This window comes from Aeromonas sp. A600620 (assembly GCF_029479985.1).
GTDB lineage: Bacteria > Pseudomonadota > Gammaproteobacteria > Enterobacterales > Aeromonadaceae > Aeromonas > Aeromonas veronii_A.
Genome location: NZ_JAAKXB010000009.1, coordinates 1 through 169,169, shown reverse-complemented (window position 1 = coordinate 169,169; position 169,169 = coordinate 1). Strand labels below are relative to the sequence as shown.

At 58.6% G+C, this 169,169-nt stretch carries 162 protein-coding genes, 1 tRNA gene and 1 pseudogene; 66 read left to right on the top strand and 98 right to left on the bottom strand.

Annotated features, from left to right (window positions below; translation table 11 throughout):
• Positions 1 to 135: 135 nt before the first annotated feature.
• The 28 genes from rplQ to rpsJ all read right to left on the bottom strand — a co-directional run bounded on the left by rplQ (position 136) and on the right by rpsJ (position 13,759).
• Positions 136 to 519: a 50S ribosomal protein L17 gene (rplQ, locus tag G5533_RS13140; RefSeq protein WP_005307999.1), complete on the bottom strand. Its 384-nt coding sequence runs from the start codon at positions 517 to 519 to the stop codon at positions 136 to 138.
• A 43-nt stretch (positions 520 to 562) separates the two neighbouring features.
• The gene (locus G5533_RS13135; protein WP_005307997.1) at positions 563 to 1,552 is read right to left on the bottom strand and encodes a DNA-directed RNA polymerase subunit alpha; all 990 of its coding nucleotides are present in this window, start codon (positions 1,550 to 1,552) and stop codon (positions 563 to 565) included.
• Positions 1,553 to 1,577: 25 nt separating this feature from the next.
• Positions 1,578 to 2,198 carry a 30S ribosomal protein S4 gene (gene rpsD, locus G5533_RS13130; RefSeq protein ID WP_005342696.1) on the bottom strand — a complete coding sequence of 207 codons (621 nt, stop codon included), beginning with the start codon at positions 2,196 to 2,198 and terminating at the stop codon, positions 1,578 to 1,580.
• 39 nt (positions 2,199 to 2,237) lie between these two features.
• On the bottom strand, positions 2,238 to 2,627 hold the full coding sequence (gene rpsK, locus G5533_RS13125; protein WP_005307993.1) for a 30S ribosomal protein S11: 390 nt from the start codon (positions 2,625 to 2,627) through the stop codon (positions 2,238 to 2,240).
• Positions 2,628 to 2,641: 14 nt separating this feature from the next.
• Positions 2,642 to 2,998: a 30S ribosomal protein S13 gene (gene rpsM / locus G5533_RS13120; RefSeq protein ID WP_005307991.1), complete on the bottom strand. Its 357-nt coding sequence runs from the start codon at positions 2,996 to 2,998 to the stop codon at positions 2,642 to 2,644.
• A 139-nt stretch (positions 2,999 to 3,137) separates the two neighbouring features.
• The gene (gene rpmJ, locus G5533_RS13115) at positions 3,138 to 3,251 is read right to left on the bottom strand and encodes a 50S ribosomal protein L36 (protein WP_005319705.1); all 114 of its coding nucleotides are present in this window, start codon (positions 3,249 to 3,251) and stop codon (positions 3,138 to 3,140) included.
• 27 nt (positions 3,252 to 3,278) lie between these two features.
• Positions 3,279 to 4,607 (bottom strand): preprotein translocase subunit SecY, encoded by a 1,329-nt coding sequence (gene secY, locus G5533_RS13110; RefSeq protein ID WP_005307989.1) that lies wholly within the window; start codon positions 4,605 to 4,607, stop codon positions 3,279 to 3,281.
• 8 nt (positions 4,608 to 4,615) lie between these two features.
• Positions 4,616 to 5,053, bottom strand: coding sequence for a 50S ribosomal protein L15 (gene rplO, locus G5533_RS13105; RefSeq protein WP_005342691.1), 438 nt, complete (start codon positions 5,051 to 5,053; stop codon positions 4,616 to 4,618).
• A gap of 2 nt (positions 5,054 to 5,055) precedes the next feature.
• Positions 5,056 to 5,235 (bottom strand): 50S ribosomal protein L30, encoded by a 180-nt coding sequence (gene rpmD / locus G5533_RS13100; RefSeq protein WP_005307985.1) that lies wholly within the window; start codon positions 5,233 to 5,235, stop codon positions 5,056 to 5,058.
• A gap of 6 nt (positions 5,236 to 5,241) precedes the next feature.
• Positions 5,242 to 5,742, bottom strand: coding sequence for a 30S ribosomal protein S5 (gene rpsE / locus G5533_RS13095; RefSeq protein ID WP_005342686.1), 501 nt, complete (start codon positions 5,740 to 5,742; stop codon positions 5,242 to 5,244).
• Between the two features lie 14 nt (positions 5,743 to 5,756).
• Positions 5,757 to 6,110: a 50S ribosomal protein L18 gene (gene rplR, locus G5533_RS13090; protein ID WP_005340606.1), complete on the bottom strand. Its 354-nt coding sequence runs from the start codon at positions 6,108 to 6,110 to the stop codon at positions 5,757 to 5,759.
• Positions 6,111 to 6,119: 9 nt separating this feature from the next.
• The gene (gene rplF / locus G5533_RS13085) at positions 6,120 to 6,653 is read right to left on the bottom strand and encodes a 50S ribosomal protein L6 (RefSeq protein WP_005340607.1); all 534 of its coding nucleotides are present in this window, start codon (positions 6,651 to 6,653) and stop codon (positions 6,120 to 6,122) included.
• 13 nt (positions 6,654 to 6,666) lie between these two features.
• Positions 6,667 to 7,059, bottom strand: a complete 393-nt coding sequence (gene rpsH / locus G5533_RS13080) for a 30S ribosomal protein S8 (protein ID WP_005307980.1) — start codon at positions 7,057 to 7,059, stop codon at positions 6,667 to 6,669.
• 21 nt (positions 7,060 to 7,080) lie between these two features.
• Positions 7,081 to 7,386, bottom strand: a complete 306-nt coding sequence (gene rpsN / locus G5533_RS13075; RefSeq protein WP_005340609.1) for a 30S ribosomal protein S14 — start codon at positions 7,384 to 7,386, stop codon at positions 7,081 to 7,083.
• Between the two features lie 10 nt (positions 7,387 to 7,396).
• Positions 7,397 to 7,936: a 50S ribosomal protein L5 gene (rplE, locus tag G5533_RS13070; protein WP_005331162.1), complete on the bottom strand. Its 540-nt coding sequence runs from the start codon at positions 7,934 to 7,936 to the stop codon at positions 7,397 to 7,399.
• Positions 7,937 to 7,949: 13 nt separating this feature from the next.
• Positions 7,950 to 8,267 carry a 50S ribosomal protein L24 gene (rplX, locus tag G5533_RS13065; RefSeq protein WP_005307977.1) on the bottom strand — a complete coding sequence of 106 codons (318 nt, stop codon included), beginning with the start codon at positions 8,265 to 8,267 and terminating at the stop codon, positions 7,950 to 7,952.
• 11 nt (positions 8,268 to 8,278) lie between these two features.
• The gene (gene rplN / locus G5533_RS13060; protein WP_005307975.1) at positions 8,279 to 8,647 is read right to left on the bottom strand and encodes a 50S ribosomal protein L14; all 369 of its coding nucleotides are present in this window, start codon (positions 8,645 to 8,647) and stop codon (positions 8,279 to 8,281) included.
• A gap of 147 nt (positions 8,648 to 8,794) precedes the next feature.
• Entirely contained in the window at positions 8,795 to 9,043 is a 249-nt protein-coding gene (gene rpsQ / locus G5533_RS13055) for a 30S ribosomal protein S17 (RefSeq protein ID WP_005307966.1), read from the bottom strand.
• Complete coding sequence (rpmC, locus tag G5533_RS13050; protein ID WP_005307965.1) at positions 9,043 to 9,234, bottom strand: 50S ribosomal protein L29; 192 nt, start codon at positions 9,232 to 9,234, stop codon at positions 9,043 to 9,045. Before rpmC ends, rpsQ begins: the two co-directional genes overlap by 1 nt.
• Positions 9,234 to 9,647 carry a 50S ribosomal protein L16 gene (gene rplP / locus G5533_RS13045; RefSeq protein ID WP_005340612.1) on the bottom strand — a complete coding sequence of 138 codons (414 nt, stop codon included), beginning with the start codon at positions 9,645 to 9,647 and terminating at the stop codon, positions 9,234 to 9,236. Before rplP ends, rpmC begins: the two co-directional genes overlap by 1 nt.
• A 13-nt stretch (positions 9,648 to 9,660) precedes the next feature.
• Positions 9,661 to 10,374, bottom strand: a complete 714-nt coding sequence (rpsC, locus tag G5533_RS13040; RefSeq protein ID WP_005307962.1) for a 30S ribosomal protein S3 — start codon at positions 10,372 to 10,374, stop codon at positions 9,661 to 9,663.
• Positions 10,375 to 10,377: 3 nt separating this feature from the next.
• Positions 10,378 to 10,722: a 50S ribosomal protein L22 gene (rplV, locus tag G5533_RS13035; RefSeq protein ID WP_005319741.1), complete on the bottom strand. Its 345-nt coding sequence runs from the start codon at positions 10,720 to 10,722 to the stop codon at positions 10,378 to 10,380.
• A gap of 10 nt (positions 10,723 to 10,732) precedes the next feature.
• Positions 10,733 to 11,011, bottom strand: a complete 279-nt coding sequence (gene rpsS, locus G5533_RS13030; protein ID WP_005307960.1) for a 30S ribosomal protein S19 — start codon at positions 11,009 to 11,011, stop codon at positions 10,733 to 10,735.
• 22 nt (positions 11,012 to 11,033) lie between these two features.
• Complete coding sequence (rplB, locus tag G5533_RS13025) at positions 11,034 to 11,855, bottom strand: 50S ribosomal protein L2 (protein WP_005340614.1); 822 nt, start codon at positions 11,853 to 11,855, stop codon at positions 11,034 to 11,036.
• Between the two features lie 15 nt (positions 11,856 to 11,870).
• The gene (gene rplW / locus G5533_RS13020) at positions 11,871 to 12,173 is read right to left on the bottom strand and encodes a 50S ribosomal protein L23 (RefSeq protein WP_005307955.1); all 303 of its coding nucleotides are present in this window, start codon (positions 12,171 to 12,173) and stop codon (positions 11,871 to 11,873) included.
• On the bottom strand, positions 12,170 to 12,775 hold the full coding sequence (gene rplD / locus G5533_RS13015) for a 50S ribosomal protein L4 (protein WP_005340616.1): 606 nt from the start codon (positions 12,773 to 12,775) through the stop codon (positions 12,170 to 12,172). The genes rplW and rplD overlap by 4 nt, the downstream gene beginning before the upstream one ends.
• A 17-nt stretch (positions 12,776 to 12,792) precedes the next feature.
• Positions 12,793 to 13,425: a 50S ribosomal protein L3 gene (gene rplC / locus G5533_RS13010; RefSeq protein ID WP_005340620.1), complete on the bottom strand. Its 633-nt coding sequence runs from the start codon at positions 13,423 to 13,425 to the stop codon at positions 12,793 to 12,795.
• 22 nt (positions 13,426 to 13,447) lie between these two features.
• On the bottom strand, positions 13,448 to 13,759 hold the full coding sequence (gene rpsJ, locus G5533_RS13005; protein WP_005307944.1) for a 30S ribosomal protein S10: 312 nt from the start codon (positions 13,757 to 13,759) through the stop codon (positions 13,448 to 13,450).
• Positions 13,760 to 14,115: 356 nt separating this feature from the next.
• On the opposite strand from rpsJ, the gene G5533_RS13000 reads away from it, so the two are divergent.
• Positions 14,116 to 15,030, top strand: a complete 915-nt coding sequence (locus G5533_RS13000; RefSeq protein ID WP_441254881.1) for a DMT family transporter — start codon at positions 14,116 to 14,118, stop codon at positions 15,028 to 15,030.
• Positions 15,031 to 15,067: 37 nt separating this feature from the next.
• On the opposite strand, the gene envZ is transcribed toward G5533_RS13000, so the two are convergent.
• Both envZ and ompR read right to left on the bottom strand, forming a co-directional pair.
• Positions 15,068 to 16,378 (bottom strand): two-component system sensor histidine kinase EnvZ, encoded by a 1,311-nt coding sequence (gene envZ / locus G5533_RS12995; protein WP_100644841.1) that lies wholly within the window; start codon positions 16,376 to 16,378, stop codon positions 15,068 to 15,070.
• Positions 16,375 to 17,097 (bottom strand): osmolarity response regulator transcription factor OmpR, encoded by a 723-nt coding sequence (gene ompR, locus G5533_RS12990; protein WP_005340625.1) that lies wholly within the window; start codon positions 17,095 to 17,097, stop codon positions 16,375 to 16,377. Before ompR ends, envZ begins: the two co-directional genes overlap by 4 nt.
• A gap of 247 nt (positions 17,098 to 17,344) precedes the next feature.
• Between ompR and greB the strand changes: the two genes are divergently transcribed.
• Positions 17,345 to 17,818 carry a transcription elongation factor GreB gene (greB, locus tag G5533_RS12985; protein ID WP_005355349.1) on the top strand — a complete coding sequence of 158 codons (474 nt, stop codon included), beginning with the start codon at positions 17,345 to 17,347 and terminating at the stop codon, positions 17,816 to 17,818.
• A 201-nt stretch (positions 17,819 to 18,019) separates the two neighbouring features.
• On the top strand, positions 18,020 to 20,329 hold the full coding sequence (locus tag G5533_RS12980; RefSeq protein ID WP_441254880.1) for a Tex family protein: 2,310 nt from the start codon (positions 18,020 to 18,022) through the stop codon (positions 20,327 to 20,329).
• A 70-nt stretch (positions 20,330 to 20,399) separates the two neighbouring features.
• Here the strand turns inward: G5533_RS12980 and G5533_RS12975 are convergent, their stop codons facing one another.
• From G5533_RS12975 to bioH, 4 genes are all read right to left on the bottom strand, one after another.
• Positions 20,400 to 20,678: a hypothetical protein gene (locus G5533_RS12975; protein ID WP_042059175.1), complete on the bottom strand. Its 279-nt coding sequence runs from the start codon at positions 20,676 to 20,678 to the stop codon at positions 20,400 to 20,402.
• A gap of 85 nt (positions 20,679 to 20,763) precedes the next feature.
• Complete coding sequence (locus tag G5533_RS12970; protein ID WP_100652344.1) at positions 20,764 to 21,531, bottom strand: putative metalloprotease CJM1_0395 family protein; 768 nt, start codon at positions 21,529 to 21,531, stop codon at positions 20,764 to 20,766.
• A gap of 1 nt (position 21,532) precedes the next feature.
• Positions 21,533 to 21,766, bottom strand: coding sequence for a flagellar basal body rod C-terminal domain-containing protein (locus tag G5533_RS12965; protein ID WP_005340632.1), 234 nt, complete (start codon positions 21,764 to 21,766; stop codon positions 21,533 to 21,535).
• A gap of 71 nt (positions 21,767 to 21,837) precedes the next feature.
• Complete coding sequence (bioH, locus tag G5533_RS12960) at positions 21,838 to 22,602, bottom strand: pimeloyl-ACP methyl ester esterase BioH (RefSeq protein WP_421255360.1); 765 nt, start codon at positions 22,600 to 22,602, stop codon at positions 21,838 to 21,840.
• 38 nt (positions 22,603 to 22,640) lie between these two features.
• Here bioH and G5533_RS12955 point away from each other — a divergent pair, with 38 nt between their 5' ends.
• Together G5533_RS12955 and nfuA are read left to right on the top strand one after the other, a co-directional pair.
• Positions 22,641 to 23,369 carry a ComF family protein gene (locus tag G5533_RS12955; protein ID WP_441254879.1) on the top strand — a complete coding sequence of 243 codons (729 nt, stop codon included), beginning with the start codon at positions 22,641 to 22,643 and terminating at the stop codon, positions 23,367 to 23,369.
• Between the two features lie 80 nt (positions 23,370 to 23,449).
• On the top strand, positions 23,450 to 24,028 hold the full coding sequence (gene nfuA, locus G5533_RS12950) for a Fe-S biogenesis protein NfuA (RefSeq protein ID WP_005340636.1): 579 nt from the start codon (positions 23,450 to 23,452) through the stop codon (positions 24,026 to 24,028).
• Positions 24,029 to 24,097: 69 nt separating this feature from the next.
• Here nfuA and gpsA read toward each other — a convergent pair whose 3' ends face one another.
• The 3 genes from gpsA to G5533_RS12935 are packed head-to-tail and all read right to left on the bottom strand — an operon-like array spanning position 24,098 to position 26,057.
• A complete protein-coding gene (gene gpsA, locus G5533_RS12945) occupies positions 24,098 to 25,102 on the bottom strand; it encodes an NAD(P)H-dependent glycerol-3-phosphate dehydrogenase (RefSeq protein ID WP_058058785.1) in 1,005 nt (334 codons plus the stop codon).
• A 2-nt stretch (positions 25,103 to 25,104) separates the two neighbouring features.
• Entirely contained in the window at positions 25,105 to 25,575 is a 471-nt protein-coding gene (gene secB / locus G5533_RS12940; RefSeq protein ID WP_005340639.1) for a protein-export chaperone SecB, read from the bottom strand.
• A gap of 50 nt (positions 25,576 to 25,625) precedes the next feature.
• On the bottom strand, positions 25,626 to 26,057 hold the full coding sequence (locus G5533_RS12935) for a rhodanese-like domain-containing protein (protein WP_005340640.1): 432 nt from the start codon (positions 26,055 to 26,057) through the stop codon (positions 25,626 to 25,628).
• Positions 26,058 to 26,303: 246 nt separating this feature from the next.
• Here G5533_RS12935 and gpmM point away from each other — a divergent pair, with 246 nt between their 5' ends.
• Together gpmM and envC are read left to right on the top strand one after the other, a co-directional pair.
• Positions 26,304 to 27,833 (top strand): 2,3-bisphosphoglycerate-independent phosphoglycerate mutase, encoded by a 1,530-nt coding sequence (gpmM, locus tag G5533_RS12930; protein WP_005356867.1) that lies wholly within the window; start codon positions 26,304 to 26,306, stop codon positions 27,831 to 27,833.
• A 9-nt stretch (positions 27,834 to 27,842) separates the two neighbouring features.
• Positions 27,843 to 29,195 carry a murein hydrolase activator EnvC gene (gene envC, locus G5533_RS12925; RefSeq protein WP_421255359.1) on the top strand — a complete coding sequence of 451 codons (1,353 nt, stop codon included), beginning with the start codon at positions 27,843 to 27,845 and terminating at the stop codon, positions 29,193 to 29,195.
• 133 nt (positions 29,196 to 29,328) lie between these two features.
• Here the strand turns inward: envC and G5533_RS12920 are convergent, their stop codons facing one another.
• Positions 29,329 to 29,979, bottom strand: coding sequence for a Qnr family pentapeptide repeat protein (locus tag G5533_RS12920; RefSeq protein WP_441254878.1), 651 nt, complete (start codon positions 29,977 to 29,979; stop codon positions 29,329 to 29,331).
• Positions 29,980 to 30,068: 89 nt separating this feature from the next.
• Between G5533_RS12920 and G5533_RS12915 the strand changes: the two genes are divergently transcribed.
• Positions 30,069 to 31,076, top strand: coding sequence for a substrate-binding domain-containing protein (locus tag G5533_RS12915; RefSeq protein WP_421309684.1), 1,008 nt, complete (start codon positions 30,069 to 30,071; stop codon positions 31,074 to 31,076).
• Positions 31,077 to 31,160: 84 nt separating this feature from the next.
• Here G5533_RS12915 and G5533_RS12910 read toward each other — a convergent pair whose 3' ends face one another.
• Genes G5533_RS12910 through G5533_RS12900 form a run of 3 tightly spaced genes read right to left on the bottom strand, consistent with a single transcriptional unit; the run spans position 31,161 to position 34,114 of the window.
• On the bottom strand, positions 31,161 to 31,802 hold the full coding sequence (locus tag G5533_RS12910) for a bifunctional 4-hydroxy-2-oxoglutarate aldolase/2-dehydro-3-deoxy-phosphogluconate aldolase (RefSeq protein WP_005342660.1): 642 nt from the start codon (positions 31,800 to 31,802) through the stop codon (positions 31,161 to 31,163).
• A 9-nt stretch (positions 31,803 to 31,811) separates the two neighbouring features.
• Positions 31,812 to 33,608, bottom strand: coding sequence for a phosphogluconate dehydratase (gene edd, locus G5533_RS12905; RefSeq protein WP_021230776.1), 1,797 nt, complete (start codon positions 33,606 to 33,608; stop codon positions 31,812 to 31,814).
• A complete protein-coding gene (locus G5533_RS12900) occupies positions 33,605 to 34,114 on the bottom strand; it encodes a gluconokinase (RefSeq protein WP_005340649.1) in 510 nt (169 codons plus the stop codon). The genes edd and G5533_RS12900 overlap by 4 nt, the downstream gene beginning before the upstream one ends.
• A gap of 245 nt (positions 34,115 to 34,359) precedes the next feature.
• On the opposite strand from G5533_RS12900, the gene gntU reads away from it, so the two are divergent.
• From gntU to G5533_RS12880, 4 genes are all read left to right on the top strand, one after another.
• Entirely contained in the window at positions 34,360 to 35,700 is a 1,341-nt protein-coding gene (gene gntU / locus G5533_RS12895; RefSeq protein WP_158110195.1) for a gluconate transporter, read from the top strand.
• Between the two features lie 150 nt (positions 35,701 to 35,850).
• Positions 35,851 to 37,200, top strand: a complete 1,350-nt coding sequence (gene pssA / locus G5533_RS12890; protein WP_441254877.1) for a CDP-diacylglycerol--serine O-phosphatidyltransferase — start codon at positions 35,851 to 35,853, stop codon at positions 37,198 to 37,200.
• Between the two features lie 190 nt (positions 37,201 to 37,390).
• A complete protein-coding gene (recG, locus tag G5533_RS12885; protein ID WP_164535824.1) occupies positions 37,391 to 39,460 on the top strand; it encodes an ATP-dependent DNA helicase RecG in 2,070 nt (689 codons plus the stop codon).
• Between the two features lie 31 nt (positions 39,461 to 39,491).
• Entirely contained in the window at positions 39,492 to 41,609 is a 2,118-nt protein-coding gene (locus tag G5533_RS12880; protein WP_421351686.1) for an AsmA-like C-terminal region-containing protein, read from the top strand.
• A 54-nt stretch (positions 41,610 to 41,663) separates the two neighbouring features.
• On the opposite strand, the gene G5533_RS12875 is transcribed toward G5533_RS12880, so the two are convergent.
• A complete protein-coding gene (locus G5533_RS12875) occupies positions 41,664 to 42,572 on the bottom strand; it encodes a bifunctional GNAT family N-acetyltransferase/hotdog fold thioesterase (RefSeq protein ID WP_069527624.1) in 909 nt (302 codons plus the stop codon).
• A gap of 51 nt (positions 42,573 to 42,623) precedes the next feature.
• Between G5533_RS12875 and G5533_RS12870 the strand changes: the two genes are divergently transcribed.
• Positions 42,624 to 43,304: a spermidine synthase gene (locus G5533_RS12870; protein WP_162628440.1), complete on the top strand. Its 681-nt coding sequence runs from the start codon at positions 42,624 to 42,626 to the stop codon at positions 43,302 to 43,304.
• On the opposite strand, the gene dtd is transcribed toward G5533_RS12870, so the two are convergent.
• The 5 genes from dtd to G5533_RS12845 form a co-directional block, all read right to left on the bottom strand.
• On the bottom strand, positions 43,293 to 43,730 hold the full coding sequence (dtd, locus tag G5533_RS12865; RefSeq protein ID WP_113740154.1) for a D-aminoacyl-tRNA deacylase: 438 nt from the start codon (positions 43,728 to 43,730) through the stop codon (positions 43,293 to 43,295). The genes G5533_RS12870 and dtd overlap by 12 nt on opposite strands.
• 92 nt (positions 43,731 to 43,822) lie before the next feature.
• A complete protein-coding gene (locus G5533_RS12860; protein WP_005340664.1) occupies positions 43,823 to 44,695 on the bottom strand; it encodes a virulence factor BrkB family protein in 873 nt (290 codons plus the stop codon).
• 177 nt (positions 44,696 to 44,872) lie between these two features.
• A complete protein-coding gene (locus tag G5533_RS12855) occupies positions 44,873 to 46,114 on the bottom strand; it encodes a malic enzyme-like NAD(P)-binding protein (protein WP_113740155.1) in 1,242 nt (413 codons plus the stop codon).
• Between the two features lie 254 nt (positions 46,115 to 46,368).
• The gene (locus G5533_RS12850) at positions 46,369 to 47,595 is read right to left on the bottom strand and encodes an aromatic amino acid transporter (protein ID WP_100652317.1); all 1,227 of its coding nucleotides are present in this window, start codon (positions 47,593 to 47,595) and stop codon (positions 46,369 to 46,371) included.
• Between the two features lie 169 nt (positions 47,596 to 47,764).
• Positions 47,765 to 49,198 carry a DUF2867 domain-containing protein gene (locus G5533_RS12845; RefSeq protein ID WP_227341591.1) on the bottom strand — a complete coding sequence of 478 codons (1,434 nt, stop codon included), beginning with the start codon at positions 49,196 to 49,198 and terminating at the stop codon, positions 47,765 to 47,767.
• Positions 49,199 to 49,357: 159 nt separating this feature from the next.
• Between G5533_RS12845 and G5533_RS12840 the strand changes: the two genes are divergently transcribed.
• Positions 49,358 to 50,449 carry a hypothetical protein gene (locus G5533_RS12840; protein WP_421209220.1) on the top strand — a complete coding sequence of 364 codons (1,092 nt, stop codon included), beginning with the start codon at positions 49,358 to 49,360 and terminating at the stop codon, positions 50,447 to 50,449.
• 64 nt (positions 50,450 to 50,513) lie between these two features.
• Here the strand turns inward: G5533_RS12840 and priA are convergent, their stop codons facing one another.
• Positions 50,514 to 52,721, bottom strand: a complete 2,208-nt coding sequence (priA, locus tag G5533_RS12835) for a primosomal protein N' (RefSeq protein ID WP_421255352.1) — start codon at positions 52,719 to 52,721, stop codon at positions 50,514 to 50,516.
• A 147-nt stretch (positions 52,722 to 52,868) separates the two neighbouring features.
• On the opposite strand from priA, the gene rpmE reads away from it, so the two are divergent.
• Positions 52,869 to 53,084 carry a 50S ribosomal protein L31 gene (rpmE, locus tag G5533_RS12830; protein WP_005340673.1) on the top strand — a complete coding sequence of 72 codons (216 nt, stop codon included), beginning with the start codon at positions 52,869 to 52,871 and terminating at the stop codon, positions 53,082 to 53,084.
• Positions 53,085 to 53,184: 100 nt separating this feature from the next.
• Here the strand turns inward: rpmE and G5533_RS12825 are convergent, their stop codons facing one another.
• Positions 53,185 to 53,835 (bottom strand): chromophore lyase CpcT/CpeT, encoded by a 651-nt coding sequence (locus G5533_RS12825; RefSeq protein ID WP_421255351.1) that lies wholly within the window; start codon positions 53,833 to 53,835, stop codon positions 53,185 to 53,187.
• A gap of 122 nt (positions 53,836 to 53,957) precedes the next feature.
• The gene (locus G5533_RS12820; protein ID WP_441254876.1) at positions 53,958 to 55,811 is read right to left on the bottom strand and encodes a methyl-accepting chemotaxis protein; all 1,854 of its coding nucleotides are present in this window, start codon (positions 55,809 to 55,811) and stop codon (positions 53,958 to 53,960) included.
• Positions 55,812 to 55,957: 146 nt separating this feature from the next.
• Between G5533_RS12820 and rraA the strand changes: the two genes are divergently transcribed.
• Entirely contained in the window at positions 55,958 to 56,443 is a 486-nt protein-coding gene (gene rraA / locus G5533_RS12815) for a ribonuclease E activity regulator RraA (RefSeq protein WP_005340678.1), read from the top strand.
• Between the two features lie 270 nt (positions 56,444 to 56,713).
• On the opposite strand, the gene G5533_RS12810 is transcribed toward rraA, so the two are convergent.
• The 3 genes from G5533_RS12810 to G5533_RS12800 all read right to left on the bottom strand — a co-directional run bounded on the left by G5533_RS12810 (position 56,714) and on the right by G5533_RS12800 (position 59,273).
• Positions 56,714 to 57,388: a 7-cyano-7-deazaguanine/7-aminomethyl-7-deazaguanine transporter gene (locus G5533_RS12810; RefSeq protein WP_005340680.1), complete on the bottom strand. Its 675-nt coding sequence runs from the start codon at positions 57,386 to 57,388 to the stop codon at positions 56,714 to 56,716.
• A 159-nt stretch (positions 57,389 to 57,547) separates the two neighbouring features.
• Positions 57,548 to 57,835 (bottom strand): DUF3630 family protein, encoded by a 288-nt coding sequence (locus G5533_RS12805; RefSeq protein WP_441254875.1) that lies wholly within the window; start codon positions 57,833 to 57,835, stop codon positions 57,548 to 57,550.
• A 10-nt stretch (positions 57,836 to 57,845) separates the two neighbouring features.
• Positions 57,846 to 59,273 carry a protein adenylyltransferase SelO gene (locus G5533_RS12800; RefSeq protein ID WP_421255350.1) on the bottom strand — a complete coding sequence of 476 codons (1,428 nt, stop codon included), beginning with the start codon at positions 59,271 to 59,273 and terminating at the stop codon, positions 57,846 to 57,848.
• 105 nt (positions 59,274 to 59,378) lie between these two features.
• Here G5533_RS12800 and G5533_RS12795 point away from each other — a divergent pair, with 105 nt between their 5' ends.
• Positions 59,379 to 59,681: a c-type cytochrome gene (locus G5533_RS12795; protein ID WP_236342032.1), complete on the top strand. Its 303-nt coding sequence runs from the start codon at positions 59,379 to 59,381 to the stop codon at positions 59,679 to 59,681.
• Between the two features lie 67 nt (positions 59,682 to 59,748).
• On the opposite strand, the gene recQ is transcribed toward G5533_RS12795, so the two are convergent.
• Positions 59,749 to 61,584: an ATP-dependent DNA helicase RecQ gene (recQ, locus tag G5533_RS12790; RefSeq protein ID WP_216949968.1), complete on the bottom strand. Its 1,836-nt coding sequence runs from the start codon at positions 61,582 to 61,584 to the stop codon at positions 59,749 to 59,751.
• A gap of 133 nt (positions 61,585 to 61,717) precedes the next feature.
• Between recQ and G5533_RS12785 the strand changes: the two genes are divergently transcribed.
• Both G5533_RS12785 and G5533_RS12780 read left to right on the top strand, forming a co-directional pair.
• Positions 61,718 to 62,182 (top strand): thioesterase family protein, encoded by a 465-nt coding sequence (locus G5533_RS12785; protein WP_005355465.1) that lies wholly within the window; start codon positions 61,718 to 61,720, stop codon positions 62,180 to 62,182.
• Positions 62,183 to 62,306: 124 nt separating this feature from the next.
• Complete coding sequence (locus G5533_RS12780) at positions 62,307 to 62,834, top strand: AbiTii domain-containing protein (protein ID WP_005342628.1); 528 nt, start codon at positions 62,307 to 62,309, stop codon at positions 62,832 to 62,834.
• 208 nt (positions 62,835 to 63,042) lie between these two features.
• On the opposite strand, the gene G5533_RS12775 is transcribed toward G5533_RS12780, so the two are convergent.
• The 10 genes from G5533_RS12775 to G5533_RS12730 all read right to left on the bottom strand — a co-directional run bounded on the left by G5533_RS12775 (position 63,043) and on the right by G5533_RS12730 (position 74,761).
• On the bottom strand, positions 63,043 to 65,196 hold the full coding sequence (locus G5533_RS12775; RefSeq protein ID WP_421206252.1) for a nuclease-related domain-containing protein: 2,154 nt from the start codon (positions 65,194 to 65,196) through the stop codon (positions 63,043 to 63,045).
• A gap of 262 nt (positions 65,197 to 65,458) precedes the next feature.
• Positions 65,459 to 65,535, bottom strand: a tRNA-Pro gene (locus tag G5533_RS12770).
• A gap of 155 nt (positions 65,536 to 65,690) precedes the next feature.
• Entirely contained in the window at positions 65,691 to 66,395 is a 705-nt protein-coding gene (locus tag G5533_RS12765; RefSeq protein WP_421252512.1) for an MOSC domain-containing protein, read from the bottom strand.
• A gap of 49 nt (positions 66,396 to 66,444) precedes the next feature.
• Positions 66,445 to 67,290, bottom strand: coding sequence for an ABC transporter permease subunit (locus G5533_RS12760; protein ID WP_374995764.1), 846 nt, complete (start codon positions 67,288 to 67,290; stop codon positions 66,445 to 66,447).
• Positions 67,287 to 68,192, bottom strand: a complete 906-nt coding sequence (locus tag G5533_RS12755; protein WP_216952653.1) for an ABC transporter permease subunit — start codon at positions 68,190 to 68,192, stop codon at positions 67,287 to 67,289. Before G5533_RS12755 ends, G5533_RS12760 begins: the two co-directional genes overlap by 4 nt.
• Positions 68,189 to 69,343 carry a polyamine ABC transporter ATP-binding protein gene (gene potA, locus G5533_RS12750; protein ID WP_216952652.1) on the bottom strand — a complete coding sequence of 385 codons (1,155 nt, stop codon included), beginning with the start codon at positions 69,341 to 69,343 and terminating at the stop codon, positions 68,189 to 68,191. The genes G5533_RS12755 and potA overlap by 4 nt, the downstream gene beginning before the upstream one ends.
• A gap of 78 nt (positions 69,344 to 69,421) precedes the next feature.
• The gene (locus G5533_RS12745) at positions 69,422 to 70,507 is read right to left on the bottom strand and encodes a polyamine ABC transporter substrate-binding protein (protein WP_201937656.1); all 1,086 of its coding nucleotides are present in this window, start codon (positions 70,505 to 70,507) and stop codon (positions 69,422 to 69,424) included.
• 114 nt (positions 70,508 to 70,621) lie between these two features.
• On the bottom strand, positions 70,622 to 71,719 hold the full coding sequence (locus G5533_RS12740; protein ID WP_201937706.1) for an extracellular solute-binding protein: 1,098 nt from the start codon (positions 71,717 to 71,719) through the stop codon (positions 70,622 to 70,624).
• Between the two features lie 54 nt (positions 71,720 to 71,773).
• A complete protein-coding gene (locus G5533_RS12735; RefSeq protein WP_216979719.1) occupies positions 71,774 to 73,135 on the bottom strand; it encodes an aspartate aminotransferase family protein in 1,362 nt (453 codons plus the stop codon).
• 294 nt (positions 73,136 to 73,429) lie between these two features.
• Positions 73,430 to 74,761, bottom strand: a complete 1,332-nt coding sequence (locus G5533_RS12730; RefSeq protein WP_005342613.1) for a glutamine synthetase family protein — start codon at positions 74,759 to 74,761, stop codon at positions 73,430 to 73,432.
• A gap of 467 nt (positions 74,762 to 75,228) precedes the next feature.
• Between G5533_RS12730 and G5533_RS12725 the strand changes: the two genes are divergently transcribed.
• From G5533_RS12725 to malZ, 9 genes are all read left to right on the top strand, one after another.
• Positions 75,229 to 75,615 carry a TraR/DksA family transcriptional regulator gene (locus tag G5533_RS12725; protein WP_216952650.1) on the top strand — a complete coding sequence of 129 codons (387 nt, stop codon included), beginning with the start codon at positions 75,229 to 75,231 and terminating at the stop codon, positions 75,613 to 75,615.
• A 145-nt stretch (positions 75,616 to 75,760) separates the two neighbouring features.
• A complete protein-coding gene (locus tag G5533_RS12720; RefSeq protein ID WP_042081792.1) occupies positions 75,761 to 76,618 on the top strand; it encodes a hypothetical protein in 858 nt (285 codons plus the stop codon).
• Between the two features lie 62 nt (positions 76,619 to 76,680).
• Positions 76,681 to 77,127 (top strand): Mpo1 family 2-hydroxy fatty acid dioxygenase, encoded by a 447-nt coding sequence (locus G5533_RS12715; RefSeq protein WP_266134960.1) that lies wholly within the window; start codon positions 76,681 to 76,683, stop codon positions 77,125 to 77,127.
• Positions 77,128 to 77,153: 26 nt separating this feature from the next.
• Positions 77,154 to 77,648 (top strand): CreA family protein, encoded by a 495-nt coding sequence (locus tag G5533_RS12710; protein ID WP_005355485.1) that lies wholly within the window; start codon positions 77,154 to 77,156, stop codon positions 77,646 to 77,648.
• Positions 77,649 to 77,722: 74 nt separating this feature from the next.
• Complete coding sequence (locus G5533_RS12705; protein ID WP_064341035.1) at positions 77,723 to 78,712, top strand: 2-hydroxyacid dehydrogenase; 990 nt, start codon at positions 77,723 to 77,725, stop codon at positions 78,710 to 78,712.
• Between the two features lie 92 nt (positions 78,713 to 78,804).
• Positions 78,805 to 80,166 carry a molecular chaperone gene (yegD, locus tag G5533_RS12700; protein WP_441254874.1) on the top strand — a complete coding sequence of 454 codons (1,362 nt, stop codon included), beginning with the start codon at positions 78,805 to 78,807 and terminating at the stop codon, positions 80,164 to 80,166.
• A gap of 165 nt (positions 80,167 to 80,331) precedes the next feature.
• Entirely contained in the window at positions 80,332 to 80,748 is a 417-nt protein-coding gene (locus G5533_RS12695) for an META domain-containing protein (protein WP_227341604.1), read from the top strand.
• Positions 80,749 to 80,836: 88 nt separating this feature from the next.
• Complete coding sequence (locus tag G5533_RS12690; RefSeq protein ID WP_227341605.1) at positions 80,837 to 81,667, top strand: HDOD domain-containing protein; 831 nt, start codon at positions 80,837 to 80,839, stop codon at positions 81,665 to 81,667.
• Positions 81,668 to 81,672: 5 nt separating this feature from the next.
• Entirely contained in the window at positions 81,673 to 83,502 is a 1,830-nt protein-coding gene (gene malZ / locus G5533_RS12685) for a maltodextrin glucosidase (RefSeq protein WP_439968715.1), read from the top strand.
• 101 nt (positions 83,503 to 83,603) lie between these two features.
• On the opposite strand, the gene G5533_RS12680 is transcribed toward malZ, so the two are convergent.
• Positions 83,604 to 84,137, bottom strand: coding sequence for an ATP--cob(I)alamin adenosyltransferase (locus tag G5533_RS12680; RefSeq protein WP_075116198.1), 534 nt, complete (start codon positions 84,135 to 84,137; stop codon positions 83,604 to 83,606).
• 90 nt (positions 84,138 to 84,227) lie between these two features.
• Positions 84,228 to 85,370: a DUF5610 domain-containing protein gene (locus G5533_RS12675; protein ID WP_441254873.1), complete on the bottom strand. Its 1,143-nt coding sequence runs from the start codon at positions 85,368 to 85,370 to the stop codon at positions 84,228 to 84,230.
• A gap of 170 nt (positions 85,371 to 85,540) precedes the next feature.
• On the opposite strand from G5533_RS12675, the gene trmA reads away from it, so the two are divergent.
• Positions 85,541 to 86,674: a tRNA (uridine(54)-C5)-methyltransferase TrmA gene (gene trmA, locus G5533_RS12670; protein WP_421206257.1), complete on the top strand. Its 1,134-nt coding sequence runs from the start codon at positions 85,541 to 85,543 to the stop codon at positions 86,672 to 86,674.
• Positions 86,675 to 86,741: 67 nt separating this feature from the next.
• Here the strand turns inward: trmA and G5533_RS12665 are convergent, their stop codons facing one another.
• From G5533_RS12665 to G5533_RS12640, 6 genes are all read right to left on the bottom strand, one after another.
• Positions 86,742 to 88,475 (bottom strand): methyl-accepting chemotaxis protein, encoded by a 1,734-nt coding sequence (locus tag G5533_RS12665; protein ID WP_201980752.1) that lies wholly within the window; start codon positions 88,473 to 88,475, stop codon positions 86,742 to 86,744.
• Between the two features lie 51 nt (positions 88,476 to 88,526).
• The gene (gene mglC, locus G5533_RS12660) at positions 88,527 to 89,537 is read right to left on the bottom strand and encodes a galactose/methyl galactoside ABC transporter permease MglC (protein WP_005342585.1); all 1,011 of its coding nucleotides are present in this window, start codon (positions 89,535 to 89,537) and stop codon (positions 88,527 to 88,529) included.
• Positions 89,538 to 89,553: 16 nt separating this feature from the next.
• Entirely contained in the window at positions 89,554 to 91,074 is a 1,521-nt protein-coding gene (mglA, locus tag G5533_RS12655) for a galactose/methyl galactoside ABC transporter ATP-binding protein MglA (protein WP_041234376.1), read from the bottom strand.
• Between the two features lie 53 nt (positions 91,075 to 91,127).
• A complete protein-coding gene (mglB, locus tag G5533_RS12650; protein WP_005340747.1) occupies positions 91,128 to 92,114 on the bottom strand; it encodes a galactose/glucose ABC transporter substrate-binding protein MglB in 987 nt (328 codons plus the stop codon).
• A 276-nt stretch (positions 92,115 to 92,390) separates the two neighbouring features.
• Entirely contained in the window at positions 92,391 to 95,450 is a 3,060-nt protein-coding gene (locus tag G5533_RS12645) for a beta-galactosidase (RefSeq protein ID WP_441254872.1), read from the bottom strand.
• Between the two features lie 189 nt (positions 95,451 to 95,639).
• A complete protein-coding gene (locus G5533_RS12640; RefSeq protein WP_005356970.1) occupies positions 95,640 to 96,647 on the bottom strand; it encodes a substrate-binding domain-containing protein in 1,008 nt (335 codons plus the stop codon).
• Positions 96,648 to 96,849: 202 nt separating this feature from the next.
• Here G5533_RS12640 and galE point away from each other — a divergent pair, with 202 nt between their 5' ends.
• From galE to G5533_RS12620, 4 genes are read left to right on the top strand one after another with little or no spacing between them, the layout of a single operon-like run.
• Positions 96,850 to 97,890, top strand: coding sequence for a UDP-glucose 4-epimerase GalE (gene galE / locus G5533_RS12635; protein ID WP_441254871.1), 1,041 nt, complete (start codon positions 96,850 to 96,852; stop codon positions 97,888 to 97,890).
• Between the two features lie 33 nt (positions 97,891 to 97,923).
• The gene (locus G5533_RS12630) at positions 97,924 to 98,982 is read left to right on the top strand and encodes a UDP-glucose--hexose-1-phosphate uridylyltransferase (protein WP_236562970.1); all 1,059 of its coding nucleotides are present in this window, start codon (positions 97,924 to 97,926) and stop codon (positions 98,980 to 98,982) included.
• On the top strand, positions 98,979 to 100,130 hold the full coding sequence (gene galK / locus G5533_RS12625; RefSeq protein ID WP_441254870.1) for a galactokinase: 1,152 nt from the start codon (positions 98,979 to 98,981) through the stop codon (positions 100,128 to 100,130). The genes G5533_RS12630 and galK overlap by 4 nt, the downstream gene beginning before the upstream one ends.
• Positions 100,127 to 101,098: a galactose-1-epimerase gene (locus G5533_RS12620; RefSeq protein WP_441254869.1), complete on the top strand. Its 972-nt coding sequence runs from the start codon at positions 100,127 to 100,129 to the stop codon at positions 101,096 to 101,098. The genes galK and G5533_RS12620 overlap by 4 nt, the downstream gene beginning before the upstream one ends.
• Positions 101,099 to 101,395: 297 nt before the next feature.
• Here G5533_RS12620 and G5533_RS12615 read toward each other — a convergent pair whose 3' ends face one another.
• A complete protein-coding gene (locus G5533_RS12615) occupies positions 101,396 to 102,436 on the bottom strand; it encodes a LacI family DNA-binding transcriptional regulator (protein ID WP_139408882.1) in 1,041 nt (346 codons plus the stop codon).
• A gap of 291 nt (positions 102,437 to 102,727) precedes the next feature.
• Here G5533_RS12615 and G5533_RS12610 point away from each other — a divergent pair, with 291 nt between their 5' ends.
• From G5533_RS12610 to bacA, 5 genes and pseudogenes are all read left to right on the top strand, one after another.
• Positions 102,728 to 103,822 carry a 1,4-beta-xylanase gene (locus G5533_RS12610; protein WP_441254868.1) on the top strand — a complete coding sequence of 365 codons (1,095 nt, stop codon included), beginning with the start codon at positions 102,728 to 102,730 and terminating at the stop codon, positions 103,820 to 103,822.
• Between the two features lie 65 nt (positions 103,823 to 103,887).
• A complete protein-coding gene (locus G5533_RS12605) occupies positions 103,888 to 105,234 on the top strand; it encodes an MFS transporter (RefSeq protein ID WP_216952636.1) in 1,347 nt (448 codons plus the stop codon).
• Positions 105,235 to 105,495: 261 nt separating this feature from the next.
• Entirely contained in the window at positions 105,496 to 105,819 is a 324-nt protein-coding gene (locus G5533_RS12600) for a SemiSWEET transporter (protein ID WP_421172454.1), read from the top strand.
• A 34-nt stretch (positions 105,820 to 105,853) separates the two neighbouring features.
• Positions 105,854 to 105,985, top strand: a pseudogene (locus G5533_RS12595) (aldose epimerase family protein); the annotation flags it as partial.
• Positions 105,986 to 106,100: 115 nt separating this feature from the next.
• Complete coding sequence (gene bacA / locus G5533_RS12590) at positions 106,101 to 106,916, top strand: undecaprenyl-diphosphate phosphatase (protein WP_069527669.1); 816 nt, start codon at positions 106,101 to 106,103, stop codon at positions 106,914 to 106,916.
• A gap of 66 nt (positions 106,917 to 106,982) precedes the next feature.
• Here the strand turns inward: bacA and G5533_RS12585 are convergent, their stop codons facing one another.
• From G5533_RS12585 to G5533_RS12575, 3 genes are all read right to left on the bottom strand, one after another.
• Positions 106,983 to 107,678: a ChrR family anti-sigma-E factor gene (locus G5533_RS12585; protein ID WP_421324032.1), complete on the bottom strand. Its 696-nt coding sequence runs from the start codon at positions 107,676 to 107,678 to the stop codon at positions 106,983 to 106,985.
• A complete protein-coding gene (locus G5533_RS12580; protein ID WP_421324042.1) occupies positions 107,671 to 108,240 on the bottom strand; it encodes a sigma-70 family RNA polymerase sigma factor in 570 nt (189 codons plus the stop codon). The genes G5533_RS12585 and G5533_RS12580 overlap by 8 nt, the downstream gene beginning before the upstream one ends.
• Before the next feature lie 141 nt (positions 108,241 to 108,381).
• Positions 108,382 to 108,948 (bottom strand): LON peptidase substrate-binding domain-containing protein, encoded by a 567-nt coding sequence (locus tag G5533_RS12575; RefSeq protein WP_279011232.1) that lies wholly within the window; start codon positions 108,946 to 108,948, stop codon positions 108,382 to 108,384.
• 299 nt (positions 108,949 to 109,247) lie between these two features.
• Here G5533_RS12575 and argS point away from each other — a divergent pair, with 299 nt between their 5' ends.
• The 15 genes from argS (at position 109,248) to mgtE (ending at position 127,106) form a co-directional block, all read left to right on the top strand.
• Positions 109,248 to 110,993 carry an arginine--tRNA ligase gene (argS, locus tag G5533_RS12570; protein WP_421209205.1) on the top strand — a complete coding sequence of 582 codons (1,746 nt, stop codon included), beginning with the start codon at positions 109,248 to 109,250 and terminating at the stop codon, positions 110,991 to 110,993.
• A 3-nt stretch (positions 110,994 to 110,996) separates the two neighbouring features.
• Positions 110,997 to 111,839 (top strand): SPOR domain-containing protein, encoded by an 843-nt coding sequence (locus tag G5533_RS12565; protein ID WP_421297486.1) that lies wholly within the window; start codon positions 110,997 to 110,999, stop codon positions 111,837 to 111,839.
• 35 nt (positions 111,840 to 111,874) lie between these two features.
• Entirely contained in the window at positions 111,875 to 112,069 is a 195-nt protein-coding gene (locus G5533_RS12560; protein ID WP_216952631.1) for a DUF1737 domain-containing protein, read from the top strand.
• Between the two features lie 186 nt (positions 112,070 to 112,255).
• Positions 112,256 to 112,789, top strand: a complete 534-nt coding sequence (hslV, locus tag G5533_RS12555) for an ATP-dependent protease subunit HslV (RefSeq protein ID WP_005342555.1) — start codon at positions 112,256 to 112,258, stop codon at positions 112,787 to 112,789.
• 66 nt (positions 112,790 to 112,855) lie between these two features.
• Positions 112,856 to 114,184, top strand: a complete 1,329-nt coding sequence (gene hslU / locus G5533_RS12550) for an HslU--HslV peptidase ATPase subunit (protein ID WP_005340773.1) — start codon at positions 112,856 to 112,858, stop codon at positions 114,182 to 114,184.
• Positions 114,185 to 114,432: 248 nt separating this feature from the next.
• Positions 114,433 to 115,074, top strand: coding sequence for a TetR/AcrR family transcriptional regulator (locus G5533_RS12545; RefSeq protein ID WP_421204075.1), 642 nt, complete (start codon positions 114,433 to 114,435; stop codon positions 115,072 to 115,074).
• An 85-nt stretch (positions 115,075 to 115,159) separates the two neighbouring features.
• Positions 115,160 to 116,128 (top strand): secretion protein HlyD, encoded by a 969-nt coding sequence (gene hlyD, locus G5533_RS12540; protein ID WP_441254867.1) that lies wholly within the window; start codon positions 115,160 to 115,162, stop codon positions 116,126 to 116,128.
• Positions 116,125 to 117,894, top strand: a complete 1,770-nt coding sequence (locus G5533_RS12535; RefSeq protein WP_441254866.1) for an ATP-binding cassette domain-containing protein — start codon at positions 116,125 to 116,127, stop codon at positions 117,892 to 117,894. The genes hlyD and G5533_RS12535 overlap by 4 nt, the downstream gene beginning before the upstream one ends.
• The gene (locus G5533_RS12530; protein ID WP_441254865.1) at positions 117,891 to 119,000 is read left to right on the top strand and encodes an ABC transporter permease; all 1,110 of its coding nucleotides are present in this window, start codon (positions 117,891 to 117,893) and stop codon (positions 118,998 to 119,000) included. Before G5533_RS12535 ends, G5533_RS12530 begins: the two co-directional genes overlap by 4 nt.
• Positions 119,001 to 119,003: 3 nt before the next feature.
• Entirely contained in the window at positions 119,004 to 120,092 is a 1,089-nt protein-coding gene (locus tag G5533_RS12525; RefSeq protein WP_216949949.1) for an ABC transporter permease, read from the top strand.
• Positions 120,093 to 120,388: 296 nt separating this feature from the next.
• Positions 120,389 to 122,935, top strand: a complete 2,547-nt coding sequence (gene nirB, locus G5533_RS12520; protein WP_274160892.1) for a nitrite reductase large subunit NirB — start codon at positions 120,389 to 120,391, stop codon at positions 122,933 to 122,935.
• Complete coding sequence (gene nirD, locus G5533_RS12515) at positions 122,935 to 123,252, top strand: nitrite reductase small subunit NirD (protein ID WP_123174093.1); 318 nt, start codon at positions 122,935 to 122,937, stop codon at positions 123,250 to 123,252. Before nirB ends, nirD begins: the two co-directional genes overlap by 1 nt.
• A gap of 57 nt (positions 123,253 to 123,309) precedes the next feature.
• Complete coding sequence (nirC, locus tag G5533_RS12510; protein ID WP_123172128.1) at positions 123,310 to 124,122, top strand: nitrite transporter NirC; 813 nt, start codon at positions 123,310 to 123,312, stop codon at positions 124,120 to 124,122.
• Between the two features lie 12 nt (positions 124,123 to 124,134).
• The gene (gene cysG, locus G5533_RS12505; protein WP_441254864.1) at positions 124,135 to 125,535 is read left to right on the top strand and encodes a siroheme synthase CysG; all 1,401 of its coding nucleotides are present in this window, start codon (positions 124,135 to 124,137) and stop codon (positions 125,533 to 125,535) included.
• Positions 125,536 to 125,681: 146 nt separating this feature from the next.
• Positions 125,682 to 127,106 (top strand): magnesium transporter, encoded by a 1,425-nt coding sequence (mgtE, locus tag G5533_RS12500; RefSeq protein WP_219296754.1) that lies wholly within the window; start codon positions 125,682 to 125,684, stop codon positions 127,104 to 127,106.
• Positions 127,107 to 127,187: 81 nt separating this feature from the next.
• Here mgtE and G5533_RS12495 read toward each other — a convergent pair whose 3' ends face one another.
• Positions 127,188 to 128,129, bottom strand: coding sequence for a hypothetical protein (locus G5533_RS12495; RefSeq protein ID WP_441254863.1), 942 nt, complete (start codon positions 128,127 to 128,129; stop codon positions 127,188 to 127,190).
• Positions 128,130 to 128,493: 364 nt separating this feature from the next.
• Here G5533_RS12495 and G5533_RS12490 point away from each other — a divergent pair, with 364 nt between their 5' ends.
• A complete protein-coding gene (locus tag G5533_RS12490) occupies positions 128,494 to 130,485 on the top strand; it encodes a bifunctional 2',3'-cyclic-nucleotide 2'-phosphodiesterase/3'-nucleotidase (RefSeq protein ID WP_227341625.1) in 1,992 nt (663 codons plus the stop codon).
• Between the two features lie 265 nt (positions 130,486 to 130,750).
• Here G5533_RS12490 and G5533_RS12485 read toward each other — a convergent pair whose 3' ends face one another.
• The 4 genes from G5533_RS12485 to G5533_RS12470 form a co-directional block, all read right to left on the bottom strand.
• Complete coding sequence (locus tag G5533_RS12485) at positions 130,751 to 131,716, bottom strand: ABC transporter permease (RefSeq protein WP_021230728.1); 966 nt, start codon at positions 131,714 to 131,716, stop codon at positions 130,751 to 130,753.
• Positions 131,717 to 131,718: 2 nt separating this feature from the next.
• Positions 131,719 to 132,837: an ABC transporter permease gene (locus tag G5533_RS12480; RefSeq protein ID WP_005357011.1), complete on the bottom strand. Its 1,119-nt coding sequence runs from the start codon at positions 132,835 to 132,837 to the stop codon at positions 131,719 to 131,721.
• The gene (locus G5533_RS12475; protein ID WP_441254862.1) at positions 132,837 to 134,402 is read right to left on the bottom strand and encodes an ABC transporter ATP-binding protein; all 1,566 of its coding nucleotides are present in this window, start codon (positions 134,400 to 134,402) and stop codon (positions 132,837 to 132,839) included. The genes G5533_RS12480 and G5533_RS12475 overlap by 1 nt, the downstream gene beginning before the upstream one ends.
• Positions 134,403 to 134,487: 85 nt before the next feature.
• Positions 134,488 to 135,486 carry a BMP family lipoprotein gene (locus G5533_RS12470; protein ID WP_005340803.1) on the bottom strand — a complete coding sequence of 333 codons (999 nt, stop codon included), beginning with the start codon at positions 135,484 to 135,486 and terminating at the stop codon, positions 134,488 to 134,490.
• A 507-nt stretch (positions 135,487 to 135,993) separates the two neighbouring features.
• Between G5533_RS12470 and uvrD the strand changes: the two genes are divergently transcribed.
• Positions 135,994 to 138,165 (top strand): DNA helicase II, encoded by a 2,172-nt coding sequence (gene uvrD, locus G5533_RS12465; RefSeq protein WP_115521530.1) that lies wholly within the window; start codon positions 135,994 to 135,996, stop codon positions 138,163 to 138,165.
• Between the two features lie 116 nt (positions 138,166 to 138,281).
• On the opposite strand, the gene G5533_RS12460 is transcribed toward uvrD, so the two are convergent.
• The 3 genes from G5533_RS12460 to G5533_RS12450 form a co-directional block, all read right to left on the bottom strand.
• Positions 138,282 to 139,445 (bottom strand): hypothetical protein, encoded by a 1,164-nt coding sequence (locus G5533_RS12460; RefSeq protein ID WP_421309679.1) that lies wholly within the window; start codon positions 139,443 to 139,445, stop codon positions 138,282 to 138,284.
• 20 nt (positions 139,446 to 139,465) lie between these two features.
• Positions 139,466 to 140,674 carry a hypothetical protein gene (locus G5533_RS12455; protein WP_441254861.1) on the bottom strand — a complete coding sequence of 403 codons (1,209 nt, stop codon included), beginning with the start codon at positions 140,672 to 140,674 and terminating at the stop codon, positions 139,466 to 139,468.
• A gap of 131 nt (positions 140,675 to 140,805) precedes the next feature.
• A complete protein-coding gene (locus tag G5533_RS12450; protein ID WP_421309677.1) occupies positions 140,806 to 141,243 on the bottom strand; it encodes a DUF2846 domain-containing protein in 438 nt (145 codons plus the stop codon).
• 360 nt (positions 141,244 to 141,603) lie between these two features.
• Here G5533_RS12450 and G5533_RS12445 point away from each other — a divergent pair, with 360 nt between their 5' ends.
• Positions 141,604 to 142,947 (top strand): MATE family Na+-driven efflux transporter, encoded by a 1,344-nt coding sequence (locus G5533_RS12445; RefSeq protein WP_441254860.1) that lies wholly within the window; start codon positions 141,604 to 141,606, stop codon positions 142,945 to 142,947.
• Between the two features lie 167 nt (positions 142,948 to 143,114).
• Here the strand turns inward: G5533_RS12445 and ydfZ are convergent, their stop codons facing one another.
• Entirely contained in the window at positions 143,115 to 143,312 is a 198-nt protein-coding gene (ydfZ, locus tag G5533_RS12440; RefSeq protein ID WP_005342516.1) for a putative selenium delivery protein YdfZ, read from the bottom strand.
• Between the two features lie 311 nt (positions 143,313 to 143,623).
• Between ydfZ and G5533_RS12435 the strand changes: the two genes are divergently transcribed.
• Positions 143,624 to 144,124 (top strand): DUF1993 domain-containing protein, encoded by a 501-nt coding sequence (locus G5533_RS12435; protein WP_005340817.1) that lies wholly within the window; start codon positions 143,624 to 143,626, stop codon positions 144,122 to 144,124.
• Between the two features lie 101 nt (positions 144,125 to 144,225).
• Here G5533_RS12435 and G5533_RS12430 read toward each other — a convergent pair whose 3' ends face one another.
• The 7 genes from G5533_RS12430 to G5533_RS12400 all read right to left on the bottom strand — a co-directional run bounded on the left by G5533_RS12430 (position 144,226) and on the right by G5533_RS12400 (position 150,469).
• A complete protein-coding gene (locus G5533_RS12430) occupies positions 144,226 to 144,738 on the bottom strand; it encodes a cupin domain-containing protein (RefSeq protein WP_005357028.1) in 513 nt (170 codons plus the stop codon).
• Positions 144,739 to 144,863: 125 nt separating this feature from the next.
• Entirely contained in the window at positions 144,864 to 145,226 is a 363-nt protein-coding gene (locus G5533_RS12425) for a cystatin domain-containing protein (RefSeq protein ID WP_159157869.1), read from the bottom strand.
• Positions 145,227 to 145,326: 100 nt separating this feature from the next.
• Positions 145,327 to 145,983, bottom strand: a complete 657-nt coding sequence (locus G5533_RS12420; RefSeq protein WP_421221999.1) for a DUF3313 domain-containing protein — start codon at positions 145,981 to 145,983, stop codon at positions 145,327 to 145,329.
• Between the two features lie 390 nt (positions 145,984 to 146,373).
• A complete protein-coding gene (locus G5533_RS12415; protein ID WP_227341630.1) occupies positions 146,374 to 147,504 on the bottom strand; it encodes an ABC transporter substrate-binding protein in 1,131 nt (376 codons plus the stop codon).
• Between the two features lie 57 nt (positions 147,505 to 147,561).
• Entirely contained in the window at positions 147,562 to 148,197 is a 636-nt protein-coding gene (locus G5533_RS12410) for a LysE family translocator (protein ID WP_421301614.1), read from the bottom strand.
• 40 nt (positions 148,198 to 148,237) lie between these two features.
• The gene (locus tag G5533_RS12405; protein WP_058056423.1) at positions 148,238 to 149,059 is read right to left on the bottom strand and encodes a helix-turn-helix transcriptional regulator; all 822 of its coding nucleotides are present in this window, start codon (positions 149,057 to 149,059) and stop codon (positions 148,238 to 148,240) included.
• A gap of 198 nt (positions 149,060 to 149,257) precedes the next feature.
• The gene (locus tag G5533_RS12400; RefSeq protein ID WP_441254882.1) at positions 149,258 to 150,469 is read right to left on the bottom strand and encodes a 3-deoxy-D-manno-octulosonic acid transferase; all 1,212 of its coding nucleotides are present in this window, start codon (positions 150,467 to 150,469) and stop codon (positions 149,258 to 149,260) included.
• Positions 150,470 to 150,705: 236 nt separating this feature from the next.
• On the opposite strand from G5533_RS12400, the gene G5533_RS12395 reads away from it, so the two are divergent.
• Entirely contained in the window at positions 150,706 to 151,767 is a 1,062-nt protein-coding gene (locus tag G5533_RS12395; protein ID WP_421255335.1) for a glycosyltransferase, read from the top strand.
• Positions 151,768 to 151,819: 52 nt separating this feature from the next.
• A complete protein-coding gene (locus G5533_RS12390; protein WP_216952610.1) occupies positions 151,820 to 152,797 on the top strand; it encodes a hypothetical protein in 978 nt (325 codons plus the stop codon).
• A gap of 38 nt (positions 152,798 to 152,835) precedes the next feature.
• Here G5533_RS12390 and G5533_RS12385 read toward each other — a convergent pair whose 3' ends face one another.
• The 4 genes from G5533_RS12385 to rfaD all read right to left on the bottom strand — a co-directional run bounded on the left by G5533_RS12385 (position 152,836) and on the right by rfaD (position 157,974).
• Positions 152,836 to 153,912: a glycosyltransferase family 9 protein gene (locus G5533_RS12385; protein WP_421222007.1), complete on the bottom strand. Its 1,077-nt coding sequence runs from the start codon at positions 153,910 to 153,912 to the stop codon at positions 152,836 to 152,838.
• Positions 153,909 to 155,135, bottom strand: a complete 1,227-nt coding sequence (locus tag G5533_RS12380) for an O-antigen ligase family protein (RefSeq protein ID WP_421222009.1) — start codon at positions 155,133 to 155,135, stop codon at positions 153,909 to 153,911. Before G5533_RS12380 ends, G5533_RS12385 begins: the two co-directional genes overlap by 4 nt.
• 3 nt (positions 155,136 to 155,138) lie before the next feature.
• Positions 155,139 to 156,899: a polysaccharide deacetylase family protein gene (locus tag G5533_RS12375; protein ID WP_421255333.1), complete on the bottom strand. Its 1,761-nt coding sequence runs from the start codon at positions 156,897 to 156,899 to the stop codon at positions 155,139 to 155,141.
• 118 nt (positions 156,900 to 157,017) lie between these two features.
• Complete coding sequence (gene rfaD, locus G5533_RS12370) at positions 157,018 to 157,974, bottom strand: ADP-glyceromanno-heptose 6-epimerase (RefSeq protein WP_040069912.1); 957 nt, start codon at positions 157,972 to 157,974, stop codon at positions 157,018 to 157,020.
• A 158-nt stretch (positions 157,975 to 158,132) separates the two neighbouring features.
• Between rfaD and G5533_RS12365 the strand changes: the two genes are divergently transcribed.
• From G5533_RS12365 to G5533_RS12345, 5 genes are all read left to right on the top strand, one after another.
• Positions 158,133 to 158,777, top strand: a complete 645-nt coding sequence (locus G5533_RS12365) for a TetR/AcrR family transcriptional regulator (protein WP_100644767.1) — start codon at positions 158,133 to 158,135, stop codon at positions 158,775 to 158,777.
• A gap of 115 nt (positions 158,778 to 158,892) precedes the next feature.
• Positions 158,893 to 160,083, top strand: coding sequence for a glycine C-acetyltransferase (locus G5533_RS12360; protein WP_421255332.1), 1,191 nt, complete (start codon positions 158,893 to 158,895; stop codon positions 160,081 to 160,083).
• A gap of 55 nt (positions 160,084 to 160,138) precedes the next feature.
• Positions 160,139 to 161,167 carry an L-threonine 3-dehydrogenase gene (gene tdh / locus G5533_RS12355; RefSeq protein ID WP_005340852.1) on the top strand — a complete coding sequence of 343 codons (1,029 nt, stop codon included), beginning with the start codon at positions 160,139 to 160,141 and terminating at the stop codon, positions 161,165 to 161,167.
• 197 nt (positions 161,168 to 161,364) lie between these two features.
• On the top strand, positions 161,365 to 161,820 hold the full coding sequence (locus tag G5533_RS12350; protein ID WP_421263298.1) for a c-type cytochrome: 456 nt from the start codon (positions 161,365 to 161,367) through the stop codon (positions 161,818 to 161,820).
• Positions 161,821 to 161,905: 85 nt separating this feature from the next.
• Positions 161,906 to 164,182 (top strand): putative bifunctional diguanylate cyclase/phosphodiesterase, encoded by a 2,277-nt coding sequence (locus G5533_RS12345; protein WP_441254859.1) that lies wholly within the window; start codon positions 161,906 to 161,908, stop codon positions 164,180 to 164,182.
• Between the two features lie 2 nt (positions 164,183 to 164,184).
• On the opposite strand, the gene rep is transcribed toward G5533_RS12345, so the two are convergent.
• On the bottom strand, positions 164,185 to 166,197 hold the full coding sequence (gene rep, locus G5533_RS12340) for a DNA helicase Rep (protein ID WP_005340859.1): 2,013 nt from the start codon (positions 166,195 to 166,197) through the stop codon (positions 164,185 to 164,187).
• A 181-nt stretch (positions 166,198 to 166,378) separates the two neighbouring features.
• Between rep and G5533_RS12335 the strand changes: the two genes are divergently transcribed.
• Together G5533_RS12335 and G5533_RS12330 are read left to right on the top strand one after the other, a co-directional pair.
• Positions 166,379 to 167,599: a SufS family cysteine desulfurase gene (locus G5533_RS12335; RefSeq protein WP_441254858.1), complete on the top strand. Its 1,221-nt coding sequence runs from the start codon at positions 166,379 to 166,381 to the stop codon at positions 167,597 to 167,599.
• Between the two features lie 13 nt (positions 167,600 to 167,612).
• Positions 167,613 to 168,047, top strand: a complete 435-nt coding sequence (locus G5533_RS12330) for a SufE family protein (RefSeq protein WP_416004254.1) — start codon at positions 167,613 to 167,615, stop codon at positions 168,045 to 168,047.
• A 21-nt stretch (positions 168,048 to 168,068) separates the two neighbouring features.
• Here the strand turns inward: G5533_RS12330 and tcdA are convergent, their stop codons facing one another.
• Positions 168,069 to 168,905, bottom strand: a complete 837-nt coding sequence (gene tcdA / locus G5533_RS12325; RefSeq protein WP_421255328.1) for a tRNA cyclic N6-threonylcarbamoyladenosine(37) synthase TcdA — start codon at positions 168,903 to 168,905, stop codon at positions 168,069 to 168,071.
• Between the last annotated feature and the right edge of the window lie 264 nt (positions 168,906 to 169,169).

The window sequence follows — 169,169 nt, the reverse complement described above, 5'->3', positions numbered from 1 at the left end:
GCAGTTGAGGCAGTTGAGGCAGTTGAGGCAGTTGAGGCAGTTGAGGCAGTTGAGGCAGTTGAGGCAGTTGAGGCAGTTGAGGCAGTGTCAGAATGGATTAAAAGAAAAGCCGGGACAAGCCCGGCTTTTTCTTTATCACTCAGCAGCTGCTTCAGCAGCGGCCGGGCGGTCTACCAGCTCAATATAAGCCATAGGGGCGTTGTCGCCAGCACGGAAACCGCATTTCAGAATGCGAGTATAACCGCCGGCGCGCTCCAGGTAGCGCGGGCCCAGTTCATTGAACAGCTTAGCCACGATCGCGTTGTCGCGAGTGCGGGCAAATGCCAGACGACGATTAGCAACGCTATCAGTCTTGGCAAGGGTGATCAGCGGTTCAACTACACGACGCAGCTCTTTTGCCTTAGGCAGAGTCGTCTTGATGATCTCATGACGAACCAGGGAGCTGGCCATGTTGCGGAACATAGCCTGACGATGGCTGCTGTTCCGGTTCAGTTGACGACCACTCAAACGATGGCGCATGACCTTATCCTTCTAACTAAATCTGTGAAACCCGTAATCTGGATTACTCGTCAGCGATGCTGGCGGGCGGCCAGTTCTCAAGGCGCATGCCAAGAGACAGACCACGGGAGGCCAACACGTCCTTGATCTCAGTCAGGGACTTCTTACCGAGGTTAGGAGTCTTAAGCAACTCAACTTCGGTACGCTGTACCAGATCACCAATATAGTGGATAGCTTCTGCCTTCAGACAGTTCGCAGAACGAACTGTCAGCTCCAAATCATCGACAGGACGCAGCAGAATCGGATCAAACTCGGGTTTCTCTTCTTTCTTCTCGGGCACGCTGACATCGCGCAGATCCACGAAGGCTTCCAGTTGCTCAGCCAGAATAGTGGCAGAACGACGGATAGCTTCCTCAGGATCCAGGGTACCATTGGTCTCCATGTCGATGACCAGCTTGTCCAAGTCGGTACGCTGTTCCACACGTGCTGCCTCAACATTGTAGGCAATACGAACGATGGGGCTGAACGCGGAGTCCAGCAGCAGGCGACCGATAGGACGCTCTTCGTCATCATTGTGAACACGAGCAGAAGCAGGCACATAACCACGACCGCGCTGAACTTTCAGGCGCATGCTGATTTCAGCATTGGCACCAGTCAGGTGGCAGATTACGTGCTCCGGGTTTACGATCTCGACTTCATCACCGTGAGTGATATCACCTGCGGTAACGGGGCCTGTTCCAGACTTGGTCAGGGACAGAGTTACCTCGTCCTTGCCTTCCAGCTTCACAGCGATACCTTTCAGGTTGAGCAGGATTTCAAGAATGTCTTCCTGTACACCTTCTTTGCTGCTGTACTCATGCAGTACCCCGTCAATTTCGACTTCAGTAACTGCACAACCGGGCATAGAAGACAGCAAAATACGACGCAGGGCGTTGCCCAGCGTGTGACCAAAGCCACGCTCGAGTGGCTCAAGAGTCACTTTCGCATGAGTCGGGCTAACTTGCTCGATGTCAACTAGCCGCGGTTTAAGAAAATCTGTTACAGAACCCAGCATTGTGTCCTCTCTTTAGAAGCTAGCTTTACTTGGAGTAAAGCTCGACGATCAGCTGTTCGTTAATGTCGGCAGACAGGTCGGAACGCTCTGGCAGGCGCTTGAAGGCACCTTCCATTTTAGCGGCATCAACCTCTACCCAAGTCGGCTTCTCGCGCTGACCAGCAACCTCAAGGGCAGCTTTGATACGCGCTTGCTTCTTAGCCTTCTCACGAACGCAGATCACGTCCTCAGGGGAAACCTGGAAAGAAGGAATGTTCACAACGCGGCCGTTTACCATGATGGCCTTGTGGCTCACCAGCTGACGAGATTCAGCGCGGGTAGCACCGAAGCCCATGCGGTATACGACGTTGTCCAGACGACCTTCCAGCAGCTGCAACAGGTTTTCACCGGTGTTACCCTTTTGACGGGCAGCGTCGCGGTAGTAGTTGCGGAACTGTTTTTCCAATACGCCGTAGATACGACGAACTTTTTGTTTCTCGCGCAGTTGCACACCGTAATCGGACAGACGGGGCTTGCGAGCGCCGTGCTGACCAGGAGCGGTGTCAATCTTGCACTTAGAATCAATCGCACGAACACCAGACTTCAGGAAGAGGTCTGTGCCCTCACGACGGCTAAGCTTAAGCTTAGGACCGATATATCTTGCCATCTTCTTTCTCCAACAATCCTAGACCAAGTAGCTACAGCGTTACACGCGGCGCTTCTTGGGAGGACGACAACCGTTGTGCGGGATCGGAGTCACATCAGTAATGTTAGTGATGCGGAAACCAGCCGCGTTCAGGGCGCGGATGGAAGACTCACGACCGGGACCCGGACCTTTGACCATGACTTCCAGGTTCTTGACGCCATATTCTTTGGCCATCTCACCAGCGCGCTCGGCAGCTACCTGAGCAGCGAACGGGGTGGACTTACGAGAACCACGGAAACCGGAACCACCAGAAGTAGCCCAAGACAGAGCATTGCCCTGACGGTCAGTAATGGTCACGATTGTGTTGTTGAAAGATGCATGAACGTGCGCAATACCGTCGCTCACTTGCTTTTTAACGCGCTTGCGAGCACGAGTCGGAGTTTTAGCCATTTTCTACCTTCCCGTTACTTCTTGATAGCCTTGCGCGGACCCTTACGGGTACGAGCGTTGGTCTTGGTACGTTGACCACGAACAGGCAGGCTACGACGGTGACGCAAACCACGGTAGCAACCCAGATCCATCAATCGCTTGATGTTCATGGAAATCTGACGACGCAGGTCACCTTCAACGGTGAATTTACCTACTTGTTCACGCAGACTCTCGATCTGAGCTTCGTCCAGGTCTTTAATTTTCACATTCTCAGCGATACCGGCTGCGGCACAAATGGCCTTGGAGCGGGTACGACCGACGCCATAAATCGCAGTCAAAGCAATGACTGCATGCTTATGGTCAGGAATGTTAATGCCAGCGATACGGGCCACTATTCACTCCTACATATAGTAGATTACGACCACCACAAAGCCCGTGAGCGGATACGTGGCGGTCAACCAATACACAACAAAAGTTGGCTGGCTATATTAGCCAGCACAACTATTTGTTGCAAGTACTAACCGTAAAAAATTAGCCTTGGCGCTGTTTATGCTTTGGCTCGCTGCAAATCACACGCACCACACCGTGACGCTTGATGATTTTGCAGTTACGGCAGATTGCCTTAACGGAAGCACGAACTTTCATTGCTTAACTCCGTAACTACGCCGACCTTTAGCGGCCGTAGCCCTTCAGGTTGGCCTTCCTCAGGACGTCACCATATTGATGAGACATCATATGGGTTTGTACCTGAGCCATGAAGTCCATGATAACCACCACAATAATCAGCAGCGAAGTGCCACCGAAGTAGAACTGTACGTTCCAGGCAGTCATCAGGAACTGGGGTACCAGACAGATAAAGGTTATATAGAGCGCACCTGCCAATGTCAGGCGAGTCATAACCTTATCGATATAACGTGCTGTCTGCTCGCCCGGGCGGATCCCCGGGATAAAGGCTCCACTCTTCTTCAGGTTATCTGCTGTCTCGCGGGGGTTGAACACCAGCGCGGTATAGAAGAAACAGAAAAAGATAATGGCTGCTGCATACAGCATCTCGTAAAGCGGCTGACCCGGCTGCAGGACCATAGAGACCTGTTGCAGGATATCAGCGACTTTACCCTCACCCTGACCAAACCAGGAGGTAATGGTACCCGGGAAGAGGATGATACTGGATGCGAAAATCGCAGGAATCACACCAGCCATATTCACTTTCAACGGCAGGTGCGTGCTTTGCGCGGCAAATACCTGGCGGCCTTGTTGACGCTTGGCATAGTTAACGACGATACGACGCTGACCACGCTCCACGAACACCACAAAGTAAGTCACTGCGAAAACAATCAAGCCCAGCAACAACAACAGCAGGATGTGCAATTCCCCTTGACGTGCCTGTTCGGCCGTAGCGCCAATGGCATGCGGCAGACCAGCAACGATACCTGTGAAAATAATCAACGAGATACCATTACCAATCCCACGCTCGGTAATCTGCTCACCCAACCACATCAAGAACATGGTACCGGTGACCAGACTCACAACCGCTGTGAAATAGAAGCCCAAACCCGGATGAGTCACGAGTCCTTGCATCATATTCGGCAGACCGGTTGCAATACCAATGGCCTGGAAAGTTCCCAAAACCAGCGTGCCCCAACGGGTATATTGGCTAATCTTGCGACGGCCGGATTCACCCTCTTTCTTGAGTTCAGCAAGAGCAGGATGAACCACTGTCAGCAGCTGGATAATGATCGACGCCGAAATGTACGGCATGATCCCCAACGCAAGAATAGAAGCACGCGATAGTGCACCACCACTGAACATGTTGAACATCTCAATGATGGTGCCCTTCTGTTGCTGGAACAACTCGGCCAGTACGGCGGCGTCAATACCAGGAATCGGCACATAAGAGCCTGCACGGAAAACGATAATCGCCCCGAGAACGAAGAGCAGACGGCTCTTCAGTTCACTCAGACCACCCTGTGCTTTAACATCCAATCCTGGTTTCTTAGCCATTGTACTGATTATTCCTCGATTTTACCGCCAGCGGCCTCGATGGCTGCACGTGCACCTTTGGTGACGGACAGACCACGAACGGTCACAGCACGGTCAATGTTGCCAGACAGAACAACTTTAGCGAACACGATGTTCTTGGTCAGAACGCCGGCTTGCTTCAGAGTGCTCACGTCGACTACATCACCTTCTACCAGGGCGATTTCGTTCAGGCGCACTTCGGCAGATACCAAAGATTTACGAGAGAAGAAACCGAACTTCGGCAGACGGATTTTCAAAGGCATCTGGCCGCCTTCGAAACCGTTGCGGACTTTACCGCCACCGGAACGAGAGGTTTGACCTTTAACACCACGACCACCGGTCTTGCCCAGACCAGAACCGATACCACGGCCCGGACGGTGCTTAACGCGCTTGGAACCAGCGGCCGGAGACAGAGTATTCAGACGCATGCTTAGCCCTCCACCTTAACCATGTAATAAACCTGGTTGATCATACCGCGTACGCAAGGAGTATCTTCCAGCTCAACGGTGTGACCAATGCGACGCAGACCCAGACCACGCAGAGTCGCCTTGTGCTTTGGCAGACGGCCGATAGAGCTGCGAGTTTGAGTTACTTTTACAGTGTTAGCCATGTCGCATTACCCCAGAATTTCTTCAACGCGCAGACCACGCTTGGCAGCGATCTGTTCCGGTGACTGACCGTGAACCAGAGCGTCTACAGTTGCGCGAACAACGTTGATTGGGTTGGTGGAACCGTAGGTCTTAGCCAGCACGTTGTGGATACCGGCAACTTCCAGAACGGCACGCATGGCGCCGCCTGCGATGATACCAGTACCTTGGGAGGCCGGCTTCATGAACACGGTGGAACCGGAGTGAACACCTTTCACCGGGTGGTGCAGGGTGCCGTTGTTCAGTTCAACCTTGTTCAGGTTACGCTTGGCCTGTTCCATTGCTTTTTGAATAGCAGCCGGAACTTCACGGGCTTTACCGTAACCGTAACCTACACGGCCGTTACCATCACCCACCACGGTCAACGCGGTGAAGGACATGATACGACCACCTTTAACAGTTTTCGAAACACGGTTTACTGCAATGAGCTTTTCTTGCAGTTCGCCGGCTTGAGATTCGACTTTAGCCATCTTCGACTCCTAGCTTAGAACTGAAGACCAGCGTCACGTGCGGCAGCTGCCAGGGCAGCGATGCGACCGTGATACTTGAAACCGGAACGATCGAAAGATACGTTCTGAACGCCTTTGGCAATAGCACGCTCAGCGATAGCTTTACCTACAGCGGTAGCCGCATCTGCGTTACCGGTGTATTTCAGAGCTTCACTGATGGCTTTCTCTACTGTGGAAGCAGAGGCCAGAACTTCGGAACCGTTGGCTGCAATAACCTGCGCATAGATATGACGCGGGGTACGGTGAACAACCAGACGGGTAGCTCCCAGTTCCTGCATCTTTTTCCGAGCACGAGTAGCACGACGGAGACGAGCTGCTTTCTTGTCCATAGTGTTACCTTACTTCTTCTTAGCTTCTTTAGTACGCACTTGCTCGTTGGCATAGCGTACACCCTTGCCCTTGTAGGGCTCCGGAGCGCGGTAAGCACGGATATCGGCGGCGACTTGGCCAACCAGCTGCTTGTCGACACCACGCAGAACGATTTCTGTGGCAGTCGGGCACTCAGCGGTCACACCAGCCGGCAGCGCATGCTCTACCGGGTGAGAGAAGCCCAGAGCCAGCGCAACAGCATTGCCCTTGATGGAGGCTTTATAACCTACACCAACCAGCTGCAGCTTGCGCTCGAAGCCTTGGGTAACACCGATTACCATGTTGTTGACCAATGCACGGGCAGTACCGGCCTGAGCGTCAGCACCAGCGATGCTGCCGCGCGGGGCGAACTTCAGTACATTGTCTTCTTTGGTCACTTCTACACCGGCGTGAATAGAGCGAACCAGAGAACCTTTACCACCTTTGATGGTCAGTTCCTGGCCGTTCAGAGTCACCTCTACGCCAGCAGGAATAGTGACGGGTGCCTTAGCAACACGAGACATTTCCTACCTCCTATTAAGCGACGTAGCAGATGATCTCACCGCCCATGCTTGCTTTGCGAGCAGCACGGTCAGTCATCACACCTTTAGACGTGGACACGATAGCAACACCGAGACCGCCCATAACTTTCGGCAGATCAGTAGTGCGCTTGTAAATACGCAGGCCTGGACGGCTTACGCGTTGGATCAGTTCTACAACTGGCTTGCCCTGGAAATATTTCAGTTCAATTTCCAGTTCCGGCTTCACGTCACCAGCTACGGAGTAGCCAGCGATGTAACCTTCTTCTTTCAGCACTTTGGCGATAGCCACTTTCAGCTTGGAAGAAGGCATGGAAACCGCAACTTTGCTCGCCGCCTGACCGTTACGGATGCGGGTCAGCATATCCGCGATCGGATCTTGCATGCTCATAAGTCTAACTCCCGAGATTCGTTACCAAGAAGCCTTCTTCAGGCCCGGAATTTCGCCCTTCATGGCATGCTCACGCACCTTGATGCGAGACAGGCCAAACTTGCGCAGGAAACCGTGCGGACGACCAGTAATATTGCAACGGTTACGCTGGCGGGACGGACTGGAATCACGGGGCAGCTGTTGCAGTTGCAGTACAGCATCCCAACGCGCTTCTTCAGAAGCGTTCATGTCAACGATGATAGCTTTCAGCTCGGCACGCTTGGTCGCGTACTTGGCTACCAGCTTGGCACGCTTTGCTTCGCGCGCTTTCATGGATGTTTTAGCCATAACCCTAACCTTACTTGCGGAATGGGAAGTTAAAGGCAGCCAGCAGAGCACGGCCTTCTTCATCGGTATTCGCGGAAGTGGTGATGGTGATATCCAGACCACGGACGCGATCGACTTTGTCATAGTCGATTTCCGGGAAGATGATCTGCTCACGCACGCCCATGGAGTAGTTACCACGACCGTCGAACGCTTTAGCGTTCAGGCCACGGAAGTCACGGATACGCGGTACGGAGATGCAGATCAGCCGTTCCAGGAACTCCCACATACGCTCGCCACGCAGGGTTACTTTACAACCTATCGGGTAGCCTTCACGAATCTTGAAGCCCGCAACAGATTTGCGAGCTTTGGTGATCAGCGGCTTCTGACCGGAAATGGCAGCCATATCGGCAGCAGCATTTTCCAGCAATTTCTTGTCAGAGATCGCTTCACCAACACCCATGTTCAGGGTGATTTTCTCGATCCGAGGGACTTGCATGATAGTCTTGTAACCGAACTGCTTGGACAGTTCATTTACTACATCGGATTTGTAGTAATCATGCAGTTTCGCCATCGTTAAACTCCAATTACTTCACAAGTTCGCCGGTGGATTTGAAGAAACGGACTTTTTTGCCGTCTTCAATCCGGAAACCAACGCGGTCAGCTTTGCCAGTGGCAGAGTTGAACAGCGCTACGTTTGATACATCGATGGGGGCTTCTTTGGTGACGATACCGCCAGCCTGACCCAGTGCGGGTACCGGCTTCTGGTGTTTCTTCACCTGGTTGATGCCTTCCACGATTACCTTACCTTTTGCAATCAGGACTTGAGTGACTTTGCCACGCTTGCCCTTGTCTTTGCCGGTAAGAACAATCACTTCGTCTTCGCGACGGATTTTAGCTGCCATCGTTCGACTCCTTACAGTACTTCGGGTGCCAGGGACACAATCTTCATGAACTTCTCATTACGCAGTTCACGGGTCACCGGGCCAAAAATACGAGTACCGATTGGCTGTTGGTTGTTGTTAAGCAACACAGCCGCATTGTTGTCGAAACGGATGACAGAGCCGTCCGGACGACGAACGCCTTTACGGGTGCGTACGACCACCGCGTTATACACATCACCTTTCTTCACTTTACCGCGAGGAATGGCTTCCTTGATGGAAACCTTGATGATGTCGCCGATGCCGGCGTAACGGCGGTGCGAGCCACCCAGAACCTTAATACACATTACACTGCGAGCGCCGGAGTTGTCGGCAACACCCAGCATACTTTGCATCTGGATCATCTTAGTGCTCCGCTTTGTTTACTTCTTATCCCTAATGGGATCTGGCTGCCTTCAAAAGGCGCGAAACTATAACACAGGATTTTCAGAAAAGGTAGCCTAAAAAACAAACGGCCCCTGAAAGGGGCCGCTTGGACTACAAAGTACCGATTAGGCCTTTTCTACAACGGCAACCAGGGTCCAGGACTTGGTCTTGGACAGCGGGCGGCATTCGCGGATTTCCACGAGGTCGCCAGCTTTGCACTCGTTGTTTTCGTCATGCACGTGCAGCTTGGTAGTGCGCTTGATGATCTTACCGTAGATCGGGTGCTTTACCTTGCGCTCGATAGCAACAGTGATGGACTTGTCCATCTTGTCGCTGATTACACGACCTTGCAGAGTACGGATCTTGTCAGTCATTACGCACCTGCCTTCTCAGTCAGTACAGTCTTGATACGTGCGACGTCACGACGCACTTGTTTCAGAGTGTGAGTCTGAGCCAGCTGGCCGGTGGACGCTTGCATGCGCATGTTGAATTGCTCACGCAGCAGGCCCAGCAGCTCCTGGTTCAGTTCTTCGACGCTCTTTTGACGCAGATCTTGGGCTTTCATCACATCACCGTCTTAATTACGAAAGTGGTCTGAACAGACAGCTTAGCTGCGGCCAGGGCAAACGCTTCACGCGCCAGAGCCTCAGGTACACCGTCCATCTCGTACAGAACCTTGCCAGGCTGGATCGGGCAAACCCAGTATTCCACGTTACCCTTACCTTTACCCATACGAACTTCGAGGGGCTTTTCGGTGATGGGCTTGTCCGGGAACACACGGATCCAGATCTTACCTTGACGCTTAACGTGACGGGTCATGGCACGACGGGCTGCTTCGATTTGACGAGCAGTCAGTTGACCACGGGATGTCGCCTTCAGGCCAAAGGTACCGAAGGATACTTCGTTACCAGAGGTGGCCAGACCGCGGTTACGACCCTTGTGGGTCTTGCGGAATTTAGTACGCTTAGGTTGCAACATTTACCGAATCTCCTTACTTAGCAGCGCGGCGCTTGTTGTCACGCTTGGGCTTTGCAGGAGCTTGCTCTTGAGCAGCGGCAGCGTTAACAGCAGCCAGACCGCCCAGAACTTCGCCCTTGAAGATCCAAACTTTAACGCCGATCACACCGTAAGTGGTGTGGGCTTCAGAAGTTGCGTAGTCGATGTCGGCACGCAGGGTGTGCAACGGCACACGACCTTCACGGTACCATTCGGTACGCGCGATTTCAGCGCCGCCCAGACGACCGGAAACTTCCACTTTGATGCCCTTGGCACCCAGGCGCATTGCGTTCTGTACGGCGCGCTTCATAGCACGACGGAACATTACACGACGCTCCAGCTGGGAAGTGATGCTGTCGGCAACGAGTTTGCCATCCAGCTCCGGCTTGCGGACTTCGGAAATGTTGATCTGAGCAGGCACGCCAGCAATAGTGGCTACAGCTTTGCGCAGCTTCTCAACGTCTTCGCCTTTCTTACCGATGACAACACCCGGACGAGCGGTGTGAATGGTCACACGGATGCTCTTGGCCGGACGCTCAATGGTGATCTTGGACAAGGACGCGTTTTTCAGTTCCTTGGTCAGGAACTGGCGTACTTGAAAATCGCTGTACAGGTTGTCAGCGAAGTCTTTGGTGTTCGCGAACCAGGTAGAATTCCAAGGCTTGGTAATACCCAGGCGAATGCCATTAGGATGTACTTTCTGACCCATTGCTTATCTCCCAGCCTTAGCGTCGGATACCACTACAGTGATGTGAGCGGTACGCTTGAGGATACGATCCGCACGACCTTTGGCACGCGGACGGATGCGCTTCATGGAGGGACCTTCGTCGACCATGATAGTAGCAACACGCAGCGCGTCGATATCGGCGCCTTCGTTGTGCTCAGCGTTTGCAATGGCAGATTCCAGCACTTTCTTAACCAGCACTGCAGCCTTTTTCGGGCTGAAGGTCAGGATATTCAGAGCCTTGTCTACGGACAGACCACGTACTTGATCGGCTACCAGACGAGCTTTCTGGGCAGAAGTACGGGCATAACGGTGTTTAGCGATAGCTTCCATCATTTATCCCTTAGCGCTTCTTAGCCTTCTTATCAGCAGCATGGCCGCGATAAGTACGAGTCGGTGCGAATTCACCCAGTTTGTGACCGATCATTTCTTCGGTAACGAAAACCGGAACGTGCTGACGACCATTATGGACAGCGATGGTCAAACCGATCATGTTCGGGATGATCATTGAACGACGGGACCAGGTTTTAACCGGCTTTTTATCCCCGCTTTCCACCGCTTTCTCTACCTTCTTCAGCAAGTGCAGGTCAATAAATGGACCCTTCTTGAGAGAACGTGGCATGGTGATTCCTCTATGTTAACAATTACTTGTTACGACGACGTACGATGTACTTGTCGGTACGCTTGTTCTTACGGGTCTTGAAGCCTTTAGCCTTCTGGCCCCATGGGGACACAGGCTGCATGCCCTTGTTACGACCCTCACCACCACCGTGCGGGTGGTCAACCGGGTTCATCGCCATACCGCGAACGGTCGGACGAATACCACGCCAGCGGTTTGCACCGGCTTTACCCAGTTGACGCAACATGTGCTCGGAGTTACCGACTTCACCGATGGTAGCGCGGCACTCGGCCAGAACTTTACGTACTTCGCCGGAACGCAGACGCAGAGTTACATAGTTACCTTCACGAGCCAGGATCTGGATGAAAGTACCAGCGGAACGAGCCAGCTGGGCACCTTTACCAGGCTTCATCTCGACAGCGTGAACGGTAGAACCAACCGGGATGTTGCGCATCGGCAGGGCGTTACCTACCTTGATGGCTGCATCAGCACCAGAAGCGATCGCGTCACCAGCTTTCAGGCCTTTCGGAGCCAGGATGTAACGACGCTCACCGTCTGCATACAACACCAGAGCGATGTTAGCGGTACGGTTCGGATCGTATTCCAGGCGCTCTACTTTAGCCGGGATACCGTCTTTGTCGCGCTTGAAGTCGACGATACGGTAGTGCTGCTTGTGACCACCACCGATATGACGGGTAGTGATACGGCCGTTGTTGTTACGACCACCGGACTTGCTTTTGCTGTCCAGCAGAGCGGCGAAGGGCTTGCCCTTGTACAGCTCTTGATTGACGATCTTGACGACGTGGCGGCGGCCCGGAGAAGTAGGCTTGCACTTAACGATTGCCATTTTTGAGAACTCCTCTTACTCGGCTGCGCCCATGAAGTCGATGTCCTGACCAGCTTTCAGGGTCACATAAGCCTTTTTCCAATCGGAACGACGGCCTACGCGTGCACCTGCGCGCTTGGTCTTACCCTTCATGTTCAGGGTACGGACGGTCTCAACTTCGACCTCGAACAGTTTCGCAACTGCAGCTTTGACTTCCGCCTTGGTAGCATCAACAGCAACTTTGAACACGATAGTGTTCTGCTTTTCTGCAACCATGGTGCTCTTTTCAGAGATGTGCGGAGCCTTCAGAACTTTCAGCAGACGCTCTTCACGGATCATGCCAGCATCTCCTCGATTTGCTTAACTGCGTCAGCAGTCATCAGAACCTTGTCGAAAGCGATCAGGCTGACCGGGTCGATACCGGCAACGTCACGCACGTCAACTTTGTACAGGTTGCGAGCAGCCAGGAACAGGTTCTCATCGACTTCAGCAGTCACGATCAGAACGTCAGTCAGTTCCATTTCTTTCAGCTTGGCGATCAGTTCTTTGGTCTTCGGAGCTTCGATGCCGAACTTCTCAACAACGATCAGGCGCTCTTGACGTACCAGCTCGGACAGAATGCTACGGATAGCGCCGCGGTACATCTTCTTGTTTACTTTCTGGCTGTGATCTTGCGGCTTAGCAGCAAAAGTCACACCACCGGAACGCCAGATGGGCGAACGGATGGAGCCAGCACGGGCACGACCAGTACCCTTCTGACGCCACGGCTTTTTGCCGCCACCAGACACTTCAGAGCGAGTCAGCTGCGCACGAGTACCCTGACGGGCACCAGCGGCATATGCAACGACGACCTGGTGAACCAGAGCTTCGTTGAATTCGCGCCCGAAGGTAGTCTCGGAAACTTCAAGAGCGCTCTTGGCGTCTTTCATTACCAATTCCATTACTATCTCCTCAGACGTTACGCTTTGACGGCAGGTTTGACGATCACGTTGCCGTTGGTTGCACCCGGTACTGCACCTTTGATGAGCAGCAGGTTGCGTTCAGCGTCAACACGAACCAGTTCCAGGTTCTGAGTCGTTACACGCTCAGCACCCATGTGACCAGCCATCTTTTTGCCCTTGAATACACGACCCGGAGTCTGGTTCTGACCGATAGAACCCGGAACGCGGTGAGACAAGGAGTTACCGTGGGTCATATCCTGGGTGCGGAAGTTGTGGCGCTTAACAGTACCAGCAAAGCCCTTACCTTTGGATGTGCCGGTAACGTCTACCAGCTTAACGTCAGCGAGAAGATCTACTTTCAGCTCGCTACCAACAGTGAAAGTTTCACCGTTGTTCAGGCGGAATTCCCACAGACCGCGACCGGCTTCTACACCAGCTTTGGCGAAGTGGCCAGCTTCCGGCTTGGTCACACGGCTGGCTTTTTTGGCGCCAGTGGTAACCTGAATAGCGTTGTAGCCGTCGGTTTCTACAGATTTGACCTGAGTTACACGGTTAGCTTCAACTTCGATAACAGTCACCGGGATAGAAACGCCATCTTCAGTGAAGATGCGAGTCATACCCACTTTGCGACCTACAAGACCGATTGTCATTGTTATCAACCTCTTTCCGTAATTAACCCAGGCTGATCTGGACGTCTACACCAGCTGCCAGATCCAGACGCATCAGGGCGTCTACGGTCTTGTCAGTCGGCTCAACGATGTCTACCAGACGCTTGTGAGTGCGGATCTCGTACTGATCACGCGCATCTTTGTTGACGTGCGGGGAGATCAGGACGGTGAAGCGCTCTTTGCGAGTCGGCAGCGGAATAGGACCGCGAACCTGCGCGCCAGTGCGCTTAGCAGTTTCAACGATTTCCGCAGTGGATTGATCAATCAGGCGATGATCAAAAGCCTTCAGGCGGATACGGATTCTTTGGTTCTGCATTGACAGAGCTCCAATAGATAAAAGAACATAAATCAACACCGCCCGACCGAGATTTCTCCCGCCAGAGGTGTGATTTTTCACGTTTCCCCCCATATCGGGAGGACTGTATGGCTGGCTCCTGTAAACAGGAAACTCAGCAACAGACATATCGTCTGGCTTACCTCATGGGTAAGCGGAGGGGATTATACGGATTTTTCAAATTTGCGCAAGGGAGAGCGAACAGATTATGCGCAGTTTTATGTAACAGATGGATCTCGCCTGCGGCAACGCACTCTGCTACCAACACCCAGGTAACGACAATGTTACAAGCAGACTGGTAGACTGTGCGCTTGCCTCCGTCAGTGGAACGACATCCCATGCTCAAAGATCAAAAGAAAGCCTATCAGTATGGCCTTTGCGCCGTTGCCCTCTGGTCGACGGTCGCCACAGCCTTCAAGATCTCCCTCGCCTATTTCGAACCCATGCAACTGTTGCTTGTGGCCGCCTTCACCTCAACTCTCACGCTGACAGCCGTCGTCGCCAAACAGGGCAAACTGCCGCTGCTGGGGAGCTACATCAAGGCCCGCCCTTTCTACTACTTGACTCTGGGTGTGCTGAACCCCTTTCTCTATTACTTGTTGCTGTTCAAGGCGTATGACCTGCTGCCTGCCCAGCAGGCACAGACCCTCAACTACACTTGGGCTATCACTCTCAGTCTGCTTGCCGTCCCCTTTCTCGGCCAGAAGCTGCGTCGGCGCGATGGCGTCGCCATCGTGTTGGGATATTTTGGCGCACTGGTGATCGCTACCAGAGGGGATGTATTCGGCCTGCAGTTCGACAACCCCCTCGGCGTGACGCTGGCACTGGTCTCGACCCTCATCTGGGCCAGCTACTGGATCCTCAACACCCGCAATCAGGGCGATCCTATTGTCAGCCTGTTGCTCGGCTTTATGATCAGCCTGCCTTTTATCGTCGTGGCGACCTGGTTGCTCTCCGATTTTGCCATGACCGCCTGGCAGGGATGGGCTGGAGCCATCTATGTGGGACTGTTCGAAATGGGTTTCGGTTTCGTGCTCTGGCTGATGGCGCTGCGCCATGCCACCAACACGGCCCCCATCAGCAACCTCATCTTTATCTCGCCGTTTGCCTCACTGGTGCTGCTCAATCTGCTGATCGGCGAAGCCATCCATCCGGCCACCCCCATCGGGTTGGCGCTCATCGTTGCCGCCCTGCTGATCCAGCAGCTCAAGTACGGCAAACGCTATCGAGCATCAGTCGAAACCAAGAGCTGACCATGCAAAAGGGCGTATCCACGGATACGCCCTTCTCTCAATCCATCCACTCCTGTGGCTGATGTTTCGGCAGCCGCATCTCGACCAGCAGGCCGCCGAGATCCGAGCTTCCCAACCGGATAGTGCCATGGTGCTGGGCGACTATCTTGGCCACGATGGCCAACCCCAGCCCACTACCGCCGACGGTCCGCGCCACATTCCCCTGAGTAAAAGGCTTGAGCACCCGGGAATAGTCCTGCTCCGGAATGCCGGGGCCATCATCGGAGAGGCGCAAGCGCACCCAGTGCCCATCGTCCTTGAGCTCGGCATGCAAGCGGCTCGCCCCATAACGCTGCGAGTTGCTTGATAGGTTGTTCAACACCCGCCGGATACTGACCGGATTGCAGGCCACCCGCACCGCCTCTTGCGGCAGCGCCAGATCGACCTCCAGCCCCTGCTCCGAGTAGATCAGCAAGGTATCATGCACCAGCTGGGTCAGGTCGATAGGCTCAAAATCCTGCCCCTCGTCCGGGCGGATGTAGTCGATGAACTGATCGATGATGGCATTGGACTCATCAATGTCGGCGTTGATGCTCTCCTTGAGGTACTCGTCACCGGAGGACATCATCTCGGTGGCCAGCCGGATACGGGTCAGCGGGGTTCGCAGATCGTGGGAGACCCCCGCCATCATCAGGTTACGCTCTTCGATCAGGCTCTTGATGGAGTGCGACATATGGTTGAAGGTGCGGGTCAGCCGCCGCACCTCCCTTGAGCCCAGCTCCCCCAGCGCCTCGGGGAAATGGCCCCTGGCAACAGCAACGGCACCAGCCTCGAGATCCTCGAGCGGGCGCACCAGCTGCCGGGCAAAGCGCCAGGCCGCAAACAGGGTGATCACCAGCAGCACGCTCAGATAAATGATGAGGGGTTCGATATCGTCATCTTCAATCTCGGTCAGCGGGATCCGCACCCAGATTTTGCTGGCCTGCGGCGGCTGGATCCAGATGATGTAGTGATCCTGGATCTCGACCCGCACCTTGGCCGGGCCACCCAGTTCGCGGCTGATATTCTCCTCCAGATAGGGGTACGGCTTGGCATCGTTGAAGCCATGCTGCACCGCCTCGCTCTGGGTATAGATGTCGGTACCGGTCGTCACATAGACCAGCGCCTCGGCATCTTCACTCAGCGCCAGTTGTTCGGTGTTGACCGGAAAGATCAGCTTGACCTGATTGGCCAGCAAGTGACTGATCTGCTTGACGGTCGGCGCCAGCAGATAGTTGTAGAAGGTGACGTAGGAGACCGCTTGATAGACCACCAGGACGGCGGCCAGAAACCAGAGCATGCGGGAAAACATGCTGCCGACTTTTTTCATGCACCGTCACCATCTGGCACGAACACATACCCCAGACCCCAAACGGTCTGCAGGTAGCGGGGCTGGGCCGGATCCTGTTCCAGCAGGCGGCGCAGGCGAGAGACCTGCACGTCGATGCTGCGCTCGGTGGCGGTGTATTCGCGGCCACGGGCCAGATTCATCAGCTTGTCGCGGGAGAGCGGCTCGCGCGGATGGCTGACCAGCACCTTGAGCACCGCAAATTCACCGCTGGTGAGCGCCATCGGCTCGCCATCCCGGCTCAACTCGCGGGTCGCGAGATTGAGTTGAAAAGCTCCGAAGTTGACCACCTTTTCTGCAGCAGAGGGAGCCCCCGGCAGCTCGACGGTATGGCGGCGCAGTACGGCACGGATCCGCGCCAGCAGTTCGCGGGGGTTAAACGGCTTGGGCAGATAGTCATCAGCCCCCATCTCGAGCCCGACGATGCGATCCACTTCATCCCCCTTGGCGGTGAGCATCAGCACCGGGATCTGGTTGCCCGCTTCCCGCAGACGGCGGCAGATGGAGAGCCCATCCTCCCCCGGCAACATCAGGTCGAGCACCATCAGGCTGAAGTTTTCACGAGTCAGCAAGCGATCGGCCTGCTCGCCATTGGCCACGCCGCGCACTACGAATCCCTGCTCGGTGAGATAGCGTTCCAACAGGGAACGTAATTTCAGGTCATCGTCCACGACCAGGACCTTGTATTGCTGCTGACTCATTGCTTTGCCTCTTCATTCTTTAGCTGCCCCCAATACTAGGGGGGGATATAGCGGGAGCAAAGCACAAATATGTTACCGGTTATTACCCATGATCAGAGCGTGACGGCCATCAAGCCATCCTCCAGACCAGCTCCGCTGAATGGCTCCCGCCAAGCTGGCGCAATTTCTCTCGACAGCAAGAGGACAAAAGCTAATATTCCCGAGCAGTTAGCGATGAATCCCCCTCTTTGACCAGGTCCGCATCACCATGAAGACAAAGCTGATCACCCGCGAAGGCTACAACAAGCTGAAAGAAGAGCTCGATTTCCTCTGGCGCCAGGAGCGCCCCGAGGTCACCAGGAAGGTGGCATGGGCCGCCAGTCTGGGGGATCGCAGCGAAAATGCCGACTACCAGTACAACAAGAAGCGGCTGCGGGAGATCGATCGGCGGGTGCGTTACCTGCGCAAATGTCTCGAAGAGCTGGGGATCGTCGACTATGCCCCCGCGCAGGAGGGCAAGGTCTTCTTCGGTGCCTGGGTCGAGGTGGAAAACGAAGAGGGCGAGACCAAGCGCTTTCGCATCGTCGGCTATGACGAGATCTTCGAGCGCAAGGATTACATCTCCATCGACTCCCCCATGGCCCGCGCCCTGCTCAAGAAAGAGGTCGGTGATGAGGCCATCGTCCGTACGCCAGTTGGTGACGTCTGCTGGTATATCAACGAGATCAGCTACCCCAAATAGCCGGACTACTGGTGAGCGGCTTGCCACAAACACATCCTGAGTCACAGGTGCAATGGCAAGATATGCGCTCTCCCCTGCGACTTATCAGTCTGACGGGTGCAGACCCCGGCGCAGGGTGGCATCCCGCAACACGACCCCATATAGTGCTCACACTTGGCGCCTGATGGCGCGGACTCGACCACAGAGGCCCTCAACAACATCATGATGCAAACCATAGAGAGACAGATTGCCGGTGAGCTCAATACTCGCCCGGAGCAGGTGCAGGCCGCAGTGCGCCTGCTGGATGAAGGCTCGACCGTGCCCTTTATCGCCCGTTACCGTAAAGAGGTGACCGGCGGTCTGGACGACAGCCAACTACGTACTATAGAGAGCCGCCTCGGCTATCTGCGTGAACTGGAAGACCGCCGTCAGGTGATCATTCGCTCCATCGAAGAGCAGGGCAAGCTGACCCCCGATCTGATGCGCGAATTGAACGGCGCCGACAGCAAGACCCGACTGGAAGATCTCTACCTCCCCTACAAGCCCAAGCGCCGCACCAAGGGGCAGATGGCGATCGAAGCCGGGTTGGAGCCGCTTGCCAACCTGCTGCTCAGCGACCCGATGCAGGATCCCGAGCAAGCGGCTGCCACCTTCCTCAATCCCGAACAGGGCATTGCCGACAGCAAGGCGGCCCTCGACGGCGCCCGCTATATCCTGATGGAGCGCTTCGCCGAGCAGGCCGACCTGCTGGAGAAGCTGCGCGACTACCTGTGGCAAAATGCCACCCTGCGCGCCCGCGTGGTGGCAGGCAAGGAGCAGGAAGGGGCCAAGTTCAAGGACTATTTCGAACACGACGAACCCCTGCACAAGGCCCCCTCCCACCGGGTGCTGGCCATGCTGCGCGGCCGCAATGAAGGGATCCTCAATCTGGCTCTGGTCACCGGTGACGATGAGAGTGCCAGCCCCTGCGAAGGGATCATTGCCCACCACCTCAATCTCAATCTGCAGAACCGCCCGGCCGACAAATGGCTGCAAGGGGTGGTGAGCTGGACCTGGAAGATCAAGTTGTCGCTTCAGATGGAGACCGAGCTGATCGGCCGTATCCGCGAGTCGGCAGAGGAGGAGGCAATCAAGGTGTTCGCCATGAACCTCAAGGATCTGCTGATGGCGGCCCCGGCCGGCATGCGCTGCACCATGGGGCTGGATCCGGGCATCCGCACCGGGGTCAAGGTTGCCGTGGTGGATGCCACCGGCAAGCTGGTCGATCACGCCACCATCTATCCGTTCGAACCAAAACGCCAGATTGATCAAAGCCTCAAGACCCTGAGCGAGCTGTGCCAGAAACACAAGGTCGAGCTCATCAGCATCGGCAACGGCACCGCCTCGCGGGAGACCGACCGCCTGGTGAGCGACCTGTTCGAGCGCTACCCCGCCGCCAAGGCGCAGAAGATAGTGGTGAGCGAAGCGGGGGCCTCGGTCTACTCCGCCTCCGAACTCGCCTCTCAGGAGTTCCCGGATCTCGACGTCTCGATCCGTGGCGCCGTCTCCATCGCCCGCCGCCTGCAAGACCCGTTGGCCGAACTGGTCAAAATCGATCCCAAGAGTATCGGGGTCGGCCAGTATCAGCACGACGTCGGCCAGAGCCAGCTGGCCCGCCGGCTGGATGCCGTGGTTGAGGATTGCGTGAACGCGGTCGGGGTCGATGTGAACACCGCCTCGGTCGCCCTGCTCAACCGGGTTTCCGGCCTCTCCCAGACGCTGGCCCAGAACATCGTCGCCTACCGCGATGAGCACGGCGCCTTCAAGAGCCGTCAGCAATTGCTGAAAGTGAGCCGACTCGGCCCCAAAGCCTTCGAACAGTGCGCCGGCTTCCTGCGCATTCGCGGCGGCAGCAATCCCCTCGACAGCTCGGCGGTACATCCGGAATCCTATCCGGTGGTGGAGCGGATCCTCGCCAAGCTGGAGCAGACAGTTGAGAGCCTGCTCGGCAACAGCAGCCTGCTGCGCAGCCTGAAACCGGCCGATTACACCGATGAGCAATTTGGCGTACCTACCATCACCGACATCATCGGCGAACTGGACAAGCCGGGCCGCGACCCGCGCCCCGAGTTCAAAACCGCGACCTTCAAGGAAGGGGTGGAGCAGATCAGCGACCTGATGCCAGAGATGGTACTGGAAGGGGTGGTCACCAACGTCACCAACTTCGGCGCCTTCGTCGATATCGGTGTTCATCAGGACGGTCTGGTGCACATCTCCTCCCTGACCGACCGTTTCGTCAAGGATCCCCGTGAGGTGGTCAAGGCCGGCGACATTGTGCGGGTCAAGGTGCTGGAAGTGGACGCCCCGCGCAAGCGGATTAGCCTCACCATGCGCCTCGACGAGAAAGCGGGGCAAGCTGCCCGCAAGCCGGCTGAAGCGCGCAACAGCAGTGCTGGCAACACCAAACCAAGAAATGAGCCTCGGCAAAGCCCCCCTATGGGTGGTGCCATGGGCAACGCCTTCGCGGCAGCGCTCTCCAAAGCGAAAAAGTAACGACACCTTCCAGAACACCTCTGAATGCAAAAAGCCCCGCAAGGGGCTTTTTTACACGCGAAGCTCAGGATTACTGCGCCAGGGCAGCAAGAATGCTCTCGGGCTCTCCATGCTGGGCCAGCACCTCCCGCAGTCGGTTGAATGCCTTGCAGGCCTCTTGCGGATACTTGCCGTAAGAGACGACGCCGGTGTGGCTCCAGCCAGCCGCCAGCATCACTTTCTTCTTGAAATGGGTTCCTTCAGTTCCCCCTCCTCCGAGCTGCATCAGAAACTGCTCCATCTGCAGGTGGGGGGGCGGTACACGGGAGAAGGTGGTGAAATCTTCCGCTTTGACTTCATCGAAATGCATGACAGCTCCTGTGAAATTGGAATGGGCCTGATCTTCAGGTTAGTTGCAAAACAGGCAAAGCAGCTGAAAGTTTGGCGAGGGTGATTCAGATATGCAGACTGAGGGACTGGGTAGAGGCCGGGCTGACAGCCTGTTGATAGTGGCTCGCGATGACGCTGTTGCGCTTGTCCATATAGGCGCTCAACACACCGCCCGATTTCGCGCTCTGCTCGGCCATCAGCTCTTTGCGTGCCTTGGCCTCACTCGCGGCGGCGCTGCGCGCGACGGCCAGATCCTGCGCGGAAGGCTCGGCAGGCGCCAGCGCTGCAGTGCGGATCTGCTGCATCTTGGCGATGGTAGCCGCAGGGTCACCGGGTACGACACTGGTATCGATCTGGACTTCGCCACCCGTTGCATAACGCTTGCCATCCGGCCCTTGCGTAAACTGATAGGTGGGCGAGCTGGCGTACTCACCACCCGCTGACTGGTGCGCCTGCTCGTGGGTTCGAACCTCCTTGTCACGCTCGACAAGATCCTGAACCTGCTGCTCTTGCCGCTGTTGCTGCTCCTGCTGTTTGGGATCTTGCTGCTTGCGCTGCCCATCCTCGCCGGTTGCCTCGACAAAGCGATTGTCTGGCAGTGTCGTCGGCGCTGGTTGCCCGGTTTCACGGCTGTTCTGGGAGGTCTGATTGCTGGAGGCCTGACCGGCTTTGGATTTCTCTTTCTGGGAGCCGACTTCAGATTCGGCCACGGAGGCTTGGCCCGCCCGGGCCTGCGGGATCAGTTCTGCCCGGCGATTATCCGTCCTCGCCGCTTCCACTTGGGGTTGCAGCTGTGTCGGGATAAGGGGAGGCAGACTGACATTGATGTTCATCTCACACCCGGATGTCGATCAGGGTTCCCATCATATCGCTGGCGGTCTGCACTACCTTGGCTGAAGCGCCAGCCTGCTGCTCGGCCACCTTGAGATTGACAAGCTCATCGGTCACTTGCACCTGATCCCCGCTGGGGGTGTTGAGGCGGGCGATCTGATTGGATGCCTTGTCGGCAATCTGCTCGGCTCGCTGAAATCCCTGTACCCCGCTGTTGAAAGCAGAATCAATACGCATGGTGTTACTCCTCTGGTCACAGCTTAATTATCCGCCAGACCAGAGGATTAATGAAGCTTGCAGGCTGTTTTTTAGCCAACAAAATCTCGAACGATTTCAATGAATTCGTCAGGATGGGAGATAAAAGGTGCGTGTGAGGCCTTATTAAGGGTCACGCTGCGGCTGGCAGGGTAGAGATCATCCAGCAGGGGAATGGCCGCCTTGGGTACCAATGAATCCAGTCGGCCATAGATCCGCAACCAGGGCAGATCCAGCTCCTGAAGCGGTTCGCGCAGATCAATCTCGGCCAACAGCGTCAGTCCAGCCTCGAGTGCGGCAAACGCGGGCGCCGGCCGCTCGGCCAGCCAGTGGCGCAACTGACGGATATCGTCCCGGGCGTGTTCACTGCCCATGGCCTGGATCGCCAGAAAACGCTCTATGGTCTGGCGAAAATCCCCTGCCAGCATCTGGTTGAAACTGGTCAGTACTTTGGGGGCGATCCCCGGCCACTCATCGCGGGCCATGAAACAGGGAGAGCTGGCTACCGTGATCAGGGAGTGCAGCCGATCGGGATGCGTCAGCGCCAACTGGCTTGCCACCAGACCGCCGAGCGACCAGCCAAGCAGATGACACTTCTGCGGCAAGATGGCAGCCACCTGCTCGGCAAGCCAGGGCAGGCTGTAATCCACCTCGTCTGCCAGCAGGCTGTTGCCAAAACCGGGCAAATCTACCAGATGAACCCGATAGTGGGGCGCCAACTGTTGGGCAATGCCATGCCAGACCGCACCGTTCATCCCCCAACCGTGCAACAGCACCAGATCGGGCCCCTGGCCAAACTGCTCTACCGATATGCTCATCTAGACTCAAGATCCCTGTTCATGCTCTTGGGGTCAGCATGTTAAAGCGACTGCTCGCTAAAGCAAGCCCGCTGCTCGGCAACCACGGCGACTGGCAAGGGAGTTGCCTCCTCTGTCATCAGCCTTGCGACAACGAGCCCCTGCTCTGCAGCTGGTGTCGGCAGGCGCTGCACCAGTCACAGCCGAGATGCCGCCTCTGCGCCGCACCGCTGACTAAATATATAGAAGAACGCATACCGGTCTGCGGCCGCTGCCAGCGCAGACCTCCCCCCTGGGAGCGGTTGCAGGTGATCGGCGACTACCAGGCTCCCTACCCCATGCTGATCCCCCGGCTCAAATATTCCGGCCAAATCCTGCTGGCGCCACTCCTGGCACGCCTCCTGGCCGATCATCTGGATGACAACGAGCCGCCGGAGGCGATCATTCCGGTTCCCCTGCACTGGTGGCGGCAGTGGCGGCGTGGGTTCAACCAGGCGGAGGAGATCGCGCAAGCCCTTGGCGAGTTCACCGACATTCCCTGCGACAACACTCTGTTGCAACGCATCAAGGCGACCCCGCAACAAACAACCTTGAGCGCCGGGCAGCGGCGGCGCAATCTGCGCGGGGCATTCCGGATCCGCTCCCACCAATACCGTCATGTCGCCCTGCTCGATGACGTCGTGACCACAGGCGCCACCGCTGGGCAGCTCAGCCGTTTGCTCCATGAGAGCGGCATCACAAAGGTAGAAGTGTGGGCAATCTGTCGAACCCTGCGGCACAGCAAGTAGCCATCGGCATGCTACCCAAGCATTAATAACCGCGTTATCATGAATACCCTAGTCGTACACTCAGGTTTATGAGGATAGTGATGATCAGCATTTCCGACGCCGCCCAGGCCCATTTCCGTAAACTGCTGGAAAAACAGCCTGATGGCACCAATATCCGGGTGTTTGTGGTCAATCCGGGAACCCAGAATGCCGAGTGTGGCGTATCGTATTGCCCGCCCGATGCCGTGGACCCGGAAGATCAACACCTGCCCTTCAGCGGCTTCGACTGCATGGTCGATCCCCTGAGCGCCCCCTTCCTGGTGGATGCCACCATCGACTTCGTGACCGATCAGATGGGCTCCCAGCTCACCCTGAAAGCACCGAACGCCAAGATGCGTAAAGTGGCCGATGACGCGCCGCTGATCGAGCGCATCGAGTACGTGTTGATGTCCGAAGTGAACCCCATGCTGGCCGGTCACGGTGGCAAGGTCACCCTGGTCGAGCTGACTGAAGACAAACTGGCCATCCTGCAGTTTGGCGGTGGTTGCAACGGTTGCTCCATGGTCGATTACACCCTGAAAGAGGGGATCGAGAAGCAGCTGCTGGAGAAGTTCCCGGGTGAGCTCAACGGTGTGAAAGACGCCACCGAGCACCAGCGCGGCGACCACTCTTACTACTGATTTGCAGCCCTTGCAGCAAAGAAAAGGCCCCGCCATCTGGCGGGGCCTTTTGCATGGGCAATCGGCAGATTACTCGTCCTTCTTGTCTCGCGACAGCAGGGCGATGGCCGCCTCTTTCGGGTTCTTACCCTCGTAGAGCACCTTGAAGATCTGCTCGCAGATGGGCATCTCGACGCCACAGCGGGCCGCCAGCAGATGCACCTCTTTGGTGTTGCGATACCCCTCCACCACCTGACCGATCTCGGTCATGGCGGTGTTCACATCCTTGCCAGCCCCGAGGGCCAGCCCGAAGCGACGGTTGCGCGACTGGTTGTCGGTACAGGTGAGCACCAGATCCCCGAGCCCCGCCATTCCCATAAAGGTTTTGGCATCGGCACCCAGCGCCGCACCCAGACGCTGCATCTCCACCAGACCCCGGGTGATGAGTGCGGTTCTGGCATTGGCGCCAAACCCGAGCCCGTCGGAGAGACCGGCACCGATGGCGATGACGTTCTTCACCGCCCCACCCAGCTGCAGACCGACGAAGTCCGGATTGGTGTAGACCCGGAACGAGCGGCCACAGTGCAGCAGATGGGAGAGATCGTCGGCGAACTCGTCGTGAGTCGAGGCGACCGAGATGGCGGTCGGCAGACCGGCAGCCAGCTCCTTGGCGAAGGTGGGACCGGAGATCACCGCCAGCGGTATCTCGTCACCCAGCACTTCACGGGCCACATCCTGCAGCAGACGGCCACTGTCCGGCTCCAGACCCTTGGTGGCCCAGGCGATACGGGTATCGGGGCGCAGGAAGGGTTTGATCCGGGTCAGTACATCACCAAATACATGGCTTGGCACGACCAGCAGCAGCACGGGGGCAGCCTGTACCGCACGTTGCAGATCCGCAGTTAGCTGCAAATCAACAGGAAAAGGGACATCAGGCAGAAAAGCCTTGTTGCAGCGGTCTTGTTCCAGCTCGGCGACATGAGCGGGGTCGTGACCCCACAGCAGGGTCGGATGACCGTTGCGCGCCAGAGAAATGGCAAGGGCGGAGCCATAAGACCCCGCCCCCAAGACCGAGATAGCGATCTGGTCAGCCATTATCAGGCTTCCGCAGTCGCCTGCTGGGCCTGTGCTTGCGCCATGTGCTGGGCAAACAGGGCATCGAAGTTGACCGGTGCCAGGTTCAGCTGCGGGAAGGAACCCTTGCTCACCATGTTGGCCACGGCTTCGCGGGCATACGGGAACAGGATGTTCGGGCAGAAGGCAGCCAGGCAGTGAGCCAGTTGCGGCTCCGGCAGGTTACCGATGGTGAAGATACCGGCTTGCTGTACTTCGCACAGGAAGGCGGTTTCTGTTTCCAGTTTGCAAGTTACGGTCAGGGTAAGGACAACCTCGTACACGTTCTCAGCCAGGATGTTGGTCTTGGTATCCATATCCAGCTTGACGTCCGGCTGCCACTCTTTCTGGAAGATGTGCGGGGTGTTCGGCGCTTCGAAAGAGACATCCTTGGTGTAAACACGCTGGATGTGGAATTCCGGTTGTACTTCCTGGTTGTTGATCTCGTCAGCCATTTCGTTTGATTCCTTGTTATATGGATAAGTGGGCTCAGGCCCTGCTTAAATCAGCGTTTCTTGGTTACCGGCAGATTTTCTGCACGCCATTGGGCCATGCCACCGCCGAGCACATAAACCTGCTTGAAGCCAGCTTTGCTCAGCTGACGGCCCGCGCCGCCCGCAGTCATTCCCGACTCGCACACCACTATGATGGGGGCATCTTTATGCTTTTCAACCGGGCCCAGATTATTGCTCTGGATCTGGGTCAGCGGCAGGTGCTGGGCACCGGCCAGATGGCCCTTGGCGTACTCTTCCTGACTGCGAATATCCACCACGGTGGCATTCTCGCGGTTGATCAGCAGGGTCGCGGTGTGGTTGTTGACGGTTTTTACCGGGGACAAACGGGCACGCACAGTGGTGTAAACCAGGGTGCCAGCCAGACCCAACCAGGCTGCGGTCAGCAGCGGGTTACGGGCCGCAAAATCCAAATACTCTTGCATCTTCTACTATCCAGGGACCAAGACAAGGGCCCGAGTATACATGGGGGTATTGATAAGATCAGCCATCTTGGCGGCAAAGCGCGAGCAGGCTCCCATCATCATTGGGCAGCGAGCATGGCAGGAAGGGCGTGGCTTGCGGGGCCACGGGAGCCCCCCTTGGCTATCAGGTGACTATTTCGGCAGATGTAGTAATATTACGCTAGTTTCATTTCCCGCATTTTTTCCAATCCGAGAGGACATAGTCTTATGTCAACAGCTAAGAAACCTTTGGTTCTGGTCATCATGGACGGTTGGGGCTACAGCACCAAGCAAGAGCACAACGCCGTCGCTGCCGCCAAGACTCCCAACCTCGATCGTCTGGCCCGTGACTACACCAGCACCCTGATCTCCGGCTCCGGTCTGGACGTCGGTCTGCCGGATGGCCAGATGGGCAACTCCGAAGTGGGCCACGTCAACATCGGTGCCGGTCGCATCGTCTATCAGGAGCTGACCCGCATCTCCAAAGACATCCAGGACGGCGAATTCTTCCAGAACGTCGAGCTGGCCAAGGCTGTTGACGCTGCCGTCACCAACGGCAAAGCCGTTCACATCATGGGCCTGATGTCTCCGGGTGGCGTACACAGCCACGAAGAGCACATCATGGGCATGATCGAAATGGCTGCCAAGCGTGGCGCCGAGAAGATCTACCTGCACGCCTTCCTGGATGGCCGCGACGTTCCGCCGCGCTCCGCCCAGTCCTCCATCGAGCTGTTCGATGCCCTGTTCGCCAAGCTCGGCAAGGGTCGTTTCGCCTCCATGATCGGCCGTTACTTCGCCATGGACCGTGACAACCGCTGGGATCGCGTGCAGCAAGCCTATGACCTGATGACCCAGGGCAAGGGCGAGTTCACCGCCGAGAGCGCCACCGAAGCACTGGCTGCCGCTTATGCTCGCGACGAGAACGACGAGTTCGTCAAAGCCACCCGCATCGGCGAAGCTGCCCCGATGGAAGATGGTGATGCGCTGATTTTCATGAACTTCCGTGCCGACCGTGCCCGTGAAATCACCCGCGCCTTCGTTGACACAGACTTCACCGGCTTCGCCCGTGCAGTCGAGCCGAAACTGAACTTCGTGATGCTGACCGAATACGCGGCCGACATCAAAACTGCCTGTGCCTACCCGCCGACCGCTCTGGTCAACACCCTGGGTGAGTGGCTGGCCAAGCAGGGCAAGACCCAGCTGCGCATCTCCGAAACCGAGAAGTATGCTCACGTCACCTTCTTCTTCAACGGTGGCGAAGAGTCCTGCTTCACCGGCGAAGATCGCGAGATCGTGGCCAGCCCGAAAGTGGCGACCTATGACCTGCAGCCGGAGATGAGCTCCGAAGAGCTGACCGACAAGCTGGTTGCGGCCATCAAGAGCGGCAAGTACGACGTCATCATCTGTAACTACCCGAATGGCGACATGGTTGGTCACACCGGTGTGTTCGATGCCGCCGTCAAAGCGTGTGAAGCCGTTGACCACTGCATCGGCCGCGTCACCGACGCCCTGGCCGAAGTGGGTGGCGAGTGCCTGATCACTGCCGACCACGGCAACGCCGAGAAGATGCTGGACGAAGAGACTGGTCAGGCCCACACAGCCCACACCAATCTGCCGGTTCCGCTCATCTATTTCGGTCGCAAAGCCGAGGTGGTTGAAGGTGGCAAACTGTCCGATCTGGCCCCCACCATGCTGACCCTGATGGGTCTGCCGGTGCCGCCGGAAATGACTGGCAAGCCCCTGATGATTCTGAAATAATCCTTCCCCATGCGGGGATGCGAAGTTATTTCACAGAAAACCAGTCGCGTCGGCCTGTTGGCCGGCGCGCTGTTTTTTTGCCTGTCGTTTGGCGCCAGCAAACCGGCTTTGGCCGCCAATCAGCAGCTGGGGACCATGCAGTCCCAGATCAAAGAGCAACAGAAGACCATCAAGCTCAGCAAGCAGGAGCTTGCCAAGCTCAATACCCAGCTCAAGGCTGACGAGCAGGCCATCTCGGCCGCCGCCGCCAAACTCAACCAGACCAGGCAGCAGTTGAAGCAGAACCAGCAGACGCTGGCGACCCTGCAAAAAGACAAGCTCGCGCTGGAAGTTCAAGCCAAACATCAAAAGCAGTTGCTGGCCAAACAGGCGGAGAGCGCCTTTCAGGCGGGCAACCACGACTACCTCAAACTGCTGCTCAATCAGCAGGATCCGGCCAAACTGAGCCGCTCACTCGACTACTACGACTACCTCAACAAGGCCCGCATCGAGGCCATCGACGCCCTGCGCGTCACCCGCGACAAGCTGGCGAAAAACCAGCAGGCAACCAAAGAGACCGAAACCAGACTGCAGACCCTGCTTGCCGAACAGCAGGAGCATCACCAGACCCTGCTGGCCAGCCAGCAGAGCCGGGCCAAGGTGCGCAACCAGTTGCAGCAGTCGGTACAGGATGACGAGCAGAAGCTCACCAAGCTGGTCAAAGCGGAGAAAGCGCTGAAAGCCCGGCTGGAAGAGCTGCGCCGCCAGCGGGAAGAGCAGGAGCGCCGCGAACGGGCCGAACGGGAACGGCTGGCCAAGCTGAAAGCGGAGCAGGAGCGTCAGCGCAAGCTGGCCGAGCAGCGCCGCGCCGAGCAACAACGACTTGCCGCCCAGCAGAACAAAACCGTCAAACCGGCAGAACCGGTCGAAGAGATGTCCAGTACCAAACCGGAGCGAGGCTCTGGGATTGGGACCGCAGGTTACTACAGCGGGCTCAAGACCAATGGCAGCCTGCGCTGGCCGGTACAGGGGCCGATCCTCATCGCCTACGGCTCGCCGCGCACCGCCCAGCTCAAGTGGAAAGGCACCCTGATCGGCGCCAGCGAAGGAACCCAGGTAAAGGCGGTCGCACCGGGACAAGTGGTTTACGCCGACTGGCTCGACGGCTTCGGTATGCTGCTGGTAATCGATCACGGTCGCGGCTACATGAGCCTCTACGGTCACAACCAGTCGCTGCTGCGCCAGGTGGGCCAGAACGTGGAACAGGGTGAACCAGTGGCACTGGTTGGTGACAGTGGTGGCCAGGACAGACCGGGCCTCTACTTCGAAATTCGCTATCAGGGCGAGGCCATCAACCCAACCAAATGGCTGGCCAAGGGTTGAGTCAACCCGGCCGACAAACGCATCACACGCTCACTAGCAAAAGCCTGCATCACGCAGGCTTTTGTCGTTTCAGGAGTACAGCAACCCGCTGTCGCTCCCATTTGATGAAAAATTACCTAATTTTTCGCTCGGCTCAGGAGAAGACAACCAGACCGATCTGCTCCAGCAAGGTCTGCTGCTGATCCTCGTTGATCTGCACCCCTTGCAGATCGACCCGGCGCAGATCCAGCCCCGGCAGATCGCACTGGCGCAGATCGCAGCCCTGCAGCTTGAAGCTGGTCCAGTCAATCTGGCCAAACTCAGAGCCGCTAAGATCGGAACCCGCCAGCGAGGCACCAAACAGGTTGGCCCCCTGCCAACGGTTGCCGGTCAGCTCGCACTTCTCCAGCAGGCAGCCCTCAAAGCTGGCATAGCTGAAGTTGTTGCCGGTCAGATGGGCCTCGCAGAAGTAGCTTTTGGCGGTGATCTGGTTGGCGAAGCTGGCGTGGCCGAAGTTGATACCGACCGCCTGACAGTCGCGCATCTCCAACCCCAGACACTGGCTGCGGCTGCAATCGGCCATGGTGAGATCGCAGAGCAGGAAGCTGGCCTCGCGCAGATCGCAACCCTGCAACAGGCAGCCCCGTTCACTCTCCCGATCGTAGAAGCTGCAGTCAATGAAGCGGCTATCGCTCAGATCCAGCCAGGAGAAGTTGCATCCGATAAAGCGGCACTCCGAGAACAGCTCCCCCTCCACATCCTGTTGCTCGAACCGGACATCCACGAACTGCTTGCCTCTGATCATCGGAAAACTCCTGCAAAAACGGCTTCATATGCTGACTTTATCCGCCAAAAACGGTAATGTTACATGTAACATCCACCCTGGACACCCCTATGAGCCCCACCCGCAAGCGCCGCCCCACCCTGCAAGATATCGCCGACCAGACCGGCGTGACCAAGATGACTGTCAGCCGCTATCTGCGTGACCCACAGACCGTAGCGGAGGGGACCCGCGAGCGGATCGCAGCTGTAGTGGAAGAGCTGGGTTATATCCCCAATCGGGCGCCGGATATTCTCTCCAACGCGACCAGCAAGGCGATCGGCATCCTGATCCCCTCCCTCTCCAACCAAGTATTCTCTGCGGTGATCCACGGCATCGAGTCGGTGACCCGACCGGCCGGCTACCAGACCCTGCTGGCCCACTACGGCTACAGTCCGGAGCGGGAGGAGGAGCAGGTCGCGTCCCTACTCTCCTACCATGTGGATGGCCTCATCCTCTCCGACAGCCAGCACACAGAGCGCACTCGCAAGATGATCGCCACCGCCGGCATTCCGGTGGTGGAGACCATGGATCTGCCGCAAACCCCCATCGATATGGTGGTCGGCATGGATCATAGAGCCGCGGCCCGGGCCATGGTAACAGAGATGCTGCGCCGGGGCCGACGCAAGCTGGTCTATCTGGGGGCGCGGCTCGACGTGCGCACCCAGCTGCGGATGGAGGGTTACTATCAGGCGATGACCGACTTCGGCCTCACCGGCCAGCATCTGCTGACCGAACAATCCTCCAGCTTCACTCTGGGGGGCGAGCTGCTGGATCAGGCGCTGGTACGCTATCCCGACCTCGACGGCCTGTTCTGCACCAACGATGACCTGGCGGTGGGCGCCCTGCTGCAGTGTCAGGCCAAGTGGATCCCGGTGCCCCAGCAGATCGCCATCGCCGGTTGCAACGCTCTCGACATCGGCCACGCCATGACCCCCAAGCTGGCCAGTATCGCCACCCCGCGGGAAGCGATCGGTCGGGAGGCGGCCACCATGCTGCTGGCTCGTCTCAGCGGCCAATCCCAACCCGACACCCGCAAGGATATCGGCTTCTCCCTCTATGTCGGGGAGAGTCTGGGGTAATCCCTTCCCTCACCCACTTAAGTCACGCTGATAGCAAACAGGCCACCCGAGGGTGGCCTGTTTGGTTTTCTGCACAACTGAGGCTTAGCGTTTTACCAACTCAACCGCTTCGCGGGAGAGGCGAGTCACCTCTTCCCAGTTGCCGCTCTTGACCGCATCGGCCGGCAGCATCCAGGAGCCGCCGACAGTGGCCACGCATTTGAGCGCCAGATAGTCGGCCACGTTTTTCGGGCCGATACCGCCGGTCGGGCAGAACTTCACCTGGGGCAGCGGCGCGGCAATGGCGGAGAGCGCCTTGGTGCCGCCGTTCGCTTCGGCCGGGAAGAACTTCAGGTGGTCATAGCCCGCTTCCAGCGCCTGCATCACTTCAGACGGAGTTGCCACACCCGGGATCAGCGGCGCGGTGCTCTTGGCCGCGTGAGCCAGCAGGGCCGGCGTCATCCCCGGGGAGATGACGAAGCGGGCACCGGCGGCAACGGCTGCGTCAAACTGCTCGCAGTTGAGCACGGTACCAGCACCGACCATGGCATCCGGCATCGCCTTGGCAATGAGGGCGATGGCATCAAGCGCCACCGGGGTGCGCAGGGTGATTTCGAAGACAGAGATGCCGCCGTCGAGCAGCGCCTTGGCCATCGGCAGGGCCTGATCCAGCTCGTTGATAACCATCACGGGTACCAGCGGGGAGGCGGCAAACACCTCGGCCGGGGTCACTTTCCAGTTCTGCATAGCTCTTCCTTAGTCAAAGATGGTGGCGCCACACTCGGCGCTCGATACCGCGCGACGCATCACGCTGAACAGTTCACGGCCCCACCCCTCTTGTTCCAGAGTGAGGTCAATCTCGGCCTGGGTACGGCCACTCAAATCGGTCAGGCAGTCGAGGCTGCCGTTTACCGCATCAACCCGCAGCAGATCGCCGTCGGCCAGCAGGCCAATGGCCCCGCCGTGCAGCGCTTCCGGGGTGACGTGGATGGCGGCCGGGATCTTGCCGGAGGCACCGGAGAGGCGGCCATCGGTGACCAGCGCCACCTTGTAACCAGCCTTCTGCAGGTTGCCGAGCACCGGCATCAGCTTGTGCAGCTCCGGCATGCCGTTGGCGGCCGGACCATTGTGGCGCACCACGATCACGGCATCCTGATTGAGATCGCCCGCCTTGTAGGCCGCTTCCACCGCATGCTGGGAGGAGAAGACCCGCGCTGGCGCTTCGATAACCCGATACTCGGGAGCCACGGCGGATACCTTGACCACGGCGCGGCCCAGATTGCCCGCCAGCAGCTTGGTGCCGCCGGTGGCCTGGAATACGCTGCCGGAAGGCGACAGCACGCTCGCATCGCCGCTCTCGCCCACCGGCTGCCATACCAGCTGGCCATCGACCAATGCCGGACGGCTGAGGTAATCCTGCATCTCGCCAAAGACCGGAGTGGCATCCATGTGGATCAGCCCCTCTTGCGCCAGACGGCGCATCAGGCCGGGCACGCCGCCCGCCTGTTCGAAGGCGTTGACGTCAGCCGGGCCGTTCGGGTACATGCGAACCAAGAGCGGCACCACGTCGGAGAGATCGCTGATGTCATCCCAGGTCAGTACCAGACCGGCGGCGCGGGCCAGCGCCACCATGTGGATGCTGTGGTTGGTACTGCCGCCAGAGGCGAGCAGGGCCACCAGACCGTTGACCAACGAGCGCTCGTCCAGCACCTCGCTCAACGGGCGATAGGCCGGGGAGCCCGGGATCATGGCGCTGATGCGGCGGGCCGCTTCGGCGGTCAGGGCGCGGCGCAGCTCGCTATGGGGATGCACAAAAGCAGAGCCCGGCAGCATCAGGCCCATGGCCTCGAATACCAGCTGGTTGGTGTTGGCGGTGCCGTAGAAGGTACAGGTGCCTGCCGCGTGGTAGGCGCCGCACTCCATCTCCAGCAGGGCATCGCGACCCACTTCACCGGCAGCGTACTTCTGACGCACCTTCACCTTCTCGTCATTGCTGATGCCGCTCGCCATCGGGCCAGCAGGAACAAATGCAGTCGGCAGGTGAGCGTGGGAGAGGGCCCCCATGATCTGACCCGGAGCGATCTTGTCGCAGATACCGAGAAGCAGGGTGGCATCAAAGGTGTTGTGAGAGAGCGACAGTGCGGTTGCCTGGGCGATCAGGTCGCGGGAGAAGAGGGACATGTCCATCCCCGGCTGACCCTGGGTCACGCCGTCGCACATGGCGGGCACGCCGCCGGCGACCTGGGCGCTGTGGCCCAGCTCGGCCAGCACCGCCTTGATCTGATCCGGATAGCCCTGATAGGGCTGATGGGCGCTCAGCATATCGTTGTAGGCGGTGACGATGCCGACGTTGGCACGGGTCATATCGAGAATGCGACCCTTCTCGTCACTGCTGCAGGCGGCCACGGCGTGGGCCAGGTTGCCGCAGGCCAGCGCGGCGCGGGTCTTGCCCTGCTCTGCCTGACGCTGGATGCGGGCCAAAAATGCCTGACGACGGGCGACACTGCGCTCGCGGATGCGGGCGGTGACGTCGGAAATTACCTGATGAATCATTGGGCTTGCTCCAATGCTGTGACGGCGCGGTCAACCACCTGTTCGAAGGTGCCGTCTATATCAATGTGGAATACACCGGCTTCGCCATCCGGGCGCTCCAGAGTATCGAACTGACTTTGTACCATGCTTTCGCGCATGAAGTGGCCCTTGCGGGCACGCATCCGCTCGAGGATCAGCGGCTGGCTGCCATCGAGGAAGATGAAGCTGACCGACTCGTTGCCTTCGCGGATCTGGTCGCGGTACTTCTTTTTGAGGGCGGAACAGACAATGATGCCGGTCTCGTTCTTCTGCTCGAGACTGTAGGCGGCGTCGCGGATCCGCTCCAGCCAGGGGGCACGATCCTCATCGTTGAGGGGGTTGCCGCCAGCCATCTTCTGGATGTTGGCCTTGGGGTGCAGGTCATCACCATCGATGAACTTGGCGCCCAGCGCTTCGGCCACTTTCAGACCCACGCTGGATTTGCCGCTACCACACACACCCATCACGATAATGCACTTACCCGCCATAATTTGACCTCTGTCCCACTTTTCAAAAAACCAGCTGTTGATGGGTTCTAATCTAACACGTTACCGGTAACATGTTACCGGTAACGATTGAAAATGTGAAGTCTGCCACAGACTGAGCAAACCCATAGTCACCTGGGCATATGATGTTGAGCCCTTGCCATAAATCTAAATAAATCATAAAGATATGGTTTGCCGACGGATCGGCAAGGTGTCACGACTGAACTTGGAAAAAGGAACGCATAACAATGTCTGACCTCTCCCTGATCATGACAGCCGCCGGCTCGATTGTGCTGCTGCTCTTCCTGGTGATGAAGGCCCGGCTCCACGCCGTGGTAGCCCTGATCCTGGTCTCCATGGTGGCGGGTCTCGCCGCTGGCATGAACCCGGCCGACATCGCCAACACCATCCAGAAAGGGATGGGTGGCACCCTCGGTTTCGTCGCGGTAGTGGTGGCGCTGGGCGCCATGTTCGGCAAGGTGATGGAAGTGACCGGTGCCCTCGACCGGGTGGCTCACACTCTGCTCGGCAAGTTCGGCGTCAAGCGCGCCAACTGGGCCATGGCCCTGACCGGCTTTGTCTGCGCCCTGCCGCTGTTCTTTGACGTGGCCGTGGTGCTGCTGATCGGTGTCGCCTTCGCCATCGTCCGTCGCGGCGGCGGCAGTGTGGTGAAGATCGGTATCGCCCTGCTGGCCGGTATCGCCACTTGCCAAGCCTTCCTTATCCCGGCGCCGGGCCCGATCCTGGTGGCATCCCAGCTGGGTGCCGACTTCGGCTACATGATCCTGTTCGGCCTGATCGCCGCCGTGCCGGCGCTGATCCTGGCTGGCCCGCTGTTCGGTGACTTCATCAGCAAGATCGTCGATGTGCCGCTGCCTAGCGATGCCCAGAACAGTGTCCACGATGACAGCAAATCCCTGCCCTCTTTCGGGCTGGCCATGGGCCTCATCGGTCTGCCGCTGCTGCTGATCGGCCTCAAGACCATCGTCGGTCGTTTCGTCGAGGCGGGCTCCACCCTGCACAACTGGCTGGAGTTCATCGGCCACCCCTTCACCGCCATCATGGTCGCCTGTCTGGCCGCCTTCTATCTGCTGGGTATTCGCCGTGGCATGTCCCGTGACGAGGTGATGAGCGTCTGCAACAGCGCCATCCAGCCTGCGGGCGTCATCATTCTGGTGACCGGCGCCGGTGGCGTGTTCAAGCAGGTGCTGGTTGATTCCGGTGTGGGTGCCGCCCTTGGCAACATGCTGGCCGATTCCGGTCTGCCCATCGTCGCGCTGGCCTTCATTCTGGCCGCTGCGGTACGGGTGATTCAGGGCTCCGCCACCGTCGCCATGCTGACCGCCTGTGGTCTGGTGCTGCCGATGCTGGAGCCGCTCGGCCTGAATGGCGCCCAGCTGGCCGCCGTCACCATCGCCATTGGCGGCGGTGCCATCGTGCTCTCCCACGTCAACGACTCCGGTTTCTGGCTGGCCAACCGCTACCTCGGCCTCTCCGAGAAGCAGACCCTGCAGACCTGGACCGTGATGGAGACCATCATCGGCACCACTGGCGGCGTGATGGCGATGATCATCTACAGCTTCCTCTGACAAGGGGGAAATGCTGACAAAAAGGCCTCACTCGTGAGGCCTTTTTCATCTTTCTGATGATTCTTTCTTTGGCTGAGAGGGCGAGATTGCTAGAATCGCCTATTCATCGCTCCGAGTGGAACGCTTAACCCCGTGATTTCAGGTTTATCTATGCATTCATCGGCCCATTATCGACAACTGCTGGCGCGCCTGCCCCAGATCGCCGTCGCAGCGGATCAGTTTGATGTGCTCTACAGCGCCCAGGATTTCAAACGCCGTATTCTTGCGCTTATCGCCAGTGCCACCCGGCGCATCTATCTGGTCGCGCTCTATCTGCAGGATGACGAAGCGGGCCGGGAGATCCTCTCCGCCCTCTACGCCGCCAAGCAGCGCAATCCGGCCCTCGACATCAAGCTGTTCGTCGACTTCCACCGTGCCCAGCGCGGCCTGATCGGCAAAGGCAAGCAGGGCGGCAACCACCTGATGTATCAGGCCATGGCTGCCGAACACGAGCACCAGATCGAAATCTACGGCGTGCCGGTCAAAGGGCGCGAGCTGCTCGGCGTGCTCCACCTCAAGGGCTTCATCTTCGATGATGTGGTGCTCTACTCCGGTGCCAGCCTCAACGACATCTACCTGCACCAGCAGGATCGCTACCGCTTCGATCGCTATCACCAGATCACCTGCCCGGAGCTGGCCCACAGCATGGTCAACTATGTGGACGACCTGTTCGTGAAGAGCGACGCGGTGCAGCGACTGGATCACAGCGATATCCCCAGCGCCAAGCAGCTGAAGGGGCCGATCCGCCGCTTCAAGCAGAACCTGCGCCAGAGCCAGTACCGCTTCAGCACCATGCCGGTCAACACCCAGGAGGTGGCCGTCACCCCCATGGTGGGTCTGGGCAAGCGCAACAATCAGCTCAACCTGATGATCCGCAATCTGGTGCGTGCCACCGAGCGGGAGATCTTCATCTGCACCCCTTACTTCAACCCGCCCAAGGAGTTGAGCAAGGATATCGAGGATCTGCTGCAGCGCGGTTGCAAAGTCACCATCGTAGTGGGCGACAAGACCGCCAACGACTTCTTCATTCCGCCGGAAGAGAAGTTCTCCACTATCGGTGGCCTGCCCTATCTCTACGAGACCAACCTGCGCAAGTTTGCCGAGCGCAACCAGCGCCACATCGACGACGGTCGCCTGAACCTGATGCTCTGGTGTTGCGAGCGCAACTCCTACCATCTCAAGGGGATCTTCGTGGATGACGAGTGGGCGCTGCTCACCGGCAACAACCTCAACCCCCGCGCCTGGGCGCTGGATCTGGAGAACGGCCTGCTGGTACACGATCGTCGCCACCTGCTGCGTCCCCAGTTCAACGCGGAGCGGGAGAACATCCTGACCAACACCAAGCGGATCAGTCACTTCGATCAGGTGGAACAGATCCAGGACTACCCGGAACAGGTGCGCAAGCTGCTGGGACGGATCCACCGGGTCAAGGCCCACCTGCTGCTCAAGCGGATTATCTGACCCTGGGCGCCATGCGCCCGCACCTTGCCTGTTGGCAGCCGCACAAAGGCCTCCCGTTTTCGGCAGGCCTTTGTTCTATCCGCCGTTTCCCCCGCCTTGACGGCCCTGCCAGCAGCAACTCGGCTTGCATCGGCCCCTCAACAACCCCTATCATCTGGACATATTTACAGTGTTTTCGGGCATCTAATTGATGAAATTGGATAAAATTCCTCTCGATAGCCTCAAGGGTGTCGGCAGCAAGATGCTGGAGAAGCTCGAGCGGCTGGGGCTGGCCACGGTACAGGATCTGCTGTTCCACCTTCCCCTGCGCTACGAGGACCGCACCCAGGTGTGGCCCATCGGCGATCTGCCGCCCGGCCTGCACGGCGCAGTCGAGGGCGAAATCCAGGACACTCAGCTGGTGATGGGGCGCCGCCGCATGATGGTCTGTCGCATCAGCGATGGTACCGGCACCCTCACCCTGCGCTTCTTCAACTTCACCGCCGCCCAGAAAAACAGTCTGGCGGCGGGCCGCCTGATCCGCTGCTTTGGCGAGGTGCGCCCCGGCAAATACGGGCTGGAGATGGCCCACCCCGAGTACAAGCTGCTCGGCGAGGAGCAGGCCGGCCAGACCGAAGAGGCGCTCACCCCCGTCTACCCGACCACCGAAGGGCTGCGCCAACTCACCCTGCGCAACCTCACCGATCAGGCGCTGGCTCAGCTAGACCTCTATGGCGTGGAGGAGCTGCTGCCCGCCGGACTCTATCCCCACCAGATTGAGCTGGCCGCCGCCCTGAAATTGCTGCACCGCCCGCCCCCCTCGGTAGCGCTGCCGCTGCTGGAAAGCGGCCAGCATCCGGCCCAGCAGCGGCTGGTGCTGGAGGAGCTGCTGGCTCACAACCTCTCGGTACTCAAGGTGCGCGCTCAGGCGCAAACCCAGCTGGCGCGCGCCCTCAAACCGGCGCCCGAGCTGGTTGAACAACTGCTCGGCGCTTTGCCGTTCAAACCCACCGGCGCCCAAAGCAGGGTAGTAGCCGAGATAAGCAAGGATCTGCAACAGAGTCACCCCATGATGCGGCTGGTGCAGGGTGACGTAGGTTCCGGCAAGACGCTGGTCGCGGCGCTGGCCGCCCTGCAGGCTATCGGCAACGGCTGTCAGGTAGGCTTGATGGCACCGACCGAGCTGCTGGCGGAACAGCACGCCATCAACTTCGCCAAGTGGCTGGAGCCGCTCGGTATCGGAGTCGGCTGGCTGGCGGGCAAACAGAAAGGCAAGGCGCGGGAAGAGTCGCTGGCCGCCATCGCCGATGGCAGCGTCAAGATGGTGGTGGGCACCCACGCCATCTTTCAGGAGCAGGTGGTGTTCCAGCGTCTGGCGCTGGTCATCATCGATGAACAGCACAGATTCGGGGTGCATCAGCGCCTCGCCCTGCGCGAGAAAGGGGAGCGGGAAGGAGTGCATCCCCATCAACTCATCATGACCGCCACCCCCATCCCCCGCACCCTGGCGATGACCGCCTATGCCGACCTCGACACCTCGGTCATCGACGAACTGCCGCCGGGCCGAACCCCTATCACCACGGTGGCGCTGCCCGACAGCCGTCGCGGCGACGTGATCGAGCGGGTCAAGCTCGCCTGCACCGAGGGCAAGCAGGCCTACTGGGTCTGCACCCTGATCGAGGAGTCGGAGGTGCTGGAGTGCCAGGCCGCCGAGGATACCGCCGCCGAGCTGCAGAACCTGCTGCCCGGCCTGCACATCGGGCTGGTACACGGTCGGATGCGGCCGGTCGAGAAACAGCGGGTGATGGAGGAGTTCAAGGCAGGCATACTGCAACTGCTGGTCGCCACCACCGTCATCGAGGTGGGAGTGGATGTGCCCAACGCCAGCCTGATGATCATCGAGAACCCGGAACGTCTCGGGCTGGCGCAGCTGCACCAGCTGCGCGGCCGGGTTGGCCGGGGTGCGGTGGCCTCTCACTGCGTGCTGCTCTATCATGCCCCCTTGTCCAAGACGGCCCAGAGCCGACTCGGGGTGCTGCGGGAGACCAACGACGGCTTCCTCATCGCCCAGCGCGATCTGGAACTGCGCGGCCCGGGGGAACTGCTCGGCACTCGCCAGACCGGTCTGGCCGACCTCAAGATCGCCGATCTGGTGCGGGATCAGCCGCTTATTCCGCAGGTACAAAAGATGGCGCGCTTCCTTATGGATAGGCATCCGAGCCATGTCGACCCGCTGATCCGCCGCTGGCTCGGTCTGCGAGACCACTACTCAAACGCCTGACAACCAATCCCGAAACAGGAGGAAAGCACCCATGAATTCCTGGCTACGCGGCCTGCTCTACACCTTCGCCTTCCTGCTGCTATTTGTCTGGGTTGCCCTCGGCCTGTTCGACGCCGAGCGCGCCAAAGGCCCCATCGCCAGCTGGATCAGCCAGCAGACCGGCGTGCCGGTCACCATAGGGCGACTGGTGTTCAACCCGCTGCACCCCTACACCCTGCTGGCTGAGCAGGTGCACTACGGCGATGCGGTCTCCCTCGACAAGATCTATCTGGAGATCGAGAGCATCGACTGGCTGAGCCGCGATGTGCGCATCGCCCATCTCGATCTGATCCGTCCCGCCATCAAGCTGCCGCTGCCCAACCAGCTACCGAACCTGCCGGTGCACTCCCTCACCATCAGTGACAGCACCATAGACCGGCTCAGTCTGGAGAGCCCCGAGCTGACCCTGCGCGGCCTCAATGCCACCCTGAGTGACTGGGAGCTGATCGACCCGAAACAGCAGCCACAGGCCAACCTGAGTCTCAATATCGGCCAGCTGGAGACTCCGCAATTCACCTTCGCCCGTCTCAACCTGCAAGGACGGCTGGAGGGGGAAGTGCTGCGCAGCGACAAGCTGGTGACCAACCTGTTCGACGGTCTGCTGGAGACCGGCATGGTCCTGGACTGGCCCGCCCGCACCCTGCAACTGCACGATCTCAAGGCGCGCGGCATGCGGGTAGAGCTGGGTGACCTGACACAGCAAGGCTTCCCGCAGCGCTTCCCGTTGCAAAGAGTGTCGCTGGATCGCGGTCAGCTGGACGGCGTCAGCCTCAACGACATCAATCAGGAGCTCTCCTTCAACAACTTCAGCGGCCAGCTCACCGCCTTCAACTGGCAGGCGGGCAACCAGCCCACCGGCTATCTGAGCGGCACCCTGGGCGACATGGGCCGTGGCCTGTTCCAGCTGGAGGAGATCAAGGGCAAGCTCGCCTTCTCCCCCCAGCAGATCGACGGCGAACTGCAGGGCAAGGCCTATGAAGGGGAGTTCAATGTCGAGCTATCCCTCGATACCCAGCAGCAGAAGCTGACCCTGAAAGACGTGGCGCTAAGCGGCATGGATATCAGCCTGCCGCAGGGTTGGTGGCAGGATTGGCAGAGCTGGCGCCCGCAGCAGGTCGATATCCGCAAGCTGGCGTTCGACAAGCTCAAGGTGCTCTCCTTCGACGATACCCTGCCCCTGTCGCTGACCGGCTGGCAGCTCTATCTGAGCGATCTCGCCCTGCGCGATAACAAGCCCGGCCCGCTGCTCGGCCGAGCCCGTATCGAGAGCAAATGGTTCGAACTGGTGTGGGATGGCCTCAGCGCCCGCAACGGCGAGCTGGATGGGGAGCTGACCCCCAGCTCCTGGCAACTGGGCAAGCTCACCAGCTCGCTGCCGGATGAGGGCACTCTCAGCCTGAGTGGCCAGTGGGGCCGCGAACCGGGCCAGAGCAGCCGCCTCCAACTGCAGGCGACCAAGCTGGATCTACAGCAATGGGGCAAGCTATTCCACTCCCCGGTCTCCTTTGCCGGCAAGGCGGACGTGAGCGCCGACCTGCAAGCCGAACACGGCAAAACGGCGGGCGAGTGGCGCCAGACCCTGCAGGGCAGCTTTGCCCTCGATGCCGACGAGCCGTTCTGGGACAAGGTAAAGATAGATCCGCTGCTGGATGAGTGGTTCAAGGGGGCGACCCCACCCACCCTGACGCCGGATCAGCTGTGGCAGGCGATGCAGGAGGGTGACACCCCCTTCTACCGCATCAAGCTGCTGGGCAAGATCGACAAGGGGCAACTGCAGATCGAGCAGGCTGGTGCCTCCACCATCACCCATCTGCTGGCGCTGCAAGGGGGGATCGATCTGGTCAACGAGCAGTGGCAGCTGGATCTGGGGATCCTCAATGGCAACCGCTGCGCCGAGCTGCTCGGCCAGTGGCGCGGGCCGTTGACGGAACCCACGCTGGCTTGGAGCTTCCCTCAGAAGCAGGACGCCTGCGGCTGGGAAGTGGGAGTACGCTATCCTCCGCAAGGCAACAGTGCCCCGCTCTGGCGACCGGCTCCCGCGCCGAAAGCCCAAAACCAGGCCCAAGTGCAGACCCAAGCCGGGCAGGCAAGCGACAGCCGGCAAGGGTAAAAACAGACAAGGCCTCATAATGAGGCCTTGTTGTTTGATGGGGAAACGACGCGGTTACTGGCCCGGACGGCGGGGCGGCTGCACCACGTAGTGGCCGCAGAACTCCGCCGCCAGTTTACTGCCGCTGAACAGCTGGATCTTGAGGCTGAAGGTGGCAGGCTCCCCCCGTTTGAGCGGCTGCAGCACGGCGGGCATCCCCTCGCGGGCCACTCGCGCCTCGGGCTCCTCATCGACCGGGCCATGATATTTGATGGTGCTCTCGGCCAGCACCGGCTCGCCCACCAGCCCCTCCTCTTTAAGCTGCAGCCAGATCAGCCCCCAGCCCGCCAGCACGCACTGGCTGTAGACACTACCGGCGAACATGCTGCCATGCACGTTGAAGTTGGCCGCCAAATTGGCCTTGAGGTGGAAAGTCTGGCCATCGTAGTGGCTGATGTGCATCCCCATCTTCTCGCTGATGGGTACCCCGCGCGACCAGCGGGTGGTGAGATCCTGACACCACTCCGGCCGGTACTGGATAGTCTGCAACGGGCTCAGGGATTTGATCATCTGGCGATGGGGAATCCGACCAAAGGAGACGGGGCCGCCCCCCACTTCGAGAAAACCGCACTTGCGATAGAACTCCACCGCCTCCTGACGGGCGTTCATCACCAGCCGTTTCACCTTCTCGCTGCGGGCCAGCTGCTCGAGATCCTCCACCATTTTGGCGCCCAGCCCCTGGCCGCGATATTCGGGACGCAGCGCCATGAAGCGGATCTGCGCCTCGTCACCGCCGATAAAGAGGCGGCCCACAGCGATGGGAGTACCATCGGGAGCCAGCATCAGCCGGTGAATGGCGACCGTATCGTATTCGTCCCGCTCGGAACCGACCGGCAGATTGAAGGGTTTACGCAGAAGTTCCCAGCGCAACTGGTAGTAGGCATCCAGCTCGGCGACTGTCTGAGGGGTGACTACCCGGTACATAGTTTCATCCTTGAGTTACACTGGTCGGAAACCATCTTGCCGTGCAAATTCATGGACTTCAATCTGCAAGCGTACCAAGCCGATCACTTGTTGCACCTCAGCGTCAAACCCCAGCGCCGCCTCACGGTACAGGAAAATGACCAGCACCGCTGGCTGGAGATAGATGGCGTGGTGCAATCCGCCATGTCGCTCGCCGACCCCGCGACCCTCTGTCTGCCCCATCAGCGGGTCATCGCCTGCCTGCTACCGGAGCGGGCTGAGCAAATCCTCGAACTGGGGCTGGGTGGCGGCGATCTCACCCGCCATCTGAGTCAGCGCTGGCCCGATGCTCGCCACGAGTGCGTTGACCTCGACGAAGAGGTGCTGACCGTTTATCAGCAGTTTTTCCAGCATCAGGCGCACGATGGGCAAGCCGTTCCGACACTCCATCAGGCCGATGCCCTCGCCTTTCTCGAGCAGAGCGAGCAGCAGTACGACCTCATCCTGCTCGATCTCTTCAGTCAGGATGGCAACCCGCTGCTGCTGTTTCAGGAGCGGCTCTACCGGGCGCTGGCTCCCCGCCTCTGCGGCACCCTGGTGATCAACCTGCTGCCGCGAACAGAACTGGAGCTAACCCACGCCCTGACACTGATAGAACAGTGGATTGGCCCCGCTACCCCCTATCCGGTTGCGGGGCTTATCAACGTGATCGTCCACGTCACACCGCGGGACGAGACATCCTCAGACCTGTAGCCAGAAGGTAACCGGGCCGTCGTTGACCAGCGCCACCTTCATGTCGGCGGCAAAACGCCCGGTTGCGGTCGGGATGCCGCTGGCAGCAGCCTTCGCCACGAAGTAGTCATAGAGGCGTTCGGCCTCGCTCGGGTGGGCACCGCAGGAGAAGCTGGGGCGCATCCCGCTCTTGGTATCGGCCGCCAGGGTAAACTGGGAGACCACCAGCAGGCTGCCGCCGACCTGACCGACATTGAGGTTCATCTTGCCATTCTCGTCACTGAAGACCCGATAGCCGCTCACCTTGTGCAGCAGTTTGTCGGCCTTGGCCTCGTCATCCCCCTGCTCTACTCCGAGCAGTACCAGCAATCCCTGACCGATGGCGCCGGTCACCTCCCCCTCGACAGTCACGCTGGCCTCGCTGACCCGCTGAATCAGTGCAATCACATCCCTCTCCTCTCAAAACAGAACGACCGCCCCGGCTCGATTGCAGGGGCGGTCGTCGATGCTACCAATAAACCGGTGGCCAAGGCGATGGCTTAGCCAAGCTCCTCGCTCGCCGGCTTCTCGTACTCACCGAGGCAGGCTGTGGTCTCCGCACCGAGCAGCACCACCAGCCAACTTAAATAGACCCAGACAAACAGAATCGGGATGGTGGCCAGCGCACCGTAGATGGCCTGATAGGAGGGGAAGTTGGTGATATAGATGGCAAAGCCGCGCTTGGCCAGCTCGAACAGGGTCGCCGCTACCAGCGCACCGATAAAGGCGTGGATCAGCCGCACCTTGCAGTTCGGCACCACGGTATAGACCAGCAGGAAGGTGAGCACCGAGAAGAGGAACGGCAAACCGCGCAACAGCAGATAACCGATGCCGAACAGGCTCTCGGCGCCAAACAGCCGCAGCGAGAAGATATAGGAGGAGATGGCGATACTGGCCCCGATAAGCACAGGCCCCAGGGTCAGGATCATCCAGTACATGGCAAAGGCCTGCGCCAGCGGGCGGCCCTGGGTCGAGCGCCAGATGTAGTTGAGGTTCTTGTCGATGGCGGAGATCAGCATCAACGCCACCACCACCAGCGCCCCAATCCCCACAGCAGTGGTGTTGGTGGCATTGGCGACGAAGCCGTCGATGTACTCCTTGAGCATATCGCCCGCGGTCGGCACGAAGTTGTGGTAGACGAACTGCTCCATCGCCTGCTTGAGGCTCTGGAACACCGGGAAGGCGGACATCATGCCAAAGACCACGGCGATCATCGGCACCAGTGAAAGCAGGGTGACATAGGCCAGATAACCGGCGGTAACCGTCAATCTGTCCTGCTGGAAACGGCCCCAGACAAACTGGGCAAAGTGGCGACCATCATGGCGCAAGAAGGAGAGGGCGTGGGCCAAACGGCCGCTGACAGGCTGCTGCATCTTGATTCTCGTTAGCGTCATAGTGGCAATATTGTGTCAGAGGAGAGCGCTGTTTGACCACCTTTGAACCCGATTTGCCTCCATATGCCCCAACCTGTTACCCGGGTTACGCCTCCGACTGTCGCCAGAAGCAGAGATAAAAACGGCCCCGATAAAGGGGCCGTTTGCAATGCCGGATTACAGCATGTAGTCCGCAGGCAGCTCGATGCGGGCGACGCCGGAGGCCACCGCCGCCAGCGCCACGGCGCGGGCAACCCGCGGCAGCAGACGGGCATCCATCGGCTTGGGAATGACGTAATCCTTGCCGAAGGCGAGCTCGCTAACCCCGGCGGCGGTCAGCACCTCGGCTGGCACCGGCTCCTTGGCCAGCGCGCGGATCGCCTCGACCGCAGCAATCTTCATGGCATCGTTGATGCGGCTGGCACGGGCGTCGAGGGCACCGCGGAAGATGAAGGGGAAGCAGAGCACGTTGTTGATCTGGTTCGGGTAGTCGGAGCGACCGGTGCCCATGATGAGGTCGCTGCGCACCCCGTGGGCCAGCGCCGGCTTGATCTCCGGGTCCGGGTTGGAGCAGGCGAAGATCACCGGATTGGGCGCCATCAGGGCGACCGCCTCGGCGGGCAGCACATCGGGGCCGGAAACACCGACAAACACATCCGCCCCTTCGATGACATCCATCAAGGTGCGCAGCGGGGTCTCGTTGGCGAAGCGCTGCTTGTACTTGTTGAGATCGCTGCGGCCGGTATGGATGACACCCTGACGATCCAGCATGAAGATGTTGTGCGCCCTGGCGCCACACTTGATCAGCAGATCCATGCAGGCGGTGGCGGCAGCCCCCGCTCCCATGCAGACGATGCGGCTGTCGCTGATCTGCTTGCCCTGCACTTCCAGCGCGTTGAGCAGCCCGGCGGCGGTGACGATGGCGGTGCCGTGCTGGTCATCATGGAACACCGGAATATCGCAGCGCTCGATCAACGCCTGCTCGATCTCGAAGCACTCAGGTGCCTTGATATCTTCCAGATTGATGCCGCCGAAGGTATCGGCGATAGCCGCCACCGTGTCGATGAACTGCTGGCTGGTCTCGTGCTTCACCTCGATGTCGATGGCGTCGATACCGGCGAAGCGCTTGAACAACAGGGCCTTGCCCTCCATCACCGGCTTGGAGGCCAGCGGCCCCAGATTACCCAGCCCCAGAATAGCGGTGCCGTTGGAGATGACGGCCACCAGATTGCCCTTGCCGGTATAGCGATAGGCATCGGCCGGGTTGGCGGCGATCTCGCGCACCGGCTCGGCAACACCCGGGCTGTAGGCCAGCGCCAGATCACGGGCGGTTTCGGCAGGCTTGGTCAGGGCGATGGCAATTTTGCCCGGTACGGGCTGGGCGTGGTAATCGAGTGCTTCTTGACGCAGATCGGACATGGGGGACCCCGATGTGGTTGGTGCAAATGAGGTGCCGACAGGGGGCACGCAGAAGGGCGGGGATCATAAAAGAAAGCGGTGGGCATGCCCAGCAGATCATGCTGCCATCAGCCAGATCAGACCAGTTATTTCAGCACCTTACCCCACCCACACATACCACTTTAGTTATAGATTCTGCCGCATGGGATGAAAATGGAGCAAAAAGGGCGGCAAGTTGGCCTTGCCGCCCTTTCTGTCAGTGCTGTAGACCTGACTCAGTTGCCCAGATAGACCGGCAACAGATTTGCCATCGACAGGAAGTGGAACAGCGCGGTCGCCAATCCGAACAGGATCAGCAGCCAGGCCATCAGCTTGCCGCCGGGGGTGACGAAGTGGGGTGTCACTTCGCCCCGCTCGGCCCGCGCCCGGGTGCGCAGCACCAGCAATGCCGGGATGATGCAGGTCCAGATGGTGGCGGCGGCACCGGCATAGCCGATGGCCAGCAGGAAGCCGAACGGGAAGAGCAGGGAGAGCAGCAGCGGCGGCAGGAAGGTGACCGCCCAGGTCTTGCAGCGACCGGCGCGGCTGTTGTCGAACTTGAACAGATCAGCCAGATAGTCGAACACCCCGAGCCCCACCCCGATAAAGGAGGAGAGGATGGCCGCCATGGAGAAGCCGTTGATGGCGCTGGCCACCTTCTCCGATTCAATGACCCCGGAGAGGGCGGAGAGCAGCACGCTCACGTCCCCTCCCTTGGCAATCACGGGAGCAAAATCCTGACGGGGAAGGTTGCCGAAGATCCCCAACAGCCAGAGCACGTAGAGCGCCAGCGCGATCAGGGTTCCCCCCAGAATGGCCCATCTGGCCTGCTGCTCGTTCTGGTAGTAGGCACGCAGGGAGGCCACCGAGTGGTGATAGCCGAACGAGGTGAGCGCCACCGGCAGCATCGCCATGGCATAGGGAGCATAGCGGCTCTCGCTGCCCGCCAGATCGAGCAGGGTCGGCAGCTTGATACTGCCGAGCAGACCGGCCACACCGAGGGCGAAGCTGAGGATCATGAAAGCGATCAGTACCACCGAAATACGGTCAACGGCGCGGGTCGAGTGCCACACCACCGCAGAGAAGAGCGCCACGAACAACACGGACGCGAGCTTGCTGTCGATCCCCAGAATCCCCTGCAGGATGGCACCGGAGGAGGTGATATAGGCGTAGAGCAGAATGCCGCCAACAAAGTAGACCGAGAGATTGTTGAGGAGATTGAGCTTCTCCCCCAGCAGCTCGCGAGTCACGGTATTGAAGGAGACCCGCATGTCGTGGTGCTGGAAGGATTCCAGCAACATCCAGCCGGAGAGAGTCATCATCACCATAGTGACGGTCAGCGCCAGCACCGACCAGAGGGTCCAGGCCCCCGCCCCCGAACTCGGCAGACCGAGCATGCCGGCTCCCACGCAGACGCTGGCAATGATGCAGGCGCCCCCCAAAATTGACGGTTTTTTCTTCATAATCCCTTCTTTTTCTGACTGATTATCTATCCGCGGTAAACAAGACCGCGGCATGATGCCAGCCTTTGCCATGAGACGCCTACCACTATCTGCCATAACCGGGCATGGCTGCCGCATAAAAAAGTGCCCCGAACGGGGCACTCTATCAGCGGGAATGGTGTGAAGAGGGTTAATCCATCACCGGGATACCTGCCCTCGCTTCGGCCTGACGGGCGATGGCCTCGGTCATCCCCTGAAAAATGAAAAGGTGGAACGGCAGCATGGCGAGCCAGTAGGCCAACCCCCAGGCGCCCTGCGGGTGCCAGTGAGCGGTGACCCGGATGCGGGTCAACCCGGACTCCTCCGGCAGGATGTTGAACTCCAGCCGCCCGACGCCCGGGGCCTTCATATTGAACAAGAGATCGAGCCTGCGCCCCTCATCCACCCCGAGGATCTGCCAGGAGTCGAGCATATCCCCCTTCACGAAACGATCCGGATTGGTGCGGCCACGGGTGCGGGCTGGGCCGCCAATCAGGTGATCCATCCATTCGCGCACCACCCACAACTCGTTCATGTAGAAGTAGCGCTGCTCACCCCCCAGTTGCTGCAACACCTGCCACACCACCTCGGGAGAGGCGAGGCAGATGGCCTCGCCGCTGGCGGTGCGATCGTAGAAGCCATATTCGGGATGGCGCCAGCGCAGGCCGAGGGGGGTCTCCTGCCCCTGCTGCTCGGCACCCAGCTTCTGCTCCAGCGCCAAACTCTCCGCCAACGCCTCGTCGAAGCTGAGCAGGGTCTGCGGCAGCAGGGCCCGCAGCGGGCCGTCATCGGCCGGGATGTCGTGCTTGAGACCGCCCACCAGCGCCTTGGCTACCGGTTGCGGCACCGAGGTAACAAACTGCAGCCACCAGGCGGAGAGGCGCGGGCTCAGAAACGGGATGGGAATGATGGGGCAGCGCTTGCCGATATGGGCGGCGAACTTCTGCAACTGCTGCTGATAGCTGAGCAGCTCGGGGCCGACCGCGTTGAAGATGCGCCCATCCACCTCGTCTGCCTCTACCAGCCCGCCCAGATAGTGCAACAGGTTGGACAGCGCAATCGGCGGCGTGCGCGAGCGCACCCATTTGGGCGTCACCATCATCGGCAGGTTGAACACCAGATCCCGCATCACCTCGAACGCCGCCGAACCGGGCCCGATGATGATGCCGGCGCGCAGCTCCACCGTCGGTACGCCAGATTCGCGAAACAACTCGCCACAGTAGCGGCGGGAGTTGAGATGGCGGCTGTTGCACTGTTCAGGCTGGATTGCCCCGAGATAGATGATACGGCGCACCCCGGCAGCACGGGCGGCGGCAGCAAAATTCTTTACCCCCTGCTGCTCCAGCCGGTGAAAATCGGCCCCCGCCCCCATGGCATGCACCAGATAGAAGACTGTGTCTATGTTCGCCAGCGCAGGCAGCAGTGTGATCGGCTTGAGGCTGTCGGCGAGGCGAAACTCGACCCCCTCAGGCAAGCGGCAGGGACGGCGCGCCCCGGCAATCACCTTGTAGCCTAGGGTTTGCAGGTGGGGCACCAGATAGGAGCCTATATAGCCCGCCGCCCCCATCACCAGACAGTTTCTCATCCTCTCTCCCCTTTCCATTGTCGTCCCGGCCACCGGGCTGGCAACCTGAATGCCCATCATCCAGCCTCACCGTCACTTTGCAACATGGAACTAACAATTCTGCCTGTTAGTCCGATTTAGTGTTAATCCCGGTTTATTTATCGGTCGATAACTGACCAGATGTATAGCGCCGAGGGCGAACGTATGCGCATCGACCACTACGACCTCCAGGGGGAGGTGCAATACCGGCAACAACAGGCCCAGAGCCGCAAGGTGCGCAATCTTGGGCCAGTGCCACCCGTAGTTAATCCACCGGAAGGCAACAATACGGCAGCGGCCGGCGAACGCAGCAGCACCCTGACCCTCGCCAGCGCCCTGACGCTGCAAACCCCGAGGCAATCCGCCGCCAGTCAGCAAGCTTCAACGCCTCCCACACCGCCCGCAGCGGAAGTCGGCAAAGAGCAGGATGGCATTCCCGACGATGGACTGGATAACCGCCAGCGGCTGATCAAGCTGATGATCGAGGCGATGCTGGGCCACGAAATCGAGCTGCCCAAGCCGATCAAACCCTCCGAAGAAGGAGGCGATGGAGTGACCCAAGGAGACGCCGCAGCTCAAGCCGCCGAGCCGGATCAACTGGTGGAGGTGACTGACACCCTGCTGCAACAGGAGCAGCTCAACGTGGTGGCATCGGCCAGCGTAGCGACTCAAGATGGTCAGACTATGCAGCTCGATCTCGGCTTTGTGCTCGACTGGCGTCAACTGGAGGTGAGCCAGCGGCGCACCACCCTCAATGCCCTCAAGGATCCGCTGGTGCTGAGTCTGGATGGCAAGATTGCCGATCTGACCGAGGCACGGGTCACTTTCGATATCGATCAGGATGGCAAGGAGGATAGCCTGCCGGGTCTGCGGGAAGGGAGCGGCTTTGTGGCGCTGGATCGCAATGGCAACGGCACCATAGACGATGGGGGCGAGCTGTTCGGTGCCCGCTCCGGCAATGGCTTCGGCGAGTTGGCCACCCTAGATGAGGATGGCAACGGGGTGCTGGATGAGGGGGATAGCCAGTTTTCAGCCCTGCAGTTCTGGCATCCGGAGCACGCACCTATCGCACTGGTCGAACTGGGGATCGGCGCCATCCTGCTGCGCCCCCTCGACACCCCCTTCAACCATCTGGGGGAGAGCGGCAATCAGGGGGTGCTGCGCCAATCCGGCCTCTATCTCACCGAACAGGGTAAGGGAGGCTGGGTGCAGCAGATCGATCTGCGGGTCTGAACCCCGCACCAGCATGGCAAACCCGGTCGCTGACGATAACTGCCAGCGACCGGCTCCGGCACCATCAACTCAGCTCGGTGGGGTCGATATCCAGACTCCAGCGCACCCTTTTGGTCTCGGGCCAGCCTTCCAGCTCCTTCACCGCCCAATCCAGCAGTTGGGCCAGAGGTGCCCGATTCGGCCCCTGCACCAGCAACTGCATGCGAAACTTGCCCGCCTTGCGCTCCATAAAGCCGCTGATGGGCCCCAGCACCTGAACGTGGGGATAGCGGGCGCTGCGCAGGGTATCGGCGAGGCGGGCGAGGAACAGCTGCACCTCGTCACGGCCGTTGGCCTCGGCGCGGAACAGCCCCTGATAGCTGAACGGCGGTAGCCCCAGCAGGCGGCGCTCTTTCAACGCCGTATCGGCGAAATGGCCGTAACCGTTCTGGGTCAGATCCTGCAGCAGGGCATGTTCCGGATGGTGGCTCTGCAACACCACCAGCCCGGGCTTGCTGGCACGACCGGCACGGCCCGCCACCTGGGTGTAGAGCTGGGCCAGCTTCTCGGCGGCGCGAAAATCGGCGCTGAACAGGGCACCATCCACATCCAGCAGGCCCACCAGGGTCACATCCGGAAAGTGATGGCCCTTGGCCAGCATCTGAGTGCCGATCAGGATCTTGTACTTGCCCGCCTTGATGTCGCCAAGATGGGTCTCCAGCTCCCCCTTGCGGCGGGTGTTGTCCCGATCGATGCGCACTACGGGATATTGCGGGAACACTGTGGTGAGCAACTGCTCCAACTGCTCGGTGCCCACTCCCGACCCGATCAGCTCGTTGCTGCCACACTCGGGGCAGTGGTGGGGCAGCGGGCGCACGCTGTCGCAGTGATGGCAGTGCAGCCGTCGCCCGGCCTGATGCCAGGTGTACCAGGCATCACAGCGCTCGCAGGCGGCGCTCCAGCCACACTGGTGACAGATCAGGGCCGGGGCATAGCCACGGCGGTTGAGAAACAGCATCACCTGATTGCCCGCTGCCAGATGCTCCGCCATCAACTGCTCCAGCTGAGGGGAAAGCCCGGCCTGCAGCCGCACGCTCTTGATATCCAGGATCACCTGACGGGCGGTCTGGGCGTTACCGGCGCGGCGGGTCAGGGTGAGATGGTGATACTTGCCGGTGCGGGCGTTGTGCAATGTCTCCAGGGACGGGGTAGCAGAGCCAAGCAAAATGGGAATACCGGCACGATGGGCCCGCATCACCGCCAGATCCCGCGCGTGGTAGCGAAAACCGTCCTGCTGCTTGAAGGAGCCGTCGTGCTCTTCGTCGATGATGATGATGCCGATGTTGTGAAACGGGGTGAACACCGCGGAGCGGGTACCGATCAGGATGGCGGCGCCGCCGTCGCGACAGGCGAGCCAGGCGTCGAGCCGCTCCCTGTCGTTCATGGCGGAGTTCATCGCTACCACTGGCACGTTGAAGCGGCGGCGGAATCGATTGATGGTTTGCGGGGTGAGGCCGATCTCCGGCACCATCACCAGCGCCTGCTTGCCCGCCTTGAGCAGGGGTTCGAGGATGCTCAGATAGACCTCGGTCTTGCCGGAACCTGTGATGCCATCCAGCAGGAAGGCGCCGAACTTGTCGCTCTGGCTGGTAACGGCGGAGACGGCCAGAGCCTGCTCGCCGTTGAGGCGCAGCCCCTCCCCCGGCTCGAAGCGGGCAGCCCAATCGCCATCGTGGCTCGGCTCCAGCGAACGCTTCTCCAGTAGCCCCTTCTTCTCCAGCGCGGTGAGAGCTGCGCTCTGGATCTCCTCCTGCTTGAGAGCGGAGGGGGTCTGCGGCCCCTTGCGCAGCAAGGCGAGCGCTTGCTGCTGCTTGGCCGCCCGCTTGAGCTCGTTAAGGTCGATGGCCATCCCTGCCTCGGTAGCAAACCAGAACTCCAGTTCACGATAAGCGGCAGGCTCCCCCTTGCGCACCAGCACCGGCAGGGCGTGGGGCAGCACTTCCCCCAGCGGATGCTGGTAGTAGCTGGCGCTCCAGTTCATCAGCGCCAGAATATCCGGCCCCAGCACCGGCGTCGCATCGAGTACGCGCTTGATGGGCTTGAGCTTGTTGCGGGGCACCTGGCTGTCGGCCGGATGATCCACCACCAGCCCGACCAGGGTCTGGGGACCGAAAGGGATCTCGACCCGGCAACCGGGGGCAGGTAACGGCAGGGGAGAGAGATAGTCGAAGTGACGGCGTAACGGTACCGGGACAGCGACACGAACCAGATCCAGCGTTTGGGAAGAATTCACCAGGGGTTGCCTATTTTTTCTGCGAAGCCACTTGCCTGATCTCAGGCATTTCCTATATTATTCGCAGCCTTTGAAACTGTGTTCAACAATCGTGTGGTGTCCGACAAGAGATCGGATGGCGACACGGCCTATTAATTGAGGTTGTCCATGAAAGCTGGTATCCATCCTGACTACGTAGCCATCACCGCCAAGTGCTCTTGCGGTAACGTCATCAACACTTTCTCTACCATCGGTAAAGATCTGAACCTGGACGTGTGCTCCGAGTGCCACCCGTTCTACACCGGCAAGCAGAAAGAAGTTTCTAGCGGCGGCCGCGTAGACAAGTTCAACAAGCGTTTCGGTGCGATGACCACCAAGAAGTAATTTTACTTCTGAAGAATTCTGAAAAAGGCGCCCAATGGGCGCCTTTTTTACGATTCCTGTTTTTCATCCTTCATGTTCCCGCAGCCAGACGCATTCGCCCCTACTGGCCAAATCCTTTGGAACGACGCAAATAGACATACCCCTCACCCGGGCTGCCCCAGCGCGGACTCCCGGCATTGTCATAGGCGCGATCCAGCAATCTGACACTGTCGGGGCCAATCCAGATATGCTGCACCAGCGTAGTGGCACCACCAAAATCGGTGGAGCAATGGCCCACCCGGGTGTGGCCGGCATATTCGCCGGAGGGAGTGCGTGTCAGCCAGATCTCGCAACCGTGGCGCAAGGAGAGCTGCTGTGGGGTCAGACTGTCGAGCAGGGCGGGATCATGCCAGGCACCGGCAAAATCGGTGGCTCGGGGCATAGTCAGCTCTGCCATCAGGATCCGCCCGTCAGGGGCGGGTGAGAAGCGATAGATGCGCTGGCGGAAGGGACGGACGGAGCGCAGACTCAGGTACTGCTCGGCATAGACCCAGCGATAGCCCTGATAGCCAGGCCAGATCTCCATCAGGCGCAGCTCAGCACTGGTAAAGCGGCTGTCGTAACTGGCCTGCTCCCGGCTCGTAAATGCCCCATTGAACCAGCTGAGTAGCGGCTCCATGCGGGGCTTTAGTGGGGTAGCCTGAGGCGCCGAACCTGCCAACACCAGACAGGAACAGAACAGCCCGAATACGGCCACCAGCAACTTTGCCATCGAATCCTTCCGAATCATCATAGTGGCGGCGATTATATGAGCGAATTACCCCAATAACAGCCATTACGATCAAATCATTGCCACTCTGGTGCAAAAACCTCACAAGGATGCCAGTCTGCTCACTAAACCCGATATTTTGCCACCGCCTTGTTGAGCAGCTGGGCCTGCTCGTTGAGGCCCTCGCTGGATCTCGCATTTTCCTCCGCCATGATGCTCGACTCCTGGGCGATGTCGCGGATGTTGTTGACGTTGCGGTTCACCTCGTTGGCCACCAGACTCTGCTGTTCGATGGCGGCGGCAATCTGGGTGCTCATATCCATGATGTGGGTAACATCCTGAGTGATCTGCCCCAGCAACTCCCCTGCGGTACTGGCCTGATCCGAGCTGCGGTTGCCCTGCTCGCGGCAGGTCGCCATCACCTCGACGATGCTGCCGGTCTGTTTCTGTAGGGAGCTGATGATGCCGGCGATCTCCTGGGTCGATTTCTGGGTACGGATGGCCAGATTGCGCACCTCATCGGCCACCACCGCAAAACCACGTCCCTGATCCCCTGCCCTGGCTGCTTCGATGGCTGCGTTGAGGGCCAGCAGGTTGGTCTGCTCGGCAATGCCGCGGATCACGTCGAGCACGGAGCCGATGGTCTCGCTCTCTTTTTGCAGCTGGCTCACCTCGCGAGATGAGCTCTCCAGATTGCCCGCCAGCGAGCGGATCTGCTCGACAGTATTCTCGACCGCAGCCCGCCCCTCCATCGCCTTGTTGTTGGTCGCCTGTGCATTGTTGGCCGCCTGCTCGGTGTTGCGGGCGATCTCTTCGATGGTGGAGCCCATCTCGGTGGACGCGGTCGCCACCATATCGGTCTCCTGCAGCTGGCGCGCCGCCCCTTCACTGGTGCGTTTGACGTTGGCCGAGAGGTGATCCGCCGCTTCGGTCAGGGTGTGCACGCTATGCTTCACATCGCCAATCAGGTTACGAAACCCGCCCAGCATCACGTCGAGATTGCCTGCCAGCTGGGCCATTTCATCTGCCCCGCGCAGATCTATCTTCAGGCGCAGGTCATTATCCTTACGAATGCGGTTGACGGTATCATTCACCTGAGTAATGGGACGGTCGATGCTGCGCCCCAGCAACACGCTCATGATGCCGATCAGCACCACAATCACCCCGCCACAGACCAGCATCAGGCTGTTGAGGCGAGCGCTCTGCCGCTCCAGTTCAGCGACAATGTGCTGATCTACAGCAGCAAATCCCTGTTCGGTCTGATGCACCAGATCCCGCATCTGGTTGCGCAGCCCCTCATCCTCTTTCAGCCCCAGTACCTGCATCCCCTGCACCAGCGCCACAAAGTCCTGCCGGTACTGCTTGCTGGCCTGCTCCAGCTTCCCGCGATCCGCCTCCGGCAAAGTGGCAAGACTATCCTGAAAACTCTTGTGCAAGGTTTCGAAACGCTCCAGATACTGGATATCGGAGCGCAGCATGAAGTCTTTCTCCGCCCGTCTCAGCTGCAACATGGTGATGAGCAGCCCCTGCTGATCCAGCTGCTTGAGCCCATTCTCCACCTCATGCACCGCCGCCCGCAGCTTGCCATAGAGCCCCTCCTCCGGCCCCAGACCAATCTTCTGCTGCTGAGCCACCAGATCGTTGAAGGCTTTGCCATAACCGCTGATCTGCTGATCCAGTCTGGTCAGCTCCCCCTCGACGGCAGCCAGATTGTCATCGGTCACCAGCTCCCGATTGTGCTGGTGAAAGTCTGACAACCCCTGATTGAAGCGCTCGACGAAGGTCATATCCTTACGGATCAGAAAATCCTTCTCGGCCCGCCGCAGGTTGAGCATGGCGATCTCCAGCTGGTCGATATTGCGCTGGGCTTTGGTCAGGTGACGGTGCACCTGGCTGGAGTAGATAAACAGGCCGCTCAGTACCAGCATGGCAACGGCAACCAGCACGGTATTCAGGATCAACTTATGACGGATAAGCACGATGGACCTCTCGCAAACTGGCAGTGAACTGCATTGAGCTTATGCAGAAAAGCGGCGACAGGTGATCTGTGCAAGGAATATTCATTGAAATGCCACACCCACTCCTTATACTGGTTGCACCTGTTTCCAGCCGTGGATTTGACACTATGGAATACAATACTTCTGAACTGTGCGACATCTATCAGGACATGGTGGATGTGCTTGAACCCATGCTCTGCTCCTTCGGCGGCCGCGCCTCTTTCGGCGGCGTCATCACCACCGTCAAATGCTTCGAATCGAATGGTCTTATCCGTGAACTCGTCAAAGAGAATGGGCTGGGACGCGTCTTGCTGATCGATGGCGGTGGCTCCATGCGCCGAGCTCTGATCGACAGCGACATCGCCACCACGGCGGCCGAGAACGATTGGGAAGGGATTGTCTGCTACGGCTGCGTCCGCGAAGTCGATATTCTGGAAGATCTGGACATCGGCATTCAGGCACTGGCAGCCATTCCGGTCGGTGCCGACAGCAAGGATGTAGGGGAGACCGATCTGCCGGTCAACTTCGGTGGCGTGACCTTCCTGCCTGACGACCACCTCTACGCCGATACCACAGGGGTGATCCTCTCCCCCGAGGCTCTCGATATCGAGTAAGCCACAGACAGCGTGACGACGGGAGCCTTGGCTCCCGTTTTTTATGCCTGCAACTTGCTGAAAAATGACAAAAAAAGAGGGCCAGATAAACTGGCCCTTAACTGGAAGCAATGTGAGCAATGTCGTGCCTTCACAAGAAGTCCATCACGTTGGAACGAATGAAGTCTTTCCCGGAAAACAAGTTAACAATAATCATTCTCATTTAACTAGGCAAGCGCTATTTGCAGAAAGTGCAAAAAAATTGACCACCGCGAAGGGTGGTCAATCTCGTCAGGCTTGCCGGGTGGCCGTTTGCAGGCTGGATAATCCGGCCTCGCCCACCAGCTTGCGGCTGAGGTAGCGCAGCAAGACACCGTAGAGCGGCACGAACAAACCAAGGCTTATCAGCAACTTGAATACGTAATCGACGGTTGCGATCTCGACCCAGTGCTCTGCCATGAAAGGATCTGTGGTGCGCCAGAAGGCCACACTGAAGAAAGCGATGGTATCAACCAGATTACCGAACAGGGTGGAGGCCGCAGGTGCAATCCACCACTGCTTGAGCAGACGCAGGCGGTTGAACACCACCACATCCATGAACTGCCCCACCAGATAGGCCATAAAGCTGGCCAGCGCGATACGCGCCACGAACAGGTTGAACTCGGCCAGATGACCAACGCCCTGGAAGCTCCCTTCAAAGAAGAGTACGGAGAGCGCATAGGAGACCGCCAGTGCTGGCAACATCACGGTCTGGATAATCTTGCGCGCCAGACCGGCACCGAAGATCCGCACTGTCAGGTCGGTCGCCAGGAAGATAAACGGGAAGCTGAACGCCCCCCAGGTGGTATGGAAGCCAAACACGGTGATCGGCAGCTGCACCAGATAGTTGCTGCTGGCAATGATCAGAATGTGGAACAACGACAGGCGAACGAGCGCCGTTTGGTACTGCGCAGGGGTCAGATTCATCTTGTGACCTTTTTGGTTAATGGGGTTAGGGAACCCATATCGCCACCATTGGCGATAATCGAGGGGCGAGATTATACGCCCCAAAACCGATAGTTCAATCTTTATGCGATTAGGCTCACCCAAGTTGGCCAGCGGCAAAGTTGGCCTGGCAGGCGATAATCACTCCTTGTGCTGTCTGGCGAGCCAGAGCAGCGCCTCCCGATCCGCCGGGCACACCGCCTCCAGCCAGCAGCCGCTGTAGTGTTCGTACTCCAGCCGAAACTGGCTCCCTTCAAACTCCAGCAACCAGCTATGGCGGTCAGCCCCCGCATCCTGCTCGAGCGGCTGCAGCTCCCACTCTCGCAGCAAGACCTGCGCCAACAGCGGAAACGTGTCCCAGTCGAGTGCTGGGCAATCCAGCGTCACCACGCCAGCTTCGCTATCTACCTGTTTGATTTGCCAACTCATTCCGTGTCTCTCAGCTACTGCAGGAGAGCTCACCACCGCAATACCATGCCGGAGTCGGGGTGGCGAGATCCTCATATTCGGGTTGTTCATCAAAGGGACGGTGCAAGGCGGCGAACAGCCGCTCGAACGGCCGCATATCCCCTGTGTCGGCGGCGTCGATCACCTGCTGGGCCAGCGTATTGCGCAGCACATACTTGGGGTTGATGGCATCCATCTGCACCTTGCGCACGGCATCCTCGCTGCCTTCGCGCATTAGCCGCGCCCGATAGCGCTCCAGCCACGCCTGCCAACCCAGTGGTTCAGGCAACAGGGCCAGCAGAGATGCAGGCCACGACCCCTCTTGCGTCACCTCACCGAGACGGCGAAGGAACAGGTGGTAATCCACCTCGTGGGCCGCCAGCAACCGGAACAGCTCGCGGAACAGCGCCGGGTCATCCTCCTCCCACACCGCCAGTCCGAGCTTGGCCCGCATCAACTCGGAGTAGTGCAACATCAGCTGCTGCTCGTACTGGGCCAACGCTGCAGCCAGCGCATCACCGTTTACATGGCCAGCCAGCGCCTGCGCCAGTTTTTGCAGATTCCAATAACCGACCGCGGGCTGCTGATCCAGTGCGTAACGACCCGCCGGATCCGAGTGATTGCAGACAAAATCGGGCACGTAGGCATCGATAAAGCCGTAGGGGCCATAATCCAGCGTCAGGCCGAGCAGCGACATGTTGTCGGTATTCATTACCCCGTGACAGAAGCCCGCAGCCTGCCATTTGGCAATCAACCGCGCGGTGCGGCGCACTACCTCGGCAAACAGTTCGGCACCACTCTCCAGTTCGGGGAAGTGGTGGCGCAGCAGATAGTCGATGAGTGGCGGGATCTTCTCCCCCTGCCCGCTCCAGGCGAAATACTCGATATGGCCGAAGCGCAGATGGCTGGGGGCGGTGCGCAGCACGGTCGCCCCGGTCTCAACCTGCTCGCGATAAACGGGCTCCTGACTCCCCACCAATACCAGCGCCCGGGTGGTCGGGATGCCGAGGGCATGGAGCGCCTCGGAGGCGAGATATTCTCGGATGCTGGAGCGCAGCACGGCGCGACCGTCACCAAAACGGGAAAACGGCGTCTTTCCTGCCCCCTTCAGGTGCAGATCCCAGCGCTGGCCATCCGGCGCCTGCTGCTCACCCAATAGCAGCGCGCGGCCATCCCCAAGCCGGGGGCTATAACCCCCGAACTGATGGCCGGCATAGACCTGCGCTACCGGCTGCATACCGGGCAGCACTTTTCCCTCGCCACAACAGGCGATCCAGTCAGCCTCACTGACGCCTCCCAGCCCCAACTCATCCAGTAAAGCCCGGTTGAGATGAAGCAACCGGGGTTGCTGCAGCGGCTGGGGGACCACGGGTTCACAGGCCCAAGGCAACTCGGTCGCAAAAGTGTTGATCAACTTCATGGTTGTGCCATTCGTCCCTGCGTATGCTCGTGTCACTCTTTATACTGCCGTCAGCCATGCTTGCGCTCACTGGCAACCATCATTTTTCAATTCAAGGAGAAGAAGATGCAAAAATGGGTATATGCCATGCCCTTGCTGGCACTGGCGTGGGGTCATCAGGCCAAGGCTGCCGATATTGAAGCCGGCAAAGCCAAAGCGGCGGTCTGTGCCGCCTGTCACGGCGTGGAAGGCAAGGCGATGATCCCCAACTATCCCCATCTGGCGGGTCAGAATGCCGCCTATCTGGTGAAACAGTTGAAAGCGTTCAAGGATGGCACTCGCAAAGAGCCCTTGATGGACCCCTTCATGGCGCCGCTGACCGATGCGGATATCGACAATCTGGCGGCCTTCTACGCCAGCCTGAAATAACCTCGCGTCTAACCCTTGGTTCTTCCGAGCCGCGCTTACCGTGGTCGATTAGGCTGCCTAATCGACCCTACCGCCGGCAGTAGTCGATGATCAGATCCATAAAGGCTTCGCCGAAGCGCTCCAACTTGCGGTGACCGACGCCGTTGATGGCCAGCATCTCGTCTTCGGTCATCGGCATCAGCTGAGCCATCTCCACCAGGGTCGCATCGTTGAACACCACGTAGGGCGGCACCTCCTCATCCTCGGCAATCTGCTTGCGCAGGCCGCGCAGCTCCTTGAACAACCGCTTGTCATAGTTGGCATTGTCGAGCAGACCGTTGCGCTTCTCCTTGCGGCTGGAGATAGGCTGCAGGCGGGGTACCGCCAGTTCCAGCTTCACCTCGCCACGCAGCACGGGGCGAGCCGCTTCGGTCAGCTGCAGCACCAGATTGCGGGTGATGTTCTGGGTCAGCAGCCCCTTGTGGATCAGCTGGCGGATCACGCTCATCCAGTATTCGTGGCTCTGATCCTTGCCGATACCGTAGGTCGAGAGCTTGTCGTGGCCATGATCCTTGATGCGCTGGTTCAGCGACCCGCGCAGCACCTCCACCACATAACCCACCCCGAAATTCTGCCCCACCCGCCAGACGCAGGAGAGCGCCTTCTGGGCATCTTCGGTGCCGTCATAACTTTTGGGCGGATCGAGGCAGATATCGCAGTTGCCGCACGGCTTGTCGTTGTACTCGCCGAAGTAGTTGAGCAGCACCTGACGGCGGCAGGTCTGCGCCTCGGCAAAAGCGGCCATCACGTTGAGCTTGTACTGCTCCACCTGCAGCTGCTGCGGGTTCTCGATGTTGTCGAGCAGGCGGCGCACCCGACCGATGTCGGCAGGATCGTAGAGCAGCAGCGCCTCGGCGGGAGTGCCATCGCGCCCGGCGCGACCGGTCTCCTGATAGTAGGATTCGATGTTCTTCGGAATGTCGTAGTGCACCACGAAGCGTACGTTGGGCTTGTCGATACCCATACCGAACGCCACCGTCGCCACCACTATCTCGATGTCATCCTTGAGGAAGGCATCCTGGGTCTGCTGGCGCAGCTCGAGCGGCAGCCCCGCATGATAGGGCGCCGCCTTGCAGCCGTGGCGGGATAACCGCTCGGCCACCTCCTCCACCCGGTTGCGACTGGAGCAGTAGACGATGCCGCAGTTGCCCTTCTGGCTCTGCACGTAGCGCAGCAGCTGCTCAGCCGCCTTGAACTTCTCCACCAGGCTGTAGCGGATATTGGGACGATCGAAGCTGGCGGTGTGGATGAAGGGATCGTTCAGCTCTAGGCGGTGCAGCATGTCGCTGCGGGTCGCCTCGTCGGCGGTGGCGGTAAGCGCTACCACCGGCACCTGCGGGAACCACTGCTTGAGTCGCCCCAGTGCCGCATACTCAGGCCGGAAATCGTGGCCCCACTGGGAGACACAGTGCGCCTCGTCGATGGCGAACAGCCCGAGCGGCAGCTCGGCCAGCCGATCCATAAACTCGTGCTGCAGCAAGCGCTCGGGGGAGACATAGACCAACTTGATCTCGCCGCGGCGCATGGCGGCGAAGTTCTGGATCATCTCCTCCCGACTGAGGGCCGAGTTGATGTAGACCGCCGCTACGCCGTTGGCGCGCAGGCTGTCGACCTGATCCTTCATCAGCGAAATAAGGGGAGAGACCACCACACCGAGCCCGGGCCGCAGCAGTGCCGGGATCTGGTAGCAGAGCGACTTGCCGCCACCGGTGGGCTTGAGCACCAGCGCATCGCGCCCCGCGACGATCTGCTCGATGATCTCGAGCTGACCCGGCCGAAACTGCTGATAGCCGAAGACTGCCTGCAGCAGGGCAAGCGGACTCTCTGGCTGAGGATCTGGCAGGGTTTCGGCAATCGCGGTCATGGGCTCTCCTTTGGGGTCGCCATTCTAAAGCAGCCGCCGCCCACAATAAACCTGCCATTGCGACTGTTAATGAACTGTTGCAGACTGGCTGGAGTTTTTACTCGGCTTTGATGACAAGGATTGGGATCAGAGAATGAAACAGATGCTCAAGAAGATGGCGCTCAGTGGCATTGCCAACCTGTTTGCCGAGAAGATGCCCTTCAACAAGCTGATTGGCATGCAGGTGACCCACTACGACTTCGACAAGGTGGAGCTGCGCATCAAGATGGATGAGAAGCTGATCGGCAACCCTTTCCACAACATCCTGCATGGCGGCGTCACCGCCACGCTGCTGGATGTGGCAGGCGGTATGATCGTCGCCGCCTCCTGCATCGACGAGCTGGAGGAGTTCTCCCCCAGCTATCTCAAGGAGCGCTTCGCCCGCCTCGGCACCATAGATCTGCGGGTGGATTACCTGCGCCCAGGGCGCGGCAACGAGTTTATCGCCACCGCCCACATCATCCGGGCTGGCAGCAAGGTGGCCGTCGCCCGGATGGAGCTGCACAACGAAGAGGGCACCCACATCGCCTTCGGCACCGGTACCTATCTGGTGGGTTGAACCAAGTTAGTGCATAAAAACCACGCGGCTAATCCACTTTTAATCATTAGATTCCTTACCCCCTCTAGCCGAACAAGGTCCATACTGAGAGTCGGGATTGTGTGCAGAGGGAGGATTGCAGGCGATGAGTGCGAAACTGGCCATCAAACCATCCAGAGCCTTGTTGACACAGCTCGAGTCCATGCTCGACGAGGTGCAGACACCCGAGTGTCGCCACTGGTTGGAACAGGAGCTTGAGGGGTATTCTCTCTCCTCACCCCTGCCTTGGTATCGCATCGTTCCCTGTCGGCAACGCGGTCACTTTCTGGATCTGAAAACGGGAAAATATTTGACCTGTCATATCAACAGTCAAACGCTATGCCAACGCGATCTGGCCCAAATTCAGTTCATTTATGCCCGTGAACCCGCCGCCCACTATTTGCTGCAACGCAATTCCGGTATTGAACCCTGGCCAGAACAGCTGCTGGAAGATTATCAGGAGCAGTTGATCCCCGGCCATTTATGCCTGCAAGCCTGGCATGAGCCCGTGATGTCACTACGTGAACAACTGATGGAGGGAATCGAACATTTCATTTGTGAGTACCCCAAGCACGCGGCCTTGCAACCTCAACACAGCTTGAAGGCTTTGCGGCATCAGCACTGGCATATCTGAAAACGCCTAGCGCGCAAGGAGGGCACCATAGACAAGACCCATAGCGAGATTGCCACAATCTAGAGTGCCGGAGTCAGGATCAGACTCCACCGATGGGCCACCGAGCGGTGGCCCTTTTAATGCCCACGGCTACTGCTTTATTGCCAAGCAGATAGCCATAATGTGGCGCCCCACACCTCATGAATCCCGCAAACCTACTTGTCACGTTCTACAGCACATCACGCCAGACCCCATCGGACTCGATCAACCTAACAAGAGCTTGTGCACTGAATCCGTCGGCATACAGTGTCTCTTCCTCATTCCCAACCTCAGCATCGCCCATCTGTTCAAACGCGCGCAGATAATGCGGTTCATCGCGCAAAGCGATCTCCATGATCTCGCGGGAGACGACGTGAAAACCATCGATGACCTCACCATCAAATTCAATCGAAGTATCTACAACCCAAGCATGCAAAGCTGGCAGAGGATTGAAATCACTCAGCAATAGAGCTGAACGCAACCCTTGGTCATTTTGCAGGGCTTGAAGCACAACCGGTTGCTTGCGCTTTAACTGCCTTGCCGCCTTGCGCAGGGTATTGGTTCGATGCAGCCAGACTTCATGACGAGTTGAACGGATGAAGCCCGACTTGACCTCCAGCAGCAACACTACCCCATCCAAGTGACAGATCAGGTCCACTTCACCAGCATCACGCTCATCACTCAATGGTGGTTGGTAGCCCACGACAACGCGAAACCCCCTCTGCCTTAGTGCTTCGGCAAGGGTATGTTCAATACGTTCCGTTTCGCTGCGCAAAGCAGGCCTGCGTTGCTCAACACGTCGCAGGTTATTCACCGCAGCGGTCAGATTGTTCTGTTGACCGGCAACCCAGGGGAACTGAAAGCTGTAGCAGCCAATCTTGTAGAACGGCCGCTCGTACAGACGTGGAAATGGCATGTTAGGTGTCAGCCTCATCTGCACGGACAGTGCCTGCAGGTCACTGGTCCAGAACTTCAGGATGGCCTCGGCCGCTTCGGGGTCGCCCTTGGGATGTTCGGGGCTGACGGTCCAACCACAGATACGACGGATCTTATCTTTCGGTTCCGACCAAGTGATGGGAAAGCGATTCTCGCCTTGTACAAGCCCTTCCAAAGCTAATTGACCAAGTGCTTTTGCTGCTACACCGGAGTCGCCCATATAGCGAAGAAAAGGCTGAAGAAACGCCTGCTCAAAAAACACTGTCGTCAGCTCACTGGCTAATATCGCGTGGTGCAGGATTACCTCCGCTCCGTCGTTCAGTCTGACGCGCTCACCCAGGCCGAATATCGTCTGCAGGTAAAGCTGACTGCGGATGGTTTTTATGTAAGCTAGCTGATTCGATTCGTGGTTTTCCGGTCTCCCGATGATTTTGCCAGCCATATCCGAAGCTGCGAATTGGTCAATTGCACGGTACATCCAGTAGTGCCAAAGCAACTTGCTTTTGCGCCCGGTACGCTGCCAGCGCTGTGAGCCCGTATCTGTTTTGTTGAATATGACCGGTTGTCCCGGTTTGAGCTGGTAACCACAATCATGGTCAAAACAGAACCAATTGATGGAATTCTCGTAGTCGATTCGCTCACGCATGGCGACAGTAAGCAAGGCGACCGATCCGAGGTTGGCAACATTCTCTCGCCCCAAACCTGACTGTGGAAACAGGATTGGCGACAAATGACGCTTAATAGAGCGGCCAATAGCTTCCTCTGTCAGCTGAAAATCACACTCAGAGCAATTCGACAGCTTGCGCGCTATTAACCGATCATAGACATCCCAATCTTCCGCAGAACTGTCCTTACCCTGAGAGGCGCCAAGTTGCCCATATGCGATCACGCTCAAATAGGAAAGCAGCTCTAGTAACGAAAGCGACTTCAGGTGGGTCTCAGCCAGTGCAATTGCTTCGTCGAATGGTTCAAGTTGCTCAAGTAGACGATCACAGACGCCGAAAAATTCGTACCAATCTCCGCTACCGAGATTGTCTCGGAGATGCCGCCAGAGCGGTGAATCGCTGCGTGTAAACAGCTTCGAGTAACGAATCGCCCAACGCAATACATCTGGATGACGAGCGGCCAGATGATCCAGCAGCGCAGTGCTAATAGCATCCTCAGAATGCAAAATACGTCCCAGTGCCAAGCTTGCCAGTTGAGCACCGTCCAAGTTGGCGGGCTCCCACCAGAAGGTCGCGGCAGCCAGTCCAGCAGCACGATTGCGCGCGGTATATTTGCCGCTCGGGCGTTGATCTAGAAAGTCGTGAAGGCACTCATCAAGTGCGGCGAATGGGGCAAGCTGCTGAGCATATCCAGCAAAGAGAGTCTGGTAAAATTCCTGGCATTGCCGTTCCTGGCCTTGCATATCTGGTCATCCTTTTCCTGCAGTCGAACCTTGATATTCAAAGAGATTAAAATCAGCTGTTCATTTAAGGCCCACAACGAGTCTGGCAATCTGTATGGAAGGAAATAGTTAACACGTTTCCAAGAAGGGGGAAACAACTGATGAGGAGTCAATAGCTAGCAATTGCAGATGTAGTAAACAGGGCAGGAAATCAAAATGCCCCACAGAACTGGAAGGCCAGAAATGCACAAGGGCCTAGCCGAAGCTAAGCCCTTTTTGAATTTGGTCGGTGTGAGAGGATTCGAACCTCCGACCCCTTCGTCCCGAACGAAGTGCGCTACCAAGCTGCGCTACACACCGATGTCTGCGGGACGGGAATTTACCGAAAGCCCAGACCCGACACAAGTCTTTTTTGCATTTGCCAGGAAAAAAAGTGCCATTTGCTCAACTATTCAGCACTCTTTTCATCTGTTTACCGGGCTGCAGCCAGCTGGTGACATTCCGGAAACCGGCAATCAGGCCAGGCGCAGGGATGCCGGTCCCAGCAGACGGCGCTGCCAGTCAGCCACAGTGCCATGCTCCAGCCAGTCGGCTGCATGCTGGCGCCAGTTGGGGGAGAGGGCCAGATTCTCCAGCAACATCAGCAGATCCGCCTCGTTGCGCACCTGATTGAACAGGATATCCGCCGTGCGCTTCACCGTCAGTTCGGGATAGGGTCTGTCTACCAGCTCCATGGCCGACTCCGGCGACACAATCCCCTCCTCCAGCACCCGCAGCAGCCAGCCACAACGGCCATTCAGTTGCATCACCTGCGACATCTGGCCATAGCCAAAGCGCTGGTTGAGCTTGAAACAGGGGGATCTCGGCTGGCTGATCTGGATCAGCGCCTCACCGAGCCGATAGACATCGCCGATGCAGGCTTGCGCCTCGGTCAGCCCGAGACCGGAGAGGTTCTCGCCAAAGGCGGCAGGTTGCCAGGCTGTACGTGGCGCAGGCAAGCCCAGCGCGGTTTGCCAGGTCTGCCACCAGAGATAGTGATCGGCCGGATAGTAGTGGAGCGCCCGATCCGGGCCACCGTGGTGGCGCAGGTCACACTGCTCATCCCCTTCCAGACCGGCAAAGGTACAGCGAACTGGTGCAGAGATCGGTTGCTTGTGAATGGCGCTGGTGAGGCCGGGCACCAGCTCGGTGCCACGACCACTGAAAAAGGAGATCCGCATACTCATCCTCCGGATTGACGAGAGTAGGCGGATCTTATCATCTGACGAGTCAGGCGACTGCCTGCATCTGGTTGCTCATGGCGATCTCGGCGCGACGGCGCTTCTCCGCCTTGGCCATCAGATACCAGCTGCCGAAGGTAAAGAGCGATACCGACAGCAGGATCAGGCTGGCTACCGCGTTGATCTCGGGTTTCACCCCGAGCCGTACCGCCGAGAAGACCTCCATCGGCAAGGTAGTGGAGCCCGGGCCGGAGACGAAGCTAGCCAGCACCAGATCATCCAGCGACAGGGCGAACGACATCATGCCGCCTGCTGCCAGCGAGGGGGCGATCATCGGGATGGTGATCAGGAAGAACACCTTCCACGGCTTGGCGCCAAGATCCATGGCCGCCTCCTCTATGGAGAGATCCAGCTCCCGCAACCGCGCCGACACAACGATGGCTACGTAGGCGGTACAGAAGGTAGTGTGCGCGATCCAGATGGTCAACATGCCCCGCTCGGCGGGCCATCCCACCAGCTGGGCCATCGCCACGAACAGCAGCAGCAGCGACAGACCGGTGATCACCTCGGGCATCACCAGCGGTGCCGTCACCATGCCACCGAACAGGGTTCGACCACGGAAGTGGGGAATTCGGGTCAGCACGAATGCCGCCACCGTCCCCAGCGCCACCGCGGCGATCGCGGTGTAGAAAGCGATCTCCAGCGAGCGGAACACGGATCCAATCAGCTGCTTGTTGTCGAGCAGGCCGAAGTACCACTTGAGCGACCAACCGCCCCACACCGTCACCAGCTTGGAGGCGTTGAAGGAGTAGATCACCATGATGATCATGGGCAGGTAGATAAACAGCAGCCCAAGCCAGAGCATCAGCTTGGCAAAACCGAAACGTCTCATCATGCCTTGCCCTCCAGCTCTTTGGCCTGGTTACGGTTGAAGAGGATGATCGGAATGATCAGCACCGCCAGCATCACCACCGCCAGTGCAGAGGCGACCGGCCAGTCGCGGTTGTTGAAGAACTCCTGCCATAGCACCTTACCGATCATCAGGGTCTCCGGGCCGCCCAGCATTTCCGGAATAACGAACTCCCCCACCACCGGAATAAACACCAGCATGCAGCCGGCAATAATGCCGTTTTTGGAGAGCGGCACAGTGATCTGCCAGAAACGGGTCAGGTTGCGGGCCCCTAGGTCGGAGGCCGCCTCCAGCAGGCTCTGATCGTGTTTGACCAGATTGGCGTAAAGCGGCAGCACCATGAAGGGCAGATAGGAGTAAACGATGCCGATATAGACCGCCAGGTTGGTATTGAGGATCTGCAGCGGTTCGTCAATCAGCCCGATCCCCAGCAAGACGCTGTTGAGCAGGCCGTTGTTACTGAGGATCCCCATCCACGCATAGACCCGGATCAGAATGGCGGTCCAGGTCGGCATCATGATCAGCAACAGCAGAACGGTCTGGGTCTCCTTGTTGGCCCGAGCGATGGAGTAGGCCATCGGATAGCCAATCAACAGGCAGAGCAGGGTGCTGACGAAGGCCATCTTGAGGGAGCCCAGATAGGCTGCGATATAGAGCTCATCCTCCTGCAGCAGCAGGTAGTTCCCCATATTGAGCAGGATGGTGAGCTGATTGTCGGCCCAGCTCACCACGTCGGTGTAGGGCGGGATCGCCACATCCGCTTCCGCAAAACTGATCTTTACCACTATGACAAAGGGCAGCAGGAAGAAGAGGAACAGCCAGAAGAAGGGGATGCCGATCACCAGCCGGCGCCCTCCGCCCCGCTTCAGTCGTTGCAAGATCTTCATGATTGCAGCACCACGCCGCTGTCATCTTCCCAGTAGAGGAACACCTGGTCATCCCAGGTTGGCCGCTTGCCGTGGCGTTCGGCATTGGCGATGAAAGCCTGAACGATTTTGCCCGAGGGCAGCTGGATGTGGTACACCGAGTGTCCGCCCAGATAAGCGATGTCATAGACCTCGCCCTTGGTCCAGTTGAAGTCCGGATGCTCGATTTCGGCCGGCTTTTGCAGGCTCATCAGCAGCTTCTCCGGCCGCAGGGCGTAGGTCACCTTCTTGTTCTCGGCACGGGAGCTGATCCCGTGGCCCACATAGATGGGCTGCTCCAGATCGGCACAGGCGATGATGGCGTGGTCCTGCTCATCCTCCACCAGCAGGCCGTCGAACAGGTTGACGTTGCCGATGAACTCGCACACCAGCCGACTGGCCGGGGTTTCGTAGATATCCATCGGGCTACCGATCTGCTCGATACAACCGTGATGCATGATGGCGATCCGCTCCGCCATGGTCATGGCCTCTTCTTGATCGTGGGTCACCATGACACAGGTAACCCCGACCCGCTCGATGATCTCCACCAGCTCCAGCTGCATCTTGGAGCGCAGCTTCTTGTCGAGCGCCCCCATCGGCTCATCAAGCAGCAGCAACTTGGGACGTTTCGCCAGCGAACGGGCCAGCGCTACCCGCTGGCGCTGGCCACCGGAGAGCTGGTGCGGCTTGCGACGGGCATACTGGGTCATCTGTACCAGCTTGAGCATCTCTTCGACACGGGCGTCGATCTCGGCCTTGGGCAGGCCATCCTGCTTGAGACCGAAAGCAATATTCTGTGCCACCGTCATATGGGGAAACAGGGCGTAGGACTGGAACATCATGTTGATGGGGCGTTCATAGGGGGGCATATCGGTGATATCCACCCCGTCGAGGAACAGACGCCCTTCGGTCGGGCGCTCGAACCCGGCCAGCATCCGCAGCAAGGTCGATTTACCGGAACCGGATCCTCCCAGCAGGGCGAAGATCTCCCCCTTGTGAATATTCAGGGAAACATTATCGACCGCCAGGGTTTCATCGAACTGCTTGCTAACCCTGTCTATTTTTACCAGCACTTCTTTGCGTTGCTGGCTGCCCTCAAGGGCTTTCTTGTAGGCACTGGAGGCTATCGCCATTACCAAACTCCCTAACGTGATACTGGCCTCACGGCCAATCCATAAAAGCGATTTGGCGCCCCAGAGCGGGCACCAAGGTCAGGTACCGGACTTGATCTTGCTCCAACTCCGGGTGATTTGACGCTGTACCGCGCGGGAATGTGCCTCCTGCACATAGAGCCGCTCCAGCACAGCCTGAGGCGGATAAACCCCCTCATCATTGCGCACCGTCTCATCCATGAACTCGCCAGCCTTGGCATTGGGGTTCGCATAGCCCACATAATTGCTGACCTTGGCGATCACCTCGGGCTGCAGAACATAGTTGATGAGAGCATGTGCCTCTTTGACATTGGTGGCATCAGACGGGATCGCCATCATGTCGAACCAGAGATTGCCCCCCTCTTTAGGAATGCTGTAGGCAATCTTCACCCCCTTGCCGGCCTCGTCGGCACGGGCTGCCGCCTGCAAGATGTCGCCGGAAAAGCCCGCTGCCACACAGATATCGCCGTTGGCGAGATCACCTATGTATTTGGAGGAGTGGAAGTAGGCCACATAGGGGCGCACCTTGAGCAACTGCGCCTCGGCGCGCTTGATATCGGCCGCGTCCTGGCTGTTGGGGTTCAGTCCAAGGTAGTTGAGGGCAGCCGGGATCATCTCGTCTGCCGAGTCGAGGAAGGCGACGCCGCAACGGGAGAGCTTCTCCATGTTTTCCGGCTCGAAGATGGCCGCCCAGGAGTCGATCTTGTCGACCCCCAGCACCGCCTTGATTTTGTCGACGTTGTAGCCGATGCCGTTGGTTCCCCACAGATAGGGCACCGCGTACTGATGGCCCGGATCCACCTTCTCGAGCTGCTTGAGCAGCACGGGATCCAGGTTGGCCAGATTGGGCAGCAAGCTCTTGTCCAGCTTCTGGAAAGCCCCCGCCTTGATCTGCTTGGAGAGGAAATTATTTGAGGGCACCACCAGATCGTAACCGGTCCGTCCGGTCAGCAACTTGCCTTCCAGGGTTTCGTTGGAGTCAAATACGTCATAGACGGTCTTGATCCCGGTCTCCTGCTGGAAATCGCTGAGGGTGGTCTCGCCGATATAGTCAGACCAGTTGTAGAAATGGAGCACAGGGGCTGCCTGGACTGCATTCGCCAATCCCATGGTCAGCGCTATGGTTAGCAATCTGGTTGTATTCACGGTGTCAGTTCTCCTGTTCAGTGGTTGACCGTCTGCGCATCCATTCGCGCGGCCCATCCGGATGGATGGCATCACTACCCTCCCGGCCGAACTGCGGACCGGGAGGGGTATTCGTTACTTACCGGACTTGATCTTGGTCCAGCTGCGGGTCATCAGACGCTGCACCTTGGCCGGCAGATCTGGGAAGGTGTAGATCTTCTGCAAGGTTGCAGAGTCCGGATAAACCCCCGGATCGGTACGGATCGCCTCGTCAACCAGCGGGGTCGCAGCCTTGTTGCCGTTAGGCGCCTGCACCTGATTGGTGATGTTGGCGATCACGTCGGGCTTCATCAGATAGTTGATGAAGGTGTGGGCCGCCTCGACGTTCTTGGCATCCGCCGGGATGGCGATCATGTCAAAGAAGCTGCCTGCCCCCTCTTTCGGAATGGTGTAGGTAAGTGCCACGCCATTTTTGGCTTCCGCCGCCCGCGCCTTGGACTGCTGCAAATCCATGGAGTAACCGACAGCAACACACAAGTTGCCGTTGGCCAGATCCGAGATGTACTTGGAGGAGTGGAAATAGGCGGTATAGGGACGAATGGAGAGGAACAGCTCCTCGGCCTTCTTCAGCTCGTCCGGCTTCTGGCTATCCGGTTTGAAGCCCAGATATTGCAGGGCGGCCGGTAACATTTCGGTCGGCGAGTCGAGGAAGGAGACGCCGCACTCCTTCAGCTTGGCCATGTTCTCCGGCTTGAACACCAGATCCCAGGAGTTGAGCGGCGCATCGGCCCCCAGTACGGCCTTCACCTTCTCGGCATTGTAGGCATAACCGATGGTGCCCCACAGATAGGGGATGGAGTACTGGTTGCCCGGATCGCTCGGGTCGAGCGCCTTGAGCAGGTCGGTATCCATATTTTGCCAGTTGGAGAGCTTGGACTTGTCCAGCTTCTGGAACACGCCAGCCCTGATCTGTTTGGCCAGGAAGGGGTTGGACGGCACCACGATGTCGTAGCCGGATTTACCAGCCAGCAACTTGGCTTCCAGTACCTCGTTGCTGTCAAACACGTCATAAACCACCTTGATGCCCGTCTCCTTCTGGAAGTTTTCCAGGGTATCCGGGGCGATATAGTCGCTCCAGTTGTAGACGTGCAACACCTTCTCTTCAGCCATTGCTCCGGCACTTGCCATGACCAGAGCCACAGAGGCAGCGATCACTCCCGTTTTGAAAGACATCATCCTTGTCTCCTAAGCAAATTGTATGCGCATGCCAACCTGCCCGGCCGCACCTCAACCCTTCAGCTTGGCGGCTGTCAGATCCAGACTGAGCCTGGCTAGCTTGACCAATTCATCAACCTGTTCCTCGGTGATCACCAAGGGGGGCGATATGATCATGGTATCGCCTACCGCCCTCATCACCAAGCCATTGTTAAAACAGAATTCCCGGCAAGTCATCCCGGCATTGGCATGGGCCGGGAAACGCCGGTTGGTCTGCTTGTCCTGGACGATTTCCAGGGCTGCGACCAGCCCGCGGCCACGGGTTTCACCCACCAGCGGGTGGTCAGCCAGCTCTGCCCAGCGGCGCTGCAAATAGGGGCCGATGGTATCATGCACTCGCTTAACTATGCTCTCCTTTTGCATAAGCTGGATATTGGCCACCGCCACCGCGCAAGAGACCGGATGGCCCGAGTAGGTGAAGCCGTGGTTGAACTCGCCCCCCTCTTCCACCAGCCCCTTGGCAACCCGGTCACTCACCATCACAGCGCCGAGCGGCAGATAACCGGAGGTAATCCCCTTGGCCAGACACATCAGATCCGGCTTGATGCCAAACCCTTCGCTGGCAAACCAGTGGCCGGTACGGCCAAAGCCGCAGATCACCTCGTCGGCTATCAGCAAAATGCCGTAGTGATCGCAGATGCGCTGGATCTCCGGCCAGTAGCTGTCAGGCGGAATGATGACACCGCCCGCCCCCTGGATCGGCTCGCCGATAAAGGCGGCCACCTTCTCCACCCCCAGCTCCAGAATCTTCTGCTCCAGCTGACGGGCCCGCTCCAGCCCGAACTCGTGGGCACTCATCCCCTGCCCCTCACCGAAGTGATAAGGCTGGTCGATGTGCACTATGCCGGGAATGGGCAGACCACCCTGGGCATGCATCCCTTTCATGCCACCCAGACTCGCCCCCGCCACGGTGGAGCCGTGATAGGCGTTGTGGCGGCTGATGATCACCTGTTTTTCCGGTTGCCCTTTGCTGGCCCAGTAGTGGCGCACCATCCGCAGCACGGTGTCGTTGCACTCGGAGCCGGAGCCGGTAAAGAAGACATGGTTGAGATGGGATGGCGTCACTTCGGCCAGCAAGGTGGCCAGCTCGATCACCGGCGGGTGCGCGGTCTGGAAGAAGAGGTTGTAGTAGGGCAACTGCTGCATCTGACGGGTGGCAGCATCCACCAGCTCCTGCCGACCATAGCCCATATTGACGCACCAAAGCCCCGCCATGCCGTCCAGAATGCGCTTGCCTTCGGAGTCTTCCAGATAGACGCCACTGGCTTTGGTGATGATACGGCTGCCCTTCTTGTTCAGAGCCTGAAAGTCGGTAAAGGGGTGCAGGTGGTGGCTGGCATCCTGCTGCTGCCACTCACGGGTAGTCTGTTGCATTGTTAGCTCCTCGGTTCCTTCGATTTAGCTGGTTCTGTTCGTCAATCATCAGGAGGGCTGCCACTCCCGCAATCACTGCCACTTTCGCGTGGACTGCGGCACGGCCTGCTCCTCACATCCTTCAATTCGAGCCAAAAACTGTTATCAACCATGCAACCAGAGCGGTGGCGAGCCAACTTCCGCTCACAACCATCCGCAGGCGGAGGCACTCCTCCATCCCGTATTACCGGTTACAGGCAGGGGAGGCAGCCTGCCTCCCCGATTCGGACGATGCGTGGCCGGCACGCATCCGGGTCAGACGTTCAGCAGCAGGAACTCTCGCTCCCAGCGGCTGATCACCCCGAAGTAGGTCTCGTACTCTTTGCGTTTGACCGCGACAAAGGCGCGTGTGAAGCGCTCCCCCAACATCTCCTTGATCGGCTCGCACTGTTCGAGATGGCTGAGCGCCTCCTCCAGCGAGCGGGGCAGACTGTAGGGCAGGTCGTAGGCGCTGGATTTCATCTCCTGCATGGGCTCCAGCTTCTCCATCATGCCGAGATAGCCGCACGCCAGGGTGGCGGCCAGCGCCAGATAGGGGTTGGCATCGGCACCGGCGAAGCGGTTCTCCACCCGGCGGGCACTGGGGTCGGAGAAGGGTACCCGCAGACCACAGGTGCGGTTCTCGACACCCCACTGGACGTTGCGTGGCGCGCTCTCACCGAAGGTGAGGCGGCGGTAGGAGTTGACGTTGGGAGCCAGCAGGGCTGTCACCGCCGGGGTGTACTTCTGCAGACCTGCGATGAAATGCATGAAGAGTTCGGAGTTGCCGCCATCCGGGGTACCGAACAGATTTCGACCGTTCATATCCTCCAGACTCTGGTGGATGTGCATGGCGGAGCCCGGCTCGTTGCTCATCGGCTTGGCCATAAAGGTGGCGTAGATGCCGTGGCGATGGGCCGCCTCACGCATGGTGCGCTTGAAAAGGAACACCTGATCCGCCAGATCGATGGCATCCCCGTGCAGGAAGTTGATCTCCATCTGGGCAGCACCGGACTCGTGGATCAGGGTATCCACCTCCAGCTCCTGCGCTTCGCAGTAGTCATACATGTCTTCGAAGATGGGATCGAACTCGTTGACCGCATCGATACTGAAGGACTGGCGAGCGGTCTCCGGACGGCCGTTGCGCCCTACCGGCGGCATCAGTGGATAGTCGGGGTCTTCGTTGCGGGTGACCAGATAGAACTCCAGCTCGGGCGCCACCACCGGCTTCCAGCCCTGAGCCTCGTAAAATGACAGAACCCGACGCAGTACGGAGCGAGGTGCAATGTCGATCAGCTTGCCGTTGACGTCGTAACAGTCATGGATAACCTGAGCGGTAGGTTCCAGCGCCCAAGGGACGAAACGGATGGTGTTGGGGTCAGGATAGAGCTGCATGTCCCGCTCCAGCGGATCGATCATGCTGTCGTCATCCGGATATTCGCCGGTCACTGTCTGGGTGAAGATCACCTCGGGCAGACGCATGCCCCCTTCTCGCAAAAACTTGTTGGCTGGGATGATCTTGCCCCGGGCGTTGCCGGTGAAATCAGGGAAGAGACACTCCACTTCCGTGATGCGATTGCTCTCCATCCAGCCCTTGATACTGTCCATGTTAAACCCCGACTCTACGGTTGCCATTGGCAAGGGTGTCTAATATATGGAACACCCTTGTTATCAAATTGTAATCAACACCACCATAAAAGCCCGCTATCAGGGGTAATGTCAAGCAGTGGTGTTTAAAAAACTATAAATAACGGCGCATATAATGACCAAGTCGGCACCAAATACTAAACACTCGTGGCCTCGCCTCTCCCCAGTGCAAAGCCGGTGCCAACCGGCCAAAACCAGATGTCAGATCCCGTCAGATCAGCCGCTAAAGGGGCCATTTTTTTGCAAAGGCGCACAATCCCTGTCCTATTTGCTTTGCTTGGCTGCTTTTTTTTGGTACAAGGCCCGCCCTGATTTGCACTCTCTTGCATGAAAACGGTGCAAATCAGACGAGAAGGGCTTGGTCTGCAGGCAGACAGCCCCCATAAACAGGGATAATTGGGTTAGTAAACTGACTGGTAGTAAATCGTATGTGTGATTTCATGACTGAAGACCAACTGGCCTTTTACAAGGGGCAGATCGAGCGGCAGATCGCCGAGCTCGAAGAGCGCCTGAACTCCCAGGCCAGCCAGGCCATCGCCACCGACACCAACGAGATGGCCGATGAAATTGACCGTGCCAGTATCGAGGAAGCCCGCCGTCTGGAGCTGAACCGCATCGAGCACGACAAGCTGCACCTGCGCAAGCTGAGGGGCGCATTGAAGCGAATGAACGATGGAGATTTCGGTTACTGTGAATCTTGTGGTGACGAGATCTCTCTCAAGCGGCTGCAAGCTCGTCCAGAGTCCCGTTTCTGCGTCGAATGCCAGAGCACCAAGGAATTTAACGATACCCACGTGTTCCGCCGCGTCGCCTGATTCTTCGAAGAACCGTCACCATTCAGGTGCAACAGACGCCAGCAAGGCTGGGCCCGCGCTCAACCTTGCACAACGCCTCGCAGCAAGATGGTGACAAGTTCTGTTAGACTCCGGACACCTTCCGGAATCTACAGGAGAACAGAGAGTGAAATGGCTCATCAAGCTGTGTTTGTGCCTGCCACTGCTGGCACAAGCACAGGTTCTGACGGTCAAGGTCCCCAGCCGTCCCGTCAACAATCTTGACCAAGAGTACCAGTACAAGCTGCTGGAACTGGCCCTGACCCGCTCCGGGCAACCCTTTCGCATCCAGCCTGTCGAACTCGACCTCAACCAGTTCACCCTCCAGCAGCAGCTGAGCAAGGGCAAGACCATCAACGTCTTCTGGATGGGCACCTCCAGCGCACTCGAATCCTCCCTGATTGCCGTCCCCATTCCGCTGTTTCGCGGGCTGGAAGGATTGCGGTTGTCGTTCATCCACGCGGACGCTCAGGAGAAGTTCAACCAGATCAATACCCTGGCCGACCTCAAACAGCTTAAGGCGGCGCAAGGGGTCGGTTGGGCCGATAACAAAATTCTGGAAAATGCGGGCATCCCGACCTTCTCCGGCCGATACAGCAGCCTGTTTCGCCTTATCAACGACGGCGACAAGATCGACTTCTTCCCGCGCGCCCTGGTGGAGATCTTCGCCGAGCGCAGCGAGCTGGTGGCGCAGTATCCCAACCTCGCTATCGAGCAGCATCTGCTGATCCGCTACCCCTTCGCCCAGTTCTTCTTCGTCAGCCCCGAATACCCCAAGCTGGCCAAGGCGATTCAGACCGGGCTGGAGCGGGCCTATGCCGATGGCAGCTTTATGAAGTTCTTCAATGACAACCCCAAGATCCGCGAAGCGCTCGCCAGCGCCAACCTCGATCAGCGGGTCACCATCGCCCTGCCCAATCCGGATATGACCCCGTTGCTAAAATCCATTCCGGCCCAATATTGGGAGTATCCACCGCAGGGATAAGCATCGCGAGCGCCTGACCACGAAGGTCAGGCAGCGAGAACACAGTGCGCCAGGGAGGTGCTATGAAGGGAATCCAGGAGTGGTTTGCGCAGTACGGCCAGAGCCATCGCCATCCGACAAACGTCGCCATCCACAAACTGGCGGTGCCGGGCATCTATCTCTGCTCGCTGGCGCTGCTCTGGTGTCTGCCACACGGGCCCTTGCCAGAGCCCCTCAACTGGGCGGCAGTGGCAGCCATTCCGGTGCTGCTGTTCTATTTGCAGCTGTCGTTTTCGCTGTTCGCGGGGATGGCCGGGCTAACCGCGCTCGGGCTGGCCTTCTGCCACCAATGGCAGGGGCCGCTGTTGTGGCCCGCCGTGACAGCGTTCGTGCTGCTCTGGATAGCCCAGTTTGTCGGCCACAAGATCGAGGGCAAGCGCCCCTCCTTCCTCGCCGACCTGCAATTTCTGCTGATAGGCCCCGCCTGGGTGCTTGCCAGCCTCTATCGTCGCCTGGGCATTCCCTATTGAGGAGTGCCGGGCCAACAGGAGAGACCATGACACATAACCACACGCGACATAACGCCCTGCGCCGCGCCCTGCCCCTGCTGCTGGGGGCCCTGTTTGCCGGCCCGGCGCTGGCCGACAAGGCCGACCCGGTCGGTGAAGTGAGCACAGCCTTCAAGCTGTTTGGCCCCAACCACAAGATCCTGGTGGAGGCATTCGACGACCCGCGCATCGACGGTGTCGCCTGCTATCTGGCGCGCCCCAAGACAGGTGGCGTCAAAGGTGGGCTGGGACTGGCGGAAGATCCCTCCCACGCCTCCCTGTCGTGCCACCAGATCGGCCCCATCACCCTGCCCGAAAAGCTGAAAGCGGGGGAAGAGGTGTTCGATGTCAGCACTTCGCTGGTGTTCAAGGAGCAGAAAGTGGTGCGTTTTTACGACAAGAAACGCAATGCACTGGTTTACCTGACCTACAGCACCAAACTGGTGGATGGTTCGTACAAAAGTGCAGTCAGCGCCGTTCCCATCATGCCGTGGGGACAATAACCAGCCGGTTTGTCCGGTGATAGCTGACCCATTTTGTTGTAATTTGACGACACACACGCTGCGGAGCACATACCATGAAAGTCGCCGTATTCAGTACCAAGAGCTATGACAAAGAGCATTTCAACCAGGCCAACAGCCAGTACGGCTTCGACCTAGAGTTTTTCGATGTGCGGCTGGAGGCCAAAACGGCCCGACTGGCTCACGGCTTCCCAGTGGTGTGTCTGTTCGTCAATGACGATGCCGACCGCGAGGTATTGACCGAACTGGCTGCCAACGGCACCCAGGTGATCGCCCTGCGCTGCGCCGGTTACAACAACGTGGACCTGGCCGCGGCCAAAGAGCTGGGGCTGAAAGTGGTGCGGGTGCCCGCCTACTCCCCCGAGGCGACCGCAGAACACGCGGTCGGCATGATGATGTGCCTCAACCGCCGCATCCACAAAGCCTATCAGCGCACCCGCGACGCCAACTTCTCGCTGGAGGGGCTGGTCGGCTTCAACATGCATGGCAAGACCGTTGGCGTCATCGGCACCGGCAAGATCGGTCTGGCCGCCCTGCGCATCCTCAAGGGCTTCGGGGTTCGCCTGCTGGTCAACGATCCTTACCAGAATCCGGCAGCCATCGAGCTGGGTGCCGAGTACGTGGATCTCGATACCCTGTTCCGCCAATCCGACATCATCAGCCTGCACTGCCCGCTGTTCAAAGAGAACTACCACCTGTTGAACAAGGAGGCGTTCGCCAAGATGAAGGACGGGGTGATGATCATCAACACCAGCCGTGGCGGTCTGCTCGACTCCAACGCCGCCATCGAGGCGCTCAAGACCTCCCGTATCGGCGCACTGGGGCTGGACGTCTACGAGGAGGAAGAGGATCTCTTCTTCTCCGACAAGTCCAACGAGGTGATCACCGATGACGTGTTCCGCCGTCTGTCCGCCTGCCACAACGTGCTGTTCACCGGCCATCAGGCGTTCCTGACCCGCGAGGCGCTGCACGCCATCGCCGATACCACCCTCGGCAATATCCGCGCCATCGAGATCCAGGGCCGCTGCGACAACGAAGTGGAATAAGGGCTCGCCCTCTCTTCGTCACGCGCCGGGTTGTGAGACCCGGCGCCTTCGGGTAGGCTAGCCCCCCTTTTTTATTCAGGAGTCTGGCGCCCATGTTTATCGGATTTGATTACGGCACCTCCAACTGTGCCGTGGCCGTGATGGAACAAGGTAGCCCCAGGCTGCTGAATCTTGGCGCATCCCGCTATCTCCCTTCCACCCTGCATGCGCCCCACCGGGATGCTATCGCCGGTCTGCTGGCCGAAGGGCTGGCACCCGCCCAGCAGGCGGAGTACCTCAAGCTACGTGGCCCCGTGGTCACCCGCGCCCAGACGGTTCGCCGCCAGATGCGGGAAGAGGGGCTGATCGACGAGCTGAGCTTTGGCGGTGCCGCGCTGGAGCGCTATCTGGAAGAGCCGGACGACGGCTACTACATCAAATCGCCGAAATCCTTTCTCGGCGCCTATGGCCTCAAGGCCCCCCAGATCGCCCTGTTTGAAGACATCGTCTGCGCCATGATGCTCCACGTCCGTCAGCAGGCGGAACAGCAGCTCGGCGCCCCGATCCGCCAGGCGGTGATCGGTCGCCCGGTCAACTTCCAGGGCCTGGCGGGGGAAGAGAGCAACCAGCAAGCTATCGCTATCCTGACCGAGGCGGCCCGTCTGGCCGGTTTCGTGCAGGTGGAGTTCCTCTATGAGCCGGTGGCCGCCGGGTTTGAATTCGAGGCGCGCCTCACCGAAGACGCCGTGGTACTGGTAGTAGATATCGGCGGCGGTACCACCGACTGCTCCATGCTGCGGATGGGCCCCAGCTACCGCGATCAGCTGGATCGCAGCGGCGATCTGCTCGGCCACAGCGGCCAGCGGATCGGCGGCAACGACTTCGATATCCGCCTGACGGTGGAGGGGATGATGCCGCTGCTCGGCATGCACGAGACCCTCAAGACCGGCAAGCCGCTGCCCCACCCGCTGTTCTGGGATGCGGCCGCCATCAACGACGTCAGCGCCCAGAGCCGCTTCTACAGCCTCGACACCGCCCGCCAGCTGCAGGATCTGCAGCTCGACAGCCAGCCCGGCAGCAAGCTGGGGCGTCTGGCCAGCCTGCGGGCCCACAAGCTGAGCCACCAGCTGGTGTGGCGTGCCGAGCAGGGCAAGATCGCCCTCTCGGAGCAGGAACTCAATCGCCAGTCGCTGGCCGAGCTGGAAAAAGGGCTGGAAGCGGAACTGACCCGCGAACAGCTGGCCAACGCCTCGGCCCTGCTGCTGGAGAAGATTGGCGAGCTGATGGACGAAGCGATTGCCGCCGCCGGTGTGCAGCCGGATCGCATCTTCGTCACCGGCGGTAGCGCCCGCTCGCCGCTGATCGCCAGCTTTATCCGCCAGAAGCTCCCCTCCATCCCGCTTGAGGGTGGCGATGACTTCGGCTCGGTGGCTGCCGGTCTTGCCCGTTATGCCGAGCGGCTGTTCGCCAACTGAGCCCTGAGATAGCGTAAATCGATGGCAACATAACCAAGGTGTTGCTATTAAGCGACAGTCTCGCGGGACAAGGGGCGACAGAAGCGGTCGGTCGTCCCCTCTCCCGCCCTGCTCCCGACTGCCCAAAAAGGGTATTCTTGACGCTCCCCCAACCGGAGCCCCCTCATGCCCAGATTGCCCTTTTTGCTGATCCCCCTGTTACTGCTCGCTGGCTGCAGCTCGACCGCCTTTGTTCAGCAAGATCTGCAACACCACCACTGGGTACTGAGCAAACTGGATGGCGAACCGATCAAGGCCCCCCGCGACAATCCTCCCGATTTCGAGATCGGCGAGCACTTCACCGTCAACGGCATCGCCGGTTGCAACCGCTACTTCGGTCAGGGCCATCTGGAAGATGACAAACTGTGGATCACCAGTCTGGGCAGCACCGAAATGGCCTGCATGCCGCCGCTCGACACTATCGAACAGGCTGTACTGACCACCCTTACCGAGGGGGCGACCTTGAGCGGCACCAGTCAGAACCTGATCCTGCAGGGCAAACGGCACCGTTTGGAATACACCTTGCGCGACTGGGTGTTCTAGCGCTCACAAAGCCGCATCACAAACAGGAACATGTTGTCCGGCTGTGGCACAATATGAGGCAGAGTTCGCAACGGAGGCTGCCTCAGCCATGTCGATGGATCGCCTGTTTGACAAGATCAAACAACTCCCCACTATTCCCAAGCTGCTGCACGAGTTGATGCAGAGCTTCAACGACGAGAATGCCCGCATCGACCAGATTGCGGCCAAGATCGCCATGGACCAGGTGATCAGCGTCAAGGTGCTAAAGATGGCCAACTCGGCCGCCCTGCGCCGTGGCAACGAAGTGACCTCCATCGAACAGGCGGTGATCCGCCTCGGCTTCAACCGACTGCGCTCTGTGGTGGTCGCTTCCGGCATCATCGGCACCTTCAAGGCCCCGCCCAGCTTCGACAAGAACAAGTTCTGGACCGAGACCTTCCAGGTCGCCACCATCGCCAAAACCCTGGCCCAGGAGGCCAAGGTGCTCGACCCCGAGACCGCCTTCACCTGTGCTCTTATCCACAACATCGGCGAACTACTGATCCAGAGTACCTTGCCGGAAGAGGCGGAGCTCATCAATCTGGCGATCCAGAAGGGGAGCAGCCGGGTCGAGGCCCAGCGGGAGATGCTGGGTTACGACTACGCCCAGCTCGGTGCCGAGCTGGCGCGGCGCTGGAACCTCTCCGAGGCCTTCGTCGATGCCATCTCCCAACAGCTGGATCCCCTCTCCCACGATCCGGTCAGCAAGGAGGCGGTGCTGATCCGCCTCGCCGTGTTTATCTCCTTCGCCTGGAACGCGGGAGTGCCTGCCCAGGCCATCATCGCCCGCTTCCCCAAACCGCTCGCCGACCAGTTGGGACTGGATCCCAAGTCGCTGGCAGGCCAGCTCGAAACACTGCATGAACAGGGTAATGCCCTTGCCGATCTTCTGACTCAATAAGCATCATGACCCATCCGTTTCTGTTTCATCCCCAGGTGGCGCCCTGGTTCAAAGAGAGCGCCGACGCACTGCAATTGACCCTCTTTAGCGAGCTGGATGCACCGATCCGCGAGGTGTGGCTGCGCCACGAGCCGGATAACGAGGAGTACCTGATCCCGATGACGGCGGTCTCCACCCGCGATCGGCTGCAGGTGTGGCAGGCGACCCTGCCGCTCATCAAGGGACAGGATATCCACCTCTACAGCTTCAAGTGCCTCACCGACGAGGAGCAGTGGTGGCTGCACGGGGCGGGCGTCAGCGCGTCCATGCCGCCACGGGAGCAGCATTTTCGCTTCAACAGCCTGCACCAGCCACCGGCCTGGGTGCAGGATCAGGTGTTCTACCAGATCTTCCCCGACCGTTTCTGCAACGGCGATCCGTCGCTGAGCGTCAAGCATCACGAGTACGAATATCGCGGCAAAGCGGTCATCAGCAAGGCGTGGGGCGAACCGGTCAGTCGCCATGAAGAGGGCCACGGCGCCTGCGAGTTTTACGGTGGCGATCTGGCGGGGATCGATGCCAAGCTGCACTATCTGCAATCTCTCGGGGTGACGGCGCTCTACCTCAACCCCATCTTCGATTCGCCGAGCAACCACAAGTACGACACCCAGGACTACTTCAAGGTCGATGCCCACCTCGGCAGCAACGCGCAGTTCGCCGAGCTGACCCGCAACCTGCACCAGCGCGGCATGAAGATCATCCTCGATGCGGTGGTCAACCACACCTCTACCGAGCACCCCTGGTTCTGCCCGCCACTGGGAGCCCAGAGCAACCCGGACTCCCCGTGGCGCAGCTTCTACACCTTTGATAAAGAAGGGGATTACGTCAGCTGGAAGGGCATTCGCAGCCTGCCCAAGCTCGACTTCTCCTGCGAGAAGGTACAGGACGCCGTCTATCGGGCCGATGACGCCATCCTCCGTTACTGGATGCGCGCCCCCTACCAGATCGATGGCTGGCGCTTTGACGTCATCCACATGTTGGGCGAGCGCGGCACCGCCGAGGGCAACAGTGGTCACGTGCGCGCCATTCGCGGGGCAGTGAAGCAGGAGAACCCGGACGCCTATGTGCTCGGCGAACACTTCTTCGAGGCGAGCCAGTGGCTGCAAGGGGATCAGGAGGACGGCGCCATGAACTACTACGGCTTCGCCCACCCGATCCGTGCCTTCCTGGCTGGCAAGGATATCGCCTACCACCCCATCAAGATCAGCGCCGAAGAGCTGGATCGCTGGCTCAAACTGGCGCGGGCCCATATCCCGTTCAAGAACCAGCTGGCCCAGTTCAACCTGCTGGACAGCCACGATACCGCCCGCTTCCTCCATCTGCTGGGAGAGGACAAACAGCGGATGCAGCTGGCCGCCACACTGCTGCTCACCTATATCGGTGTGCCGTCCATCTACTACGGCGATGAAGTGGGGCTCTCCGGCGGCAACGACCCGGACTGCCGCCGCTGCTTCCCGTGGGATACCACAGACTGGGATCATGTGCTGCACGACCACTATCGTCGGCTGATCCAGATCCGCCGCCAGCGCCCCTCCCTGCGCCGTGGCGATATCCAGACCCTCTACGCCGGGCCCCACAGCTATGTGTTCGCCCGAACCCTGCAAAGCGATCAGGTGGTAGTGGCTTGCAACCGCCACCCGAGCGAGCCGCGCACCATCAGCCTGCCCCTGTGGCAGACCGCCAGCCCCGCCAGCCGCTTCACCGACGCCTTCAACGGCGAGAAGTTTGAAGTGGTGCAGGGCGAGGTGCAGCTGACCATTCCGGCCAACTCGGCCCGGGTGCTGATCTCCAGCTGAGCGGGCAACTGACGCGCTGAAAAACAAAACCGGAGCCCAAGGCTCCGGTTTTTTTTATTCCGTTCAATCCACCATGACGTCTGGCCCCTAACCAGCCGCCATCAGTAGTTGATGCTGACGTAGGGCACTTCCGGCACCTGCCAGCGCTGCTTGAGGTAGACGGTGAGCACGAAGAAGAAGTTGGCCAGCAGGTTGGCGAAGCGATAGAGAATGGGATCGAAGGCCACCCCGCTCTCTTCCAGCCTGACCAGCAGCCGCACCACCTTCTTGCTGCCGCAGCGGCACAGATGGAGGGTGGGAATGGGCTGTGGCCCCTGTGGCAGCACAAAACCGGTGACGCTGCCGCGACTCGCCTCGTTGTAGTGGTCGTAACGGGCCTTGAGCCACTCAAGATCTGCGTCGAAGATCCCCAGCTTGCCGCGTACCGAGCCGTTTAGGTTGTAGATAAGTCGCTGCAACGCCGCGAGATCCGCCAGCATGGGCTCGGTATCCGCATCCGGCGCAAGGCGTGACAGCACGGCCCCAACCTGACAACAGAGCTCGTCAGTAGCGATCTCAAAATCACATTTGAGCGAGGTTTCGAAGATAAAGGGGTAGCAGAGCTCGCGCTTGTCTCTTGGCTTCTTGGGGTTCATGGGGCAACCGGATTGGAAAAAAGGCCAGTTTGCCAGCCCCCACAGGAGCTGGCAAACGGCAGGTTATGGCTTGGGCTGCGCGCTGGCGGCTCAGACGCTCCTGCCGGCGGGCTCGGTGGAGGGCTGGAACTGGGCGATCATCCGCAGCGCCTCCAGCATGCGCTGGTTGAAGTTGGTGAAGCTGCTGATCTTTGCCGGATCGCTCTGACCGCGAGCGGCCAGCACAGCCGGGGTCAGCGCCTGTTGCTGGGATGGTGGCAGCAGGGTATCTGCCTGTTTCTGCACCTGCTCCAGCTTGGGCAGGTAGTCGGCAAACGGCTTGAGCAGATCCTGCAGGGAGTGCGCTCCCTGATAGGTCTGACTCAGCTTGACGCTCTGCTTGAGCTTGAGGGAGTAGGAGGCCAGCTGACTGTCGTCCAGTTTCAGTTCGTTCGCCTTATCCAGCAGATCCTCGAAGTTGCCGGAGAAGAAGTTCCCCGCCAGCTCGTCGATCCCCTTGACCAGCTTGCCGATGGACTCCATCTCCTCACTGCTGAGATCCCCCTCCAGCGAGAAACTGAAGCTCTGGCTCGACTTGAGGCTGAACTGACTACCGCTATCATCCTTCTGGGACTTGGTCTGCCAGCTGTCGTTGAATCGCAGCACCACCTTGTCGCCATCCTTGGTCTGGATCTCCAGATACCCCTGCTGGCGACTGGCCATCTCGGCCTGTCCCATGTCGGTCGGGGAGACCTTGCCGAAGAACTCCTTCTCGAACTCCTCGAGCCCTTTCTGGATCAGCTTGTAGCTCTGATCGATACCGGTTTTGATATCGTCGTTGTCAGTCGCCCACTTGCCGAGCTGCTTCTTCGCCTCCTCAAAGCCCTTGTCGACCCCCTTGCGGGCCTGCTCCATCATCCCGGTCAGGTCGTCGTCAGATTTGCCATCGGCCCGTGCGGCACCAAGCCGCCCGGTCACGAACTGCAGCACGTTGTCCGCCACCGACTGGAAGTCAAACAGGGTTTCCGGGGTGATCTCTTCGGGCTCTTTCACCTTCGGCGCCTGATAACCCTGGCCGTTGATCTCCAGCGAGAACTGCAACGCCTGCTGGATCAGCACCTGCGCCCACTTGGGCGGCTTGTGCAAGGAGACCTCCTCCTCGCTCTTGACCTGTTTCTGCTCCGCCTGTTGGGGCGATTTGGGAGAAACACCCACTCCCTTGGGTTGGGCTGCGCCCACGCCTTCGATCTGCATAATGTGTCCTCCCACCATGCCTGTAGATCAGCTATCGGCCTGACTGAACACTTCTTGACCACAAAATGCTGGACAATCTGCGGCTGGCTTTTAAAATCGGGCCCCTTTGGGTGGCCTGTTGCCTTCCCCCGATTTCGACCCGGCCCGGCCGGTGTGCATGTGAGGTATTTATGACCCAATCCCAACAGCCTTCCGCGAACGCTCCGGCGCCTAGAACCGCGGCCGACTATCAGGCCCAACTCGACGAAAAGCGCGCTCGCCTCACCGAGCTGTTTGCCGGCTTCACCCTCCCGGCGCTGGAAGTGCACAGCTCACCGGCGGAGTACTACCGGATGCGCGCCGAATTTCGCATCTGGCACGAAGGGGATGACCTCTTCCACTGCATGTATGCCCCGGCGACCAAAGAGATCATCAAGATAGACCACTTCCCTACCGCCAGCCGCCTCATCAACCAGTTGATGCCGCTGCTGCTGGAGGGGCTGCGCCCACACCCGGTGCTGCGCCGCAAGCTGTTCCAGATCGACTACCTCTCCACCCAGTCCGGCCAGATCATTGTCAGCCTGCTCTATCACCGCAAGCTGGAGGCCGAATGGCAACAAGCCGCCGAAGCGCTGCAGGCCGACCTGCGCGCCAAAGGGTTCGAGCTGCAGCTGATTGGCCGCGCCCACAAGCAGAAGATCTGTCTGGGGGATGACTTCGTCATCGAACAGCTCAACGTGGCGGGTCGCCAGCTCACCTACAAACAGGTGGAGAACAGCTTCACCCAGCCCAACGCCGCCATCAACGAGCAGATGCTGGCCTGGGCGCTGGATGTGACCAAAGAGAGCGAAGGGGACCTGCTGGAGCTCTATTGCGGCAATGGCAACTTCTCCATCGCGCTGGCGCAGAACTTCCGCAAGGTGCTGGCCACCGAAATCGCCAAGCCGAGCGTCGACTCCGCCCAGTTCAACATCGCCGCCAACGGCGTCGAAAACCTGATCATCCTGCGTATGTCGGCCGAGGAGTTCACCATGGCGATGCGTGGTGAACGGGAGTTCAACCGCCTCAAGGGGATCGATCTCAAGAGCTACCAGTGCAACACCATCTTCGTCGACCCGCCCCGCGCCGGTCTCGACGATGCCACCGTCAAGCTGGTGCAGGAGTACGACAACATCCTCTACATCTCCTGCAATCCCGAGACACTGCAGGCCAACATGGCCGTGCTGGGCGAAACCCACGAAATCGCCCGTTTCGCCCTGTTCGACCAGTTCCCCTGGACCCATCATATGGAAGCCGGGGTCTATCTGCGCCGCAAGGCCGGTTGATTCAGGCAGACGGGAAAACAACAACAGGGCCGGATGGCCCTGTTTTGTTATTGGCTGAACACCGGCCTCACTCCAGCCGGAAGTGACCCACGATCTCCCGCAGCCGGTCGTAGGTCTGCTGCATCGCCGCGGAGCTGGCAACCGTCGCTTCGCCATTGTGGGTCAGCTGGCGGATCACCTCGGCGATGGCGCTCATGTTGCGATTGATCTCTTCGGCCACCGCGCTCTGCTGCTCCGCCGCCGTGGCGATATGGCTGATGAGACCGTTGATCTCCACCACTTCCCCTGCCATCAGATCCAGCGACTCGTTGACCCTGGTGGTGTTCTCGGCCGCCCCCTGACAGCTCTGCTTGGTATTGCCCATGGCATCCACCACAGTTCGGGTGCCCCGCTGCAGACTAGCCAGCATGGTCTGGATCTCGGCTGTGCTCTGCTGGGTGCGGGCAGCGAGGGAGCGCACCTCGTCTGCCACCACCGCAAAACCGCGCCCCTGTTCACCGGCGCGGGCTGCCTCGATGGCGGCGTTGAGGGCCAGCAGGTTGGTCTGTTCGGCAATGCTGCCGATCACCCCCAGCACTGAGCCAATCTGCTGCACATCCTGCTGCATCGCCTCGATGGAGCGGGCAGTGGCTTCCACTTCATCCACAAGCGCCATCACGCTGGCCATCGCCTGATCCACCACCTGACGAGACTGGCTCGCCAGCTGCTGGCTCTGGCCGGTGAGTTGGGCGGTGCTGGCCGCACTCTCGGAGACGGAGACCGCGGTGCGGCTCATCTCGTTGATGGCGGTCACCACCTGCTCGGTCTCGCGTACATGGTCCGCCAGCAGAGACTGGACGGCGCCGGTCTGGTTGGCCAGCCCCTCGATGCCGCTGTTGAGCTGGCCGCTCGCCTGCCGCACCTCCCCCATCATCTCCTGCAGCCGCTCGATAAAGCGGTTGATACCGGCCGAGATCTGGCCAAGGTCATCCTTGCTGGTCACCGCCAGCCGGCGGGTGAGATCGCCACTGCCGCGAGAGAGCTCCAGCACCAGATCCCGCAGCGAGAGGATAGGGCGATAAGCCACGTTGAGTGCCAGTATGGCAAGCACCATCACCACCACGGCGACACCGAGCAGCGCCATGATGATCTGGCCGTTGAGTGCACGGGTCATCGCCTGGATGTAGTCGAGGTCGATGTAGCCAGTCAGCGTCCAGCTGCTGCCGCGAATATCCAGCTGGTTGGGGCGCGCTTCGCTCTCCCCCTGCGGCTTGCTGTTATAGAGGCTGTTGCCCTGACTGTCGGCCAGCGAGAAGTAGCGGCCATCACCACTCATCTTCTCCAGCAGGCTTTTGAACTCGCTCATGTCGAGGTAGTAGAGATATGCGGAATCGGCACCGCGCGGCACCAGAATGGTGATGACCGGCTTGCCATCCACCTGTTGCAGCGGGCTGACGGTGATCTGGTTATTGGCGGCGGGGATCAGCTTGCGCAGCGCATCGACTTTGGCGCTGTCGTTGATGACCCCGCTCACGTCGAAGGCCATGTCGCCGATCACCTTGACGATGTTGTGAAAACCGGTCTCTTGCAGGGTCTTCTTGACGTTGGTCACCCCGAAGTTGAGGTTGGCGGCCAACAGGATCTTCTGATTGATGTCGCTGGCCAGCTTCTCTTTGACCAGGGTGATCTGTTCGTTGATGTTGTGGGTGGCCTGAGTGCGAATGTAGCCACTGATGAAGTGGTTGACGCTGAGCCCGGCGGTGCCGATGGTGACCAGAATGGCCAGTAGCAGCAAGAGGTAAATCTTGACCTTGAATGGCATGGGTTCCCTCCAGAAGAGAGGGCTGGCAGCGCCAACCCTCCCTGCCAATCGTTATTTCTTCTTGGCGTACTTCATGGAATCCAATGCCACCGCCAGAATGATGATGCCGCCCTTGATGATGAACTGCCAGTAAGGGCTGACCCCGATATAGGTCAAACCATAGTTGATCAGGGTGAAGATAAGTACGCCGGTGATCACACCCGCGACCGTTCCCACCCCGCCGGCAAACGACACGCCGCCCACCACGCACGCCGCGATGGCATCCAGCTCGTACATGAAGCCGAGGTTGTTGGTGGCGCTACCGATACGGCCTGCTTCCAGCATGCCGCCGAAGGCGTAGAAGACCCCCGCCAGCGCATAGATCATTACCAGATTGACCGCCACATTGACGCCGGAGACCTTGGCTGCCTCGGGGTTGCCGCCGATGGCGAAGATGTTTTTGCCAAAGCGGGTCTTGTTCCACAGCACCCAGACAAAGACGCTGGCGATGGCCGCATAGAAGGTGAGATAGGAGAGTTTGAATCCTCCTATCCGGATAAACCCTTGGGCGAAGCTGGAGAAGCGGGGGTCAAACCCGGCCACCGGCGAAGCCCCTACCGAGTCAAAGTAGAGGGAGTTGATACCGTAGACGATGATCATGGTGCCCAGGGTGGTAATGAACGGGGTAACGTTCAGGTAGGCCACGATCAGACCGTTGACCAGACCAATCAGCGCCCCCACCACACAGACCAGCAGGATCACCGCAGGAATGGGCACCTCCCCCAACGTCGGGAACACCTTGTTGACGTTGGTCAGCGCCTGCAACATGGTTGCGGCTATGAGTGCCGCCAGACCGACCTGACGACCGGCCGAGAGATCCGTCCCCTGAGTGATGATGATGCCCGCCACCCCCAGCGCTATGATGACCCGCACCGAGGACTGGGTCAGGATGTTGCTGAAGTTGGTGAGGCTCAGGAAGGAAGGCTCCTGGATCACGATGACCATGAGCAGCACCAGCAGCACCAGATAGATGGCGTTTTCCTTGAGCGCCTGCATCAGATTGAAATTTTTAGCCGACTCCATAAATGTCTTCCTGTCTCTAGAGGTACAGAGATGCCAGGCGCAGTATCTCGCTCTGGTCAGTTTCTTTGGTATTGACGATCCCGGCGACCCGGCCATTGCTCATCACCATGATGCGGTCGGTGATCCCCAGCAATTCCGGCATCTCTGACGAGATGATGATGATCCCCTTGTCCTTCTTCGCCAGCTCCAGGATGAGCTGGTAGATCTCGAACTTGGCCCCGACGTCTATGCCGCGGGTGGGCTCGTCGAGCATCAGGATCTCCGGCTGGGTCAGCAGCCAGCGACCGATGATCACCTTCTGCTGGTTGCCCCCGGAGAGGGAACCTATTTGGGTCTGCTGGGTCGGCGTCTTGACCCGCATGGAGTCGATCACCCACTGGGTATCGCTCTTCATCTTGTTGTCGCTGAGCAGCCCCATGGAGCCCTTGTAGCTGTCCATGTTGGCGATCAGGGAGTTGAAGGCGATATCGAGCCGGGAGTAGATACCGGTGGAGCGGCGCTCTTCCGTCACCAGCGCAAAGCCGTTGCGGATCGCTTCGTGGGCGTTGTGGTTGGCCACCTCTTTGCCGTGCAGCTTGATGCTGCCCTGACTGCGATCGCGAATACCGAACAGGGTCTCGACGATATCGGTGCGCTTGGCCCCCACCAGTCCGGCGATGCCGAGGATCTCCCCCTTGTGCAGGTTGAAGGTCACATCCTGAATGGAGGGCTGGTTTTTCGCCGTCAGGTGTTCGATCTCGAGGATCACCTCTTTCGGCTGGTTGGTCTTTTCCGGGAAACGCTGGGTCAGTTCACGGCCGACCATCATCCCGATGATCTGATCCATGGTCATGCCCTTGAGCGGCTGGGTTGCCACCCACTGGCCATCCCGCAATATGGTGATCTCGTCACAGAGCTGGAAGATCTCCTCCATCTTGTGAGAGATGTAGACGATGCCGCACCCCTTCTCCTTCAACTTGTTGATGATCTTGAAGAGGTGGTTCACCTCTTTCTCGGTCAGGGAGGAGGTGGGTTCATCCATGATGACGATCTTGGCGTCGTAGGAGAACGCCTTGGCGATCTCGATCATCTGCATCTGGGAGACCGACAGGGTCGCGACCTTCACCTTGGGGTCGATGTCGATATCCAGCTCATCGAAGATGCGCTTGGTGTCGTCATACATCTTGCCGTGGTCGATAAACCACCCCTTGGTGGGGTAGCGGCCGAGCCACATGTTGTCCATCACGGTACGCTGCAGCACCAGGTTGAGCTCCTGATGCACCATGGAGACGCCATTTTCCAGCGCCTCTTTCGAGGAGGTGAAGTTGATCTCCTGCCCCTTGAAGAAGATCTTGCCCTGATCCTTCTCGTAAATGCCGAACAGGCACTTGAGCAGTGTGGATTTTCCCGCTCCGTTCTCGCCCATCAACGCATGCACAGAATGAGGACGGACCCGTAAATTGACATTATCGAGTGCCTTGACGCCGGGAAAGCTCTTACTGACGTCAATCATCTCCAACAGCCATTCTGATTGTTGCTGTGTTGTCATATCAGCCATCACATCTGGTTGAAAAAAGGGCAAGGGGATCTCCCTTGCCCTGGAGGAGGGAATTACTCGAATTGGGACAGGTTGTCTTTATCCACACCGACGTAGGCAACACGTACAACCTTGTCGACGATATTCCACTTGGTGCCTTCACCGGCCGGTTTGCCTTCAGCCAGGTTCTTGGTCAGCTCGAAGGTGGCTTTGGCCTGGTTGGCCGCATCGTTCAGCACGGTACCCGCCATGGCACCGCTCTTGACCATGGCCAGCGCTTCCGGCAGCGCATCGACGCCGAACACCGGAATGGCAGTCTTGCCCTGTGCTTTCAGTGATTCGACTGCGCCCATTGCCATGCCGTCGTTGTTGGCGATGACCACTTCGATCTTGTTGGCGTTGGGGCCGGAGATCCAGGCGTCCATCTTGTCTTTCGCCATGGCGGTATCCCACATACCGGTATCCATATGCAGTTGTTCAGTCTTGACGCCGCCATCGTTCAGGGTCTTGACCACGTAGGAGGTGCGCGCTTCGGCATCCGGGTGGCCCGGCTCCCCTTTCAGCAGCACGAACTGGATCACGCCATCCTTGTTCAGATCCCACTCCGGATGGGCTTTCCAGTGTTTGGCAATCAGCTGACCCTGGATGATCCCTGACTCCTTGGAGTCGGTACCCACGTAGTAGGCCTTGTCGTAGCTGGCCAGATCGGTAGCGCTTGGCTCCTTGTTGTAGAAGACCACCGGGATATCTTCGCCACGGGCTTTCTCAATCACCACCGGTGCCGCAGCTGGGTCAACCAGGTTGATGGCCAGCGCCTTCACCCCTTTGGCCAGCAGCACGTCGATCTGGTCGTTCTGCTTGGACTGGTCGTTCTGGGAGTCGTTCATCAGCAGTTCCACCCCCGGAGTGGCTGCCGCCTCCTTCTCGATGGCCTTGCGCACGACCGCCATGAAGTTGTCGTCGTACTTGTAGACGGTTACCCCGATACGGGTGTCAGCCTGGGCATTGGCTCCAGCCATCATGCCCATCAGCAGGGCGGCAACTGTGGTCAGTTTTTTCATTATGTGTGCTCCGATGTGTCTATCTGTGTTGTAGGGTGGCGAGCAATTGAGCAAGCGCCAATCAATGTAATCAGTTTGTTGTCATTTCTTCTGTGATCATGACGACAAAATGAAAACGATTACACTCTGTTACATTGAAACTTTGTTTTTATTTTTCAAATACATATAAATTCAAATGAGATTTGAGACTCAATCTTTCCCACAGCATTGAGGCTAGTCGTTACTGGTCTGTTGTCAAAATGGCGCACTGGCCAGGCAGTCCCCTCAATAGCTGGCTTAACGGAGAGTGCAGCCCCAACGGTAACGACGCTCGAGCAGTTGATACTCGGGACGCACGCTCTGGCTCCAGGAGTCATCCCCGCCCACCCCCATGTGGGCGCCATCGAGGCAGACCCACAGCCCCTCTTCGGCCACCAGATCACTCTGGTGACGGGCGGCGGCCAGCTGTTGCTGACTGAAGCGGCTGGCACTGAAATGGAAGCTGCCGTTCACCGTCGTGCTGCCCAGCTGCAACTGGCGGGTATCGCAGCGCAAGCCGTTGTCGCTCGGGAAGATGTAAGGGGTATGCATCGCCTCCAGCGGCAAACTCCAGCGACCAAGATCAGCACCCAGCAAACGGTCCGGATAGTTCTCGTGAGGGCCACGTCCCAACCATTCGGCTCGCGCCGGTACCTCGGCCAGATGAAGCAGCAGGCCAATCCGCGGCAGCGACGGCAGCACCTGCGCCAGCTCGGTCTCTATCTCCAGGCTCATGGCGCCATCGTCGGTAAAGCGGTGATGCCAGTGACTCACCAGCAGCAGCTCATCGCGGTGGAAGTAGCCATGGCTGACCCGGATATCCCCTCCGGCGACCGCGAGCCCCAGACAGCGGTGCTGCCACTGGCCGAGGCCACAACCCTGCCAGCGGGCAATCCAGGAGTTGGGGTCGGTGTGATCCGCTTCGCTGGTGCCGATGTCGTTGTCGAGCGGGGCGCGGTAGAAATGATCCATGATCGGCGCCAGCAACTGCTCCTGCCCTGATTTTTGCCAACTGGTGATGCGGCCGCTCAGCTTGTCGAGCCACCACTGGCTGTTTGCGGCGGTGATCCACCAGCCATCCGGCTGCTCGCTCAGGGTGGCGGCAGCGACCGGCGCTGGCAGGGCGAGGGGGGTCGGCAGGGTGAACTGCTGACGGGCGACCTTGTGATCCGCCTGCGACCATAGGGTAGCCTGCGGCTGAACGATGGCCAGATCGAGCCAGGCCAGTGAGCCTGCCGCAAAGGGGGGCAACGCCTCGCTCAGAGTCAACTCGATCACCCCCTGTGGCGCCAGCTCAAGGGAAACCTCCCCCTGCTGCTGCACATGGCCGTTCTCGCACAGCTGCCAGCAAAGCCGCTCGTTGTCGGTTTCCCGAAACAGGTATTCGCTCTCGATCCTCACCCGCAGCGGGGTGTGCTCAAGCAGAGTGAAGCGGAACGGCTGTTGGGCGCGCTTCGCCTCGCACAGGGCGGGATGGGGGGTGCGATCCGGGAACAGCAGACCGTTGCAGCAGAACTGGCGATCGTTTTGCACATCACCGAAGTCGCCGCCATAGCCCCAGTAGTGGCGACCATCGGCGGTGTATTTGTCGAGCCCCTGATCGACCCAATCCCAGACAAACCCGCCTTGCAGACGTGGATGATCGCGAAACGCCTGCCAGTAGTGGGCGTAACCCCCCAGACTGTTGCCCATGGCGTGGGCATATTCGCAGAGGATCAACGGCCGGGTCTCTTCCGGCAGGCCGATCCACTTGGCCAGCGCCCACTTGGGCACCGCCGGGAAGGGCTGATCCTGATGGGTTCTGGCATACATGGGGCAGATGATGTCGGTGGCCGGGGTATCGGCCCCTCCCCCCTCGTACTGCACCGGACGGCTCGGATCGCTGCGCTTGATCCAGCCATACATGGCATCGTGGGCCGGGCCGTAACCCGACTCGTTGCCGAGCGACCAGATGATGATGGAGGGGTGGTTGAAATCCCGCGCCACCATGCGGGTCGCCCGCTCCAGAAAGACATTGCTCCAGGCGGGATCCCGCGCCAGCCGCCCCATCGGAGTCATGCCGTGAGTCTCCAGATTCGCCTCGTCCACCACATAGAGACCGAGCCGATCGCAGAGGCGATAGAAGTCGGGGTGGTTGGGATAGTGGGAGCAGCGCACCGCATTGAAGTTGTGCCGCTTCATCAGCAGCAGATCCCGCTCCATGGTGGCACGATCGATGGCATAACCCCTGGCGGGGTGGTGTTCATGGCGGTTGGCACCACGGATCAGCAGCGGCTGACCGTTGACCCGCAGCAGGCCGCCACGGATCTCCACCACCCTAAAGCCCACATCGCACGCCTCGCTCTCGATGGCCTGACCCTGTTCGTCCAGCAGGGTCAGGGTCAGGCGATAGAGATGGGGCGTCTCGGCGCTCCACTTGCGCGGCGCAGCCACGTCGAGCCAGCACTCGGCGCGATCGTCATACGCCCCTTTTTCATCAATGGCTTGGGTGCCGATCGGCTGGCGCAGGGTCGCGACCCGCTCGCCACCGTCATAGAGATTGGCCTCTACCGACAGCCCAGCCCCATTGGCGACTTGCAGGGCAATCTTGAGACGACCATCCCGATAGCAGGCATCCAGCTCGGGGGTCACCCGCATATCCATCAGATGGCGGGTCGGTTTGTGCAGCAAGGTGACGGAGCGGAAGATCCCCGACAGCCACCACATATCCTGATCTTCCAGATAGGAGCCGTCGGACCAGCGCAGCACCAGCACCGCCAGCCGGTTGCGACCGCTCTGCAGATATGGGGTCAGATCGAATTCGGCGGGCAGGCGGCTGTCCTGAGAGTAACCGACCCAGCGGCCGTTGCAGAACAGGTGGAAGGCACTGCTCACCCCGTCGAAGATGATCCGGCTCTGTCCGCTTGCCAGCCAGTCGGCGGGCAGCTCGAACTCGCGGGAGTAGCAGCCAGTAGGATTCTCTGCTGGCACTCGGGGCGGATCGCAGGGAAAGGGGTACTTGATATTGGTGTAGATGGGACCATCGGTGAGCGGCCGCGCAGCTGGATAGGCGGCATCCAGCTGCCAGTTGCCCGGCACGGTAATGGGAGTGGCATCAGCCAGATCCTGCACCAGCCAGCTCTCGGGCACCAATTCGGGAGCGGCAAAGAAGGAGAAGCGCCACTCGCCATCGAGCAAGAGACGGGAGGAAGAGGCCAGATCACCCCTGGCATCCGTTTCGCTGCGCCAGCTGAACATGGGGGTATGGGCAGCCAGCCGGTTTACCGACGTAATGGCCTGAGTCTGCCAATCCTGACGCGCCACTATCTCCCTGAGCATTCACTCTCTCCCTGCTGATTAGAAAACCTATTCAGTCTAGAGAAGTATGACGCAGGGAACGGCGATCTCGCTCACACAGATGTAAACGATTACACTTGTTTTGTTAAGTAAAGCGGAGTAAAAATGATTAAAAATAGGTAAAACAATAACCGTGCAAGAAACGGCCCCGAACAGGGCCGCAAAAGGGAGCTATCCGGCCCGAACCGGTGCCACCGAGTGGCGATTTATCAGGGTGGGTGTATAGATCCGGCTCTGGGTCGCGTCACTCTCCCCCGCCGCCAGCTGAATGGCCAGCTTGGCCGCCTGGGCCGCCATCAGCTCGATGGGATAGCGCATGGTGGAGAGCTTGGGGCGCAAATATCTGGCATAGATGATGTCATCGAAGCCCACTACCGATACCTCCTCCGGCACTCGCAGGCCGTTGTCGGCCAGCACAGAGATGGCGCCCGCCGCCATGGCATCGTTATAAGCCACCACGGCAGTCACCTTGAGCCCCTTGGCCAGCAGGTTGAGCATGGCGCGCTCGCCCCCCTCCTCATTCGGCGTGCCACTCTCGATAAGCTCGGGATCGGCTGCCAGACCGGCTTCCATCAGCCCATCCTGATAACCCTGCAAACGCAAGGTGGCATCCTCGATGGCGTGATCCGAGCTGATAAAGGCGATATGGCGGTGGCCCAGTTCGATCAGGTGGCGAGTCGCCGTAGCCGCCCCCAGCCGGTTGTTGAGAGCGATGCAGCGCCCCTTGAGGGCAGGAATATCGCGGTTGATCAGCACCATACCGGGCACCCGCATGGCGTAATCGTAAAGTTCCTCGTCGCTCAGCGCCTTGCTGTGCACCACCAGCGCCTCGCAGCGCTTGCCGATCAGCAGCTCGATCGCTTCACGCTCCTGACGCGCCTTGTGAAAACCGTTACCCATCAGCAGGTGAAGGTTCTGCTCGACGGCCACGCCGGAGACCCCCTTCACCAGTGCGCCGAAGAAGGGATCGGCTACATCACCGACCACCACCCCCATGGTGTCGCAAGTCTGGCTAACCAGTGCCCGCGCGTTGGCGTTGGGGGTGTAGCCCAGTTCAGCCATGGCCTTCTGCACCACTTCGCGAGACGCGGCGCTGGCCTTGGGGGAGTTGTTCATCACCCGTGAAACCGTTGCCACTGACACATTGGCCAAACGGGCGACATCCTTGATGGTGCTCATGCTGTTTTCACTTCTTTCACTGTGCAATAGAGCGCCATTATACCCAGCAAACCCTTTGAAAACAGGGGTGAAACGCATATCTGCCATCAGGATGATCACAAAAACAGTGTAATCGTTTACATTGTTTTGCAAGCAAGCTCACAGTTTGGTCGCCACACCCTCGGCTAGACTGCTTCCAGACACTTTTTCAGTGGAGAGCAAGATGAACGTTCTGGTCACCGGCGGTTGCGGATATATCGGCAGCCACACCTGTCTGGCCCTGCAAGCGGCAGGCATGAATCCCGTGGTGGTCGACAACCTCGGTAACAGCAAGCGCAGCGTGCTGGCGCGAATCGCCGCCATCAGCGGCCAGCAACCCCTGTTCTATCAAGGGGATATTCGCGATGCAGCCCTGCTGGACAGGATCTTCGCCGAGCAGCATATCGATGCTGTGATCCACTTTGCCGCCCTCAAAGCGGTCGGTGAGTCGACCCGCATTCCACTGGATTACTACGAGAACAACCTCGGCGGCACCCTCACCCTGCTGCAGGCGATGAAGCGGGCCAATGTGTACAATCTGGTGTTCAGCTCATCAGCTACCGTCTACGGCGATCCCGCCAGCCTGCCGATCCGCGAGGATTTCCCCCGCAGCGCTACCAACCCCTACGGTCGATCCAAACTGATCATCGAGGAGATCCTCGAGGATCTGCAGCTGGCCGAGCCCCACTGGAGCATGACCCTGCTGCGTTACTTCAATCCAGTCGGCGCCCACGAGTCGGGCACCATGGGTGAAGACCCGCAGGGGATCCCCAACAACCTGATGCCCTATATCACCCAGGTCGCCATTGGCCGTCGCGACTGCCTGTCTGTCTTTGGAAACGATTACCCCACGCCGGACGGCACCGGCGTGCGCGACTACATCCACGTGATGGATCTAGCCGAGGGGCACGTCAAGGCGCTGCAACACTGCGCCGGCAAGGGTGGCGTGCACACCTATAACCTGGGCACCGGTCAGGGCCAGAGTGTGTTGCAGCTGGTCGCCGCTTTCTCTGCTGCCTGTGGCAAGCCGTTGCCATTTCGCATCGAGCCGCGTCGCCCGGGCGACATCGCAGCCTGCTGGGCCGATCCGGCCAAGGCCGAGCGCGAGCTGGGCTGGAGGGCGACCCGCAACATCGACGCCATGTGCGCCGATAGCTGGCGCTGGCAATCCGCCAATCCGAACGGTTACGAGGAGTCGGCCTGCCTGCTCCCTGTTAATAGATGACCCTATTTTTCAATACCTTATTCAGGAGAGATGATGTTCAACCCCGTCGATCATCCCCATCGCCGCTTCAACCCGCTGACCGGCCAGTATGTGCTTGTCTCCCCCCACCGGGCCAAACGCCCCTGGCAGGGACAGGTGGAGAAGGTGAGTCAGGCCCCCAAACAGGCCCACGATCCCGACTGTTTCCTCTGCGCGGGCAACACCCGGGTCACCGGCGACATCAACCCCGACTATCAGGGCACCTTCGTCTTTACCAACGACTTCGCCGCCCTGATGCAGGATACCCCGGCCGCCGATAGCGCCAGCGATCCCCTGCTGAAACTGGAGGCCGCCCGCGGCACCAGCCGGGTCATCTGCTTCTCGCCGGACCACGGCAAGACCCTGCCCGAGCTGCCGCTGCCCACCATCGAGGGGGTGATCACCACCTGGATGGATCAGGTCGCCGAGCTGTCGGCCCAGTGGGAGTGGGTGCAGGTCTTTGAAAACAAAGGGGCCGTCATGGGCTGCTCCAACCCGCACCCCCACGGCCAGATCTGGGGCAGCGACTTCCTGCCCAACGAGATCGCCCGCGAAGAGCAGCACCAGCGTGACTGGCTGGCCGAGCATGGCCGCCCCATGCTGCTGGAGTATGTGGAGCGGGAGCTGGCGGATCGCTCTCGCATCGTGGTAGAGACCGAGCACTGGCTCGCCGTGGTTCCCTTCTGGGCCGCCTGGCCGTTCGAAACCCTGCTGCTGCCCAAGGCGCACGTCCCCTCCATGCTCAATGTGACCCAGGCCCAGCAACAGGATCTGGCGGTGGCGCTCAAGGAGCTCACCAGCCGCTACGACAACCTGTTCGAGTGCAGCTTCCCCTACTCCATGGGCTGGCACTTTGCACCGCCCAAATCGGAGTGCCCCGAGGCGTGGCAACTGCATGCCCACTTCTATCCGCCGCTGCTGCGCTCCGCCACCGTGCGCAAATTTATGGTGGGCTTCGAGATGCTGGCCGAAACCCAGCGCGACCTTACCCCCGAGCAGGCTGCCGAGCGGCTGCGTGCCCTGAGCCCCGTTCACTACACCCAGACCAGCCACACCAATGAGGAGGCCCTATGACCCCCAGCCAACGCGTCAGCACCGTTTTTGCCGAGCAATTTGCCAAAGCGCCCGATCTGCTGGTGCGCGCCCCCGGCCGCGTCAACCTCATCGGTGAACATACCGACTACAACGACGGCTTCGTGCTGCCCTGCGCCATCGACTACGAGACCTGCGTCGCCATCGGTCTGCGCGATGACCGGCAAGTACAGGTGATCGCCGCCGACTACGACAACCAGCGTGACCTGTTCGACCTCGACCAGCCCATCGAGCACCACGCCGACCAACGCTGGAGCGACTACATCCGCGGCGTGGTGAAGTATCTGCAGGAGCGCGGCTATGCCCTGCGCGGCCTCGATTTGGTGGTCTCCGGCAACGTGCCGCAGGGGGCGGGACTCTCCTCCTCCGCCTCACTGGAAGTGGCCATCGGTCAGGCCTTCAAGGAGGCGCTGGGGCTCGACATCAGCCAGGCCGAGATCGCCCTCAACGGCCAGCAGGCGGAGAACAAGTTCGTCGGCTGCAACTGCGGCATCATGGATCAGATGATCTCCGCCAGCGGCAAAACTGACCACGCCCTGCTGCTCGACTGTCGCTCGCTGGAGACTCGCCTCATCCCCATGCCAGCGGATCTGGCTGTGCTGATCGTCAACTCCAATGTGCGCCGCGGTCTGGTGGACAGCGAATACAACACCCGCCGCCAGCAGTGCGAAGCGGCCGCCCATCACTACGGGATCAAGGCGCTGCGCGATCTCGATCTGGCCGGACTGGAAGCGGGCAAAGCCGGGCTGGATGAGGCCTGCTATCGCCGTGCCCGCCACATCGTCGGTGAAAACGCCCGCACCCTGGCGGCCGCCGATGCGCTGGCGAGCCACGACCTGACCCGCCTCGGCGAGCTGATGGCCGAGTCGCACGCCGCCATGCGCGATGACTTCGAGATCACAGTGCCCGCCATCGACGGTCTAGTGGAGATCATCAAGGCCAGGATCGGCACAGATGGCGGCGTGCGGATGACCGGCGGCGGCTTCGGCGGCTGCGTGGTCGCCCTGCTGCGCCCGGAGAAGGTGGCCGAGGTGATCGCCGCGGTCGAGGCGGAGTATCCGGCCCTCTCGGGCCTCAAGGCCGACTGCTACGTCTGCCGCGCCAGTGCGGGAGCAGGGGGCATCGCATGAAAGAGTTCCATCTGCAGAATGCAGCCGGCCTGCGGTTGAGCGTACTCGATTTCGGGGCTACGCTCACCGCCCTCGAGATCCCGGTCAATGGCACCTATCGTAATGTGCTGCTGGCTTGTGATCCGCTGGATTACCCCAATCAAGGCTCTTATTTGGGGGCGATAGTAGGACGTTTTGCCAATCGTATCGGCAACGCCCGCCTAGAGCGAGCAGGGCAAGAGTGGCAACTAGACGCCAACGAGGGCACCACCTGCCTGCACGGGGGCAGTGACTCTCTGCACAACCGGGAGTGGCAACTGGACAGGCTGGCGGAAGATCGCATCCGTCTGCAAACTCGGCTGGCCGATGGCGAGCAGGGTTTCCCTGGTAATCTGGACGTCACCGTAGAATACCGGCTGGAGCAGACCGATCTGGTGATCGAGCTGAGCGCCACCACAGATGCTCCGACCCCGGTCAATCTCACCAGCCATGCCTATTTCAACCTGGATGGTAGTGATGTGCGTGATCACCACATCATCATTAATGCAGACCGCTATCTGCCAACCGATGAACACTCGCTGCCGCTTGGTATTGCGCCGGTCGAAGGAGTATTCGATCTACGCCATGGCAAGCGGGTCGGAGAACAGTGGATGGCCCATGCGCAGCAAAAAAAATGTCTGGGATTCGACCACTGTTTCTTGTTTGTTGATGCCTCGCCCTCACCACAAGCCACCCTGATGGCAGGGGATGGCAGCCTGTGTATGGAGATGTACACCAATCAGCCAGGCGTCCAGCTCTACACCGGCAACTGGTTGGCTGGCACCCCAAAACGCGGGGGGGGGCATTGGGGCAACTATCAGGGGCTCTGCCTGGAAGCACAGCAAGTGCCAGATAGTCCGAACCGTCCAGAATTAGGTAACCCATGGTTGGAGCCAGGAGAACGCTATCAGCACATAACCCGTTATCGGCTCATTCCGGTTATGGCTTGACCCACTGAAGGGGCGCGTCAAGGCGCCCCTTTGTCGCATCTCTCCCGCCCGGCTTATTCAACACAACCAAGAAAGAAGCATGCTACGGCTTGGCATCATTACGATATCAGCCACCGCGTGCAGTGCTGATGGGTGTATGGCTTTCAGAGTGACGTTGACCTGCTCGTGTCGGGTAAAGTCATTGAGTACCCATTTACATTCTTACCGCCAACCACACTACTTGGCAGGCATGACGGGAACATATGGGCACGCCCTGTGGCATAAGGAACCACTACGCAACAGGTCATCGAGAGAGGATCAAATTTTGTTAACTGGCTGACCCCTGGTCGAGGCACGGATCAGCAACTCCCCTTCCAGCTTCATCAGTAAAGCGATGGGCTTCTCTCCTTGGGCCAGTTGCAACAAGGTGTCCACCGCCAGTTTACCCATCTCGTCGTAAGGTAGTTCGATAGAACTCAAAGGGGGCTCCATTTCGCAGGCCAGCATCTGGTTATCATGGCCCGCCACCAGAATGTCTTCCGGGATGCGCAATCCCGCCTCGGCTATCGCCTGGTAACAACCCTGAGCCATGTAATCACTGCAACAGAAGATACCATCAGGCGGCTGAGGCAGCGCCAGCAGTTGCCGAGTCTGCTCATAAGCCTCATGTAGCGACCAGTTGCCCACACGCACCCATTGTGGATCCGGTATCAAATCGTGGTTGATCAACGCCTGACGATACCCCTCCAGCCGCAGACTATTTGCCTCCATCCATGGCTCCCCCTGAATAAGAGCCACTCGTTTGCAGCCTTGCTCCAACAGGTGCGCCGTCACCTTGTAACCCGCCAGCTTATCGGCAGGCAGGATGGAATAACTTTCGGACGAGCCACTGCCCTCCAGGTAGCAGTTGAGCAAAACGGTAGGCACCTGCGGGGAGAGCTCCATCTCGGCAAGTTGTCGTGTCATGGAAGAGGCAAAAATCATCCCCAGATAATCCCCCTGATTGATCTCCTGCTCGATCAACTTGGTGAGCTCCGCGCTGTTGCGATAATCGAATGTAACCAGCATGCGATCTGCCTCCCAAGCGCGTTCATTGCAGGCATTGATCGCATCTAGAAAAGGGTCATATGGAGTCAGGCCATTGAAAACAAAAGCTATTTTTCTAGCAGATGGTCCCTTGGGTAGATGTTCAGCTCGCTTATGCTGGTAACCCAGTTCGGCCGCTTTTTCAAGCACTCTACGCCGCGTTTCCTCCGCCAGTTTGATGGTGGTTGAACCATTGAGCACCAGTGAAACCGTTGATTGGGAAACACCTGCAGCTGCAGCGATGGCGCTCATGGTGATGCGTTTACTATTCATTGATATGGCCATAGTTTGAGCAGTACCGCCCAGATAATAATATTAATTATTTATCTTTTATCATGACTCATGATTACGGACATGAGCAAGCAGCACAACAGCCCACAAGGACGATAGAGGGTTTTCGGTTATCGTCCCGAGTACAGATGGCTCGCCAGCCATGCCTGTTAACCCCCTAAATTTGTTCATTTTGTGACTAATCCCTGAATTCTATCCTTCATGATTTGCAACTAAAGATATTAGCTAATATTAATTGTTGTAAGTTTAAATAATTAGTTGCAAGGATATCCGATGGCGATACAACAGTGGTCAACAGAACGAGCTTGGCAATGGTGGAACAAACAACCTTGGCTATTGGGCTTCAACTATCTCCCCCGCACAGCGGTCAACTGGACCGAAATGTGGCAGGGAGAAACCTTCGACCCAGTCATCATTGACCAGGAACTGGGTTGGGCCAACAAACTGGGCTACAACACCCTGCGAACCAATCTGCCCTTTATCGTCTGGCAGCATGATCGGGATGGCCTGCTCGCGCGCATTGAGCAGTTCCTTGGCCTGTGTAGCAAGCACAATATCCGCGTGATGATGACCTTGATGGATGACTGTGGCTTCTCCGGCGATCACCCCTATCTGGGCCGCCAGCAACCACCTCGGGAAGATGTACACAATAGCCAGGCGGCGGCCAGTCCCGGTCGGAATGTCGTCATTGACCCGACCCAATGGCGCGAAGTGGAACACTATATTCGCGACCTGATACGTACATTTGCACAGGATGAGCGGATCTTTATCTGGGATCTGTACAATGAGCCGACCAACCGGGGCATCTTTTCGGAAGGCGATGTCGAGGTGCGTTTCGATGAGTCGCTGGAGACATATGCCCACTATCTGATGGAGTTGGCTTTTGTCTGGGCCCGAGAAGAGAACCCCTCCCAGCCACTCACCGTCGGCGCGTGGCATGCACCCTACAGCATAGCTCAGGGGGATTCGGAATTTACTCCGGAAAACACCTTTACTCATCCGACCGACCTGCGCGCTATGGAGCTATCGGATGTCATCACTTTCCACTCCTATCAGCGTATGGAGGGGCTGAAAATCTCTCTGGATGTGGTCAGCAAATATCGCCGCCCGCTCCTCTGCACAGAGTGGCTGGCCAGGCATGTCGGCAGCGTGATGGAACAACAACTGCCACTCTTCAAAGAGTTAAAAATAGGTGCCTATCAATGGGGTCTGGTAAAAGGGAAGACGCAAACTCACTTGCCATGGCCTTTCGTTCGCAATATCGACCCCGATTTCCGCAGGGTCTGGTTTCACGACCTGCTGGAGGAGGATGGTACCCCCTACTCTGCCAGTGAAATAGAACTGCTCCGCACATTGACCCGTTCATAACGCAAAAGAGGACGCCACCCTAGTGGCGCCCCTCACAACACATTCATGTTGGGAAAGGTTGGCAGATGACAGATCAAAAGATACACAATAGAGAGCTGGTGGGATATTTCAGCTATGCCGTCGGGCAATGCCTCAGTTTCGGCCTGGTGGGATCATTTATCCTCTATTTTTACACCGATATCCTTGGAATATCGCCCGCTGCAGCTGGGGCTATTTTCCTCATTGCCAGAGTATGGGATGCCATCAACGATCCTATTATCGCTGGTTATATGGACACTCTTAATTTCAAACGTGGCAAATTCACGCCATATATGCTTTTCGTTCCCTTCTTGATTGCCGGGATCACCTCTCTCAGCTTCATTGGCATGGATTTACCCATGACCACCAAGGTAGCTTATGCAGCAGTCACCTATATCGCGTGGGGGATGATATACACCTTGTCTGATGTACCTTTCTGGACCATGTCATCGGTCATGAGCCAAGAGCCACAGGAGCGAGCCAAGGCCGTAACCGTCGCCATGTTGGGCGTCAATATCGGCATTGGCAGTGCTTCCATCATATTCCCGAAGCTCACCGAACTGTTTGCTGCAACCAGCAGCACCAAGGGCTACATGGAAGGTGCCATCTGCCTGATGCTGATCGCCCTGCCACTGATGGTGCTCGGAGCAAGCCAGATGAAAGAGCGCATCAAGCCCAATCCGAATGACAAGATCACCATTAGGGACTCTTTCCGCGTCCTGCGTTCCAACAAACCGTTGGCGTATGTACTTGGCGCCTTCTTCTGTAACGTGTTCTTTAATCTGGCCACCGGGCTCTACATTTTCTTCTTCACCTACAACATGGGTGATGCCGGGCTGCTCTCGGTGATGGGCTCTATCGGTGTGGCAACCTCTATGGCCTGTATGCTGATGCCGATATTGACCAGCAAGCTCAGGAAACGTGATCTCTTCCTGCTACTCACTCTGCTGGAGATTGCATTACGCATCGGTTTCTATACGACAGGCTACGACAGTCTGATAATGGTGTTCGGCTTCCTCGCCTTGATCCATGCGGCCAACGTCATCACCAATCCGCTTATCTCGGCCATGTTGAGTGAGACCATCGAATATGCAGAACTAAAGTCTGGCCGCCGTTGCGCTGCCATCGCGTTCTCGGGGCAGACCTTTACCGGCAAACTGGCTTGGGCCATCGCAGGTGGTATTTCCGGTACCCTGCTGATCTGGCTTGGCTATCAACCGAATGCGGCACAGACTCAGGCTACGATGGACGGACTATTTATCTGTATATCACTTGTGCCGATATTGGGTAGCATATTACGGGTGATGATCATGACCCGCTACAATTTCACCGAAGATAAGCACGCCAAAGTACGTCATGCTCTAAATAAATGGCGATCCATTTCGTCTCTTTAACATAAAAAAATGAATGCTTTACCATAAAATATACGCCAGTCGAATTGAGCGCCTCTATCCATTCAACTTGACTGGCAAATTCCATTCAAGAAAATGAAAACTACAATGATTGATGAATTATTTTTTCGTTGCATTGCGCATAGGAAAAGCAATCAACATAAGTTACATTAATCATCGAAAGCCACTGGGTAAACTTTTGCTGAAGTATATTACACGATAATAAATATCCATTGCCTCCATTGGTCTTTGAGGAGTTCAAATTTGTCGGTTTATTTCTGGCACAATATCGTTATTGTGCCAATCGCTCTCTGCGTTCTGGTTTTCTGGCTCGACACCGCCAACCTCGGTCTCTGTGCAGCCTTTCTGACCACAGGATCTTTTGCCTTGCAAGTTATACACATAATAAAGACCCAAGAAACCAGGGCCATCTCAACCAATATGTATCTGGTCTTCAGCTGTGGCGTACTTCTATGGTTGATCTACGGCCTGCGCACTAACGACATGCCCATCACCATAGCAAACAGCATCACTCTCGCTCTGGCCTGCGCCGTCCTGATGCTCAAGCTGCGTAACGAAAGGAACTGATGAGCATTCATACAACCTGGGGCTGGCACTCGGGGATCACGACGGCTTCTGTCTTGAGACGCAACAGCTGCCGGACAGCCCCAATCGGCCCGAGCTGGGCAACCCCTGGCTGCTGCCGGGCGGGCGTTATCACCACCAGACCCGCTACCGTTTTATCCGCGACTGACTTAAAGGTTTCATGATTTTTACATAGCCTCAGCAGTCACTATCGAGCAAGATAAGCCGCCCCGAGACCCTCCCGGGGCGTTTTTACATCAACGAAGTTAAGGATTGTTTGTTCGATGACTGACACCTATAGCCTGCTGGTCGCCTTTATTCTGGGCGTCGTCGAGGGGCTGACCGAGTTCCTCCCCGTCTCCTCCACCGGCCACATGATTATCGTCGGCCATCTGCTGGGCTTTGAAGGGCCCAAGGCTGCCACTTTCGAAGTGGTGATCCAGCTTGGCTCCATCCTCGCCGTGGTCGCCGTCTTCTGGCGCCGCCTGTTTGGCCTGATTGGCATCCACTTCGGCCAGAAGCCGTCCCGGGATCACGCCACCCTGTCGCTGATCCACGTCATCCTCGGCATGCTGCCCGCCATCGTGGTCGGTCTGGCCATCCACAGCTGGATCAAGGCCAACCTGTTTGGTCCACAGACCGTGATGTACGCGCTGGTCGCGGGGGGCATCCTGCTCATCATCGCCGAGAAGTTCCGCCCGGCCGTCACAGCTGAAACCCTTGATGACATCAGCTACAAGCAGGCGTTCGGCATCGGTCTGTTCCAGTGTCTGGCCCTGTGGCCCGGCTTCTCCCGCTCCGGCGCCACCATCAGTGGTGGCATGCTGATGGGGATCAGCCGTCACGCCGCCGCCGAGTTCTCTTTCATCATGGCAGTGCCCATGATGGTGGCGGCCAGCGGGCTTGATCTCTACAAGAGCCGCGATTTCCTCTCGATGGCCGACTTCCCGATGTTTGCCGTGGGCTTTATCACCGCTTTCGTGGTAGCGATGTTTGCGATCAAGACCTTCCTGACATTGATCCGCCGCATCGACTTTATCCCGTTCGCTATCTACCGCTTTATCGTGGCATTCGCCGTCTATCTGGTGTTTGTCGCCTGACCGGCAACCAGCAATCAAATGAAAAAAGGGACCAATCTGGTCCCTTTTTCTATGGCGTCAGAGTGCTTAGTAGAGGTGCTGGCTGATGCCATTCAGCAGCCGCGACAGCCCCTTGGTGAACTGCACCGGCGCATCCTGCACCGTGTAGCAGAGGCAGCCATCTGGCGTATGCGGGCTATGGGAGTGGCTGGCATCGCGCCAGATGAAATCTCCCACCTTGTAAAGGGTATCGCCATCCTGAATATTGCCAGCCAGCAGCAGGGTCAGCTCATAGCCCTGATGGGTGTGCTCGGGGATGCGACCGCCCGCTTCGATATGGAGCAGGCTGGCGCGGGCACCCATCTCGTCCAGCGGCAGACTCTGCTGACGAATGGCCCCGATATGGCGCCACTTGGGCGAACGATAGCGGGCCAGCACCCGTGGCAAACGGTAGGCGTGACCGGCTACCTCCAGCTCTCCGGACTGGGCTCGGGGCTGGTCATGTGTTGGCTCGGAGAGGGGCTCTGCCAGCGGCTGGGCCAGAATATCCGCCAGCATGGCGTCGAATCCGGCGTCCAGTCCCACTTCATCGCGGGAGTCCAGCTTGGGCTCTACTGGCGAGGCAAGATATTGCTGCGCCAGCTCCTCTTCGAATGTCTTTAGTCGGGCAGCACAATCGGGGCAGAGTTCACAGTGGGCGGAGAGCCCCACCGCCAGCGGCAGAGGCAGCTCGTCGGCGGCGAAGGCACGCAGCATAGGGTCGGTCGGATGGGCTTTAATCATGGCCTTGCTCCACTTGCTCTTTCAGTTTCTGTAACGCCAGCCGGAGGCGGGACTTGATGGTGCCGAGTGGCACGCCGAGCCGCTCCGCCAACTCCTGCTGGGAGAACTCCTGCAGATAGATGCCACGCACCACCTGCTGTTGCGGCTCCGGCAGGGTGCCCAAATAATGGGCCATCTGACGGGTCAGCACCGCATCTTCCCCCCCGCTCATGTGCTCCTCTTCGGCCTGAAACTCCAGCACCGGCCACAGCTCCTCGGCACAGAGATCCTCCTTGCTGGCGCGACGACGGCGCAGCATGTCGAAGCACTGGTTGCGCATCACGGTATAGATCCAGGTGGTCGGCGCCCCCTTCTCGGGGTGGTAGAGACGCGCCTTCTGCCACACCAGCAGCATGGTCTCCTGCACCAGCTCCATGGCGTTGGCTTCGCTGCCGAGGTGGCGCAGGCCGTAGCTGCGAATGCGCGGCGCAAAGTGTTGGAACAGGCGGGCAAAAGCAGCCTTGTCAGCCTGCTCTGCCACCCTGATCAGCAGAGATTTGAGGTCGCCATCCGAGTTATCCATCACGGGCGAAGTCCTGCGTATGGTCGAGTGTGGTTGGCCAGTATATGCCATTGCGCCATCCCTTTGGTGTGCTGTCGAACATGCTGTGGTAATGACTGATACGGCTCTGCGGCGCTGGCAGATCAGCAGTTCAGAAAAAAATCAGTGACTGGCCACCAGCACTCCTTTGAGCAGGGCGATGGCGGGCTGATTGTCGGCGGCGGCCAGCAGCAGCTGCTTCTGCTCGGGGGGGATCGGCAGCACCTCCAGCCAGCGCTGTGCCACCCAGTTGCCATCGTCCCAGCGGGGGGCGGGATAGAGGGCGGCATAGTCGGGATAGTCGGCAAACACCTCCCGCAGCGCATCGGCCAGTGGCAGCTGATCGGGATGGAGCCGCCGGGGCGGCCATGCCGGCAGCGAGGTTACCTCACCGATGCGCAGGCCATCCTGCTCCTGCCACAGATCCTCTATCTGCAGCCGCTCCACCCCCTGCACCGTGATCCCGAGCATGCCGTCCGGCAGCCGGTCGAAGTCGATGACGTTGACCCGGGTGGCGATGGGCAGCATGTTGCGCAGGGCGTCAGGCTGGCGCGGATCCACCATGCAGAGGGCAAAGCCCGCCTCCCCCGCTTCGGCCACCATCCGCAGGTATCTGGGTTCGAAGATCCGCAGCGGCATGATGCCGCCGGGCAGCAGGTGGGCTGATAGGGGAAACAGTGCCAGTCGCATCACAAACTCCTTGCTGGGTTACGACTCTAGGTACGTGCAACAGCCAGCGGGAGATCAGTGTCGGGAAAAACCCTTAACAATCAGGGGAAATAGCCTGGACAAGGCGCTTCGATATGCAGTAGAAATGGATAAGCACCATAATTTCCGTCCAATATTCTGGAATATGGCGCCAAACGCAGTGAAATATCCGCCCGACAGCGAGCGGCGGGTCATCCCTATAGTTTTCTCGAGCCGATGCGGGTAAAATTCACGCCCTTATATATCAGTCATTTTTCGACGCGCAACCTTGGTGGTCAGTTATGAAAGAGCATATTCATCATCTACTTGAACAAACGGTAGCCAATCTCAAGTCAGCAGGCGTCCTGCCGGCGGACCTGGAAGCCCGCGTGCAAGTAGACCGATGCAAGGAAAAAGCTCACGGTGACCTGGCCACCAACCTGGCCATGCTGCTGGCCAAGCCGGCCCGCAAGAATCCCCGTGAGCTGGCGGCGGCCATCATCGAGCACCTGCCTGCCTCCGACCTGATCGCCAAGGTCGAGATCGCCGGCCCCGGCTTCATCAACTTCTTCTTCGACCAGCGCTGGCTGGCCGGTCAGGTCGAGGCCATGGTGACCTCTGCCAACGCCAACGTACGGTTGCCCACGCCACAAACCGTGGTGGTGGACTACTCCGCCCCCAACGTGGCCAAAGAGATGGCGGTGCACCACATCCGCTCCACCGTACTCGGTGACGTGGCTGCGCGTGCGCTGGAATTCCTCGGCCACAAAGTGATCCGTGCCAACCACATCGGTGACTGGGGCACCCAGTTCGGCATGCTGATCGCCTATCTGGAGAAGATGTCCAACGAGCATGCCAGCGACATGGCGCTCAAGGATCTGGAAGCCTTCTATACCCAGGCCAAGCGTTGCTACGACGAAGACGAAGCCTTCGCCGAGCGCGCCCGTAACTACGTGGTCAAGCTGCAGGGCGGCGACGAGTACTGCCGTACCATGTGGAAGAAGCTGGTCGACATGACCATGGAACAAAACCAGATCAACTATGACCGCCTGAATGTCTCCCTGACCAACAAGGACATCATGGGCGAGTCCATGTACAACGACATGCTGCCGGAGATCGTGGCCGACCTGAAAGCCAAGGGGCTGGCGGTCGAAAGCGAAGGCGCCACCGTTGTCTTCCTGGACGAGTTCAAGAACAAGGATGGCGAGGCCATGGGCGTCATCATCCAGAAGAGCGATGGCGGTTTCCTCTACACCACCACCGACATCGCCTGTGCCAAATACCGTTATGAAACCCTGGGTGCCGACCGTGTCATGTACTTCATCGACTCCCGTCAGCACCAGCACCTGATGCAGGCCTGGACCATCACCCGCAAGGCAGGCTATGTGCCGGAATCCGTCCCCCTCGAGCACCACGCCTTCGGCATGATGCTGGGTAAGGATGGTCGTCCCTACAAGACCCGTTCCGGTGGCACCGTCAAGCTGGTTGACCTGCTCAACGAAGCGGAAGAGCGCGCCGCTGCCCTGCTGGAGAGCCGCAACAGCGACCTCTCTGCCGAAGAGAAGGCCAACGTGGTCAACGCAATCGCCATGGGCGCGGTCAAGTATGCGGATCTCTCCAAGAACCGCACTACCGACTACATCTTCGACTGGGATCTGATGCTGTCGTTTGAAGGCAACACCGCCCCTTACCTGCAGTATGCCTACACCCGTATCCAGTCCATCTTCCGCAAGGCTGGCGTCGATGCCGCTACCCTGACCGGCAATGTGACCCTGAACGAAGAGGCCGAAGAGGTGCTGGCCCAGAAGCTGATCCAGTTCTCCGACGCGGTCAATGGCGTGGCCGACAAAGGCATGCCGCACCTGCTCTGTACCTACCTGTACGAGTTGTCCGGCAACTTCATGACCTTCTATGAAGCCTGCCCGATCAACAAGGATGGCGTGGACGAGGCAACCCGTCAGAGCCGTCTGCTGCTGTGCGCCGCCACCGCCAAGGTGCTGAAACTGGGCCTCGGCGTACTGGGCATCCATACCCTGGAGCGCATGTAATAGATGGCAACCCGGGATTATGTCGGCAGCCGCCCACGACGTCGGGCGGGTGGTCGAAACAGCAAGAAAGCGGCCCCTCGCCGCTTTCCTGTTATTCCAGTGCTGTTGGTCGTGGCACTGCTGGCAGGCTTTGGTGGCTTCCTTTACATGATCAATGGCAAGGGCAGCGACGCCCCCACCATCGAAGAGCAGGTAAAGGCCAACAAGCCAAAACCACAGAACAACGGGTTGCCACAGGAGAAGTGGAGCTACATCGAACGGCTTGAGAACAAGCAGGTCGATGTTATCGAGCCACCGCCCCAGCCGGGCGTGCTGCCACCGCCCCCCGCCGATACTCTGACCCTGCAGCCGGAAAAGCTGCCGCAACCGGTACCGACCGACATTCCCCAACCGGGGACGCCCATCGGCCAGTCCAAACCCTATCAGACCAATCCGGCGACCACGCCTGACAACGGTGCGCCCGTTGCCAGCGCTCGGGAACAGGTGATCGATCGCCAGGCCGAACGGGAGCGAATGGAGCGGGAGATCCGTGCCGAGCTGGAGCGGGAGCAGGCCGAAGCGGCCAAGGCCAAAGCGGCTAACCCGCCAGCCCAGACCGCAGCCGCCAACAGCGGTCGCTATATGATGCAGTGCGCGGCTCTGCGCTCGCAGGATTCCGCAGAGTCGCTCAAGGCACGTATCGCCTTCACCGCCGGTCTCTCTTCCAGCCTGCAGGTGGTCAACACAGCCAACGGTACCGTCTACAAGGTGATGGTGGGCCCCTTCAACGGCAAGGCGGCCGCCGACGCGGCCAACGGCAAGCTGCAGAGCTCCGGCATCAGCGGCTGCATTGCCAAGAAGGGTTAGCATACTGTCAGGCTGAACCAGCAGAGAACCAGAACATGACAAATTCGAAACAGCCACCAAATGGCCTTCCGGTTTACCGCTTGATTACTGGGCCTGATGACGCGACATTTTGTTTTCGTGTCAGCGAGGCACTAGCTCAAGGCTACACGCTGTATGGTTCTCCCTCGGCGACGTTCAATGGCCAAACTGTGATCGTGTGCCAAGCGGTAGTCTGGTCTGAAACAACATAATGCGGACAGTGTGCAGCAGGGCCGGGTGGCAACACCCGGCCCTGTTCTTTTGGTGTCACTCGCACCCACGCTCTTTATTACCCCGTTTATCCCGACCAAAGGCAGGGTTGAAAAGCCCGTTTGCCATCCCCATCTTTCTTGCCATGCACAGTCAGGCCGTCATTCGGCTCAAGCGAGGTAAGTAAAGTGACTACCATAGTTTCAGTTCGCCGCAACGGTCAGGTCGTCATCGGTGGCGATGGCCAGGTCTCTCTTGGCAACACCGTCATGAAGGGCAACGCCCGCAAGGTTCATCGTCTCTATAACGGCAAGGTGCTGGCCGGTTTCGCTGGCGGTACCGCCGACGCCTTCACCCTGCTCGAGCGTTTCGAAGCAAAACTGCAGGCCCATCAGGGTAATCTGGAGCGCGCCGCCGTGGCGCTGGCCAAAGATTGGCGCACCGATCGCGCTCTGCGCCGCCTCGAAGCACTGCTGGCCGTGGCCGACGAACACAAATCCTTCATCATCACCGGCAACGGTGACGTGGTGCAGCCGGAGCACGATCTCATCGCCATCGGCAGCGGCGGCAACTTTGCCCAGTCCGCCGCCATCGCCCTGCTGGAAAACACCGAGCTGGATGCCAGGACCATTGTCGAGAAGTCCCTCAAGATTGCGGGCGACATCTGCGTCTTCACCAACGGCAACCACACCATCGAAGTGCTGGACTACGCCGCCAAATAAGGCCACCAGCCAAACCCAATTTCCCAAGGGGTGGGCACTGCCCGCCCCGGATACAGGAACACCATCATGTCCGAGATGACCCCGAGAGAAATCGTCCACGAGCTGGATCGTCACATCATTGGTCAGGCCGATGCCAAGCGCGCCGTTGCCGTTGCCCTGCGCAACCGCTGGCGCCGGATGCAGCTCAACGAAGAGATGCGCCATGAAGTGACCCCGAAAAACATCCTGATGATCGGCCCGACCGGTGTCGGCAAGACCGAGATCGCCCGTCGTCTGGCCAAGCTGGCCAACGCCCCCTTCATCAAGGTGGAAGCGACCAAGTTCACCGAAGTGGGCTATGTCGGCAAGGAAGTGGACAGCATCATCCGCGATCTGACCGATGCCGCCATCAAGCTGGTGCGCGAAACCGAGATGGAGAAGATGAAATACCGCGCCGAAGAAGCCGCCGAAGAGCGCATCCTCGACGCCCTGCTGCCCAACCCGCGCAACACCTGGGGTGAGGAAGAGAAAGCCGACAACTCCAACACCCGCCAGATCTTCCGCAAGAAACTGCGGGAAGGTCAGCTGGATGACAAGGAGATCGAGCTGGAGCTCTCCGCCTCCCCGATGGGCGTCGAAATCATGACCCCGCCGGGCATGGAAGAGATGGCCAACCAGCTGCAGGGGCTGTTCCAGAACCTGGGCCAGAACCAGAAGAAGAAGCGCAAGATCAAGGTCAAAGAGGCCATGAAGGCGCTGATCGAAGAGGAAGCGGCCCGTCTGGTCAATCCTGAAGAGCTGAAGCAGAAAGCCATCGCCGCTGTCGAGAACAACGGCATCGTCTTCCTCGACGAGATCGACAAGATCTGCAAGCGCGGCGAGAGCTCGGGCCCCGATGTCTCCCGTGAAGGGGTACAGCGCGACCTGCTGCCGCTGGTCGAGGGCTGCACCGTCAACACCAAGCACGGCATGGTCAAGACCGACCACATCCTGTTTGTCGCCTCCGGCGCCTTCCAGATCGCCAAGCCGTCCGACCTCATCCCCGAGCTGCAGGGCCGTCTGCCGATCCGGGTCGAGCTGACAGCCCTGACCACAGATGACTTCGAGCGCATCCTGACCGAACCGAACGCCTCCCTGACCGATCAGTACAAGGCGCTGATGGCCACCGAAGGGGTCAATATCGAGTTCACCAAGGATGGCATCCGCCGTCTGGCCGAAGCGGCCTGGCAGGTCAACGAGCGTACCGAGAACATCGGTGCCCGTCGTCTGCACACCGTGATGGAGCGCCTGATGGAAGATATCTCCTACGACGCCTCCGAGAAGTCCGGCGAGACCTTTGTCATCGACACCGACTACGTCAACGCCCATCTCGGTGCGCTTGTCGAGGATGAGGATCTGAGCCGCTTTATTCTGTAAGCGCGATCGATGGATCTGAAAACGCCTCCCTTTTGGAGGCGTTTTTATTTCTCCACCGCCTCCGTCATCTACACGGATTCTGGCCCTTATCTGCGGCAACCCATTAAATCAAAAGACGTTTTCAAACCATCTCTTTCGAATGCCCGCCGTTTTTCATCCCTGCTGAAATCTGCTCAAAAAAAGATCTATCAACTTCTGTGTGATTGATTTATACATATGTATAAATCTGTGCAGCAGGAACCAGAAAGATGAATCCAACCCGGCAGAAACTGCTCGATACCGGCCTCGCCATCGCCACCGAGAAGGGGCTGCGCGGCCTGACGGTGCGCGAGCTGGCGGCGGCGGCCGAAGTGAACCTCGGCTCCTTTGTCTACCACTTCGGCAACCGCGACGCCTTTATCGACGAGCTGGTCGAACTCTGGTACGCCCCCCTCTATGACGAACTCAAGGCGGTGGCAGCCAAGGGCTCCTACCCCTCCGCCATCGCCATGTTCGAGGCCACCATGGAGGCGCTGATCGGGCTGGTGGCGCGCCAGCGCGGCTTTATCAACCACCTGTTTGGTGATGCGCTGGCGGGCGAAGGGGCAGCCCAGCGTTTTCTGCTCAGCCTGCCGCGCCGCCATCCCCTGCTGCTGATCGAACAGGTACGGATGGCACAGGCGGAAGGTTCGCTGGTCGCGGGTCACCCGCTCCAGCTGATGATCTTCATCATGGGGTCGGTCGGCCTGCCGCTGGTGATCGCCGGCAGCGGTCGTCAGCTCGGCTGGCTGCCCGAACAGGCCGGCCCCTTTCTCAGCCAGATAGACAGCCCCGAGGCCGCCAGACAGCGGCTGGTATGGGCCCTACGCGGCCTGCGCCCCACCGACATGAAGGAAGGAGAAGCGGCATGAAACAACGCATCGCGATGGTAGCTCTGCTGCTGGCGGTTCCCAGTGGTTACCTCTGGTTACAGCGCCATCCTCAAGGAGAAGCGTTATGAAGCAACGCATTGCCATCGCAGCCCTGCTGCTAACCGTTATCGGTGGCTACCTCTGGTGGCAGGGGCGCCCGGCTGACGGCTCCATCCTCTACGGCAACGTCGATATTCGCGACGTCAATCTGGCCTTTCGGGTCGGCGGCCGCGTCGATCAGATACTGGTCGATGAGGGGGATAGGGTAAAAGCCGGTCAACTGCTGGCCCGCCTCGATCCGGTTCCCCTCACCCACAGCCGCGACAGCGCCCGCGCCAATCTGGCCGCGCTCACTGCCGCCAACACCTTGATCCACAAAGGCTATCGCAGCGAAGAGACCGACCGCGCCCGGGCCGCACTGGCCGCCGCCGAAGCCGCTGCACTGGAAGCCGACCAGCAGTGGCGCCGCCAGAGCGCATTGGCCGCCACCGGCGCCATCTCCCGCGGTCAGCTCGATACCGCCCGCTCCCAGCGGGATCAGACTCAGGCGCAGGTACGCTCGGCACGCGAACAGCTCGCCCAGCTCGAAACCGGCTACCGCCCGGAGGAAATCGCCCAGTCCGATGCCCAGCTGGAAGGGGCCAAAGCGGCGCTCGCCAGTGCCGAACTGGCGCTGGCTGATGCCAACCTGACCGCCCCCAGCGATGGCATCATCATCAGTCGCGCCATCGAGAACGGCAGCATGGTGCAGAGCGGAGCGACCGCCTTCAACCTCTCCCTGACCGCGCCAGTCTGGGTGCGCGCCTATGTGGAGGAACCCTGGCTCGGCCACTTCCCGAGCGGCGCCAAAGTGACCCTCACCACCGACTCGCGGCCTGATCAGCCCTATCACGGGGTGGTGGGCTTTGTCTCGCCGACCGCCGAGTTCACCCCGAAATCGGTGGAGACGCCTGACTTGCGCACTCACCTCGTCTACCGGCTGCGCATCGTGGTGCAGGATCCCGACCCGGCCCTGCGCCAAGGAATGCCGGTCACCGTCAGGCTGGCGCCATGAGCTGCGCCATCTCCCTTGAGGGGCTCACCAAACGCTTTGGTGAGCGGGTCGCCCTCAACGCCATCTCGGCCACCATTCCGGCTGGCGGCATCACCGGGCTGGTCGGCCCCGACGGCGCCGGCAAGAGCACTTTGCTGCGCCTGCTGGCCGGTCTGCTGATCCCGGAAGCGGGCACCATCCGGGTGCTGGGGCTGGATCCGGTGAGCGAGGGGGATCTGCTACGTCAGCGCCTCGGCTACATGCCCCAGCAGTTTGGCCTCTACGAGGACCTCAGCGTGCTGGAGAACCTCACCCTCTACGCGGACCTGCGCGGCGTACTGAAGCCCGAACGCACGCCCACCTTCGCGCGGCTGCTCGCCTTCACCGATCTTGCCCGCTTCACCGCACGACCGGCGGGCAAGCTCTCTGGCGGAATGAAGCAGAAACTCGGGCTGGCCTGCGCCCTGCTCGGCACCCCGGATGTGCTGCTGCTCGACGAACCCGGGGTCGGGGTCGATCCCATCTCCCGCCGCGCCCTCTGGCAGATGGTGCGCGAGCTGGCCAAGGGGGGAATGACGGTGCTCTGGAGTACCGCCTATCTCGACGAGGCGGAGCTGTGCGACCACGTGCTGCTGATGGCAGATGGCGAGGTGCGCACCAGCGGCACGCCAGCCGACCTGATGGGAGCCATGGCCAGCCGCTGCTGGCTGCTGGAGGCGGGGCAGCTGGATGGCCGCGAGCGACGTGCCCTGCTGCGCCGGGCACTGGCTCACCCCGCGGTGATGGATGGCGCGGTGGCGGGGGAGCGGGTGCGCCTGTTGCTGCATCCGGGCATGACGCACCCGCCGCTGGCGGAGCTGCAGCTGGCTAACGGCGCCTTTCAACCGGCCCAGCCCCGGCTGGAAGATGCCTTTATCGACCTGCTCGGCGGCGGCCCCGGCGGGGAGTCGAGTCTGGCGGCGGGGATGCGGGAAGCGGAACTGCCGCAGGGGGTCTCCCCCGAGGCGGTGATCGAGGCGCGCCACCTCACCAAGCGCTTCGGCGATTTTGCCGCCACCGATGATGTCAGCTTTGCGGTGCGCCGCGGCGAGATCTTCGGCCTGCTCGGCCCCAACGGGGCGGGCAAGTCCACCACCTTCAAGATGGAGTGCGGCCTGCTGCGCCCGAGCCAGGGGCAGGCGCTGGTGACCGGCATCGATCTGGCCCACAGCCCCTCGGCGGCACGCCAGCGCCTCGGCTACATGGCACAGAAGTTCTCCCTCTACAAGCAGCTCACCGTGGCCCAGAACCTCTCCTTTTTCGCTGGTATCTACGGCCTGTTCGGCCGCCACCAGCAGACGCGGATCGACGCCATGGTGACCGCTTTTGCCCTCATCCCCTGGCTCGATCAGAAGGCGGAATCCCTGCCGCTCGGTCTGCGCCAGCGCTTATCGCTGGCCTGCGCCCTGCTGCACGAGCCGCCCCTGCTCTTTCTCGATGAACCCACCTCGGGGGTCGATCCGGTGACCCGGCGCGAGTTCTGGTCTCACATCAATGCGCTGGCCGACCACGGGGTGACCGTGCTGGTCACCACCCACTTTATGGATGAGGCGGAGTATTGCGACCGCATCGCCCTCATCTATCGCGGCAAGCTGCTGGCCCTCGGCACCCCGGACGATCTCAAGGGGCTGGCTGCCAAAGAGGCGGCGACTTCTCTGCCAACCGGCTCCTTGCCGACCTGTTCTTTGCCAACAATGGAAGAGGCCTTTATCACCCTGGTCGAGCGGGCCAGCGAGGAGGACGCATGAGCATCAACCGTCGGCGACTGCTGGCCCTCTGCCGCAAGGAGACGCTGCAAATCGTCCGTGACCCGAGCAGCATCCTCATCGCCTTCATCATGCCGGTGGTGCTGCTGGTGGTGATGGGTTACGCCATCAATCTGGATGTGGACCACCTGCGCCTCGGCATCTGGCGTACCGATAGCGGCGCCCCGGCGGTGCGGCTGGAACAGGCCCTGCGCGGCTCAACCGCGCTGGAGATCCACAGCGGCCTGAGCAAGGAGTCCCTGCTCGCCAGTCTGGCCCGTGGCGAGATCCGCGGCCTGCTGGTGATCGATGACGGCTTCTCCCGCGCCATGGCTGGTCAGGGCAATGGCACGCCGCAGGCGCTGCTGCTGACCGATGGCTCCGAGCCCAACACCGCCAACTTTGTCACCAACTATGTGCAGGGGATTTGGCAGGGGTGGCTCGCTGGCGAGGAGGTCGCCATGCCGGTGTCGATAGAGAGCCGCGCCTGGTTCAATCCGGCGCTGGTGAGCCGCAACTTTCTGGTGCCGGGCTCCATTGCGGTGGTGATGACCATCATAGGGGCCCTGCTCACCTCGCTGGTGGTGGCGCGGGAGTGGGAGCGCGGCACCATGGAGGCGCTGCTCGCCACCCCGGTCACCAAGGGGGAGCTGCTGCTCTCCAAGCTGTTGCCCTACTACGGCCTCGGCATCATCGCCATGCTGCTCTGCCTGCTCTTCTCGGTGGCGGTGATGGGCGTGCCGTGGCGCGGCTCCCTGCTGCTGCTCTTTCTGGTCACCAGCGTCTTTCTCGGCAGCGCCCTCGGGCTCGGGCTGTTTCTCTCCACCGTGATGCGCAGCCAGTTCAACGCCGCACAGGCAGCGCTGATCGCCGCCTTTCTGCCCGCCGTGATGCTGTCGGGCTTCGTCTTCGAGATCGCCAGCATGCCGCCTTGGCTTCGGGCCATCACCCACCTCATTCCGGCCCGCTACTTCGCGAGCTCCTTGCAGACCCTCTATCAGGCGGGCAGCGTTTTTTCGATCCTGCTGGTCAACGGTTTCTGTCTGCTGCTGCTGGCCGGTTTCTGGCTGGCCCTGACCGCCCGCAAGACGCGGCGCACTCTGGAGTAACCCATGCTGATCCGACTCTGGTGGCTGATCCGAAAAGAGCTGCAGGCCCTGATGGGCAATACTCAGGGGCGCTTTCTGCTCATCATGCCGGTGCTGCTGCAGACCGCCCTCTTCCCGTTCGCCGCCACTCTGGAGGTGACCGGCAACACGCTGGCCATCTACAACCAGGATGGCGGTGCCCAGAGCCGCGAGCTGCTGGAGCGCCTCACCCATATGCCCGCCTTTACCACCATCATCCCGGTACAAGGCGAGGCGGGCATGACCGAGGCCATCACCGGGCAACAGGCACTGCTCGGGCTGATTATTCCGGGCGATTTTTCGCGCCGGCTGGCACGGGGCGAACAGGCCAAGGTACAGCTGATCATCGACGGACGCCGCTCCAACGGTGGTCAGGTGGCGGCTGGCTACATCAGTCAGGTGATCGCCCGCTGGCAAAGTGAGGGCAAGGGGCAACCCGAGCTGGCGGTACGCAACCTCTACAACCCCAACGTCGAGTTCCACTGGCATATCCTGCCAGCGCTGGTGGCCATCATCACCACCACTGGCTGCCTGATTGTCACCGCCCTCTCGGTCGCGCGGGAGCGGGAAGAGGGCACCTTCGATCAGCTGCTGGTCTCCCCCCTCACCGCGGGCTGGATCATGGCGGGCAAGGCGGTGCCCGGCATCATGGTGGCGGTGGGGCAAGGGTGCATAGTCGCGCTGGCCGCCCGTTTTGTCTTTCACCTCCCCTTTGCCGGCAGCCTCAGCCTGCTGATGGCGGGCATGGTCTGCTACGGGCTGGCACTGGCCGGGATCGGGCTCTTCATCTCGTCGTTCTGCTCGACCCAGCAGCAGGCCTTTCTCGGGGTCTTCTCCTTCACCGTCCCGGCGGTGATCCTCTCGGGCTACATCTCGCCGGTGGAGAACATGCCGCAGGTGTTCCAGTGGCTGGCGGCCATCGACCCCCTCACCCACTTCATCGTGCTGCTCAAGGGGGTCTTCCTCAAGGGGTTTGACTGGTCGGCCGCCTGGCCCCTGCTCTGGCCGCTGCTCGCCATCGCCGGCGTCACCCTGTCGCTAGCGCTCGCCATGTTCCGCCGCCATATCGCCTGACGCGCCACCTTGTTCAGCTGATGCCGGTCTCGCCCAGTGCGAGGCCGGCCATTTTCCGCCAGAAGTTTTCACTCCCCGGCCGTGGGTAAACCGGGCTTTCCCTCCACCATCCCTCACTCCAAGCCAGCGCAGAAATCATCAACTGGTATACCTATTTTTGTATATCTTTGAATTTTATCGAATTACCCCTGACGAGATATATAAATAGACACTTGATTTGCATCAATTGCCCGCCCCGACTGACTGGGTAGCCTAGCCCCAGAATGATGTTTTATTACTCCAAACTAGAGGCAATCATGAGCAAAGTCAGACTGGTCGTTGTGGGCAACGGCATGGTGGGGCACCGCTTCATCGAAGAGTTGATCGAGCGGGCCGAGCCGGGCCGCTACGAGATCACCGTCTTCGGTGCAGAACCCCGTCCCGCCTACGATCGCGTCCATCTCTCCTCCTACTTCTCCCACCACACCAGCGAAGATCTCTCCCTCGTCAAACCCGGCTTCTACGACAAGCACGGCATCCGCCTGCTGCTCGGCGAAGCGGTGAAAAAAATCGACAGGGCCAACCGCGAAGTGCACTCCAACAAGGGCACTGTGGTCGGGTACGACAAGCTGGTGCTGGCCACCGGCTCCTACCCCTGGGTGCCGCCCATTGCGGGCAGTCAGCACCACGAGTGCTTCGTCTACCGCACCATCGAGGATCTGAAAGCCATTCGCAGCGCCGCCAGGAGTGGCAAGAGCGGGGTGGTGATCGGGGGCGGCCTGCTTGGCCTCGAAGCGGCCGGTGCCCTCAAGGCGCTGGGTCTCGAGACCCACGTTGTGGAGTTTGCTCCGGTACTGATGGCCGAGCAGCTCGACGGTCAGGGCGGCCAGCTGCTGCGCCGCAAGATTGAATCCATGGGCGTGCAGGTGCACACCAGCAAGAGCACCAGCGAGATCCTGATGCATGGCGGTGAGCAGGCGAAACACCGCCTCGCCTTTGCCGATGGCAGCCAGCTGGAAGTGGATGTGGTGGTCTTCTCCACCGGCATTCGCCCGCAAGATACCCTCGGCCGTTACGGTGATCTCGCCATCGCCGAGCGCGGCGGCATCGTCATCGACGATCACTGCCTCACCTCAGACCCCGACATCTATGCCATCGGCGAGTGCGCCGCCTGGCAGGGCCGCTTCTTCGGGCTGGTAGCGCCGGGCTACAAGATGGCCCAGATCACCGTCGACCATCTGCTCGGCGGTGACAGCCGCTTCGAAGGGGCAGACATGAGCGCCAAGCTGAAACTGCTCGGCGTCTCCGTCGGCTCCATCGGCGATGCTCACGGCCGCACCCCGGGCAGCCACAGCTATGTGTTTCAGGACGATCAGGCTGGCGTCTACAAGAAGATCGTGGTGAGCGAAGACAACAGCCGATTGCTCGGCGCCGTGCTGGTGGGTGACGTGGAAGATTACGGCAACCTGCTGCAGATGATGCTCAACGCCCTGCCGCTGCCGAGCCACCCGGACACCCTGATCCTGCCCGCCTACGCCGGAGCCAAACCGACGCTGGGGGTGGATGCCCTGCCGGAAAGCGCCCAGATCTGCTCCTGCTTTGACGTCTCCAAAGGCGACATCGCTCAGGCGGTGGCCGAGGGTCACACCACCCTGGCCGCCATCAAGCAGCACACCAAGGCCGGAACCGGCTGCGGCGGCTGTGTGCCGCTCATCAGTCAGGTACTCAACGCCGAGCTGGTGAAGCAGGGCATCGAGGTCAACAACCACCTCTGCGCCCACTTCCCCCACTCCCGTCAGGAGCTGTTCCATCTGGTCAAGGTGGAGGGGATCAAGAGCTTCGACGAGCTGCTGGCCAAGCACGGTCAGGGCTATGGCTGTGAGGTGTGCAAACCGACCGTCGGCTCCATCCTCGCCTCCTGCTGGAACGAGCATGTGCTGAGCCCGCGCAACATCCCACTGCAGGACACCAACGACATCTTCCTCGGCAACATGCAAAAGGACGGCAGCTACTCCGTCATCCCGCGCATGGCCGGCGGTGAAGTGACCCCGGAAGGGCTGCTGGCGGTGGCCGAAGTGGCCCGCGACTACAAGCTCTACACCAAGATCACCGGCGCCCAGCGCATCGGCCTGTTCGGGGCTCAGAAGGATGACCTGCCCGCCATCTGGCGCAAGCTGCTGGCAGCCGGATTCGAGACAGGTCAGGCCTATGCCAAGGCGCTGCGTATGGCCAAGACCTGTGTCGGCAGCACCTGGTGCCGCTTCGGCGTGCAGGACAGCGTTGGCCTCGGGGTCTTCCTCGAGAACCGCTACAAGGGGATTCGCACCCCGCACAAGATGAAGTTCGGCGTCTCCGGCTGTACCCGCGAATGTGCGGAAGCCCAGGGCAAGGATGTCGGCATCATCGCCACCGATGCGGGCTGGAACCTCTATGTGGGCGGCAACGGCGGCATGAAGCCGCGCCACGCCGATCTGCTGGCTTCTGACCTTGACCGCGAAACCCTCATCAAGCTGATCGACCGCTTTATGATGTTCTACGTCACCAGCGCCGACAAACTGCAGCGCACATCGGTCTGGCTCGGCAATCTGGAAGGGGGTGTCGACTACCTGCGCGAGGTGATCGTCGACGACAAGCTGGGACTGGCCGAGACGCTGGAGCGCGATATCCAGACCCTCATCGACAGCTACGAGTGCGAATGGTCGCGCACCCTCAACGAAGAGGAGGCGCTCAAGCGCTTCAGCCACTTCATCAACAGCGACAAGCGCGATCCGGACGTGCAGTTCGTCAGCGAGCGCGACCAGCACAGACCCGCCACTCCGGCCGAGCGCATCCCCGTCTACCAGATCGAGGTGGAGACCAAATGATGAAATTCGCCTGCCAACTCAACGACATCCTGCCGGGAACCGGCGTCTGTGCACTCATTGAGGGTCGTCAGATCGCCCTGTTCCGCCCGAGCGCGGCGGCCGAGGTGTTCGCCATCGACAACCGGGATCCCTTCTTCGCCGCCAACGTGCTGTCGCGGGGCCTGATCTGCGAACACGACGGCGAGCTCTGGGTCGCCAGCCCGCTCAAGAAGCAGCGCTTTCGCCTGAGCGATGGCCACTGTTTCGACAACCCTGCGATGTCGGTTCAAAGCTACCCCGTTGAAGTGCGCGACCAGCTGGTCTGGGTCGCCGTCTAAAGCCAAATTCACTCTCTTTCGGGCTGCCAGAGGGCAGCCCTTTCAAGGACTCACAAGATGTACACGGAAACCATCAACAAGTGCGCCGCCAACGCGGCCCGCATCAACCGCTTCGAGCGCAGCGACAAGCTCGGCTTCTGGCTCAGCTCCGCCATGGCGGGGGCCTATGTGGGCCTCGGCATCATCCTCATCTTCACCCTCGGCAATCTGGTGGATCCGAGCATCCGACCGCTGGTGATGGGGGCCACCTTCGGCATCGCCCTGACGCTCGTCATCATCGCCGGCTCCGAGCTGTTCACCGGCCACACCATGTTCCTCACCTTCGGGGTGAAGACGGGCAAGATCACCATGGCCGACCTGCTGCGTATCCTGCCGCAGACCTGGGCGGGCAATCTGATTGGCTCCGTTGTGGTGGCTCTGATCTACTCCTACGGCGGCAGCCTGCTGCCGGACGCGGGCAGTCTGGCCCACAAGGTGGCGCTGGCCAAGACCCAGGCTCCGGCCCTGACCCTGTTTATGAAGGGGATCCTCTGCAACTGGTTGGTCTGCCTCGCCATCTGGATGGCGCTGCGCACCGAAGGAGCCGCCCGCTTCATCGCCATCTGGTGGTGCCTGCTCGCCTTTATCGCCTCCGGCTACGAACACTCCATCGCCAACATGACCCTGTTCGCCCTCTCCTGGTTTGGCGCCCACTCGGAGGCCTACACCCTGAGCGGCATCGGCCACAACCTGCTGTGGGTGACCCTGGGCAACACCGTCTCCGGCGCCCTCTTTATGGGCCTCGGCTACTGGTATGCCACCCCCAAGGCTGAGCGCCCGGTCGCGGTGAGCGACGCCACCACCACTGCCAACCAGACCCGAACCGCCTGATCAGGAGGCCCCATGGACTACTTGCCCATCTTTTGCCGACTCGACAACAAACCCGTGCTGCTGGTCGGCGGCGGCGAGGTGGCGGAGCGCAAAGCGCGCCTGCTGCTGGATGCCGGTGCTCGCCTCACTGTGGTCGCGCCCGAGCTCGACCCCGAGCTGGCGGAACTGGCTGCCAACGGCAGCATCGAGTGGCTGGCCGGTGAATTTGCGCCGGAGCAACTGGCGGGCAAGTGGCTTGCGGTGGCCGCCACCGATCGGCGCGAGGTGAATGCGCTGGTTTACCAGAGCGCCAACCGGGCGCGGATCTTTGCCAACGTGGTGGATGACCCGAAACGCTCCAGCTTCATCATGCCATCGATCATCGACCGCTCACCGCTGATGGTGGCCATCTCCTCCGGTGGCAAGGCGCCGGTGCTGGCTCGCTTGCTGCGGGAAAAACTGGAAGCCCTGCTGCCGCAACATCTGGGGGCCGTGGCGACCTTCGCCGGCAGCCTGCGGGAGCGGGTCAAGGCGCGATTCGCCAGCATGGGGGAGCGGCGCCGCTTCTGGGAGCGGCTGCTCGGGGCGGACCGGCTCGGTCAGGCGCTGGCTCGGGGCGATCACGCCTCTGCCCACCAGCTGGCCGACAGCCTGTTTGCCGACGAAAGCCAGACCGAAGGCGAAGTGGTGCTGGTGGGGGCTGGCCCCGGCGATCCGGGTCTGCTCACCCTGCACGCCCTGCGCCAGATGCAGCAGGCCGACGTGGTGGTCTATGACCGGCTGATCTCCGACGAGGTGATGGCCCTGGTGCGCCGCGACGCCAAACGCATCTTCGTCGGCAAGCAGGCGGGCAACCACTGCGTGCCGCAGGAGGGGATCAACCAGCTCTTGCTGGAGGAGGCGAAGAAGGGGCAACGGGTGGTGCGTCTCAAGGGGGGCGATCCCTTTATCTTCGGCCGTGGCGGAGAGGAGCTGGAGACGCTGGTCGGCACAGGCATCGGTTTTCAGGTGGTGCCCGGCATCACCGCAGCCAGCGGCTGCGCCGCCTACGCCGGCATTCCGCTCACCCACCGCGATCACGCCCAGAGCGTCCGTTTCGTCACCGCCCACGGCAAGGGTGGCGCCCGGGATCTCGACTGGCCGCTGCTGGCCAAAGACAAACAAACCCTAGTGTTCTACATGGGGCTATCGAGCTGCGCCACCATCCGCGAGCAGCTGCTGGCCCACGGCAAGGGGGGCGACACCCCGGTGGCGCTGATCGAGCGCGGCACCCAGCCCTGCCAGCGGGTCATTCGCGGCACCCTTGATGAGCTGCCCGCGCTGGCGGTGGGGGTCGAGAGTCCTGCCCTCATCATGGTGGGCTCGGTGGTGACCCTGGCCGACCGGCTCGCCTGGTTTGGCGAGGCCCCGCAGCGCCAGCAAGCCCTCGCCTGAGGGATCCTCGGCAACTCGCCATGAGGCCACCAGCAGGTGGCCTCACTTTTACCTCCTTCTTCTCCCATCACGGTCATAACCTGTTGTTTTAAGTCTGGTATCCTATGGGCATTGAGCCCTTGGCTACCATCTCAGGAATTCATCCCATGTCTCTTCCCATCAAGAACAGCGCCCGGCAGCGCGCGGATGACAGATCCCGCATTCTCACCCTGCTGCTGCGCGATGATGCCCTCACCGACAGCCTGCTCGACCCGCAGGTGGTGCAGGATGCCGAGCAGCGCGATCAGACCAGCGAACTCACCACGCTGGTCAACGGGTTGCCCGCCGCCGACGTCGCCGATGCGCTGGAATCGCTGCCGCCCGATGAGCGTCATGCCCTGTGGGCGCTGGTGGAGGAGGAGAAACGCGGCCAGATCCTGGTCGAAGCGTCGGAGACGGTGTGGGACAGCCTCATCAGCGGGATGAGCGACAAGGAGCTGCTGCACGCCCTGCGCACCCTGGATATCGACGACCAGATCTATCTGGGCCAGTACCTGCCCCGCAACCTGATGGGGCGGCTGCTCACCTATATGGCCCCCGCCGACCGGGATCGGGTGCGGGAGGTGATCCGCTACGGCAAGCACACCGTCGGCGCCATGATGGACTTCGAGATCATCACCATCCGCCCCGAGGTGACGCTCGCCACGGTGCAGCGCTATCTGCGGCTGCGCGGCAAGATCCCCGCCAACACCGACAAGCTGTTCGTCATCGATCGGCGCAACCACCTGCTGGGGGAGCTGGCCCTCACCACTGTACTGCTGCACAAGCCCGCCACCTTGGTGAGCGACGTGATGGAGCGGGATCCGGTCACCTTCGATCCGGAGGATAACGACGAAGCGGCGGCCCGCACCTTCGAACGGGATGACCTGCTCTCCGCCGCCGTGGTGGATGGCAAGGGCAAGCTGATGGGCCGCCTCACCGTCGAAGAGGTGGTGGATCTGGTCTATGAGGAGAGCGACACCGACCTGCGCCGGATGGGGGGTATCAGCGAGGATGAAGACGTGTTCGCCCCGGTCTCCAAGGCGGTCAAGACCCGCTGGGCCTGGCTTGCCATCAACCTCTGCACCGCCTTTGTCGCCTCGCGGGTGATCGGCCTGTTCGAGCACACCATCTCCCAGCTGGTGGCACTGGCGGCCCTGATGCCCATCGTCGCCGGGATCGGCGGCAACACCGGTAACCAGACCATCACCATGATAGTGCGGGCGCTGGCGCTGCAGCACATTCAGGCAGGCAACCTCTCCTTCCTGCTGCTGCGGGAACTTGGCGTCGCCTTTATCAACGGGCTGGTGTGGGGCGGCACCATGGGCATCGCCACCTATCTGCTCTATCAGGATGCGGCGCTCGGCGCCGTGATGACCCTGGCCATGATGCTCAACCTGCTGGTGGCCGCCCTGATGGGGGTCATCATCCCCATGACCATGACCCGCCTCGGCCGCGACCCGGCAGTCGGTGCCAGCGTGATGATCACCGCCATCACCGACACAGGCGGCTTCTTTATCTTCCTCGGGCTGGCGACCCTGTTCCTGCTGTAAACCGTGCGTTGAAAACAACAAGGGAGCCACTGGCTCCCTTGTTGTTTCAGGCGTGTTTGCCCGCCCCTGCCGTTGGGCTGCTTACCGCTTGTCAGCGGTGATCAGCAGGCCATTGGTGTCGGGGAAGCCGATGACCAGCGCCTCTTTTTTGGCATCCGTGGTATAGGTGGTGACATAGGCGACGCGGTTATCCATCGCCCGGGCCAGAGCGGCATTCCAGAGGTTTTCGATCGGCGTGGCGGCAGCGGATTGCTTGAAGTTGCACTTGCCAAATCCGGTCATGGTCAGCTTGCTCAACCCGGCAGTGGCACTCCCCTCGCCCACCAGCGTACAACCTGCCGCCGGAAACTCGATCGCTACCGTCAGCTTGCCGCCGTTGTTGGTGGTATCCACCTTGCCCACCATGTCGCTGCTGAAGCCATCGCTGTCCGTGGCACTCCAGCTGGCCGTGGTCACCGCTTTGGTGGTCAGGGCCGTCACCGCCACATGACCGCTGAAACCGGAATAGATGGGGGAGTTGTCGGAGAACTTGGTGCCGGTCCGGGTGAAATCAAAAACCCAGCGCTTGATCTCCTTGCCCTGCAGATCGATGACCGGCTGATCCTGGAAGGTGATGAGGTTGTGGTCGTTGGTCACCGAGCTGAGCGCCGTGCTGGTGCCGAGCCGCTCGCTGTTGCGGATCAACTGCACCGGGTAGATCCCGTCTTTGTCGGCTTTCTGGTCAGCCTGACCCAGCCACTGGCTGTTGGTCTCGACCTTGCCCACCTGATGATCCACCCAGACACCCCAGTACTGCACGGTTTCACCCTTCGGGTAGACCAGCGCCAGACCATCCAGATCCTTGATCATGCGCGGCGTCGCCTTGTCACCGTCGCGGCTCATCAGATTCGCTTGGTAAAGACCCGCCTCCGGCAGAGCCAGAGGCACCCGCTTGGCGATGCTGTTGGCAGCTTTTTCGCTGTCACAGGCAGACAGGGCCGCAGCGCAGGCGATGGCCAGCAGCGCTTTGTTGTGCATTTTCATGAAGTTTTATTCCTTGCTGTCGCTTTGTAATTTTTTAGATGCAATCAATCGCCGCTGAATTTAAGGGAAAGGTCATCTATCAGTCGAATGGAGATCTGTAACCAACCATTACAGCCTCGCAGGAGCGGCAGACCGCTCCGCTTGCCCCGACCGCACAGCGGTGACGACAACAGGGTGACTAACAGTGAAATAGCATTGAGGGTGGCGGCCCTGAAGAAAGATAAAAAAAAGAGATTAAAATCAGAGCCATAACTCTATTAACAGGAAGGCAATTAACCCGAATTGCCAGCCGGCTCACAATAGGATTCTTTTGCTATCGATAGAATGCTCCACGCTGGCATACCCATAACAAGAGAATTCAACAATGAAAACCACCCTCAAACTGAGCGCGGTGGCAGTTATCTTTTTGCTGTCCGGCTGTGACGACAACAACTCTCAGGCCCCCGGTGATCTCACCCTGCGGCTGATCGAAACCTCTGATATCCACTCCAACCTGCTGAGCTACGACTACTACCAGAACAAGCCGGATGCCTCGCTGGGCTTTGCCCGCACCGCTGTGCTGATCCGCAAGGCCCGCGAAGAGAACGCCAACAACTTGCTGATCGACAACGGCGACCTGATCCAGGGCACCCCGCTGGCCGACTATATCCACGACCAGCAGGTCAAACAGCAGTGGCTGAGCAAGCAGACCCACCCCGCCATCAAGGCGCTCAACACCATGAGCTATGATGTCGGCAACCTGGGCAACCACGAATTCAACTTCGGTCTCGACTTCCTCTCAGAGACCCTGAAAGGGGCCAACTACCCCTACATCAACGCCAACGTCTTCCAGGCCGATGCCTTCAGCCGTGATGGCAAGGGCACCATCGACTGGAGCAAGCAGAAGTTCAAACCCTATGTGGTGCTGGATCGTCAGGTGAAGGATGCCAACGGCAATACCCAGACCATCAAGGTCGGTGTGCTGGGCCTGACCCCGCCCCAGATCACCCAGTGGGACAAGCGCAATCTGGAAGGCAAGGTGGTGGTGGCCGATATGGTCGAGACCGCCGAGCACTATGTACCCGAAATCCGCGCCAAGGGCGCAGACATCGTCGTGGTCGTGGCCCATACCGGCATCATAGGTGACCCGCGCGAACCCATGATGGAGAACGCCGCACTGCCGCTGGCCAAGGTGAAGGGGGTCGATGCCCTGCTGCTGGGCCACGCCCACCGCACCTTCCCGGGTGACTACCCCAACATGACCGACGTGGACAACGAGAAAGGCACCCTGGCGGGCGTACCGACCGTGATGCCGGGCGTCTGGGGCAACCACCTCGGCATCATCGACCTGCATATGACCTGGAAAGAGGGTCGCTGGGAAGTGGCCTCCAGCCAGTCCCAGCTGCGCAAGATCGACAGCAGCGCCAGCAGCACCGAAGATCAGGCGGTGGTCGATCAGGTCATTGCCGAGCACGAGCAGGCAAACCAGTGGCTGGACGAGCCCCTCAGCAAGATCACCAAGCCAATCCACAGCTTCTTCGCGCTGGTGCAGGATGACCCCTCCATCCAGATCGTCAGTGACGCCCAGCTGTGGCATGCCAAGAAGCTGCAACAGGATGGTCAGCTCAAGGAGAAATGGCCCATCCTCTCCGCCGCCGCACCATTCCGCGGCGGTCGCAACGGCCCGACCGACTTCACCTATGTACCGGCTGGCAATATCTCCCTGCGCAACGTGGCCGACCTCTATGTCTACCCCAACACCCTGCAGGTAGTCGCCATCAATGGCGCGACCGTACAGGAGTGGCTGGAGAAGAGCGCCGTCCAGTTCAACAAGATCGATGCCGCCAGCACCGCCACCCAGTGGCTGGTGAACGAGAAGTACCGCACCTACAACTTCGACGTGATCGACGGGGTGAACTATCAGGTCGATGTGACCAAACCTGCCCGTTACGATGTGGATGGCAACAAGGTGAGCGACAGCTATCGCATCACCAACCTCACCTATCAGGGCAAGGCAATCGACCCGGCCCAGATGTTCTACGTTGTGACCAACAACTACCGCGCCAGCGGTGGTGGCAACTTCCCGGGCATCAACGCCAAGGTGATCGTCCATGAAGATCAGTTCGAAACCCGCGAAGTGCTCTCCGAATACCTCAAGGATCTGGCAGAGAAGAATCCGGCCGGTTTCGAGCCCCCGGCAGACAACAACTGGCAGCTGGCCCCCCTGCCCGCCAATCTGGATCTGCGCATCTACAGCTCGCCACGCAGCGAAGCGCAAGCCCTGACCGGCGGCAAGCTGAACTATGTAGAGACCCTGCCGCCCACCGATGCCAAACACCCCGGCTTTGGCGTCTACAAGCTGGTGCTGGCACCCTGAACCTCAGGGTTAATCCGGCAATAACCTCTGCAACCCCCTCCTGATACGAGGGGGTTTTTGATGGTGCAGGCAGAGGGTCAGCTCTTGTACGCCAGCCGCTCCCCGCAGCAACTCACGCAGCCCCTTTATCCCTTCACGCCATCATCCCCCTCTATCACACCATCCAGATCCCGGCTGGTCTGCCCCATCCCGCCCATAAAAAAACAGGCCCACCGAAGTGGGCCTGCTGTTATCTGCGTGATCGGGAATATCGCAATAAAAGGCGCTACTCCCGCTCCTTCACATAGGGTGTACCAAGCGCCTTGGGCGCCACCGCACGGCCGATAAAGCCGGCCAGCAGGAACACGGTCAGGATGTAGGGCAGTGCCTCGATGGCCTGCACCGGAATGGCGAAGCCACCGATGCTGACCCCTTGCAGGCGGATGGCGACCGCATCGAGGAAGCCGAACAGCAGACAGGCGGCCATGGCATTCCAGGGACGCCACTTGCCGAACACCAGCGCCGCCAGTGCCATAAAGCCCTTGCCCGCACTCATGTTGGGGATGAACTGGGCCGTCTGGGCCACCGCCAGATAGGTACCACCGATACCAGCCAGCAGACCGCCGATGAGGAGCGCGGTGTAGCGCATCCGCACCACAGAGATACCGGCGGTATCGACCGCTGCAGGCGCCTCGCCCACCGCCCGCAGACGCAGACCGAAGCGGGTACGGAACATCACCCACCAGGCCAGCGGTACGCAGGCGAACGCCACGTACTCCAGCAGGGAGTGGCCGCTCAGCAGCTCGCTGTAGAGCTGGCCGATCACCGGCACATCCCACAGCTCCTTGGCATAGGGCAGATCGATCGGGGCGAACCGGGCATCACCGGAGAGCGCCGGGGTCTGGCCCCCCTGATCGAACCAGTAACGGCCCAGGGTGACGGTCAGACCGGCCGCCAGAATGTTGATGGCCATGCCGCTCACCACCTGATCACCGCGGTGGGTGATGGTGGCAAAGCCGTGCATCAGGGCAAACAGGATGGAGACTCCCACCCCGGCACCCAGACCTATCCAGGCAGAACCGGAGACCGCCGCCGCCGCACCACTGGCGAACGCCGCCGCCAGCAGTTTGCCTTCCAGCGCGATGTTGACCACCCCGGAGCGCTCGCAAAACATACCCGCCATGGCGGCCAGAATGAGGGGCGGCGCGGTACGGATGGTCGCATCCAGCATCAGGATCAGAATTTCAAACATGATCAGACTCCTTTAGCTTGCGCGGCTGAGCGGTTGGCAAACGCCAGATAGAGCTGCTCGATGCGTGGACGCATCATGTGCTCAAGGGCGCCACAGAACAGGATCACCAGACCCTGCAACACCACCACGATGTTGCGGTCGACACCGAACTCGAAGCTGAGCTCGGCGCCCCCCTGATAGAGGAAACCGAACAGCAGGCTGGCGATGATGACGCCGACCGGATGGTTGCGCCCCATCAGCGCCACCGCGATACCGGTGAAGCCGAACCCTTCAACAAAGTTGAGCTTGATTTGGTGCAGCTCACCCTGCAGCACGTTGAGGGCAAAGAAGCCCGACAGCATGCCGGAGATGACCATGGCCAGGATCACCACCTTGGGATAGGAGATACCGGCGTAGGCGGAGGCGCTTTGGCTGGCGCCGACCGAACGGATCTCGTAGCCCCAGCGGGTGTGCCAGATAAAGACCCACACCAGCGCCGCACAGATCAGCGCCCAGAAGAAGCTGATATTGAGCGGGCTGTTGGGGATCTCCATCCCGAACAGGTTCGCCAGCCCGCTCATCTTGGGCAGCCAGCTTGCCTCGGCAAATACCTTGCTCTCGGTCGCCATCGAGCCGGGCGGCTTGAACACCTCCACCAGCAGATAGGCCATCAGCGAGGCGGCGATGAAGTTGAACATGATGGTAGTGATCACGATATGGCTGCCGCGCTTGGCTTGCAGCCAGGCCGGAATAAAGGCCCAGGCCGCACCGAACAGACCACCGGCAATGATGGAGAGCGGCAACAGCAGGGCAAACGGCAGCACATCGCCGAGCATCAGACAGACCAGCCCCACGCCGAGCCCGCCGATATAGGCCTGACCTTCACCACCGATGTTGAACAGACCGGCATGAAAGGCGACCGCCACCGACAGACCGGTAAAGATAAAGCCGGTTGCGTAGTAGAGGGTGAAGCCGACCCCTTCACCTGTGCCGAACGCGCCGTACCACATGATCTTGGCGGCATCGACCGGATTGATGTCGAGGTAGTAGAACAGAATGGCCGACACCAGGAAGGCCAGCAGGATGTTGACCGCAGACAAGACGCCTACGGAGACCCAGGCAGGAATACGTACTTGGCTCATCAGTGGGCCTCCTTGGCAACTTCGTCCGGCACTATGTTCGCCATCATCAGACCAATGGTGCGCTCGTCCGCCTTGGCACCATCCAGCTCGCCGACGATGCGACCGTCGGCAATCACCAGAATCCGGTCAGCGAGGCTCATGATCTCGTCCAGCTCCACCGAGACCAGCAGCACCGCCTTGCCCTTGTCGCGCATGGCGATGATCTGCTGGTGGATATATTCGATGGCACCGATGTCGACCCCGCGGGTCGGCTGGCCGATCAACAGCACATCCGGGTCCTGCTCCACTTCACGGGCAATCACCAGCTTCTGCTGGTTGCCACCGGAGAAGTTGGCGGTCTTGTGATCGGGATGGGGCGGGCGCACGTCCCACTTCTCCATCTTGGCCTGACAATCCTGCTGGATCGCCTCCTTGTTCTGCAGCCACCCCTTGTTGTATTGCGGGCGACGGTGATAACCGAGAATAAAGGCCTCTTTCGCCTCGAAGCGGTTGATCAGCCCCATCTTGTGGCGATCTTCCGGCACATGACCGAGGCCGTAGTTGCGCACCAGCTCGGGATCGGCCGGGTGCTCCGCGCTCACCTTGTGCACGCCGCTGCGGCTGCTGATGGTGAAGCAGCCCTTGCTCGGCTTGAGAATGCCGCCAAGCAGGCTGAGCAGTTCGGACTGGCCGTTGCCGGAGACCCCGGCGATGCCGACCACTTCACCGGCCCGCACCTCGAAGCTGACGGACTTGACCCGCTCCACCTTGCTGGCGTCGACGTAGCTGAGCCCTTCGATCTTCAGCTTGGCTTCACCGGGCTGGGTTGGCCCCTTGTCGACCTTGAGGCGTACCTTGCGGCCCACCATCAGTTCGGCCAGTTGCTCCTTGTCGGTATCCCTGGTGGCGACGTGGGCCACCATCTCGCCACGGCGCATGATGGAAACCTGATCGGTAATGGCCAGGATCTCCCGCAGCTTGTGGGTGATAAGGATGATGGTTGCCCCCTGATCCCGCAGCTTTTTCAGCACCTCGAACAGGTGATCCGCCTCTTGCGGGGTCAGTACCCCGGTCGGCTCGTCGAGGATCAGGATGCGGGCGCCGCGATAGAGCGCCTTGAGAATTTCGACCCGCTGTTGCAAGCCAACCGGCAGATCTTCGACCTTCTCGTGCAGCGGCACGTCGAGGCCATAATCCCGCGCCAGTTCGCCCAGCAGCTTTTCGGCTGACGCCACGCTCTGCTGAAGGTGCCAGCCGTTCTCAGCGCCGAGGATGACGTTTTCCAATACGGTGAAGTTATTGACCAGCATGAAGTGCTGGTGAACCATGCCCACGCCTGCGGCAATCGCATCTTGTGAGCCGTGGGGTTTGAAAGGATGCCCGTCGATCAGCATCTCGCCTTTGTCGGCATGGTAGAAACCATAAATGATGCTCATCAGGGTGGACTTACCGGCGCCATTTTCGCCGACAATGCCGTGGATACTGCCTTTGCGAACCTTAAGGTCGATCAGCTTGTTGGCGTACACTTCGCCGAACCGCTTATCGATACCTCTTAATTCGATGGCATAGCGATCTGTCTGGTCCATGATGCAGCCCTGCGTTTCATGAAATAAGACTAAAAACCGGCCCGTGCGGGCCGGTGGTGCGTTGAGAGTCGTAGCAACTATCTAATTAGTATTTGCAGGTGTTATCGCTCATGTAGTCATGAACCTTGACCTTGCCAGCGATGATTTCGGCCTTGATGGCATCCACCTTGGCTTTCATTTCCGGGGTGATCAGCTTCTCGTTGTCCTTGTCGAGCGCCCAATCCACACCGCCTTCGGCCAGACCCAGGTTCTTGATACCCGGCTTCCACTCGCCTTTGGCAGCGTCATCCCAGGTCTGGTAAGCGGCCAGACCCACAGACTTGACCATGGAGGTCAGCATGGTGCCCGGTTGCAGGTGGTTCTGGTTGGAGTCCACCCCGATGGCGAACTTGCCGCTGTCCTTGGCTGCCTGATAGACACCGATACCGGTACCGCCAGCTGCGGCGTAAACCACGTCAGCACCTTTGGCGAACTGGGACTTGGCCAGCTCGGCACCTTTGGCCGGGTCAGCAAACGCGGCCGGGGTAGAGCCCGCCATGTTCTGGAACACTTCGATCTTCGGATTGACGAACTTGGCACCCTGCTCGTAGCCGCACTGGAATTTGCGGATCAGCGGGATATCCATGCCGCCCACGAAGCCGACCTTGCCGCTCTTGGAAGCGATGGCAGCCAGTGCGCCCACCAGGAAGGAACCTTCATGCTCCTTGAAGATGACGGACTGGACGTTCGGCTTGTCGACCACCATGTCGATGATGGTGAACTGGGTTTTCGGGAATTCGGTCGCAACCTTCTCTACCGCAGAACCCATATTGAAACCGACCGCCACGATCGGGCCGTTGCCACGGCTGGCCAGACGACGCAGACCCTGCTCGCGCTGGGCTTCGTTCTGGGGTTCAAACTCTTTGACCTTGACGCCCTTGTCCTTGTTGTAGAGCTCGACGCCGTTACGGAACACGGCTTCGTTGAATGATTTGTCATACTTGCCCGCGGTGTCATAAATGACGGCTGGCTCGGAAGCAGCCTGAGCAGAGAGAGCAGCGAGAGTGAGGGAGGCCACGGTGGCCAGCTTGAGCACTTTAGTCACGATCGTATCCTTGATTGTTATTAAGTGAGGGAACTTGCTTGCCTGTCAGAGCAGGCTATCTAGCACGCAGGCTTACTCTAAGTCAGCCCCGATGCGGGTCAAGCAAATGATAAGGGAAAAACGTTTGCGTTAACGGTTTGAATTCTAAGCAAATAACCTTATAAGCAGTTGTTTTTTAGCTACTTTTCAGTTTTTTATGCTAACAACCAAAAGACCCAAACGACATTTCTCTTATTGTTCAGCAAGTTACTGTAAACCGTTTTCCCCTGTTATTCATCCAGCCCCCCGGCAAGCCCGTGATCCGGCTCGCAAAATCCCCACAAACCGCGCGAGCAAGGATTGGCTACAGCTGGAGACCTCCCCGTCCCGTTCTCTCTGCGCCAGCCAAAAATGGCCGCACCGGCGCCCTTGCAAGACCCCATCTCACCCCCTCCCCCCGAGTTTGGATTTGGTCTGGCAGGGGGATGGCCGTATAATCGCCGCCTGTATAAATAAACAGGAGTGGTGATGGACGTTTCAACCCTGCTCGACGGGCTCAACGACAAGCAAAGAGATGCCGTTGCGGCGCCCCGCAGCAACCTGCTGGTGCTGGCCGGTGCCGGTTCGGGCAAGACCCGGGTACTGGTGCACCGTATCGCCTGGCTGATGCAGGTGGAACGCTGTTCACCCTTCTCCATCATCGCGGTCACCTTTACCAACAAGGCGGCGGCCGAGATGCGCGGTCGGGTCGAGAAAGTGATCGGCGACGGCGTGCGCGGCATGTGGATCGGCACCTTCCACGGCATCGCCCACCGCTTGCTGCGGGCCCACCATCTGGATGCGGGCTTGCCGCAGGATTTCCAGATCCTCGACTCCGACGACCAGTACCGCCTCATCCGCCGGGTGCTCAAGGCCCTCAACCTCGACGAGAAGCACTGGGCCCCGCGCGCCGTGATGGGCTACATCAACGGCAAGAAGGATGAGGGGCTGCGCCCCGGCGACATCGACCTCTATGGCGACCCCGTCACCCGTACCTATCAGCAGATCTACAAGACCTATCAGGAGACCTGCGATCGCTCCGGTCTGGTGGACTTTGCCGAGCTGCTGCTGCGCGCCCACGAGCTGTGGCTGAACAAGCCGCATATCCTCGAGCACTACCGCGACCGCTTCCAGAACATTCTGGTGGACGAGTTTCAGGATACCAACGGCATCCAGTACGCCTGGTTGCGGATGCTGGCGGGCAACAGCGGCAAGGTGATGATCGTTGGTGACGATGACCAGTCCATCTACGGCTGGCGCGGCGCCAAGATCGAGAACATCCAGCGCTTCCTGACCGACTATCAGGGCGCCGAGACCATCCGCCTCGAACAGAACTACCGCTCCACCGCCAATATCCTCAAGGCCGCCAACAGCGTCATCGCCAACAACGCCGAGCGCCTTGGCAAGGAGCTGTGGACCGAAGGGGCCGAAGGCGAGCCGATCTCCCTCTACGCAGCCTTTAACGAGGTGGACGAAGCGCGCTTCGTGGTCGGCCGTCTCAAGGATTGGAAGGAAAAGGGCGGCCTCCTGGCCGACTGCGCCATCCTCTATCGCTCCAACGCCCAGTCGCGGGTGCTGGAAGAGGCGCTGATGCAGGACGCCATGCCCTACCGCATTTACGGCGGCCTGCGCTTCTTCGAGCGCCAGGAAATCAAGGACGCCATGGCCTACCTGCGGCTTATCAACAACCGTGGTGACGACGCCAGCTTCGAGCGGGTGGTCAACACCCCGACCCGTGGCATCGGCGATCGCACCCTCGAGATCCTGCGCGGCAACGCCCGCGATCAGGGGCTCAACCTGTGGCAATCGGCCAAGGCGCTGCTCAACGACAAGGTGCTGACCGGTCGCGCCGGTAACGCGGTGCGCGGCTTTGTCGATCTGATCGACGCGCTGGAGGAGCAGGTCTCCCTGCTGCCGCTGCACCAGCAGGCGGATATCGCCATCCAGAACTCCGGCCTCAAGGCCATGTATCTGGCGGAAAAAGGCGAGAAATCCCAGGCGCGGGTAGAGAACCTGGATGAACTGGTCACCGCCTGCCGCCAGTACCAGCGCCCGGACGAGCTGGAAGATATGAGCGATCTCTCCGCCTTCCTCGCCCACGCGGCGCTGGAATCCGGCGAGAATCAGGCGGATGAATATGCCGACGCTGTGCAGCTGATGACCCTGCACAGCGCCAAGGGGCTGGAGTTCCCGCTGGTGCTGCTGGTCGGTGTCGAAGAGGGCATGTTCCCCAGCCAGCAATCGACCGAGGAGTCGGGCCGGCTGGAAGAGGAGCGCCGCCTCTGTTACGTCGGCATGACCCGCGCCATGGAGAAGCTCTACATCTGTTATGCCGAGAGCCGCCGCATCTACGGCCGCGAGATGTTCCACAAGCCGAGCCGCTTTATCCGCGAGATGCCCGCCGAGTGTCTGGAAGAGATCCGGCTGCGCACTCAGGTCAGCCGCCCCACCCAGTACGGCCGCTTCAGCCAGAACGAGGTGCAGCAGAGTTTCGACGCCAGCGGTATCAAACTCGGCCAGCGGGTGCTCCATCCAAAATTCGGCGAAGGAGTGGTACTCAACTTCGAAGGGGTCGGCCAGCAGAGCCGGGTGCAGATCCAGTTCGACGACGTCGGCGCCAAGTGGCTGGTGACGGCGTATGCCAGATTGGAAGCGCTTTGATTTTTCCTGCTTTTTGATACAACCAACCCGGCTTAGGCCGGGTTGGTTGTATCAATCAATGGCATACAAATAACTTCTAACAATCTTATTTAACACATTTAAAATAACTACTTAAGTCAAGGCAATGGCTTGTTTTCTGTATTATAAATCTGTCTCAAAATTTCCATTATTAGTGGCTCTACAAAATCAATTATAAACAAATCATGCGATTCAGTTATAATATATTCACCAATTTTGTTGTGAGCAATAGAACATCGTGTTCGATAGATCCAATATGCAGATAAATTAGATATCCATTTTTCATAAAGCTCAATATCATTCTTAGATATCAATTTTTTATCTTTAAGTTGCTGGGAAGTATGATCAGTATTTTCAAAAAAATCAATTGCCTCATCCCACTTATCTTTTATGGGATTTGAATCTTTGGAATAATCCTGAAATATACATCTTGCAACATCTTTGTGTTGAGCAGGGATAACCATCAAAGCGCATATCTTGGTAAAATCGTAAGCATGGCAATAAATTATCTCTTTTAAAGAGTCAATTTCCTTATTTGAATAATTTTTAACAAGCTTGCCAAATCCAACAATATCATCATTGAGCTTCTTGATATTCTGAACAAAAATCCAATCAAAAGATAACTCTATTTGATGGTATAGCTTTAGAAATCTTGATATTGAGCTATGTGAGTGAATTGCAGATGTCAATGATTTCTTATGGCTGTCGGAGGGTATTTTTAAATTATCTAATAGTGTTATTTGAGTAAGGGTTGGCCGCATAGAAAATGCTAACTCTTGATGTGAAAAACCGCCCCATATCTCAGAGGTATACTTAAATTTTTGATTATAATCAGCTATGAAATCTTTATTTACAACAACATAGTCATGCTGGAATTCACTTAGTCCAGCCGCACGACCTTTCCCATTAGTTTCAATGATAAAGCATGATTTTCTTAAATCCGTAAAGCTCTCCTCGTCTGAATATTGGACTCCCTTGGTAAAACATAGAACTCCAATTACAGAGCCCTGATATATTAACTCAATATCTTCATTCCTACACGTCCCGGATATTATACCAAAGACTTTCATAGGAACATGGTCATTTACAGCAATCAAGTCCTGTAGACACAATTCAATATTATGAGCTTCATCTTCTAACTCGTGTTCTGCAAGATTTGAGATGATTTCATCTACTTTAGCTTGAGTTGCTTGAGTTGCTTGAATTACTTGAATTGCAGGGAGGCTAGGCTCCCCTGCGATATCTATCACTTCACTCGTCATGTTAAGATCCAGAGAAAGAATTATTTCTGATAATCTGCTGCATATTTCCAGCACTCTTTCAAGTCGACAGCCGCCTCACTATTGAAATACTCTTTCAGACCATCATGAGTTAATTTCCTGGTTGCAAAACCAATATTTTTCTTTCTTGGGTTAAAAGTATCCTTAGCATTCTCAAAGGATAGTATTGCAAGGGGATCGAGGTCTGTATCTTCCTTTAACCGAGCAATTACAGCTTCCAATCCGGAATCAAATCTTTTTGTAAACCTAGGGTTGCTGTCGAAAAATGATGCCATACTAAAATATGCTAACATGGTATTTTCAGAACCTAGCCAATTATATCCTCTTTTCAACTTTTCCAGATCGCTTATTTTTTTTACTTTGGTGTTTTCATCATATTCGTCGTTATCCATCACACTCGCAGACTCAGCTGCAAAATCTATTTCTGAATAATGATTCCAACACAACTCGTCAATCATTACGAAACTATGGAGTCTATTAAGATAGGCTTTGAATTTTTCTGTTAAGACCTCTTCAGATGCATCTAAAATATCTGAGTCAAACAACTTGGTGACAAGGCCATCTTTTTCAATTTCATGCGAACCAGTTAAATAGGCGTAATAGCTTGTTGCAAGATCACTTAATGGATATTTATTAGGTTGAGTTCTACGAAAACCATCTCGCTCTTTGATTATAGAAATACCAGGAACAGCTTTTTCTATTTCACCGGATAATGATGTAAACAGTAACTCTATTTGATGTCTCATAGACATAGTTTTCTGCCCTGAGTTTAATACGATCATCCGATATATAAGCTTTCCTAAGTCTTTTTCGAGCCAAAACTCCAGCAACAGCTTCGCCTTTGGATTAAATTCAAAATCGTTGTCTTTAATATCCTTCAATATATAACTTCTTTGTAATCCATCTAAAATATCGACTTGATTTGGCTGTGACAGAGATGCAATTAAAGCCTCCTTGTCATCACAGAGAGAAATTATTTTGTCGACAATATCTGGCTTTACTGAAAGAGTTATCGTTGGCAATAACGCACCTAGTTTAATATCATCAGATAGACGTCTATATGCCTTGTGTGACTCTCTTCTACGCTGAATTAGATAGTCACCAAAAGAACTCCCAATTATATTTAGATATGTTTCAATGTCTGCTTGGCAATATATTACTTTAGTCCCTTGTTTCAGGTCCTCTGCCTGACCGATAAATTCAAGTCCCATGATTTTTTATCCTTGTTCTGTTATTGATACAATCGCACGATTTTAACTAAATAGTGTCAGCAAAGAAATCTAGGGTTACATTCTTTCGAAGCAAGGCTTAACACCAAGTATTAGGAGTTCGTTCCAGTCACTCACTTAACCAACTTGCTCTCTATCACCCCTTGCTTGCCCTCCTCCTCACTGACCTGACTCAGCTTGGAGCGGGCCATCAGCAGGCCCATTTTGACCTCCTGCCATACGTAGTAGTTTTTACCCGCCTCGGTGCTAAGAGTCAGGGTGGCATCGTTCTCCGACTTGGAGGTGATGGTGTGGCTGCCCGGTGTCACCTGCTTGAGGATGTAGGTGTGGGCCACGGTATCGCCGACCGCCATACCATCCACCAGCAGCGGCATTTTGACGGCCGCCCCGAAGGTCTCGTTGCGATAGATATAGAGGTTGGCCGCATCCTTGGGCGCCACAAACTGCTTGGCCTGCGCGTCTGCGGTGGCATCGGCCATGGGTACGGAAGCACAACCGGAAAGCAGCGCCGCCGACAGCAGGGCGGCACCCATCATTATTTGCCTGAACATAGTCGTTATTTTTTAGTGAGTTAACGGGACTAAAAGGTTCGCATGAGCCTGCGCTGGCTGACAATCGCTCAAATCGAGCGGGGTGTGACCCAGCTCAATTTTTCAGCATTTTACTGCCTCTTCCTGCCACAGCCATCTCTATCGCCAAATCGGCTACTGCCCTCAAACCTGACTGGCAGCACAAGCAGAAGACATTGATTTATCTTGTCTTTCAGCCGTATTCATCTTGCGGGTTGGACTGGTTTTTAATGACGCGCTCATCCGAATATGTTTCGATATTCACCCCAGCACCTCTCTGTAAGCAGAGCAATATCTGCACATCGACGACATCGCCAAGGATTATCAGTGCCTACTGGATTTATGAATCACACCCAAGCCAGCCGACTGGCGATAAGAACCCGTGCATCACTAAGCAGGATCAATTGGCCGCTCTACTTGGCGCTTTTGATCACAGCCGCTTTGCCGACCATCTATACCACCACGCGGATCTACTACCTTGGCGATCTCCCGACAGAGTGGGGAGTCAACATTGCAAGCCAGCTGGCATGGGTCAATCTGGGGCTGGAGGTTGTGCAGGAAGCGCTGATTCTGCCGCTGTTCTATCTCTTGGGAAAAACACTCCATGAGCGTGGCGCCACACTGAACAAGCTCAAAACAGGCCTCATTGTCACCGTCGGGATCTATTCCCTCTTTACGGGTCTCATTGCTCTCTTCGCTATGCCACTGGTGCAGGCTATGGCTCAAAACCCGGAGCAAGTTGCGGCCACCGTGGACTATATACGTCTCGAAATGATTGGCACGACTCTCTTCAATGCGGTTCGCTTCCTGACCATATTCTTCGTCCTGCAAGACTGGCGCCGCGCCATATATACCGTTCTTGCCATCCAGCTTCTGGTCAGTGTCACCCTTGATACACTCCTGCTCAGCCAGTTTGAATTTAGCTTCCGGCTAGGGGTCAACGGCATCGCGTACAGCAACATAGTGGCAAGCATCTGCACCCTCGTTTATGCACTCGGGGTTGTCAGGCAGAGATACCGGCTCACCTCTGCTGACTTGCATGTGCAAGCCGACTTCGGATGGATGTGGGAGTGGTTCCAAGTTGGCAAATGGAGCGGCGTGGACTCATTGATACGGAATGCTTTCTTCCTCATTTTCATCATCAGAATGATCAATGTTGTCGAAGAACAAGGGACATTCTGGGTTGCCAACAGCTTTATATGGGGATGGTTACTGCTTCCGTTTTTACCGATGGCAGATCTCATAAAGCAAGATGTGTCACAAGGAGACAAGCTCCCGCATTGGGACAAAATGCTTGGCTATTTCACCACCTGCGTCCTCATTGCAATTGCATGGATACTCCTCTCACCGGGTTATGAATGGTTCATCAGAAACATCCTCAACACAGCGATCACCCAGCATCTTCACCTGATCCTGCTTTCGCTGCCGTTTTACATGCTGTTCATGTTCAACACCTGCATGGATAGCGTCCTGTATGGCCGGGGACAAACCCGTTATTTGGCCATTCAATCGGTGATCACCAACGTCACCGTCTATGGCACCGCCTATGTGTGCTACCTGCAAGGCTGGTTGACGCCATCACTCGATGGCATAGCGATTCTCTTTGGGTGTGGTATTGCGGTGGACACGCTGGTGACCGGATGGCTCTACAACCGGCACCTCCGACAAGAAAATTACGCAGTCTAGGCCATTTATGTTGCTAAAGCAGACGGCATCTCCCAGACGACTCAAAGCAGCTTGAGGCGATGTAATTGATGGGTGGGTAAAGCAGAGAGGGGAGATCAGAAACCCGGCCGCCAGATGGGGCGCGGTGGCCGGGTGAATTGTAAAGAGTAGGGTGACAGGGAAAGGGATCAGCCTAGTCTAATCAACTCGATGGGAGCATAGCGCTCACCGGAGTTTGCCAGCAGCACGCACTTCTCATGCTCCGCCTGATAGGGGGTCATATTGTCGGTGTGGGCCTCTTTCAGAAAATCGACTGCGCCGGTGGCGGCAATCATGACGCGCTGACCCAGGTTCAGCACATTGCGGTTACGGTCATAGATCTTCATCTCATTCTCCTTTTCTTGTGTCCTGGCGGATGCGCAGGCGTCTGTCCAGGACAACGGCATTCAGCCTACGCCCCTGAAAAAAGGTGATTTATGTCACAGATCAAAAAAGGGGCGATAAGGGACTCGCAGGCTCAAAAAGCGAGCATGCCCCCTTGGCCAACGGCTGTCGCGCGAAGTAGCACTGCCCTGCCCTTTTCGTCATGGCGGGCTCGAACCCGGCAGCGGTTGGGGTATATTGGTGGCCGATTAGCCAGTCTTATTCACCGTGGCCGCGCAAGCGGGCCGCTGTTTCAACAAGATGGAGAGTGCTCATGAATCGCGACATCACCGCCCAGTTCATCAAGATGCTGACCAATCTGGATCACTGTCTGGCCAAGGCCGAGGCCCACGCCGCGGCGAAACAGTTCAACGTGGAGAACTTCTTCGGCGAGCGGCTGATCGTCGATATGCTGCCGCTGTCCAAGCAGGTGCTGATCTGCTGCGATTCGGCCCGCGCCGTGGTCGCCACCGCCAGCCACAGCGAGCTGCCGGTGCTGGGGGATGACCCCAAAACCATCGCCGATCTGCGCGCCCATATCGGCAAGACCATCACCTATCTGCAAGGCAAGCTGGACGCGGACTACAGCCAGTACGCCAGCGGCCGTTACGTGCCCCACTGGGCGGGCGGCAAGGGGATGGATGGCCACACCTGCGTCCATGAGTACGGCATTCCCAACTTCTACTTCCACCTCACCATGGCCTACGCCCTGCTGCGCCGCGCCGGGGTCGATCTCGGCAAGCGTGACTATCTGGGCGGGCTCAACCTGCAATAAGCGCCGCTCGCCACAGGCGGCAAACAGATAGCAAAAGCCTGCCAAGCGGCAGGCTTTTTTATATCGGGTGGTACTGGGCTGGTGTGCAGAAGGGCTGCACCCTAGAAGGGGCCGTTGCGCTCGCGCAGCTTGTCGGGCAGGCCATCGTGATCCCCCAGCTCGCGCTCGGGTACGTCATCCCAGTGCAGCTTGCCGAGGGTGATATTGCGCTCGGGGTGAACGGCGTAGTGGATGCGGTTGTCCTCCCGATCGGTATCGCCGATGCAGAGCAGCCGGACAGTCTCTTCGGTGTTGTTGATAAAGGCGTGGGCCAGCCCGTCACCGGCCTTGAAGCCCACCGAGTCGCCCGGTTGCAGCCGATAGAGGACGCCATCGAGCCAGACATCCGGCGTCCCTTCCAGCACGTGAACAAACTCGTCCTCGGTCTTCTCGGCATGGGGCCAGCTGGTGCGATGGCCGGGCTCGACGATCTCGTGGTGAATGCCGATGCGGCTAAAGCCGAAGTGTTTGCCGAGGGCGCAGCCGCGAGAAAGGGGCTCCTGACTGCCGGAGTAGTAGCGCGGCGTCTGCTCTTGCAGCTCGCTCCAGTGTTTGATGCAGGGGTGGCGATTCATAGCGGTTCCTTTTCCATGAGGATGCAGTCACGGGAAGGGTCATCCTGACTGTCAGAATGCGGGGAGAAAAGCAGAAATTTTCTGGTCAGATGAGCCCCTCTGACGAGGGGCTCATCAAGCAGGAATTACTTGGCCTTGACGCAAGGCAAGGGAGGAAGCTCGCCCTGTGCAGCCGGGCGGGTCATCTGGTAGTTGCCGGCAAGATCCCGATAGACACGGGTGTTCCACACCTCTCCGTTGTCGAGCTGGAACTCGATGTCGTAGTTGACCCCGGAGACCACCTGGCTGCGCACCTCGCGGATGCTCTGCAGTTTGGCGGCCGTGTTCATGCGAGCCAGCACGCTGGCCAGCGCAGCCTCTCCTTCCGCATTGGGCAACGGCTGACTCTGCCAGCCACCCGCCATCGGCGCACACTCAGGCGTGGGTGACGAGATGCTGCAGGCACTCAACAGGCCAGCAACAAGGATGGGTAACAACACGCGTTTCATATCATTTTCTCCTGCCTGCAAAATGACCACCTTATCAACATCTTGCCATTATTGCAGCCCAAAAGGCTCCCGCTGCGCCCCGCTTGGACGCACCAATCGATCAGCGCCCCAGATTGTCCGCCAGCTGTTTGGCGCGGCTGGCCGCCCACTGGTCGATCATCTTCTCCATCTCCTCGGCGGTGATGGGCTCATCCTTGTGGGTGCTGTCCGGGCTCTCGCGGGCATCCATCACCCGCACCAGCAGCTTGCCGCTCTGGGAGTCGAGCAGCTGGGCCATACTGCCCACCTTGAGCAGGTAGGGCTCCTTGCCGATCACTTCGCGGGTGACATTGATGGCGATCTTGGCTGGCAGCAGGTCACGCAGCTTGGGGTCGGGGCGGGTCAGGTCGAAGTTGGTGACGGCGGCCTGGATCCGCATCACTTTCGGGCCGGGGGCGGTGGCAATCTTGACGCCCTGCTTGATCAGCTCGCTCTGGAACTTGTCGTGGTAATAGCGGCCAATCTGGTTCTGTTCGTTGGCGGTCAGCAGATACCACTGGCCGTTCTCCTGACGAATAAACTGCAGCGGATCGAGCAGCACCTCATTGTATTGGCGCAGGTCAACGCCCGGCTCCTTGTAGACGCGCTGATTGGGGTTGCTCTCGCTCTGCTGGAAGGCTGTCAGCGGGATCGCCTGCAAGCTGTGGGATACCTGATTCTTGACGGCGCAGCCACCCAGAAGGGCTGCAGCCACGGCAACCATCACGACCTTTTTCATATTTGCTCCTGCATTTTACTGTTTGTTTTTGCTGTGGATTTCGCACCACATGGCTGGAGAACCCGTGCCGGATGCCGCCAATGTCACAGAGAAATAACCTATTCATCACCTTCCCACAAGGGACAGATCAGGATTGTTCAGCTCACATCCAAGTTGTCACAATTGAGGCACTTTTGTACAGGGTCAGCCAGGGTATGAACGGCAATCTGGCGAGGGTTCGGTTGTTTAATCCGGCTAAATGGGATTGCGGAAAGCGCGCAGTTTTTTCAAACGATGGGGGCCAACGAGCGGCGTGAGTTGAACGGGGGAATGCCCTGGAACGGGCGATGACCGATCATCAGCCATCTTGCGCAAACTTGCCTGCCGCCGGAGAAGCGGCAGGCTCATTCATCAATTATCGAGATCCCAGGGGCACTGCTTGACCAGCCCCTCTTTGCCGCTGGCGACGATCGCCTGCTGCACCATCCGTTTGTAGCGATTCTTGATATGGGCGGGCAACGCGGGCACCAGCAGTCGCTCGTCAAACTCCGGCAGCGGGCGATCCGGCAGCACCGCCTGCTCCTGCGGGCTGAGGGGTGGCCGGGAGGCAATATTGCTGGCCGAAATGGTGGGCGTGCCCACCAGCATCTGGCGTTGCAGCGGCGCGCTCAGCAGAAAATCCACCAGCAGGTAGGCGGCCTTGAGCCGTGCAGGATCATCGCCAACATGACGGGCGATGGAGATCGCATCGAGGGCATAGATGGCCCCCTCCTGCACCATGGCGATCCGCCACTGCTGCTCGTTCTGCTTGTTGCACTCCACCAGCTCCAGCCCCCAGGTGGTGGCAAAGGTCTGCTGGCGCAGATCCTCGCAGCGGTTGGCCTGATTGAACCAGAAGCCGCGACTGGCTCGCAGCCGCTGCGAGAGCTGCTGCTCCACCTCTTGCTGCAAGGTCTTGTCGGCCAGCATCTCGCCGCTGGCAAACAGGGCGGGCGACTTGCCCAGCGAGAGCAGTACCGAAAAGAGCAGCGGCTCGAACTGGTCGCAGAACTCGGCAAACTGACCGGGCGGCGAGCTGTTGGCGAGCACCTGCCAACTGGTGGGCGCTTGCGGCACCTGCTTGCTGTCATAGGCGAGGCTGAACATGGCGTAGGAAAAGGGCACCGAGTAGTTGCGCTCCCCCTGCTTGTCATACTCGGTGTTCTTGAGGGCGGGCTTCACCTCGGGGTAGTGCTGCAGGCGATTGAAATCGATGGGGAGCAGCAGCTTGAACAGCGGCTGGTGATGGGCCTTGTAGAAGTAGCTGGTCGGCAGCACCACATCGGCGCTGCGGGTGCGCAGGGCGCGGTAGACGCTGTCGAAATCGGTCAGCAGCGGCTCGATCCGGCTGACCGTCGCCTCCACCCCATGGGCTTTGGCATAGTCGGCAAACTGTTGTTCATAACCCGCTGGCAGATAGCCCCACTCCAGCAATTTGAGATGAACCGGGGCCGCCAGCGCCGGGGTCATCCCCAACAACCAGCAAAGAGGCAGTAGACGCATGGCCGGGTACTCCTGACAGGTAAACCTTGTTGGAGTATAGGCCCATGCGCCGACTCGTCAGACTATCAGCTCGGCGCCCATGCTCGCCAGAATGGAGAGGCTGACCACCGCAAACAGCACGCCGGTCACCAGATTGAGCGGCCGCTGCACCCGCAGCAGCAGGCGCTGGGCACGATCGGTGGAGAGGCTCCACGCCAGCAACCCGAACCAGCAGAGGGAGATGATGAAGAGCTCGCCCACCAGCAGGCTGCGGGTCATTCCGTCCACCTCTGGCGTCACCATGGCGGCCAGCAGACCGATAAAGAACACCAGCGCCTTGGGGTTAAGCAGGTTGGTGGCAAGGCCAGTGCGCACGCCCCTGCCCCAGCCGCGCAGCTCGTTGGCGGCGCTGGCCATCACGGTACTGCTCTGCTGGCGAGCCGCCATCAGGGCACCCCACCCCAACCAGCCCAGATAGAGGGCACCGCAGCACTTAATCACCATAAACAGCAGCGGATGGCTGGCAATCAGCATGCTGATCCCGGTCAGACTCAGGGTGGCGTGCACCATGATCGCCAGCGAGATGCCCAGCGCCGCACCAAGAGCGGTCGGCCGGTGCAGGCTGGTGCGCAGGATCAGGGCGAAATCGGGGCCGGGGCTGGCCAGTGCAATCAGGTGCATCAGGCCGAGGGTAACGAACAGACTGGTCAGCATAACAACTCTCGCTTTAACGACGGAGAGCCAGCATGGCGGATCAGCGGGGGGCGCGGCTTGTAAAAGATTGCATCTGGGCACGAAATTCGGCGGGTGTCAGACCGAATGCCTGGCGAAAGCCGTGGTGGAAGTGACTCTGATCGAAGAAGCCGACCGCCAGCGCCACCTCGCTCACCGCCATGCCGCTCGCCAGCAGCCGCTTGCCCTGCTCCAGCCGCAGCCGTTTCAGCCAGGCGTAGGGAGTCATGCCGCTGCGCTTCTTGAACTGGCGCAGGAAGGCGAAACGATCGAGCCCGAGCAGCCCCGCCAGCTCTTCCAGCGAGTGGGGCTCGTCGAGGGCGGCCATCAGGTAGTCGCGCAGGAATCGCAATTGGGGATCCGCCAACTGGTGTACCTCGGGGGCCAGATGCAGCAGCTCCCCCAGCAGGGCAAGCAGCTGGCTCTCGATCAGCAGGCCATCGGCCTTGGGGTTGTCGAGATAGCTGTGCAGCTGGGCAAAGCCCTGATAGAGGTCGGGGCGGCTCTGCAATCCCTTGTCGAAGAAGGGTTCAGGCTGCTCCGGCAGCCAGAGCGCCAGCTGCTGGGGATCGATGGCGAAGACCCGCACCTCGTACCCTTCTGGCAGCAGGCTGAGGCCGTCGTGCACCTCGTCCGGGTTAACGGTAGAGAGCACCCCGCGCACCAGATGGTGGCTGTTTCCCTTGTGGATAAACTTCTGGCCACCCCGCTGCACCAGCCCGATATGGTAGTCGAGATGGACATGGCGGCCGTAGCTGAACGCCCTGTGGTGGGAGTGTGATAGCTCGACCCCCGGCAGGTGCGGGGATTGCCAGTAGCGGATAAGGGAATCGGTGGTATTCATGGGTTATAGATACACCGCAAACAAGCTGAAAGCTTGTAGATTATTGCATTCCGGCTATGCCCTTGCAGCTGGTGCAATGGCCACCAAAGCAGGTCGGCTACGCCACCAGCGATAACCGGCAACCACAACCCGCTTATTGAGCTACGGAAAAAGCAAAGGGAGGCATTACGCCTCCCTTCGACTGATCACACAACCCAGTTACTTGGGTTGCAGCTTCATCTCCTGCAAATACTCCTGCACCTGCTGCTTGTAGTCCGCCTGATAGGAGAACTTGGTGCTGTCGCTCGCCGCAATCAGGTTCACAGCGGTGCAGAACAGGGTGGCTGCCAGCAGCCCCTTGCCAACCCACTGAGGATGGTTGCGGCTCCAGCTAACCAGCAACAGCAGGATCGGGAACAGGGCATAGGGGAATATCAGCATCAGGTGCCAATAGTTAAAGATGATGGGCGAGAGCGCCGCACTCACCAGCACAGCCAATACGGCCGCCAGCGCATAGAGGCCGAGCCAGCTCGTGCCGTCCACTGATGCACGGTCGCTGCGCAGCAGACGCGGCTTGAGATCCCGCCACAGTTGCCAGTTGGCCTTGGCCGCCAGCAACACGGTGGCAGAGCCCACCCCGTAGATCACCACCCGCCACAGCCAGACTGCTGTCATCTGCAAATATTCATGACCCGCCAGCCAGATGAACTGGGTGTCGTTGACCAGCTTGCTGGCAAACAGCCAGGAGCCGTAACGCAGCCAGTAGATCACCGATTTCAGCACCGGATAGACATGCACCAGCCCCCATCCGATATAGCGCTGACGCGCTTCGGGATCGACGTTCTGGGTGATATGGCTGTTGCTCATCACTTCCATGGCGTAAGGGATCAGGGAGGCACCGATCAGCAGGGCAGCGACCACCACCCCGCTCCAGCTCACCTTGAGGATTCGGCGCCAGAAGAGGTAGGTGGAGATCACAGCCAGCAACGGCCAGGAGTAGTGCAACTGCATCGCCATACCGATAGCCAGCAGATGAACAATCATGTGCCAGAAGGAGGCCCGCTCGCGCATATGCCAAGTCGACCAGCAGTGCATGGCCGAGAAGAGGAAGAGATAGGAGGGGTTGTAGAGCAAACTCTCGTACTGGAACCAGGGGTTAAGCCAGCAGAGCACCAGAAACAGCAACCGCGCATTGCCCTTCGATACGGGGTCAACAAACACCTGGCGGATAACCGCATCAAATAGCAGAAAACCGACCAACCGCATCACCAGCAGCAACACCATGGGGGCATAGGGAGAATCCCACAGTAGCAGCGGCCCACCAATCAGCCAGGCCGACAAGCTCCCCGGCACATTGCCCACCGCACTCGCCGCATTGCCATAGCTGAGCCAGACCCCCTCATAGGCTCCAAGGTAACCCTTGTAGAGCATCTGGGTCTGATCGCCGGTGAGGAGCTGATTAACAGTAAACAACCAGGAGAGCAGCAGCCCAGCAAATATACAGGCCGCGAATAATGCGTTATGGTAGCGCCCACTAAGACCAATCATTGATCCACACCTATTGAAAAAATTGCTAACGACTTTAACAGTTGCCACCTGATTTTGCTCGTTTACGATTCACATTTTTAGTAGATTTACCAGTCAGTTATGAGACCCGCGGAGCAGTTATGACCCCACCAGTTAAAAAGTTTTTATTCATTGTTGAAGACTTGTATGGTGGTGGTGCGGAAAAGGTTCTGCTCAATACCGCATCCTTGCTAAAAGATGCAGGTGTCGATGTTACCTTGTTTACCTTGCGGGAAAAAATAGACCATACGCTACCTGACAACATTCACCCGATTAATCTTGGCATTGTCACAAAGCTGACTAAAGCCATATCCAATGTTGCGGTTGAAAAAATACAAGCATCTCTGATCTTGAAAAAAGTCCAAGAGATCTCGCCTGACGTAATTATCTCATGCTCATGTGACAAAATTACCAGACACCTGCCTGATACACTGAATATTTATTACTGGATCCACGGAAATGTCACCGGCTTTGCCAAAGACAATGCCAAAGGATATGAAAAATTCAAGCGTTTCTATAATGGCAAGAAACTGATCTGCGTATCTCGAGGCATCGCGGACGACATTTTGCACAATGTAAGAGCCACACCAAAATCGTGTCAGGTTATCTACAATCCGTTTGATATCGAGAAAATTCAGGCGTTGGCCGATGAGCCTTTCAACAAGCCATTTGAAAAGTATTTCATCCATGTCGGCACTTTCGAAGAACGAAAACGCCACGATCGTCTCTTGCAGGCATATCAGCTAAGCGGCGTTGCTACGCCACTCGTTCTGATGGGCAAAGGGGAGCGACGCCCTCACATTGAAGCCATGATCGAGGAGATGAACCTTGCCAACAAGGTGAAGATCATCGACTTTCAGAAGAACCCCTACCCCTATATCAAAGCCGCTCAGGCGCTCATCCTGACATCCGATGCTGAAGGGCTGCCAACAGTGCTTATTGAAGCACTCATCTGCCATACCCCGGTGATCAGCGTGGATTGCCCGTCTGGGCCGGCAGAAATTCTTACTGGGCCACTGCAAGATAACCTTTGCTCCCTTTTTGACATTCCCAAAATAGCGCAAAAAATATCTCGTATGGATATTGATAAAATGCATATACCAGATCATTTTTACAGCCCATTCTCTAGTACAGAGACCATAAAATCATTTATGTCACTTTAGTTTATTAAATTTAATGAAATAACATTGAAATGTCATTTTGAGAGCTAATCCAATGAATATCCTATTAATAGGTATCGATAACGCAGGGCTCATTACCCCGATAGTTGAAGAGATGCGACAACAAGGACACGTGGTTACATTTATTGAGAATGGAGAAATATCTAGATATGATTACCTGCACCCAGTAGAGAGAATATCAAACTTAATTTCAAAGGCTCTGTTTAAAAGAAATTTAAAACAAGAAAGAAGCTGGCTGTCGACCACCCAGTTTTTGAATGGTTTTACAAAAAACCGCCACTTTGATATCACTATCCTCACTAATCCTGATATTTACACGGCAGAACATCTGACACAGCTCAAAAAATGCACCAACAGGATGATTTGCCACCTGTGGGACAGTACTCTCAGAATGCCAAATAATATCAAAAACATTTCACTTTTTGATAAAGTTTTGAGCTTTGATCCGCAAGATGTTAAAAAATATGGCTTTACACCAGTAACTAACTACTATAAAAAGAATTTAACCCCACTCCAACCAAACAGAAACTATGATGGTGATGTGTTTGGTATTTTTAGCTTTGATCGTGAACGCTACGCCTTTATGACTGCATTTCTGGATGCCAACCCAGACTTAAAAATTAAAATCATGATTTATGTTGATCACCACCGAAAGATCAAAAAAATAAGAGACAAGAGAATCGAAATAATTACCAAGCCAATTACTGGTGATGAACTATTGGCAATCTCATCGGCTTATCACTGTATTCTTGATATAGGATACCAGTCACAAAAAGGCTTGTCTTTTAGATTCTTTGAGTCTCTTGCCTATGAACAAAAAATAATATCAAATAACAATACCGCAGAGACATTTCCGTTCTTTCATCCCAACAATATATTTTGCATAACAGATACAGATCTAAAAGTCTCACCTGACTTTTTAACGATCCCTTATCATCACATATCTGACGAGATAAAAAATCAATACAGACTAGATATATGGGTAAATAAATACATAAAGGCGATGCTTTAATTTTTATTCTGCACCAGGCTATGGTGCAGAAATCTAAATTATTGTGCTATGTACTGAACATACCAATCATTAAATTGATTCTCAAACTCCTCCATATTAATGTAGTTTACATTTTGTTCTTTTTTGGCATCAACATACATTACCATGGCTTTCTCAAAATTTGGTAACCACTCCCGGTTTTCACCTTTACCAAAATTATCATTATATATTCCAAATATAGGTTTTTTCAGCCCTGCGGCAATGTGTACTGTCGCCGTATCTACAGACACGATACCGATACTATTTCTTATTTGAGCGAATAGAACACCTAAAGAATGGGATGAGTCATGTGTGATAACTCTTTCCCTTAAGATATCAGGCATTCTCCTGATATTGTGTTCTGTTTCAATTTTCTTTATCGGTGGATAGAGCAAACATACATTATATCCAGGCTTGCTCAACATAACCTTCAGGATCTCGATAATTTTTTCATCATTAAATGTTCGTGAGCTGCCACTACCGTAAGGATTAAAACAGATTGTGGGATTATCAGGCCAGCTAGATTTAACGCTTGACTCATCTTCAAGATATTCTGGAACAATATAATCTGTATCGGGGTTATCAACCCCCATTTTATTAACGGCCAAGGCAAACTTCTGTGAGAAGTGAATATTCTTGGTTAAATGACCAATTTTAATATTCACACATTTTATTTTGTCATCTATACCAATAACATTTTTTACAGATAATTTTGAGATAAAGAAAATATCTTTCATCTTCATTTCATTAGTAAGATGAACAAGATATTCAATATCTCCTATATCTCTAGCCAATGAGGCGAGTGCTGCATAACTTGGTCTTTTCGGAATAGAATAAACTTCATCAAAAAGAAACTGGTTTTTAAATAAAGACCTCATCTCAGGGGTTGTAATTGCAACTACTTTTTTGCCTGGAAACTTCTTTTTTATTTCACGAGTGACCCAAGATGATACTATGGCATCACCCAATTTGGCATCCCAACGAACAAAGACTATAGCACCATCTTCATTTGAAGACGATCTCAAAGATCGGTCAAAAAGCACAATCCCTATTTTACGACGAATGATATCGCGCCATGATTGCAATTTCTTAATCATTTTCTTCCCTCCAAAGGAGATACCTTTATTGTGGTAATTAAAGCCGAAAATAAAAACATGAAGAATATCATCCCGGAGTTATGGCTTATAAATGCTTGACTCAAGCTATAATCAACAAGAGTTAATGATGAAACCGCCAACATACTACTGACCAATAAGTTATCTCTATTTTTACTCGCAACCCAAAGTGGATAAAAGTACAGCAGGGCTAACATCAAGAAGCCTATAATGCCGCGTTTAGCCAATTCATCTAAAAATTGATTATGTGCATGTGAGTTAAAATTATAAATGAACTCGGATATAGAACCATTATTATATTGGTTTAATTGTGATAAGCGAATTCCGTTATTTCCCCAACCAAATATTGGTTTTTCCAAAAAAGAGTTATATGCACTTTCCCACAACTGCAATCGAATGCCTAGAGATGTATCCGGATTCACACCATCAAAATAATGAACAACATCTGCTTTGGCATTATATATCCTATCCATTACGCCACTTTGCGGAAGCATAGCCAAGAAAAGCAACAAGGCACATACAGTGCTTGCATAGAGACCATCTTTCAGGGATAGCTGTTTTCTAAAATAAAAAACTATTGTAAACAAGACGATTGGAAGTAAAACCCAGCCACCTCTGGTCCCGGAGAGAAAACTGCCTATACCCCCCATTAAAAATGAAAGAAGCATAAAGGTAGCAATGTTTTTCTTCCCTAAATGGCGGAACCAGAAAAAAGCACACAGACATAACAATGCCAATGTCATGCTGATGTTTCCTGACTGAATTGGCATGCTTTCATCAAAAGCTCGAGGCATTCCAAGATAAAACTTTTCATATATTGCGATTAGACCTGAACTCACTGCTCCTATAGAGAGGCCAGCAATAAGAACGTTTATGTTAATGGGGAACACACTTAATAAAGGTAAGGTCATTGCAGCCATTAACAAGCGACTTGGTCGGTCTAACTCTTTGAGAGCGCCACCATCAATCCCGATTGATACTGCTTGGATGACAAAAAAAGAGATGAATATATATGATAATATTTTCACCTCTGAACTCATTGCCAAATAATATTTTTTACGCCAAAAGACAAAAACACTTGTCAAAACTAAAATGCTGGGCCCATATCCATAGCCACTGGGGACCGTTAAAACTATTGCGCCAAATAAAAAAGCTGCAAATTGCACAATAATATTTAGTCGTAGGCAATTATTATCTAAATTCACAAGTTATTTCCTGAACACATAATTCCCACGAATTTTTCGCCACAGCCCGAATACATCGGTACGGGGGAAGATGGCAATCCGGCGGATCTGGAAAGGGTCCTGGTGCATTGCTTTGGGGCCGCTATTGGTAGCGACGGCAAAACGATACCCGGCGGCGATAGCCTGCTCCTTGGCACTCTCGTTCATATCTCCGTAAGGGTAGGCGAACGAGAGCAGCGGATGGCCAAGCAGGGCCTCCAGTTGGCGTTTATTCTCCTGAATTTCATGGGCTTGTTGTTCGGGTGTGAGCTTGCTCAAGCGGGGGTGAGTCAGGGTATGACCCCCAATCTCCACATGACCGCTAGCGGCCAACGCCTTGACCTGCTCACCACTCATCAATGAAACCTTGGTGTCCGGATTGGTCGGATGCTCCACATCCCAACGGTTATAGCCTTCACCGGTGACCACGTACACCACAGCTTTGTAACCATATTTTTCCAGCAGTGGCAGCATGCGGGTCAGATTGTCCTGATAGCCGTCATCGGCAGTGATCATCAGGTACTTCTTGCCGTATTGCAGACGGTGGATAAAGCCTTTGTCCGCCAGATCGCGGAACGTCAGGGTTTCGTAGCCGAGCCACTTCATCAGGCGCAGATGCTTCTCGAACATGGTGATCGGCATCCAGGTACCGTGCACCCCTTTCTCGCTATCCTGTTCGATAAAGCGGTGGTACATGATGACGGGCATCTCGCGGCGCAGGGTTTCGACTACGGCATCCTGATAGATGGTTTCTAGGCCAGATACTACCCCCTGCAAGCCATACTCATCCTGAATGCGTTGGCGAATGACTTCCGGCACCGTCTTGCTGGCCAAGGCGGTCTCGATTTCTCCCTTCAGGGCAGCAAAATCGATAGCCAGATCCTTGGGGCCGATATCACCAAAATTACTCGCCAGAGCATCATCCAGATTCTGTTCGGTCACCAGACCAATGGCCCTGGCTTCACCAATGGCAAAGGCGGGCCGACCACAGAGCAGTGCTTCCATCGCTACCCGACCGGCGCCGATCACCAGATCGCAACTCGCCAGCAGAGCGGGTACATCATCGACATAGCCAACAAACTCGGCGCGTCCTTCGAAACGGGCAAAACGCTCCGGTACCTTGGTACCGCTGACAATCCGCACCTTGCAGGCATCCAGATCGAGCACTTCATCGAGCAGACGGTAACAAAGCTCACCTTTGGGGCCGCTCAAACGGCCAATGATGGCAATCACCGGCTTTGGGTTGTCCGGCGCTGGCACAGGCTGGAATTTGTCGGTTTCGATACCATTGCGCAGCACCTGTACGATCGCAGGATCGACCCCCAGATTGTCGACAATCTGATGGGCAATATCCTCACAAACGGCAACCGCCCTAAGCCCAAGGGCATGGAAGGCTTTGCGGGATGCGTGTACCGGCTGACGACCATGAACCGTGGTGATCATCGGGGTGCCAGTCAGCTTGCAAGCCACATAGCTGCTCCAGCCGGAGGCGCGGGAGTGAGCATGCACCAACTGAATATGATGCTTCTTGATGAGATAGATGAGGTAAAAGACGTGCCAGAAGCGGCGCAGTATGCTGCGCTTGTTGAATCTCAGTTTGAAGACGGGGCCAAGCGTCGGCTTGGTCAGAGTATCTGAAACGTAAAAAACGTTGTGACCACGCCGGGTCAGTTCGTTACCGACCGTGGTGGCATAGACCTCAGCTCCCGTTACCTCGAGCTGGGAGAGTGCCATCAATATATTCATCGCGCGGTTACCCGGTAGAGAAGAGAGGAACGGCAAGCAGCCACAGAGACCAGAAACCGGAAGCAGGCGAGTGCCCACTTCCGGTTTTGCGCTCAAACTGCCGCGTTGTGCTCACCTGTTAGCGGTTGAGCCAGGCCATGTAATCCGCTACCCCTTCGGCAACGGTTTTAAACTCGGCGTCATAACCCACGCTGCGCAGCTTGGTCATGTCAGCCTGGGTGAAGCTCTGGTAGCGACCCTTGAGGTGATCCGGGAAGGGAATGTACTCAATGGATCCCTTCTGATGATGCTTGATCACCGCTTCGGCCACGTTCTGGAACGGCTCGGCACGGCCGGTACCACAGTTGAAGATGCCGGAGTGCTGCGGGTTCTGCCAGAACCAGAGGTTTACCTTGCAGACGTCGTCAATATAGATGAAGTCACGCATCTGACCACCGTTCGGGAAGCCATCGCAACCTTCGAACAGCTTGGGATTCTCGCCCTTCTTCACCTGGGTATTGAGGTGGAAGGCAACGGAAGCCATGGAGCCTTTATGCTGCTCGCGCGGGCCGTAGACATTGAAGTACTTCAGGCCAACGACCTGAGAGTTGATCTCCGGCATCCAGCGGCGCACGTACTGGTCAAACAACTGCTTGGAGTAGCCGTAGACGTTGAGCGGCTGTTCGAACTTGGGATCTTCGATGAAGTTGTCGTTGCGGCCACCGTAGGTCGCGGCAGAAGAGGCGTAAATGAACGGAATTTCACGCTCGATGCAGTAGTGGAACAGATCCTTGGAGTACTCGTAGTTGACCTCCATGATGAACTTGCCGTTCCATTCGGTGGTGGCAGAGCAGGCGCCTTCGTGGAAGATCACCTCGATGCCGTTATCCCACTCTTCAAACTCGTCACCGGAGACGATCCGAGCCTGAAACTCGTCCTTGTCCATGTAGTCAGCGATGGTCAGATCGACCAGGTTGACGAACTTGGTGCCGTCGGTCAGGTCATCAATGACCACGATATCGGTCCGTCCTTGAGCGTTCAGCTGCTTGACCAGATTGCTGCCGATAAAGCCAGCACCGCCAGTTACTACGATCATGGAGTTTGCCTCTCGTACGTTGATGGCTACATGTGACTGCTTGTTAAAGCTGTGTATAGTGAGCCAATTTGAAATTGCCGAAAAGTTTATCACGGGCCGTCCGGGGATTCGACCTTGTTCAAAACTGCCCCGAGCGGAACCTGTTGGAGGAATGAGTGATGAAAACCAGAGACAGGATCATTCACAGCGCGACCGAGCTGTTCAACGATCAGGGTGAACGCAACATCACCACCAACCACATTGCGGCGCACATGGGTATCAGCCCGGGCAACCTCTACTACCACTTCCGCAATAAAGAAGACATCATCCACTCCATCTTCGACCAGTATGCCCGTCACCTTAGCGAGAGCTTCGTGCCGACCCGCAACCGTGAAATCACCCTGCAGGATCTGATGGGCTATCTGGATGCCATCTTCTATCTGATGTGGCAGTTCCGCTTCTTCTACGCCAACCTGCCGGACATCCTGAGCCGTGACGAGCCGCTGCAACAGAAGTACCTCAAGGCCCAGGAGCAGATGCGCTCCTCCGTGGTCGCGCTGCTCAGAAGCCTGCGCGAAGGGGGCATCATAGATGTCAGCGATGACGACCTGCCGGATCTGGGACAGACCATCAAGATGGTGGTGACCTGCTGGATCCCCTTCCAGATTGCCCAGGCCCCCAACACCCGCATCACCAAACCTCTGCTCTATCAGGGCGTATTAAAGGTGCTGTTCCTGCTGCGCCCCTATGTGCAACCCCAGGTGGCCGGACAGATCCAGCAGCTGGAGCAGCACTACCGCCAGCTGGCCCAACCAGCTGGGTGAGATCTGTTTCACATTTGTTGAATATCAGCACAATCATTTGAATTTACCGCAACAGATTGCAGTAAAATGTCGCCCTCTGTTGATACGCAGCTGAAATAGCCACTAAGGATCGAGGATGTCTAACGGATTCTATCGTCACCTGACCGAGCAACTGAACCAGGTGCAAACTGAAGGGTTGTACAAGCAGGAGCGCATCATCACCTCCGCCCAGCAGGCCAGCATCGCCGTCGGCGGTGAGCAGGTACTGAACTTCTGTGCCAACAACTATCTGGGGCTGGCCAACCACCCGGATCTGATCGCTGCCGCCCATCAGGGACTCGACAGCCACGGCTTCGGCATGGCCTCGGTGCGCTTCATCTGTGGCACCCAGGATCAGCACAAAGCGCTGGAGCAGAAGATGTCTGCCTTCCTCGGCACTGAAGACACCATCCTCTACTCCTCCTGCTTTGACGCCAATGGCGGCCTGTTCGAGACCCTTTTTGGTGCCGAAGATGCCATCATCTCCGATGCCCTCAACCACGCCTCCATCATCGACGGCGTGCGGCTGTGCAAGGCCAAGCGTTATCGCTACGCCAACAACGACATGGCCGAGCTGGAAGCCCAGCTCAAGCAGGCTGACGCCGATGGCGCCCGCTTCAAGCTGATCGCCACCGACGGCGTCTTCTCCATGGATGGGGTCATCGCCGACCTCAAATCCATCTGCGATCTGGCCGACAAATACGATGCGCTGGTGATGGTGGATGACTCCCACGCCGTCGGCTTTATCGGCGAGAATGGTCGTGGCACCCACGAATATTGCGGCGTGATGGATCGGGTCGACATCATCACCGGCACCCTGGGCAAGGCGCTCGGCGGCGCATCCGGCGGCTATACCTCCGGCAAGAAAGAGGTGATCGACTGGCTGCGTCAGCGATCCCGCCCGTACCTCTTCTCCAACTCGCTGGCCCCCTCCATCGTTGCCGCCACCATCAAGGTGATCGACATGCTGGCGGAAGGTCACGACCTGCGCGCACGTCTGAAAGAGAACAGCCGTTACTTCCGCGAGCGGATGAGCGCAGCCGGTTTCACCTTGGCAGGCGCCGACCACGCCATCATTCCGGTGATGCTGGGGGATGCCAAACTCGCCTCCGAAATGGCAAGCCGCATGCTGGCAGCCGGCATCTATGTGGTGGGCTTCTCCTTCCCGGTCGTGCCCAAGGGTCAGGCGCGCATTCGCACCCAGATGTCTGCCGCCCATACCCGCGAGCAGCTGGACAAGGCGATCGACGCCTTTATCCGCATCGGCCGTGAACTCGGCGTTATCTGATTTGAATCAAGGGGCTGCAGCCCCTTTTTTCTGCATTCATATTGAAGGAACAGCCATGAAAGCACTCTCCAAACTGCACAAAGAGGTCGGCATCTGGATGACGGATGTACCGGCTCCCGAGCTCGGCCACAACGATCTGCTGATCAAGATCCGCAAAACCGCCATCTGCGGCACCGACATCCATATCTACAACTGGGACGAGTGGTCCCAGAAGACCATTCCGGTACCCATGGTGGTCGGCCACGAATATGTCGGCGAAGTAGTCGCCATCGGTCAGGAGGTGCGCGGCTTCGCCATCGGCGATCGGGTCTCCGGCGAAGGGCACATCACCTGCGGTCACTGCCGCAACTGCCGCGCCGGGCGCACTCACCTGTGCCGCAACACCATTGGTGTTGGTGTCAATCGCCCGGGTGCCTTCGCCGAATATCTGGTGATCCCCGCGTTCAACGCCTTCAAGCTGCCGGACAATATCCCGGACGAGCTGGCTGCCATCTTCGACCCGTTTGGCAATGCGGTGCACACCGCCCTCTCCTTCGATCTGGTGGGTGAAGATGTGCTCATCACCGGGGCTGGCCCCATCGGCATCATGGCCGCCGCCGTCTGCCGCCATGTGGGTGCGCGCCACGTGGTGATCACCGACGTCAACGAATACCGGCTGGAGCTGGCCCGCAAGATGGGCGCCACCCGCGCGGTCAACGTGGCCAAGGAGAAGCTGGCCGACGTGATGAGCGAGCTGGGCATGACCGAAGGGTTCGACGTGGGGCTGGAGATGTCCGGCGTCCCGAGCGCCTTCCAGGAGATGCTCGACAAGATGAACCACGGCGGCAAGATCGCCATGCTTGGCATCCCCCCCTCCACCATGGCCATCGACTGGAACAAGGTGATCTTCAAGGGGCTGTTTATCAAAGGGATCTATGGCCGCGAGATGTTCGAGACCTGGTACAAAATGGCCAGCCTGATCCAGTCAGGGCTGGATCTCTCCCCCATCATCACCCACAGATTCCACATCGACGAATTCCAGCAGGGGTTCGATGCGATGCGCTCCGGCCACTCCGGCAAGGTGATCCTGAGCTGGGATAAATAACCCTTTTCACCCTTTGGTTACTCGAAACCCGGCGAATGCCGGGTTTCTTTTTATCTCCACCACCAGAATTGCCGTGAGATCGCCCAAAACTTTGTACGCAGAGTGTTTAACACTTCACACACAAGCGTTTAAATGGCTGTAACTATTCGGTTATAATCCCGTCGTTTACATGGATAATAAAAGACTGCTGGGAGTATATGAGCGTGTTGAAAAAACTGAGCTATTTGCTGGCTGTCGGGATGACGGCCGCCAGCTTGTCTGGGGCAGTGCTTGCTGCCGATGAGATGTCACCGGAGGCCATTGCCGAGCGGATCAAACCGATCGGTCAGGTCTATACCGCCAAGGATCTGGAAGGTATTGCCGGCGCGGGTGCTGCACCTGCTGCGACCGCCTCTTCCGGTCCCCGCAATGGCGAAACAGTATACAAGGGCGCCTGCTTTGCCTGTCACGACACCGGCGCTGCCGGTGCCCCCAAACGGGGTGACAAGGCAGCCTGGGATCCTCGCATCGCCCAAGGCATTGATACTCTCAAGAAACATGCCATTGAAGGCTTTACCGGCAAGTCCGGCATGATGCCTCCGCGCGGCACCTGTGCGAACTGTAGTGATGAAGAGATTGAAAACGCCATCCACTACATGATCGACAAGCTGTAAGTATTTGAAAGGGCCGCAATTGCGGCCCTTTCAATCTATCGGCTTCCGACTACTCTTGTAGGGTAGGCATAGTCGGGAGTTGCTCATGTCGCCCCATTCCACCGAATCCCACTACTCAACTCCTCTGCTGGCGTTGGTCTCTGCCATTATGGATTTTCCGGCTCCCCCTACAGCGCAGAGCAGCGATTATGATGATCTGATAAAGCAGATAAACCAGCTCTGCCCGTTGCAGCATTTCGGCATGCTGGGCCTCTCCGACAGTGGTCTGAACTGGCTCTACGCCTACAAAATCAGCGATACCTTCAAGCAACAACTGGGGCGGGAGCAGTCCCGCATCACCGATCAGCTCACCCAGCTCGATGAGGCCGAAGGGTGGTGCGTCTTTCCTATCGAACATGGTCAGGTGCAGTGGCTGCTGGCTCGCGGCGAACCATCCGACCTGCCCACATTACGCCTGCTGCTGGAGTGTCTATCCAAACGGCTGACCGAAACCCAGGCGGGCTCCCATCTCACCGAGCTGCCTTCTCCGCTGATCCGCAAAGACCCGAACTGGAAAAAGAAAATCGAGAGCATCAGCCGCATCATGCGACTGGCCAACACCCTGCCCGGTCAGGCGCTCTTCTCCCAGCTGGAGGCGGTGCTGCGCCAGATGCTCGCCATTGAGGATATGCTGCTGGTCAGGCTCCACAGCCATACGCTTGAGAAGATTTATCCCACACATCCTCGTCAAAGCGACGAATTCATCAGCGGTTTGTGCCACAGCACCAGCAATATCGAGGTCAACAGGGAGGCAACCTACTGGCACAGCATGCCGCTACGGCTGCAACAACAGTACTTCGCCCACTTCATCATCAGCACCGCGCAACCGCTGGAGACAGACGACAAGCTGTTTCTCGACTTCCTGCGTGGTCAGCTCACCCTGCTGTTGGAGCTGAAGCGGATCCGCCAGCAGCTTAACGACATCAATAGTGAAGACTCCATCAACCAGCGGCTGCAACAGCTGCGTCAGACCAACCTCAGGCTGCAAAAGCAGCTCAAGCAGCATCAGGAGCTGGAACGGCGGCTGCAATTCGATGCGCTTCACGACCCGCTGACCCAGCTACCGAACCGGGCACTGTTGATGAACCACCTCAATCAAGCCATGACCCACTACAACCGCTACAAGTCACCGGGGTTTGCGGTGATCTTCATCGATGTGGATCACTTCAAGCAGATCAATGACACCCTGGGCCACAGTGCTGGTGATCAGCTGCTCAAGGAGGTAAGCCGCCGCCTCCAGACCTGCATCCGGCAAAACGATATGGTGGCCAGATTGGGGGGCGACGAGTTTGTCATCTATCTGGACAGCAGCAAGAGCGACGATGACATCAGCCCGGTGCTCAACCGCATTATCAGCCGTCTCTCCTACCCGTTCCGGCTACTCGGCAACGAGCTGAGCATTACCGTCAGCCTTGGGGTATCGAGCGTCTCCGAGCAAACCTCAGATATCAGCCAGCTGCTCCATCAGGCCGATCTGGCCATGTATCAGGCCAAACGCAATGGTCGCAGTCGCATCGTCAGCTACTCGGATGATTGCATCAACCAGAACTGGAATTCGCCGGAAGAGATGCTGGCCAGAGCCCTGCGGGAGGGGCGTATCGTCCCCTACTTCCAACCGGTGATCCGGCTGCAGGATAGCCGCCTGACCGGACTGGAGGTGATGGCGCGCTGGCTGACCGAGGAGGGGATTCTGAAGGATGCGTTCGACTTTATTCCGCTGGCAGAGCAGTGCGGCCTGATTCTGGAGCTGGATTACCAGATCCTGCGCCACACCTGTCAGCAACTGAAGAACTGGCTGCCAATCTCCGGGCAGAGCAAGTTCAAGGTCGCCATCAATCTGTCGGGCAAGCATCTGGTCAACCATGACCACATCATGCGGCTGATGGGGATCATCGAAGAGGAAGGGGTCGCCCCCGGCTATCTGATTTTTGAATTCAACGAGCGGGAGCTGTCGCGACAAGATTCCGATGCACTGGCATCCCTGCATGACCTGAGGGCCAAGGGTATCCAGATCAGCCTCGATGATTTCGGCACCGGCTTCTCCTCCCTCAACGCCTTGTTCCACTTCCCGGTGGATTACATCAAGGTGGATGACAGCTTTACCCAGCGGATGCTGCAATCACCCAAAGATTTGGCACTGATCCGCGCCATGCGGGATATCTGTCAGGATCTCGATTACACCCTGGTAGTCGAGGGGATCGAGAACCAGCAGCAGTTGCAGAAGCTGATTGATATTGGCTGCCGGATGGGGCAAGGGCGCTATATATCTCCGCCCATGCCGGGAGCAGATATAGTGCCGCTACTGACTCCGGCCAATCCTTAGGGTTAATCCTTCTTGAACAACGCCCGCAAGTTGGCAACACCGACCTGTCCCTTCTGCTGGCGCTCCTCGGCAGTCACCTTCTTCTGGTTTTCCCATTCAAGGTCATCCTGCGGCAGCTCGAGCAGGAAGCGGCTCGGCTCGGGCCGTACCGACTCGCCAAACTGGCGCCGCTCCTTGCAGAGGGTAAAGGTCAGCTCGGTCTGGGCCCGGGTGATGCCCACGTAGGCGAGGCGCCGCTCCTCCTCTACGTTGTCCTCGTCGATGCTGGTCTGGTGGGGCAGCAAGCCCTCCTCCATCCCCACCATATAGACATAGGGGAACTCCAGCCCCTTTGAGGCGTGCAGCGTCATCAACTGCACCTGATCCGCATCATCCTCACCTTCGTTGCGTTCCATCATGTCGCGCAGGGTGAGGCGAGTGACCACCTGAGCCAGCGTCATCGACTCCTCCAGCTCATCCCCTTCCAGCATCTCGGTGATCCAGCGATAGAGGGTGGAGACGTTCTGCATCCGCATCTCGGCCGCTTTCGGGCTGGGGGAGGTCTCGTAGAGCCACTCTTCGTAGTGGATCTCCTTGATCATGTCCCGCACCGCCTCCACCGGATTGCCGCGCAGCGCCTGATCGCCAAGGCGTACCAGCCAGTTGGTGAAAGCCTGCAGGGCCACGAGGCCCCGCCCGGAGAGGTGCTGCTCGAGCCCCAGCTCGAAGCTGGCGGCAAACAGGCTCTTGCCGCGTTGATTGGCATACTGCCCCAGTTTTTCGAGGGTAGTGGGGCCAATCTCGCGGCGCGGCAGGTTGACCACCCGCAGGAAGGCGGTGTCCTCATCCGGATTCACCAGCAGCTTGAGGTAGGCCATGATGTCCTTGATCTCGGTGCGGGAGAAAAACGAGGTGCCGCCGGAGATGCGATAAGGAATCCGGTTGGTCATCAACGCCTTCTCGAAGATGCGCGACTGATGGTTGCCCCGATAGAGGATGGCGTAATCCTTGAACCGGGTGCGGTTCATAAACTTGTGGCCCATCATCTCGGCGGCAATCCGCTCCGCTTCGTGCTCCTCGTTCTTGGCGAACAGCACCTTGAGCTTCACCCCCTCATCCAGCTCGGAGAAGAGCGCCTTGTCATAGACGTGGGGATTGTTGGCGATCAGGATGTTGGCGCACTTGAGGATACGCCGCTTGGAGCGGTAGTTCTGCTCCAGCTTGATCAGCTTGAGGCTGGGGAAATCTTCGCTCAGCAGCACCAAATTCTGCGGCTTGGCCCCACGCCAGGAGTAGATGGACTGGTCATCATCCCCTACCACGGTAAAGCGGGCCCGCTCGCCGACGATCTGCTTCACCAGTTCGTACTGGCTGGTGTTGGTGTCTTGGTACTCATCGACCAGCAGATAGCGGATCTTGTTCTGCCAGCGCTCGCGCACCTCCTGATTGCTCTTGAGCAGCAGGGTCGGCATCACGATGAGGTCGTCAAAATCCAGCGCGTTATAGGCCACCATCTGGCGGTGATAACGCTCGTAGAGCTGGGCCATCAACACCTCTTCCGGCCCGCGAGCAATACGCATGGCGCGGGCGGGCAGGATAAGATCGTTCTTCCAGTTGGAGATTTGGCTGATAAGGGCCGAGAGCTTGTCCTTGTCGTTGTCGAGCTCGTCTTCAGTCAACTCTTTCAGCAGCGCCAGCTGGTCGGTGTCGTCGAACAGGGAGAAGTTAGCCTTCAGATTCAGACTCTTGTGCTCACGGCGAATGATATCGAGGCCCAGGGTATGGAAGGTGGAGACCATCAGCCCCCGCGCCTCCTTGCGGCCCAAAGTCTGGCCGACCCGCTCCTTCATCTCCCGCGCCGCCTTGTTGGTAAAGGTGACCGCAGCGATGTTGCGCGCACTGTAGCCGCACTGCTGCACCAGATAGGCAATCTTGTTGGTGATGACGCGGGTCTTGCCCGATCCGGCACCCGCCAGCACCAGGCAAGGGCCGGAAACATACTTGACCGCTTCGTTCTGATTGGGGTTGAGCTTCATGGGCCGGATCTCTTGGCTTATGATGAGGGGCGGCATTGTACCAGAAATCACCCGACGAGCCGTACCTGCTGCACGGCAGGCAACCGCCAATCGGGCTTATCGCGCCTTGTGTTCGGGCGCTATTTTCAGGATCATGGCCGACCTTTCGAGATGATGACTTTTTCCGGATGATGAGGGGAGCATGAATCAGCAACAGCACGACCAGCTGCGCAGCCAGTTTCCGGCCTTGACGCAGGAGGTAAACGGCCACCCTCTGGTCTATCTGGACAACGCCGCCACCACCCAGAAGCCGCACGCTGTACTGGATGCCATCGCTCACTACTATGGGGTCGACAACGCCAACGTGCACCGTGCCGCCCACGCCCTGAGTGGCCGTGCCACCCACGCCTTCGAAGCTGCCCGCGAAACAGCCGCCCGCTTTATCAATGCGCCCCGCAGCCACGAAGCTATCTGGACCCGTGGTACCACAGAAGCGATCAATCTGGTGGCCCAGAGCTGGGGGATGAGCGAGCTCAAGGCGGGGGATGAAATCATTCTCAGCACCTTAGAGCACCACGCCAATATCGTCCCGTGGCAACTGGTCGCCCAGCGCACCGGCGCGGTGATCCGGGTGATCCCCCTCGATGAGCGGGGCGATCTCGATCTGGCCGCCTATCACGCAATGCTGGGGCCACGCACCCGGCTGGTGAGCGTGGCCCACGTCTCCAATGCCCTCGGTACCGTCAATCCAGTCAAAGAGATAGTGGCTGCCGCCAAGGCAGTCGGCGCCGTGACGCTGATCGACGGCGCCCAAGCGGTGGCCCATCTCGAGGTGGATGTGCAAACTATCGGTTGCGACTTCTACGCCTTCTCCGGCCACAAGCTCTATGGCCCGACCGGCATCGGTGTGTTGTGGGGCCGCACCGAGCTATTGGAGCGGATGCCGCCCTGGCAAGCAGGTGGTGAAATGATCGACCGGGTCAGTTTCAGCGGCACCACCTTCAATAGCCTGCCCTTCAAATTCGAGGCGGGCACCCCCCATATCGCTGGCGCTATCGGCCTCGCCGCCGCCATCGACTTTGTGATGGGGCAAGATCGGCAATGGCTCGCCAGCCATGAGCAGACACTGACCGACTATCTGGTCGCTGGCCTGCAACAGGTGACGGGGCTGCGTCTGGTCGGCGAACCCGGCCAACGTGCCGGTGCGGTCTCTTTCTTGCTCGACGACATCCACCCGCAAGATGCTGCTACCCTGCTCGACATGCAGGGTATCGCCCTGCGAGTCGGCCATCACTGCGCCATGCCGTTGATGGAGTCGCTCGGAATCGGCGGCACCATGCGCGCCTCGCTGGCCTGCTACAACAATCGGGACGATGTCGACGCCCTGCTGGCCGCCCTGCACAAACTCAGTGACTTCTTCTAAGGCAGACAACCGAATGAGTGACCTCGCAAGTTATACCCAGATTGGCCTTGAGCCCAACGCCGACACCATCCGCCAGCAGTTTGCCGCCGCTCATGGCTGGGAGAACCAGTACCGGCTCATCATCCAGCTCGGCAAGCAGCTGCCAGCGCTACCCGCCGAATGGCAGCAGGAGGAGTTCCGCCTCAAGGGGTGTGAAAGCCAGGCCTGGCTGCAGGGAGAACAAAGCGAGGATGGCTGCTGGCACTTTGCCTGTGATTCCGATGCCCGGATCGTGCGGGGCCTTATCGTCATCGTGCTGGCGGCACTCAACCACCAATCGTCTGCGGCGATCCAGGCTTTTGATATAGAAGGCTATTTCAGCGAACTGGGACTTCAGAAACACTTGAGCCCGTCACGAGGTAACGGGCTCAGAGCGATCGTGCTGGCGATCCGGGAGCAGGCAGTCTAATCAGCTTTGTGCAGAGGTCGATTAGGCTTCGCCAATCGACCCTACTTCTTCATTCCCGGCTTCTTTCTCAGCGCGGGCCCCCCGCTCGGCAATCTTCTTCAATACCCGGGACGCGGCAACCAGCCCAAAGGTTGCCGTCACCGGCGTCACCGCGCCAAAGCCGGAGGCGCAATCCATCTTCATGGTGCCATCGCTGGCCGCTTTTGCCTGACAGGTGCCACCATTACCATCCGGATAACTCAGCTGCTCGGTTGAGAAGACACATTCCACCCCGAATTTGCGCGCCGGATTCTTGCTGAAGTTGTGCAATCGGCGCAGGTCGGAGCGCACTTTCGCAGCGAGCGGATCCTGAATGGTCTTGGCCAGATCGGCCACGGTGATTTGAGTCGGATCCATCTGCCCGCCGGCACCACCGGCCACAATTACCGGTATCTTGTTGCGCTTGCAGAAGGCAATCAGCGCCACCTTGGCCTTGACCGAGTCGATGGCGTCCACCACATAGTCAAACTCCCGCTTGATATGCTCGGCCAGATTATCGGCAGTGACGAAATCATCCACCTCGATCACGTCGCAATCCGGATTGATGGCGCGAATACGCTCGGCCATCACCTCGGTCTTGAGGCGACCAACCGTCCCCTTCATGGCGTGGATCTGGCGATTGGTGTTGGTGATGCAGATATCGTCCATATCGATCAGGGTGACCTGGTTGATACCGGCGCGGGCCAGCGCCTCCGCCGCCCAGGAGCCCACGCCACCGATCCCCACAACACAGACTTTCGCCTGGCTAAAGGAACGCAGGGCATTCTGACCATAAAGACGGGCAATGCCCCCGAATCGCTGTAGATATTCTGCTTTCATACCACCACCTTGCTTGAGGGCGGCCATTATAACGACAACCAACGCCAGCGGCGATGGCAGAACCGGAGAAAGTCGAGGAGGAAAAATGGAGAAAACGGCAGGGAAGAGAGAATAAAAGGTCAATTATCAGACGACATGCTGAATTGCAGCCAATAAGAAACCCCGCTCATTGAGCGGGGTTTCTTATATTGGGTGCCTGGCAGTGTCCTACTCTCGCATGGCGAATGCCACACTACCATCGGCGCTACCGCGTTTCACTTCTGA

Excerpts from the sequence above, each read along its gene's own strand:
- rplQ (WP_005307999.1), bottom strand. The coding sequence starts at position 519 with ATGCGCCATCGTTTGAGTGGTCGTCAACTGAACCGGAACAGCAGCCAT.
- G5533_RS13135 (WP_005307997.1), bottom strand. The coding sequence starts at position 1,552 with ATGCTGGGTTCTGTAACAGATTTTCTTAAACCGCGGCTAGTTGACATC.
- rpsD (WP_005342696.1), bottom strand. The coding sequence starts at position 2,198 with ATGGCAAGATATATCGGTCCTAAGCTTAAGCTTAGCCGTCGTGAGGGC.
- rpsK (WP_005307993.1), bottom strand. The coding sequence starts at position 2,627 with ATGGCTAAAACTCCGACTCGTGCTCGCAAGCGCGTTAAAAAGCAAGTG.
- rpmJ (WP_005319705.1), bottom strand. The coding sequence starts at position 3,251 with ATGAAAGTTCGTGCTTCCGTTAAGGCAATCTGCCGTAACTGCAAAATC.
- secY (WP_005307989.1), bottom strand. The coding sequence starts at position 4,607 with ATGGCTAAGAAACCAGGATTGGATGTTAAAGCACAGGGTGGTCTGAGT.
- rplO (WP_005342691.1), bottom strand. The coding sequence starts at position 5,053 with ATGCGTCTGAATACTCTGTCTCCGGCCGCTGGTTCCAAGCGCGTTAAG.
- rpmD (WP_005307985.1), bottom strand. The coding sequence starts at position 5,235 with ATGGCTAACACTGTAAAAGTAACTCAAACTCGCAGCTCTATCGGCCGT.
- rpsE (WP_005342686.1), bottom strand. The coding sequence starts at position 5,742 with ATGGCTAAAGTCGAATCTCAAGCCGGCGAACTGCAAGAAAAGCTCATT.
- rplR (WP_005340606.1), bottom strand. The coding sequence starts at position 6,110 with ATGGACAAGAAAGCAGCTCGTCTCCGTCGTGCTACTCGTGCTCGGAAA.
- rplF (WP_005340607.1), bottom strand. The coding sequence starts at position 6,653 with ATGTCTCGTGTTGCTAAGGCACCCGTCACTATTCCTGCTGGCGTAGAG.
- rpsH (WP_005307980.1), bottom strand. The coding sequence starts at position 7,059 with ATGAGCATGCAAGATCCGATCGCGGATATGCTGACCCGCATCCGTAAC.
- rpsN (WP_005340609.1), bottom strand. The coding sequence starts at position 7,386 with ATGGCTAAAACATCCATGAAAGCGCGCGAAGCAAAGCGTGCCAAGCTG.
- rplE (WP_005331162.1), bottom strand. The coding sequence starts at position 7,936 with ATGGCGAAACTGCATGATTACTACAAATCCGATGTAGTAAATGAACTG.
- rplX (WP_005307977.1), bottom strand. The coding sequence starts at position 8,267 with ATGGCAGCTAAAATCCGTCGCGAAGACGAAGTGATTGTTCTTACCGGC.
- rplN (WP_005307975.1), bottom strand. The coding sequence starts at position 8,647 with ATGATCCAGATGCAAAGTATGCTGGGTGTTGCCGACAACTCCGGCGCT.
- rpsQ (WP_005307966.1), bottom strand. The coding sequence starts at position 9,043 with ATGACTGACAAGATCCGTACTCTGCAAGGTCGTGTAATCAGCGACAAG.
- rpmC (WP_005307965.1), bottom strand. The coding sequence starts at position 9,234 with ATGAAAGCCCAAGATCTGCGTCAAAAGAGCGTCGAAGAACTGAACCAG.
- rplP (WP_005340612.1), bottom strand. The coding sequence starts at position 9,647 with ATGTTGCAACCTAAGCGTACTAAATTCCGCAAGACCCACAAGGGTCGT.
- rpsC (WP_005307962.1), bottom strand. The coding sequence starts at position 10,374 with ATGGGTCAGAAAGTACATCCTAATGGCATTCGCCTGGGTATTACCAAG.
- rplV (WP_005319741.1), bottom strand. The coding sequence starts at position 10,722 with ATGGAAGCTATCGCTAAACACCGTTATGCCCGTACTTCTGCCCAGAAA.
- rpsS (WP_005307960.1), bottom strand. The coding sequence starts at position 11,011 with ATGCCACGTTCTCTCAAGAAGGGTCCATTTATTGACCTGCACTTGCTG.
- rplB (WP_005340614.1), bottom strand. The coding sequence starts at position 11,855 with ATGGCAATCGTTAAGTGCAAGCCTACTTCTCCGGGCCGCCGCCACGTC.
- rplW (WP_005307955.1), bottom strand. The coding sequence starts at position 12,173 with ATGATCCGTGAAGAGCGTCTGCTGAAAGTTCTGAAGGCTCCGCACATC.
- rplD (WP_005340616.1), bottom strand. The coding sequence starts at position 12,775 with ATGGAATTGGTAATGAAAGACGCCAAGAGCGCTCTTGAAGTTTCCGAG.
- rplC (WP_005340620.1), bottom strand. The coding sequence starts at position 13,425 with ATGACAATCGGTCTTGTAGGTCGCAAAGTGGGTATGACTCGCATCTTC.
- rpsJ (WP_005307944.1), bottom strand. The coding sequence starts at position 13,759 with ATGCAGAACCAAAGAATCCGTATCCGCCTGAAGGCTTTTGATCATCGC.
- G5533_RS13000 (WP_441254881.1), top strand. The coding sequence starts at position 14,116 with ATGCTCAAAGATCAAAAGAAAGCCTATCAGTATGGCCTTTGCGCCGTT.
- envZ (WP_100644841.1), bottom strand. The coding sequence starts at position 16,378 with ATGAAAAAAGTCGGCAGCATGTTTTCCCGCATGCTCTGGTTTCTGGCC.
- ompR (WP_005340625.1), bottom strand. The coding sequence starts at position 17,097 with ATGAGTCAGCAGCAATACAAGGTCCTGGTCGTGGACGATGACCTGAAA.
- greB (WP_005355349.1), top strand. The coding sequence starts at position 17,345 with ATGAAGACAAAGCTGATCACCCGCGAAGGCTACAACAAGCTGAAAGAA.
- G5533_RS12980 (WP_441254880.1), top strand. The coding sequence starts at position 18,020 with ATGATGCAAACCATAGAGAGACAGATTGCCGGTGAGCTCAATACTCGC.
- G5533_RS12975 (WP_042059175.1), bottom strand. The coding sequence starts at position 20,678 with ATGCATTTCGATGAAGTCAAAGCGGAAGATTTCACCACCTTCTCCCGT.
- G5533_RS12970 (WP_100652344.1), bottom strand. The coding sequence starts at position 21,531 with ATGAACATCAATGTCAGTCTGCCTCCCCTTATCCCGACACAGCTGCAA.
- G5533_RS12965 (WP_005340632.1), bottom strand. The coding sequence starts at position 21,766 with ATGCGTATTGATTCTGCTTTCAACAGCGGGGTACAGGGATTTCAGCGA.
- bioH (WP_421255360.1), bottom strand. The coding sequence starts at position 22,602 with ATGAGCATATCGGTAGAGCAGTTTGGCCAGGGGCCCGATCTGGTGCTG.
- G5533_RS12955 (WP_441254879.1), top strand. The coding sequence starts at position 22,641 with ATGTTAAAGCGACTGCTCGCTAAAGCAAGCCCGCTGCTCGGCAACCAC.
- nfuA (WP_005340636.1), top strand. The coding sequence starts at position 23,450 with ATGATCAGCATTTCCGACGCCGCCCAGGCCCATTTCCGTAAACTGCTG.
- gpsA (WP_058058785.1), bottom strand. The coding sequence starts at position 25,102 with ATGGCTGACCAGATCGCTATCTCGGTCTTGGGGGCGGGGTCTTATGGC.
- secB (WP_005340639.1), bottom strand. The coding sequence starts at position 25,575 with ATGGCTGACGAGATCAACAACCAGGAAGTACAACCGGAATTCCACATC.
- G5533_RS12935 (WP_005340640.1), bottom strand. The coding sequence starts at position 26,057 with ATGCAAGAGTATTTGGATTTTGCGGCCCGTAACCCGCTGCTGACCGCA.
- gpmM (WP_005356867.1), top strand. The coding sequence starts at position 26,304 with ATGTCAACAGCTAAGAAACCTTTGGTTCTGGTCATCATGGACGGTTGG.
- envC (WP_421255359.1), top strand. The coding sequence starts at position 27,843 with ATGCGGGGATGCGAAGTTATTTCACAGAAAACCAGTCGCGTCGGCCTG.
- G5533_RS12920 (WP_441254878.1), bottom strand. The coding sequence starts at position 29,979 with ATGATCAGAGGCAAGCAGTTCGTGGATGTCCGGTTCGAGCAACAGGAT.
- G5533_RS12915 (WP_421309684.1), top strand. The coding sequence starts at position 30,069 with ATGAGCCCCACCCGCAAGCGCCGCCCCACCCTGCAAGATATCGCCGAC.
- G5533_RS12910 (WP_005342660.1), bottom strand. The coding sequence starts at position 31,802 with ATGCAGAACTGGAAAGTGACCCCGGCCGAGGTGTTTGCCGCCTCCCCG.
- edd (WP_021230776.1), bottom strand. The coding sequence starts at position 33,608 with ATGATTCATCAGGTAATTTCCGACGTCACCGCCCGCATCCGCGAGCGC.
- G5533_RS12900 (WP_005340649.1), bottom strand. The coding sequence starts at position 34,114 with ATGGCGGGTAAGTGCATTATCGTGATGGGTGTGTGTGGTAGCGGCAAA.
- gntU (WP_158110195.1), top strand. The coding sequence starts at position 34,360 with ATGTCTGACCTCTCCCTGATCATGACAGCCGCCGGCTCGATTGTGCTG.
- pssA (WP_441254877.1), top strand. The coding sequence starts at position 35,851 with ATGCATTCATCGGCCCATTATCGACAACTGCTGGCGCGCCTGCCCCAG.
- recG (WP_164535824.1), top strand. The coding sequence starts at position 37,391 with ATGAAATTGGATAAAATTCCTCTCGATAGCCTCAAGGGTGTCGGCAGC.
- G5533_RS12880 (WP_421351686.1), top strand. The coding sequence starts at position 39,492 with ATGAATTCCTGGCTACGCGGCCTGCTCTACACCTTCGCCTTCCTGCTG.
- G5533_RS12875 (WP_069527624.1), bottom strand. The coding sequence starts at position 42,572 with ATGTACCGGGTAGTCACCCCTCAGACAGTCGCCGAGCTGGATGCCTAC.
- G5533_RS12870 (WP_162628440.1), top strand. The coding sequence starts at position 42,624 with ATGGACTTCAATCTGCAAGCGTACCAAGCCGATCACTTGTTGCACCTC.
- G5533_RS12860 (WP_005340664.1), bottom strand. The coding sequence starts at position 44,695 with ATGCAGCAGCCTGTCAGCGGCCGTTTGGCCCACGCCCTCTCCTTCTTG.
- G5533_RS12855 (WP_113740155.1), bottom strand. The coding sequence starts at position 46,114 with ATGTCCGATCTGCGTCAAGAAGCACTCGATTACCACGCCCAGCCCGTA.
- G5533_RS12850 (WP_100652317.1), bottom strand. The coding sequence starts at position 47,595 with ATGAAGAAAAAACCGTCAATTTTGGGGGGCGCCTGCATCATTGCCAGC.
- G5533_RS12845 (WP_227341591.1), bottom strand. The coding sequence starts at position 49,198 with ATGAGAAACTGTCTGGTGATGGGGGCGGCGGGCTATATAGGCTCCTAT.
- G5533_RS12840 (WP_421209220.1), top strand. The coding sequence starts at position 49,358 with ATGTATAGCGCCGAGGGCGAACGTATGCGCATCGACCACTACGACCTC.
- rpmE (WP_005340673.1), top strand. The coding sequence starts at position 52,869 with ATGAAAGCTGGTATCCATCCTGACTACGTAGCCATCACCGCCAAGTGC.
- G5533_RS12825 (WP_421255351.1), bottom strand. The coding sequence starts at position 53,835 with ATGGCAAAGTTGCTGGTGGCCGTATTCGGGCTGTTCTGTTCCTGTCTG.
- rraA (WP_005340678.1), top strand. The coding sequence starts at position 55,958 with ATGGAATACAATACTTCTGAACTGTGCGACATCTATCAGGACATGGTG.
- G5533_RS12810 (WP_005340680.1), bottom strand. The coding sequence starts at position 57,388 with ATGAATCTGACCCCTGCGCAGTACCAAACGGCGCTCGTTCGCCTGTCG.
- G5533_RS12805 (WP_441254875.1), bottom strand. The coding sequence starts at position 57,835 with ATGAGTTGGCAAATCAAACAGGTAGATAGCGAAGCTGGCGTGGTGACG.
- G5533_RS12800 (WP_421255350.1), bottom strand. The coding sequence starts at position 59,273 with ATGAAGTTGATCAACACTTTTGCGACCGAGTTGCCTTGGGCCTGTGAA.
- G5533_RS12795 (WP_236342032.1), top strand. The coding sequence starts at position 59,379 with ATGCAAAAATGGGTATATGCCATGCCCTTGCTGGCACTGGCGTGGGGT.
- recQ (WP_216949968.1), bottom strand. The coding sequence starts at position 61,584 with ATGACCGCGATTGCCGAAACCCTGCCAGATCCTCAGCCAGAGAGTCCG.
- G5533_RS12785 (WP_005355465.1), top strand. The coding sequence starts at position 61,718 with ATGAAACAGATGCTCAAGAAGATGGCGCTCAGTGGCATTGCCAACCTG.
- G5533_RS12780 (WP_005342628.1), top strand. The coding sequence starts at position 62,307 with ATGAGTGCGAAACTGGCCATCAAACCATCCAGAGCCTTGTTGACACAG.
- G5533_RS12775 (WP_421206252.1), bottom strand. The coding sequence starts at position 65,196 with ATGCAAGGCCAGGAACGGCAATGCCAGGAATTTTACCAGACTCTCTTT.
- G5533_RS12765 (WP_421252512.1), bottom strand. The coding sequence starts at position 66,395 with ATGCGGATCTCCTTTTTCAGTGGTCGTGGCACCGAGCTGGTGCCCGGC.
- G5533_RS12760 (WP_374995764.1), bottom strand. The coding sequence starts at position 67,290 with ATGATGAGACGTTTCGGTTTTGCCAAGCTGATGCTCTGGCTTGGGCTG.
- G5533_RS12755 (WP_216952653.1), bottom strand. The coding sequence starts at position 68,192 with ATGAAGATCTTGCAACGACTGAAGCGGGGCGGAGGGCGCCGGCTGGTG.
- potA (WP_216952652.1), bottom strand. The coding sequence starts at position 69,343 with ATGGCGATAGCCTCCAGTGCCTACAAGAAAGCCCTTGAGGGCAGCCAG.
- G5533_RS12740 (WP_201937706.1), bottom strand. The coding sequence starts at position 71,719 with ATGTCTTTCAAAACGGGAGTGATCGCTGCCTCTGTGGCTCTGGTCATG.
- G5533_RS12735 (WP_216979719.1), bottom strand. The coding sequence starts at position 73,135 with ATGCAACAGACTACCCGTGAGTGGCAGCAGCAGGATGCCAGCCACCAC.
- G5533_RS12730 (WP_005342613.1), bottom strand. The coding sequence starts at position 74,761 with ATGGACAGTATCAAGGGCTGGATGGAGAGCAATCGCATCACGGAAGTG.
- G5533_RS12725 (WP_216952650.1), top strand. The coding sequence starts at position 75,229 with ATGTGTGATTTCATGACTGAAGACCAACTGGCCTTTTACAAGGGGCAG.
- G5533_RS12715 (WP_266134960.1), top strand. The coding sequence starts at position 76,681 with ATGAAGGGAATCCAGGAGTGGTTTGCGCAGTACGGCCAGAGCCATCGC.
- G5533_RS12710 (WP_005355485.1), top strand. The coding sequence starts at position 77,154 with ATGACACATAACCACACGCGACATAACGCCCTGCGCCGCGCCCTGCCC.
- G5533_RS12705 (WP_064341035.1), top strand. The coding sequence starts at position 77,723 with ATGAAAGTCGCCGTATTCAGTACCAAGAGCTATGACAAAGAGCATTTC.
- yegD (WP_441254874.1), top strand. The coding sequence starts at position 78,805 with ATGTTTATCGGATTTGATTACGGCACCTCCAACTGTGCCGTGGCCGTG.
- G5533_RS12695 (WP_227341604.1), top strand. The coding sequence starts at position 80,332 with ATGCCCAGATTGCCCTTTTTGCTGATCCCCCTGTTACTGCTCGCTGGC.
- G5533_RS12690 (WP_227341605.1), top strand. The coding sequence starts at position 80,837 with ATGTCGATGGATCGCCTGTTTGACAAGATCAAACAACTCCCCACTATT.
- malZ (WP_439968715.1), top strand. The coding sequence starts at position 81,673 with ATGACCCATCCGTTTCTGTTTCATCCCCAGGTGGCGCCCTGGTTCAAA.
- G5533_RS12680 (WP_075116198.1), bottom strand. The coding sequence starts at position 84,137 with ATGAACCCCAAGAAGCCAAGAGACAAGCGCGAGCTCTGCTACCCCTTT.
- G5533_RS12675 (WP_441254873.1), bottom strand. The coding sequence starts at position 85,370 with ATGCAGATCGAAGGCGTGGGCGCAGCCCAACCCAAGGGAGTGGGTGTT.
- trmA (WP_421206257.1), top strand. The coding sequence starts at position 85,541 with ATGACCCAATCCCAACAGCCTTCCGCGAACGCTCCGGCGCCTAGAACC.
- G5533_RS12665 (WP_201980752.1), bottom strand. The coding sequence starts at position 88,475 with ATGCCATTCAAGGTCAAGATTTACCTCTTGCTGCTACTGGCCATTCTG.
- mglC (WP_005342585.1), bottom strand. The coding sequence starts at position 89,537 with ATGGAGTCGGCTAAAAATTTCAATCTGATGCAGGCGCTCAAGGAAAAC.
- mglA (WP_041234376.1), bottom strand. The coding sequence starts at position 91,074 with ATGGCTGATATGACAACACAGCAACAATCAGAATGGCTGTTGGAGATG.
- mglB (WP_005340747.1), bottom strand. The coding sequence starts at position 92,114 with ATGAAAAAACTGACCACAGTTGCCGCCCTGCTGATGGGCATGATGGCT.
- G5533_RS12645 (WP_441254872.1), bottom strand. The coding sequence starts at position 95,450 with ATGCTCAGGGAGATAGTGGCGCGTCAGGATTGGCAGACTCAGGCCATT.
- G5533_RS12640 (WP_005356970.1), bottom strand. The coding sequence starts at position 96,647 with ATGAGCACCATCAAGGATGTCGCCCGTTTGGCCAATGTGTCAGTGGCA.
- galE (WP_441254871.1), top strand. The coding sequence starts at position 96,850 with ATGAACGTTCTGGTCACCGGCGGTTGCGGATATATCGGCAGCCACACC.
- G5533_RS12630 (WP_236562970.1), top strand. The coding sequence starts at position 97,924 with ATGTTCAACCCCGTCGATCATCCCCATCGCCGCTTCAACCCGCTGACC.
- galK (WP_441254870.1), top strand. The coding sequence starts at position 98,979 with ATGACCCCCAGCCAACGCGTCAGCACCGTTTTTGCCGAGCAATTTGCC.
- G5533_RS12620 (WP_441254869.1), top strand. The coding sequence starts at position 100,127 with ATGAAAGAGTTCCATCTGCAGAATGCAGCCGGCCTGCGGTTGAGCGTA.
- G5533_RS12615 (WP_139408882.1), bottom strand. The coding sequence starts at position 102,436 with ATGAATAGTAAACGCATCACCATGAGCGCCATCGCTGCAGCTGCAGGT.
- G5533_RS12610 (WP_441254868.1), top strand. The coding sequence starts at position 102,728 with ATGGCGATACAACAGTGGTCAACAGAACGAGCTTGGCAATGGTGGAAC.
- G5533_RS12605 (WP_216952636.1), top strand. The coding sequence starts at position 103,888 with ATGACAGATCAAAAGATACACAATAGAGAGCTGGTGGGATATTTCAGC.
- bacA (WP_069527669.1), top strand. The coding sequence starts at position 106,101 with ATGACTGACACCTATAGCCTGCTGGTCGCCTTTATTCTGGGCGTCGTC.
- G5533_RS12585 (WP_421324032.1), bottom strand. The coding sequence starts at position 107,678 with ATGATTAAAGCCCATCCGACCGACCCTATGCTGCGTGCCTTCGCCGCC.
- G5533_RS12580 (WP_421324042.1), bottom strand. The coding sequence starts at position 108,240 with ATGGATAACTCGGATGGCGACCTCAAATCTCTGCTGATCAGGGTGGCA.
- G5533_RS12575 (WP_279011232.1), bottom strand. The coding sequence starts at position 108,948 with ATGCGACTGGCACTGTTTCCCCTATCAGCCCACCTGCTGCCCGGCGGC.
- argS (WP_421209205.1), top strand. The coding sequence starts at position 109,248 with ATGAAAGAGCATATTCATCATCTACTTGAACAAACGGTAGCCAATCTC.
- G5533_RS12565 (WP_421297486.1), top strand. The coding sequence starts at position 110,997 with ATGGCAACCCGGGATTATGTCGGCAGCCGCCCACGACGTCGGGCGGGT.
- G5533_RS12560 (WP_216952631.1), top strand. The coding sequence starts at position 111,875 with ATGACAAATTCGAAACAGCCACCAAATGGCCTTCCGGTTTACCGCTTG.
- hslU (WP_005340773.1), top strand. The coding sequence starts at position 112,856 with ATGTCCGAGATGACCCCGAGAGAAATCGTCCACGAGCTGGATCGTCAC.
- G5533_RS12545 (WP_421204075.1), top strand. The coding sequence starts at position 114,433 with ATGAATCCAACCCGGCAGAAACTGCTCGATACCGGCCTCGCCATCGCC.
- hlyD (WP_441254867.1), top strand. The coding sequence starts at position 115,160 with ATGAAGCAACGCATTGCCATCGCAGCCCTGCTGCTAACCGTTATCGGT.
- G5533_RS12535 (WP_441254866.1), top strand. The coding sequence starts at position 116,125 with ATGAGCTGCGCCATCTCCCTTGAGGGGCTCACCAAACGCTTTGGTGAG.
- G5533_RS12530 (WP_441254865.1), top strand. The coding sequence starts at position 117,891 with ATGAGCATCAACCGTCGGCGACTGCTGGCCCTCTGCCGCAAGGAGACG.
- G5533_RS12525 (WP_216949949.1), top strand. The coding sequence starts at position 119,004 with ATGCTGATCCGACTCTGGTGGCTGATCCGAAAAGAGCTGCAGGCCCTG.
- nirB (WP_274160892.1), top strand. The coding sequence starts at position 120,389 with ATGAGCAAAGTCAGACTGGTCGTTGTGGGCAACGGCATGGTGGGGCAC.
- nirD (WP_123174093.1), top strand. The coding sequence starts at position 122,935 with ATGAAATTCGCCTGCCAACTCAACGACATCCTGCCGGGAACCGGCGTC.
- nirC (WP_123172128.1), top strand. The coding sequence starts at position 123,310 with ATGTACACGGAAACCATCAACAAGTGCGCCGCCAACGCGGCCCGCATC.
- cysG (WP_441254864.1), top strand. The coding sequence starts at position 124,135 with ATGGACTACTTGCCCATCTTTTGCCGACTCGACAACAAACCCGTGCTG.
- mgtE (WP_219296754.1), top strand. The coding sequence starts at position 125,682 with ATGTCTCTTCCCATCAAGAACAGCGCCCGGCAGCGCGCGGATGACAGA.
- G5533_RS12495 (WP_441254863.1), bottom strand. The coding sequence starts at position 128,129 with ATGAAAATGCACAACAAAGCGCTGCTGGCCATCGCCTGCGCTGCGGCC.
- G5533_RS12490 (WP_227341625.1), top strand. The coding sequence starts at position 128,494 with ATGAAAACCACCCTCAAACTGAGCGCGGTGGCAGTTATCTTTTTGCTG.
- G5533_RS12485 (WP_021230728.1), bottom strand. The coding sequence starts at position 131,716 with ATGTTTGAAATTCTGATCCTGATGCTGGATGCGACCATCCGTACCGCG.
- G5533_RS12480 (WP_005357011.1), bottom strand. The coding sequence starts at position 132,837 with ATGAGCCAAGTACGTATTCCTGCCTGGGTCTCCGTAGGCGTCTTGTCT.
- G5533_RS12475 (WP_441254862.1), bottom strand. The coding sequence starts at position 134,402 with ATGGACCAGACAGATCGCTATGCCATCGAATTAAGAGGTATCGATAAG.
- uvrD (WP_115521530.1), top strand. The coding sequence starts at position 135,994 with ATGGACGTTTCAACCCTGCTCGACGGGCTCAACGACAAGCAAAGAGAT.
- G5533_RS12460 (WP_421309679.1), bottom strand. The coding sequence starts at position 139,445 with ATGACGAGTGAAGTGATAGATATCGCAGGGGAGCCTAGCCTCCCTGCA.
- G5533_RS12455 (WP_441254861.1), bottom strand. The coding sequence starts at position 140,674 with ATGGGACTTGAATTTATCGGTCAGGCAGAGGACCTGAAACAAGGGACT.
- G5533_RS12450 (WP_421309677.1), bottom strand. The coding sequence starts at position 141,243 with ATGTTCAGGCAAATAATGATGGGTGCCGCCCTGCTGTCGGCGGCGCTG.
- G5533_RS12445 (WP_441254860.1), top strand. The coding sequence starts at position 141,604 with ATGAATCACACCCAAGCCAGCCGACTGGCGATAAGAACCCGTGCATCA.
- ydfZ (WP_005342516.1), bottom strand. The coding sequence starts at position 143,312 with ATGAAGATCTATGACCGTAACCGCAATGTGCTGAACCTGGGTCAGCGC.
- G5533_RS12435 (WP_005340817.1), top strand. The coding sequence starts at position 143,624 with ATGAATCGCGACATCACCGCCCAGTTCATCAAGATGCTGACCAATCTG.
- G5533_RS12430 (WP_005357028.1), bottom strand. The coding sequence starts at position 144,738 with ATGAATCGCCACCCCTGCATCAAACACTGGAGCGAGCTGCAAGAGCAG.
- G5533_RS12425 (WP_159157869.1), bottom strand. The coding sequence starts at position 145,226 with ATGAAACGCGTGTTGTTACCCATCCTTGTTGCTGGCCTGTTGAGTGCC.
- G5533_RS12420 (WP_421221999.1), bottom strand. The coding sequence starts at position 145,983 with ATGAAAAAGGTCGTGATGGTTGCCGTGGCTGCAGCCCTTCTGGGTGGC.
- G5533_RS12415 (WP_227341630.1), bottom strand. The coding sequence starts at position 147,504 with ATGCGTCTACTGCCTCTTTGCTGGTTGTTGGGGATGACCCCGGCGCTG.
- G5533_RS12410 (WP_421301614.1), bottom strand. The coding sequence starts at position 148,197 with ATGCTGACCAGTCTGTTCGTTACCCTCGGCCTGATGCACCTGATTGCA.
- G5533_RS12405 (WP_058056423.1), bottom strand. The coding sequence starts at position 149,059 with ATGAATACCACCGATTCCCTTATCCGCTACTGGCAATCCCCGCACCTG.
- G5533_RS12400 (WP_441254882.1), bottom strand. The coding sequence starts at position 150,469 with ATGCTCTACAAGGGTTACCTTGGAGCCTATGAGGGGGTCTGGCTCAGC.
- G5533_RS12395 (WP_421255335.1), top strand. The coding sequence starts at position 150,706 with ATGACCCCACCAGTTAAAAAGTTTTTATTCATTGTTGAAGACTTGTAT.
- G5533_RS12390 (WP_216952610.1), top strand. The coding sequence starts at position 151,820 with ATGAATATCCTATTAATAGGTATCGATAACGCAGGGCTCATTACCCCG.
- G5533_RS12385 (WP_421222007.1), bottom strand. The coding sequence starts at position 153,912 with ATGATTAAGAAATTGCAATCATGGCGCGATATCATTCGTCGTAAAATA.
- G5533_RS12375 (WP_421255333.1), bottom strand. The coding sequence starts at position 156,899 with ATGAATATATTGATGGCACTCTCCCAGCTCGAGGTAACGGGAGCTGAG.
- rfaD (WP_040069912.1), bottom strand. The coding sequence starts at position 157,974 with ATGATCGTAGTAACTGGCGGTGCTGGCTTTATCGGCAGCAATCTGGTC.
- G5533_RS12365 (WP_100644767.1), top strand. The coding sequence starts at position 158,133 with ATGAAAACCAGAGACAGGATCATTCACAGCGCGACCGAGCTGTTCAAC.
- G5533_RS12360 (WP_421255332.1), top strand. The coding sequence starts at position 158,893 with ATGTCTAACGGATTCTATCGTCACCTGACCGAGCAACTGAACCAGGTG.
- tdh (WP_005340852.1), top strand. The coding sequence starts at position 160,139 with ATGAAAGCACTCTCCAAACTGCACAAAGAGGTCGGCATCTGGATGACG.
- G5533_RS12350 (WP_421263298.1), top strand. The coding sequence starts at position 161,365 with ATGAGCGTGTTGAAAAAACTGAGCTATTTGCTGGCTGTCGGGATGACG.
- G5533_RS12345 (WP_441254859.1), top strand. The coding sequence starts at position 161,906 with ATGTCGCCCCATTCCACCGAATCCCACTACTCAACTCCTCTGCTGGCG.
- rep (WP_005340859.1), bottom strand. The coding sequence starts at position 166,197 with ATGAAGCTCAACCCCAATCAGAACGAAGCGGTCAAGTATGTTTCCGGC.
- G5533_RS12335 (WP_441254858.1), top strand. The coding sequence starts at position 166,379 with ATGAATCAGCAACAGCACGACCAGCTGCGCAGCCAGTTTCCGGCCTTG.
- G5533_RS12330 (WP_416004254.1), top strand. The coding sequence starts at position 167,613 with ATGAGTGACCTCGCAAGTTATACCCAGATTGGCCTTGAGCCCAACGCC.
- tcdA (WP_421255328.1), bottom strand. The coding sequence starts at position 168,905 with ATGAAAGCAGAATATCTACAGCGATTCGGGGGCATTGCCCGTCTTTAT.